A 230686-nucleotide genomic window follows, 5' to 3' on the forward strand; every position below is an offset into this window, starting at 1 on the left:
CGCCGAGAAAAAAGGCGTTACCTGATTGGACTCATATTACTCATAGGTGTGGGCGTTCTTGAATTACTCCCTCCACGTCTGCTAGGCAATGCCATTGACGACATAGTACGCGGTTCGATTACTACAGCTTCGCTTGCCAAATATATCGGCATGATATTCATTTTGCTGCTAGTTATTTATTGGATTACCTACATATGGATGCACAAACTTTTCGGAGGTTCCAACCTTGTTGAGCGCCTGCTGCGCTCCCGATTTATGAATCATCTTATGACTATGACACCTTCGTTCTTCGAAAAAAATAGAACTGGTGACCTCATGGCCCGGGCAACCAATGATATCAGAGCCGTCTCAGCTACCGTAGGATTCGGGATGCTTACACTGGTGGATTCTACAATCTACCTCACGGTTGTGCTGTTTGCGATGGGCTTTCTCGTGAGTTGGAAATTGACCCTTGCAGCAGTATTACCATTACCCCTAATTGCAATAGCTATGATTTTTTATGGTAAAGCTATTCATGATCGGTACAGCTTAGCGCAGGATGCATTCGGAGATATGAATGACCAAGTGCTCGAATCTGTCTCTGGTGTGCGCGTAATCCGTGCTTATGTCCAAGAGCGTCTTGATGAAAAACGTTTCTCGGATATTACTGAAGATGTTTACAACAAAAATATGGCCGTAGCTCGTGTCGATGCTTTCTTCGAACCAACCATCCGCTTCTGCGTCGGACTCAGCTACATTATTGGTCTTACTTATGGGATATACCTTGTATTCCGCAATCAGATCACACTGGGTGATCTAGTCTCCTTTAATATGTACCTCGGTATGATTGTATGGCCGATGTTCGCTATTGGAGAATTGATCAACATTATGCAGCGTGGTGGAGCTTCCCTCGAACGTATCGACGAGACGTTAAACTCCAAACCCGATGTTCAAAATGCTGCCCATCCCGTTCAAGTTCCCCACCCTACTCGAATCGAGCTTAACGATGTGACTTTCCGTTATCCTTCTTCGACGATAGACAATCTAACCCATGTCAACCTAACCCTGAACCAAGGGCAGACATTAGGTGTAGTCGGGCGTACAGGAAGCGGGAAATCTACACTGCTCAAACAATTGCTCCGCGAATATCCGACAGGTAATGGAGAAATCCTTATCTCTGGCGTGCCTATTCAACAGATTTCCCTGGATCAGCTGCATAGCTGGATGGGTTATGTTCCACAAGAGCAAATCCTTTTCTCCAAATCCGTTCGGCAAAACATTCAGTTTGGTCTAGACAACGCCGATGACGATACGATTATGCAAGCCATTACAGCTGCCGCTTTCCAGAACGACCTGGGCACATTGTCCGATGGTCTGGATACTCTAGTGGGTGAACGTGGTGTATCTCTCTCCGGTGGACAAAAGCAACGTGTCTCTCTGTCCAGAGCTTTTATCGCTAATCCTGATATTCTTATTCTGGACGATGCCTTATCAGCCGTTGACGCTCGTACGGAAGCTCAGATTATCGACAATATCCGGAATGAACGTGCCGGAAAAACCACATTAATCTCTACTCACCGTCTTTCTGCCGTCCAACATGCCGACATGATTGTTGTACTGGATAACGGACAAATCGTTGAGCGAGGTACACATCAGGAACTATTGGATTTGAATGGCTGGTACCGTGAACAATATGATCGGCAGCAAGTCGAAAATAACTTATCAAATGATTAAACTATAACCATAAATAAACGAGCTACGACTACGCAAAACATTTTAGGAGGTGTCACGGTTGACACAAAGTACAGGCAAACGCCTGCTGGAATATGCATTGACCGCAAAGAAAACCTTTATCGCAGCCCTTCTGCTGCTTTCAATCGGGGTAGCGGCAGAGCTGGCAGGTCCATTTATAGCCAAAAGCATGATCGACAATCACATGCTGGCCATCGAGAAGCCCTATTTCAGCACCACGTCTCCCGATAAGGCGGCTGAATATAACAATAATTTATACAAACGCGGCGATCGCTTTGAGCCTGGTGAAACTAAAGGCCAAGAAATTCGTGTTCTTCAAGCAGGGAGAAGTTTCTATTTTATTAACGAAGCTGTAACACAGCCTGACGGTGAACGAAAGTTCATCGATGGAGAGATGCATATCACCCGTGGTGATAACGAAGTTATCTATCCCGCGGTTAAGCTGTCGGCCGATGAGCTGTTCGCTTTTTACAAACCCGAGCTTCCTGGAATCTATCAGTTGGTCGGAATGTATGCTATTTTTCTTGTAATCTCCATCTTTGCTGAATTCGGAAAAACCTATTGGCTGCAATCTTCGGCGAATCAGGTAATCCGGAAGCTGCGGACAGATGTATACGCGCATATCCAGCGACTACCCGTTCATTTTTTTGACAATTTGCCTGCTGGTAAGGTAGTGTCGCGGGTTACAAATGATACCGAGGCGATTAAGGATCTATTCATTGCCGTCCTCTCCAATTTCAGCACCGGTATTATCAATATAACTGGCGTATATATCGCTCTGTTCTTACTTGATGTCCGTCTGGGTCTGATCAGCTTGTTCATTGTACCTATTCTTGTGTTATGGATCGTGCTCTATCGCAAAATTGCGACCAAATACAATACGATCATTCGCTCACGTCTAAGTGAAATTAACGCCATTATTAATGAATCGATTCAGGGGATGTCAATCGTCCGGATATTCCGCCGTCAGAAGCAGCTTAGTGCAGAATTTGAGAACCTGAACGATGATTACTTGAAATATCAGAATAAAATGTTAAATCTGAATGCTTTCACGTCCCACAATCTGGTGAACTCACTTCGCAGTCTCTCTTTTGTGATGGTGCTTTGGTATTTCGGACATGGCAGTATTACTGGTTCAACCTTTGTATCCTTAGGCGTTCTGTATGCCTTTGTCGATGTGCTCGGACGTTTGTTCCAGCCTATCACAGGCATGGTGAACCAGTTGGCGAACCTGGATACTTCTATGGTATCTGCAGGACGTGTGTTTACGCTTATGGATGAACCTGGAGAGAATGTTACGGACGGCTCCATGCCACGCTACAAAGGGAAAGTGGAATTTAAGAATGTATCTTTTGCTTATAAAAAAGACTACGTCCTGCGCGATATCTCCTTTGAAGCACGCCCGGGTGAAACTGTCGCTCTTGTAGGTCATACGGGTTCCGGCAAAAGCTCAATCATCAATCTGCTGTTCCGGTTCTATGATCCACAAAAAGGCGATATTACGATTGACGGTCAAAAGGTTACGGATATTCCGAAGCAGTGGCTGCGGAATCACATGGGCATCGTGCTGCAGGATCCGTACCTCTTCACGGGCACCATTGCTTCGAACGTCAGCCTAGGGGATGAACGAATTTCCCGTGAACGGGTAGAACGTGCTTTGCGTGAGGTTGGTGCGGATAAGTTACTCGCTCATCTTCCACAAGGATTTGATGAACCTGTCATCGAAAAAGGAAGTACTTTATCTGCGGGTCAGCGGCAATTGATTTCTTTTGCGAGAGCTCTCTCCTTTGACCCAGCTATTCTCATTCTAGATGAAGCTACCTCCAACATCGATACAGAAACGGAAAGCGTCATTCAGGATGCGCTGGAAGTTCTCAAAAAAGGACGCACCACTTTCATCATCGCTCACCGCTTATCCACGATTCGCAGTGCAGATCAGATTCTAGTCCTGCATCACGGAGAGATCGTAGAACGCGGCAGCCATGATGAACTGATGGCGCTTGGCGGAAGATACTTCCGTATGTACCAGCTGCAAGTAGGTGCTGCTGCTAACAGCTCTGACGATAACGCTGGCGCAAGCAACCGTCCAGCACTCGGAAACTTGCAACCCTCTCTTGAGAAAATGTAATTTACAACCCTGAGTCACTTCATTGTGATTCAGGGTTTTTTCCTGCTTGATCTTAGAACAGATGTTCTGTATTATGGAAATTAATACATAACCTTGGAGGAGCAAACGATGCTTACTTATAATTTGACTAAGAAACAAGCCAGGCTTTTTCTGCTATCTCATCAAAAGTTAACTGCTGGAGCTATCCCTTCTGGAAAACTTAGTATTTATGACTATGTTCGTCACGTAGGCTGCATCCAATATGACCCCCTTAATATCGCTGGCCATAATCATGAGCTGGTCCTCCAGGCACGGATTCCGGGATTTACGCCAGAACTGGTCCAAGAGCTTCTGTATGAAGACAGACTGCTCGTTGATGGCTGGGACAAGAACATGTCAATTTATTGTACAGAGGATTGGCCTTATTTTAAGCGGAGAAGAACAGCTGCTGCCTCCCACCATCAGGCTAATGAGCCTGTAATGGTCGCTGTAGCACAGGTTCGTGAAGAGCTTCAGAAGCGTGGCCCCCTCTCCTCTCTGGATTTAGACGGAAAGGAAAAAGTAGATTGGGCTTGGGCTCCGACAAGATTATCACGAGCTGCAATGGAAAGCATGTACTTTTGGGGAGAGATTGTTGTCCACCATCGTGTACATACCCGGCGATATTATGATTTCGCTGAACGTTTGTTACCCTCAGAGCTGCTGAGTTCAGCCGATCCAAATGTCACGGAAGAACAATTTCATGATTGGTATGTGTTACGTAGAATAGGAAGTATCGGCTTGTTATGGAATAAATCTGGAGACGGATGGCTGGGCATATCCGGACTGAAGAGCAAAGAGCGTGCGGCGGCGATTCAGAGATTGCTGGAGAAGGATAGTCTCAGAAAAGTTTGGGTCGAGGGGATTAAGGTTCCGCTTTATATCCGCAGTATAGATGCTCCAACCTTGGAGTCTGTGATACTGCAAGAATCTGAAGAGATTGGGCTTCAACCACGTGATTCATTTGCGGCCGTTTTGGCTCCGCTGGATAATTTGTTGTGGGAACGTGAGCTGGTTCGGCAATTATTCGGATTTCATTACCGCTGGGAGGTCTATAAGCCGGCAATAGAACGAGAATATGGTTACTATGTACTGCCTATATTATATAATGATCGTTTTGTTGGCAGATTTGAACCGGTGATGGATAAGAAGAGCCAAACATTGAATATTAACAATTGGTGGTGGGAACCTGGAGAAAGCCTAACACCGGAGATGATTCCGGCATTAGGCGAAGCTTTAACTGCACTCTCTCGCTGTGTTAGAGCTTCTTCGGTTCATTTTAGACCAGAGGTTGTAACAGCTTGCGGATTAGAAGGATTATTACAATAAGTTTTCCTCCTCTAATCCAAGTTTCGTGAACATTTCTGTGCAGTAGCCTTGCAGTTTAACTTCAAGTCTACTTGCTTTATTTTTAAAACGTTTCAGCTCCCGAATCATTTTAGCCCTTCCGGCAGGCGTAAAGGTTTCCTGTATACGCTCTTTAAAGTAATCATGAACGATGTAATTACGTTGTTTCCATACTTCCTCCAACTGAGCGGTTTCTTGCTCCGAGAAAGGAAAATGATGTTGGATTTCTTTGATGAGTTGGCCGAGTGAATTGCTGAGTTTTCGCTGATAAAGGTCTGTCAGATCTGCTTCTGTTGGCGTTTTTCCTTGTGATAGCTTAGTAAGCAATAGCAAGTTGGTAAGCTGCTGCTCGAGGGCCTGTCCATAATAAACTGCCAGTCCAAAATAGGCGAATAACTCTTTTGATTGTTCACTCTCAGGTACATATGTATCCTTCATCTTTTCCCCCACTTCTGTATCCTTGTTCCTTTTATCTATACAAGTTATGTTTTGTTGTAATCCCTCTGTCTTGATCTGTACAAATAAAAACCGATAAGCAGTGTTATATATACTAATGCTTGTGCAAAGGAACCTAACAACTCCGCTAATGACAAAGTATCAGCTTTCATCATGGCCTCCATTACAGGAGTTACTGGCGGCAACAACCAGATCAAAAAATGAAATATACCAGGCAAACTTTCGCTGATTTGTGCTCCGCCCAGTGATAGTATAACGATAGCTAACAACATACCTGTCGCATGACTGCCTTTTTGAACCCAAGAAGATTGAAAGAATAGGGCAATAGCCACACCAAGCATACCCAATAATCCATGTCCTATGAGCGCGAGAATTAACCGATATCCCCCGGGTGATTCTGCAAAATGACCCGTTACCCAAGGATAAAGGACAATCAATAGATCTAGCAGCAGCGTTAGAAATGCAAGCGTTAAGATACCACCTGCACTATGTTTAGCCGCACTTCGCATGTGAACAACTGCAATCTGCCGATGAACAGCGTGCTCATGATTCAAAAAACTAAGACTCATCCAAGCGCAGCTTATAAAGAGCATTACTGCTGTAGCGGCATAGCTATTCATAACTGGATTGGGCTTATAAGAATACAATATCAAGACTGCAATCACAATCCCTGCTAACGGGCCGAAATAACGCTGAGATCGAGTATAACTTCGCAGCATGTAAACGATAAACGGATACACGTAAGACCCCCTGTTCAACTCCTAGGATTCATCCATTTTTCTAAGTCATGCGATCCTCCGCGAGGTTCTACCGATTGTATTGAACCACCCGACTCCAAGATAACCCGCAAAAAAGTATCTGATTCTGAACTTGTTACTGTCAACGCCGTACGTTCTATGTTACAACTATCCTTAAACGTATTTATTGAAATGAAACCTGCCATTTCCTTCAATTGCTGCAGTTTCTGAATCGACAGATTAGACAATAGTATGTATGTAGAGGGTTTTATGTTTAGCTTCTCTGACCCCTGAATTGACTTTACAATTTTCCCTTCATGTATCACATGAACCTGATCCGCAAGCAATTCAATCCATTGGGGTTCATGTACAGAGAAGACTATAGCAGTCCCCTTATTTCTCAAAACGATGAGAAGATCAGCTAACTTATTCATTGAGGGGAGATCAAGGCCCGACATAGGTTCATCAAGAAGCAGCAACGAGGGACTTCCCAACAAGCTTTGAATCAAATTAATTTTTTGCAGCATTCCTTTGGAGAAATTTAGCATCGACTGCTTGCGAAAGTGCTCCAGTTTAAAAAGTTGAAATAACGTTGTTAGCTCCTGTTCGATCAGGACTGGCGCAAGGCCGCTAATCTGACCCATACTTCGTAAGTACTGTTCTGGGGTCAGCTTCAACCCTGGAAACATCTCAGGTGCATAACCAATTCTCAGATTTGGATCCTTACAACTCAGCTTTCCTGAGGAAATGTGGACAAGTCCAGCTAAGATTGACAACAGGGTACTTTTGCCGGATCCGTTTCGTCCGATCAGAGCAGTTACAGTTCCCTTTTCAATAGTGAACGATACATCCTCCAATACGGGTCGGCGTCCATACTGTTTACTGATCTGCTCTAATTCAATTAGGGAAGTAGCAACACCTATACTACCGCCGGCAAAGTTACGATCTACTAAGTTCGCCACTTAACATTCTCCCTTCATATCTACTGTTAATTCTCCGGTTCCCTACGAATTTCCTCTTCTAGGAATCAAAAAAAAGAAAGAACTGCCATAGCAGCCCTTTCTAAAATTTACTTTCAATCCAGTATTTCTCCCCTTTTTTTGTTTATTTTATATTCTGAGATAAAATCTCATCGGCTTGAAGGCGGAACTGTTCGGCAGCTTTTTCAGGAGTGATTTTGCTGAACATAAGCAGATCATATAATTGACGTAATACGCTAGTTACTTCTGAAGCACCCACCGGATCCGGTGGATCCATCGGACTGCTATTCTGCTCCACCCAGTCAATATATTCAAAAACCTGTGCAAGCTCTGGCTCTAGAAATGGCTTCATCTGCTCTTTAATAGCTGAGGACACCGGGACGCCACGTTCTCCCTTAAGCACTTTATTAGCTTCCAGATTATTGACAAAGAAATTAATGAATTTTGCTGCTTCCTCCTTTTGCTTAGAGCTTTTTGAAATCGAAAAAAACATCCCTGGTTTCAAGAATAAGCCGCGATCATTGTGCGGGCCTGGCATGGTGGCTAAAGCCAGCGGTTTTCCGTAACGCTGAACAGTGCTAATAAACTGATTAGAATATCCCCAACCCAGCAATGCTTCCCCTTTGTAAAAAGGGTCTTGATCCGGTTTGTTAACATCTAACGTCCAGATATCAGGTTCGAAAATCAGTTTTTCCTGCATCAGACGCTGCATACGTCCGAAATACTCTACAAACAAGCGATCATCGCTATAGCCAAGGGTTATTCCATCTTCCGAGAACAATGACGCTCCATTCTGCCGTAAATAATAAGCAAAAAACTGTTCTGGCGTCAGATAAGTTCCCAGATAAATTCCTTTCCCCTGTTCCTTTAAAGTAACGCCGATCTGCTCAAAATCCTCCCAGCTCCAATCCGTCCCTGGAGGCTCAATTCCCTGCTCCTTAAAAACTTCTGGATCATACACACTGTACAAAGCATTTATCCCTAGATTAAAACCATATAGTTGCTCGCCTAGTTTACCTCCGGCAAGATTGTTGTCGCTGATGCTGCTCGTATCTATAAGTCCGCTCTTAATATAAGGTGACAAGTCTTGCAATAAATTCAAAGTTCCATATTGCGAAAGGTAAGAGATATCCATTTGGATAATGTCTGGAAGAACATTGCCTGCTGCACTAGGTGCAAGCTTTTTCCAATACTCATTAAAGGCGCTGTAATCATATTCAATTTTCACCAGAGGATTCTGTTGTTCATACATTTGGATAACCTGAATTGTAGCGTTATTCCGGAAGTCACTTCCCCACCAGGCAATCCGGAGGTTAATTTTTTCTACTGCATTCTCTGGTGGAAGGTCCTTTTGTTGCCCGCAGCTTCCGAGAGTTGTAATCATGCATAGCAGTGCCAAGCTAAGTATGAATCTGCGCATCACCTACACCTCCTGCGGGAACGGCAAAAGAACACTGACTTTTGTTCCAAACCCAACCGTACTCTCAACATAAATGCCATATTCCTCACCGAAGGCAAGTCTGACCCGGTCACGGATGTTAAGCAAGCCAATACCTGTGCCTCTAGTCTCTACTTCCCCATTTAGTAATCGTTTGAGGAAATCTGCTTCCATTCCGGGGCCACGATCCTCAACTACAATCGCTAGCTTGCCATCAAATGGTTCAGCATATAATAGAATTTGACAAGGTTCAATCATCGTCTCAACACCATATTGAATAGCATTCTCCAACAGCGGTTGCAGGGTTAGCTTTGGAATAGAGACAGTATTAAAGACCTCTGGAATCTCCATATGAAAATCCAAACGTTTCTGAAACCGATAATTCTGAATAGTGATATAATGCTTCACAATTTCTAGCTCTTGCGCGACTGTGATTACATTTTGTTTCAAGCTGATCGATGACCGAAGAAGAAAAGCAAGCGAGACAACCATGCTCGAAATCTGTGCATGTTCACTTTTTTTAGCTAACCAGTGGATCGAATCCAGTGAGTTATAGAGGAAATGAGGATTAATCTGCGCTTGCAAAGCCTTAAATTCTGTCTCTTTTATAATCAGCTGGTTGGCATAGTTCTCTTTGATCAATGTGTTAATCTGTGTTATCATCTGACGAAATGTCCGTTGTAATAACCCCACCTCATCCATTTGCTGAAGTGGAGGAGCCATCAGCTTAGTATCCATACTGTCCAGATCTCCATATTGAACCTCTTTCATTTGACTGATCAGCGAGCGAATCGGTTGTGTCAGATTACGGGCAAAGCTCATCCCTAGCGCAATTATAATCACAATCGCAATTCCAAATATAATGATCATTGTATTCTTCAGCCAAATGGTTTTTTCAAAAATATCATTATAAGAAACATAGTTGTAGTAAGTCCATCCAGAGTAGGAAGATTGCTTCTGTGATACAAAGGCAACTTCTCCATTCATCTCTTTGATTTCGTATCCAGCCCCTGATTTTAAAGGCTGTAAAACCGCTGTTACACCGTCCGCCACTTTCCGATAAGGATAAACCAGTTCCTGACCTGCTTTCAAAATAATATCGCTGTCTTCTGCGGCCACACCAGCGTAATCTTGGGCTAACCTCCCTATATTAATGCGTAAATAGAGCGTGCCCAGCTTATCTAGCGTCATTGGATCATAAGCTCTCACTTCTCGGACCATGACCAGCATCGGATCTGAATCGTCAGGATACAACCAACGTACAGCACCATTCCCCGCTTCTGCCTCTCGGTTCATTCGTGCCGATTTCTCCTCTGTGAACAGAATCGTCTCTCCGTATCTGCTGACCTTCCCTTGGGAATCGATCAAATGTACAGACTGAATGTAACGTTCGTCCATACTGATATGCGTCCATAACCGATCAGCAATCATCTGCCGTGTAACATATCCAGTAAAATCGGAATCATCTTTGCGCAATTCCTTAAGGCCTTCTTGAATTTGCCGATCAGCAATCATCGTCAAAGTCATGGATTCCAGCTTTTTAAGCTCCATATCAATCGTAGTCGAAGACAAATTAAGCAGCCGATACGACTTGTCATAAAGCTGCTTGTCATAAATAGAGTAGGCATAATATAAAGAACCGAACGCCATGGATATAATCAGAATCAGTATCAGAACAATCATCAGGAACACCTTCATTTTAATACTCAAATTCCGATAAACTTTCATCCGGGCTCTCCTTTGTCACTGTAATATAACTTGTATACCACATTATGGATAACCCGGATAGTCTTCTTAATCCGCTTATTTAGCCATGTAACGGTCATACGCAGCCTGATGGATTTTTATAGCTTCTTCAATGCCCATTCCTTTGATCGTATCCACCATTTTTTCAAATTCTGAGATTGGTTTCTGGCCATTAATGATTGCTGTCATCGTTTCATTCAGATACGTGTTGACCTGACTCATAATGGAAGTGCTTTTGCTGGCTTCGTCAACGCTCAAACGAAACGGAGGAAGCGTCAAATCAGAGCTAGCCTTCATCCAAGAAGCATTAGCCTCTCGTTGCCCCTCATCGAACAATAAAGCATCCAAATAACGGCTATCCTGATTGATGGGTCCATCCATAATCGAAAGCGCATATGAGGCTAACGCTTGATCGTAAGTCAAACCTTTAGGATTGTTGGTAATGACATCTGTGAATTTTATTCCTTCTCCTTCCTTCACATAGCTCTCACCTTCAATTCCGAAGTTGAACAATTCATGTCCTTGTGGGCTGTAATTGAAATCCATCCATTGGACAATATCCTTCAGTTTATCCTTATCCGCTCCGGTAGTGATTGCTTCACCATACGTCAATACTTTATTGTTCATATTAAAAGTAGCATAAGCTGTTCCGCTAGGAGAAACCGGCCAAGGTACACCTGTAAGATTAAAGTTCGGATCGGTATCGCGCATCAGGTTGAAGAATTTGCCCATACCGCTAAAGACACCACCGCCATAAGAACCGGCTAAATTATTCGTCACTTTATAATCAAAGGCTTTGCCATCGTTGGTCATAATTTCCGGATCAATAAGCCCTTCCTTATACCATGTGGCCATCGTTTCCAAGAAGCTTGAATAACCTGGCTGAATCGGCCCGTATTCGACCTTATCCCCATTCATCTGAAAACCGCCGATTACCCCAAACCCTGGTGAGAAATCGTGCAGCTTCGTCAGGTCACCAGGACCCCAGTTTCCAGTGAACGGCAGCTCATCGGCCTTCCCGTTGCCATTAGGATCTTTTTCTTTAAACGCTTTCAAAACAGTATGCCATTCCTCAATGTTGGTCGGCGGCTTCAGTCCCAGCTTATCGAGCCAATCCTTGCGCATAATCAACCCTGAAGTGGCATTCAGCTTCAGCGCATCCAGCTTCAGAAGAGGGAACATATAGATCGTTCCATCATCCAGTGTGATTTGTTTTTTTACATCCGGGTCGGATTCAATGATTTTGCGAAGATTCGGTGCATATTGTTCTATCAGCTCATTTAAACGGATAATTCGGCCATCCTCAATTAATTTCTCCGGCCCACCAACCGCATCCGCCCAATTATAATAAATGACATCTGGAAGCTCTTTCGTAGAAATCAACAGGTTGAACTGATCCTTCTGCTGTCCAAGTGGTGGGTGCGTAAACTTCACTTTGATGCCAGTCAACTCTTCTTTCTTTTTATAGCTGGCCATATCACCAAAACTCTCCAAAGAAGCGGTAAGCTTACCATCATTGGCACGCCAGTAATTAATCGTCATTCCGTCTTTTGTAATTGGCAGTGGAATTTCTGTCAGCTTCTCCACCGGCGTATTAGTTGCGGTAGTATTCCCCTTATGATCTCCCGCCTTATTACCCGCACTAGTTCCATCATTATTGCCTGAACAGCCAGCCAGCATTGTAGAAAGAAGGACGGAACTTAACATCATGGCCCCTATTTTTCTTTTCACCCAAAATCGCCTCCATAAATAAATGTTATTTATTGTTTCACGGCACCGATTAAAGCGCCTTGAACAAAATATTTCTGGATAAACGGATACACCAGCATGATTGGTAACGTTGAGATTATGATAGTGGCGTATTTGATGTTCTCACCGATAGCGAAGCCTGTATCTACCCCAGCTCCCATTGACTCTGTACTGCTGCTAATCAGAATATCCCGCATTACAATTTGAATCGGATAGAGATCCTGACTGCGCAAATACAGCATCGGGGCTACATAATCATTCCAATGGTCAACCGCATAATAAAGAGTCATAACCGCGAGAATAGATTTGGACAGTGGCAGTACAATTCGGAATAAAATCAAGATATCATTAGCTCCGTCAAGCTTCGCCGACTCGATCAAGCTGATCGGTATTCCCTCAAAGCTAGTTTTCATTATCAAAAAATAAAAAGTACTAATCGCTCCAGGTATAATCATCGCCCAGCGGGTATCGACCATCCCGAGGTTCTGAATGAGCAGAAAAGTCGGGATCATCCCTCCGCCAAAAAACATCGTGAATGTGATTAACTTCATCAGTGTTTTTCTACCGAAAAGATCTGATCTGGACAAGGAATACGCTGCGATTGATGTCATCAATAAATTAACGATTGTCCCAACAGTTACATAAAAAAGTGTATTTAAATATCCACTATAGATTTTCGAATTTTGAAATACCGCTTTGTAAGCTTCGAGCTGAAAGCCTTCAGGCAGCAGCATTAATGACCTGGAACGCAGCAGTTCGTTCGGATCACTCACAGAGGAATTCAGCACATACAGGAGCGGATAAATCGATACAGCCATGATGCCTAACAACAGCAACACATTAATACAGTCAAAGATACGTTCACCTGCCGAACGTCGCATAGGTTCACCTCCTGTTCCTCACCAAAGACTGGTGGAGTTCACTTTTTTACTAATAGAGTTGGCAAGCAAAAGCAGTGAGAAATTTATAACCCCGTTAATTAATCCAATGGCTGTGGAATACGTATAATTGCCTTCCAGCACCCCAGAACGGTATACAAAGGTTGAGATAACATCCGAGGTTTCATAGGTTGGAGCGGTCTGCATCAGTAATATTTTTTGAAAATCGGAATTCATAACCGCGCCCAGACGCAGAATCAGCATAACGACGACAGTAGGCATAATTCCCGGCAGGGTAATGTTCAGAAGCTGTTTCCAGCGACCTGCGCCATCTATTTTGGCAGCCTCATATAATTGGGGATCAATTCCGCTAAGCGCCGCCAAAAAGATGATGGAAGCCCAGCCCGCACCTTGCCAGATGTTGGAGAGAATATAAAGTGGCCGGAACATATCCTTCTCTGCCAGAAACATCACAGGCTGTAGATCAAAAAAGCTACGAACTACGTTAAACAACCCGCCATCAAGTGCTGAGAATGTTTTTAACATACCGACAACAACCACGACTGAAATGAAATGCGGCATATAGCTAACGGTTTGAATCGTGCTTTTGAACCACTTATTCCGGACCTCATTTAACAGTAAAGCCAATATAATGGGTGCCGGAAATCCGAAAATAATACTGTAAAAGCTAAGAATCAGTGTGTTCTTAATAATCCGCCAAAAGTAGTAGCTTTCAAAAAACATTTTAAAATTATCAAACCCGATCCACTGCCCCGCCATAATCCCTTTTATAGGACTATAGGATTTCTGAAAAGCCATTAGCAGACCGTACATCGGCCCATAGCTGAAAATCAGATAAAAGAGCACCACGGGAATTAACATGATATACACATATTTATTCCGCTGCAGTTCTTTTTTCACATAAGACCATTTGCCGGGTTTCATACCGGACTTCTTGGTCAGCAGCTGATGCTTAAGCTCCATTGGTTGGCCTCCCCGTATGTAATATGACTAGCTTCCTTATGCACATAACTTTACAGGTAAAGCTGTCCTTTCCCCATGTTCATATCCGGTAATTATTTGTTCAAAACCGTGGAACCCTCTTTGTCCTCGCACACAAAAATACCCCACAGTACTTATCGATCAAGTACGTAGGGTATATGGGCTATCTTTAAATGAAACAATTATGGAGCCGTTTTTTTATATTCGGAAGGAGAAAAACCCGTGAATTTCTTGAAGGCTTTGCTAAAGTAGGATACATTATCTCCAAAACCGACTTCTTCAGCTAGAGGTCCAATCGTAAAATGTGCACATCCTTCGATGATTTCGAGCGCTTTTTGCATCCGGTATTTCATAACATAATTCGTAAACTTTTCCCCCGTTTCTTTCTTGAACATCTTACTAACATAATCAGGATTCATATAAATCTCCTGTGCAACAGTCTGCAAAGTTAATGTCTCTTCACAATAACGCCTATCCACGATACGCTTTACCTCTGCCACCATTTGCGATTGCTTACTGCGATTGCGGCTATAACGATCAAGGGTAATCTCTTCTGCAATACTCATTACAAACTGCTGAAAAGACTGGAGCGTGCTAGTCTCCATCATTCGGGGCAGCTTATCAATATATGTTTGCATCTTGTTTTGATCACTCAAACGTATAATCTCCATGAAGATCTGGATCAGATAGGATTTGGTCTTGGCAATGTCATATCTAAAATTCAGAAGTTGATGCAAAAGTGACAGCAGCTCGCATTCAGCATCTGCCCAGTGCCCCGCTTTAATGAGCATAACGAGGTGTTCGAGATCCAGTTGCAGCTCTAGACCTTCCTCATCCTCTGGAATGCTGATATCTTTTTCTGTAATTAAGCTCCCTTCCCCCAGATAAAATCTATGGCTAAGACATTCAATCGTCTGCGTGAATAAACGCCTTACTTGCGTCAGCTCTCCAGGTTCACTTAATGCGGCCGTCAGATCAATATGATAATATTTCATAAAGGTAGCGCGGATGCTGTCTATTTTCTCAAATAAAGCAGCTTCAGACAGGTCATCTTCCATTAATAACAGAACACGCCGCCCTACGGTGGAGCTTAAAATATGATGTTGAAAAATATCTCCCGCAATATTACTGACCGCGAACAAATGCTCATATTCATGTTCTCCTTCAATCTCTACCAGCAGTAGCCTAACACGTTGACTCTGAAAATTCAGTCCAAACAGCTCACCAAAATATTTCCATTCCTCCACACCATAGGTCTTGTTCGTCACAAGCTCCTTCAGGAATTGTTCTTTGGCATGTGGAAGTACACGTTCCAGTCCATATTTTATCGATAGGATAAAGTTCTCCTCGTACTGCCGTTCCTCTCGCTTCTGAACTACCTCGCTTAGCGCTTCATTCAGGCTCTCTTCGCTGCACGGCTTCAGTAAATAATGTTTAACCCCATACTGCATCGCCATCTTAGCATAATCGAATTCTGAGAAGCCTGTCAGCATAATAAAAGAGGTCTCAGGATGAAGCGCTGTAACCGTCGCCACCAGCTCCAGCCCGTCCATTCCCGGCATACGAATATCGGTAATAATAATATCAGGTATAGCTTGCTTGATTAATTCTAATGCCTCCAAGCCATTTTGCGCGGTTCCAATAAGTTCTGTGCCCAATGCTTCCCAGTTCATTACCGATGAGATGCCATCCAGGATAATAAATTCATCATCAACTAAAAGGACCTTTTGCATGATACTGCTCCTCCAATCTTTTTTGTAAGCGCTATCAATAATATGTAAAAGGTTAAATCTGTATGTATTTAGCATTCTACATGCTTGTTTCCTTTTTTTCTACCAATAGCATGAATCAAACAGACCTGGATATAAAAAACCAGACTATTGCTATATCTCTACAGCAACAGTCTGGCTATTAGTTCATATATGAGAGTTAAGTTATACGATTTACGCATATACCTCAACAGCATCGCTAATCAAACGGCATGCCTCTGCAGCTTTACGGCAGGCATTAATACATTCTTGGCAGTGATTATGTATATGCTTGCTGCTCTCATCCGCGCATGCTTCACATATTTCTGCACATAGTTTTAGAATTCCAGATACAAACGGACTTTGACGGGTCATTGCTTGAATGGCATAAGAACAAATATCCGCACATTCACGATCGAGCCGCATGCTCTCACGAAGAGATGCAAGATCATATTCTTTTAGGCTTGAGACATAGCTGTAGTTACAGGCATTCATACTTTCGAGACAAGCGTCAATGCACTCCTGATATTGAATTCGGGTCATAGCCTTCAACCTCCTGCATTTTTAATGGTATGCCTTACTATTAACCTACAAGATTAGGAATGAACCACAGCTTCTTCTGAAGCAGAACGGATTACAGGCTTCTTTTGATCGTTCCAGGCCGAACTAAAATACGTCCTTCCATCTCCAGCAGCTTCGTGCGTAACTCACTGGATGAGAAATGTTCCCCGATAAATACAGCTACGTCTGGCACTTCGCCTTGAGGTGTGATTTTCATAAAATCAGCTTCACGGTAAGCATATTGAAAAAGAAAACGACTGGAGGTGTCATTAAAGGTCACAATGCCTTTAGCCCTATAAACATCCCGCGGAAGCTCCTTGACGAACTGTTCAAAGGTCTCGCTGTTGACAGGTCGTTTGAAGTAATGTGTGTATGCCATCACGTGATCGTGGGAAGCATGGGTGCCTCCTGAAGGTTGCAGAGCTTCCTCATGCACATGGCTTTCACTGTCGCCCTCTTCAAGCTGTGAATCCGTAAGAACTCCACCTGCGCTACGCAGGAGCTCCTCTGTGTCGATCTCACAACGCTCCGCTGGCATAATCGGTGCATAAGAATTCCATTTTCGCAGAACGGTTATGATCTCTTCTGCTTCATCTGCTGAGACACGGTCAGTTTTATTCAGAATCAAAACAGAGGCGCAGCGAATTTGCTCCTGCATCAGTCGATAGGTTGCGCCTTGCTGCGCACGGTACAATTCGAGCAAATGCGCGGCGTCAACGACAGTGATCAAGCTTTTCAGCTCTACTTTTTGATACAGTGAAGTTTCGGTTACGCCATCTACAATTTCCAGCGGGTTCGCCGCACCTGTGGCCTCAATAACAACAACATCCGGTGATTCCTTCTTGATAAGAGTAGTTAGCTCTGTACTGAGATCTCCTCGGATAGAACAGCAGATACAGCCGCCGAGCAGCTCTGCCATAGGAACGGTTTGCTCAACCAGCAGCCCATCCAGATTCACTTCACCCAGCTCATTCATCACTACTGCCGGGCGTAAGCCCTGATCTTTCCAATGTTCCAGCAGGCGCTGCAGCAGGGTAGTTTTGCCGCTTCCCAGAAATCCTGACAATATATACACAGGTACAACCTGTTCCATGATTCATCGCTCCTTGCAAATTACGGGTATGGTAGCGAGTTTACTACATGATGCCAAAGCACGCAAGCGGCATCCCTATAACCTCAAAAGATTAGCGCTGGATAACGAAACTTGTCTTTGCTTCCTCCATACCCTATCATGAGAACATCTCTAATTTAGGAGCTGATCTCATTGTCATCCGTTGAAGAACATCGGAAGGAAGCACCACAATCCGTATCCTGCTATATCATTACCGTCTCCGACACCAGAACTACCGAAACCGATACCGGTGGAGCTTTAATCCAATCCATGCTTGAGGCTGCCGGATATGAAGTTATAGGCCGTACCATAATCAAAGACAACTATCAAGACATTCGTGAACTACTCTATAAAAACGCTGATCACACTGGAGTTGAAGCCGTACTGCTCACGGGTGGAACAGGAATTTCTCCCCGTGATACCACCTACGAAGCTGTTTCATCCTTGCTGGATAAAACGCTGCCGGGCTTCGGTGAGATTTTTCGAATGTTAAGCTACACAGAGGATATAGGTTCGGCGGCAATCCTTAGTCGAGCAATTGCAGGTACGATTGGCAACACAGCTATTTTTTCTATGCCCGGCTCCACTGGAGCCGTTAAATTGGCTATGGAACGGCTAATTATCCCGGAGCTTCGTCATGTAATGCGAGAGATATACAAACAATAATCCCACCCATTTTTTTATAAACTAGACAAATAACCAAGCATACCTTTGTTCTGTGCGTATAATACGGTAAGTTCACACACAAAGGAGCTGAAGGAAATGTCAGAAGAATGTCCAAAATGTCCGGCCCAAACTGTCACTGACCCACCTAAGGTGGTTTATCAAGATTATTACCACCCTCAAGTTGTGAATGTTATTCACCCGGTAGAAATCGTTAGACGCCATCACTGTGTCCCAGTTCCTCGCCATTGCTACACCTATTCTGTTAAAGATATCATGTGCGATAACTCCATGATGCCTAGAGGCAGAAGATAAAACTCTACTTCATAACTCTATTAAAAGAATCCTATAAGTGAGAGAAACATCCTTGTCCAACGCATGGGGATGTGCTCTCGCTTTTTTCTGCATAAAAGATTTGACAATCCTGATCATTCCCCCTATAATTTTGAACACTTTACGCGAAAGTGGTTTTTGATTAACCAAACAGTTAATCGGAAAGGAAAGAGATGAGCTCACTCCAAACTTTAAATCGAAAGATCAAAACGGTCGTCAGTCCTTTTCATGAGTTATTATGCAGTCTGCATGTCTTCCATCAACCAGAACACCATCCAACAAGATTACAATGGGCTCTGGAGCTCAAGAAAAGAATGCCTCTTGCTCTACAGGAGAACATCCACACACTTGGGCAGTTGTCAGAACGTTGGATCGCTCTGCTAGATTTACCGGACCGTATGGGTGTCCCTATTTCTTGCAATCAAGGAATCACCCTACTCAAAAAACTTCCGGATGCAGAGCTAGTGTATCCATTTATGAATCAAGAAATTGCACTAAGTACCATAGTCGAATGGCTGAATGAATCTGAAAGCAAACGTTCGCTGATGAAGTTGAGTGGAAACGTGAAGTACCTGATAAACAATCTGGCTAGTGTTCGCAAGCTGTTAATCTCAACATTAATTACATACGAACATGATTATTTCGGGCAGGAATGGGACTATATCGAACCATTTATGAACATCTCAGCCGCTCAGTTTCAAGACTTAGCCAGTCGTTCCCCGGAAAAGGCATTAAATACGCTCCACCCACGCCTCCTCTCAGAGAACGGGACTCTGACAGTACAAAAGGCTGTAACGTATTACTTTCCTTATGACCAGCTTGGACAAGTGTACGTTTTTCCTTCTACATTCATATTTCCGCATCTGCTTGTTGGCTGGTTCGAAGACACTTTATTTTTGCCTCTCACGGTGGATGTTCCCGGTCTTGCCTTTAGTGAGGGACCGCCGAGTGACCTGTTGCGCCAACTCAAAGCTTTAAGTGATGATACGCGGATGCGAATTCTGAAACTGCTGTGGAAAGGGCCGCATTGTACCAAGCAGCTTGCGCCAATATTGGGTATTTCTGAAGCTGCGGTCTCTAAACAGCTAAAACAACTAAGTGAAGCAGGATTTACCCAATCACAGCGAAAAGGGAACTATTTATTTTATTCAGTGAACAAAGAAGTCTTTGATAATCTGCTCATCCTGCAAAGGCAGTACCTTGAACAATGAGGTTAACGAAAGGTGTGAGTACATATGTGGCATATCGCTATCGCAACCCTAAAAAGAAACCAAAAATCTAATCTTAGAGCCTTTCCCTGGACCTTTACATTCGGGCACATTATTGATGGAGTTTATCTAGTCATCATCTCTTATTTTTCTTATGTGTATCTAATCAAAGGGGATATAGATTCAAAATTTGCTATCTATAGTGGCAGTGATGACTATCTGACCTATGTAATTATTGGAGGTATGCTCAGTATATTTTCCGTCAGTATGATGATGAATGTATCCAGGGCACTTATTACCGAATGGAGGGAAGGTACACTTGAGGCACTGTTGCTCTCCCCTTCAAGCCGGAGCGGTTATTTTCTAGGTAACGCAGTCCAGCAGTTGTATCGAAGTGGGGCGGAATTGCTGGTGGTTCTCTTCTTTGGCCTTTTGGCAGGACTTCGACTCCCCTCTGTTCACTTCATATCTGTCCTCGTGGGAATTTTGCTGTTTTTACTATCGTGTTATGCGATGGCGCTGGTGCTAGGAAGCATTATGCTTTATACAAGGGACACCTTCATTGTGCAAAATACTCTATTTACACTAACTGCTCTACTGTGTGGATTTCAGTTTCCAAGGCAATACTTGCCTGACTATTTGCAGGCTATAGGTGAGATCTTTCCATTGACCTATGCGCTACAACTCCTTCGAGGCTCGCTGCTAACTGGAGAAGCATTACGATTACCTGATATATGGCCAATCATACTGCTTAGTGTTGTATACATAACGGTTGGTCAATGGACAAACCGGCGCATAGAGCGCGGGTTGTTCGAACGATTCTAAAACCTTGGAGAGGGTGAAAACCATTGATTAACATGCATGAAGTTACTAAAATTTACGAGAGCAAACATAAATTGGGCTGGTTTCGTTCGGAAAAAAAATCAGTGACAGCAGTCAAATCACTATCATTAGATATCGCTGCGGGGGAAATCGTAGGTCTTCTCGGTCTAAATGGCGCTGGAAAAACCACTACAATACGTATGCTTTCTACTCTCCTAGAGCCAACCTCCGGCAGTATTGAAGTCGATGGAATGTCACTACACAAAAATCGACAGGCCATTCAGCAAAAAGTAAATATGATCGCCGGAGGAGAACGAATGTTGTATTGGCGGCTCACTGGTAGAGAGAATCTTCAATACTTCGGTAAACTCTATGGAATGAACAGCCCTCACATCGCTAGAGAAGCAGGACGTCTTCTGGAAGAAGTAGGTTTGACTCAAGCTGCTGACCAACCCGTTGAGCAATATTCTAAAGGGATGAAGCAACGGCTGCAAATCGCCCGCGGACTTATCAACGATCCACAATACTTATTTCTAGATGAGCCCACACTTGGCCTAGATGCCCCCATTGCGAGACAGCTTCGCAGTACGATAAGAAAGCTTGCACTGGACAGTGGAAAGGGTATCCTTCTGACCAGCCATTATTTACAGGAGGTCGAAGAACTTTGTGACCGAGTTTATGTACTGAATCGAGGCGAGCTTCTGCTCTGTGACAAACCTGAGCGGATTGTCCATCAGGTTGCAGGCTCGCAAACTGCTCATTTAGAGGTTACAGGCTGGCATGAATCACTTCGTCCCAAGCTACTAGAGCATCTACGAACATTTACTCAGCCTGCGGAATTAATGGGTGTCTGCGCAACAGAAAAACTAGAACTTCAAAATGATGGACTGCAGCGCATTTCTGTAAAGACACCTTCGGCTGATAGAATCATTACAGAGCTGCTGCCATGGACTACGGAGCAGGGGCTTAGCATTAAAAGCTTCGCATCCGAAAAACCTACTTTGGAGGATGCGATTATCCTCCTTTCGGAAGGAAGGGTATCATGAACTTACATAGCTTATGGTTTACCCTTAGCGCGGAGATCACTAAGCAGCATCGAAATAGAGTTAAGGGACGCGCAGTGTTTTTTTCACTTCTACTCTGGCCGGCGCTCACCTTTTTAACCACCTACTTTACCATGCAGCCCTTTAGAACCGGAGCAGGATCAGCACTCTCAAAAGTAATACCAGATGGACGGATTCCCCTATTTTTGCTGAGTGGATATCTCGTATTTCAGTTATACTGGACGGTTGTGCAAGCCGCATGGTTATTCGAACAAGAACGCAAAGGGGGCACACTTGAGGTAGTGTTCCTAACACCAGCGTCAAAAATGGCCTTCCTGTATGGACGTTCCATATATTCACTTTTTCACGGAATATGGATGTTCGCTTGCTTCTCCATCCTGACTTTCATTTTTCTTGCGGATGTAACGACTGTTAACTGGGGCGCCTTATTACCTGTATTAATACTTATCATGATATCAGCGGTTATATGGGGAGCTTTGCTGTGTGCGATATCTCTCTTCTCAAGGGATTCAGGGCTACTTTATTACATCTTTCAAGCACCAATGGAGCTGTTTGGCGGGGTTCGTATTCCACCAGCAGTATTCCCAGCATGGGCAACGGGTTTATCCCTTCTGTTTCCACTCACATATAGTCTGGTTCTTGTGCGCGGGGCGTTATACGATAATATCGGTATTAGCTGGTGGTGGGCTCTCGGCGCTTTAATCGTAGGTAGTGCTTGTCTTGTCATTTGTACCCGCTATCTTCTGGTTAGAGCAGAACAACATGCAAGAGTAAAAGGAAACTGGACTTTATTCTAACTGTAAATGACCAAGTCTTTAACACATAGGACCTAAGAGACGTTATTTGCTGGTTTTTAGCTTTTTCAGAAGTTTCGCGGACTCCAGTGACACTATTCCTTCAAAAAGGGTTCATTTTGGGAGTTTTAGGGCCGATAACTGCTATGGAGTCCGTTAGAATTCCAAATGGGAAAGAAAGCTGTGTTTAAGGTCAGTGGTGTCCGAAAACTGCTTCTTACGCGCAAATGCTCCCTAATCACAAAAAAACCCGGCAGACAAATCTGCCGGGTTTTTTCATATTTTATATACTGGAGATAGACACAGCTTATAAGTCAGGATGTTCGTGTTTTGCCTTGAGACGATTCCAACGGCGCTCAACTTCTTCTTCGAAGCTGTGTAAAGCTGGCTCATTCTCAGGTTTCAACAAATGACGAGTTTTACCCATTGTCTTCAGCCATGCTGAGAGCTCAACACGTTTGCCCTTATCTTCAGGATTATATGTGATATTCGTAGAACCATGCTCTACTTCATATAACGGGAAGAAGCAAGACTCAACAGCTAATGATACGATGTTCGTGCCTTCCTTATCATCAGACATCCAGTTTAGCGGACATGCGATCAGGATTTTACCATACACCAAACCTTCGTTTTGTGCGTACCACTGTGCTTTTGCCGCTTTTTTCACCAGATCCTGCGGATAAGCCTCCGAACCCGTGAAGACATAAGGAATGTTAGTAGCCGCCATAATTTGTGCTGTATCTTTATGCTGAGTAACTTTACCTTGCTGCTGCTTGCCGATACTGGAGGTTGAAGTACGGTGACCCAGTGGTGTCGAATAGGACTGCTGTGCTCCAGTATTCATGTAACCCTCGTTATCGTACTCTACAATAATCATTTTGTGACCACGCAGTGCAGCTCCAATTGCCGGTCCCATCCCGATGTCCATACCGCCATCTCCGGTTACCATAACAAACGTAAAGTCCTCTTTAAGCCCTAGTCCATCCAGCTCACCGCGACGTTTGCGTTCCCAGAACATCTCTACGACACCGGACAAGGTAGCCGCTCCATTTTGGAAAAGATTATGGATAAACGTTGATTTATGGGAGGAATACGGATACCCCGTTGTCGTTACCATGGCACAGCCTGTATGATAAAGTGCGACGATATCCCCTTCAATTCCTTTGAAGAAAGTCTCCAGTCCTGAGAAAATCCCACAACCTGGACACGCACCATGCCCTGGGGAGAGCCGTTTAGGTTTCTTCGTCAAGCTGCGTAGCGGCGGAATCCGTACGCTTAATTTGCCTGTTGCTTCATCCTGTTTCACAGTAATTAAGCCTGTCTTCAGTGAGTCAAAGTCCATTGGCTTCAGAAGACGTTGCGGAGCTTTATCTGGTGTACCCGGATTGTGGCCATAATAATCAAATGGTATGTCTACTCGATCTGCAGCAACAGCATCTATTGCTAATTGGAAAAAGGCATGACCATCTTCTGCGTAGAAGTCCTTACCACCCAAACCATAGATACGGCTAATTACTTTAGTCGTAGTGTTGCCATATGTGAACAGCGCTGCCTTGATTTCATTGACCATGTTACCACCATGTCCGCCTACAGAATCTGCGCGGTCACCAACGGTGATTGCTTTAACATTTTTCAGTGCTTCAGCAATTTGCTTCTGCGGGAAAGGACGGATCATATTCGGCGAGATTGCACCGGCTTTGATCCCTTGCAACCGAAGCTGATCCACAACATCCTTAATAATCTCAGAGGCAGAATTCATCAAGAATACGGCTACTTCAGCATCTTCCATCCGATATTCCTCGATCATTGGATAATGACGTCCGGTTAACTCAGCAAATTCCTTCGCAATTTCTTCAAAAACTTCACCCGCATTGTACATAGCTACGGACTGCTGATAGCGGTTGTTAATATAGTCAGGTTCGTTCATATAAGGACCAACCGTTACCGGATTATTGCGGTCTAAAGTATCGGTAAAGCCTGTTGGAGGTTGTGGTCCAACAAATTTATGAACATCCTCCCGATGAGTAAAAGCTTGAACGCGGCGTTTCTGGTGGGAGGTGAAATATCCATCTGAAGCCACCATTACCGGAAGACGAACTTTAGCATGTTCCGCAAGCTTCAATGCCATTAGGTTCATATCATAAACAGATTGTGGATCCCGGCACATTAAAATAGGCCAACCTGTATTCAAAGCAAAATACAAATCTGAATGGTCCCCGTGAATATTCAGCGGTCCAGAGATCGAACGGCAGATTAGATTCATAACCATAGGCATACGCGTACCAGCTTGTACAGGCAATTGCTCAAGCATGAACATATAACCTTGGGCACTGGTAGCATTAAATACACGTCCGCCAGCCGTTGAAGCGCCATAACAGATCCCAGCAGAGCTATGCTCGCCATCTGACGGAATCAGCATAATATCATGCTGGCCGTTCGCTTTCATCGTATCAAGAAATTGTGCTACTTCTGTCGATGGAGAAATCGGAAAATACCCCATTACATGATAATTAATCTGATGAGCAGCATAAGCTGCCATTTCATTGCCGGATTCATATAGGAATTTCTGCTCTACTTTAGCAGAGCCTACTTCTTTTTCATAATCTATAGCCACGTGTATTCCACCTTTCCTCCGTTAATTAGGCCTCAGTAACGAGATCAAAAATATGCCGGACCGTATGACTCTCTGCGTAGCCCTCTTCCTCACGTTCGCCAGACAAGGCAGTTGTAGGACAAGCTTCTACACATTTTAAACAGCCTTTGCAGTATTGATAATCAATACCTTGCAGGAACATTTGTGGACGTCCCTTCTTATCAGGCTGCTCATCCCAAACAAAACACAGATCAGGACACACCGTATCGCACTGCGCACAATGAATACAATCCTCCTGCTTAAAATGAGGCAGCAAACCGGAGCGTGAAATGCTCAAGTTCTTTAAAAAGCTGCTGCCAGGATTCGTAATGGTACCGCCGATTGGCTGTGTTTCATAACCCAATGCGGAAATATCAGACCGCACGAATTCAGGCATTGTCACGCCTGCAGGCAGTGGGAAATGCATAAACTTAACTTCATTAAATCCACGGTCGAAAGTGGTCAGCGCTGACTGTACTGCCTGTGGATATTTTTTGCCTAGTGATTTCTCTATAACGCCTTTCATAATTTCAGGGTCCAAGAAATCACACATCCGGAACAACGCGCCTAGCATCGCCATATTAACGCGGTTTTTTTCATCTAAGGCGATCGTTGTAGCATCAACGACTGCAATAGTTCCTGCCATCATATTCAGGGAGGATTTCAATTCCTCCGGCGATTTTGCTGAGTTCACCAATACTGTGCTATGTTCATAAATTCCGCTAATTACGTTAACTGTCTTTGCTAATGCTTCGTGAAATACCCCAACAACATGCGGACGCTCAACCGGAGACGTGTCACGAATAGGCGTATTCAAATCACAAAACCGGATATGCGCTTTTACCGCTGATCCCTTCTTCTCCGAACCATATGACGAAAAGCTGACCCCATTCATTCCAGCACCGACAACACCTGCTTCTGCAAGCATTTTACCAGCCAGGTTCGCACCCAACCCTCCAATTGACTCCAGACGAATCTCAAAAAATCCGAGCTCGTTCACTTTTGGTAACTGTACCACCGACATAGCCCCTTTCAGAATGTCATCTAGTATAATATCCTTTTGACTTTTTCAACGATTGTAACTTGATTTTGCAAGACGCGAAGTGACAAATCTTGCATTTTCCAAGTGTTGCCTAAGCTTATTTATCTACTTTCATTTAGCAATAAAATTAAAAATTAAGATGTTAAATTCATCACATTCTTCATGATAAATATCACACACCGATGAAAAATCACCTCTATTTCTACAAATGTGTATCATTTATACTTTTCAACTAATCCATTTCAGGATAAACTGATTCTTGGTGTAATTTTTTGAACCTACTTAGGAGGCATTAAATGTGAAGTCAAACGAAGCATCATTACAGAAAAAATTGCTTCCACGGCATATCAGCTTTATGGCGATGGGCGGCGTAATCGGTACGGGGATTTTTAAAGGAAGCTCTGAGACGATAAGCATTGCTGGACCAGGGGTTGTTCTCTCCTATGTATTGGCAGGCTTGCTGCTACTAGTCGTTATGGGTGCAATTGCCGAAATGGCCACGGTATACCCGAACAAAAATATGAAGGAATTCATTCGCGAGGCTTTTGGAGAACGGCTCTCCTTCATCGTGGGTTGGCTATATTGCTTCATGTGGTTGACTGTCTGCGTAATCGAAGTGCTGGCGGCAGGAAGCTTCTTGCAGTACTGGTTACCGGATGTTCCATTATGGCTACTGAGTCTAGCAAGTGGTGCTTTAATTATTGGCATCAATATGATGAGTGTAAGCGGTTATGGAGAGACGGAGTTTTGGTTAGCAGGAATCAAAATAGCTATGATTATCATCTTTATTATTCTGGGAGCTGCATTATTGTTTGGGCTATTGCCTATGTCTGAAGGGACTCCCTATTTAAGTAATTTTACGGATTATGGCGGATTATTCCCACAAGGCTGGACACCTATCTTCTCTGCCCTTCTGGTCGTCATGTTCTCCTACGGCGGATCTGAGCTGATTGGACTGACTTTAACAGAAACTCAAGATGCAGAAAAAGTGTTGCCTAGAGTTGTCAAAAGCTTCATTTTACGTGTTATTTTGTTCTACACCATTCCAATTCTGATCATCTGTGGGTTAATTCCTTGGAATCAGCTTAACGAGCATACCAGCCCCTTTGTGCAGGTATTAGCAGCTACAGGACTTAAGGGTGCTGACCATGTTATGAACTTCATACTGATTACGGCTGTGCTCTCTGCTGCTAACTCTGGTATCTACGGCGCCACACGGATGTTGCACTCTTTGGCTTCACAGGGTGAAGCTCCACGTAGCTTAGCAAAGACCTCAGCAAAAGGTGTGCCGATCAACAGTCTTAAACTTTGCGCTATAGTTCTTTTTGTTGGTTCTATGTTAGCGTACTTCGCACAGGATGGACTTTTCCGGCTGCTGATGGCTGTTCCCGGCTTCGTAGTAAGCTTGGTATGGATCAGCATCTGTCTATCACAGCTGAAGCTGCGGAAAACCTATCCTAAAGAGCCAAGCTTTAAAGTGTGGGGTTTCCCTTATATTACGATTTTGACGCTTATCTGTTTGTCGGTTATCACGATTTCCTTCCTTTTCGACACTCAGAACCGGATCAGCATAGGCACATGTCTGGGCTTCCTGCTGATGCTTACCATCTGGTCATTCGCTAAATTCCGGAAGAAGAACTAAACTATATATCTCGCACTTACATGAAAAAAGGTGTATCCATTGTTCTTGGCGATTGCGTAGAACGGGGATACACCTTTTCTTATGGGACCGTTGATTTGCTCACTCACACCGGATGCGCCTCATTCTGCGGTATATATACCGTTGATTTGCCTACTCACACCGGATTCGCCTCATTCTACGGGATTTATACCGTTGATTTGCCTACTCGCACCGGATGCGCCTCATTCTACGGGATTTATACCGTTGATTTGCCTACTCGCACCGGATTCGCCTCATTCTGCGGTATATATACCGTTGATTTACCTACTCACACCGGATGCGCCTCATTCTGCGGGATTTATACCGTTGATTTGCTCACTCACACCGGATGCGCCTCATTCTGCGGGATTTATACCGTTGATTTGCTCACTCACACCGGATGTGCCTCATTCTGCGGGAATTATACCGTTGATTTGCTCACTCGCACCGGATGTGCCTCATTCTACGGGATTTATACCGTTGATTTGTTCACTCACACCGGATGCGCCTCATTCTAAGGGATTTACTAATTCTTTTGGGGTATGGTAATTTCTCGATGTACTCTAAGTAGTGTTCTGTTGCAAAAAATACAACAAAAGCCAAAACAGATATACGCAGACAAGCTGTCTTATATACTTTGAGAAAATAAACTCACGGCGTTCGAAGTTAACAAACGAAAGCTTCACCCAACGTCGGCTTCACCCAAACGCAAAAAAGCACGGGAATCTAATCTTCCCGTGCTTCTTTCCATCGAAACTACAAAATCTACTCGATCTCCGGCTGAATATGCTCCGCGATCAATTGTTGCTTGCTGGTCCAGACCTTCTCACTCAGATTCACCCGGTACACCTCTGGATTGAGCTTACGCAGATATTCCGGCCAGAACAGATCCTTCTGCTCCCGATGGTAACGGCGAACTTCATTCAGATCCGGCAAAGTATAGACCTGGAAGCCGTTCACGTAAATCGGCTCAAGCATAGGCAGCGCTTCATAACGCTCCACATACTTGTGCATGTATGGATGCAGCGGATTAAACAGCTTCACCCGACCGCCGTTACGTGGAGCTTCCTCTTCCGGGAAGCAGATATAATCTGCTAGCGCTTTGCCATTTTTCCCGATAATCCGGAATACGTCCTTGCTGCCTGGTGTGGATACTTTTTCAGGGTTAGAAGAAATCTTGATTGTCGGTACCATTTCTCCAGTTGCGGACTCAATTTCTACCAGCTTATAGACCCCACCCAAAGAGGGTTGATCCGAAGCCGTAATCAATTGTGTGCCTACACCCCATGTGTCGATGGCTGCACCTTGCAGCTTCAGATCCATGATTGTATTCTCATCCAGATCGTTGGACGCCACAATCTTCACATAATCGAGCCCCGCTTCATCCAGCATATTCCGTGCCTGCCGGGATAGATAGGCCAAGTCACCGCTGTCTAAGCGGATACCGATCATCTTTTTACCTTGAGCTTCAAGCTTTTTGGCGGTTCTAATCGCATTCGGCACACCACTGCGCAACGTATCGAAGGTATCAACTAATAGTGTAACTTCATCCGGCATCACCTTGGCATAAGCATCAAAAGCTTCCTGCTCACTGCTGAAGCTCTGAACCCAAGAATGAGCATGTGTACCTTTGGTAGGGATGCCAAACATTTTACCTGCCAGCATGTTGGAGGTTGCATCAAAGCCGCCGATATAGGCCGCTCTAGCGCCCCAGACCGCCGCATCCGCTTCTTGTGCCCGACGGGTACCAAACTCCAGGAGTATATCATTCGGAGCTACCTGCTTGATTCGGGAAGCCTTGGTAGCGATCAGCGTCTGGTAGTTCATGAAGTTCAGAATAGCGGTCTCCACCAGCTGCGCTTCCATGATCGTCCCTTCCACACGGATTAGTGGTTCATCCGGGAAAATCAACGCCCCTTCTTTCATCGAATAAACGTTGCCCTGAAAATGAAATTGCAGCAATTCTTCCAAAAAAGCAGGAGCGTAATTTTCTTCTTGCTCCGACAAGTAACGGATATCATCTTCGGTGAAACGCAAGCCGCCGATGTACCCAACGATACGCTCTAATCCTGCGAACACGGCATAGCCGTTTCCGAAAGGCAATTTGCGGAAATAAGCTTCAAATACAGCTTTTCGCTTATGGCTTCCATTCACCCAGTGAGCATACATCATATTGATCTGATATTTATCTGTATGTAGCGCAAGTTCTCTCTTCAAGTCCTCATCTCCTAATATCCACGTTGCTGTATGTGTATGTTTTTTATAGTATTATGCCTTAACAACGTCTGCTCCTAAACTTCCCCGGAAATGATTTAGTGCCCATTTATGTCCATCCGCGTTGAAGCTGGCGACCGCATCTTCGTGCACAGTAATAGTAAAACCTTTGTTATATGCATCCACCGCAGTGTGCAAAACACATATATCTGTACATACGCCAATCAAATGAAGGTCAGTAATGCCACGTTCCCGCAGCTTAATCTCCAGATCAGTTCCACTAAAAGCGCTATATCGAGTTTTGTCCATCCAATAGATGGAATCCTGGTCAGCTTCATAAACAGTTTTCAAACTTCCATAAAGCTCCCGCCCTCTAGTCCCTCGTACATTGTGAGGTGGAAACAGTTTACTCTCGGGATGATAAGGATCATTGTCTTCATGTAAATCCACAGCCATTACAACATAATCGCCATTTTGGACAAACTCAGACGTTAATTGGCTGATTCTTGGCTCGATATCGATTGCAGGCTGCCCAACCGGTAAATTCCCATCGACAAAATCATTGGTAAAGTCAATTACTATTAGTGCTCTCATGAGAATCGTCCCTCCCCTGATTTAAGACACTACGTATAAATGGACAACAATGGCTCGTGATCTGTAAACATATACAGCTGAGCCGGGCGTTGTGAGTATTGATTGGAGCTGAGTGCATTGCCCTCTTCATCTCTCACTTCTTTTAATATACCCTGACGGCTGCGTGTTGACGTGATTTTACGAATAAAATTTGGTTCTTTAAATTCTGGCACTACTGTCTGAATCACCTGATAAAGCTCACTTAGCGTAAAATGTCTAGGCAAAAACTGTCTTGCAATCGTTGTCTGCAGCATTTGCTGTTGGATACGTACGTATGCATCCTTGATGATTTCATGGTGGTCAAAAGCGAGCTCCAGTTCTTCTAACGCTTCCTGTAACGTAAATAAACCCACTTCACCCGCATCGTCGGAAGCTTGTCTTTGCTCCAGCATCCACTCTTCTACTAAAGCGAAAAAGGCATGGCTGATAATCCATCCCCGAGGGTCGCGGCCAGGTGTACTATAAACCCCAAGATATTCTAAGTGACCTCCATCGACACCGGTCTCTTCTTTCAGCTCACGAGTTGCAGCATCATATATAGACTCATCTTCCTGACAGAATCCGCCTGGTAGAGCCCACATGCCTGCACATGGCCATTTTTTCCGTCTAATTAACATTACCTTCAACTCACGTAAAGGCAGCGTCTTGGTGACCGTCTTCCGTTCGCGTTTGGTCAGTGTAAACATTACAATGTCGGCCGGAACACCATCCGGTGTACGATATTTTTTGGCGTTATAGGTTAATTCCCCATTGTCGCTCATAATTGCCCCATCCTTTTCCGAAGCTGTAGTTTTACTTATTCGTATCTTTAAATGTACCAAACATGTTCTTCATAAATCAACAGATGAATTCCATTATTTTACATTATCCTACAAAAAAGACTATATGAGAAACGACGTTGTCGTTGAATTATAAGGATTATGTATTTTCATGTACTTTACTTCTACCTCTTATATTGAAATAAAGGGACGGATCTGCATCCGCCCCCTGAACTGAGTGTGGGTTATCCGCATGTGGTCGGAGGCGCTTCAGTGCCGGCTTCCACATTTATTTTTTCCGAAACGGTATCTCTAATCACGGAAATTACCAGCTGAAGCAAATAATTAATGTCGCTCTGGCTTTGCTGAAATTCGTTCACGACTGGAATACCGTCGATCTCATCTTGCAGCACTTCAATTTCACGTTCAATTTTGGCGACCATATCTTTATTATTGAAGCTTTCGAAGGCCACGATTTCTTTTTGTTTTTTCTTAATGGTCGCAATCAGTCCTTGCACACGCTCGTGATTAAGAATTTTTTGCTCAGCCTGCTGAAAATGGCGTACCTCTTCACTGGTTGAGATTAATGATGCTAGTTCTTTAGCTTTGCCCATAATATCCTCGCGAACGATCAGATCACGGGTATTATAAGTTTTCATTCCATATTTATTCAACTGTTGTTCTTCTGTACTCATTAGTCATCTCCCCATTCGTATGTGATTAATGAACAGCTGCGGCCTCGACCACAATATCCCCTTTAATGTACCATGTTTTGGTATCTGTAATTCTCACGTTTACAAATGTGCCGATAAGCTCCTTAGGACCTTCAAAATGGACCAGCTTGTTAGCGCGGGAACGGCCGGAAAGGACTTCGGAGTTATTCTTACTCTCCCCTTCAACCAATACCTCTACAACTTCACCCAGCATCCGGTCATTAATGATCCGGCTGTTCTCTTTGATGAGATCATTTAATCTTTGCAGACGTTCACTCTTCACCGACATCGGTACATTATCTTCCATCGCCGCTGCTGGTGTGCCCTCACGTGGAGAATAAATGAACGTATATGCCATATCATACCCAACCTCACGCACAAGCGATAGGGTATCTTCAAATTGCTCATCAGTCTCCCCAGGGAAACCAACGATAATATCGGTACTTAATACAGCATTCGGCACACTTATCTTAATCTTGCGTACTAATTCCAGATAAGCTTCCCGGGTATATTTACGGCTCATTTTCTTAAGAACGGCAGTACTCCCCGATTGAACCGGCAGATGGATATGCTCCACCAAGTTGCCGCCTTTGCCCAAAACCTCAATCAATTTATCGTCAAAATCTCGTGGATGCGATGTCATGAAGCGAATGCGCGGAATATCAATCAGACGCATATCATCCATCAGGTTACCGAAAGTGTAATCAATATCCGTAAAATCTTTACCGTAAGCATTTACGTTCTGCCCCAATAGCGTTACTTCCTTGAAGCCTTGGCGCGCAAGCTCTCTCACCTCAGCGATAACGTCCTCTGGACGACGACTGCGTTCTTTACCGCGTGTAAACGGTACGATGCAATACGTGCAGAACTTATCACAGCCATACATAATGTTCACCCAAGCGCGCATGCCTTCCCGCTTCTTCGGCAAGTTCTCAATAATGTCGCCTTCTTTGGACCATACCTCAACCACAAGCTCTTTACTAAATACCGCTTCTTTAATGAGGTGTGGCAACCTGTGAATATTATGCGTACCGAAGATCATATCCACGAAGCCATGCTTTGACATAATCCGGTTGACTACGCCTTCCTCTTGGGACATGCAACCGCATACCCCTAACAACAGACCCGGCTTCTCGATCTTCAGGTTCTTAAGATGTCCTAGCTCTCCAAATACCTTATCCTCGGCGTTCTCCCGAATCGCACAAGTATTCAGCAAAATGAGATCCGCGTCATTCCGGTCAGCGACACTGCGGTAGCCCATCTGTTCCAATAGGCCCTTCATCGTTTCCGTGTCATGCTCATTCATTTGGCAGCCATAAGTTGTTATATGATAATATTTGCCCACTCCGAAATTCTGCATCTCTTCAGGAATCTCGAAATCATAATGCACTTCTATTTCTTCCTTGCCGCGCCGTTTTCCTTCTTTATAGTCAGGCTGGCTATTAATTTGCACATTTCTTCCTTTAATCCGGTAAGTAACCTTACCTTCCTCTTCACTAATTACCTTTGCATCACTAAAATCAAAATATTTCGAATAATCCTTAGAACCCTTGCCGGATTTTAAGTCCGGTGAGTTATGGTTCCCCTTTGTCATGCTGTTTTCACGTCCTCTATTGTTCAACAATTATTTTTATACTTTGCTAATTTAAAATTATAACATAATGCTGGCCTAACATAGAAGTGCCCGGTCTATTAATGATGTAATGAAGCGTTGCATATCGACAAAAAAATACCCCGCCAACGTTTGGCAGGGTCAAGTTCTATCATATTAAGGGGGGTATGCTACTATTATAAGCAGATACACTCCTCTTGAAACAGTTACACAACCTCTTACCTAAAAAAATAGTCATTGTATATTCTGCTAGTTTTAGTAAAGCGTATTCGTTGCTTCAGGAGTAAATGGGATGATTTCGTCTATCGCTCCACTCTGTACTTTGGCAGGCCAAGCCGGATCGCTAATAAGCGCTCTGCCCACTGCAACCAAATCAAACTCCTCCCGATCAAACCTTTCAGTTAACTCATCAATATTATCCTCAGGCTTCTGAGCTTTATCTTCCTCGAAGAAATCGCTTTGCAGGCCAATAGAGCCTACTGTAATACACGGCTTCCCGGTAAGCTTCTTAGTCCACCCAGCTAAATTAAGATCAGAGCCAGCAAATTCAGGTTGACTGAAGCGTCGGGTCGAGCAATGAAAGATATCTACACCCGCTTCGCTAAGCGGTGCCAGGAAACTCGCAAGTTCTTCTGAAGTCTTCGCCAGCTTCTCATCATACGCCCCCAGCTTCCACTGGGAAAAGCGCAGCACGATTGGGAAGTCTGGTCCAACCGCTTGACGACATGCTTTAATGATCTCGACAGCGAATGTTGTTCTTCCTACCAAATCGCCACCGTAACGATCGGTACGTTTATTCGTTCTATTCCAGAAGAACTGGTCTATCAGATACCCATGAGCGCCATGCAGCTCGATGCCATCAAAGCCAACGCTTTTGGCATTTGCCGCCGCTTGAGCGAAGGCTGTTACTAAGCTTTCAACCTCTTCTGTGGTCAGCGGCTCTGTCACCGGCTCACCTGCTAAATTAAGACCCGAAGGGCCTACAGGAAGGGCTTCAACGTTAGGATACTCGCCGATTGTACGCGCCATCCCCACATGCCAAAGCTGCGGGATGATCTTGCCGCCAGCTGCGTGAACCTCTTCCACAACCTTCTTCCAGCCTTCTAAAGATGCTTCTTCATGTATATTAGGAATATCTTGGTGACTGACAGCCGCTGGATGATTTATCGCAGTACCCTCAGTAACAATTAATCCCACTCCACCCTCTGCACGTCTACGATAATAAGCAGCAACATTGCTTCCCGGCACACCCTTCGGAGACTGCGCGCGTGTCATCGGCGCCATTACAAATCGGTTCGACAGCGAAAGATTCCCCACTTGAAAAGGTAAAAATAGTTGCTCTGTATTCATATGTTACCTCCAATTTATTAATTGATTACTTTAAGTAAGCTTATTATCTACCCAAAAGATGGGAAATGCAAATTTTAAGAAAAAGACAACAAAAACCGGACCTCGCAGAATCTACGATTGCCCGGTTTCACCAAATTATAATGACTCTCTAGACTTCAAGAATCCCCGCTTTAGGTGTAACTCCAAATGCTTTAGCTAAATCCCATAGCTGTTGGTCTGTGATCTTTTGTTTGATTTCTCTACCGCCAATCAGGTTGTAGATCGTCGCAGCCTTTTCAACCGTTTCTACTAGACCAAAGGTAGCATCCATGGTGGAGCCAGTGCCAAAAATCCCATGCTGCGGCCAGATGACTAAACGGTGATCCTTCATTTTTTTGGCAGTCTCACGGCCGATTTCACTGCTGCCCGGAACAATCCACGGAATAACACTGACCCCATCAGGGAAAACAACAAGGCACTCTGTGCACATTTCCCATAACGTTTTGGTAAACTTCAGTTCGTCCAGATCATGCGTGAAGGTCATCGCGATAACATTTGTAGCATGTGTATGCAGCACGATACGGTGTGTGGGATCTACTTTCAAACGTTCAATATGACTCATAAAATGCGAAGCGAGCTCACTCGTAGGAACTGCACCATTCCGCAATCCCCACAATACTTCCACACTTTCGCCATTGCCGCTAACTCTTAACACTCCCAAATTCGCTTCAGGGTCTTTAATCACATTTCTGAAATATTTGCCCGAACCTGTTACGATAAAATACTTGCCTGCTAATTCTTTTACCGGAAAGGTGAGTTTGATCGTACGCAAAGGCTCCAGTACATTAATATACTTAGCCACCTCGTTCTCATCCAGCAAATAGCTGACATTCCCACCATTCAGTTCATCCCAGCCAAGCTCCCACATATGACGGGTGATCTCTGACATTTCCTGAATAAATGGAGCTTCACTGCTGGCAATATAACCTTTTGATTCTAACAAGGATGTACTCATAGTCTATTCTCTCCTTTGTATTTGCTGCTCTCCGTATCCACTTCTATCTTAAAGACAAAACGTCTTGTTCATAATTTTTCACTTCAGTAAGCCATTGCTCACGCACCGGTGTACCTTGTGATGCACAGTAGTAATCCCAGACCGCTCCAAACGGATACGATTTGAACTCTTCTACCAGAGCAAGACGTGAAGTATAATCCCCGGACCGCTCGATTTGCTTAAGTTCTTCCACTGGTTCCAGCATCGCACGCAGCAACGCCTTAATAGTGTTGCGGGTGCCAATGACCCATGCCGCGAGATGATTGATACTGCCATCAAAGAAATCCAATCCAATATTCGTACGAGGAAGTAAATCCCCGCGAACCAATTCACGGGCGATTTCCAGCAGCTCATCATCCATTGTTACCACATGGTCACTGTCCCAGCGGACAGGTCTGCTGACATGCAGCAGCAGCTGCTCACTGAACATCAGAATCGAAGATAATTTATTCGAAATCACTTCTGTAGGATGAAAATGTCCCGCATCCAAACAGATCGCTTTTCCATTTGTTAAACCATAACCCATATAGAATTCATGAGAGCCAACCACATAGCTTTCAGAACCAATTCCAAACAGTTTACTTTCCAAGGCATCCATATTATAAAGCGGATCTATTTCCTGACTAAAAATCTCATCCAGCGACTCTTTTAAACGTACTCTCGGAGCTAGCCGATCTACTGGCGTATCTTTATATCCGTCTGGAATCCAAAAATTCGTCACACAAGGCTGACCCAGCTCCCGCCCAAAATGCTCAGCGATCGTACGTGAAGCTTTACAGTGTCTGATCCAGAAATTCCGAATCTCCGCGTCCGAATGACTGAGAGTGAATCCATCGGCTGCTTTCGGATGTGAGAAACAAGTAGGGTTAAAATCAAGCCCTAAGCCCTGCTCCTTCGCCCAATCCACCCAGGATTGAAAATGTCGTGGCTCTAGTTCATCCAAATCTACAGGTTCATCTGTATCTGCGTAAATAGCATGCAGGTTAACCTTATGTTTACCAGGAATAAGAGATAACGCCTTTTCTAAATCTTGACGTAGTTCATCTGGTGTACCCGCCCGGCCCGGATAACTTCCCGTTACCGCAATGCCCCCGCTTAGTTCTTTTTCCTTAAAAAGAAAACCTTTTACATCATCACCCTGCCAGCAATGTATGGAAATTTTAATTTGCGCGAGTCGCTCCAGCACTTTATCCACATCAATACCGTGGGCTGCGTATAGTTTTTTGGCTTCGTTATAACTAGTGATAATGCTCTGATCCATGCTGTTTATCCTCCTAAATTAGTGCAACGTCTGTTTCGCTTAGATAAGCTCATTCACCTTGGACAGATGAAGGCTTCTCCAGCGATTTAGAATGTTATTAAAATGCTTGATCGGCTGCGGAAAGTATGATGTTATTTCAAAAGATTGTTCGATAATAGCTCTTGCCTCAGTTATGTCTGCAATGGAATCTGTGCTAATCATCTGTACTACTATATTTCCTAGAGCAGTCGCTTCCGTTGGTCCAGCCTTTACTTCCCTGCCGATAACGTCAGCGGTTAGTTGGCATAAAAGCCGATTGTTCGCCCCGCCGCCGACAATTTGCAATCCCTCGATCCGACGTTCTGTCAGCTCCTCCAACTCTTCCAAATAAGTTAGATAGGATAACGCCAAGCTGTCAAAAACACAACGTGCTAACTGTCCAGGTGTCTCCGGAACGGGCTGCTCACTCTCCATACAGGCACTGCGGATTTCTTCTATCATGTTCGATGGATTAAGAAACCTTGGTGCATTACAAGGGATCAGGCTGCGAAACCCCTCTTCTCCCTGTGCAAGCTCTGCAAGCTCCGCAAAACTATAGCAATTGTTCAGTAATCTGCGAACCTCTTGAATAAGCCATAAGCCCATTACATTTTTGAGGAATCTATAAGTTCCGTAGGCTCCCCACTCATTGGTGTAGTTAGCCTGCATGGCTTTTAGAGAATTTAGAGGCTCCGTTCTTTCTACACCGAGTAAAGACCAAGTTCCACTGCTGATATAAGCTGAGCCTTCTTGAAGTGGAGCACCTAGCACTGCTGAGGCTGTATCATGGGATGCCACACAGATCAGCTGGCATTCAGGCAGGTCATATTGTTGGATTAAAGCTTCGTCAAGAGGACCAACCACTACACCAGGCTCAGTTAATTTTGCAAATTGATCTTTCCTGATATTCAAAAATTCTAATAGGTCATCGTCAAAATCCCGGCTTTCCAGATTCAACAGCTGTGTTGTAGATGCAATCGTAACCTCGTTGATTTTACGGCCAGTCAGTCGGTAATATAGATAATCTGGTACAAGTAAAATCTGATCCGCTTGCGCTAGCTCTTCTTCTTTATGAACATATAACTGATTCAAGGTATTGATGGATAACTGCTGGATTCCTGTCTTTTCATAGACGGTTTGTGGTGAAAGCTGCTGTGCCACCTGATCCACAGCCAGATCCGTTCTGCGGTCCCGGTAGGCGTATACTTCCTGAACACGATTCCCGTCCGCATCTACCAGCACATAATCTACACCCCATGTATCAATACCGAGCGTACAGGTAGTAATTCCATCGGTTTTAGCCTTCCGAAGCCCGATCATAATCTGCTCTACTAAATAATCAATGTCCCAGAAACAGGAACCCTCTTGTTCGGTAAAGCTATTGCTAAAGCGATGAAGCTCTTCTAAGGAAAGAATACCTTCTTGCAATATTCCGCGCACCAGCCGCCCACTTGAGGCGCCGATGTCAACGGCGATGTGGTTATTCATAAACAATCTCCTATGATAAGGGGTGATTTATAATATTTTTTTGAACAGTGTAATAACTTCTTCTTTAGTAGGAATAAAAGGGTTCCCTGGTGCACAAGCATCCTTCATCGAATTTTCAGCCAGAAGATCAAGATCTACTTCTTCTACACCAAGCTCGGATAATTTGGCTGGAATCCCTACTTCTTTAGACAACGCCTTGATCGACTCAATTACGAAATCTGCGCATTGTTTATCCGTTTGGTTCTCTACATTAAGTCCAATCGCTTTAGCAATGGATCTGAATTTCTCAGGCACATATTTGGCATTTTCTTCTTCCACAAAAGGCAGCAGCATCGCGTTACATACGCCGTGCGGCAGATCGTATACGCCGCCCAGCTGATGCGCCATCGCATGCACATAACCAAGCCCCGCATTATTGAAAGCCAATCCGCCAAGGAATATCGCGTATACCATCTGTTCACGCGCTTCGATATCATGGCCATTCTTCACAGTACGAGCCAGATTAGCAAAAATAAGCTCCACTGCGGCTAGTGCCGTAGCATCGGTTACCGGATATGCTCCCGGCGTCACCAGCGCTTCAATCGCATGAGTCAATGCATCCATACCCGTGGCCGCGGTAAGTGCAGCGGGTTTATCAACCATAAGCTCAGGATCGTTGACTGAAATCGTCGCAAGGCTGTTCTTATCTACCATAACCATCTTCACTTTGCGTTCTTCGTCTGTGATTACATAGTTAATGGTCACTTCAGCCGAAGTACCAGCAGTGGTATTCACGGCGACAATCGGCAGTGATTTATGCTTAGACTTGTGTACACCTTCATATTCTTTGATATGACCGCCATTTGTGGCAATGATACCAATGGCTTTGGCAGTATCCTGTGGTGATCCACCGCCAATGGAAATCAGATAATCACAATTCTGCGCTTTGAGATAATCAACGCCATCGTGGACATTCTTACAGGTCGGATTGGGTTTCACTTCATCATAGATGGCATATTCAATCTCCGCTTCGTCCAATACCGTCAGCAATTTACCAGCAATGCCACTTTTCATAAGGAATTTGTCCGTAACAACAAGCGCCTTTTTTAATTTAAGCTCTTGGATGTATGGACCAATCTCCTGCAAGCATCCCTTGCCCATAATATTGATCGATGGAACATAATACACATGCGTGCTCATGCTTGACCAGCCTCCTAAAGTTAATTTATCAACACCAAAGTTTTACACACAACTCTGCAAGCTAGAGCGTAGTATTCCGGCTGCAGCGCCTCAGGCTGGCCTCTAAATCGCAACTGGGCCGGCTCTGGTATCTTTCAAATCTAATTACCACTACAGGACTTCTTTTCTCCTTCATCGTATGCCCGCAAATCTTTGTTGTCAACATTTTAAATATTATTTATGTTGTTTTTATTTGTTTTATATCCGTTTTGTGAATATTATTGGAAAACAAACATGATTTTACGTTGATTTTATTGCAAAACACAGATATTTGGAGCTATGATTAAGGAATATAAAGATTTCGGAAAGGTGATCCCTATGCTTGCAGCTGAAAGACGCAAAAAAATAATTGATCTTGTTCATCAGGATAAACGAGTATTAGTCTCTGATCTAAGCCGAATGTTTGAAGTTACAGAAGAGACGATACGCAGAGACTTGGAGAAGCTGGAGAAGGATGGCATTCTAAGCCGAACCTATGGCGGGGCCATGCTGAATCGTCACACGAACGAGGATTTGCCTTTTGTTACACGCAATGCGCTGAATACAGATATCAAACGGGGAATCGCCCTTAAGGCGCTAGATTTAATCAATGATGGAGATACGTTAATGGTGGATCCTAGCTCCACAGCCTTTGAGTTTCTAAAACTGCTTGGCAATAAAAACAATCTGACCATTATTACGAACTCGATTAATATTTTGCATGAGTTCTCGAATTCTGGGATGGATATCATCTCTACCGGAGGTTCTTTACGTTACCGATCCATGTCACTCGTGGGTCCTGTAGCACATGACACCATTCAAAGATACAATGTGGACACTGCGGTTATCAGTTGTAAAGGAATAGATATGGAGCGAGGCATCACAGATTCTAATGAACCGGAGTGTGAGCTCAAGAAATATATGCTACGTCAAGCTAACAAGGTCATACTCCTGGCCGATCACACCAAATTCGATAAGACCGCCTTTACGAAGCTGATCGAGCTTGGCCAAATCGACTTTTTGATCACAGACCGCCAGCCTTCTGAGGTTTGGTTGAAGCGCCTGAACAAAGAGAATATTGAGCTTCTCTATTAATCGGGCTCAAACGCCTTCGCAGCCCATTTAAAAATGCCGTTCCCCAATGAGTAATGGGTGACGGCATTTGTTGTATGGAGATGATTATCTTTTTGTATAAACCTGAGAGATTGGGACTACGTTGACTGTTGATTTGGGATTTTCGCGTTGCACTTGCGTTGTAGTTTTTTTCCTGCAAATATATATAAGCGCTGGTGGAAAATTCAGCAGTACCCACTTCGTGTGTAGGATCTCAAAATGCTGGCTCAACTCTGTTTTCATCCGCGGAAAATATTCATAGGTTATAAACCACCCTCCTTCTTTTAAAGAAGAAATGATCTGTTCCATAAACCTAGTGCGGTCTGGCTTCGAGAAATTCATCAAAGACAAACTACTCACGATACAATCCAGCTTCTCCAGACTGCTGTTATGAAGCGCAAGACGCAGCCGGAGACAATCGTTGTTGCAGAAACATCCGGGGAATTCCTCTCTTAACTGACTGCGAAAATCAGGATCTATTTCAAATAGAAGAACATTCATACCGGTCTTTTCTCCACGCGGAATAAACCTTGTGATTGCACCAGTCCCCGCACCCAACTCAGCCATAGAATGCACTTGGTTCCAAGGCACTGGATCAAGCAACGTCTGGGCCAGCCAATGTGAACTGGGAGTTACACTACCATATTGTCGGGGCGCATGCAGAAATTTATTTAGAAAATGAAGTCGCTCACGAATTCCACTTTGCATGAAATCTCCCCCTTGCTTCCTAACTTACCCTTCTACCCCTAAAATATGTAAACTGCATTAAATTCGTACTCCATCTATACTTCCCATTATCTATTCCCCTTAAAATAAAAAGCCCAAATTTCTCCGCAACATAAATTGCGAGAAATTCGAGCTTGTAAACACTCAATTCAGAGTCGGCCAATCTTATTTAGTTTCCACAGCGTGTCCGCCGAACTCGTTCCGCAGTGCAGCAACTACTTTTCCAGTGAATGTGTCGGTCTCAAGGGAACGGTAACGCATCAATAACGCCATTGCGATGACCGGAGTCGCCGCTTGTAAATCAAAGGCGGTTTCAAGCGTCCATCTGCCTTCACCAGACGAATGCATAATGCCCTTAATCTCATCTAGTTTAGCGTCCTTCGAGAAGGCGCGTTCCACAAGTTCCATCAGCCACGAACGGATTACAGAGCCGTGATTCCACACCCGAGCTACTTCCTCAAAGTTGTAGTCAAATTCACTCTTTTCCAGAACCTCAAAACCTTCACCGATAGCAGCCATCATGCCGTATTCGATACCGTTATGCACCATTTTTAGAAAATGGCCGCTACCTGCTTTACCAGCATATAAAAAGCCGCTTTCTACAGCTGTATCACGGAAAATAGGCTCCACAACTTCCCAAGCTTCGGGATCTCCGCCAACCATGTAACAAGCGCCATTACGCGCCCCTTCCATACCGCCAGAGGTACCTGCATCCATAAAGTGAATTCCGTGCTCCTTCAATTCCTCATACCGACGAATCGATTCCTTATAATGCGAGTTTCCTGCTTCAATAACGATATCACCTTTAGACAACTGTGGAGTAAGTTCAGCGATTACAGAATCAACGACCTGATGCGGAACCATGATCCAAATGATTCTTGGTGTTTCCAATTGCTGTACCAATTCTGGAAGCGTTACTGCTCCACTAGCGCCTTTAGCTTTCATTTCTTCTACAGCAGGTGCATTCAGATCAAAAGCAACAACCTCATGTCCATGATCCAGCAAATTTTGACCCAAATTAAAACCCATTTTTCCTAACCCAACTAATCCTACTTTCATGTAAATTCCCTCCGATTTATAGATTCTTGTGATGTATTTTAGCTAAATTGGCAAAAAAAACAGGCAGGGGCTTAAGCCCCTGGCCGTATAGATTCCTGCGCTGCTGCAACTTCTGCTTGAGCGTCGAGAAGATCTGACTCCTGATCTGTATCATCAAACCACCAGCGGTCTTCACCCAAAAGCTCCATAGCCGCATCTGGACCATAAGAACCTGAAGCATAGGTATGAAGTGGCATTAGCCCCTCTTCCATAGCTTCCTGGATTGGTGTAACCCATTGCCATGACAGCTCGACTTCTTTCCAATGAGCGAAGAAAGTGGCGTCACCACGAAGTGCATCAAAGATCAGATTTTCGTAAGCTTCTGGTACGTCTGAAGTTCCGGCTTCATAAGTAGCGAGGACAGGTTCAAGTTTCCCTTTTTGCAGCTGATCCTTCGTATTCAACTGAAGCGTAATGGCTTCATTCGGACCGATCTCGATGATGAGCAGATTTGGAACGTCATTTCCTTTATTTTTGTTATTGTTATCATTAAACGGTTCTTTAAATTCTATAACAATTCTTGTTGATTTCTCTTTCATTCTCTTGCCGGTACGGATATAGAACGGAACTTCATTCCACAATGGATCATCTATAAACAAACGCGCTGCAATAAACGTCTCATTTTGTGAGGATTGGCTAATTCCTGGTTCATCTAAGTAGCCTGCAACAGATTTACCTTTAATTTCACCTTCAGCATATTGTCCGCGGACAACATATTGATTAACTTCGTCTTTACTTAGCGGAATGAGACGCTCCATGACATATCTTTTCTTCCCACGGATCTCTTCAGGTGTACTGCCTTTTGGAAGCTGCATCGCCATCATCATGAGCAATTGCAGCATATGGTTCTGGAACATATCACGAAGTGCCCCAGCTTTATCATAATAGCCTGCCCGTTCTTCAACGCCAACAATCTCACTCGCCGTAATTTGCACATTTGCGATATACCGATTTTTCCACAGTGCTCTAAGCACAGGATTTGAATATTTTAGAACTTCCAGATTCTGAACCATCGGTTTACCCAAGAAGTGGTCAATTCGGAAAATCTCCTCTTCAGTAAATACGGCATTCAAGCTGTCATTTAACTCTCTTGCTGTTTGCAAGTCTGTACCAAAAGGCTTTTCAATAATCAGACGCTTCCAGCCCTTCGTAGATCCCAGACCACTGGAGTGAATATTGGCGGCAATTTCCTTGAAAAACTCAGGACCCACCGATAGATAGAACATCCGATTCTCCGGAATGTTAAAAAATTGCTCACGACGTTTAACATGCTCCAGTAGCTTCAAATAATCTTCTGTGTTACCTACATCTAGAACGCTATATTCAAAAGCTTCCAAGAAAACCTGCAACTGTGGAGATTCTACTGCCGGTTGTCTAGAAAATGTCTGCAAAGATTGCAGGACTTGCTTACGGAAAGCTTCAGTTGAAACTTCTCTTCTTCCTAATCCAATCACTGAGAGAGGACCTGAAATTTGACCATCTAAAAAGAGGTTATATAGTGCAGGATAGATTTTACGTTTTGCTAAATCTCCTGTAGCGCCAAAAAGCACAAATGTTGATGATTCCACTTTCATTCCTCCCGCTATTATATATTATTTATTAACTTACTTTTAATTACTAGCATACTCAGTAGAATCAATCATACGACTGATATTTTTATTCGTCAACCTCATTTCGACATTTACGAAAAGTTATTATTTTCACAAAGCTTCGAATTGGTAATTATGATTAATGTCACACCAATTATCTTATTGGATTATTCGTATTAATTTACTAGGAAATAATCCGAAAATAAGATAACAACCCGCTCCCAGCATGGCTTTTGGCGTTCTGACTTTACACACTCTGATTTAAAATTCTTCATCCAAAGCTGTTTACAACATAAACAAAATTCCCAGTCGCTTAAATAAGCTCATCCTTCCCCTGTGTTTCAAACTAACTTTAAGTAATTGACTGGATTGGTCTCGCGCGCCTTGATGAAGACTATGCGATTTGATTCCAAGTTTGGGAATTAAGCATAAAAAGTGACTGCTTCGAGGAATATTACTTGAGAATACTCGAAGGAATTTTCGCTGAGCACATTGGAGTGATTTGGAGTCTGTGAAGAGAACGATTGGGGATGAGATGACGTTTGCAAAGAGTACCATTGGGGATAGGTTAAGCGAACCTTGTGAAATGAAGTGAACCATTAGGATTGTCCTGAAGTTTGCTAGGTGAACCGTGTGGATGTCTTGAAGTTTGCTAAGTGAACCCTGTGGATGTCTTGAGTTTGCTAGATGAACCATTGGGAATGTCCTGAAGTTTGCTAAGAGTACCCTGTGAGTGTAGTTTGCTAAGTGTGCGCTTTGGGGGATCACTTAAAAGTTCGCATAGAGCGTCTTTAGATCCAGTTTGGAGTAACATTTATGTTTACCCGCATCTCCGGCTGCGGCGAGATCAGACCTTGGAGACCTTAGACGTCGATTCTTACTCATCTGCGGTGGTTTTATGTCCACACCATGGAGGAAACGGACTCAGGTGCCCTCAAACGTCGATTCGTACTCGTCTGCCGTGACCTTATGTCCACACTAACTATGGGTTCGGACTCAGGTGACATTCTACTTCGATACTTACTCGTCTGCGGAGGCTACGAGTCCTCGCCATCGACGGTCCGGACTCAGGAGACGCTATTTCACAGATTTTGGTCATTTCGCCCTGCTAACGGACTCAGATGCAACTATTCGACCAAATATACTCCTCTTTGGAGCAAAAACTTGGCAATAAGAGCTGTGCGGTCCGATACTTCTGAATAATGCTCCAAAAACACCAAATAGCTGCAATACAGTCCGAACGATGATGTATTATCGTCAATCTTGGCTAGTCCGGACTCAGGAGACCTTACAAGTAACTTCACAATCGTCTGACGAGACTGGATGTCCACACTAACTATGGGTCCGGACTCAGGAGATGCTATTTCGCAGATTTAGCCCATTTCGCCATGCTATCGGACCCAGATGCAGCTATTAATCCTAATTCGTTCTTCTCTGGAGCAAAAACTTGGCTATAAGAGCTATGCAGTCCGATACTTCTGAATAATGCTCCAAAAACTCTAAATAGCTGCAATACAGTCCGAACGATGATGTAGTATCTTCAAACTTGGCTAGTCCGGACTCAGGTGACATTATACGTCGATACTTACTCGTCTGACGAGATTGGATGTCCACACTAACTATGGGTTCGGACTCAGGAGACGCTATTTCGCAGATTCAGGTTATTTCGCCATGCTATCGGACTCAGATGCAACTATTCGACCCAATGTACTCCTCTTTGGAGCAAAAACTTGGCTATAAGAGCTATGCAGTCCGATACTTCTGAAAAATACTCCAAAAACACCAAATAGCTGCAATACAGTCCGAACGATGATGTAGTATCTTCAATCTTGGCTAGTCCGGACTCAGATGACCATAAACATCGATTCATACTCGTCAACCTAGACTGGATGTCCACACTAACTATGAGTTCGGACTCAGGAGACGTTATTTCGCAGATTTAGCCCATTTCGCCATGCTATCGGACTCAGATGCAGCTATTGAACCAAATCCACCCCTCTTTGGAGCAAATACATGGCAATAAGAGCTATGCAGTCCGATACTTCTGAAAAATGCTCCAAAAACACCAAATAGCTGCAATACAGTCCGAACGATGCTGTAGTATCATCAATCTTGGTTAGTCCGGACTCAGCTGACATTATACGTCGATTCGTTCTCGTATGCTAAGATTGCAAGTCTTCACCATCTAGGGATCGGACTCAGGAGACCTACACGTAGATATCTCGTCATCCCCATGGATCAATCAGATCCGGAAGTCCTTATATCGCAGATTCAAACCACCTCACATTAGACTAGTTACCTACCAAGTTTACAATGCATTTGTTTAGAGCCGGTACATTAAGTGTTATAGTTAATGAACATAAGATTTTTCATTCAGTTCACGAAAGGAAGGAGTATTTTCATGAATATGGAGCAATGGGAAAGAATTCGGACGGGACAGGGATTTATAGCTGCCTTGGATCAAAGTGGTGGCAGTACACCAAAAGCGCTGCTGCAATATGGTGTTGCAGAGGACAGTTACTCTAATGAAGATCAAATGTATGGGTTGGTTCACGAGATGAGAACGCGCATTATCAAGAGCCCTGCATTTGATTCAAAGCATATACTGGGTGCAATCTTATTTGAGAACACAATGGATCGTTCCATAGACGGGCAATATACTGCCGATTTTCTATGGGAGAAAAAAGGGATTGTGCCTTTCCTGAAAATCGATAAAGGTCTTGCCGACCCTGAAGACGGAGTACAACTAATGAAGCCTATTCCCGGCTTGAGTGATCTTCTGAAGCGGGCCAACGAACGTAACATCTTTGGTACAAAAATGCGCTCGGTGATTAAAGAGGCTAATCCTTCCGGTATCAAAAAGGTGGTTGAACAGCAGTTTGAAATCGGTAAGCAGATTTTAGCAGCGGGACTCGTACCTATTATCGAACCGGAAGTTGATATCCACAGTGCTGATAAAACGGCTTCAGAGAAGCTGCTAAAAGAAGAACTATCGGCCCAATTGTCTACGCTGGGCAAAGACGTGAAGGTCATGCTTAAGCTCTCCATCCCAACGGAGAATAATTTCTACCGTGAATTAATGGAGAATCCTCATGTTTTGCGAATTGTCGCTTTGTCCGGCGGTTACACACAAGCAGAGGCCAACGATAAGCTCGCCCATAATCAAGGACTGATCGCCAGCTTCTCACGTGCGTTATCACAGGGACTAAGCGCTGGGCAGTCAGAAGAAGAGTTTAACGCGCTCCTCTCTAAATCTGTAGAAGCGATTTATGCAGCCTCTATTAAATAAGATCCTCATTTAAACCAGCACATAAAAAGAGCTGTGTCCCTGACAGGTGTTCCCTGCTAGGTAGCAGCTCTTTTTTTATGATGAGAATTTGCTTTTAAAGTCTAGAACTTTCAGATTAAACGCCATTTCGTCTACTCTTTCAGCCCACACAAGCATGCAATAGGTTTGTTAAAGTCCCTTACATCTTATCTAAGGACCACACCTGTACCTAAAACACATTAATCAACCACTTCTCTATTGTTTCTTAGTACACCATCCATAATTCCTGTTTTTAATCCAGCGCATTTCATTACCCAATAATTTCTTGATCTTACGCAAAAAAGGCTTCCACCACGCAAGTACGCGAGGTAGAAACCTAATCGATTACTTCTATGTTATCTTAAATCGAAACCACGAGGATTAATGCAATTAAAGCTGGCAGTCCTTGCATAAATAAAATAGACTTTTTCACCGTCAGTCCGCCATATAACGCCGCCACTATAACAGTTGATAAGAAGAAGATTTCAATTTGATGACCGAAATTTACATTCGGATGAACCAATCCCCAAATTAAACCTGCCGCCAAAAATCCATTGTATAACCCTTGGTTCGCTGCCAGTGTTTTAGAAGCATCCGCAACTTCCTGTGTCATTCCAAAGACTCGAAGCCCTTTTGGCTTTGACCAAGCGAACATTTCTAAATAAACAATATAGATATGTATTAACGCAACAACACCGACCATAATATTAGCTACCCATACCATCAAAATAACCACCTTATTTTAATTTGTGTACAATTTAATTGTATCACATTAAAACTCAAAAGTGTATACAACATCTCATAAACAATTCGACGCTAAAAAAGAATAGCCATAATCTTCAAAAAAAAGACTATCGCTATTCCATACGTAATGTTTTATGAAATTCTAAAATACTTTTGCAGCAATATAAACGGTTACGCTATTGTAAAAACCATAAAGAGAACCATTGCTCCAGACGAAATTGCTAGGATCTGAAATTCCCGTATTTTGAGACGCTTGATGTCCATGTTTCTCTGACCATAGACCTGAGCTATTTTGAAGCATGAAGTGGTAATCTACGTTATCCTCAGGAATATCGACTTTACCATTACCATTTGAGTCGATCCATCCCACTCTTAGTGCAATTCGATGTTCATCGGAATTAATCGCTGCAGTTCGGCCCGGAAGTATCCGCCAACCCGGTTTAAAGTATAAAGGATTCGTATTGCCATCTTGAACCACAAGACCAGCAGTATAATACACGTTAGTAAAATAGGCAGGATCTCTGACATTTGAGACCCCGTCTCCATCACCAGGGTTGATTGCCCCTGGAAATCTTAAGGCATAACCATAACAGTTAATCCCATAACTATTTTCGGCTGTATACGGCCACGCATGACCATAAGTGGAAGCTAGAATTGCTTGCGGAGAATCAGGTTCAAAAGTAGGTGTTATTAGCTCCGGTGCTAACAATTCATTATTAATAAGATTGTCATCTGCCGGGGGTACAAAGCTTGATGACTCTTTGAGTTCTCCAACTGTAGTAACATTTCCTTGTGTGTCCACAATAATCGTATCGTCGCCCTTCCATTCTCCAACCCAAACCTTTTCCGGTCCAGAAGTTTGGACTTCTTTCAAATTACTCACGTCGACGTCGATGGGTGCGGCCATTGCAGCAGAGGACAGGGCCAGATTCAGCAAGAGCGTGCAGGTTATTGCGGCTTTATAAGTCTTTTTCAAAATCACAAACATCCCTTTCTATGTAAGATAAGTAAAAATTAACATTTTATCCTAAAATAGACTATGAAGAATGTTATGGCTTTTCCAAACCCCTATAAAGCTTTATATTCAAAATAGTCAAAATAAGCCGGCTTCGCTTGCTGATCCAAATCCTGAGCACATACCCCGACATAGGAACCGGTAAAGCCAAGCTTGCCGCCATATTCATCCGAAAGCGTACCAAAATCTAAGGGAGTACAGACAGCTGTCCAATTCACCCCGTCTGATGAAGCATAAAACAACAGATCACGTCCATGAATTTCCGCCTTTAGATAATAACGATCCCAATCTTTCACAGATAGCTGCATAGAGGAAATCTCATCGTATTTGCCACCTCTACACAGCACAACGCCCAAACTAGTTCCACGAATCTCATCTGCGGTAACACGCAAATAATAGTAATCACTGTCATCATAATAGAGGACTAACCCAGCCATTTGCAGGAAGCTATCCGGCTCGAATTCCAGACAGGTTGTAGCTAAGCATTCAAAATGTTGAATCGGCCGGGCAATTAAACTCTGATCATGCAGTGAAGCTAATGACTCTCTGCCGCGCAGACGAAGAAAACCCGGACGTTCCTTCAAGCTAACCCAAGATTCATCAAAAGGCACACGCAAGCTTTGGTATGGAAATCCAAGAACCTCTCCATCAAATTCATCTCTGTTTGGCAGCTCCTCAAAAGTGAATATCGGCAGGTCAGGAGCCACGGTCTCCAATGCAGGCAGCTTCCCTCCGTGGGCCAATCGCAACCAGCCATCCTCTGTCCATTCACAACGTTGAATCGCAGTTTCCCGGCCTAACGGATTCATCGTTGACGTTCCCGGAATCGGGCGTGTGCATAAATGCGCCATGTACCAGTCCCCATTCTGAGTCTCTACGAGCGATCCGTGCCCTGCTTGCTGAAACGGGTAGGTCAGATCATGTGCCGTGGTCATAATCGGGAAATCCGGATCCGTCTCATAAGGACCTGTGAGGCTTCGGCTTCTAGCTAAGGTGACCATATGGTTGATGCCGGTGCCCCCTTCTGCTGTCAGCAAATAATAGTACCCATCCTTCTGGTACAATTGCGGACCTTCGGTCACTCCGATAGGTGTCCCTTTATAAATTTCATGGATAGGTCCCGTTAATTTGCCAGTCTCCGGGTCATATTGCTGCATAACGATGCCAGAGAAGTTATTGTGATTTTTACGGAAATCCCAACGCATATTAAGCAGCCATTTGGTCCCTTCCAGATCATGGAACAAAAATGGATCAAATCCGCTGCCATTAAGTCTAACCGGCTCACTCCACGGGCCCATGATATCCGTCGCTGTAATTAAATAATTATGCAGATCTTTATATACACTTTTGCGAGATTTCACATCTGTAAATAGCAGATAAAATACGCCTTGATCATAAGAAAGCGCGGGTGCCCAAATGGAACCAGAGCTTACGTTACCACGCAGATCTACTTGTGAGGCTTCTGTCAGCACACGTGAAATGGAATGCCAATGAACCAGATCCTTGGAATGATGAATTTCTACACCTGGAAACCATTCAAAAGTAGAGGTTGCGATATAATAATCATCCCCTACTCTAATAAAAGACGGATCTGGATGAAAACCTGCCAACACCGGATTAACAATTTTTTGCGTCATAATGTTACCCTCCACTACCGGATTTTTCATAGTTTAACGTATTTATTGTATCGCTTTCATAACGATTAAAGTTATAATGAGATATAAGAAAATGTTTGTATTTTGTCATCTTGGAGGGCCTATGAAGCAGCTGTTCGAACCTGTTGTTTTTGAAGAACATAAGACCTTGATTTGGGATTATAAAATATATACCGACGACTATTACAAAGGTTATTATCACTGGCATCAATGCTGCGAAGTCATGTTCGTGTATGGCGGACAGGGAAACGTTGTTGTGAATCAGCAGATGTACGATATCCGCAGGGGAATGTTATTCTTTTTCCAGCCCTATCAGCTGCACCGGATCTATTCTGAGGTTTCTCCCGAATGTCCTTTTGAACGAACCATCTTCTACATTGATCCACATGTTGCTGAACACCTGCTGGAGGGTTTTGCGAAAAGGAAGGCTTTATTCACAGCGCTTTGGCAAGGGAAAAATACACATTGTGCCTTTGATCTTAAGGATCACGTTGAGTCGGTGGAGTGGATTCTGGAGCAATATAATCACAATAAAAAAGTCAGTCTGACTGAGGATACCGAAGACATTTCACTGTTAATTCTTCAATTATTGAGCAATATAGGAACTGAAGATCAGCATGTATTCCAATCAGGAGAACGGCGAACCTTGCGTTATTCTGAGAAAATCATGAGTTTTATCGAAGAGCATTATCATGAGGAGGTTAATCTGGATCAGTTAGCTGAGGAGATTCACTTGTCCAAATCCTATATCTCCAGAATCTTTCATCAGGAAACCGGAGGAAGGCTTGTTGATTATCTGACTGCCCGCCGGATCAAACAGGCCTGCCGCTTGTTAGGAACGACAGACCTGCCTGTGGAGCAAATCGGAATCACTGTTGGTTTTCCAAATGCCTCATATTTCAATCAACTGTTCAAAAGAGTCCTAGGGACGACGCCATTAAAATATAGAAAAAGTAATTAGATCCAATCTACACAACCGTATTTTTTTCAGTAACGAAGAGTATATTTTTAGCAAAATGATTAATATCTATCAGCTCTGGGCGGGGGGCGTCCACCAATTCACCATTGATCCTTAAATTGACAAAGGTCACATTTTCAACAGCTCTCTCTTCGTCATATCCATAAATTCGTGAAGGGTTGGCCGTCCCGCTATAGCTGATGTCGCGAAATGTAATGTTCCGGATGCTTGTCCCCGGCTCTGGATTGTAATCCTTGTTATAGACCACCCGCACATCAATTAGCTGCCCCCGCTCAATACGCTCTACACGTATATTTTCATATAGAACATTACATACCCTATTTCGATCCCCGGCATTAATCGCCAGTGCCCCCCAATAGTTCTCTTGCGGTTCGTGATGATTCAAGATATCAATATTTGCAAAAACAATAGACTCAATGGTGTCCCCGTTCCGTTCATGGTCCCCATGTGTACCAATCATTAATGGATGAGCGACATCCGCCCACAGAATGGAATCACGAACGCTAATATTACGGGTATCCCCATAAAAATCCCATCTCGAGCCGTAAATAGCAATACAATCATCCGAATTACGCATAAAAACATCCCGGATTCTAACCTCGGAACTAGACATAATATCAATGCCATCAGACCACCCCCGAGTGCTAAACGATTTGAAATTATCAATCACAATCTGCTCAGACTGCCCGATGAAAATGCTGTAATGTGGCGGATCAATCACGGTAATACCTTCCACATTTATGGATCGCGAAAAAATAATTCGTATCCCTCGAAAGGCCGAGAATCGATGAAAATCCGCAAGATAAATTATACCGCGACCACGAATGGATACATCATGAACTCCCTCGCATACCAAGGAACCTACAAGCACTGAACCTCCGGCAAGATACACCGTGGTTTCCGAAGGGACCGGCAATACTGTTTCTTCTATATAATGTGTGCCTGGAGCGAAATAAAGCACCTTCCTTTTTTCACGAGGATCAGCAGCGGCATTATCCAGCAGCCGTAAAAGATCAGGTTTCCGGTGTATACCCGGTTGGACTACTAGAACATTAGCATCCTCTGGTTGAGGGGCATCCTTCTCCTTAGGGTTAGCAAATAAATGCAGATTCCGAAAAATATCACCGTTGATCTCAATCGATAACTTTTGCGGACCTGTTAGCTTAAACAAAATGGTATTTCCATGATATTCGTAAGAGATCCCTCGCGAAGCCGGAGCAATGTTCACACAATCAATCTCCGTATAAAGACAGGTGACTTCAACTTCTACTGTACCATCCAGATCAAAATAAGCCATGGATGCAAGACGCACCTCATGCATATCTACCTTAACCTCGTAAATAAACAAGCTATGCCATTCTCCTTCAGGCTGCCGTACTCTAACCTTATAATCCTCACGTCCCGGGATATCTTTAGGTGCTTTATATACTTGTAAATCATCCACTTTACCATCCTCCTGTTCATTTCGATTGTATCGCTTCCAACACCGATAAAGTTTTAATGTGTTATGCAGAAATGTTTGTATTTTGTCAGTTTTAAATTATAAGCCAACTTCAACATGACAATAATCAAACATTTCCTTATATCAAAACACAACTTTCCTGAGCTTTAGAAAGCTATACTCATAACATCCTAATTACACTGGAGGCAATAATAATGACACACCCTTATTGGCAGGAAATCATGGGTAGACTTGATACAAAAGTGGAACGTATGGTAGAGCAGATCGGTGACAAGTGCCCGCATTTCGCCGGGAAAGATGGCAAATTTGATGATATCGGTTCAGACTGGTGGACTACAGGGTTCTGGCCTGGACTCCTCTGGATCATGCATGATATGACCGGAAAAGATCTTTACAAGGAGGCTGCTTGGCATTGGGACGGTACCTTGGAGGAATGGTTTGTTAAACCAACGGTTGAGATGCATCACGATGTGGGATTCCAATTCCTTCCGACAGCTGTAATCAAACATACAATTACAGGTGACGAAGATGCCCTGCGCAGAGGAATTGAAGCTGCGAATTTCCTCGCTGCCCGCTATAATCCTGTAGGCAAATTCATCCGCGCATGGAATGAAGATAAATACGGCTGGGTAATTATCGACTGTATGTTAAATATCTCCCTGCTGTTCTGGGCCAGCAAAGTGACAGGTGATCCCCGCTATAAGCATATTGCAATTAGCCACGCCGAAACGACAATGCAATATGGCATACGTGAGGATGGATCCACCAAACATATTATTTCTTTTGACGCAGAGACAGGTGCTTATCTTGAGAATTTTGGCGGTCAAGGCTACTCGGCTGAATCCTCTTGGAGCCGAGGAACAGCTTGGGGATTGTACGGCTTTATCAATACTTATCGCCACACTGGTGATGAACGTTTCCTGAACACTGCTAAGCGGATCGCACATTATTTCATCTCTGCTTTGCCTGAGGATCAAGTCCCTTATTGGGATTTCCGCCTAGAGGATGATACCCGGATGTTCCGAGATAGCTCCGCAGCCTCTATAGCCGCTTCAGGATTATTAGAGCTTGCAGATATCGTACCCTTAGGCGAAAAAAGTCTATATGCAAATGCAGCGGAGCGAATTCTGCGCTCACTGACGGAAAATTACGCAACCTGGGAGCTGCCGGAGCATGAAGCGATTTTATTGCACGGAACTGGCAGTGGCAATTCCTTCATTGATGTATCCCTGATCTATGGAGACTACTATTATATTGAGGCTATCGCTAAATTAAATGGCTGGAAACATCGGATTTTCTAATTGCAGATAGTTAATTTAAACAACAAAAAGACACCTCTCTTGAGGTGTCTTTATATATTTCAGGCTATTCGTTCACCAGTGCCGCAGCACCCTCCAGCAGCATCAAGCCGCTGAGTTGAATACTCAGCTGAACCGGAAGCTCCGGTTTCACTTCCCACGATGAACTGCACAGACCCAGTTGTTTATCCAGACCTTTTTCCCACAACTGCATTACATTGGCCAATATAACCTCGCGAATACGGATATTTACAGGAGATATTTTACAGAGCTGAACCAAATAACGAATCAGAATGCCCTTGAACAATCCAGTATCATCAATGCCTTCATCAGGCAACATCAGATTAATTGGATCGCATAACCGATCAATACATGTATTAGCCGTTCGATTCGCATCTTCTAAGTAATGAACATCACCCGTATTCTTGTAAAGCTCTAGGCCAGCGCCTAGAAACACCCCCTGACAGTAAGTAAACTCCCAATCGTAATCGATCTGGCCATCCCCGAGTCTATTCATCCCATCCCACACAAAACCAGTCGTAGAATCCATCAAATATATCTTGTTCCATTCATAGATACGGAGCGCCCACTCCAGATCCTCTTGCTTATGAAAAAGTTCATATAACCGGGCTGCAAGAATGACGGCAGGTGCATTGGCAGGTGTGTTTTTATAATCTAGCTGATCCTTCTTCCACGCCAGACCTCCACCCAACTGTTCATTCCAAGCCGTCTTAATATCTTCCCATAGATCAAGCACAGCACTTAAATAGGCTTCATGTCCTGTAACCCGATAAGCACGCAGCAACGCCAATGCTGTCCATTCCATATCATCATAGTAATTATGCCTGAAAGTCCCCCCGTTATAAGCTTGCAGACTCTGACTTAGCTCCATAATTTTCAAGGAATACACAGGATCTCCACTACGCTCATAACCATCTACTAAAATATCAATGACATGAGCCTGCCACCAATAATAAAAGTTTTCCCCCGCAACGTTGTACGCTCTGGGATACCATTGGTTCATGATCCCCGTCTCAGCATTATAATAATTACGTAGTAGACATTGTTGGAACCACTCGGACTTTTCCTGTCAACTGACTGCTTCTATGGCTTCCTTTGCTTGTGTCATTAAGAACTCACCTCAACCCTGTTCTTTAGTTAATTCAGCCATCTTCTCCAGCAGCTTTATCGCACTAAGCTGGGAGCTGAGCTGAATCACACCAGCGGAAGTCGAAGTCCAATCTGTGCCAAACAACACTTTATCCTCTGACTTTCCTTGTTCCCAGAGACATTCTGCATTCGCTCGCAGGAAATCTACAGCTTTAACTGCTGCGGAATCAGCTTTGACCCATTCAGCTGTATAGCGAATCAGGATTCCTTTAAACAGTCCCGCATCACCATTTCCTTCATCTGGCAGCACACCTCCCTCAGAGTCAGCAATTTCATGGGCTGCGGCGGCAAAGGTTAGACGAGCATCCTCTAAATATTCCTGCTCTTTAGTGATACGGTACAGTTCAACTGCTGCGCCAATGAAAACACCTTGGTTGTAGGAGTATTTCCAATCTTTATCGATCTTTCCATCGCCAGTGCGATTCATGCCATCCCATACAAAACCCGTTGCCGGATCTACTAGATGCTCTTTTTGCCATCTGTATATTTTTAACGCCCATTCAAGATTGCCAGCTTCACCAAAAGCTTGATACAAGCGTGCCGCAAGTATAGCTGCCGGTGCGTTGGCTGGTGTATTTTTATAATCCAACTGTGATTTCTGCCAAGCAATTCCACCGCCCATATGCTCGTTCCAACCTGTCTGAATGTCGTTCCATAAAAGAAGGGCTGTATCTTTATAACCTTCCACTCCTGTTGCTTGATAAGCACGAAGCCACGCGAGAGCCATCCATTCCATATCATCATACAACTCATTTGGCCACATACCACCATTTCGTTGTAGCAGACCTTCATGAAGTGCGGAAAGCCTTTTGGCATACCAGTTCTCTCCAGTCCGCTGTAGTCCATCTACCAATACATCCACAGCATGGGCCATCCACCAATAATGAAAAATCGTGTTGCATTCTCCATTTGGACAAGGTGTTTCTATATTGTACATTTTGATCGCTTCATTCCAGAAGAATGAATCCAATGCAGCTTGTGCTTGATTCGCCCGTTCCTCCCAAATCCCTATCTCCAATTGATTCATATAGACTCTCTCCCTGGTTCGATTTTTATTGCATTAACCCTTAATACCACTGAAGGCTATCCCCTGTACAAAATAACGCTGAAGAGCTAAAAACAACACCAATATCGGCAAGATTGCTACTAGCGCTCCAGCCATCATTGGACCGTAGTCTGTTTGAAAATTATAAGAAAAAGCTTGAAGTCCCATCTGAATCGTTGCTTTTTCGGGATCATTCAGCACAATCATTGGCCATAAGAAACTGTTCCAGCCCGCTTGGAAGGTAAAGATACTTAAAGTAGCCAGCGCTGGTTTAGTCAACGGCAAATATATCCGCCAAAATATTTTAAACTCTCCACAGCCTTCGATCCGGGCCATTTCCATCATGTCACTAGGTAAGGTGAGAAAGAATTGCCGCATAAAGAACACAGCAAAGGTTCCAGAAGCGCCCGGAAGAATAATCCCCCAGAATGAGTTCATCAGCCCGTTACCCCCGCTACCAAAAATATCATTTCCTCCAAAAAGAGGAATATGGCGCATGACATAAACCGTGGGGATCATCGTCACAATGCCTGGTATCATCATCGCCGCAAGCAGCACGCGGAATATCGGCTTATTGAGCTTAAAATTCAATTTTGCGAACGCATAACCACTGATAGAACCAAAGAACAGATTCGCCAATACACCCGCTACTGCAAGTACAAGCGAATTCCAGAAATAGAGCGCAAACGGAACCGTAGTAAATGCCTTACGATAGTGTTCTAAGGTCAAATGTGAAGGAAACCACCGGATGGGCATGGCGAAGATCTCTTCGTCAGGCTTCAAGGATGTAAGAACACTCCAATAAAAAGGTAGAAACATTACGATAGCAATAACTATGCACGCTATATAATAGATTGATTTGCTTAAGCTTCTTTTTAATAACGAACTTCCGCTAGTATCCATACCTCTATCCCCCTTCTGCATGGCAAGCCCGGCTTATACAATGGACTCCTCCGCCTTTGTGATCCGCATGTTTATTAGTGAGAAAATGAGAATCGCCACAGCAAGCACAAATGCTTGTGCAGACGCATACCCCATTTGCAATTGATTAAAGCCCTGCTGATAGATCAGATAAACTGGAGTCTTTGTCATATTCGCCGGACCACCCTGCGTCAGCACAAAAGCTTGGTCGAACAACTGCAACGCACCAATGATTGACATCGTACTGACAAGAAAGGTTGTTGGTCGCAGCTGCGGCCAAGTAATAAACCGGAAACAAGCCAGCTTATTAGCACCGTCCAGCCGTGCAGATTCATACAAATAGTCGGGCACGCCCTGCAGACCTGCCAAGTAGATAATCATATTAGAACCTACCGATTGCCAGAGGGTAAGCATAATAATGGATAACATCGCCGTTCGGGTCTCGGATAACCAAGCTGGACCCGTAATCCCAACATAAGACAACAATCCGTTAACCAAACCAAATTCAGGATGCAAAAGCCAGATCCAAACGGTAGCAGCAGCAACGGCGGATGTAAGGGTAGGCAGATAATTCAATGTGCGGAACAACTTTACCCCACGCCAGGATCGACTAAGCAGAATCCCGAGGAGAAGCGAAATCAGAATATTAAATGGAACGAAAATGATGGAATACAGAAATACATTTCGGAATGTTTTCCATAACAAACTGTCCTCTATCAAACGGCGATAGTTATCAAAACCGATCCAATCGTTTCTACTAAGTACATCGTAGTTGGTAAAGCTTAAATATAGCGCCATTACCACAGGGATGACTGTGAATACTGTAAACAGCAATACCGTGGGTGTAATAAACAGATAAGCCGTCCGCGCCTGATGTTTCTCTAGCTTTCTGATGGAAGCCATTTCAGCTACCCCCTCCTAAGCAAAAGGGAGGCGAAACCTCCCTTCACTTCAAATGTCTTACTTATTATTTCACTACTTCATTATCCTTCAGCATTTTGTCGCCCTCTTCTTGCGATTTCTTCAAGGTCTCATCAATGCTCATCTTGTTTTGCTGATTAAGCTGCAAATTAGGGGCCAAAGCATCAGTCTCCATCACGGAATATCCAGGATGGTTCGGACGAACCTTGGCGAACTCCAACGTTTCCAGAAACGGCTGCCACTTTGGATCATCCTTGAAAAATGGATCTTCCATCGATGGCTTATAACCCGGCAGGTTTAGACTCGTCTTTGCCCAGAGCAACGCGTTATCCTTGTTCGCTGTCCACCATTTGATGAACTCCCATGCTTCTTCCTTATGTTTGGAGCCTTCTGGAATCACTAGCCCAAATCCACCCATGACACTACCTTTATCACCATTTGGTCCGGCCGGAGGAGGAACGATTCCATAATCCAGGTCTTTACCATATTTGTTATAGGTGCTGAGCATCCACGGACCGGAATACAGCATAGCCACTTTACCTGTGACAAAAGCATCTTGCCCTTCACCAAGTCCAAGTTCGAACCCTACTTTATACACTTTGTCCTTGTTCATTAGGCGATCCCAGAACTCAAGCACCTGCTTGCCCTGCTCATTATTAAAATTGGTCTTTCCATCCTCTGTAAGCATGGTGCCGCCAGCCTGTTGGAGATACATATTAAAAAGTCCCAAATCTCCCATAGAAAAACCTGCAGTCTCCAATTTATTTCCATTCCATTTCGTTAGCTTCGTAGCCGCTGCCTCTAACTCATCCCAAGTTGTTGGAGGCTGAAGTCCTGCTTCTGCGAGCAGCTTCTTATTATAGAAAAGAGCACGGGCATCTACTGTAAGCGGCAGCCCATATAATTTGTCATCGTATGAAAGCTCCCGTAGGGATTCACTGTAGAAATCATCTTCGGAAATACCGTCACGCGTTAAGTATTCATCCACCGGATGCAGTACATTTTTCGGGGCATACAGCGAAGTTCTCCAACGGTCCCAAAACAGTACATCAGGAGTGCCGCCATTGGTCGCAGAAGTTAGGAATTTCGTGATCATATCCTGTTGCAGCACATATTTTACGTGAATTTTATCCTGCGATTTATTAAAAGCATCCACCATGGTCTCGAATTGCTTCTGCCCCTCACCGCCCCAATCTCCCCAGAAGGTAAGCTCTGTCTTTTTCCCGGTACTGCTCCCAGCTTTGCTTGTGTTTCCGGTCTCTTTGTCCGCAGATCCGTTATTACCACCGCAGCCCGCAGCAAGTGCAGTAGTCATTACCAAAACAATTGAGGTAACCAGCCATTTTTTCATGTTCTCTATCCCCTTTAGAGTCGATTATTCAAACCTTGTTGGTCTCATCCGCGCTTAATCTGCTTACCACAGCGCATGAGTACAAGCTCACAGAACATCATGTTTGCCCAAGAGAACCATGGACGTGTAAATTCATCAGGATTATCCACATGAAACCCTTCATGCATAAATCCAGTTCCTGCATCCGTCTTCTCCAGCAGATGAAGTAAGGCTTCCTGTTCCTCAAAGCGGGTAGATGTCATTCCCTGCATCGCTAAAGCTATATGCCAGATATACCGATTTGGCGTATGCGGACTTCCAATGCCAGCAGCCGCTTTTCCTGCGAAAAAATAAGGATTAGTGCTACTTAAAATAAGTTCACGGGTATTTTTATAAATAGGATCATCAGCAGTCACATAACCCAAATAAGGGATAGAGAGTAGACTAGGTACATTTGCATCATCCATAAAATTCACCTGTCCCAGACCATCTACTTCATAGGCATAGACCGCTCCAAACTCTGGATGTTCTACAATTCCATACTCACTTATTCCCTTATTAAGCTGGTCAGATAGTTTTCTAGCTTTCTTTTCCAGCTCCTGATCACCTAAAATCTCACGGGCAATTTCACACACAAATCGTAAAACAACCACCGCGAACATATTGGCCGGAACCAAATACCCATATTCACAGGCATCGTCACTAGGACGAAATCCAGACCAAGTCATTCCGGTATAGTCCGTCAACGTCCCTTTGCCTTCTCGAGCTAACGTATCCGTGGGCGGACAGTTCATCCGTTGAAAAAGATATTTTGAATCGCGCTCATGGTTCTGTTCGGTAGTCCATAATGTTATGATTCTTTCTACGCCTGTTACAAACGACTCATTAAACTGACTAGTACGGCCCGAATTCTTCCAGAGCAGATAACTCAGTTGGATTGGATAACATAACGAATCAATTTCATATTTTCTTTCCCAGACTCCCGGGCTCATCTCCGTCAGATCCTCTTGGTGGCCATGCCCACTTTCTTCTTCATTGAATGCGTTAGCATACGGATCAAGCTGGATGTAAGTAAATTGTCTACGTACAAGTCCCTCAATCATGTCTGCAATTTCTTCATCTTCGGAGGCAAGGATTAGGAAAGGTCTGACCTGTGCGGCGGAATCCCGTAGCCACATCGCTGGAATATCTCCGGTAATAACAAAAGTGCTTCCGTTTGGCATTCGTTTTAAGGTTGTGTTCCAGGTGTTGGCCATACATTTCTCGAACATTTCGGCTAATTTCGGGCGATCACTCAGCTGTGCTTTTACGCTAGATGCCAGTTTATGCATTGACTCGGGTATTTCTCTAGTTGCTTTCAGTTATAATACCCCCTTTTTCTTTTTAAATTTGAAGCGCTTTCATTGATTAGTATATTGTCATGTGATTAGTATGTCAATATGTTTATTTTATTATAATGATATACCAATACATCTATAATGATAAATACATATCTAAAACAAATAAAAAAACCCATCCAAAAAGATAGGTTTTTATAACAACTAATATATGTTTAATTTGGAGAATAAGCCAAAATTCTATTTAGAGATAGATTGTTTAGCGGAGCTTGTGGATTCACCAGAAATTAACTCAGCTTCCAGCATTATCTTATTGGACACACTCTGCCCGTTCATAATTCGCAATACATTTTCTACTGCAAGCCGCCCCATCTCTTCTTCATTTTGCCGTAAATGGGTAAATGCATAACCCGAACCAAGTGGAGTTGGCGGACTATCAAAGCAAATGATCGAAATATCTTCTGGAATTCGTAGCCCAAGTCGTTGGACCGCAGTTCTAGCCAGCAGCGCAATATTATACTCCACAGCAAAAAGCGCCGTTATTGTTGGATTCTTTTGCAAATGAGAAATTAGCCGCGAAATGTCATGTTCAATATTCTCATCGTTGAAGGAATCCGGTAGTGTTGAGGTCAAATCGCTGACCCACAATCCCTTGTCTACAGCTATTCCCCGTTCCGCATGCGCTTGAATAAATCCCTCTACCCGCTCTTCAAGAGCTGTGGTATCCGCTGGAGGTGGAGAGAGAAAGGAGATATGAGTATGCCCGAGATCAAATAAATACTCCGTACCTTTGAGTGCAGCCTGCATATTATCAGTACTGATTGATGCTGCTGCCACTCCTTTTAAATGGCGATCTACCAGAACTAGCGGGAACCGCCCTATCACCAATTTTAGAATCTCCGCATTAAAAAATTCGCCTTGAGCCGGAAAAATGATCAGACCATCTACACCTAAGCTGAGCAACTTCTGAATAGATTTCTCTTCGTTCTCCGGCACCCCAAACGTTCTTCTTAAAACCAGAAAACAATCATTATCACGTGAAGCCTGCTCCATGCCATAAATCAAACCTGTGCCATAGCTGTTGCCAAAGTCGGTAATAACCAGACCGATCGTCTTTTCCTCATGGTTAAAGGAATTGAAAACAGTTCCGTCGGAGACCGTCCCCGGAGATATCGCTGATTCCATGTAATCGACTGCTGGATCTGCCACAAATGAACCTCTCCCCGGTTTTCTCACAATTAATTGTTCCGCGGCGAGCATTTCCAGAGCTTTTTTACTCGTAATCCGACTAACATTATAGGCTTCAGCCAGTTCTTTCTCTGAGGGAACCCGTTCCCCTTGTCCATAGGATTTATTAACGATAAGCTGCTTCACTTCATCAAATATTTTTTCATACATCGGTTTGGATGATGTTGTCTCACTCATGACTTTCGTTATCTCCTGACTCTAATTTTTTCATCTTATACATAATAATATATCATGATATATTAAGTTTGTCGACAGTTGTGCGGCTGCAGCAAAAAAAGAGGGAGGAAGGATGTAAAGTGGAAAAATACAAAACTTCGTATATAAACAGAGATAACCCGTATTCAGTGAATGCTGGTTAAATAAAGGCTAAGTAATCGCTATAAATATCATTTCTACTATATTCTTAGATAATATCAAACCGTATTTCATCTAACAAGTTTTTACACTTTTGTCCATTTGTTCTTTTTTTATTCAAAAACAGCTAACACAGGTCTATCGTAAATTGCTGTTCAGAATATATAATAGAGACTATCTGGTATAGAAAGGAAGTTGAATAGTTAATGAAATTTAATGATTATCGCTATGAGCGCCCGGATGTAGAGAAGTTCAAACAGGATTTTAACAACCTGCTTAAAGATCTCAATGACACCGAGCCATTAGAAGTGCAAAAGGCTTCCGTTACCGCTATTAACAAGCTTCGCAATGAGTTTGACACCCTGCAGACATTGGTTAGCGTTCGCCATTCGATCAATACAACAGATGAATTCTACAAGGCTGAACAGGAATTCATGGACGAGATTGGCCCTATCGTTCAGGAATACATAACGGACTACTACAAAGCACTCGTCAATTCCAAATACAGAGCCGAATTCGAACAAGAATGGGGCACGCAGCTGCTTCAGCTTGCAGAAGTAGCTCTGCGTACTTTTAGTCCAGAAATCATCGAAGATTTACAATTGGAGAACAAACTCTCTACAGAATACGCTCAGCTTATCGCGTCCGCCAAGATTCCATTCGAAGGCGAAGAACGGACACTGACTCAGCTTACTCCATTTGAATTGTCCACGGACCGCGATATGCGCAAACGTGCTTCACAAGCCAGATATGATTTTATGTCTGAACATGAGAGTGACTTTGATCGAATCTATGACGAGCTAGTTAAAGTCCGTGACCGCATTGCTAAAAAGCTTGGTTACAGCAACTTTGTTGAGCTAGGTTATGACCGGATGATGCGTACCGATTATAACGCCGACATGGTAGCCAACTTCCGGAAACAAGTTCTGGAGCATATCGTACCCGTCTCCCAACAGCTTAAGAAACGGCAGACTGAACGCCTAGGTCTGGATGCCTTGAAGTTTTATGACGAGAACTTCAGCTTCAAGACTGGCAATGCCACTCCTAAAGGAGATCCTGACTGGATTGTAGCTAACGGATCCAAGATGTACAAAGAGCTCTCTCCGGAAACTGATGAATTTTTTACTTTTATGTTGGATAACAATCTAGTGGATTTAGTAAGTAAAAAAGGTAAGCAAGGCGGTGGCTATTGTACTTACTTCAGCCAATACCAAGCACCTTTTATCTTCTCAAATTTCAATGGAACCTCAGGGGATATTGATGTCTTGACCCATGAAGTGGGGCATGCCTTCCAGGTGTATGAAAGCCGAAATATTAATGTACCTGAATATGCTTTTCCTACTTATGAAGCCTGTGAGATCCATTCCATGAGCATGGAGTTTTTTGCTTGGCCATGGATGGAATTGTTCTTTGAAGAGGATGCAGACAAATACCGTTTCAATCATTTGGCAGATAGCCTTCAGTTTATTCCTTACGGAGTTACTGTAGATGAATTCCAGCATTTTGTTTACAGCAATCCTGAAGCAACCCCTGCTGAACGTAAGCAAGCATGGCGAGAAATCGAGAAAAAATATTTGCCGCACCGCAATTATGAAGGTAATGCTTATCTGGAACAAGGTGGATTTTGGCATAAGCAAGGCCATATCTTCGCCTCCCCGTTCTATTACATTGACTATACACTAGCACAGCTATGTGCCTTCCAGTTCTGGAAACGTTCAAATGAAGATTTTAAATCCGCTTGGAGTGATTATTTAGAATTATGTCAAGCTGGAGGAAGCAAATCCTTTATCAAGCTGGTTGAACTTGCGGGCCTGACTTCACCTTTTGAAGATGGCTGCATTAGTTCGGTCATTGGAGAGATTGAAAGCTGGTTAAACAGCATTAATGATAAAGAACTTTAATAATACCTTGCAGTACCGATAAAAAAGCAATCCCTGCTTCTTAGCTGGGATTGCTTTTTTTTCATATTAAGGTTATTTAGCGATAACGAATCAACAAGTCCAGTGGATAACGACCTGCATTACGGCCATACAAAGCTAGCCCGCCGTCCTCTGCTTGCAGCTCCAAACGGAAAACACGATTGCGATCCAGCTTCGCTGCTAACTGCCCCGGTACACTTGCCTTGCATAGGTAGCCATAAGATCCAGCCTCATCCAGCTTATTCGCTATTGGCTGATAATGCCAAGACAAAATCCCTCTGCTATCAGCCGGATCATCCGGTAAATAGAAAGAACCAATCCGCTGCCCATCCACCAGAACGTTCACTCGGGAAGGATGACGCTCTTCATCCGTCATATAATACGTATTCGGATTATATTCCACCCTCGCATCTGCCCCATGCATAAGATCAAGGCCCATATCATTAAGCTTCGTACCTTCAACATGCCGCGCCAGCAATCGTTTAGCACTTGCTTCGAAGATGATTTCGATCTCACCAATCATTGATTTATCTGCTGCATCTGGCAGTGTAACCTCGTATACATACTGACCTTGCCCAGCACCATTGATCTTAGATCCTTGGATAGCATCCCATTGATGCTTAAAGTTATGATCGGTATAAGCTCCCACTGGAATTTGAATAAATTCTCCTTCACCTTTAAACAATACAGTGTTATTACCGCCTCTTACATCAAAAGTAATGAAATTCCGCGTGATCGCTTCACCCTTCTCATTAATCAGAGAAACAGCAAGTATTGCAGCCGCCTCCTGACCAGGCATTGTAATGTTCAAAGAAGGAAGTATAGTGTTTCCAAAGTTATCCCATTTCACAGACATATGTCCACTTTGCGCAGTGACCCGAGTCCCCAAATTGTCGTACCACAGTTCCCATTTCAGCTTCAAATTATGACCGTGATAGCTGTCCGCGAAGCTGGAACCTAGCAAAGGTACTTTAACACTCTGCCCTGCTTCTACTGTCTGGCATGGAGGAGCATCTATCACGATAAAATCTGGGGAATGCAGATCCGCAATCGTCATCCCGGGAACAAAATCCCCATATCCAAAATCCTTATCGCTCCCGTCTAGCCGGTAATAACCATTGAACTCATTCGTAACATCACGGAATTCAGTAAATACGAATCCACATAGCTTATCATGCCGCCGGAATTCATTCATCATATAGCGGTAATGCCATGCCAAATCACTGTCCCCTGCACCACCTTCTATCCCCCACACATTACCGCATTCGCTGTTCATTAGAGGGGCATCAGACTGTACGTTGCCGCCAATACAGTTAAACTCCGATCCCGGGAATGTTTTATCTACAACCTCATTTAAGTGGGCTTGCAGCTGCTCGTAACCATTAATGTAAAAGTGCCATGTATTAATATCCGATTCCACATGATCATAATTACACGGCGAGTTATCCTCAACAATTCTAGTCGGATCAAGCTGCTTCGCCCAGCGATATTTCTCCCGCACCCATTCCTGTGTCTCTTTAAGATAACTACTCTGCTGCTGTACATCACTTGTGAGGCTAGCCTCCTGAGCATCTGTCTTCAAACCCCAGGTCTCGTTGAACATAACCCACGAAAAAATAGATGGATGATTATAATCTCGTTCAATCACCTCAAGGGCTTCTCTCTCATAGGAGGCTCTGGCCTTGTCATCCGGATTACCCCAGAAACAAGGCATATCTTCCATAACAAGAATGCCAAGCTTATCCGCCCAATACAGCTTACGGGGTTCTTCGGGCTTAATATGAATTCGCACCATGTTTAGCCCTAAACGTTTCATTAGATAAATTTCATCCCGCATGTCTTCATCCGTTGGATAGGTGAAAAACCCTGTCTTGTGATAGGACTGATCAAGAGTACCGTTCAAATATATCGGTTTACCATTTAAGGTGATCCACCGATAATCACGATCTTCAAAGCGGGCAGTCTGAATTTCGCGAATTCCGAAATAAGTGCTGACTGTATCTGTACCAAACGATCCACTAAGCTGCAATTCACCTTCATATAAATAAGGATTTTCTGGACTCCACAAATGCGGATTGGGAACATCGATAGACAGCTTACATTCGTTCACCCCTGCTATAAGCTGCAGCTTCTCTGTATGAACAACAGAATGATCAGCGAATTGCAGCGTAAACTCTGCCGAACCCGTTTCATGCGCAATTATTCTTGTAGTTACCTTCACCTGTCCATCTATACGGGTCACAAACTTTGCATCTTTCATATAAGTTTCGGGACGTGCTTCAAGCCATACAGGCTGCCAAATTCCACGGATTTCTCCATATCCTTGTTTGCCCCGCGCTTGATAAGCATGATCGAAATCCTCAGCTCTTACGACAATATTATTCTCACAATTAGCTGCCCAGTAAGGTGTAATATCAAATTCAAATGAACCATATCCACCTTGATGTGAACCTACATGTTCTCCATTTATCCACACATCACATGAATAATCTACTGCCCCAAAACGTAAAAACAATCGTGTTTGTTGGTCAACAGCCTGCCCATTCACGGTGCGGCGATACCAGCCTATTCCTTGTTGATCGCAGCCAATTCCGGATAAGGGACTTACCCAAGAAAAAGGTACAGTGATCATTGAGTCGTAAGCGATTTCAGGATTGGAGTACCATAACGCCTTCATACCTTCATTGTTCGGATCAAACTTAAATGACCATTGCCCATTCAAATTCATCCATTCATGACGTTGCCAATGTGGATGAGGGTGTTCAGAACGAGGAATCGCAAGTGTCTCAGAAGCTAATATAGAAGTTGTCATATGGCGAGCACAGCCTTTCAAAATAAGAAGTTGAGCCCATTTTAGCACCAGTATATGTTTTTCGCAATGTTTATTATGATTTTACAATACTCGTTCTTCATTGTACAATAACCTCAACCCATCCTATACGAAAAGGAACAAATATGATGAATGATATTTCACAAGAAACGATACGTTATCCCGCGTCACGCATTTTAGATGTAGCTAAAGCACTGTCTGGTGACGTTCGCGTCCGCATTCTTGAAGCCCTTGGAGAGAAGCCTATGAGTGTCAGTCAATTAGCTGAGACGTTAGGTGTAGCTCAGCCAACGATATCTATCAATGTGCAGACGTTAGAACAGGTTAATCTTATCTCGTCTACACAAGGTGCAAATCGCGAAAAAATCTGTGCGGTCACCTGTCGCTCTATTCAACTCGATCTCCCTTCAAAGCTAGGGGATGGGCTGCATCAAACTGAGGAAATACATATGCCCATCGGAATGTTCTCCCACTGCTCCATACAACCGTCCTGCGGGATGGCCGGAAAAGATGGTGGCGTCATTGGCTCCCAGGATGATCCAAGAGCATTCTACATGCCTGAACGAGTCGATGCCTCTCTCTTATGGTTCGCAGAAGCCGGTTATGTCGAATACTATTTTGCCAACCCCCTGCCTCCAGGCGTCGAGTTGGACGAAATCCGCATTTCGGCAGAAGTATGCTCAGAAGCCCCTTCATTTCGAGAGGATTGGGCCAGTGATATCAGCTTATCCATCAATGACCAGTTAGTCGGGACTTGGACCTGTCCCTCAGATTTCGGGAACCGCAAAGGGAAACTGACCCCTGAACGTTGGAGAAGTGGAACTGAATATGGAGCTCTTACTACATGGAGTGTCTCGGAATCGGGCAGCAGCTGTAATGGTTCTTTCTCATCTTCCACTACAATCAGCTCTTTAAAGCTGGCGTTTAATGAACCTATTCGTGTACGTTTTGAAATTCGGGAGGATGCACTCAATAAACGAGGACTAAATCTGTTCGGAAGTGGGTTCGGGGACTATGCCCAGGATATCATACTGGCGTTTGTACGACGTCCGAAATGAGGAAAAAGAGGCAGGAGTGCCTCGGAAGTGGATCCAATGTTCACCAGCATCAAGAAGAACATCAACAATGGATGCACACTTCCAGCCCTGACCAGATGGACCTCTCTATTTCATACCAGTAGAGACCTTATTTTGCTTCAACTTTTTTTAGATTCTCAGCGACTCTGAAGGTTACAATCTTGCTAATTAATTCATAAGGCATAGGCTTATGAATAGGGAATTGAACGGAACCTTTAGCACCTTTATAGCCAGATAATTCATCTTTAAAAGCATTAATTCCACTTGGAGTTGGATAGAATCCAATATGCTTGGGATAAGCAGCGAAATGCACCAAATTTCCGTGTAATGCAAAAGTAGGCATCTGATAGCTTATTTTTTCCTCTGCTTCCGGTGCCGCCTCTTTTATCACCTTTCTTAACGTATTAAGGATTTCCTGAACCTCAAGCGAAAACCCGGAAATATAGGCATCGATCGATTCATATGTGATTTTACTTTCATCCATGATATAACTCCTCTCTGGATCATCTCCACGATTTGCATAAATGTAGGGCCGCTAAAGCCTCAGCTTCAGTACTTTTGAACAACATTTTATCGCCTTGATTGCATTCGTAAATAAAATCATTCAGACTTTTGCTGTTATAGCTTGTAAATTCTCCTACGATAGCAACTCTCATCTGATAGTTTGTATATTTTTGTGCAATCTCACCAGCAACTCCAGACTTTAGCTCGAAAAAATCATCCGTAATCTGTTCCTTCCTCAGAAGCATTTTATCGCATCCTTGGTATTTCACATTCATCATTAAGTCTAAGGCATCCCTTACATTATTGATTATGATCTCCTCACCAGAGATTATAGCTACCGTTGAATCATTCTTATCATCCACTGTGATTTTCATTCAAGACTACTCCTTTTCCGCGAAGAATTTCTGCAACATTATGATTACTCTGCTTAATCGCAACCGACCATGCAGATTCACCACTTTTTATTTTAGCAGAAATGTCGGCGCCATGTTCGATTTACAACTCTATTAGTTCTACATTATCCGTATGAAAAGCAGCAGAATGTAAGGAAGTATAACCATCACTATCGAATATATTATTCTCCATATTCGCAAGGTGCGGATGAGCTTTCAGGATTTCTTTCAGCCGTTCTGCATGGCCTGATTGTGCTGTCTGAAATACATCATTAATGATTAATTATCGTATAAACGAGCTAAGCCATAAAAAGAAAAGAGGATTCGTTCAATGTTCTTTGAACGAATCCTCTAATGATCACAATTCTGGAGCTCAGTAGATTAGATTAAATCCGACTTTTCAAGTAGCCGCTTCACGATCTCTGCAACCTCAGCTCTGGTCATATCATCTTTCGGAGCAAGCCCTTTACTGCTTCTTCCCATGATAATGCCTGCCTGCAAAGTGTCAGTAACTCCACTGATTGCCCAGTTAGAAACCTCACTACTATCTGTAAATGGAGCTAACAAAACGTCAGCCGATTGAACAGAAAGCTTAGTCTGTAGCGCTGTAATTTTCATCGCTTTAGCAATAATTAACATCGCTTGTTCACGGGTAATATGTTCATCAGGGCGGAACATGCCATCTTCAAAACCATTGATTAATTGATAAGTAAATGCCGTGTTGATCGCACTGTTATACCAATCCGTGGTCTTTACATCTGAGAATGGTGTTGCAGCTTGTTCCATCTCAAGTCCCAGACCGCGTACAACAATCGCCGCAAACTCTGCACGGGTAATGGCTTGATCCGGAGTAAATTGACCACTACCTGTTCCCTCAATGACTAATCGGGAGCCCATATCGTTCACTGCCTCTTTTGCCCAGTGATTAGCTACATCACTAAATTCAAGCGGATGCCAGATTACGGAGTAAGTACCTCCGCTTAGGCTGTTGATAGTAGCAAAATATTTGCCATCAATTACAACCACTTTAGTAGGAACATGGTGTACCGAACCTTCGGAATCAACGTACACTCCAGTTGTAATCTTGTTCGGGTCCATCCCTTCAGGAATGGCTATGGTACGTTTAACATACGTATTGAATTGGGAAAGTTCAATACTCTTATCTCCGTAGATACCTCTAGCCGTAAAATTAACTGGCGCGGAAACTAATGAGAAGGATCCTTTTTGCGCAGCTGCTTCTAAAGCTTTAACTTTATCGGCTGTAGGAGCACTAATTTCAATCTGTATCTTAATATCTTGCAAAGCTACCGACTTGCCGATTTGCTCGTTCAAAGCGTCAATATTAATTTGTTGAGCAGGCAGTGTAAATGTCGCATTTCCCGCTTTAATCTCAAGAATCGCTTGATTACCCTGCATATTTTTAACCATTTGTCCATTTAATTCGCCAACTATAACATCAGATTTACTATTTGCACCGATAGAAACTACTGTACCTTTACCTTCAGTGGCGAGCTTGTCCTCTAGCTTCTTCTGATCTAACACAATAGTGGTTAACGTTTGCTCATTCCGTTTACCATTCGTTGCGGTTCCCACTGTTTCAGCTTTACCATTGATTAGAATGGAAGCAGCATTTACCACAGGTGCCGGAGTTGGTGATGGGGTTGGTTGCGACGGAACAACAACATCACCACCAGATGGAGTGCTAGGAACAACTGCATTGGACTCAGCAGAGAATTCGCTGATGCCAGCTTTATTGATTGCCTGTACCGTGAAGGTATAGCTTGTTCCATTCGTCAAACCACTGATTGTCAGAGGACTTCCAGTTCCTGTAACCGTCAAACCTCCCGGATTAGCAGTTACAATATATCCTGTGATTTCGCTGCCTCCATCGTTCACCGGCGGGATAAAGGTGATGATTGCTTGACCATTCTCTGCAGTTGCTGTTACGGATGTTGGAATTCCAGGTGCTGTAACTGGTTTAACAGGTGCCTTCACAGTAACGGTTGTAGAAGCCGTATAACTACCATCTTTCGTCGTTACCGTTATGATGGCTGTTCCTTCACCAATCGGTGTTACTACTCCATAAACAACCTTAGCTACTGTCTCATCGCTCGAGCTCCAGATCATACCTTTATTTGTTGCATTAGCAGGTGTTACTGTCGCTTGTAGAGTTCCCTCGCCTTCACCCACCGTTAAGTTAAGTTCTGTCTGGTCTAAAGTCACCCCAGTTACGATAACGTCAGGTGGCTTAGGAGCGGCTACATTAACTGTGGTTGTAGCTGTAAAACTTCCATCTTTCGTCGTTACCGTAATAACTGCTGTCCCCTCACCAACCGGAGTTACTACTCCGTTCACAACGGTCGCGACTGTTTCATCGCTCGAGCTCCAGATCACGTCTTTATCCGTTGCATTGGCAGGCTCTATTGTTGCTTTGAGGAGTCCATCAGCTTCACCAGCTGTTAAATTCAGTGTCTCCTGATCTAGCTTCACTCCAGTTACATCCACAACCGGCGGGATTGGAGCACTCACACTAACTGTGGTTGTAGCTGTAAAACTTCCATCTTTAGTCGTTACCGTAATAACTGCTGTCCCCTCTCCAACTGGAGTTACCACCCCGTTTACAACGGTTGCAACTGTCTCATCACTAGAGCTCCAGATCACGTCTTTATCCGTTGCATTGGCAGGCTCTATTGTTGCTTTGAGGAGTCCATCAGCTTCACCAGCTGTTAAATTCAGTGTCTCCTGATCTAGCTTCACTCCAGTTACATCCACAACCGGCGGGATTGGAGCACTCACACTAACTGTGGTTGTAGCTGTAAAACTTCCATCTTTCGTCGTTACCGTAATAACTGCTGTCCCCTCACCAACCGGAGTTACTACTCCGTTCACAACGGTCGCAACTGTCTCATCACTAGAGCTCCAGATCACGTCTTTATCCGTTGCATTGGCAGGCTCTATTGTTGCTTTGAGGAGTCCATCAGCTTCACCAGCTGTTAAATTCAGTGTCTCCTGATCTAGCTTCACTCCAGTTACGTCCACAACGGGCGGGATTGGGGCACTCACATTTACTACAGACGAAGCTGTAAAACTTCCATCAGTAGTCGTTACCGTGATGATCGCTGTTCCAACGCCAACTGGAGTTACCACCCCGTTTACAACGGTTGCAACAGTCTCATCACTAGAGCTCCAATTTACTGTTTTGTTCGTGGCATTAGCAGGTGCTATTACGGCACTAAGCGTGTCTCCTGCTTCTCCTTCCGTTAAACTGAGTGTTGGTTTATCCAGGGTCACTCCGGTTACGATTACATCCCCCGTATTGTTTACCGTCACATTAAAAGTGTAGGTGTTGCTTAATGCTCCATCACTTACCTTAACAGAAATCACACTGGTGCCAAAAGCATTCGCTGCGGGTGTTATTTCTAAAGTTCGTAACTCACCACTTCCACTTATTTCCAGTCCATTATTCGGAATTAAGAGCGTATTCGAGGAAGTAGCTGATACTTGTAGGTCATCTCCATCCACATCGAGAACCTTAAAGGATCGTGAGACCGACTTGTTTTTATCGGTTGTAGTATTCCCCATAAAACCTGTGTCCTGCTTCCAGGTTGCCCCAGTAATTGTGCCGTTCTTAAGGGGAAGACCAGAGGTATTAATAGCGACATTCCCATCATTGCTATTCGCTAATTTATAGTTTAAAGCCAGATTAGGCTCCGAGCCTGTCAAGTCGACATTCATTTCTCGAACAATATCACTTTGGGTCTTGGCTTTACTCCAGAACCTCACGTCTCTCATTCCACCGTTATAATCTCCGTCCTGTCTCCACGTGCTTTTTCCAAGCCAGTTATTCGGACGTGCAACGTTTCCTACTGTACTTAAATCCATGGCCCCTTCTGCCTTAAGTACACCATCCCAATAAATCCGTCCCTTTTTCTGACTGTGATCATAAACAATCGCGACATGAACCCATTTAGAAATCGGGAAATCCTCAGTGACATTAATATCTCCCTTATTAGTGTAGGCAGTGAAATTCATCCGTTTGCCGTTAAAACCTACAAAAATATTGTGGTTCTGCTCTGCGATCGATGATTCAAAAAATCTCATCCATGTCTGAAAAGCATCTACCTTCAAAAATCCTTCAACTGTAAAAGAATTCCCATAAATCCGTTGATCCGGGAACGTCACATAATCCCCGTTACCGTCAAAACTAAGATAGTCCCCACCATTTAGTTCTGTCAGATAAGGTGCATCATTCACTGGATTTACAGTAATTACGGCTATACCCGGATCTGAGCTGAACGCGGCAGATACTGTGGTATTCGCATTTTTTTGATAATTTTGATAACCGGATGCTGTTGTATCCCATAGCTTAAAGCTAATGGATGCCGTTCCGTTCCAGTCTTTCGCCGGGACAAAACGGATTTTCTCCGATTTCAGCAGCAGAAAAGCATTACTGTTTGACACCGGCTCGATATTATACCAAATTCGTCCCACCGTGTTGTAATACTGCCAGGCCCCTTTGGTATTATCTAAAGCTACTACAGCAATCCCTGTTGACGCTGGATCCGATACTTTTCCTGTCAAAAAGCTGGCTACCTCAACTCCTGCGTTGGAATAGTCATCTTCATTAATCGACGTTATTATAGCTGGGCTATTCTCGAGCCAACCGAAACTAGCTTTTGCACTTATGATTGGAGTTTGCATAGGACCCACCCCCTGCACCACAAGTCCAGTACATAACGAAATACTAATGCCTATTTTCATAAATGATGGCTTCAAACTCTATTTCCCCCTCTAGCATAAATCATGTCCTTAATTCGACAATAATCGAGAGTATTATACAAAATTAAGATAAACAAAAAATAAACAAAAAAAGAACCCTCGATAGCCATCCTTTCGAAGGTTCCTTCCATTACAATAACTTCTGTTTCATTAACGCTTTGAGTTTAGGATCGGGTGTTGTTCCGAGCTCTTGCTGCAGCATCTCTTCCAATTGATCAAATTTCCGCTGTGCTTCATTCATTCGCCCTAATTCAATTAATAAGTTAATGATTTCATGATAGATGTCCTCTCGCAAGGAATCTAATTTTATTATTTCTCCAAAATAATGCAGTGCTTGCTGCTGCTGATTCTGCTCCAAATGAAATCTTGCAGCCAGCTCCAGCAATCCTATATATTCATGCTCGAGTCTGCGCGTCCTGCCACTGGCCCATTCATAGGCTTTTCCTTTGAGTAATGCTCCTGTGTATAAAACTTCTGCTTGAATCATCCATTCAACATGTCTTTCAGAGGTTTGCCTGATTTGCTTTAACAATCGCTCAAATTCATACAGATCACAATAAATGCTGCTTTCTACTACATGAATTTCATTCCTGCTAGCTTTTATATAATTGGCGCCGATTGCTTTTCGAATATAATACAGCGTCGAGTTCAGATTCTTCCATGCTTTTTCAGGCTCCAATCCGCTCCACAACGTGTCGATAATTTCCTCCCGGCTAACCGTCCCTTTACTAACCAGAAAAGCAAATAATTCTTCTGTTTTTGGACTTCTCAGCTTGATTAGCTCTCTGTTCTGCGTTCTGCGGTACACTTTTAAACCATTAAATAAAAAAACTTCTAACGTAGGCTCAGCCGTTGTATTTCGATTTATTTTTTTGAGTTTCTCTAACGTCTTAGACAACCGCTCCGCAGTTACAGGCTTCAAAAGATAATCCACTGCACTCAGGTCAAAAGCCTGCAGCGCATACTCATCAAATCCGGTTACAAAAACCACATCTATCGATTCATCCAATTCATGCAAAAGGCTAGAAAGCTTCATCCCATTCGTCTCAGGCATAGAAATATCCAAAAAAGCTACATCTATCGGATTGGCCTTCGCAAAAGCATAGGCTTCCGCAGGATTCAAAAACGTCTCATAGACATCAATCTCTCCGCTCTGCGATAAGATCCGCTTCAGGCGTTTTACCGATAACTCCTCATCATCTACAATAATCGCTCGCAGCATGCCTCAACCTCCCATCCGCTTAAGCTGCTGTATTGGAATTTCAAAAGATACCGTTGTGCCTAATCCTTCAGCACTTTGAATATGAATATTTTTTCCATATAATAGCTTGATGCGCTGACTGATATTCCACAGCCCCACCCCTCTTTTATCTACATCTGACTGCATTACTTCTTTCAATTTATGCTCACTCATTCCAGATCCATTATCCTCCACAATAAAGCTAATCACAGAATTCTCTAATTCTTTTACAGATATAATTACCGTGCCACCCCGCAAATTGGACATTAGGCCATGCCTTATTGCATTTTCGACCAAAGGCTGTAGAATCAGCGGAGGAATCCGGTAATCCGTATTCACTCTCACATCATATTCCACATTTAATCTGGCACCGAAGCGTGCTTTTTCAATATTGATATAAGCCTCTACCAGCTCAAGCTCATTCTCCAGACTCGTTAGTGAATCCAGTTGTTTGAAATCAAAGCTGCTTCGCAAATACTGGGACAGCTGCAGTGTCAACTCTTCGGCCTTCTCAGGTTCCTCCACACATAGTTCAGCAATTGAATTCAGAGCATTGTATAAGAAATGAGGTTTGATCTGGGATCGTAAAAAAGCAATTTCGGCGTCTTTGGCAGTCTTCACGGAAGCTCTCAATCGGGTCAGACTTTTAACACGTGCCATTAGCTCTTCAGCTTCAAAAGGTTTTCCCACATAGTCATTTGCACCGTTATCCATGGACATCTTCATATCGCTCACCCTGTTCTTGGCCGTCAGCATTAACACAGGCAGCTCAAAAGGAGTAAATCTCTCTCTAATCTTTTGCAGAACCTCGTAACCCGAAATGTCCGGCATGGTAATATCCAGTACCACCAGAAAAAAGTCTGTGTTTTTCGCTAGCTCCTCAAGTGCCATCTGCCCGCGATTGACAACCACAATAGAATATTTCTCTAGCTTAAACAGATTGATCATAGATTGCAGATTGGCAAAATCATCGTCCACTACTAAAATGGGCTCATCGATCTCGCCTTTGATATAAAGGGGATAACTACCATGGGAGAAACTTAATTCTTTATAAGAATGTGCCGCCTTAAGGGTTGGCCTCGAGATTGGCTTAACCGCTTTATCCCACCGTGGAAGTGTAAAAATAAACACCGAACCTTTTTCCACTGTAGATTCCACAGCTATGTTCCCACCATGCAGTTCTACTAGCTTCTTAGTAATACTTAATCCGAGCCCTGTTCCACCATGACTATGAATCTCCGCCTCATCCACCTGCTCAAAAGCTTTGAAAATACGCTCCTGCATATCCGGTGAGATTCCCAAACCTGTGTCTGCCACACGTACTTCCACCCACTCCTGAATAACTCTGGCACTAATCTCTATTTCACCCTGTTCCGTAAATTTAATCGCATTATCAACCAAGTTGTGGAAAATTTGAATCAGACGATTGCCATCTGCATTCACCATAGGAAAATTCGAAGCGACTCTGTTAACGAGCAGGATCGACTTTTCTCCGAGCAAAAAAGAATGAATACCCATGACGGAATCAACAACGGCTTTCAAATCCAGGTTGCTTTTGTATAATGTGATGTCTCCATACTTCATTTTGGAATAATCAAGTAGTTCATTTACCATATGTGTTAATCTTCTGCCGCTCCCTATTACGATCGCTAGATTCTGCGCTTGTTTTTCATTAACTGGACCCTCAACCCCATCCAGCAGCGTAGCTGTAATGTTCACTATGGCATTTAGAGGTGTTTTTAGTTCATGTGAGGTGTTGGAAAGGAATTCATCTTTAATTTTATCCAGCCCGATCAGCTGGTTTTTCATCTCGTCTATGGTATGGTAGGCTTCAAAAAAACGTAGAACAATCAGCACGATCATGATGATATTAAAAGCCACAATGTAAAACTGCCCGAGCCAAAGGTTCTCTTTTATAGAAAGAGCAAACAAAATAATGTCTATGGAATATAGATTAATAGCTAGAATCGCCATAAACATCAGCAGCAATTTGATTCTATTTACTTCTGCGCTTCTAATATATAGGGTAGCCACTCTACATAACATCCAAATTAACATCAGCTCATATAAAATAATCACATACGGATAAATGACCGTGTAAGAACGAATCGGCAGGATGGCGACCAGAATTATAAAGCTGCCTAAAACAATCGTTATGGCTTGAGTAAATTTTAAAGATATTATGCTTTTGTGCATTTGGTAAAAAAATATTGCGAGCACAATAAAGCAGGAGATGGAGCTTATATCCTTTACTTTGTAGAGCACTATGAACGAAAGTTTAGGGAAAAAGAGTAAGAGTGAACGCTCGCCGATCAACCCATGATATATCGCAAACAGCAAACAAATAGTAGCAAATACAAGTAAAGAGTAATCCTGCTTACGGTATAAGGACGCTGCCCCAAAGCAGATAAAAAAGATAAGGGCAAGTGTGCCTAAAATAGCAACGGTGCTAAATTCACGGGCCGTACTCTTCTGCTGCACCTCCATCATTGCTGCTTCCTCACCAAAGGATAAAGAAACCGGAATGCCCCCATTTACATAATCGAAGTTGGAGACTTGAATTATGATTTCTACATCTCCCTTATCAGACGAAAAAAGCCCAATCAGCGGGATATTCCCTGACCGATAATCAGCTTCATTAGCAGCAGGATTTCCATCCTCAATAACTGACTGTCCATTAACAAAAATCCTGCTTGAAAAGCGGATATTTGTTTTTTTCAAGGCGAATACCCCGCTTACAGGCAGGTTTTTTAGAACCATCCGATAGGTGGCGGAACCGAAGGCGGGTAAAGGGCTTCCATTAACGATGTTGCCGTTCCACCGGGAGGGCACCTCCATCCAAGCTGTAGAATCAGGTATATCTGCGCTACCCGCCCTAAAATGCTCAGAAGTTAATAGCTGGTTCCAATAAAACTCCCATTCACCGTCTAACTTGATAATCTTATCCTGTTCGTAATCCCAAGCCGCGAGATCCATGACTCCATGCTGCACTTGCAGGTGACTTCCTTGTTTATCGTGACCCATAAGAATGGATAGAGGAATCGCAGATAATAAAATTAAACCAATCAGATAGATAAGTAATGTCCTTTTGAGCATCGTATCGGCCCCTTTTATGGAAGAGTAAAGCTGCAGCAATCACCAGGGCCATCCTGCAACACGTGATGTAGAGTAAAAAGTCTAGATGAACATAGATAATTCTATAAAATTTTCTAATTCCCTTCACAATTCGACAAAGTAATAGGCCTTTATTAGGATTTTTTTCGGAAAAAGCGGGACTTGTATGAAAAGAGGGTCTGAGAATTCTTGCGGCTCTGAATACTTACGCCGCACGCATGCGGACTCAGGAGACCTTATTAGTTGAAAAACGAGGGTTTTGCCACGCTATCGGACTCAGTTGCAACTATATGCTCATAACCACCCCATTTTGAGTCGATTTGCAGCTAATAAGAGCTATGCAGTCCGTAACTTTTGGAATACGAGCGAAAATGTACGAATAGCTGCAATACGGTCCGTTCATCCCGGAGTTACATGACTTTGGTGACATAGACAACATGGATAATCTGACGACTTGGACTAGATAGACAATTCTGACGTCGTTGGGAACTCTGAATGCTTACGCCGCACGCTTGCGGACTCAGGAGACCTTATTTGCTGAAAAATGAGGGTTTTGCCACGCTATCGGACTCAGTTGCAACTATTCGCACATAACTGCCCAATTTTGAGTCGATTTGCAGCTAATAAGAGCTATGCAGTCCGTAACTTTTGGAATACGAGCGAAAATGTACGAATAGCTGCAATACGGTCCGCAACGTTCGAAAATGAATAATGATATTGCGCAGAGCACGTAATCCATTTTTGCGGATCAGTAAGCACATGATGATCGTCCTAGAAAAGCCATGCGGCCGCGCGGGGGAAGAATCCGCTTTTAGAGTAACTATTAACTTCAGCAAATTCAGCTCGTTCACCCTGCTAGCTACCTTCATTTAAAACCTATTAGAATTCGTCATCTTTATAAACAGTAACTCATTGAAGAAATCCTCAGCACTCGTTATAATAGCAACTATAGGTCGTGAAGAACACGCCGCTTTTATACAATCTCTATCCTGGGTTAAGCTCAGGAGGAATTGTATGGGAGCGGCTTTTTCTTTTTTCAAAAAATTACTTAAGGAGGATATACAAAATGTCCAGATTCGAACAGCAACTAGAGGAATGGTTACAGATCAACTTGGATAAGGAGAACAATCCCCGCAGACAGGAGCTTCTTGCAAAAGGGTTGGGCTATGGAACAGTCGAATTTCTGCGTGCGGTATGGTTTCCTGCTGTAGGAAACTTCAACTACTTGTTCCACGAATGGGAAGTGCGCGATTTCAACAATGGTTATCGTTATCTTGATCTGGCCTATATGCCAGGTGGAGCAAAGGGTGGAATTGAGATTCAAGGCTACGGTCCGCATGCTAGAGATCTTGATGTACGACGATCCAAAGATTTATGTAGACGCCATTCCTTATTATCGCTAGACGGTTGGACCTTCCTATCCATCGCCTATCCCTCAATCACGGACGAGCCTCAGCTATGTCAACAACTAGTACTCGCATTCATCGGCAAATTCATGGCTTCAGACGCGCCCTCTTCATTAACTTGGTTAGAAGCTGAAACACTTCGTTTCGCAAGACGTCTTCTGCGTCCGTTCACACCTGTAGAGCTTACCCACCATCTTAGAGTCACTAATCGCCATGCCCGACGTGTTTTACATGAGTTAGTTGAACAGCAGCTACTAGAGATCGTCGGTGGAAAAGTACGCAATCGAACCTATCAGCTTAGAATGTGATGACTTGATTAGTTTGGTTTGATTAGTATGGTTTGATTAACAAAGTTACGTTCGGACCGTATAGCTCTTATTTCCCAATTCCCCTCGTTTTCGCCACACTAACGGACTCAGTTGCAGCTATTTACTCAAAAACACTGCTTTGACCCAATTTTTCAGCTCATTAAGAGCTATGCAGTCCGAAACTCACGGAAAATGAGCGAATTAGCTAAAATAGCTGCATTACGGTCCGTAATGGCAACTCTAGGGTCATACCAGCAAGGCTCATACAAAAAAATGATCCTGAATCTAATCCGTTGCACCCCCGCATTGTCCTTCCAAAATCTAAGTCTTTTTCATTACCATCTATTACTATTACTAATCATTATTCAGAAAAAAAGTGCTCTGCTTAGTCCGTATTTTAATCAACGCTTGACCTTAGGTCTGACCTAAGGTTTATAGTTATTTTATCAAATAACTTACAGTTAGGAGCACCGCCCTTGAATCCGTACCTTACAATTGGCGAACTATCAAAACTTATGAATGTATCTATCCACCAGATTCGATATTTTGAAGAAAAAGAAATCCTGTTTCCATCCTATATAGACAATAATCAGTACCGGATGTACGGCATCGATGAGATCTATCAATTGGCACATATCCTGTTGCTCCGCAAATTAAACATCCCTGTCAGCACCATTAGCCAAAGTATGAATAAATCCGCAACGAATGACTACCAACTGCTGTTAGAGAAATCGTTAAACAAAATCAACTCAGAAATAAACCAATTAATAATGCTGCAACAATTTATACAAAAGGTACTAAAAGAGCATGCAGATTATGGCAACATGAAGGGGGATTATCAAATTAAACATGTGGACAATCGTTATCTGAAAAAGTGGTTGGTGCTAGAGGATAACGAAACACTAACTGCACGAAGTTTATATGAAAAAAGACCGCAGTACCATCATTTATTTGAAACAGATTTGCATTATGTATACGATTCTGAACAAGTAACCTTATGCTTTGAAACCATTGAAACCACTCCCGCCCCTGACATTGTTTTAGAAAAAGGGTGTTATCTCTATAAAGCATTTTTTGTAACAGACGATCAGGATGTAGATCATGAGATTGCCAAGCTGGAACACTTTTTAAATGGGCATCACTACATGGTATTGGGACCAATCATCATTTTGGAGAAATCGTACCTATCCATGTTTAACAACGACAAGCTTCATTATGAGCTTCAAATTCAAATCGAGCATGCCTTAGATGATACCACTAAATGAGTACAAACGAGGTTATCATCGCCCATTACCAGGAACAAGATCGTGAGGCTGTAAGCAGGCTTTTGGTAGATGCATTTCACGGGAAATTTCACTCTCTCCTCTCTCTCGAGGACAATGAAATTGCTGATCTACTTATAAGACTTTGGGAACAAGATTCTACTTCTTTATCATCCAAACAAATAATCGCTTATGAAAACGGAGAAGTGGTTGGCACTATCTACTTAAAATGGCAGGATACGCTCTCCCTTAAAAAAGGATCAATTAAACCACTGCATTCGACTCCCTTTTTGCAGCTATTCAAGAAATTTGGATGCTTAAATGTCTGTAAGTTAATCCTTGGGTTATATTTTTTGGATTATCAACCTAGAGCAAAAGAGTGTTATGTGGCTCATTTGGCTGTTCGGTCCAGTCACCGTAATAAGGGAATTGGCAAAGAGTTGCTGGGTTGGGCGGCGGATTTTGTAAACAGTCATTCTGAGGTTGAAAAATTAACGCTACATGTTGCTAACAAGAATAAACGTGCCATTAATATGTACCAGCAGTTGAACTTTGAGATCCATAAATCTGACTATAGCGCGGTAAGACATTTACTTTTTAAAGAGCCTGTTTGGCATTACATGATAAAAAAAACATCGCTACAATCTGGGGGATCAATGAATGAAAAAGAAAATTAAGCTAACTGTCTGGATGATTACCATTTCGTTGTTGATTGCAGCGGTCCTGTTCGTACTACAGCAACATTCTTTTTCAATGACTGAGCAAAAAATTGAAATAGATACACCTCAAGGTCAACTAACAGGAACCTTAGTTCTGCCCGAAAGTTACTCTGGAACCGTCGGACTGGTAGTTTTTGTTCATGGGGATGGCCCAGTTAATGATACTTACGATGATGGATATAAACCTTTGTGGGAAAAGCTCGCCTCTGCCGGATATGCTTCCTTATCTCTTAACAAACCGGGTATTGGGGGTTCCTCAGGGAACTGGCTAGAACAAAGCATGGAGGATAGAGCGCAAGAAACTATTTATGCGATTAACTGGGCTAAATCCTTACCTATGATTGATGCTCAAGCTATTGGTTTGTGGGGAGCAAGTCAGGCGGGCTGGGTGATTCCTAAGATTGTTAAAAAAGTGCCTGATCTCGCCTTCAGTATTCTTGTATCCCCCGCCATTCAATGGATTTCTCAAGGACAATACAATACCAGACAAGAGATGATTTTAGAAGGTTTTTCAGAACAGGAGATAAAAAAGAGAGAAGATTATAACGCGCAAATCCTACTGCTACTTAAAGAACAGGCGTCGTATGAAAGTTACTTGCGAATTGCACAATCGGACGAATTAATTTCCAAAGAAAAATGGGGGTTTTTCGCTAAAAATTATCAGTCTGATGCGAGCGGGGATTTAAAAAACTTCACTACGCCTGTCCATTTAGTTCTTGGCGGGCAAGATATAAATGTAGATGTTGAGGAAACCGAACGTGTTTACCGTGAAAAAATTCCTGAAAACCTACTCTCCGTCTTCTATATTCCTGATGCTGATCACTCCATGCTCTCAAAAAAGAATGCCTCATCACCATTTAGAACATATTTGACCGCTGTCTTTTTTCCACGACATATTGTTGTTGAGCCATATTTAGATGATTTGGTTCACTTTGTAAGCCAGTTTTAATCTGTTTGCCATCCATTATGCACTCTCGCCAGCTGAACTCCCTACGTTCGGACTGTATAGTCCTTATTTACTGAATTTCCTCGTTTTCGCCACGTTATCGGACTCAGACGCAGCTATTTTCTCAAAAACACTGCTCAGATCCACTTTTTCAGCTCATTAAGAGCTATGCAGTGCGAAACTCAGGGAAAATGAGCGAATTAGCTGAAATAGCTGCGTTACGGTCCGTAACCACAACCGCGGAAGTAATTAATGACTGCCCAAGCCCGTGTATTGGCTTTGATTTCCCCAGAATCTACGTATCTTATAGAATACCTAGGTCTATCACCAATGCACTCCATACGTTCGGACCGTATAGTCCTTATTTGCTGAATTTCCTCGTTTTCGCCACGCTATCGGACTCAGTTGTAGCTATTTACTCAAAAACACTGCTCTGATCCACTTTTTCTGCTCATTAAGAGCTATGCAGTCCGAAACTCAGGGAAAATGAGCGAATTAGCTGAAATAGCTGCGTTACGGTCCGTAACCACCACGCGGAAAGTACTTAACAACAGCACAAGCCCGCGTATTGGCTATGATTTCCCCAGAATCTACGTATCTTATAGAATACCTAGGTCTATCACCAATGCACTCCATACGTTCGGACCGTACAGCCCTTATTTGCTGAATTTCCTCGTTTTCGCCACGTTATCGGACTCAGTTGCAGCTATTTACTCAAAAACACTGCTCTGATCCACTTTTTCTGCTCATTAAGAGCTATGCAGTCCGAAACTCAGGGAAAATGAGCGAATTAGCTGAAATAGCTGCGTTACGGTCCGTAACCACCATGCGGAAAGTACTTAACAACAGCTCAAACCCATATGTTGGCTTTAATCTCCCCAGAATCTACGCATTTTACAGAACATCTACGACTATCACCAATGCACTCCCTACGTTCGGACTATATAGTCCTTATTTGCTGAATTTCCTCGTTTTCGCCACCTTATCGGACTCATACGCAGCTATTTACTCAAAAACACTCCTCAGTTCCACTTTTTCTGCTCATTAAGAGCTATGCAGTCCGAAACTCAGGGAAAATGAGCGAATTAGCTGAAATAGCTGCACTACGGTCCGTAACGACAACCGCGGGTGTAATTTTGGCTCAAACGGTCGCGGACTTCCACTGCAAGCGTTCTTACCGGCAGCTTAGGTTCACTAACGACAACCGAGTATGTAATTTTTGCTCAAACGGTCGCGGACTTCCACTGCGAACGTACTTACCGGCAGCTTCCGGTCACTAACGAAAACCGAGTATGTAATTTTGGCTCAAACGGTCGCGGACTTCCACTGCGAGCATACTTATCGACAACTTCGGCACCCGTAACCACCACGCAGCGTACTAACCACCAGCAACAGACTCCGAAAACTCCACGTAAATAGCAGAAGCAAAGGCATAAACCGGGTGTCATTAACTCAGATTCTCCCTCTCCTGCTGCATAAACAGCGTTATATGGCGTATTGATTATAGCTGTACGCTTTAGTGATAACGTATAATTTCGGATGATCAAGCTTAGCTTTGGTCAAAATCGATCATATAAGGAGAGGTTTTAATCATTGAGAAAACAACAACGTTTGTTAGCCATGTTCGTAACCTTCCTGCTTTTGTGTTCCTCTTTTCCGTTATCGATGTTTGCAGAGGAAGCACCTGATCCTTATGAAGGAATGATTAACATTCAAAGTGAATGGCAAGGCAGCGTATTTGGTGATGTTGGGGGGCAAGACAAGATTACTGCGGCCAACTTTGGCATTACGGAGAACACGGATGGATCAGCAACACTGCGAAGCTCGAACGATAGAGGTAAAGTATCGGGCAGCACGGAAGGTATCGCTTATTACTTTAAAGAAGTTGATCCAAGTGTTAATTTTGAGTTAAAGGCAACGGCTCACGTGGATGCTTGGACAGCCAATAACCAAGTTTCCTTCGGAATAATGCTGCGCGGCAATGTGTGGGATAACCAATTCGGAGCCTACTCTGGAGATTATGTCGCCGTGGGTGCTTTGGATCAAGAAATGAAAGCGTTTCATAAATTGCAAAATACAAGCCTACAGAAACTTGGGTACGTGTTTGATAACGCTAATCGCCCTGCCCAAGGAGAGAATTACGAATTAAGCATCAAAAAGACCGGAAATCTGTATATTGTCCGCATCGGCAATGAAACCAAAACGATCGAAAGCTTTGACGGCTCCATTCAATATGTGGGCCTTTATACTGCTAGAAATACTACGGTTACGTTCCGAAACATTCAATTCAGTCAAGAAGGCCAAATCGAGCTAGGACCTTGGGGCTTCAGCGCCTTCGGAGGCAATACTAGTCCAGCTAAGAACCCCGAACCTATAATTGAAAGTCCAACCTCTGTAACGATGACGACTTACGGCGGCAAAATCTCTAGCAGCGATGAGGGATTATCTTTTTATTCGAAAGAGATTCCTGTGGATGCGAACTTTGAACTGAAAGCGACCGCTTCAGTGATTGCTTTTAATAACAATAGTACTGTCAGCACACCTAACCAGAAATCCTTCGGTCTTATGCTCCGCGACAGTATTGGGACGAACGGAGATACAAACACAACTACTTCTAACTACGCGGCGGTCGGTGCTTTGGATCAGGTAATGAAAGGTTTTTATAAAAAAGATACCCAAGTGAAGTTAAATCCTTTTAGCGATATCCAGGCCCCGTCCGCAGGAGCTGTATATTCGCTAAGTATTAAAAAATCAGGAGATACTTATCGATTAAGTGTGGGTGATCAGACCGAAATCATAACTCTGGACGATACGTTCACTGATACTCTTTTTGCCGGAATTTATGTAGCTAGAGATGCAACTGTTACTTTCAGTGACATAGACATCCAGCTTGAATCCAAAATCGTAACCAGCTTAACCGCTGATACGAGCACAATGACGAAAACCACTTATCTGGTTGGTGAGCCCCTTGATTTGACTGGATTAGTCGTTAAGGCTATTTTTTCTGATGAGAGCGAGGTAGTTTTATCTTCTACGGATTATATTGTTACAGGCTTTGATAGCAGCAAGGTTGGAGAAAATATCATAACCATTAACTACAACGGTGCTTTCGTGAGCATTCCTTTGCAAATCGTTCCATTATCTATGACCTCATTATCAGTGAAGTATTATCCAGCTAAAACCGTATATTACCCAGGGGATACCTTCGATCCAGAAGGTCTTGTTCTTGTTGCCAATTATAACGACGGCTTCCTGACCAAAGAACTGACCAGTGATCTTTATTCCCTCTCCATTAACGGACAACCGATCAGCGATTTATTACCGTATCTATTTACGCAATCAGGCTCCACAGCGGTATCCGTTACTTCAACAGAGGCGCCGGCAATCACATCGACCTTTAATGTGGAAGTAAAAGCAGCGACGTTATCCGCTTTAGAAATTCGAAATGAACCTAAACAAACACTCTACTATATCGGGGACTCCCTCAAACTAGAAGGACTTGTGGTTTATGCTCATTACAGTGATGGTACACAGATTCGGCTGTTGAACAATGAATACAAGGTCTCTCCTCTCGACACCACGACATCTGGGGATAAAAAAATCACAATTACGCATAAAGGCTTAACAACCTCTTTTCAAGTTAAGGTCAACGTTAAAAAACTAGTAGGCATCGAAGTCACCAGCTATCCTAAAACTACCTTTTTTATTAACGAAAACTTTGACAGCAAAGATCTCTTCGTATCTAAAGTGTATGATAATTCAGATAGAGAGAAGCTAAACAGCTATACGCTCGACACTTCCAAGTTCGACAATCAGGCAGCTGGAGTGTATGAAATTGGCATACTCCCTACCGATTCTTCTATTATGCCCATTACGTATTCCGTTACAGTAAAAGAAAAGATGGATCCCGTTTGGAAAAGCATTCAATTCGGTCAGTCCACTTCAGCTACTAACAATCAGACGATTGTCAACGAGGATGGATCCGCCCAACTGATCGCTTTGGAAGGCGGCGGTAAAGTCACCGAAGATCATGACGGCATTACCTTCTATTACACCGAGCTAGATGCTGCGGAAGATAATTTCGTGCTGTCTGCGGATATCCAAGTGTTGGCTTTTGCAAAAAATCCATATGACGGGCAAGAATCTTTTGGCATTATGGCACGTGACGTCATCGGCACACAAGGAAATTCTAGCGTCTTTGCATCCAATATAGCTGCCATCGGTGGTTATAGCGGCGGGACGAAAAGCGATCTGGGCACACAGCTTTTTGTCCGTACGGGAGTTGAAAAAACGGATGGGACTGGCAGTAAAGGGATTCAAACCATCATGCTTCAAAAAGAACGTCCTGCACCTGCCAATACTGTTCCAGCAGCACCTTACCATTTAACCTTAGCAAAGACGAATAGTGGTTTTACAGGACAGCTCAATAATGGCCAGCAAGCTATTCATTTCACACCAGACATTCTTAGCGTACAGGATTCAAAAATCTATGTCGGATTCTATGCCGCACGTTTAGCCACAATTAATGTAAGCAATATTCAATTAACAGTCACTTCAGCAGCTACAGATTCTCCTAAAATAGAACCACCTGCGACTCCCGTCACACCTAGCTTAAATATACTTTCACTAAGTAAAACCTCAGATCCAGCTTACCAAATGATTGTGCGCTCTAATGTCAACGGAACGGTGACGTTGAAGCAAGGTTCTACGATCATCGCTCAGGATATCGAGGCAATAGCTGGTAAACGTCTTTCTATTCCCACGAGACTTCTTGATCAAGGAGATACGAACTTCAGCATTACTTTTTTACCAGATGATACTCAGTATTTGACCTCTTATGAGAAGATCATCAGCAACTTTACCGTCACCCTAAAAAGTTATAACGAAGATGATGATATCTACGTATCCCCCACCGGATCAAGCTCCGGAGATGGAACAATCAATCTCCCACTTGATATCGATACTGCGATTGATTTCGTTAAACCAGGTCAGCATATTATTGTGCTTGAGGGTCGTTATGTGCGGAAATCACCACTTGAGATTAAAAAGTACAATGATGGCAAAGCCTCCGCCAAAAAGTATATAGAAGCAGCACCAGGAGCAAGACCTATCTTTGATTTTGACAAAAAAACAGAAGGCGTTCTCTTGAGCGGAAACTATTGGCATGTGAAAGGACTTGATTTCACTCGCTCAGCTGGGAATACCAAGGGCTTTACGGTGGGAGGCAATTATAACATCGTTGAAAATAGCCGTTTCTATGCGAATGGTGACACTGGTCTACAAATCAGCCGAACTGATGGTACCGCGATAGAAATCAATGAATGGCCTTCCTACAACTTAATTCTCAACAGTACCTCCTTCGACAACCGTGATCCATCTGACAATAATGCCGATGGCTTTGCGGCAAAATTGACTGCGGGTGTTGGTAATATTTTTAGAGGTTGTCTGGCGCATAACAATATCGACGATGGCTGGGACTTATATACGAAAGCAGGCTCAGGTGCAATAGGTTCAGTGCTGATTGAGCACAGCGCCGCCTTCAACAATGGGTTCTTAACAGACGGAACCGTAGGTGCCGGTGATAAAAATGGCTTCAAGCTTGGTGGCGAAGGCATTCATGTCACACATACCATCCGCGATTCCATCGCCTTTGGTAATGGCGCTTATGGTTTTACAAGCAATAGTAATCCAGGTGTGATCGCCATCAACAACATCGGATTTAACAATACGCGTGGTAATATAAGCTTCACCACTTATGATCACATTACTGCAGACTTTACGATTGACGGTTTCTTATCTTACCGAACTGCCAACATTGCAAAAGACCAATATCCAGCTTCTTTAGCTGCGGACAATAATTTCATGTTTGACGGTACGCGATCGGCGAATATATCAGGTTTAGAACTGAGTGATTCTAACTTTGTCAGCTTAAATCCTGTAGTCAATTACTCTCGGGATACTGACGGGAATATAATCTGGGGCGATTTCTTGAAGTTCATTCCTTTGGATGGGCCGGAACCAAGTCCGACGGCTTCTCCGAGTCCAACGGCTTCTCCAAGTCCGACGGCTTCTCCGAGTCCGACTGTTTCTCCGAGCCCAACGGCTTCTCCAGGTCCGACGGCCTCACCGAGTCCGACTGTTTCTCCGAGTCCGACCGCTTCTACAAGTCCGACGGCTGCCGCGAGCTCAGGCAGTTCCGGATCATCGGTTGGAGATTCGGCCACTACTATACTCCATTTGGACGGTAGCGTAAGGATTGAGATACCTACTACTATGAATGGAGAAAAAGCTAGCGCAATATTGACTGAATCTTCCTTACAAAAGATTATGGCTTTAGCCAAACCTAATTCCGCAGGCCACAAAATCCTAAGAATTCAGCTCGCAGAGGAACAATCGTCAAATGTTGGCTCATTTGAAGTCACTCTCCCTGCCGCAGCATTTCTTGTTGGAGCATCCACATTGCAGCTGGAGATCAATACATCACTAGCTACCTTTGTACTTCCGGATAATCTATTCCCGGCGAAGACACTGGACAATGTGAAGACGGTTACCTTGCTCCTCAAGCCTGTCGATACAACAGGAAGTTTAAAGAAGCAATTGGGTGAAAGTTTGCTTATTGATTACGAGTTACTTTTGGATGGTACAACAGTTCAATTAGAGAGTTTAAATTCGGCCATACAAATTGGGCTTCCTTATCCAGCAGCTGTACCTCCATTGAACAACGCCTTTATTGTAGTTTGGAACGTCAATGAGCACGGAGTCATCCAACCGGTAGTAGGCGGGAATTATGATTCAGATAAGAAGCAAGCTATTTTCTCAACAACAAATTCATCTGGACAATACGCCGCCGTTTACAATCACAAAACGTTCAGGGACATAACTGATTCTCATTGGGCGAAGTTTATTGTAGAAGTACTAACATCAAAAGGTGTCATTAATGGTGTAACAGAAACAGAGTTTAGGCCCGACCAGACTGTTACACGTGCAGATTTCGCACTTTTATTGGTTAGAGCTTTAGGTCTATCCGCAGCAGAAGGAAATAGCTTTGCTGATGTGTCACCTAACGATTATTTTTATGAGGGACTTATGACAGCTCAGAAATTAGGGGTCGTTACGGGCCAAACCGACGGCCTTTACCACCCTCATGACTCCATCTCCAGACAAGAAATGTTTGTTATGGCAGCTAGGGCATTGAAGGCTGCTGAGGTATGGGAATCGAATACGACCTCTTCCTCCCCCTCTGCATTAGACAGCTACACCGACCATAATCAAATTTCTAATTATGCGGCAAATGATATTGCAACGCTGGTATCAGCAGGTCTTATTAAAGGAGACTCTCAGCAGCAGCTTACACCAACTGCCCATTCCACACGTGCCGAAGCCGCCATGCTGATTTACAGAATTATGATGCAAAAATAAAAAAAGAACTCCAAGACCACTATACTCGTGGTTTTGGAGTTCTTTTTATCCTCTTCCCTCCCCCCTTAAGTCTTCTAGTTCATTTCCTTATCAGGAGGATTGGAAACCCGATACCCTTTCGGCGATTGATGGGTGATTTTCTGGAAATTCCGATGAAATGACCGTAAGTTACTATAGCCGCAAAGGTTGGCAACTTCACCAATAGTCAGATTCGAGTTTTTTAATATATAACATGCTTGTGAGATCCGATAGTGATTCAAGTAATCTGTGAAGGGCATTTTCATCAGCTGGACAAATAGCTTTGATAAATACGGGTAATCATATTGCAGATGTTTTGCTACAGCTTTTAATGTGCAATCGGCAGAATAATTTTGTTCTACAAAAAGCAGGATTTTATAGAGCACCTTTGTTTGCGGGGACTGTTTGACCGGAGCAAATGATGTCTGACAGATCAACTGCGCACATACACCATACAGGAAACTTTTCTGGCTATAAATCGAATCCAGCTTTGTACAATCAGGTTCATTCACAGCATGGAGAACATTATCATTTGGTATAAAGCTTTTATAATTCATGTGAAAATCACCTATCAATTCTGTGGAGAAAAGGATTACCATAATCTCCGAAAAATCAATCGTCTCAAATTCATGCATCTGATTAGGAAAAATAAAAACCAGATCATTTTTCTGTACCTGATAGCTTTTCCCATCAATGGTGATAGATAACTGCCCGTCTTTGACATAAATAATCTCAAATGCCCGATGAAAATGAAGTGGAAAATGATAGTTTTTTAATGGAATGAGTTTAAAGTAATCTTTTTCGCTGACACCATGTTTTTCAAAAAAGGGCCACAAGTAGATTCTCCTTCACGAAAACACTAATTTTGTCTTAAAGTGTACTATATAAAGTATAGAACTAACAACGTTATTTCCTATAATATTGGATAAAGCCAACCAAGCGGAGGTTATAGGACAATGGAATATCACATATCAAAAACCGGTTCAGATCAAGGTCAAGGCACTCAGGTGGATCCCTTTTTAACCATCAATAAAGCGGCTTCAGTAGCTGTGGCTGGGGATAAGGTTATCGTTCATGAAGGGATATATCGCGAGTGGGTAAAACCGAGATACAAAGGATTAAGCGAACAAAGAAGAATTATTTATCAAGCCGCTGAAGACGAGCAGGTTGTCATAAAAGGCTCTGAGCATATACAAGATTGGCAGCAGGTTGAGAACCAAATATGGAAAGTGATCTTGCCGAACACGTTTTTTGGCAGCTTTAATCCGTATGTTGAGGAAGTGTCTGGCGATTGGCTCGTCACTATAGAGGAGACAAGACACTTAGGGGATGTATATCTAAATGGCATGTCTTTTTACGAGGTCAGTCAGTATGATCAACTGGCAGCTCCTGTCGAAAAGCTGGAGTTCAAGGATCTCTGGACACAAGAGATGGTTCCGGTCCAAAATCCAAAACAGACGACCTACGTTTGGTTTGCCGAAGTAAGCCCTGACCACACCACGATTTACGCTAATTTCCAAGGTGCCAACCCGAACAAAGAACTGGTAGAAATCAATGTACGCAGATCTTGTTTCTACCCTGAAGAAACCGGAATTGATTATATTACTGTAAAAGGTTTTGAAATGGCGCATGCGGCAACACCTTGGGCACCTCCAACGGCAGACCAGCCCGGACTGCTAGGCACTAACTGGAGCAAAGGCTGGATTATTGAAAATAATATCATTCACGATGCCAAATGCAGCGCTATCAGTATCGGCAAAGAAGCTTCCACAGGCCATAATTACCGCACCCTTCGAAAAGACAAACCCGGATATCAATATCAGCTTGAATCCGTCTTTACTGCTGAGCGTCAGGGCTGGAGCAAAGAATCGATCGGTTCACATCTTATCCGCCATAATACCATTTATGATTGCGGCCAAAATGCCATCGTCGGCCACTTAGGTTGTATTTTCAGCGAAATTCATCATAACCATATTTACAACATTGCGACAAAACGGGAATTCTGGGGCCACGAAATTGCCGGGATCAAGCTTCACGCACCGATCGATACTCACATCCACCATAACCGGATTCACGATTGTACTTTAGGTTTATGGCTGGATTGGCAGACCCAAGGGACAAGAATCAGCAAAAATCTGTTCTATCAAAATCATCGGGATTTGTTTATAGAAGTAAGCCATGGCCCTTACATTGTTGACCATAATATCTTGACAGCTAAACATGCTTTAGAGAATGTAGCCCAAGGTGGAGCCTATATCAACAATCTGATCGGCGGCAGGATGGTTCATCGAAAGGTACTAAACCGGTCCACGCAATATCATCTTCCGCATAGTACAAAAATTGCCGGTTTCTCACTTATTTATGGTGGGGACGATCGGTTCTATAACAATATCATTGTTGGAAAAGACGGATGGACAGGCGTGGGAACATCACATTTCAATCACTACACCACCTCTTTGGCGGAGTATATCGAGAATGTCCATAAGTTACACGGTGATCTTGAGGAGTTTGAACTCGTTGAACAGCCTATGTTCATTAATAACAACGCTTACTTAAACAGTGCAGAGCCTTTCGAAAAAGAGAATGTAAAGCTGGTTGAGGAAAGCTTTGATCCAGACTTCTTTATTGTAGATCAAGGAGATGAGGGATTCCTTTCCATTGATCTGCCTGATAGCTTCGTTAACTTCTTAGGTGAAGTACATTCAACTGAAACTTTGCCGCGGGTGCGCATCGTGGATGCCGAGTTTGAGAATCCGGATGGCAGCAATATAATCCTGGATACAGATTTTCTGGATAACAAGAAAGAGAATAAAAGCACTTTAGGACCTCTTACACTTTTGAATAAGGGCAAAAATTATATTAAAGTGTGGTGATCGGTAAAGCAGGTGACTAGTCCACCTGCTTTTTTCATTGCAATCATTGAGTCTGCTACTTATTGGCCTTAATCTTTTGAATAGATACTTCGTTTTGTTCTATTATGATTTGATATTCAACAATCTCTCCTGCTTTAAATTCTTCGTTAAATTCTTTACTGACCGATCAAAGAATTGATCTGAAGGTCATGGACGATAAATAAAACGAATATAGATAAGTCTTGTGAAAAGTTATCTGAATGATACTCTAATTCAAAATAATAATCCTGCCCGTGATTACACCCTTTTCATCTCTGGAAAATTGAAGTGCCCTAGTTTCTTTATCGTCCGCACTGAAGCTTACGGAATCCGAGTAACCGATTTGCCCTTCCTCAAACATATTTTGGACAAAAAGCTTGACACTCCAGTTATCGTATTCATAATTGAAAGCTCCTTGTTCATCAACACGCACTTCCTTTACAGATTCAGGGATAATCGTGCCGGTGGAGATTTTTTTCTTCATATCCTCTATTTTTTTAATTAGTTCCTTTTCATCATCATCAATAGAGGCAGCTGCATCTGTTGAAACCGCTGAATCAACTTTGCTGTCGGCAGAGGGTTCTTTCAACAGCTCCTGTAAATAGCTCTCAGCTTTGACAGGGTCAGCTTTGGTTGGATCCAGCGGAAGTTCAAATAGAATAGCGGTTCCCTTGTAATCGTTATTAGCGCTAATTTCCCCTGTACTTTCATTATAAGCAAACGCATCTTTGCTGAAAAAAGAACTACCATTACTGACAGCTAGATATACCCCTCGGTCAGCGAACATCTCCACTCCATCACATTCAATCAGCCGGTACATAATTCCATCTATAACAGCCTCGCTATAGCCACCATTCATTGTTGTGATATTAACTTGCCATGGTTTTAGTCCCTTTATAAGCGGTGACACAAAGAATGGATCCTGGCCATACTCCGGTTCACTTGTAGCAGGCATGGGGCTACCGTCTATTCTGGCGATGGATACAACGGCATAGGATCTGTTTGGGTTAATATTCTGATCAGACTTACTCAGTTCTGAAAGACCTTCCCCCGAGACTATTCCATTCAACGTCACGTTATAATCACCAGATATAACCGATTGGTTGATTTCAACAGCATCCCTGCTTTCGAATGCTTTTGCCAGCAGTTGCTGGCCCAGATGCTCAGCAACCTGCTTGGGGCTAAATAGCTGTGTAGCTGCATAAGCCGTTAAAGACATTACAAGCGTGAATATAGCAACCATTAGTCCAATCGAAACTCTTTTTTTATAGGCTGGTTTCATTGGTTTAGTCTCCTTAAACTGTTGGATGATTCTTTCGTTTAATTCCTCTGTCGGCTCTGCTGTAGAAGCTAGCGCTTGCTTTAGCAGTTGATCCAACTTTTCGGAGTCATTCATTGGGATTCAACCTCCAAAATCTTTTTCATCGCCTTGCGGGCTTGGAAAAGTCTGCTTTTAACTGTGCCCGGTGGAATCCTTAGCGCTGAAGCAATCTCATCAACGGTCATTTCTGCGGTATAGTACAGATAGAGCGGTATTTTCAGTTTCTCATTCAGCCGGTCTGCGGCAGCATGAATCATGTGCCGAAGCTCCTGGGACAGCAATGCATCCTCTGGCATAACCTCTCCATCGGAAGTACACGCCAGATCGACCGCTTCATTATAATCTGCTGTAGGTGCAATTCTTTGCCGCCATGCCCATTTTCTGCGTTTGTTTTTGCGTAATGAGATAGCAATCGAGATAAGGAACGCTTTCGGATTTTGGTTCAGGTCCATTTTATGCCGCATTTCCATAGCTTTTAAAAAAGTCTCCTGATAGAGATCGTCCGTATCCACCCTATTCCCCGCAAGCGTAAAACAAAATGCGTAAATTGCTTTGCCATGTAATTTTATTAGGTCACTCAACTCTTCAATTTCCAAGTAGGCTACTCCTTTCTGAATGGCCATTCACCTATATATTGTCGTAACCTTGGAATCGGTTCACTATTTTGCTGTTGACTTTGACCTTAGGGTAAGGTGTTAAGTAGAGCTAGAACCAAACATCGATGTTTTGGCTTGGAAGCTTAATTAAAACGAAAAAAGGAGATGACTTTTTGCTGTCGATTGGAGAATTCTCGAAGATATGCGAAGTTTCTACGAAGACGCTTCGATATTATGATGAGATCGGATTAATTCATCCCGATGAGATTAACCCTGAGAACGGTTATAGGTATTACTCCATTAAACAACTTAAAAAAATGCTTTTTATCAATCGTCTGAAAGGTTATTGTTTCTCGCTGGAAGAAATCAAAGACATTTTACAAGGGGAACAGAATCATTCAGAAGAGAAGCTCTACTCAGCCCTTAATCTCAAGAAAAAAGAAATACAGAAGAAAATAAGCGCTTATGAATACACCTTACAACAAATCAATAGTGATGTTTTAAATTTGGAGAAAGGTATTCCCATGATGTCTTACCTGAATGAGATAAAAGTAGAGCTTGTTGAAACTCAGCCTATGAATATTCTTTTTACGCGTCAGATGTTGAGCAGTGATGACTATGCGTTAGGTTATGGACATTATTTTAGCAGGCTATATGAAAAAATCGCCACGGAAAAACTCACTTTGCTCGGTACGCCAATAACGATATATCACAGCCATGAATATAATCCAGCCGGAAATGATACAGAGTTTGCCCTCCCTATAAAAGAGAGTGTAAAAGGTACAAGAGATTTGCCTGATGCTCTTTGTGCGAGATCTGTTCTTAAAGGCGCCTATTCAGAATTGACCTCGGTCTATGCTCAGCTGAGAGAATGGATAGAAAATGAAGGTTATGAATGGGTGAACTCACCTTATGAAATCTACTTAACGGACCCGACACAGGTTGCTGTGCCTGAGGATCTGGTTACCGAGGTCTATTTTCCAGTAAAGAAAAAAAATTCATAAAGGAGTACCTTTCATGCTCAAAAACAATTATCCAACTTCAGATTGGCACATCTCAGCCCCCGCAAACTTAGGAATGGATGCTAATATGCTTTCAGAGCTAGAATCAAAGATCAAATCCGAGTATAGCAATATCAACGGGATTGTTGTGGTAAGAAATGGAACTATTGCTTATGAAAAATATTATAATGGCGCTAGCCCGAATGACACACATCATGTGGCCTCTGTAACAAAAAGTATCATATCCGCGCTCATAGGCATTGCCATAGAGGCTGGCTGTATTAACAATGCAGATCAAAAGGTACTGGAGTTTTTCCCGGACTATGTTCCAAACGCTGCTCAAGATCCGCAAAAACAAGAAATCACCTTACGCCATCTCCTGACGATGACCGCACCTTATGCTTTTGCAGATTGGCACGAACCGCTGGAGCAAATGTGTATGCAGCCTGACTGGGTAAAATATACGCTGGATATGCTAGGCCAACAAGGAACAATTGGGGATTTCAAATATTCTACCGCTGGAGCACATCTGCTTTCTGCCATCATCACGCGCAGCACTAGACAAAGTGCCCGTGAGTTCGCCAACGAACGTTTATTTAAACCTATCGGAATGAATGAAATCCCGGATTATGAGATGAGCTCATTTGGGTTCGATGATTTGTTTGGGGTTAATGTGAAGGGGTGGGTGGAAGACCCCAATCGTATCACCACAGGAGGATGGGGACTTACGTTGTCTCCACGCGATATGGCGCGTTTTGGTTTATTATATTTGAACCGTGGACAATGGGAGAATAATCAGATCATTTCGGAGACATGGATTGAGGAATCAACAGCGATGAACCCTAATCATTACGGTTACTTGTGGTGGCTACGCGAAGAAGACGGGGTTTACACCTACTCAGCGTTAGGTGATGGTGGTAATGTCATTTGCTGCATTCCAGAAAAAAAACTTGTCGTAGCTATCGCCTCAGAATTCACACTTCAGCCTCGTGACCGGTGGCCTCTTATTAAGGATTGTATTATTCCGTCTGTTGTAGAGTAAAGAAGATAGAAAACATGCTGGTTGCCACTACTTCATTAACAACTAGGAGAGCAACCAGCTGTCTACACTCTAAATCGTTTTGCTTCGAGGAAAAATAATATCGCCTTCGTTGCTGCTTACATCAAAAAATCCTACTTTGTGTTTTATAGCCAACTCCCGCATCGCCGTATAAGCTTCCTCAGCTACAGAATAAGCGAAAGCCGCATAGATGACGGATGAGCCAAGCGAGTAGTCAGTCAACCGGTTATCCGTTCCGGCTTCCTCCATCGCTTCAAAAATCTCGTCCTCTACATTCATATTAGGAAATTGCTCAGACAACTCACTATAAAAGCGTTGCAACGCCTCCGATAAAACTGATGGATCATTATAGGCATGGTCTTCCGACCACTGCACTTGCTGTTCATACCACTCCATAAACGCTGCTCTCTCTTGCGGTGCTTTAGACGTCTCGAATGCCATCAAATCATAGCTCATTTAAAATCCTCCTCTAACCCACCCTAATCGTGCATTTTCAGTTCCTATAAATTGTTGGGCTGTTTTGATTATATATTAAAAATCATCAGACCCATACTATAGAATCATGATACTTCCTCACCCGTTAAATATCATGTGAGCTCCGGTGTATCCACAAAAGTAACCACTGGCTCCATTACGCCATGTAGTTCGAATAAGATTAGCTCGTTATCACCTTGACGCAGAAGCGGCGCTGGTAAGTACAGTGTTTTAGTTGGACCCTTCTCCCAGTAGCGCCCTAAATTAAAGCCGTTTATAAAAACCTGACCTTTACTCCATCCATCCAGCTGCAAAAAAGTATCCTCAGGCTTACTGACTTGAAAGCTCCCCCGGTAAAAAGTGGGCTGCTGACGTTGCTCGCAATCTATCGGTGTGAATGATAATCCCTTAAGATGGGTTAAAGGCAAAGAACGAATCGTCCAATCATGCAGGAATTGATAGCCGAGTCTAACGCCACAGGTTATGCCTTTTGGATCACGAAGCAGCGGGCCATAATTTACACGCCCCATATTCTCCACAAGGATGTCGATCTGCAGTCCCTCCGTTGGAACCTCTAATGGAATTCCTCGCGGATCCCAGCGTTCAACTGTACCGACAAAGGCCCCATTCGCGAATACAAGCGCACGATCACGTACTTCTTGAAGGACGAGCTCCGTACTGCTGCGGGGTCCACTGATCTTCGTCGAATACAAAATGAACCCATAATTCTGATTCAGTTTCTCCATTGGCTCGGGACATGCTCTATGTACTGGGTGAGACAAAACGTCTAACTGAGTGAACAGTGGTGCTGCTTCTGTCATCAACACTTTACCATAAGCTTGTGACTTTATTAACGGCGGTAATTCCAGGGGCGGCAACGTTACGTATTTCTCAATTATTGTTCGAGCTGCATAGAATTTTGCAGTTGGCTTACCGGATTCGTCCAGCAGCGTATCATAATCGTAGCTGGTTACGATGGGCTCATATTTGTCAAAAAGATTTGCCCCATTCATAAATCCAAAATTCGTCCCCCCATGGAACATATAGAAGTTAACAGAGGCTCCTAAAGCCAGCATTTCATCCAAAGTCTCCGCTACTTCAGATTCGGGGCGTGTATTATGCGGTTTCATCCAGTGGTCAAACCATCCATTCCAGAATTCCATACACATCAACGGTCCCGTAGGCTGATATTCACGTAGTTTAGCAAAGGCTTCCTTTGCCCGTGAACCGAAATTCACCGTGGCGAACACTCCGTCAATCATGCCCCCTTGGAGCATATGATCTTCAGCTCCATCTGAAGTAAACAGCAGAACGTCCATGCCGCGGGCGATCATTCCTGCTTTTAGATCATTCAGGTAAGTCTTATCACTACCAAAGCTTCCATATTCGTTCTCTACCTGAAGAGCAAGCACAGGCCCACCGTTAGTGCTTAACAAAGGCCGCAGACGTGGAAGCAACTCATCGAAATAGGCATCCAACTTAGATAAATAGACGTTATCATTACAACGCAGCTGTATGTTATTGTCCGCAAGTAACCAAGCTGGCAATCCACCGAATTCCCATTCCGCACAAATATAAGGACTTGGCCGCAAAATCACGTGCAAACCAAGCTCTCCAGCAAGTCTAACGAAAGCCTCGATGTCAGCAAATCCAGCAAAATTGAAGCTCCCCTCCTCTGGTTCGTGTAAATTCCAAGGAATATAGGTTTCAACAGTATTCAATCCACAAGCCTTCAGCTTCAGCAAACGATCCTGCCAATATTCCGGAACGATCCGGAAATAATGAAGCGCACCAGAAAGCAACCGGATGGGTTGTTCCTCTAATGTAAAATGATCCCCTGATATGGATAACTTTCGCATATAATTTCTCCTCCAACATTGAGATAGACTATTTAATTATAGGTAATAAAAATATCAACCCATATGGACGATTCTAATGAAATATATGGAGAATTCATTGGTTGCTAGAGGCTTTTGTGATGCTATACACTATATTCATAGGGGGTTGTTACGGATGTCAAAAAGAACTCATATTTGGTTAATTACCACAGATCAAATGCGTGCGGACGCACTAGGTATCGAAAACGCTTCCGTACTGACACCTGAGCTTGACAAGCTTGCTTCGGAAGGCACACTCTTCACTGGTGCTTACTGCGCTAGTCCTGTTTGCACGCCTTCACGTTCTTCCATTTTTACAGGCAGGTATCCGCATGTTCACGGTGCCTGGAACATCGGTACCACACTCAGAGAAGACGAACTTACCTTATGCGATCATTTAAAGAAAGCGGATTATAAAACCATCGGTATAGGAAAGATGCATTTCCGCCCTCAGATGAAGGGGGACTTTTCACAAGAATATGAAGAGCCTGCTTATCGTGACCGCGGAAGAGCTTCCGATGGAACGTACTACGGATTTGATGAACATCATATTACGGAAGATAATTGTATCGGGGAATATATGGAGTGGCTTAGAGAGCGCAACCCTGAAGCGGCAGAACGTTTCAGCAAGGACCGTTACAGAGCTTCTAATGCTCAAAACGATGTGTGGGAGAGCGAAATCCCTCCAGAGCTACACCAGTCATACTGGATTGCTGAACGGAGCATCGATGTGATCCTCTCTCACAAAACCGAACAACCGCTATTTTTATGGACCAGTTTCGTCGATCCACATCACCCCTTTGACCCTCCAAAAGCTTACGCGGATATGTACGCTGACACTGACATTCCATCTCCAGCCAGCGAAGCAGACGACGTGCATCTTCGTCCTCCACATCTGCTGCGTCAGAGTCAGGGAGGATATTGGCCTGGTGGCGGTGAGGAGCATTCTCTTGATGAAGCGCATATGAAACGGCTCACCCGAAATTATTATGCGATGATTACCTTCATTGACGAGCAGATCGGACGTATTATAAAAGCTTGGCGTCAAAAAGATATGTACGATGATGTAGTCATCCTCTTCACCAGCGACCACGGAGAATTGCTCGGTGACCATGGGCTGATTTACAAAGGGCCGTGGTTTTATGAAGGGTTAACACGAATCCCGATGATCGTACGCGGTCCTGGGATTGCTTCCGGGCAACGGGTCCCTGCTTTGATGGAACATGTTGATATTGTCCCCACACTGCTTGCAGCCGCAGGTCTCAAAACTTCCTACGGAATTCAAGGTGTGTCACAGATGGAGGTGCTGGCTGGAAGAGAGTCCCATGTGCGTAATTCTGCCCTAACCGCTTATATTGCTCATGATCGCGGCATTAACGCTAAGTGTTTGCGTACAACACGCTATAAGCTGGTAATCTTCGCAGGTGAGACCTACGGTGAATTGTATGATTTGAAAGAGGATCCTCATGAGAACTCCAATCGTTTTGAAGATCCCGATTATAGTGATATTCGCCATTCGATGGTTGAATTGCTCGTCCATCGAATGATTCAAGATCAGGACCCTTTGCCTGAACGCCGGAGTAGCTGGTAAATTCACTAACCTTTCTTTCTATCCTTAACAGACTTAGGGCAACCTGAAAGTTCAGGTTGCCCTAAGTTATGATTATTTCCCCAATTGGGATGCCTTTAGAATATGAGAAATTGGGCGTCCGGCAATCCATTCTCCGTTGTTTACAAACCCTTCCTCTCGTCCCTCCAGCTCGTGAATAAGACGCTCTCTCCATTCTTTTATGCGCTCGAATTTATCAATACAGCCTATCGCATTAATCTTCTCAGAGGGGTCTGCCGCTAAATCAAAATACTGCTCTTCCCCTGTCTGAGAATACCAAATAAATTTCTCTCTTCCATCCGTTAAGAAGTGGTGGGACTTTTCTCCATAGGCTTGTTCCCCATGAATATAAGATCGCCACAATGTCTGATCTCCCCTGCACAGCGGCAACACACTTTGCCCTTCTACTGTAAATGGTATTTGGACGCCAGCAGCTTCAAGAAATGTGGGCATAATATCGCGAAGCTCTACAATGGAATCAAGCCGGGAGCCGGCAAGAAGTCCAAGCGTTTCTCCCGGATCAAACACTATGAAAGGAATCTTAGCACTTCCTTCATAAGGAAGAGATTTCCGGAAGTAATGGTGATCCCCCATCATTTCACCATGATCAGAAGTAAATAGAATCAAAGTTTCATTTAAAACTCCATACTCCTGCAGCCCATTGATCAACCTCCCAATTTGGTCGTCAAGATGCGTAATTAGCGCGTAATACGCGGCACGGGCACGATCCAATCTGCGCTTTGGCAAATTAGTGAACGAAGAAGTTGGATCCTTAGCTCCGTTTAAGGCAGCACTCTCGTCCACCCAATCTCCGATTGGAGGATCAGGAAATTCCAAGTCCTTGTACATATCTAGATAACATTGTGGCGGATCCAAGGGGGAATGCGGGCGAACGAAGGAAGACCATAGGAAAAATGGTTTCCCAGGGTCTCTTCTCCGCAAAAAGTCTAGCGACTCGGTTACGCACCAATTCGTTGGATGCATCGCTTCCGGCAAGTGCCAGGGGCGGGCAACCGTTGAGGCGTTGCAATCGAGGCCTAAGTCAGTGATATCCGAATTGGTATCAGTTTGTCTTCGCAGCCACTGCAAGTAATCGTCCACTTGATCATAGTGTTCATCATGGAACGTTTGGTTCTTATCCCGATTGTAGTGAAGATATCCATCATGAAGCACCACATTATGGAATCCACATAGATTACGTGCAGGATACACATGCATCTTGCCAACACACTGCGTATGATAACCAGCTTGAGCAAGCTCGCCGGCAATCGTATGGGCGTAATTCCATTTAACCTTATCCTGATAACCAACCCGGCCATGTGATCTTTGCCCCATTCCTGTCATGATAGCAGCCCTGGCGGGAATACAACTGGGGGTAGCCGAATACGCGTGCTCAAATAAGATCCCCCTTGATGCCAGAGCGTCCAGGTTGGGTGTCTCAACGACGGGATGTCCCATAATGCTCAGGCAATCAAAACGCATCTGATCTACGGTGATAAGCAGAAGGTTAGGCTGCTTTGTGCCCTTTTGATTGTCCAGATTAGTATCAATCATAACCTCACCCCCTTCTTAAACCCCAGCGATCACGGATGGTGTTGCAATCGTGTGCCATAAATTCGCACTTATCGCCCTGGGGTTGCCCTCGTCAACAAGGCCGTCGAACGTCAGAAGCTCCTCTTCTAATTCAGCAATCTGTTCCACGTTCCCTTCGACATAACGATTGATTCGATGAATCGCCGTTCTGATTCTCTGAAGCAATCCTCCCATACGAAGATCAAAGACATCAAGACCAAACACCTTATTTTCCTGCTCCCATTGCACTCGATAGTCGTCCATGAATTGTCTGGCCAAATCAGATAATTGTGGCAAAGTCACCTTGGCAAAGTGAGCCAATTCCTCTAAATCTCCACGATGATAAGCTTCGTGTATAGAAATCCCGATTTCGCTCTTTATTTCGAGCAAGCGACACAAGCTGGCTTGTACAGAGAATAAGGATTGCCAAGGCGAATTGCGAGTGATCGCCTGTTCGAGCTTTTCTGCACTTTGCTGATAATGCTTCGAATACGAGCTAGGAATAACATGTCGATCGAACAAACCACATAAAATATCTTGATAAAGCAAGTATTTAGCCGGATTGATAGAACATCCCCCCGGTGCCGAATTACCCGGAACCAAGTTGGCCGCATCGAGTGCCATAAAGTCATCATAATTGCCTTGCACGCAGCTACTGAATCTTTCTTTGACATGGTTCTCCACGAAACATCTCGTGTAGCAGAGCTCCGCCCAAAGTTGAAGGGTAGGAAGAACCGAGAAAACGGAAGCTTCAGCGCCATTATCTCCCCATGCGGTAATCAACACTTCTTGAATTCCATACTTAACACAGCTATCATGAGCCAGCAGACTGACATGGCGACTGAATTCATTGTTTGGAGCGAAGCCCATCCATTTCCAAGCACCACCTGCAAATCCAATATGATCATTCAGCTGCTTATGTTTGCTTAACATCCCGTCGTATTTCTCCTGCGTTTCCGAATAATAATCCCAGTAGATCAAGGTAACATCTTCAGGAATCAGCTTTACAATATCAGGGCTAATTGGACTTTCAGCATCGTAATATTCTCCGGAACTGGCCAGACGAAAAAACATGTCGCTCCACATCATCGTCTGGAAACCATATTTTCTGGCGATCTCCATAACAGTGCTAAAGTGTTTTAACATTAACGAGGAGCGATCCTGATACCCATGCTTATCCAGGTATTTACCAAGTCCCATCATATGAGCTTCGTCCATCCCGATATTTATGCGGCGACTGCTTACATGAGCCGACATAAAAGCAAACATTCGATCAATTAACTCATAAGTTCTGGGATCATCAATAAGGAGAATATCCTGGAAATCCACAAGCGGTGCATGTGCCTGCCATTTCAACGCTTGGCCGAGATGGGCCAGGGTCTGAATACAAGGAACCAGTTCTATGCCAAATAACGCGGCATACTGTTCCAGCTCCCGAATTTGATCTCCTGTATATCGGCCTCGCAAATAGCCGAAATAAGGGTATCCCTCCAGTTCGTAGGTGTCTTCCGTATACAACTGAACCGTTGAATATCCCATAAGCGCTAAACGCCGGATCAATTCCTTATATCCTTCATAGTTAAGAACCGCATTTCGCGAACAGTCTACCATGAAGCCTAACTGTTCATAAACCGGCCGTTCATTAATTTCAACTCGTTCTCCACGGCGTACGTTCTCAAGAAATCGGCTGAGTGCCCGGAACAATTGATGCTCCTGTTCATACGCAATGGTGACCTGAGCCTCATCGTAAGATATTCGAATGCCCTTCCCTTGCTTCTTACAAATCACTGGTATCCCTGAGCGTTCCATTCGAATACTCAATATTCCCGCTACTTCTGAAACAGCTGCTAACTGTTTCTCGGTTAACCCTGTCAAATGAATGCTAAGGTTCATAGACTTTACCCTCCCAATCTTATAAGTATGCGGTCTGTAGCGCCGCACAGTCTAAGCCATACTTCAAATAATTAAACGGAAGATCCGGGCTACTAGCGCCCGGATCTTCTCTATTCATCCATTATTCAATACCTTGTTCCTTGGCCTTCTCATTTACTTCCTCTATCATTTTATCAAGACCTTTAGCCTTATAATCGTTCACAATGCTATTCCAGTAACTCTCAACGGGTTCTTTGGAAAGCATGATCTTAAGCAAATCATCATGGTCAAGCACAGTAAATTTATCCTTTGTTGGGGTGGACATATAAGTTAACCTAATGTCGTATTCTGGCACCTTTGTATTGTTCTGAATCCAGTCGATGTAATCGACAGCTTCTTTGCGAATTCCTTCATTAGCAATCGTCGGGTTATCCATGTTATAGCTATCTGAAGTTTCATAAGCCACCAAATTCTTCAGAAATCTGCTAGCTGGATACTTCTCATTTAATGAACCCTTTTCAATGACAACCTTCTGCCCATTTTCGAGCTTATAATCTACACCTTCGATGCCATAAGTCAACAGATCCTTGCCTTCAGGAGACAACACATAATCATAGAGTGCCATGATGCGATCCATCTTTTTATCGTCAATCTTATTGCTGAAATAGCTTTCTGACCAGTATGTTTTAAAGATGGCATGTGAGCGTTCACCATCAGGACCGATAAGCGGCTTGAGCGCCTTCACGCTCTCCGTCATATCCTTATCCGGATAAGCTGTTTTCCAGCGTTTTTCATACATATCGCTATTTAAATTTATGAAACCTCCACCGCTTAGAAGAGCAGCTGCTTTGCCTGCTACGAAATTGTCATAGGACTCTGCTGGTTTGACGAGCGCGATGTCTGGATCGATCAATCCTTTTTCGTACATATTCTTCATGTTTTGCAGCGCTGGCAGCGCATTTTTAGAGAATACAGCAGGGATAAACTTTCCATCCTCTTTGATCCATTTAAAATCACTGCCGCTTCCATCACTAGTAGCAACCGGGTTGCCATACAACCAGAAGAATCCGCCCAGCATCTTGGTAGTTGTCGTCGTAAGACCAGTAACATGCTTGCCTTCCGGATCCGACTTTACGATTGCATCAAGCATGGCTTCAAACTCTTCCCATGTCTCTGGCTCTTTGGTGATCCCAGCCTTTTGAGCAAGATCCCAACGATAGAAGACCATACGATCCAGTGCGCTCCAATCAACACTCGGGAACATCCGGCGAGGCACAGTATAATACTTTCCATCTACTCCTAATCCTTTAATATCTGGCGATTCGAAGTATTTTGCAAGGTTTGGATACTTTGAAAGATCCGGGAGCGCTTTGACAACGCCTTGATTCACCCATTTGCGCTGATATTGCGTGCCGACGGCGTCGATCGCGAAAATGTCTGGCAATTGGCCGGAAGCGGCCCACATTTGAATCTTCTGGGTATAGTCATCCCAAGACAAATTGACAGGTTTTAGTGTGATGTTGAATTTCTCCAATACTTGTTTAGCGATCGGGTCCTTTTCGATGTTAGCAATCTCGGCATCCGCATCCCAAAACCCAAGAGAAATGGTCATTGGATCCTTGTAAGGATTATCCGTGGAGTTAGAAGAATTCGGAGATGTTTCACCGTTTGAACCAGCCTGCCCTTTGCCGTTATTGCCTCCACCGCAAGCCGTGAGTACTGAAGCCAACAAAGTTATACATAATGCCAATGTCATTATTTTCTTTCTATGCATGCTTGAAACCTCCCTTTATACTATTTTAGGATAGAATCAATCTATTTAAAATCTTTCTTATCCTTTTATTGAACCCACCATAATCCCTTTATTAAAATGCTTCTGCAGGAACGGATAAACAACAATAATCGGAATACTCGAAACTACAATCGCTGCCATTTGAAGTGCAGGTGTGTAGACCTTCCCCGTCTGCTCCTGCTCGGCCATCGTTTGTGCCATTTGGCTTAGCAAGGAATTCGAAGTAATAAGTGTCTCCCGCAGATAAATCTGAAGTGGTGCTTTTGCAGCGTCACTGATAAAAATCAGCGCATACCACCATTCATTCCATCTTTCCACAGCATAGAACAAAGCAAAAGTCGCCATGAATGGAGCAGAGATCGGAATAATGATTTTGAAAAGAATGTACAGATCATTCGCCCCGTCCAGCTTAGCCGATTCTTCCAAGCTTTCTGGAATGGTATTGAAATAGTTTTTCATAATGATTAGATAAAACGTATTGAGACCCGCGGGGATGATCATGACGAGTATATTGTTTACGAATCCTAGATCCTTAACGACTAAGTAAAAAGGAATTAAACCGCCATTGAAAAACATAGTGAACAAGATCAAGCTGAGCATTATGTTTCTGCCGGGCATACCCCGCTTGGATAATGCGTAGGCTCCCGCCACAGAGATTGTCATACTGAACAACACGCCAACCACAGTTACGATGACAGAATTAAAGATGGAAGTCCAAAACTTCATATCCTGAAGCAAAAGCTTGTAAGCGGACAGGTCAAACGAAAGCGGAAAAATATAAAAGTCACTTTTACTAATCGCTTCGAACTTTGCCACAGAGATAATAAGAACATTATAGAAAGGAAAAAATGTTACTATTGCTAGGAGCCCCAGAACCACGAATGCGACGATATCGAAGACACTCCACTTTTTTCTCTTTTTAACCGTTGTGTCGGTCACTTGCTTCTCCCCTTTTCCTGCAGATTAATACAGCCCTTCCTCGCCCATCTTCTTAGCGAACGTATTGGCCGCCCATAAAAGGATTAGGCTGATAATGGACTTGACGACACCCACGGCGGTCATATATCCAAAGTCTCCTCCAATCGTGAAGGAAGTCCGATAAATGTAAGTATCGATCGTGTCGGCAACCGAATATACCGGCGAACTATACAGGTTGAAAATTTGCTCGAAGCTCGAACCTTGGGTTAGTAGTTGTCCAACTTGAAGGATTAACAGAACTGCGACTGTACTCTTCAAACCCGGCCATGCGATGTTTAGCAAACGGCGAAACCGGTTCGCTCCGTCCACTTCAGCCGCTTCAAACAGCTCAGGATTGATCCCTGCCAGAGCCGCCAGGTAAATGATTGAATCCCAACCGATCTCTCGCCACACATGCGTGATATACAGAACGGGTCTGAATGCACTTTCATCGACAAGAGGAGAATTCGGATCTCCACCAAACAGCATGATGATCTGGTTATAAATCCCGTCCTTGCTTAAAATATTGATAATAATCCCCGACAGTACAACCCACGATATAAAATGCGGGAACGTCAGGATCGTCTGAAAAAACCGCTTCATTTTTGTCCTGGAAAACTCATATAAAACAATCGCCAGGATAATGGGCATCGGGAAATGAGTGACCAGCTTCATCAAGCTGATAATGACCGTATTCCAAAACGCCTTGCGAAAATCGGGGTCGGTCAGCAGCGTTTGAAAATTCTCCAACCCAACCCAAGGACTTCCCAGAATCCCCTCACTGTAATTAAATGTTTTGAACGCTAGCGTTACACCGTACATGGGAGCATAGCTGAAGAGGGCATACCAGATTAACACCGGTAGAACCATGAGGTAAAAATACTTGTACTGTAAAATCGTTTTTCCTAAACTTTGCTTTGGAGCACGAGTTTTTAAGCTTCGTTTAGGCGTACGAGCGGTTACAGAATCAGCCAATCTTCTCCCCACCTTTCTGTATGAGTTTGTTATGCTTGTAAGCGATTTATATGGTAAATTATATCGGGAGTGTAAATTCTCTTGTATAGAGAATACAACTCCGATCATGTGGATTTTTCACACCTTTGCGGGAGACCTTCCTGTGGCACGTAATATCGGACATAGTGAGCGTAAGATCGTCCATACCCCCCTTGGTCCACAATCGCTAGGATAAATCTAAGAGCTCTATAAAGAGAGGGGGATTCACTTATGCGTTCAGTAATTATTGCAGATGATGAGAAGTGGATTGTAGAAGGAATTAAAGCTGGAGTGAATTGGAAGAAATACGGCTTTGAAGTGATCGACGATGCCGAAAACGGGCAAGAAGCCCTTCAATTAATTCAATCGCTTCGCCCCACCCTTGTTCTAACAGATATCAAGATGCCTGTTATGAATGGACTAGAGCTCATTCAACGTGGCAAGGCCATCGCGCCGGATACGATCTTTATCGTACTCAGCGGACATGCCGAGTTCGCTTATGCACAAAAAGCAATGAATTATGGTACTTTCGGATATTGTCTCAAACCCTTTGAAATCGAAGAAATTGAAGGAATGCTCAACCGAATAGCCCAGCAACACGATTCCAAGACAGTTAAAGAACAACCTATCCACGACTTCGAACTTTATGAAGCGGTTTGTTCCGGAGATCTTGAACGAATTAACTTATGGTTGGATGAGAAGAAAATACCCTTGTCGAAAGATACCCCTCATATCCCCATTGTTATCCAAGGGTTAAGTTCACCTGTAGATGTCAGGCAGTTCTCTTCCCTGGTCTTCCCAATGAGCCGCCGTCGGTATGGTTACTTATTGGAAGAGTGCCAATACGAAGTCTTCCTCCAGGGTCTTAAACAAACAGAAGTTGTACAAGAGTGCGGAGTCGGGATCGGTCCTCCTATTTCGGATATACAACAATTGGATGCGTCTTTAGAGTCCGCCTCTCATGCTGCTTTCAGTATGTTCACAACGGGGATGCCCGGATGTTACCGGGTGAATCCACAACAGGAAATACCGATCGATGAGAAGCTCAAAGAGATTTCCCGGATTCTTCATAATAAAGACCGGCTCGGTTTCATAGCAGCCATGGAATCGATAAAGAAATTATTCAAAGAGGGAACGTTCACCATTAAAGAAGCCTATTTGCTCTATACATCGATCCTCTACTTATTTCCTCGGGAAGGGACTCGGGTTAGCGGCCGTTTTTTTGAAGGATATGAACAGCTCTATTATCGGTACGGCACGGCTGAAGCTATGATCGATGATCTGATTCTTATGACACTTGATATTTTTATGAACAGAAACGAATCTGATATTTCACGAATCTCAAACCACAAAGTCAAAGAAATCATGTTATACATCCGCAACCATTTCAATCAAGAAATTTCGATCCAGCAATTAGCCAATCAGTTTTTTTTAAGCCCAAATTACTTATGCCAATTATTCAAAAAAGAGGTCGGCGAGACCATCATCGAACATATCAGTCGTTTACGAATTGAATACGCTTGTAAAACGCTGATCGAAACCAACCTTTCCATTTACCAAATCGGTGAGAAATGCGGTTTTCAGGATTATTTCTATTTCACACGAATTTTTAAGCGGCATCTCAAAATGACACCTACACAATATAGGGAACTAAACAATGAAGACATTTAAGAGACTATCCATCCGTACTCAGGTTTTGCTATTCGGGTTATTTATTGTTGCCATTATCCCAATCATCGTTTCACGAGTCTACCAACTATCAAGCGAGACTATCATTAATCAAAATACGCAATACAATACGGAGCTAGTCTCCCTCCTCAAACAACGGATTTCTGACAACTATGCCAACGTCTCTTCCATGATGATGAATGTGGGTTACGATTCGACCGTCCAAAAGTTCCTAGTCGAGAATGATAAGCTTCGAGTGTACGATCTATCCCAAAAAGTTGAAGGATTGTTGAGCATCGCCCGAAATATGAACACGGATATCTTAGATATTATTGTTATCGGTAGCTCAAACACACGTATTTCCTTAGCAGGAAGAACAAAATATGCTATCGATCTTATGAAAACAGCTGAGGAGGATGGAATCGTTCATTATCGCGGATACAGTCCTCCAGACAAAGTCATCGACAAGAGAAAACTGCTTTTCGGGATGAACATCTTCGCTTCAGGTGACACGTCCCTATATGGTGAAAAAATTGGCTATCTCGCAGTTATTGTAGATATGAAAGCCATTCAAACTGAAATTTCTGAGTATCCCCGATTGGTCGGAACCAGCTTTTTTATGATGGATGATAAAGGCATGATCTACTCTAATAGCAATGAGCCGGAGGATATGCTCCAGCAGTTTCAAACTCGGGCAACTGGAAGGGATGGAGAGTCCATCGTTGAGACGGTTCATGGAAAGAAATATGCAATTCAGTCCTTTAGCTTACCGGAGATCTCTGGAAAAATCATAACCGCTGTTCCTGTCCATAATTTAATGAAAGAACTGGAGAAATTGAAGAAGGTCAGCTATGCTCTTCTAGCCTTAATCTTGCTGGTCGTCTCTATTCCCTATTCTGTGCTTATGATGAATCTCTTAAGACCGTTGTCTAGGCTTATGCGCTATATGAATCAATTAAAGGGTGGAAGTCTGGGGATATTGAACAACAAGGTCGATTTAAAGGGCTATGCTGAGATTGAAATCATCTCTCGACAGTTCAACGATATGACCACACGGATCCACGATTTGACGGACCAATTAATCGATGCTTCAACTCAACTTTATCTGACCGATCTGGAAAAGCAGCGGGCGGAATATTCGTATTTACAAAGTCAAATTAATCCGCATTTCTTAAGTAATACTTTAGATACAATCAAGGGCGTTGCGATCGTAAAAGGAAATCGGGATATCTTCGAGATGACTACCGCCTTAAGCACAATGCTCAAGTACAGCATCAAAGGCAAAGAGGAGGTAACTCTTGGGGAAGAGCTGAAAATCGCGGAATCTTGTGTGAGGATTTACCAAGGCCGTTTCCCGGACAAATTTACTTACAAGCTGTTGTGTCCACAGGAATGGCTACACATTCCCGTGCCTAAAATGATCCTTCAACCTATTGTTGAAAATGCGCTTGGTCATGGGCTTGAGGCACAAGGACAAGGAATTTTGCTGATCTCCGTAGAGAAAAACGAAGCGGGGCTGCTTGAAATCGTGGTTGAAGATAATGGTGTAGGTATCGATACAACAAGACTGGAACAACTTACGGAGTTGCTGGCTGGTAAGAATATAGAATCAGGAGATCATATCGGTCTCCTAAATGTCAATAATCGTCTAAATCTTAAGTATGGCGATCCTTGCGGCGTTCTGCTGTACAGTAAGGAGGGTAGCGGGACGAAGACCGTTTTGAGGCTTCCCGGATCTTTAATAGATCCACAAAAAGCGAGAACATAAATAGGGAGGTTGCCCATTCAGGGCAACCTCCCTTTCATATGTCTTTCATTCACCGCATTTACTAGGATATTATTAAGCATCCTATAAGGATGAGCTCAGATACTCTTTGGCATGGTAGGGTCCACCTTCCATAAGTACCGTCCATAATGGATCGATATCACAATCCATGGAGCCCATCATATGATCATGCCATTCATTCAACAGATAGACAGCCTCCATACAAACGTCTTTACGCACTTCGGCGAGATTATGTTGTTCATAAGGATCATGCTTCAAATCAAACAGCATTTCTTGCGGGAATCCATGGTGTCCGTCATGATAGGTACGTATATATAACCAATCCGCAAACCGGACGCTGCGTTGACACACATGCGCGCATTGTGAGATTACGAGATACTCACGCCCTCCCAAATTCCCCTCCAAAATAGCACCTGCATAACTTTCACCATCCCAAGAAGCAGCCGCTTTCAAATTCAAAAGGCTCGCTAATGTAGGTCCTAGATCAAGGTGATAATGTAGCTCCTCCTCCACGATTCCCTTCTTGCCCCCTGGCCAGCGAACAATCATCGGAATACGGCAAGTCGCCTCGTCTGCTGTGCCATGTTCGGAGTAAATTCCTAGTTCACCCAGACTCTCTCCATGATCCGCAGAGATCAAGATAGCCGTATCTTCCATCACGCCAAGTTCTCTCAGCTTAGAAAAAACTTTCCCGAGATGCTCGTCCAGATACTTAACTCCAGCATCATAGTTGTCAAAGATAACACGCAGGTCATCACGGTTCTCTATCTCCTGCTGATGCCTGAAATGCTGCTGATAATGCGATTTCGCGAGCGCATTCATATCTTCAATACTATGCTGCCCCTTCTTATTTCGGTGAAGCTCAAACACTTCTTCCGTGATCCAATCGGGTAAAGGCTCCTTCTCGAACGGATTACCGTAGCTATCGGGTGTACGATAAGGTGTATGCGGATCCCAGAAATTCAGGTGCAGAAACCAATTTTCGGACTCCCCGTTATCCTCAATCCATTTAAGTGCCACTGGAAGCACCTGCTCTGCCGTCTCATGCCCTCTGCCACCAACATTAAACACTTCTTGGAACCCGGCGTTAAAGGTCCACGCCGAGTGTCGTTCGGAGAAGGTGCTGATCGATGCGGTTTTCATCGCCGCTTGCCTTAATATAGCCGGAAGGCTCTCCATCCCCAGACGGTCATTGAATTCACGTTTGGCTCCTTCTCTACGCATATCAGCAGCGGTTCCGCCATGCCCTACAATCCCATTATGAATGCCAAATCGCCCCGACATTAAGGCGGAACGAGACGGCAGGCAAGGAGCATCTGAACAATAGTAGTTGGTAAAGGTGACACCTTCTTTAGCGATTGAATCGATATTCGGGGAGGTATTCCGATGATAGCCATAACATCCCAGATGGTCCGGGCGAAGCGAATCCAAATCCAAATACAAGATTCTCATGAGTTATTCCCTGCCTTTCCTTTTCATCGAAATGGTTACGCTCGATTCGGGGAGCTTAGAATGATCTGCTCATGCTTATAAGAGTAAATGAATATGGAAAACTCCGCTATGGAGCAGCGATGTTTGTTTTTGTAAATTCGATACTTTTCCGGTACTCTGCCGGCCCCTTGCCGTATTCGCCACGAAATACCTTGCTGAAGTGTGAAGCATCATAATAACCACATCTCTGGGAGATATGCTCGATTGTATAATCCGTATATTCCAGCATTTGTTTAGCTTGCTGCAGCCGCAATTTTCGCAGCATTTGCATGGGTGTCAGTTTATATATTTTCTGAAATGCCCGGCTAAAATAAACAGGATTCATATGATAGAGCTTGGAAAGCTCCTCTCTACTAATCTCCTGATCAAGCCTCTCCTCCATATATTGCAACGCTTCGTTAAAGCGGTCCGTGATAAAGGGATCTCGTGAAGAGCGGCGCCCGCCAAGCTTGGTACTCTCCATAATTTCGTAAAGAAGAAAAAATGCCAATGAACCGACCTGAACATTCCTGAAATCATCTTCCTCCTGCAACCACAGGCTCCGCAATTCGTCAAATCTTCGCTCATATTCGCTTCGATCCCGGACCCGAATCACCTTGCCTAGAGGGAATAACTTAAAGAAGTCATCTCCGTCTTTAACTTTAGCGTTAATATTAAACAGATAATGTATGCCATCCGTTTTGGAGATCACATTAAAAGGCTCGTTAGGACGGTGGATCATCACGTCTCCGGCAGAAGCAACATATTCTCCTTCGGAGGATGTCGTCAATACCTCACCTTTTTGGATATAAGAGACGGTATAACAAGACTGGACGTAATCGAACAGGATCCGCTTCTGATATTGAATCTTTAGGACGTCCAGCACGCTGATGTCAAACTGACTATGGATGATAGAGGACAAGGAAGTTCCTCCTTCTTATGTAGTAGTCGTAAAAGTGCTCTAACCTGTATAATCAGCCGCACATCGAAAGCCAATATTCCCTGCAGAGCTGTCTGGAGTATTTTTGCTTCTAGCCGCCACCCGATAACGGTTGCAGTAAGATTTATGGCACAAATACGATCCTCCGCGCATTGATCTTGCGACACCACTTACTGGACCTTTCGGATTCACGGCTTCGGAAGATAAATGATAATCCTTAGTAAACCAATCCGCGCACCATTCCCACACGTTTCCTGACATATTATAAAGACCATAGCCGTTAGGCAGATAGGACCTTACAGGTGCGGTACCTGCAAAACCATCGCTGGCATGATTTTTATCGGGAAACTTTCCCTGCCATATATTACAACGATGTTCTCCGTCTGGTTTTAATTCGTCCCCCCAAGGATACCGTTTCTGAACCAGTCCTCCTCGTGCGGCATACTCCCACTCCGCTTCCGTAGGCAGACGTTTACCAGCCCAACGACAATATGCATCCGCATCATGCCATGATAGGTGAATAGCCGGATGATCAAGTCGTTCATCTACATGGGAATCCGGACCTTCAGGATGACACCAATCCGCTCCCTCCACCACCCACCACCAGGGGGTTTGAGTGGCTACTTGGGTCACCTTTTTCCCAGTCTCCATGGAAACAAAAGAATGAAACACGTAAGACCATCCAAATCGTTCCGCATCTGTAACATAGTTTGTTTCCTTGATAAAAGCAGCAAACTGCTTGTTCGTAACCGCCGTTCCATCCATCAAAAAGGAAGATAAGGTAACCTTCCTAGTCGGCCCTTCTCCATCTGCGGGGAACCCTTCCTTATCATCCGTCCCCATAAGAAAAGTGCCTCCAGGGATAAGGATCATGTCCGAGAAATCTTTATCCCCTGTTACTCCTTGAACCGTTGTGTTCTCCTTACAAACATCAATAGATTCTTGTTTCGCGACTTGATTTCGACTAGCTGAACAACAAGCCCGTATATTCTCTGACATGATTTACCTCCAATCTGGGATCGTCCCGGCTCTGTCTAAAAAAAAGCTACCCCAAGAATGCCACAAGCAACGATAATGGTGAGCGGATGCAGCTTATATTTCATTAAACCATAAAGTGCAGCGAATACAATGATCAACATGCCAAGGGTCTGCCAAGTAATAAAAGCATGTTCCACGCTATTTAAGCCAAAACGAATCGCAGCATAGGCAATCAAGCCTGTAATCACTGGCCGCAAACCATAAAATAACGTTTTAATCCATTGACTGTCCCTCACCCGATAAAAGAAGACGGAAATAACGATGATGATTAAAAATGAGGGCAGAACCATGCCTAATGTTGACACAATCGCTCCTTCGATTCCGGCTATACGATATCCGATCAAGGTTGCACTGTTCGTTGCAACAGGCCCGGGTGACATCCCTGCGATGGAAACTACCTCTTGGAATTCCCCTTCGGATAACCACCCCCCAGCCATGGCTTCATGCTGAATCATCGGAATGATGGCGTACCCTCCTCCAAAAGAAAGAAGGCCAATTTTTATAAAAGTGAAAAACAAACTCCAAATCACATCGCTTCCCCCTAGATGTAATACTCCGGATAATTCGATTCTTCATCAGAAGCTTTCAAGGACTCCTTCTCCGTTCGAACTTGGAGCCCTAAGAGCTGTTTAATTTGCAGATATACAAACCCAATACATAAACCAATTGCAATCACGTAAATGGGATTAATTCCGAAAACCAGTAAAACAACCGGTATAACTAACGCCGTAACAGCGGTAGTCTTGTCAATTATAGCGTTCTTGGCCATTCGATATGCAGCTACTAGGATCAAGGCAATAACAGCACCATTTATCCCTTTCATAGCGGCAATGACTTTTGGCTGGTCTGCCAGTTGGGAGTATACGGCGCTAAGCAAACAAACAATGATAAAGGTCGGAATCGTTATCCCTGCGATTGCAGCAATCGCACCCTTCACACCAGCAAGACGATAACCAATGAATGCTGCTGCATTTACACCTACACCCCCAGGTGCAGCACCAGCTAAAGATAGAATTTCATCCATCTCCTCTTCACCCAGCCATTTTCGTTTAGCGGAAATTTCCCGTTCGATCATAGGGATCATCGCATAACCTCCCCCGAAGGTTACAGGACCAATTCGAACAAATACCCAAAACAACTGAAACAATAGACTTATCCTCAGGTCTGTATTCGGTATCATATTTGTTTTCATAGTTGTTCTCATGGAATCCACCCTTATATAATCTGTCGTAATTTCATTATATCACTTTTTCCCAAAATGGAATTAAGTTTTTTGAACGGTAAAATACAACCAAGGGTTTATGAGTTATACTATATTCATGTTAATAAATACAAACTATATAAAAAACGATCTTACAAGTTCATCCTATACATAGCTTGGAGGTATATCGTGGAAAAGCGCTCGACACATATTCCGTCACCAAAAAAACTCCTATACGACCGAATCGCCGAACAAGGCACTGTTTCCAAGTTGGATCTTTTACAGACATTTTCGCTTACCAAAAGCACAATGACCCGGATATTAGATGAGATGACGGAAGAAGGCTTGCTGATAGAAAGCGGATTTGGAGAATCTAGCGGAGGCAGAAGACCTATTTTATACCAGATCAATCCTTCCTACGGTTATATAATCGGTTTAGAGATTTCCAGGGTGTATTCTTCCCTTGGTTTATTTGATATGCAAATGAACCCAAAATCAATAGTTCACTGGCGAATGGATCAGGCATTCACACCTGAAAGATTTATAGATCATATCAGTATTCAAATACGCGCTTTCCTTAGGGACCATCAGTTAGTGGACAGTCAAATCATCGGGATAGGAATAGGGGCTGTGGGGCCACTTGATCGGGAACAAGGCTTGATCCTAAAACCGCTGCACTTCCCTTCTTCAGGCTGGAACAATCTGCCGATTTGCAAACTGGTAGAGGAACGGACGGGGTTCAAGGCATGGTTGGACAACGGTGCCAATTCTGCACTGCTTGGGGAACGATGGTCTATCCGTCACGCAAACATTCAGCATATGCTTTATGTACATGCTGGAGCAGGACTCCGCTATGCGATGATGTCGCATGGAAGTATTGTTCATGGCACAATGGATATGGAAGATGCCATTGGTCAAATGATCATCCAGACAGATGGACCCCGATTAAATCATGACGGGAACTACGGGGCTCTGGAAGCATTCGTATCTGTGCAGGCACTAGAACAAAGTGCGCGCTCAGAGGCGAAAATGGACAACGATCTGATCCTCCAAAGATATAAAGTGGCGCCTGAGAAGCTGACTTATGATGTATTGGTACAAGCCTTTAGAGACGGTAATCCACACGCGCGTGAATTATTTACCCAAGCTGCCAGCCACTTCGGGATCGGACTCGCCAACGTTATCAACCTGTTTCATCCAGAGACCATCATTCTAGGCGGTGCACTCATTCACTCTCACGAGTTGTTTTTCCAAACAGCGGTGGAGGTGGCACAGAGAAACACTTACCGTTATCCTGAATACCAACCTCACTTCTCCCTAGGTATATTAAAAGAAGAAGCTGTGGTGACGGGTGCGGCAATAATGGTGAGAAATCATATGGTTCTATAGCATAACAAAAAGGTTGCTCCCAATCCTTTGCATGACTGTTGGGACAACCTTGTCTAGTCTAATCTATAATGCCTGACAGCAATTTTTGAATTTCTTCCCGCTTCCACAGAAACATGGATCATTTCGACCTGGAAGTGGTTTTGCACTTTTCCTGTACTCCAGCATCCGCTCCGATCTAAGTCGGTTCGCCAGTAATAGCATGCGTTCATAGGCGTATGAGTAGAACATTTTGTAGCTATGGCAGAAATAATCAACCTCAGTCCGATCATTAACATCAAGCCAATTCCGGTTGCGCGGACATCCCCCATTGCAAAAGCTAAGGTACTCACACTTATAGCATGATTCATTCATATTGGGCTTCATTAACAAAAAATCATCATATACTGGGCTGCTTAGCAGTGCTTCCAAGTCAGTTTGGCCGATATTTCCTAGCCTATGCTCTTCATCAATAAAGAAATCGCAAGGGTAGGCATCCCCGTTCGTTTCAAGCACCATCATCTTCGGGCAACATGAGTTGTGAACGCATAACTCTGCCTCACGATGCATGAATACAAGAAGCATATTCTCAAAAATACGAATAGGAAGCTCTGGGTACCCACCGTTGTACCAAAGGTCAAATGTACGGCATAAAAAGACTCCGTATTGTTCAGGTGTAATTCGGAAACGTCCCGCTACTTCACTTTTCTGAGAAGCAAAATCCATGCAGGGGATAAACTGAATATTAGGAAATTCGTGTTCTAGATATAATGCCATCAACTCATCTGGTTTCGTCACGTTATCTTCATGAATCACCGTCAGAATACTATACTCCACACCCTCATTCTGTAAATGACGAATCCCACGCATAACTAGATCATAACTGCCTTTTCCCGAACCCGTTACACGATGAGCATCATGAATAGGCTCTGGGCCATCCAGACTAATCCCGACCAAAAAGTTATACCGTTTAAAAAATTTCGCCCATTTCTCATGGATAAGCGTTCCATTGGTCTGCAGTGCATTACTGATCATCGTATGAGGCGGAGCGTACTTAGCTTGGAATGAAATCACTTGTTCAAAATACGAAAGTCCGGCCAATAATGGCTCCCCACCCTGCCAAGAGAAAGTCGCTATCCCTGATGATCTTTTCATGTACTGAGCGATAAACCGCTCCAGAAGCTCCGTATCCATCACTCGGATCGGTTGCTGAGGATGTCCCCCGGCTGTACTGTAATAGCAATAATCACAGGCTAGATTACAATCCTCTGAGACGGTTTTCCACATGACATGAAGGGTCTCCTGCTTAGAGGTTTGTATACATGCAGTCATACGATTCTGCCCCTCCTATGTAATACTATCTTTGTAAAACCTAATTCCTATTTGTTCAATTAAATCATAGATCTGCGAGTCAACGATGAGTAAAACATCATAGCTGGTCAAATAACTGGGCACAAAAAAACTGCACTCCCCATTGTCCGTTGGGACAAAGCAATAAGGGTGTGCAGTTTCTTTGTGGATGAGTCTAACGGTAGTTAGAGACTAGTCTTATTAATTACGGACGTATTCTCTATTTGCTGTTTCCAACATGGATTTCCAATCCGCAAACTTCGTCTCCCTAACAACATGACGATCAAACAGTTCATCAGGTATGTCAGCAACATCTTCTTCTGTCTTTACTTGAAAGTTCCCTTTGGTTACAAACTCATCGAAACTTTTGTAATTGGAATACTTACTCATAAACGCTTCATTAAACAATTTCTCGAAAGAGATGTGATTGGGATCTTCTTGATACGTTTTCTGTCCTTGTAACTCATTCATTAATTCTTCCATGGTCATTGGTTTTTGTCTTCTCAAATTACCACTCCTAATTTTCTGTTATAGTTGTAGAATATCATGTTAATCCATAAATCACACGAATCCTAAGCTTACCATAATTTTGACGATTTCACCTTTCAAATTTCACTTAATATGCAAATAGTCGGCCTCTATACTTAAAATACAACAAAAAACCTTCCTTATTCATAAGGAAGGCTTCTTATTATTAGGACAATTTCACCAGGCTGTAGTTTTTCTTACCCTTACGGATAATGATAAAACGTCCGCCGATGGCTTCGCTGGCTGTAACTTCAAATGCTACATCGCTAACTTTTTCACCGTTCATGGAAATTGCGCCTTTGGTGATGTCTTCACGCGCTTGACGTTTGGATGGCTCAATTCCTAGATCTACCAGCCACTCCACGATATTTTTGGACTCCAATGTCGTTTCGTAGGTCGGCATTTCCTTGAAGCCTTGCTCGATCTCGTCAGCGGTCAGAGATTTAATATCTCCACTGAACAGAGCGGCAGTAATACGTTTAGCCTGCTCCAGCAATTCCTCACCATGCACGAATCTGGTCATTTCTTCAGCCAGTGTTATTTGCGCTTCACGTTTATGCGGTTCGGTCTGCACCTTTTCTGAAAGTGCATCAATTTGTTCTTTAGAGAGGAATGTAAAGTACTTCAGGTATTTCACAACATCACGGTCATCTGTATTCGCCCAGAACTGGTAGAATTCAAAAGCTGTCGTTTTGTTCGGATCCAGCCAAATGGCTCCGCCAGCTGTTTTACCGAATTTTGTACCATCGGCTTTCAGCATAAGCGGGATGGTAAGTCCGAATGCTACCGCCTCAGAACCTTCTTTTTTACGAATCAGATCTAAGCCACTTGTGATGTTCCCCCATTGGTCAGAACCACCGATTTGCAGCTGCACATCTTCATGCTGGAACAGGTGCAGGTAGTCCAGGGATTGCAGGATTTGGTAGGAGAATTCCGTAAAGGAAATTCCGCTGTCCAATCTGCTCGCTACAACATCCTTGGCAAGCATCGAATTGATGCTGAAGTTTTTACCATAGTCACGCAAAAATTCGATAACATTGATTTTATGCGTCCAATCGTAGTTGTTCACCATGCGGATTTGATTGTCGCCATCAGTCACGAACAGTTTTTTCATCTGTGCTGTAAGTGCGTCAACGTTGGCTTGGATTTGCTCCAGCGTTTGCAAAGAGCGTTCAGATTGACGTCCACTTGGATCACCAATCGTTCCCGTAGCCCCACCAATAAGAATCACTGGACGATGTCCTGCCAGTTGAAATCTTTTGAGCACCATGAATGGAATCAAGTGGCCAATATGCATACTGTCACCTGTTGGATCTACACCGCAGTACAGGGATACCGATTTTTGATTGGTCAGTTCTCTTAGCCCTTCGGCATCTGTTTGTTGATTGATGGCATCGCGCCATTCTAGTTCGTCGATAATATTCATTGCCTTACACCCCTCAAAATTAGTAGTTATCCTATAAATGAAACATCAGTCCGCCAAGCGGAAACGGCTTTGCCCTCCTGACTAGGACGGTACCGTTTCAGCGAGAAATATAAGGATCATTGATGAAGTGAACCCTATAAATCCTTATATTTAAAAACAAAAAAATCGTCCCCTTGTCTATTGTAGACATAGGGACGATTGAATAACCGTGTTACCACCCAGATTGCACCCATGAAACGCTTATGCTCAAGCATACCATTGATACCACTCTTGACAATATATCGTTCGTCATTCCGCTCGGTATTACCCGAGATACTCCAAAGTGTAATTCGCAAGCTTAGTGTGTACCGGGTTTCATCAACCCCCGGCTTTCTGAAACAGGGACTAAGTTACTACTGGGCTCCTTCAACGTATATCGTATATAAGATTACAGCCAGTATAGTGAAATAATTCTTTTATGTCAACTATCTTCAGGAGAGAATGCCGTCACACACTTCTACTGTAAAGCGCTACTAGGCATTTCCACTTTTTTTCTGATACAATTACGAAAAAAGAGGTGAACGAATCCGCATGCTAGATCCTATCGATAACCATATTTTGATGCGGCTGGCCCAAAACAGCAGAATTTCCTATACTGATCTAGCTAAAGAAGTCAGTTTATCAAGTGTCGCGGTGAAAGATCGTATTGATCGGCTAGTCAATCAAGGGATTATTGAACAGTTCTCGATTGTCATCAGTGCTGAAAAGCTAGGAAAGAAAATCTCCGCCTACCTGGAACTTGAAGTAGAACCTGCTCATTTAAATCATATCGTCGATGTATTAAAGGAAAACGAACGCGTAGCTGTATTATACGAAATGACGGGACCATGTATTCTGCATATTCACATCTTGGTAGAGAATCTTGAAGAGATGGAACGGTTTATGCATGAATCAATCTACTGTCTGGATGGACTGGTACGTGTAGAAAACCAAATCTTATTAAAACGCCACAAAAATCAGGACGGATTGAATATATAAGAAAAAGAACCGCCTATAAAGACGGTTCTTTTCTCATTTGGATTTTTTTAGGATTATCGAATAATTGCTATTTCGTCTTATTCTGTCTTAGCCAGCTTAGCTTTATAAAAGTTCACGAAATATTCGCTGACCACGATCTTCCCGTTCACAACACTTATTGGGGCTACAAGCTTCACTGTCTCTCCGTTGTAAATCCCCGTTGTCGCTCCAACCTTCATCTCCAGAACATTGCCATTGTAGCTTAGCGTAACTGTCTTAGTGGCTGGCTGCCAGCCAACCTTTGCTCCAAAGTTCTCAAAGCTGCTCCGTAAAACCACGGGCTTGCGCTCGGAATCGCCGAATTGACCTTTATCAATTAAGGCGTGTACGCCCCAGTTTCCATCCACCACTTGTGTAATTCCAAAATCAGCTGACACAGACATCAGAGAGTACGCTTCATCTTCGCTCAATTCCATTCCAGCCATTAAAAAATCTTTTGTTTTATGAGCGGCATCCTTCATGGCTTTGTCGATGGACGAGTTTTTGAAGATATCCGTCTGAGCACTAGCCCCCAGCTCCTCCAAATAATTGGCGTAGCTGAATCCATGCACAACCCACTCGTTCTCATTTTCAAGTAATGGGAAGTTTAAACCTTTCAGCTTGTTGTTAAGCGATGCTTTTTTATGAAGAATGACTTGTATATCCCCAGTGACCGATGTCTCGATCGCAGTTCCGTTAATCTCCGAATCGCCTTGACCGGCATGCGGGTCACCGATCGACAGTAGTGCACCAGCTACGGATACAGGATAATACATTGTTGCACCTTCGGTAATCCGCCAATCATCTACGTTACCGCCGTTGTAAGAAGGTGGAACGGAGTCAACAACATCCGCTTCTTTCGGCGCCACACCCATTGTACCAAAGTGGAGACGAACCGGAATTTTCACACCTTTTAGCACATCGAAGTTTTTATCAATCGTATTATGGTCAACGATAACACCCGGGTAGTCAATTGTCGGGTGCACTTGACCATCTGGATCGGTTTGCACAGACCATTTGTAGTTATATACAGCTGTTGCATAATCTGTTCCACCCTCCGTATCCATCTCGTAGATGGTTACTACCTCACGCTTTTTCGGCTCCTCCACCATATCTCCATATAGATAACCCCAGTTCGCTGCGGCATTCACGCCATATGTTTTGCCAGCGTATTGGTCATTCCCATTTGGTCTCAGCTTCATGTCCAGAATCTTAACTTCCAGCACATCTCCTGGTTCAGCACCTTCAACAGCGATGGGACCCGTCATAATATGTACGCCTGGCCCGCGGAGCGCTTCGTTCTTCTCCCCCTCAATCCAGTGGAAAATATCCTCTACTCCCGCATCTCCTTTAATCATCCGCTCGTAATCATCACCAGAGTGATGTGTAATGGCCTCAACCGTTACGATGTCTCCCGAATGCACAGTTAGAGCTGGATCTCCCTTACCTATATTCCCCCATCGAACAGTCTCCGAATTCGCCTTCAGAACATGGGTTTTTGGTTTATACGCATCGTTCGTTGTGTTAGCATACATAACACCAGATAACGAATTCACCACTAAAAATAGGGATAACGTGACACCTACATTACGAATTATTTGTTTTTTCATACGAAAATCCTCCATCCCTATAATTAGTGTTAGTTTTTATAACATTTGGTGTTTCTGAGTATAACAGATGACCTGAGGATTAACAATATAAATATTTTCATGAATTTTGGTTTAAATAATAAACACGAAGGAGTCTTTCTCTTGAATTATCCAAGTTAACTCCACAACAAAAAAACGCCAATACTTATTAGCCCATAGTGTTTGACGTTTGATTATCCAGTCTAAAGTGATGCACTTATTTTATTTTTGATCAGTAATACTTCTTGTAGCCCGGATTACAATCCGCTTTGTTTCCTTGGTACCTGATAGGTACAACCAATCGTCACAAATTTGCTGTACCCATGCCGGATGGCTTTTACTAGCATCATTTAACCAATTGCTTACAGAATCCTGAACGTATTTTGCCGGATCAGAGTTAAGAGGTTTTAATAGCGGAAGGGCAATCGCTGGATTTTCTTTGAGTGCTGTAATATGCTTTGCCCATACCCCATGTGGACGCGTCAATTCGATCGCAAATCTCCTAATATTTGCGTCCTGATCATGAACCCAAGCCTTTAATAATTCAATGGAAGCATCCAGCTCGGCAATGACTGATTCCCTTAAAGCCATCCATGAAATCTCACGCACCCCAAAATGACCATCCGCTGCAAAAGGACGGATTGCTGTTAGTTTTTGAACTAGACTCCATTGATGATTCTGGCCCACGATATAAGCAGCCCAGCAGCGAACACTATAGGATTTATGATGAGCTAACACAGCAAATAATCGGGAACGTTCCAGCTCTGATTTACAGTCAAATAGAAGCTGCCACTCACGTGAAATCATCGGGATGAGCTTCATGATTTTCTTTTCCGATAACGCATTCAGCCTTTGTAAAATTGGTTTAGCTTCCAGTTCAAAACCTAGCTCATTCAGTACATTTTCCAACAAGACAAGATGATCCACAGCAAGCCATTCCGTTAAATTCACGCTCTGTAAATATCCTTTATTCAGCAGTTCTACAATCTCAACGGGAATTTCAGTAACCTTTCGAGTGCCCTTCCTGTGTTCCATGGAAATCGTCCCTTCACTATGATTTAAAAGCTTAAATCACCTTCATGTCATAGCTAGGATACCGTTGTTTCTAAAAATGAAGCTGTAATCTCGTTTACAACTCGATATCTATGTTATATTTCTTTCCAAAATCTTGTCTCGCTGGATATAGATAGTTCTGAACCCTGTCTGAATAACCTCCGCTTTCACCAATTCTTGCAATGCCACTGTTACAGCTTCTCTGCTGGCTCCAATTAAATTAGCGATTTCTTGATGCGATAGAGGAACATTAATTTTGTAACAATTATCCTTATGCTCAACCCCATGCTGATCCGCTAGCTTTAAAAGAACGCACAATATTTTATCATGCAGATTTCCGATGGCTAGATTCTGAGTTAACTGACTCATACTTTTTATGCGGTCGCTCAATACTTGCAATAATGACATCATAAACCTAGGTCGGTGAGAGATGAATTCTTCAAACCTTGCAGGATCAATTGTGCAGATATGGCTTTCCTCAATCGTTTCAATATAATGTTCCTTCGTTCCAAAAGAAATCATACCCATTTCACCAAAAACATTACCCTCACTGAGGATATCCGATGTAAATTGCTTACCGTTTGCGTTTAATTGGTATAAGCGAACCTTTCCTTTTTTCACAAAAAACAGTCCTTCAGAAAAGGTTGACGGTGTTTGGATATATGTATTTTTGGGGACTACTGTTATTCGCGTTAATTCTTCCATTTCAATTAGATCTTCCAGTCCTAACGATTGAAGCAAATTGAATTGAGATAAATAATGATTTTTTTCCATTGCCCCTCCTGTATAAAACGCTATTCATTTCTTCAGTATACCTTACAAAAAAAGCCACGTCCTAAGGACGCAGCTTACTAAATTACCGGTTACTTGCTTCCCAGCGCGCTACTTCTTCCCGCACACGTGGGGCCACTTCGGTGCCCAGCAGTCTAATCGCCTGCATAACATCCTCATGAGGCATAGTACCGTGCGGCACATGTAAAAAGAATCGCGTAATTCCCACATGCTTGCGCAGATGAATGATTTTATTAGCGACAGTTTCTGGATCACCTACGTAAAGGGCGCCCTCTAAGCTGCACGCTGCATCATAATCTGCACGATGGTACGGAGGTGTTCCTTTTTCCTTCGCCCGCACATTGGTCCGGGCATGCGTTGAAGGAAAAAATTTCTCCAGCGCTAACTGATTAGTCTCCGCTATAAACCCGTGTGAATGCGAAGCGATTGGAAATTTTGAAATATCATGCCCGGCTTCAGCTGCTGCTTTTTTGTAAAGCTGTACATGTGAAGCATAATCCAGTGGTAGAACATTCCCTATAATCGCTAAAACAAAAGGCAAACCTAGTGATCCTGTGCGGATCGCAGACTCTGGACTTCCTGCACTCCCGATCCAAATCGGTAAAGGATCTTGAACCGGACGCGGGTAAATCCCCAAATTTTCTATAGCTGCTCGGTGTTTGCCTTTCCAGGTCACTTTTTCTGACTTTTGGATGGCTAATAACAATTCCAGCTTCTCATTAAACAGTTCTTCATAATCCTTCAGATCATATCCGAATAGAGGAAAAGACTCTGTAAACGAACCCCGGCCGATCATAATCTCCGCACGTCCGTTTGAAATTCCGTCCAGCGTTGCAAAGTCCTGAAAGACACGCACCGGATCGGCTGAAGACAGGATCATTACAGCACTACTCAACCGGATCTTAGTAGTCAACGAAGCAGCCGCAGCCAGTACAACCGCAGGTGAAGACGCCGCATAATCATGCCGATGATGCTCACCTACTCCGTATACATCTAATCCCACCTCTTCGGCAAGTACAATTTCCTCCACTACTTCACGTAGTCGTTCTGCATGACTTATTGTCTCACCCGTTTGGACATCAGGTGTGGTCTCGACAAATGTACTTACTCCAAGTTCCACTATTCATTTCCTCCTAATATTCTGCACGATGCATTATTCTCTGGATGTAAAAAACCATAAAGGGACTACCTAATTATACTAACTAATTTAGGTCCCTTCGACTATAATCGAAGTTCATCTAATTAGATCCCCCTCACTATAGATCGGACTGAGGAGCCGTTATTTTAATAATTTCATTCATATTGCTAAATTATCGGACTTAGATGCAGCTATTCGTGCAAAGTAGCTTCCATAATGTGTGTTTTTATGGAAATAAGCGCAATACAGTCCGAAACTATCGCAAAATGAACTAAAAAGTGAAAATAGCTGCAATACGGTCCGACAAACAAGACCTCGTGTGAACTGACCACAATACAACAATTATACTGGGACTTTACCGCCAATGTGCAAGAGTGCAGCTAATGCGTGGTAACGACGAAGTTTGTTTAATTGTATTTACCACCAACGCACAGTGCAGCTAAGGCGTGGTAACGACGAAGTTTGTTTAATTGCATTTTGTGCAACTATATACGCTTTGAAGGTAGCCTTTGTGGATTTAGTTGCACTCTGTACATTTAAATACGAGCAATTGCCTCAATATGGCGGGAATCTAAAATAATAGTTGTAAAATATACAATTAAACTGCCTCAAAGCTGCGAGCATAAGAGCTTAATTGTACTTCTTACAACTATTTTGCTTTTTTAATGAGAATTGAGAGGATGCTGCTAGTGCGATGTAATAGCGATGTAATAGCAATGTAATAGCGAAGTAATCGCAATAATACAAAAACAAAAAAGACCACTAATCACCTAAACACAGACGATTAGCGGCCGGTCAAATCCAAGCTAGTTTGCATTCCCAATATTCGGAGTTATCGGCTTATCCAGCGATTTCGGTGGTTTGCTTGGGTTTATCCCAACGCCGATCCGACCGAATACAAACGCTCCGCCAGGAATTCGATTCGCTAAATTCATTATAAGTGCCGAGCCTATCACACAACCAACAAATTGCAGCAGAACACTAAATAGTCCAAGGTTTTGCAACCCAAATGAAGCTGGAAGCTTGACGAATATAGCCAATAGCAAAGGATGAAGCAAGTATATGCCAAAAGAGTATCTGCTGCTCCATTCCAGTACACGTGGCACTTTCTTCATTTTCGATGCCACGGAGAAGAGCAGCAAAATCATGCTTAAGGCGAATAGAAGCATATCAATTCTTTTGGAGCTATGCGCCGTTATCCAGCCTTGACTATTCACGAACAGCACTAGCGCACCTGTCAGAACCGGGAGCGTGTATACGGCTATGCGGAACTTTTTTAATTTTTCCCGGAACCACAGCTCATTTCGTCCCAAGTAATAGGCTACTGTAAAGTAAAAAATCCAACCAGGTGCGAAAATCCAGTACATTTTATCCCAGAAATAATGGGCGGCTGCCGTATCTGCGGGCGTAGTAAAGTTGAAGAAACCCAAATAGATAACGTTAATAAGGAACGATACGATTAGAACATTGCGGGGGTTAAGCCGCTTCGCATACGTCTGAAACCAGAGGAATAAAGCATAAAACTGAAAGATAATCAGTATAAAATAACCATGGAAATCTCCAATCAGCAAATGACGCCAGAGGTAATACCAAAAAGCCTGCAGCAAAGAAATGCCATCACTACTCGACAGCTCCAATCCTTTTAGTCCTGCATACAAGGTCCCGAAAAAAAAGTAAGGCAATAAAATATACTTGATTCTTTTCTCCCAAAATCTCGCTGGAATTTCATTGGGATAGGCAAATGACAACACGAATTGGGAGATAAATACGAATACAGGTGTGCCAAACGTTAGCAGTAAACCCACCGACTCTACCCAAGATGTATTTCCATCGTCATAAACCCGATAAAGAGCATGCAGCAGGGCTATACTTAAGCAGGCTACACTACGAAGAACGAACATTTCCGAGTTCATTTTGCGTTCCATGCGGAGTGCCCCTTTCAATGTGTGCTTTTAATGATCTACTGCGCTTCCTACACTTAAGCGGTCAGTAATTGTTTTTTTCAGCCCGGTATGAAAGTTATGGTTAGGGAACCAAGATAATAATTCCTGGGCTTTTTGATTGTTTAAGTAGCTATGGAGAATATCCCCCGGACGGGGCTCCGCATAGGTTGTCAGGAAATCACCACCCGTGATGTCGCTTAACATCCGAACCATCGTATTTATCGAGGTTGGTATTCCGCAGCTAATATTCATCGTCTCATTATTCACCCTGCCTTCGGTCTGAACCGCGTCAACGAACGCTTGCGCCACATCCTCCACATAGACGAAATCTCTAGTCTGCTCACCGTCCCCATAGATAACAAGATTCTTCCCTTGCTTTATGCGATCCAGAAAAACGGAAACAACGCCAGCTTCCCCATGTGAACTTTGCCTAGGCCCATATACATTAGCGAGACGCAGTATCGTATATTTTAGCCCATGTAAGCTGGAAAACATCCGAATATATGACTCTGGTACACTTTTGGATACACCATAGCAGGACTCGGGATTTAAGGGATGCTGCTCATCAATGCTCAAATATTCCGGGTTCCCATAAACCGCTGCCGACGAGGCATAGACTAGCTTTTGAACCTGATGGATCTCGCACATGCGCAGTACATTCAGCGTGCCAACAATATTCACATTCGCATCAAATAACGGGTTCCGCTGTGATTCTCTGACGTCGATCTGTGCAGCCAGATGAATGACTGCATTTGGCTTTTCAAGGTTAAACACCTCATGCAAAGTCTCATCCCGAATATCGTACTTATACAGAACCGCAGCAGGATTCATATAAGTCAGACCGGAGGCTCCGGATACATTATCTACAATCACAGTTTCTATGCCCTTTTTTATTAGACGATCAACCACATGGGATCCAATAAAACCTAACCCCCCAGTTACCAATACCTTCAAAATAAAAAACTCCTTTCGCCCGCTAAGAGTGATCTTTGTACCGTGCATTCCCCGAAAAATTCACATAAAATACAAAATCAAAGGATAAAGGAGTGAAGTATATGGCTACTGCCCCTATTCCAGACAGCTCGGTGACTACGTCCATCCTTTCTGATGGTGCTGTCACATCTATTAAAATAGACCCTGAGACTAACGGTTATGTGAACGTCCGATCGTACGGCGCTGTAGGAAACGGTATCAAGGACGATACAGTAGCGATTCAAAATGCTATCAATGCGGGAAACGCCAAAAACAAAGTAGTAATCTTTCCTCCAGGTGTATATAAGGTATCTTCGGGACGCATGCGTAACCCCTCCATCCTCGACTGGTGGTGTCTTCGAATTCCAGCCAAAACGAATTTAAGCTTTGAAGCCGGCTCCAAACTTGTGCTTGCCCCGAACCCACCTTCAGACACTAGGGTTCTAGTAATCTTAAATGCCTCAAATATCACAATCGCGGGCACCCTTGAAATTGATGGAAGTGCATCGACTGTTAAAACAGCCGTCAACGATCAGCTTCACGGCTTGTTCATTTCTTCTTCGCAAAATATAACGATAGAGTCAGTGTACTCTCACGATTGCTATGGGGATAATATCTTCATTGGGGGGACAGAAGAAATCCCCTCCGTTAATGTGCACATCGGATATGCACGCTGTGAGACTGCTGGACGAAAGAACTTTGTGGTCCATTTTGTAGACCAGCTTCATGTCAACAGAGCGGTTCTGAATAATAGCCGCGGTGGCGCACCAGGTTTTACTGGCGCTAACTCTCTCGATCTTGAACCCGACGTCTTTAAAGGAACGCGCAGCTTTTATCAGCGATTCGACTCCTTGACTACCATTGGTTTCGGTAACGATCTATCAGCAGGGCTTACAGATGCTATCGCTAGACTCTGGACACTCGACATCGGTTCACTAGATATGCGTGTAAGCGGATCGGTAAGTCCAGCCTTACTGTCCTATGGACTGACGCTGAAAATCAATCACTTGGCTATCCGCTCCACCGATCATAAAGCTAGCTTCGGTCTACAGACGATCTATTCACAATTTATTGATATCGCTAGCGCCAAGTTCGATGGCATCGGGGGCCCTGCGATCTATGCAGCGTTTAATGCTGCCGGAGGTAAACCAAGATTGCATATCGGTTCGTTAGGAATGTACGGCTCGGGTTCCACCTTAGCAAGGGGTGTCCGAATCGACGGAGGAGATCTTTATGTGGGGACGATAGATGCACAGGATTTAACGGGCAATACCTTGCATTTATTCACAACGGAGTCTGACGCGATGGCTACTGTCGACAATATGATCGTCCGCAATAGCGGAACCAATCAGGTAGTGCTAGTCTCTTCTTACGGTGCAGCTAAACCGTCTCTGCGCCTCAATAATGTAGCGGTGTTCGATACCCGAGCAGTGAAGGTAAAGCGAATTCTAGAATTCGAAACACTAATCGGCATGCAAGGCACATCACTAGGAACCTTGTATAATCCATATTCGCTTCTTGAATGGTTCTCGACCTACGGTAACTTCAAACGGGCCATTCGCCTCACTGGGGGGACAGTGTTGCCCGCGGTGTTCATAGTAGAGGGTTCGCCCGAGGGAGTCGTAACCGCCCCAGTTGGCAGTCTGGCCATGCGAACGGATGGCACTGCACAAGCCACTTTGTATGTGAAGGAAAGCGGATCAGCTGCCAGCGGATGGAAGGCTAAATAAGATGAATCAACGGTATTGGTTACATGTCTCTATCGCATAAACGACACGTTCCAAATCCTCATCTGATAAAGAGCTTCCAGAAGGCAGGCAGACACCTGTTGAAAATAATTTATCCGATACACTGTATTCCTCACTGTAAGGATAGTAGTAATTGCTCTCGAACAAGGGTTGTAAATGCAGCGGTTTCCATACAGGTCTAGCTTCGATATTGTGCTGTTCCAGACATGACAGGAGTTGTTGTGAAGAGAACCCCGCCACTTCTTCATCGATGGTCAGCGCACTCAACCAGTGCGTGCTGCGACAATTGCGCGCTTCCGGCATAAAATGAAGACCCGGTATGGACCCTAAACGTTCCCTATATCGCCGGCCAATAGATCTGCGCCGTTCAACCCGCTCGTCAAGCAGTTCTAATTGACCGCGTCCTATGGCTGCCAACAGGTTGCTTAACCGATAGTTGTATCCCATTTCGGAATGTTGATAATGAGGGGCAGTGTCTCGGGCTTGCGTAGACCAGAAGCGCGCTTGATCTAAGGCTTCGGTATCGTCGGATACGAGCATGCCCCCACCTGACGTCGTAATAATCTTATTTCCGTTGAAAGAATAGATTCCGAATTGGCCCCACGTTCCGCTGGCCTTGCCTTGATAGAAAGCACCTAGTGATTCGGCAGCATCTTCAATCAAGGTAATTCCATATTGGTCAGCTATTTCTACAATGGGCTCCATGTCTGCGCTTTGTCCGTATAAATTGACGACAACAGCCGCTTTTGGCAGCAGTCCTTTGTCATTCAAAGCTTGGCAGGCCCGCTGAAAAGCTAGCGGACACATGTTCCAGGTCTCAGGCTCTGAATCGACAAATACGGGGGTGGCCCCCAAATATAAAATAGGATTGGCGCTAGCAACGAACGTGAGCGTTGAACAGATCACGTAATCTCCTTGTGTGACACCGGCTAGACGAAGTGCGAGATGAATCGCCGCCGTGCCAGAGCTTAACGCTAGTGCACCCTTTGATCCTGTGTAGGCGGCCATCTCCCGCTCGAACGCATCAACTTGCGGACCAATAGGAGCAATCCAACCAGAGTGTATCGCCTCCTCCATGTAGACCTGCTCACGTCCACTAATATGCGGCGGGGATAACAAGATTCGTGGCAGAATGCTTGTTTGACGAATGCTCATGCGAAGCTCCTTTCTCCATTTGGACCGATTTCTTCAGATGGAATACATATCATATCGAGATCTGGATGCCGATAGAGCGGAAAGTAATTTCCTGATATTCTGGTGTCACAAAAGGATATGATCCGCTCATACAACTCTGGGAAAAAGATTCGTTTACCTAAGTAATAGTCAAGGGGTTCCAGTTGTGTCGCGAATCTATGCTTGAATTGAAATAAGTCGTCATTCCCCTTATATCCCCCGCCAAGATGAAAACATTCAAAGCCATTTTCCATCCCCCACTTGGCTGCTGCGTGTATTAGCAATTTGGTAGGTGACCACTGCAGATAGGCGCGATCCCAACCACATAGGTGATAATGCATCCACGGTCGTTCATGTAACACGATGCTGGTCGCCACCGTTTTCTCCCCATCCATAGCTTCGAATAGCTCTACTCTCCCCTCAAGTAGATGACTAGTATCTTCTATAAATTTTTTGGGAAAATAATAAAAAGAATCCGCCTGTAAATCGTTTAGTGTTCCGTAATACAATTCACTGAAGGACTCAATACGATCCTTCAGATTCGAATTTCGAATCGTAAAGGGTGCGGACTTTAATTTATGAATATTCCGTTTATGATTGCTGCCATAATGCCGGATGAGCTCTGACTCCGAACCCACAGTCAAATCAATATAAATTGTATTCCTATTCCATTCGGTGGTCAGACCACTTTGATATTCCGTAGCGTTGCCAATCAAGGGATGAAATCTTACAAACTCGGTCATGATCTTTTTCTCTCTACAGTAATCCGTGAACGTTTCACTGAATTGCCGGTACAGCTCACTTCGTTCGGCTCCCGGAGGGAGATTCGATATCGGTCCCCCGTATCCATAGGGTGTACTAATGTCGTACCAATCGCCTTCAAGCCCCAGTTGGATTACGGCAGGAAGATGGCTTATGGAGCGAAGTAAGTAAGGATAAACTATGAGCTGATCTCCCTGCTTAAAAACAAACAGCTCTGCCTGCTGATGCTCTCCATCCTCAAACAGCCGAAAAAACGCTGAGGAGAAATAGATATCCTTCGTCTCTAACTGGTTCAAATAGGCATCCCATTCCGCTGAACTAGAGCTGCCTAACACGATGAAGTTACTCATACAACACCTCTTGATTCTCCAATATTTTGATCATACGTATACTTTCAGTGCTTAAGATTAGCCCGGGGTCTCGCTCACGCAAATAAGCATCTGAAGAAAGCAACAATAGCCTTTTCTCCCGGTCTAAATCCATTAATACGTCTGTCAAAAGATTGCAGCCACTCCACCCTCCACTTTGCAGTTGGATACGATAATACTGTTCACCTAACCGGCCCACAACTGAAGTCTCTTCCTTCGTTCTAATCTTAAGAGAAGAGAATCCATACTTTTGATGATGTGCTTCTGCCATCGGATAATCATCTATGATGTACGCCAATGCTTCTCTATCCCTATCAATCGATGGAGCCAAATCTCTTACATACCAGTAAGTCCGGCCTTCCTCTGCAAAACCAAGCCGCAAATACCAAGCATGAGCTTGCTCATTCCACGAAAAGACATCAAGTGCCAGCTTCGAAATGCCATCCTTTTGGGCTAATGTCTCCCCGTACGCCATAAGCTTGCCGCCGATGCCATCTTTTCGATAAGCTGCGTCCACATTCAAGTTATTCAGAACCAGCATCTGCTCCATTCTTCGCCATTCAGCGAATCCAATAAGAAGCTCTTCAGAATAGGCACCAATCAGCAGTGTTGCTGAATGGCTTCCGCATTTACATGCTGCTTTCAAATATTCGGGATAACCGCCACAGGCGAATATGGTTTGATTGTAGACCGACTCTGGCAAGTTGCTCTGTAAGAGCCGGCATGCAAGGTGAATATCATCTTCCTGAAGCGGACTAAACCGCAAATTCATGCCGACCCCTCCTTTTGGTTCATTCTGTACTCATCGAGCGGCAGACTATGCTCACCCGGATTGGCCACAACGTCATCTTGGCGGATCACCTTCAGCACAGTTTTGCATAAGATCAACGCATCTAATCTAAAGCTCAGCTTCTCAACATAGGTAACGTCATAGGAGAGCCGCTGTTTCCACTCCGAAGTATTACGTCCAGATACCTGCGCCAATCCCGTTATTCCGGGTCTTACAGTAAATCGCAGCCGCTCCCGTTCAGAGTAATGCGGGCTGTAACGGATGAGCAAAGGTCTTGGTCCGATCAGACTCATTTCTCCCTTCACAACATTTACTAATTGCGGGAGCTCATCCAGACTCAGCTTTCGAATCAATCCGCCGAATTTGATATAACGCCGAGCATCCGATAACGGCTGGCCTTGCGCATCATACATTTCAGCCATGGTTCGGAACTTGTAGATGTAGAAGGGTCTTTCTCCCATTCCCGGCCGCTGCTGCTTGAACAAAATAGGACTTCCCAGCTTTATCCGAAGCAGCAACGCCACCACAGCCATGACCGGACTAAACACACCTAACATAATGATCGCTCCCACCAAATCGAAGCCCCGCTTCATATGGCGATACATGGTAGTCTTTCCCCCGCCTTTCTCTTATTCCGTAAAAAGACGTTCTGTAAGTGACTTTACCTCTTCCGGATTTGCACTCCAATAATACACTTTGGTTCGGACGAGCGGATCTAGAGCAGAGCTGTTATGGCCAGGAATCTGTTCGTAAGCAAAATCCGCGGAATCCATTCCCTTGAATAGCCAAGCTAAGCTCATCAAATCACTGTCACTAAAACTCGTATCAATAATGTCTTTCTTTTCACGCAGTAGCAGTCCAGCTAGATCAGGAATATGCTCCGGACTTAATAGCTTTTTGGCTACAGCCCGAACGATATTGAATTGCTCCCGTTGGCGGCTAAAGTCACCCTCCGGAGTCGAGTAGCGCTCCCTTGCTAAATAAAGCGTGTGGGCACCATCCAGATGCTGCTCACCTTTCTTGATGGTGATCTCCGGAGTGATGGTCACATCCTGATCAATTAGCATATCGATCCCGCCGATCGAATCGATGAAATCACGAACACCGGAGAAGTTCGTCTTGATGTAGTAATGAATAGGTATATTCATAAAATCACTAACGGCTTGAATCAGTGTCAGCGTACCCTGCTGATTCCCACCCTTTGTCTCACCAACGATATGTGCATGATTGATCTTGGTATAACCGACATTCTGCACATAAACCCGCGTGTCCCGCGGCACAGATACGATATTCACCTTCCGTTGATCCGGCATCACATGGGCAACCATGATCGTATCTGCCCGCGAGCTTTCTCCCCCCCAAGTGTCTGTTCCAATTAGCACTACATTAAAGGATGAGCTTTTCTTATCTGCTGGGGATATCGCCGCAGTTGGAGTCTGTGTAGACGTTGTAAGGGTAAGCTCATCCGTTTGAGCTTGTGGGGCTGGTGTGCTGAGCGATTGCACCATCGCTTCATTGTCCGTAACCACATTAGAGCTAGGGATCGTCAAGGGGTTAAGAATCGCCTTATTAAAACGATGCTCTGGATTCAATATCCCTCCAATCCAGATCCCCCCAACTACAACCACAACAAGAATAACAATCAGGCTGTATCGTCCCACCCGCCGCATGCATGAACGTTTACCTGTAATTGCCTTGTCGCGCTTGCCCCATAATCTTGTCATCCATGAATGCTTAGTCGACTTCATAGGTCAGATTCCCGCATGAACTTCGGATTTAATGCGTTCAAGATCATGTGTGCCCACCTGCGGTTCTTCCTGAAAGCCCGAATAGCTTGGAATTAGCTGCTTTAGCAGTTTTTTGATCTGATGACTGCTTGGCATCAGTTCATACCGTTTGCACAAGTTCTCCAGAACCCCCAACACCAAATTCAGTTCAGATCTGGAGACACTTTGCGGGCGGCTAATCATAATACGGTAGTTGTTAGTGACCAATAACCCTTCTTCTTCAGTCAAAAGCTCCTCAAACAATTTTTCTCCAGGACGAATGCCAGTGACCACAATGGGAATATCTTTGTCAGGCTCGAGACCCGACAAGCGGATTAAATCCCTCGCTAGATCGTATATACGAACTGGCTTACCCATATCCAGCACAAACACTTCTCCCCCTTGTGCCAGCACACTTGCTTGAATAACCAACTGTACCGCTTCGGGTATCGTCATGAAGTAACGCACCATATCCATATGTGTAACCGTCACCGGGCCGCCGTTTTCGATTTGTCTTTTGAATAACGGAATGACACTGCCCCGACTGCCCAGCACATTACCAAAACGTACAGCGGCAAAAACCGTCTTACTTAAGGAATTCTGATCATTAATGATCATTTCCGCGGCTCGTTTCGTGGCCCCCATAACACTGGTAGGATTAACCGCCTTATCCGATGAGATGAGGATGAACCGTTTAGCGCCATATTTAGCACTCGCTTCCGCTACATTCCTTGTGCCGATCACATTATTTTTAACTGCCTCTACTGGATTCATCTCCATAAGAGGAACATGCTTGTGAGCAGCGGCATGATACACAATGGAGGGGCGGAACTTTTGAAAAACGTTATCGATCCGCGATACATCCTGAATGTCCGCTATAATGGGATGAATGATCTGATCGGGATATAACTGCCGCAACTCTTGTTCAATAAGATAAATGCTATTTTCTCCATGCCCCAAAAGCAGCATTTCCTTCGGACGATACGCAGCCAATTGCCGGCATAATTCCGAACCAATTGAACCGCCTGCACCCGTGATGAGAATACACTCGCTTCCCAAATTCTCACGAATCTCTTCCGTATTAATTTCTACGGGGCTTCTCCCCAGCAAATCATTTACGGATACTTCACGGATCATGTTAATGGCCATTTTCCCGTCCAAAATATCGGTCATACTAGGCATTAACTTGATCTGAGCTTTGGTAGATTTGCAGATTTCGATGATCTCCAGTAATTCCTTTTGAGGAGCCGTAGGCAAAGCGATGATAATGAACGAAATATCCAGCTGCTCGACTGCCTGGGGAATGAAGTTACGGTTACCGACAATCGGCAACCCCATAAGCTCCAGCTTGCGCTTTGAGATATCATCATCTATGAAGGCAACTGGGTTCATGAATTTAAATCTTGAATGCTTGATATCTTTGGTAACGAGGATGCCTGCTTTTCCCGCCCCAACGATTAGCAGATTGCCTTCGGATGAACCCTTTATTCCCAGTGTTTCGAATCTATCGTTGATGAGGCGGTTAACTAAACGTAAGCCGGCAATGCCGAGAAATACGTAACCCGCTGCAAAATAAATCGAAATCGGCAATCGATAGGAAGGGACGAATACATGCGCAGATACATTGACAGCGACCACTCCGCAGAGTGTTAAAGCACTCACTTTTAGCAGCTGCAATAACTCACCTATACCGGTGTATCGCCAGATATTGTTATACACCTTGAATCCAAATGAGAACGCTGCGTACACCATAATGTGAATGAGTATCGCCCACGGAAGCATCCACATGTACTGCTCAGGGATTTGAAAATCAAACCGAAGTAAAAACACAAGCCACACTGAAGCCGCTATAATTCCCGCATCCAACATGACTAAACGTACGATCCGCATTTTCATCACTTCTTTCTCCCTAATTAACTAATTATTCGTTTATTCGTTAATTCGTTTATTCGTTTGTTGTCGTATATGTGAGAATGAATTATCTATCTGCTGTCAGACCCGGTTGTAATTCAGACGGAAAAGGCTTTATCCCTGGTTCTTTCAGCGCTTCTATATAAATCGAGTCCATTTCACGAAGCACCGCTGGCAATCCATAGCGAATAATCCTGTCCTTGTTCGCCTTACCCATTGCTGCGGTCAAAGCTGCGTCCGCTCGCAGTTGAACCAGTGCTTTTGCCGTAGCGGCAATATCATCCACTGGAACCAACATGCCCGTTGACTCATGCTCAATCAAATCGCGAATGCCCCGAATATGTGTGCCGATCACGGGTTTGCCTGCTGCCATCGCCTCCATAATCGCCCGGGGTAACCCCTCTCGATAGGACACAAGTGCCGCAACATCACACGCTTGTAGCAAATCCGGTATATCTCTTCGGAACCCCAGAAAATGTACCTGTTCCCTAACCCCTAACCGTGTAGCAAGTTCTATAAGGGTTTGCTCGAAAGGACCTGTACCTGCGAATGCTAGATGAATATCGCTTGCTTGATCACCCAAATGATGTAGTGCTTCGATCAACTGTTTTTGGTTCTTGTTAGCATTTAACTCAGCGACGCAGAGAACAACGAATGAAGGATTATCATTGTCACTCTTAGGTAAATCAAATAGCTGGTGACGACTTTCCCCCATCATTTTTGCAATTTCATTATCCCCCTCACCGCTACCGTATACCTGAAGATCAAGCCCGACTCCGCTCACATAAGTTACTTTTTTTCGGACAGGGAATTTCTGAGCACGCTCATAATCTTCACTATTAATGGTGATCAGTACATCCGTCCAACGTGCCATCAAATACTCCAACGGATAATAAAGCATCCAGTTCAGAAAAGGAGCACCTTTAAAAAAATGAAAACCATGAGCTGTATACAATACGCTAGGGACACCTGCTCTATGGGCTGCAATCCGTCCGAGAATCGAAGCCACTGGTGTATGTACATGGACGAACTGAAATTTTTCCGCTTGGAAGCTTTTCGTTAAGATCCGCAGAGCCGTCCAATTCTTCAACTGTAAAGGACTTCGTTGTATAGGTACGTCGTGACATACAATTCCCCGCTGTTCCAAGCGCTGTCTGGCTTCGCCCGGCTGAGCGTAAGCATGGACTTCACACCCTTTTTGCAGCAATAACACCATGTAAGGTAAATGAAAACTCTCGAAATGCCCATATATGGAGGCTACAAAAGCAACCTTTGCTTGTAAGCCACCCTCAGCTGGAATACTCCCGATGTCCTTACTTGAGCTTTTATTGAGGTTGCTCTGCTCGTTGTCGAAGCTTGCGCCCAGTTGACCGTTCAACGTGTTGGGTTCGATAGGGCATCTCTCCTTTCAGGTTTTTGTCTGTTAACCGGATGCAAGCTCCGTTCATCGCCATCATGAACCACCAATACCGCTGGAATAACGCCTCAATACCCATCGATAACCCAATCATCGCCGCATGGGACAACAGCAATGCCATAATAATTGGCCTACGAATGGGATCTGCTGCACGATAAGAACGGATACCCACAATGAAGAACCAAATCATAAATCCTCCATATACAATCAAGCCCAATAAGCCGAATTCAGTCAAAAACCATATTGGCGTGTTGTGGATAATAATGCGCAGTTCGTAATTATAGGAACCAAGCCCAATGCCTAATAATGGACTTTGTGCGATCCAATCCACCGCTTTGTCAATGATGTCAAGACGCGACTGGATCTGGGAAGGTCTGCTGGACATAGACTCCAGCACATTTAGATAAGCGGTGCCTTTATACAGCAGCAGAGCTATAAAAGCCACACCAAACCCCATACCGATCTTGAGCAATCTGGAAGGTTTGGTAATCAAAAGTGTAAGTAATACAAGGAAGAGACCAATCCAAGACGAGCGCGAGAAAGTCATCATAATGCCCCCGGCTAAGCTTATCGTCGCTAGTATGCTGACCCATCCCCGCAGCAGCTTTATCTTCTCCCCACTCGTCATGATATGAATGGCAAAAGCCGTCACCAGCAATCCTCCGTATGCATTGGGATCAATTAACATGCCGGACAACCGCCCGTCTTGCACCATAAACGGAACCTTTACTCCGCTGAAAAAAGCGAATAGGGCAACACCATTTAAGAGCAGCACACTGATCAGGAAAAATCGGAGCATCTTATATAACCGTTCCCAGCTATCTACGGCTTGCACAAGCATGATATAGGTCAACAATAGGAGTATGAATCCAATATCTTTTTGCAATAAGGCGTATTGGGTTATGAAGCCGTTGCGCCAAATGGATACAAAGGAAGCTAGAACAAAAATGAACAACATGCCCCAATGCCATGAACTGAATATCCTCCGGTCCAATTTGAGATGGAATCCAGCGGCAAACAAACCTAACATTAAGAAGAGATCCGACGGGGCGATACGGAAGGCTCCACCAAAATCAAACTGTGCCGGAAGGCATATGATATACCCCATGACCGCAAACAGAAATAAATTGTGCATGGTGTAGGGCTTCCCTACAACAGATACAGATGTCATACAAGTCCCTACTTTCCTACTTTCCTACTTTCCTATAAAACAAAGAACTTATGCCGCCGCTTCCGACTGTTCCCGATTTCTTACCTTTCCGATGACACGATACAGCACAACTACACTGCCAATCATCTGTACAAATAACGACGAACTAGCTCCCATCGCAGCCCCTACTACCCCGTAATGAGGTACGAAGATCAGACAACATAAGCCATTAGTGAATGCTGTGCACAGAAACAATGGAATCTGGGCTTTGTACCTTCCGGTAGCCGTTATGGCGTACCACAGGTAGGATGAAATAAATACCAGCATGGTGGACGCCAGCAGCCAATGAAACAACCCTAACTCTCCTGCCACGTCTGAACTGAATAATAAGGTTAACAGCTTGTGTCCAAACAACCACCCTATCAAACAAGCGACCGCACTAAAACCCAAACCCATCGCTATCATTCGGCTGAGTAAAGTGACAAACTCCTTGTGTCTCCCGGCTGAATGCCACCTGGCAAGACGTGGTGTTATGGCTTCACCAAGTGCGGTGACGACAACATTACAGGCAACAATCATATATGAGAGTGAAGCATAAATACCTAAGTCATGCTCCCCTTTAAAATAGGAAATCGCGTATAATGGGATATTCGTATTTAACGACATCAACGCCAACACCACGCCTAGCGGTGAACTGACGATCAGTAAACTCCATAGGCTTCTTTTGTTGAAGAGTGGCCTGAGAGAAGTGTATATTCTTGCTTTACGAGCATCATATCCAATCGTTATCGCTAACCATCCGATAATCATGACTAACAAGGCAAGAACAAGGCTCTGTGTAGGGATAAATACGAGGATGAAGATTAGAATGGAGAATAACCCTTTTGCCATTCTGGAGATTGAGATTTGATCTAATCTCTCCTCCTTTTGAACGATGCCCAATAAAATATCACTGATTGATTCAACGATTCTATACAGACCGATGAAGAAAATAACCAATGCTGTATTCCAATCCAAACCACTCATAATGCAAAAGCCTGCGGTAATCGTAAACGCAAGGGCGGTTGTTATCAGCCGTAAGCCCAGAAAGTCTCCAAAACTGTATTTCCCCGATGAATCAACGATTAATACGGAACGAAGATGTAGATGCGACAGCATAAAGATCGGAGCAGTAACTGCAAGCCCTAGCGAATATTTCCCCACGATTGCCGATGACCCGAATTTATTCAGCAGGATCACAATCACAAACTGAGCACCAGCGTAAGTGATATTCCCGAGCAAATAACGAAGAGAAGCAAATGACATAGACGTCAGACCATTCCTGAAGAAGAGGCCCACTCGGCAAAATCTTCACCACGAATCTTGGAACGCCTGCTCTTTTTCCGATAATTCAATACGGCTCCCAGTAAATGTGCTCCCTGCTGCTCTAACAAGTGCTTGGCAGAACTCGTGTGCTTTAAGAGTACTTTTCCGGATTTCACAACTAGCAATACCCCCTCAGTCATCGTTGCCAAAATAAGGGCATCCGAAAATGGCATTAATACAGAGGATGAGTCGATGACAATCGTATCAAAACGCACGCTCAGCTCTGCAAACAATCGCTTCATTCCTTCAGAGCCTAGTAATTCAGCGGGATTTGGTGAAATCGGACCAGAGGTCAATACAGACAAACCTTCTGCTTCCTCAATAGAAATAATGCAATCCTCTAAGCGGGTATGATCCACTAAGATACTGCTAAGCCCGATCCAATTAGGCAGATCAAATGCCTTATGCACCGTTGGCGTACGTAGATCCCCATCAATGAGTAGAACTGTCTTACCAGCTTCCGCCATGGCAATCGCCAGGTTTATCGCTACCGTTGATTTCCCTTCATCCGGAAGTGAGCTTGTGACTAATAAAGAGCGGATCTCTCCACCAACGCGGGTATAACGAATATTGGAGCGTATGCTTCGGAATTGATCTCCGTTAGATGACTTCGGTTGTTCCAGGCAATATAATTTTGGCGTTTTCTTCTTCATAACTTGTGGCTCCTTCTGCTGATTTGGTTTTCGCTTTATTCCGCCGTTTACGTGGCTTCAATTTGCCCACGGTTCCCAGAAGCGGAAGCTGCAAATCAAGCTGAATATCTTTGGCACTTCTCACGGGTTTCTCCATCAATTCCCGGAGGATAGAGATTGCGATCCCGGTAATCAGCGCCAATCCGAAGGCAACAGCCATATTGAAGACCGGCTTAGGTGAGACAGGATCAGAAGGAACCTTGGCACGGTCGAGAAATACAACATTCTCCACTCCCATAATCGATTGAATATTCGCATTAAAAGCTTCTCCGAAGCCATTCGCGATATCTGTTGCCCGTTGAGCTTTTGAATTGGTCACAATTACCGTTGTTACGAGTGATTCACTATTGGTTCTTGTCTTCACATTTTTGAGTAACTCTTCCGCTGTCATTTTTAGCTGCAGCTTTCTGACAACCTCTTCCGCTATCCTGCTGCTTCGAATGATCTCCCCGTAAGTGGTTACCAGTTTTTGTCCGGCCATAATGTCATTAATTGCTTTCTGCTGCCTGTCTCCTTGAATAAGTATAGAAGCTGTCGCCTCGTATTTCGGCTGTAAAACATAATAGCTAACACTACCAGCGAGCCCGACTGCAGCGATACATAATACAATAATGAACAGCAGCCTACGTTTTACTAGTTTCAAAATGCTGCCCAGTTCGAATTCCATCGATCATTTCTCCTAACTAGTTAATGTATTGTCGCCTCTTTAACAAGATTATTGTTGTATATTCATATTCTCTTTCTCTCAACATATGTCCAAGTCCGTACTTAAAATTTAAATGTCAAAATATTAAAGGGCTCATATAGCTCACCTGTTAAAATCCAACAAAAAAAGGCATTCTTCCAGCAAAATCAACTGGTAGAATACCTTACATATAAACTATCTAGTTCAGGAATGTACAAGTGCAGTCAACACCATCAGGAGATATCTTTACGTTTCAGAACATGATGAACATTGCTTAACATGCCGGATAGAACTCCAGCAATTGGGAATACTGCCCAATTGACGTCCCAGCGCCCATAGACAAAACCCGTGAACAGAAAAATCGCCGTCGCCAAAGGCCATAATACAGCCCCAACAACTCCAACAAATCGGTTCTCTTCCTGCTTCTCTGCAGTGATATTCGGCTCCTCCAGCAACTTCGTATAAGTACCCTGGATATTCCCGTAATAGATGAACAAAAACACCGCCACAGCTGCAATAAACAGAAAAGCAGCGACTCCATAGGGAGCATAGTCATCGTTGACATAGCTAGTGGTAAAGATAAAAGCCGGCGACAGCACGCATAGGCAGACTCCTGTAATCAGAGAAAGACGGTAAGTCGGAGCATAAAGACTTTGGCTGCGTTGAAGCGCCATTTTTAGAGCATAAGGCAGCTGAAAGCCTTGCTCCAGACTCTTAAAGCGATCCAGCTTCATTCCGCTGTGTATAAACATCCCGACCGCGATAGCGACCAGCACGAACATTCCGACCAGCCCCAGCATCGAACCTTTATCACTCATAACAGCCTTATTTTCAAATATTGTATCCAGGGTGATCAAAAACGCCACTCCGCATGCGCAGAGAAAAACGCCGATCCCCGTCCATAATCCAGCGCTTCGTCTGGCCGCCGCATAAGCGTAAACCTCTTCTTCCGTCAGCACCGGAATAGCCTGTTCTGGCGCAACCGGATTGATGCCAAGCTCCGCTGTCAGCTCTTCAATATTGCCGAATTCCGATATGACGATACCAATCGCCTCATTCTCCGACTTGCCAGCAAGCTTCAGCTCCAGGTACTTCTCCTCCATCCCTGATAGCAGCTCTTGCTTCAGATGTTCTAGTTCCGGAGTCTTTGGCAGACCCGCAAACATATTATCCAGATATACTATGATCGTCTCCATGCTCTATCACCACTCCTTGATAAATTGGTTTACAACTTGCTGTGTAACCTTCCATTCCTCACATTTTTCTCGGTAATAGGCGAGACCCAAAGAGGTAATCCGGTAATACGTACGCCGCTTGCCAAGACTCTCATCCAGATAAAAGGATTCTATATATCCGTTTTTCTCCAGTCGGGTGAAGGCAGAATATAACGTTGTCTCCTTCATGACATATTTCTCCTGCGTTAACTGCCTGATATTTTTGGAAATCTCGTACCCGTAAGATTCCCCGTCCAGCAGCATGTATAGGATCATCGTATCATTGTAGCCGCGTATAACATCACTGCTGATCAAAAATATCCCCCCATGATTACTCCATCTGTCGTAGTAGTTGCAGTATAACACAATTACTACGACAGATGAAGTAGTTAATGGAAAAATAGGCCAACATAATTTGAGGACCGAACCTTCCTTGATTAAATCACAATTGCTGACTGCGCATGACATAGCTTCCAATATGAGGTTAGGTATACGAAGGTGCAGGCCAGTAGTGTTTGCGGGGACGATGGTGTTTACTAGTAGGCTGTTTGCGAGGGCGGGGGTGTTTACTAGTAGGCTGTTTGCGAAGTCGATGGTGTTCACCAATTGGTTGTTTGCAGGACGATTATGTTTACTAGTAGGCTGTTTGCATAGACGATAGTGTTCACCAATTGGTTGTTTGCAGGACGATCGTGTTTACTAGTAGGCTGTTTGCGAAGTCGATAGTGTTCATCAATTGGTTGTTTGCAGGACGATAGTGTTTACTAGTAGGCTGTTTGCATATACGGTGACGTTTACCTACTCTTAGTTTGGCGGATGAGGTACTATCGGACTCAGTTGGCGTTATTCGAGGCATTTTACTACTTTTCAGGTTCTATCGGACCCCAATGCACCTATTGGCGCACAAAACATCATATTTAGGGCCCTTTCTAGGGAATAGCTGCACTGGAGTCCGAAACTACGCTAGAACTGCGAAAAACATACTAATAACGCCATTGGGGTCCGTTAGCCTTACTTGCCCCATTATCTATTGAAGCAACAAACCAACGCTGGTTTGTTTTCCTTTTTATTGAACCTTAATACAATAAGGTTGACTGCAAGAACATAGGTGTTTACTTCCCCTTACTTTGCCGGACGAGCTACTATCGGACTCAGTTGGCGTTATTCGAGGCATTTTACTACTTTTCAGGTTCTATCGGACCCCAATGCACCTATTGGCGCACAAAACATCATATTTATGGCCCTTTCTAGGGAATAGCTGCACTGGAGTCCGAAACTACGCTAGAACTGCGAAAAACATACTAATAACGTCATTGGGGTCCGTTAGCCTTCCTTGCCCCATTATCTATTGAAGCAACAAACCAACGCTGGTTTGTTTTCCTTTTTATTGAACCTTAATACAATAAGGTTGACTGCAAGAACATAGGTGTTTACTTCCCCTTACTTTGCCGGACGAGCTACTATCGGACTCAGTTGACCTTATTCGCAGAAATTCCCCATTTTGCTGATCCTATCGGACTCCAATGCACCTATTGGCGCACAAATCACCATATTCGAACCTACTTCTAGGGAATAGCTGCACTGGAGTCCGAAACTACGCTAGAACTGCGAAAAACATACTAATAACGCCATTGGGGTCCGTTAGCCTTGCTTGCCCCATTATCTATTGAAGCAACAAACCAACGCTGGTTTGATTTCCTTTTTATTGAACCTTAATACATTAGTTAGTTAATTACCCTGGACGAGCTACTATCGGACTCAGTTGACCTTATTCGCAGAAATTCCCCATTTTGCTGATCCTATCGGACTCCAATGCACCTATTGGCGCACAAAACATCATATTTAGGGTACTTTCTAGGGAATAGCTGCACTGGAGTCCGAAACTACGCTAGAACTGCGAAAAACATGCTAATAACATCATCTGGGTCCGTACCACAGTGGATGATTATGAGTCGGCGATATGATTAGATGTATATTGTTGATGTTGATGTTGATGTTGATGTTGATGTTGATTTTGTTGATGTAAATCCAAGCGAAACTGAGTCAAAGTCAGCAAGTCAAAACACAAAACAGCGGTTCTCCCATATTGGGGAGAACCGCTGTTTTGTTGTTTTTTTATAATCAATAAAATAGTTAATCATTGCTAAGGAATACACCAACTTGAATACGTTGACCTATTAATGTCGTGTACGGAGCATGCGTCCAACAAAATAAAGCATTTGTTTACGTGTGAAAAAACGTGACATTTGAGCAGAAATATAGTTTGTAAATCCTGGGACAACAAATACTTTTTTAGCCTGAAGCGACCGAAGAGCCACTTGAACGACATTTTCTGGCGTGTCTCGTTTCCCTACCGAAGCCTCATCGGCTCCCACGACATTAAAAAATTCTGTTTCCGTAGACCCCGGACATAACGCAAGAAATTGTACGCCCCGTTTCCGATTTTCCTCCCATAGCGCTTGAGTAAATGATAATACAAAAGCTTTTGTCGCTCCATATACAGCCATATTAGGGAGAGGTTGAAATGCAGCTGTTGATGCAACGTTTATGATCACTCCACTTTTTCTATTTAACATCTCTGGCAAAAACAAATGGGTCAGATCTACAACCGCCAAAACATTTAGCATCACTTCTTCATGTTGTCTCGAACCAGATAGTTGTTCAAAAAGCCCATGCGTAGCAAAACCTGCATTATTAATAAGAATATCAACGTTCAAGCCACGTTCTACACATTGTTGATAGAGCCTGTCAGGGGAACCTTCTTGAGATAAATCAGCAACTAGAACCTCCGCTTGAATTTGAAATTCTCGTTTTAATTTTTCCGCTAAAGCAATCAGTTTATCTTCAGAACGGGCGACTAAAATTAAGTGACTTCCTTTGGCTGCAAGTTCTCGAGCAAACGCTTCACCTATACCCGAAGAAGCTCCGGTAATCAACGTCCATTTATTTTGAATTGTAATCATTGCTATCCTCTCTCCCTTTAACGACCATTTAGAAACAGTGTTTCAATAAGAATCATTGTATCCAAGTGAGGTTGTGTTGTCAAATAAAGTTCTACACATTTAATTATTGGCTATTTCTCTTCTACATCAGTAAAATAAGGGTTAGAAATAACGGCTATCTAAAAAAAGCTAAAGTAAAGTTCTAAGGAAGTGAAACTACATGCAAAAATCGTCCAAAATATCTTCTATAGATGCTGAATCCGTTACAACCTACCCAAAAGCAAAGCAACGGCATGCGGAAATATTAAGACTGAACATTATCGAAGCCGCTGCGGCCATTATGCATGAATCCGGACCCGAAGGTGTAACCATCCGTAAGGTTGCTGAAAAAATGGAATGTCCCACAAAAATCATTTATAACTTGTTTGGAAACAAGGAAGGTTTAGCGAAGGAGCTTTTTCTGCAAGGGTGTAAATTGTTGGCTGCTGCCTTTCAAGCGGTTCCAAAACAAGACAATCTAAATTTATATCTTCGCGAGCTTGGACAAGCTTATTGGGATTTCTCACGGAATCATACTAGCTATTATATGGTTATGTTCGGAGGAGCCTTTAGCGAATTCAAACCGGAGGAGGAAAGCTTACATGCTATCTTTACGGCACTACAACAAGTGATAGCCCTTATTACAGAAGCCATCGAACAAGGATTTATTAACGAAAAAGACCCTCTGCTTGTTGTGAATCTGGTGTGGGCGTCATTGCATGGCGTCATTCATCTGCATTTAGGGGGACATATTCAAAACGAGGAAACGGCTAAAATATTGTATGATAGATCGGTCTCCAATTTAATTCATACCTTCTTTAAAAAAGATAATTAATTCTAAAAAGGCCTCTTTGCAAGTCCCTACTCAATAAATTCAAGCCGTAATCTTGGGATATCCTTAGATCACGGCTTTTTTAACATGCTAAAAAAACACAAAAAAAAACGGCATTTCTGCCGCTTCTTCATCTCTCTAATTATGTCCGGCGCATATATGCACGCACAGTGATAGGTGCAAAAACCGCAACAATCACAGCGGCTCCGATAAGTGAAATAGCGAAATCCCAACCTACGGTTCCAGAGTTAGCAAGCTCACGGACAGCTGACACAAGATGCGAGATTGGATTGACTTTGACAAACCATTGCAGCCAGTTAGGCATCGTATCTACAGGCACGAAGGCGTTGGATAGAAACGTGAGTGGGAACAACACAATCATTGATATCCCTTGTACGCTGGAAGCGGTTCGCGCAATCACACCAAAGAAAGCGAAAATCCAGCTAATCGACCAGGAGCAGACAATAACCAAAAGCGCAGCAATTGCGACATGCTCCAGACCGCCATCAGGTCGGTAACCCATAATATAGCCCATGACAAAAGTAAGCACAGTAGCGATCGTATATCGAATCGTATCTGCCAACAAAGCTCCGGCTAATGGGGCTATACGGGCAATCGGCAATGACTTAAAGCGGTCAAACACCCCTTTATCCATGTCTTCCCGCAGTTGGACACCAGTGACGATGGAGGTCGTAATTACAGTCTGCACTAGAATACCAGGAATAATAACGGGCAAATAGCTCACTACATCTCCTGATATGGCTCCACCAAAAATATAAGTAAACATTAATGTGAAAATAATTGGCTGCAGCGTTACGTCGAACAATTGCTCGGGTGTGCGACGGATTTTCAATATCCCGCGATAAGCCATCGTTAACGAGTTACGAACAGATTGCTTGAAGCTCGTATGGTTTTTCAATTGTCGGGTCGCACCTGGACTAATAGTAGAAGTTCTCATACTCATGCTCTTGCTGCCTCCTTATTCATTGATTCTTGTGACGCTTGGGACGCCTCATCCGTAACTCCATGGCCAGTGATCGTCAAAAACACTTCATCAAGCGTCGGTTTCTGCACACTCATCTCTGCGAGTGGAATCCCCGCTTCGCGGAGTGCAATAAGCAAATCAGTGACTAAATCAGCATTCGCCATCGGTGCAGTAATTTTTCCAGCCTCATTCGGCACAATAGACTGGATATGCAGCACATGTTCCACAATCCGGCGCGCTTGAGCGATATCTTTAAGATTTTGGACTTTTAAGTGCAGCGAGGTGGTGCCCACTGAAGCTTTTAGCTCATCCACGGTGCCTTCTGCAACGACATGGCCATGATCAATAACTGCAATGCGATCTGCCAGCTGATCGGCTTCCTCAAGATACTGTGTAGTTAACAGCACTGTTGATCCTGTGTTCACCAACCGACGAATGGTATCCCACATTTGCGAACGTGTCCGTGGGTCCAGACCTGTTGTTGGTTCATCCAAAAAGATAAGCGGGGGCTGGGCAATCAGACTCGCTGCAAGATCCAGACGTCGGCGCATACCGCCAGAGAAATTTCGAAGCGGCCGTTTCGCCGCCTCCGTCAGACCAAACTCTTCTAACAACTCCGCTGCCTTTTGCCGCGCCTCTGCCCGCCCTAACCCTAAAAGACGTGAAAAGATAATCAGATTCTCTGTAGCACTAAGTGACTCATCCACAGAAGCATATTGTCCCGTAACCCCTATCAATTGCCGGACAATCTGCGACTCCTTTACCACATCATGCCCGAAGATTCGCGCCGACCCCGCATCCGGACGAAGTAACGTAGCCAGCATCCGAATTACCGTCGTCTTTCCTGCCCCATTGGGACCGAGAACGCCGTAAATCGTGCCTGCCTTAACGTTCAGATTTACTCCATCAACTGCGCGATTGTCACCAAACGTTTTGACGAGCCCACGCGCTTCGACGGCCCAATCTCCAGGGTTGGGCTCAATTATTTTTTTGCGTTCATTTACCATTACAATTCCTCCAACGTTTTAGTTTGTATTGTGATGGTAACTCCCTTTTATAAACTGAATTTAAACAACACAAAAAACCGGGGAGCGCGATCTCACGCCACCCGGTTTATCACTTCTCATCTGAGTCAGCCTCAACATATTCTTTAAGCGCAAACAATTTATTAGCCCAGTAACCTTCAAAAAAGGCAAGCCAATCTTGCAGCTCCAGCAAAGGTTCTGGCTGAAGCTTATACCGGGTCTCCCGTCCGACTTTCTGACTGCTAACAAGCTGCGCATCGGACAATACCTGTAAATGCTTATTAACAGCGGTTCGGCTGATCGGGTAGCAATCCGTAATAGATGCTATAGACATTTCCTTATTAGCGAGCAGCTTTAGCAGACTGCGTCGGGTAGGATCTGCTATCGCTTGAAATACATCATGTCCTGCTTCAGCAACCGGCATATTAAGCCTCGATATAAGCAGGAAGTTTTTCTTGGACGATTTTTTCCCAGCCGCTATTCATAAAGCCGCGTACGATTGGATGTGGTTGTCCAAATTCAGTAACTTTTTCAGGGTCCCATCCAGAATGAATCAAGGTAAATTCCGTTTTCCCTTCGATTTCTTTCAGTTCAAAAGCAAGATGCCAATCCTTCCCCCAATTAAAACCAACACGATTCGGAGGATCAACTTCAGTTACTTTACAAGGAGAATCTCCGAATTGTCCAGCATGCAGGATGAATTCATGCCCAACAACAGGCTCAAATGTACTAGGCATCCACCAGGCTGCCATTCCTTCTGCCGTGGCAACAGCTTTCCAAACCTTTTCTATTGGCGCATTTAGTAAAATCGTTTGACGAATTTCTTGTAAGGGTTCTTGAGTTTGCATAATAAATAGCCTCCAGCATTCATTTAATATAACACCTTTTGGGTTCGCTTTTCATTATAACACCTATAGGTGTTATGTCAATTTACAGATTTCCCTAATTCTCCGTTCGTTATTCAACGTCTCAATCCCTCAATAGTATCCTTTAACTGCTATAAAAAAAACCCTCCCTCGTTCATCCCGAAGAAGGGGCCTTCTATTACATCAGCTCTATGGTCAGTTTCTTGGCTTGACAGTTACTGTGATTTTCTCGCTAGATGTCTCGCCTGATGCATTGACTAATACCGCGTAGTATTCATATACACCTGGTGTCTTATCTTTAAGTTTCGTAACTGTCATCTGAGCCGCAGGGGTAGCCGTGCTTAGTGTCTGTGTGTCGACTACTTCTCCATTCTCATACAAACGGTACTCAGTACCATTGGTTCCCCACCACATATTCATCACAACGTCGTAAGTTCCATCCCCACTCCAGTTGTCGTGGGATACTATAGGCTTGCCCGGCGCTGCATCTGTAACAGTAAGGATTAGCGGATCGCAGGTTGTCGAACCGAAGCTGTTGACTAGCTCGCACGTGTACGTGTAGGTTCCATTTGATTTGCCCACAATATCCGTACTCATGGCTTGTGCATTCGGTGAGCTGTCCGTCAGCATCTGGGTACTGATCAGTACATCGTTTTCATAGAGCTTAAACTCGGTACCGTTGTTCCCCCACCAAAGATTCATCGTGACGGCATAGCTGCCATCTCGAAGCCCGGTGTCGTGCCCATTATTGTCAGATAACACTGGCTTTCCAGGGGCTCCACCAGCAAGCGGAGTTGTACTCTGGAGCCATTGTGACCAACGGACTAGAACCTCTGCCTGCTCAGAAGTGAACACCTGATTGCTCTGGAGATTCACTTCACTATTAAAAGCTTCCAGCAAGCTGTGAACTTCTGCGCCAGCATGCTGCTGAGCTTTTTCTTTGGCGATCGCCAGCTGCTGCTTAAGTGAATTGGTTACGTTTTCTAAATCTGGAGCACCCGTCTCAGCTGCAAAATTTTCGGATAATGCCGACAAGCTGTCAAATGTCGCATATACACTATACGAATGCTCTGCCAGCCCGACATTGCCCGCCGCATCCTCGGCTTTCGCAGTTACACTATGAGTTCCCGCTTCCAGCGTATACGCTTTAACATCTGCGAGCGTTGAATCACATGGCGAATAAGTAATGCCTGATACAGTATCAGCTGCACTACAGGTGATGTTTAATGTCTGCTCTATGGTATAGGAACTCTCTCCTTTAATTACTACCTGTGGTGCGGTCCGATCAATCTTCACCACAGCAGTCTTCTGCGGCTGTTCCACATTACCCTCTCTATCAACGCTCCAATAAACTAACTTATGTGTTCCTTCATTGGACAAAATAACTGAATTCCCGGTTTGCTGCTCGCCATCGTTTACTGTGAAATAGGTTGCCGCAACACCAGAGCCCGCATCTGTAGCTGTGAAGGTTACCAACGTATCCTTGTTGGTCCAACCTTGTGGCGCATCATCCGTTGTCACCGGAGCTGTTGGGTCCGCCCCTTTCACTACGCCATAAAAGCGTAATTCCGCCATGTTACCAAACCAATTACTACTATTATAGATCCGGATATAACGATAGGCTTCTGCGTTACTAATACTTAAGGTCTGCCAATCCATCGTTTTTCCTGCAGGAGAGGAGATTGTCGTCCAGCTTGTATGATCATTCGAACCCTGAACCACAGTCCCATTAATTCGTGTAAAATAATTATCTTGCCTGGAAAGCACCTCTGCCTTGGACAGCTGGACCCTATTCCCTTCTTTAAAATCAAACGTTATAAATCCTCCATATCCACTGCCATTTACCCGAAAATCCGTAATTGTGCCTGCATTTCCATCGAATAATGATCCCACAACATTCCTGAGATCGGTGGGTGTTCTCCCACTGGAATCACTAAAATTAGTAATCGCAAGCACATTACTAATCAACTCAGTCTCATCGGGAATGTACAGAGAGGAACCATCTGTAGTTGATGTTTTTTCCGGCCCCTCGATTCCCTCCTTTGACTTGTATTTAATACTAAAGTTCACAAGTCCAGGTTGTGCCTTATTGCCCATGACCGCTTCAGCCGTCCAATTGATCTTATCGACAGTAGCAACGGTTGCGACTTGATCCTGAATAATGACATTCACTTGGTTAATTGCATCGCTTGCTTTAAAAGACAATTTCACCGTGTCCCCAGTCACAATTCGTTTCTGGATACTTTGGTCGGAGCTAATGGACACCGCATCAAGCTTTGAATTGATTGTAACATCACCATACAAACGTAGTTCAGCCATGTTTCCATACCAGTTGTTTCCATTGGTGATGCGGATATAACGATAGGGTTCTGTGCTGTTAATCGTCAACGTCTGCCATTCCGGCGTATTTCCTGCTACATTAGAGATCGTAATCCACGTCACATTGTCGTTGGAGCCTTGCACCACTGTTCCATTAATTCTGCCCGTATAATTGTCTTGCCTTCCGATTACTTCTACCCTAGACAGCAATGCCTGACCGCCTTCTTTAAAGTCAAAGGTTAGATATGCACCATAACCACTGCCATTTAAACGAAAATCAGTGATGGAACCTAAATGATTATCAAATAAAACTTTTGCTGTTGCCAAAAGATCAGCCGGATTTCTTCCACTGGAATCGATTAGGTTTGCTATCTCAAGCACATTAGCGATAAGTCCCGTCTGATCTGCAATGAATAAAGTAGAACCATCTGTTGTAAAAATAGTCTCTACTGCATCCGCTCCAGCTGCCGTTTTATAATTGATCTTAAATTTCACAGTACCTGATGGAACATTTTCATTCACCACAAGCTTAGCTGTCCAGTTGATATTGTCCACAGAACTGACTGCAACAGGCTGACCCTGTATATGGGCCGTGGCATTATGGATCATTTCTGTAGACTTAAAGGATAATTGAATCGTATCCCCTGGTATAATTCGATTTCTTAAGCTTTGATCCGAGTGAATGGACACGGACTCTAATTGATTTACTGTCTCATACCGCTGGCCAAAGATTCTAAATTCAGCAATTTCCAGCATAGTACTCGAAGGCTTTATCATTTCCATTTTCAAAAATCGGAATTTTTCATGCTCCAGGCCTGCTTGAACCTCAAGTCTCTGCATCTCTTCAGTAACTGTTGTCAAGCCGGGGGTTAAGCGGGTCCAATTTTCTTTGTCATTCGATCCGAACATTGCAACGCCGCCAATTCTCTCCGGAAAACTAGCTCTTACCTGAAGCTCAAAGCTTTCTGCTGATATTTGAAAATCCGGTCCTAAATCCATGTAATGCGCCCGATCCTGCGCTGTATAATACCCCACAAAACTATCATTTGTGTTGTCCAGCAGGTTCGGGACAGCGTTACCAAAGGTTGAGCTAACAAACATATTCGTAAAATTAACACTTCCATCTTTCATTAATGGCGTCAATTCTTTAAGACTTTGCACTGCGAGATTCAGGTCAAATAACTTCTGATAGAAGACCTCGTCAGTGGCAGTAGTAATTACATCCATTACCTCAGCGTGCACTTGCTTATAGTGAGCTAACGTTGCCGAAATGTAAGGCACATCAACATGATAAGGAGAAATGACGGCGTTGACGGCAGATTGCCGATCATTCGCTACTACAACACTAACATCCTTGGCTGTAACCGAAGTTCCATCTGCGGCACTCACTACAAAGGAGTAGGTTCCCGCATGTGCTCCAGACCAAGAGAAAACACCTGAAGTCTCATTGAACACTGCACCCTCAGGTAACTGATCCGCTTGATAGGTAACAACATCCGTTGCACCTGCGTCTGTCGCAGAGAAATCAAATTGAATTGCAGCTGTAGATCCCTCATAGGTAAATAAAGATACTGGTGCCTTTCCTGATGTAAATACTGGAGGGGTAAGCTGTGCCCCAGCTTTTAAATTAATATGGTCAATATCGACTGTTGTTCCATTTCCTTTTACATTAAAATAGACAAGATCGCTGAAGCCTTGGAACTCATTGAACTCATACTGAATATACCTCCATTGCCCCTTTGTATCAGGCAGCGTAACGGTATCGCCAAACACCTCCATGGTTGCTATGCCATTAGTCCGAATCTTAAAAGCAATGATTCGTTCGCCACTGCTTGCACCCACAAAGGCAATTTTACTGCCCTCATCTGTTGCGGTAATTTCAACGTAAGTAGTGTCTCCTTCTTGTTTTGTGGTGGAGTGACCATCAAGCTTCGTGTACCGGTCTTCTAGTTCTCTCAAATCTGGATTCGTTATCACCTTCGGCAAATTGAGCGTACCCTCGTCCTCTGCTTCTTTAGGAATGTACAGCCAATAATCCCCGCCTCCATCCGGAGACTCCCAATAGAAAGGCAATCGCTTAGCAAACATCTCGCTAAAATAAGGAGCTTCAACCTCCATATTTATTCCAGCTGTATATTTATAATAATAATAAAGATCATAGACATTACCGCCAATTCTCCCCCTGTAACCGCCAGCCAAGTGTTTATAGATAATCGTTGGATTTCCATTTACATCTGTATGTGCCGCCACTGGAATCCATGGTGTATCATGGCCAATCATATACTGCGCAAAGTAGTCGGCAGCTTTTAAAATCCGTTGATCTAGAAATTCATACGGCCCCACCGCATTTGGCGCACTAGAAACAGTCCCCTCTACCGGATTTACCTTTGTTTCCTGAGCCAATAATAAACGTGATAAAATCTCTACATTCGTTATATCCCCAGCGCCATGCGCCTGATCTCTGCCCATTTCAACATGCTGAACTACGGGTGGATTAACTTTTTCCCCTGTTACAATATTTGTATCAACCCATCTGAATAAAGCTTTTATCGCGCCATTTTGCCCCTGATCGACAGCGGTTTTATTGACGGTAAACCATTCAACTCCCTCATTGTACCTCTCTTTATTTCCTGTAAAAATATAACCTGACATAGCTCCAAGCAGCGGATAAAGATGCTGGTTCATAAAACGATCATTTGTGTGTTGGAACGTTTCAATAACCGGATTAATAAGATTATTCGTAAAATCAGCGACATCTTTTTCCGTCCATTTCAGCTCTTCAGTTTGAGCACTTGTGTACCTTAAGATTTCCGCCGCAGTAACCATTCGATTAAGTGGAATTCCTGTATGAATATGTGCATCATTAAAATACACGTATTTCTCAGGGTCCATCTGTGACCAAATCCGGATAATATGCATGGCATTGGCTCTGTAAACCTCATCACCCGATATTACATACAATAGAGCTTGTGTATAAGCCTTCAAACCATCCGCTATAAATCTTGAATTAAAGCCCTGGCTATTAAAAGCATCGCTCGCTGGTTTCAACGGATTCGCACCACTTTGATTGTTGGAAGTGACCGTCCTTGAAGCTGCCGGAGAGAGAAGCATCTGATTATAATAAGTGATCCAGGGTTCTTTTTGCGCCCGTACCTGTGTCCTAATATTCTCAAGAATATCCTTGGTCAGGCCAACACCCGGATGTTTGAATCCGCTTTCATCTATAACCTCATTAATGGTAGGTTGGTAATCCGTAATTATCGACAGCTCTGTCGATTCTACTGCGGCTCCTTCTGCCGATAAAGGCACTAGCGTTACCAACAAACTTAAGGAAACTGTGATCCTAAAAATACGTTTAAGCGATTTTCCAAAGAGTAGCTCTTTAAATGAATTCATTGTTCTCCTCCATTCATTTACATCCTCTGATTTAATGCAAATAAATACCGCTGGCAAATTCATTCACTACAAAATGTTTGTTATTCAGGTCGACAATAACCTCTCCATTAATCTGAAGATTATAAAAATAAATATCCTTCACACCTCTTTCCTCGTCATAGCCGAATATACGGGAAGGATTGATATTCTTCCCATTGTAGGTGATATCGCTAAACTCTATATTTTCGATACATCGTCCTGGCACCGGATTATAGGTTTTATTCCACACCACGCGGACATCAAACAGCTGCCCCAGTTCAAAATCCTCCACCCGGATATTTTTGAAAGTAACCTTACGAACGGTATTGTTGTCCCCTGCACAGATTGCCATAACCCCCCAATAATTTTCCTGCGGCTCGTGATGCTCAAGCACATCGATATTTTCAAACCAAATATTTTCTATAAAATCGCCATTATGTTGGTGATCACCATGAATACCGACATGCATGGCATGAGCAACGTCCGCCCAGAGTATGGAATCTTTAACCGTGATATGGCGTGAGTCTCCATAATACTCTCCACGGCTGCCGTAAATGGCAATGCAATCATCAGAAGTTCTCAAGAACACATCTTTAATATCCACATTTGAGCTAGCCATCATATCAATTCCATCACACCAGCCGCGTGTACTGAAAGCTTTGAAGTTATGAATGCGGATATGTTTAGACGCTCCGATATATATACTGTAATGCGGAGGATCAAGCGTGATGATCCCTTCGATCTCAATCTGTTCAGAATGCTGGATTTGAACGCCTCTTAAATAAGTGGTTTTCTCCATATCCGCTAAATACAGAACACCTCTGCCGCGAACAACAACATTCTCAGCATGGTCAATCATTATGGATCCGCAAAGGAGCGCGCCTCCGGCAATATAAACTGTGGTCCCAGAAGGGATATGCAGCATTGGATTCTCGAATTGATGAAGCCCGGGCATAAAATATATCGTCTGACGCTCCCCATTAGCCCTTTCTGACAAATGCTGAGCTTGTTCTGCGATAGCCGCAAATTGATGTATTCCTGGTTGGACAAGCACTACATTATCATCGTCAAGTTTAGGTGGGGCTGTCTCCAAGGGGTTGGCAAAAAGATGCAAGTTACTAAAACGTTCTCCATTGATTTCAATGGAAAGCTTACACGGGTGCTCCAATGTGAACAAAAGGGTATTCTCTTCGATTTGAAAGGGAATATGGGTTGCCAAAGGGCGAATAACCGCTTGTTCAATCTGCCGGTTATTACAATGAACAGAGACCTCCACCGTGCCTTCCATATCAAAATAAACCATCGATGTCGATCGAACCTGATGCATATCCACCTTTGCTTCAAAAACAAACAGTGCTTGCCATACCCCACCAGGCTCTCGTACACTCACTGTAAAATCGTCTTTCCCCAGGGCTTCATTCGGCTGCTCATAAATAATTAATTCGCTCATTTCTACCTCCGTTATCTTAGAATCAACTCACTTAAGGGTTTAATAAATAGGCTGGAGCAAGCTTTTGCTCCAGCCTATCATCCAGTACTAATCAGCGAACGCTGCTATTTACGATCTGCCAGCACTTTATTTACCTCATCCGTTACTTCCTGACCTCCGGCCTTTAGCCAGCTATCCTTGAAATTATCAAAATCTTTACCCGTGTTCGCTTCTCCTGTAATTGCTTTGATAACAAACGTATCTTGCAACGTCTTCAGATTGCCCCAATACTTGGGTTTGCTTGTTAATACGGCTGGTCCCAGTACATCTAGCAATGGTGTAACACCTGGAGTGATCTTGTCTCTCAAATCTAGCAATTCTTGTTTTACCGTATGTTTTTCCATTGAAGTGTCTGTGGAGCTAAGTGGATTATAGAAATTACCTGCTCCCATCTTCGGAGCACTAACCTCTTCATCCGCTTTTGGAATGGCAAGGTCCCCTTCCATATCATAGCTCACACCCAATTGACCGAAACCTGTCAGCAGAAAACCTTCGGAATCCGTAGACACATATTCGAGAATTTCCATAATCTTATGACGTTTCTTCTCATCCTTTTCGAGTTGAACACCGAACAATACCGGTGCCTGTCTTGCACCATACGCGAAAGAATAAGCAACGCCATCTGGAGCTGTAAACGGCTTGCCAGGCACGAATATTTGACCTTTCTCTAGACCAGGTTTTGCGACAAACCCAGATTCTTTATAAAAATTGCCCCACTTCCCGTTATCCACCATACCCACTTTTTGATCAGCAAATTTAATATTGATTTCGTTATTATCACTAGTTATGAATTCAGGATCAATCAGACCTGCTTTGTACCATTTGCTCAATAACGCCAATGCTGATCGCGTCTCTTCTGTAATGCCTCCATAAACTACGTTCCCGGAAGCATCCTTCTTGAACTGATAAGGGGAAACAGCAAATGCTGAGAATACACTTGTGAACAATTGCTCTGGAAGCTTGCCGCGGCCGATTAAGCCGTAAGTATCCTTCTTCCCATTTTTGTCCGGATCTTCATTAACAAATTTGGTGAGTACATCCTCAAGCTCTTCCAATGTCTTGGGTGGTTCTGAGTAGCCAATATTTTTCAGCCAGGCTTCATTATAGCCCGGAATAAATCCATCAAGACCACCTGGCCAAATTTTCGGGATCCCCCAGTTTTTTTCGTTGTATAAGCCTACGCCCCATGCCCCGGAATCAACCGAATCCAATGCTGCTGCATATTTCGGCATCAGGGATTCAATTTCAGCCTTATCAATCGTCGCAATAATCCCTTGATCTGCCCATTGCACCATATCCGTTTCGTTTGCATCGACCGGGAAGATATCAGGAATATCTCCAGAAGCTAGAAGCACCGAAAATTGTTCTTTCCAAGTTCCACGTTCCAATTTAATATTTTTGATTTTTACATTAAATTTCTTCTCGAGCTCTGTTTGCACATAGTTACCGTCTTCTTCTGGCGTATTAAAGTTGTTCGCCCAAATAATTTCAATCGGAGCTTCAGCTGCTGATGCCCCCCCTTGACCTTGATTCGTCGCCTTCGCTTCGTTAGTGCTATTATTCGCCGCATTCCCGCCGCAACCACTCATGACAAGTGAAGCCGATAGGGCTATCGCAGCAATTCCCAACCATTTCTTGGATGTATGCCTCATATTCTTTTATTTCCTCCCTTTTTTTGTTCATCTATATATTTAGACAGCCCGCGGATATAGCGGACTGTTTAAACCGTTCTGAGCCTTCTAACCCTTAAGTGATCCAACCATAATTCCTTTGACGAAGAAACGTTGCAGGAATGGATAGATCATTAATATAGGCAGTGCTGTAAACATAATAATCGCCGCTTTGACCATTTCAGGAGCCTGCTCATTGGTAGGAAGTGGTAACATCGGATCTCCTTCGGCTGAAATAACAAGCCGTCTTAAGAAAAGCTGCAGTACAATCTTTGATTGATCCTGCATATACAACATTGCATCAAACCAAGCGTTCCAGTGCCCTACTGCAGTCCATAGGGCTAATGTTGCTAGAACAGGCTTCGACAGCGGAATAACAATCGTAAATAAGATCCGCATATCATTAGCCCCATCTATTTTAGCTGAATCCTCCAGTTCCTCCGGTATACCCATAAAGAAATTTCGCAGGAGCAGAAGATTAAACGTGCTGAGCAGGCCGGGGACAATATAAACCCATAACGAATTTATAAGTCCCAGACTTTTGATTAGCAGATAGGTAGGGATAAGCCCGCCGCCAAAAAACATCGTTACGACAATGAACATTGTATAAAATCCCCGGTGCGGCAAATATTTACGAGATAGCGGATATGCTCCCAGTGACAGAAACACGAGTGTCAGAACTGTTCCTACAACTGTGCGGAAAACCGTATTCCCCATCGTTTGCCAGACCGTATCTGTTGTCAGTACACGCTTCCAAGCAAAGAAGGAAACTTCTTTGGGATAGAAATGAATTCCCGGCCGTAGTGCTTCCGCAGGGGTGCTAAACGATATAGAGAGCACATGCAAGAAGGGATAAATCATCGTAATACAAAGAATGATTACAAATAGGATTAGAAAGACTTGGAATACTTTTTCACCAGTGGATAGCTTCAATTGTAGTTACTCCTTCCTTACATTCATTCATTAATAAAGACCTTCCTGCCCCATTTTTTTCGTTATGAAGTTAGCAAATAACACCAGGATAAGACCCACCACATTTTTAAATAATCCAACAGCCGTCGTTAGACTGAACTGAAAGTTTTGCAGACCTATCCGGTACACATAAGTATCTAACGTATCCGCCACCCCATATACAGCTGGTGAATAAAGTGTTAAGACTTGATCGAAGCCAGCATCCAGCACACTCCCTACCCGAAGAATAAGCAGAATAGCAATCACCGGCAGGATCGAAGGAATGGTGATAAATAACGTTTGTTTCCAGCGATTGGCTCCGTCCAGAACTGCAGCTTCGTACATTTGGGAATCGATGCTTGCTAATGCAGCTAAGTATATAATTGTTCCCCAGCCGATTTCCTTCCATATTCCTGACATAACGAGCGTAAAGCGGAAATATTTCTCGCTGCCTAAAAAGTAAATGGGATCAAAGCCGAGCCACTGAATAATATAATTGACCACACCGGAATTCGGAGATAACAAAGTGATCAATATCCCCCCTATAACGATCCAGGATAAGAAATGGGGTAAATAGGATATCGTCTGTGCAACCTTCTTGAAGAAGGAAAACCTAAGTTCGTTAAATAACAGAGCCAATATGATCGGTGCAGGAAAACCAAAAATAATATGGTAAAAACTGATAATAAGCGTGTTCTTAATGATTTTCCAAAAGTCGGGTGAAGCTGTGAACAAGTATTCGAAATGCTTTAAACCGACCCAAGGACTTCCCCAAATTCCATCACGAATAAAATAATCTTTAAAGGCCAGTTGAATGCCATACATCGGGCCATAAGCAAATACGGTATACCAGATGATCACGGGAGCTAGTAATAAGAATAAATATTTGTTTTTTTTGTATTGGCGCCAAGTATGTGTCCACCTCGAGACTTTCGGTTTAAGATTCTCTCCCTGTTTTTGAATGCCAGCAGTGCTTGCCGGGTTCATAGTTGTTTTCTCCTTCCGAATACGATTTTGCGTTAAGACTGTGTCTGAACACCCCTTACGTTAGGGCATTGTAAGCGCTTTTTCTATTGTAAATTCATTAAAATCAGTAAATTATCTTCGTATTGGGGCTATAATTTTTCGAACAAAAGAAAAGACAATCGCGAGACGATTGCCTTTTCCACATGGATTGAAGAATTATGCACTTGAATGGTTCGAATGGTTTGCATTGCCTGCGTTCCTATACTGGACCGGTGTAACTCCGTAACGTGTTTTGAATTTGTTGTGAAAATATTGCGGGTTACGATAACCCACCTGAGCAGAAATCTCAGCCACGGACAGCTGCTTTTTTTCTCTTAATAAATCAGCCGCCTTCTCCAACCGCACTCGGGTTACATATTCAGTGAACGATTCATTCATAACGGTTCCGAACAAGGTAGAAATATACGATGGCGCCAACGAAGCAACCTCAGATAATTTATTTAGCGATAAATCCTCTTGAATATTATCATCGATAAAGATTTTTAATTTATGAATGATCTCTGTATGTGCGTGGTTTCCTGACTCTTGAATATAAGCTGTAATTTGTGCCGATAAATCACGAATGGAATCAAGGGTTTCGGCCAACGTCTCCTTTTTGAACTCATCGAACAGACTGGAAGGCGAAACGATTTGTTGCAGATCAAGCTCAATAATGGTCTGATACAGGACCGTAACCAACTGAAGCAGGCCTAACTCAACCGTCTCCAATTGGACATCACCTTTCTCCATGACCCTTTGGAAATCGTCCATAAACCTGTTCATCGTAACGTCATTGCCCGCCTTTAAGGCATTTTTATAAAGATCAAAAGAGAATAAGTGTGGTGTAACATCGTTAAGCGGGATATTTGAATACCGCGCAATAGCTTCCGAACCATAGATAAACCGATATCGATAGGCATGTAAGGCATTTTGATACGAAAAGGGGATTTCTTCAGGTGCCTGAACCTTCGATCCAAGCGCTGCTCCAAAGTGTAGTTGCTCAGGCAACACATTTTTTATAAGCTCCAGTTCCTTCAATAATAAAAGCTCCAGCTCTTCGTGATCCTTATTCAACTCACTGAAATAGATAAGCGCCGCTTCCTGGGTATTTAAGCTGACGAATTTATAAAAGCTATAGGCAGCATGCTGTTCATAAAAAGCCCTGAATTCCTCGCAATCTCCCTTAGTTATACGAATATAGCTAGTCATGTAATGACATTGCAAAGGTAAATAATCGTAGTAATCCGAGCCAACGCCTGCACCTAATACCAGATTTTTTAGTTCATTCACTTTAGCTTTAGATTCTAAGGTTTCGATTTTTTGACCTAGCTTTGAGATTGTACTACCAATAATAGCGAATTCATTTTGCGAATAGTTTACGGTGCCTGGATGATAAAAGCTGCGAACATTGTTAACAAGCTTCTTCATCGGAACATATACACGTTTGGAAATCAAATAAGCGAATAGAAGCCCAATTAACAATACCAGGATACAGCTGACAAATATTTGGCTCTTCAGCTGCTTTGATGAGGATACAAATGAATTCATAGGCCGTATTAATACGTATTTCCATTGATTATTCGAGGTTTGGTCATTTTTAAAAGACAACACATATTTGTCGCGTTTATTATAATGAATTTCCTTATTATTCCCCGCTGACTTCATCCATTGCTTAGCAGTCTTAAGCCCCTCTTCGACGTTCGAGCCCGTATGGATAATAGGGCTGCCCTTTTCATCAAAAGCATATAGCTTTTCCATCGGCGAGCTCATCGTGCTGGAAATCATTTTATTGATGTATTCTAAGCTAACGTCAATGTACATGGTGCCTGTTGATGTTTTTGATAAAGCACCATAGGGAAGGGCGATTGCGTAAGTCAACACCTCTTCTTCATCCGATAACGTTCTATATGTCCAGCGGTTTAAGGCTGGTGTCACTGAAGTTTTCAAGAAGGAAGCATCTGGAGAATTGTCCAGCTTCGAATAAAATTGGCTGTTATCGATGATATAATTTCCTTTCTCGAAGTATGTGGATATTTTGTAAACGCCTTCATTAGTAAGCTTGAAAATTTCGAGATCCTTGCGAAAAGCTAATATTCTGCTCGTATTGCCTTCCCATTCACTGTCCAGTAAATAATTCAGCATAGACTGATTTTCTAACGACAAGGTAGACACTGCTCGGTTGCGGATACTGTTTTCGTATTTTTGCAGCAGCGTATTCTCCACAAAATCACTTGAAGTCATCAGTCGTTGCTTACTGTCTCTGGCAATCTCATCCACCATTAAGCGATTAGCCTGAACATACAGATAACTGCCCACAAGTCCGATTAAAACAACGGCTAATAATGTGAATGAAAAAATCAGATGGGTAAACCATGTGCCTCCATTTCTTACTCTGCCGCCGATCTTCATCACAAGCCCCCCTTTAGTTCATAACCCTATCTCTGTAACTTTCTAAATTGAAAGCATTTATAATTAAAGATACTAAAATGCACCAACTTTAGCCATTATAAAATCTTCTGTTTAAAGATAACGCATCTTATAAAACCGAAAAAAACAGGCTTCCCCGAAATTAATCGCTGGAAACCTGTTTATTAACCTATACAAAACATCTATCGCGACAAAGAAAGTAACTTCAATGCCCCCGCTCCCTTTTTGAATATTCCTTCACCCATGCAATCCATTCTAACCTGTGCGTATACATAAGGATCACAAAGCTCCCAAACCATACCCACAGGATAGGAGCAGACCACTTACTGATGCACAAATAAACAAAAAGGAGCAGCATTCCGCTAACCACTTGCACACCATCCGAGACAGGTGAATTCCCTCTGCTTTTGTACCCGCTGCCGAGCACTTTCAACACTGCCAGGATAACTGCTAATGCTAAAGAGGCCTTGAATCCTGTCAACGCGCTCCATACCCCAAAGGTTACGGCGATCGCCTTCCCTCCTTTTCCTTTAAGAAATGGAGAGAAGGCATGACCGGCAATAGGAGCTAAGGCTAGCGGAATAATGAAATAACCCTGACTATAATGACTTTCCATTACCCATAAAAGAGGCAAATATCCTTTTAAAAAATCCAACAACACCCCAAAAATTCCGAATTTATAGCCAGATGACTTCCATAGATTCAAAGCCCCCGGATTACCGTCGCCAATGTCTTTCAAGTTCTTTTTACGCGCAAGACCAAGCCAATAGGAAAACATAAGAGATCCCGACAAAAATAAACCCGCGACCCACAATATGATCATTAGTCCCTAGGGCCTCCCACCTGAATATGCCTTCCTTTCCAGCTTACATGCCTCAGAAAAACAACCTGATAAATCGAATACAGCATGATCAAGATAAAGAAAACAGTTGCCACCACGTGAAATACAGGAATAACGATGCCAAATACACCTACATATTTTATAAAATAAAAGAGCTGGAACATATAAAGGAGATAACCGATCAATAAAGGCATAAACCATGTAGTATTCGCAAAAATAAACACAGTTTCTGAGATGATGAGTCCGATCACCCAAAGCGCGATTGGAATAATTGTCCGCGGGCTTATCGTTGAGGTGCTTAAGACAGCCCCTTTACTGAAGCCTTCAATCTCACTTTTTATCCCCTTCGGATACATACGAAAAGATACTAAGCCATAACCGATAAAATTTCTAATGGGAACACCTGCAGCGATAAACTTCTCTCCTAAAGACAAATCATCCAGCACTTCAGATCTAATGCTTTGATGGCCATTAACTTTTTCATAATCCTGCCTTAAAGCTAGAATACACGAACCGTATAATCCTTTTTTAGCGTTATTCTTTTCAAAAACAGAGGTGAATGTGAAGATCCCCAGCATATTCATGATTAAGGCAAGTTTCTCAAACAGCTTTTCTGTATGATGAAAAGGAACTACCGAAATGACACCTTTCGATAGCTCCCTTGCTTTTAATAATGAGGCCAGAGCGTTAGGCTTTAACCGGATATCTGCATCCAAGAAAGCAAAAATATCGCCCGAGGCTTGTAAATATCCATTCCAGACTGCCCAGCTCTTGCCCGTCCATCCCTCAGGGAGACTGCTGTTGGCAATAACCTTAACTCCATAGCTTTCGGCAATTTCCTTGGTCCGATCCTCCGAGAAATCATCCACAACAATAATTTCATAGGGGGTAATGGTTTGGAGCTGGAGTGAGTCGAGCAGAAAACGCAAATTGTATTCTTCATTTCTTGCGGGGATGATGATGGACAATTTCTCCGGTCCTTGAAAATGTTCGTGATCGGCAGCCAATATATTCTTTCTAAACAATATAAAACCGGAGAGACATCCAACACCTATAATAATTAACAACCACATTTACAGCTCCCCCTCCTATAGCTATATATATGAAGGGTTAGTCCGTAATATATTCAATTCAAATTTAACCGACATTTACTTTTGCTGAGTATTGATTAAGCTTTTCTGTACACAAGAGCATAACGATGGCGAAAAAAACGATCATTGCAGGAAAAATACCCAGCGTGAATTTCGAAGCTAATAAGCCGATAAAAGGCGGCATCAGCGTGGTGCCGGTATAAGCTGTTGCCATCTGAAAGCCCATAATCGACTGAGCATGTTTCTTCCCGAATCGTACAGGGGTTTCATGTAGCATACACGGAAAAATAGGGGCTAACCCTAAACCTATAATCATAAATCCTACAAGTGAAACTATAGTTGGAAGCGGCAATACTAACAGCACCGTACCGATTAAAGCAATGAGCTGGCCATATCGAATTAGCTGTTTATTACTCATTTTAAAAGTAATGAAACCCGTCACCATTCTACCAAAGGTAATCCCTAGATAAAAAAATGATACCCATGTCGCTGCAGTTGATGCAGGAATGTCTTTAATGTTTACAAGAAAGCTGCTCCCCCATAAGCCCATACTCGTTTCGATGGCAGAATAAAATAAAAAGGTTAACATTGCTAGCTTTACCCCTCTTAATTTCCATGGTTTTGTGTTCTCTGCGGCATGCTCTAGCTCCGGATGATTGAACTCAGGATCACTTTCAGCATTCGGGTGGTTATTGCTCCCAGCCACTCTATCCCATAAAGGCAGTGTAACGAATAAAATAATGACTAAGCTCAATTGTATGTAAGCAACCGTAAGATAACCTTGCCGCCATAGACCTTCTCCAGAGATAAAAGAGCCCATAATAATAGGACCCAGCGTGGCGCCCACTCCCCAGAAACAGTGTAACCAACTCATATGATGGGCTTTATAATGCGTAGCCACATAACTATTTAATCCGGCATCTACAGATCCCGCACCTAAACCAAGTGGAATTGCGGCAATAATTAACCAGACTAACGAAGGTGACCCTGCAAAACCAAGCAACGCTACAGCAGTCATGATACAGCTAATAAGAGTTACTTTCCCTGTACCAAAACGTTTAAGGATAACACCACTCATTAAACTGGACACAATTGTCCCTACTGCAATAACCATCGAAAGAATTCCAGCAGTACCTAATGAAGCATTTAAGTCCATTCTCATCACTGGCCAAGCGGAGCCAAGCAATGAATCCGGCAAGCCTAAACTAATAAATGCTAAATAAATAATAATAAGAAAAAAAGTTGCCATAGTTATCTCCTTAATTGTTCTCATCTATTTGTTGTGAAACTAATAAGCCTAATCCAAGACTTTGTAATCCATTCAGATAATCACGTTTCAAGTTACTTACCGCTAACGCTGGAAGATGCTCCTTCGGAACGTATGTTGCACTCCGTTCATAGATTTGATTAAGCATGGCTGGAGCTAATTCATCCTCACAAAAAATAATATAATGCGGATTCAAAATAGAAGTCATAGTAGCCACTAATCGACTAATCGCATCCACACTATGATTCGATTGCATATTTGATCCACCAGGATCTCCAGTTAATGCCTCTATGAAATTTTTATGATCATACTGTGGCAAAAATTGAACTTCTCCTGAAAAAAACGTCTTTCCTCGCACGATTTCACCATTGACCGCGATCCCAGCCCCCGGACCATTTTTCCCTAAATACAGATACATTAGAGATATATTCTCTTTCAAATTTCGTTGCGTCATATAGCCGATTACAGCGGCATTCATATCATTTTCCACGATTGTCGGAATAGATAGTTGATCTTCTATGTGTCTTTTCAAATCTAAATTCTGATATTTCTCATAACCCGGAATCAGAAAAATCTGCCCATGATTCACCGCACCTGGAACTCCAATAGCCACAGAATGGATTTTAGGATTGGCCTTTTTTTCATTTTCAATAAGCATGACCAGTTTACTAACATCTTCCTCAAGAATACTGGGCAAACTCCCTTCTTTGATTACCTCCCCAATGCAATTATAGATGGTATAATTGGTTTCATTTTTTTCCAAAAAAATAGCCATCCCTAACCGATAATTCGGATTATAGGTGTATCTTATTGCCCTTCTTCCCCCACTTGACTCATCCAGACCGCTGACCGTTATTTCCCCTGCCTCTTCCATCTGCATTAGAAATTTACTTATCGTTGGGAAACTGTATTGCAATTTATGGCTTAACTCTGCCTTCGTTGCTTTTCCTAGTTCTAATAATGCTGTTCGAATATTTCGGATAATTTCAGATTTCATTTGCTGTGAAGGAAGTCGTTTCTCACTCGCCATGGCTCTCCCACCCTCTCACCTATAGTCATACTGACTTATTAAACGCGTTTAATAAGTCAGTATGACTATAGCAGCAATTAGATCTATCGACAAGTTAATTCTTGAATGAAGACCCTTCAGTAGAGGGTAGATTGAATCAAGGAGGGGGCGTAGACACAGCAAAAAAGAGGGGTAGCCCCCTCTTAGTATTTATGCATATTCCGTTTCTACTTATTGAAACTATCTATTCTTATTTCTCATCCAACCACAAAATCGCTGTAACGCCACGCGGATAATATTTACTGCCCGTGATCTCACCGGAAATAATCTGATCGCTCCAGCTCCAGATGGAAAGCTCCGGATGGGTAAGCCAAGCTACGTGAGCACGATCCGCTGCCGCTCCCCGTTCCTCCCATTCCAGTCCCAGAATGCTGCGGGCGATGAATTGGGAGAGATAGATTTTACTGAGCCAGCTATTATTGCTGGTTGAAGAGATTTTCCAGCCTCCGTCTTCGAATAAGCATACTCCCGGCTGTAACACCGCATGCAGATGCTTGTCGAGTGCGCCAATATAGGCGGCGAACCGTCCATTACGATCAAGAGCTTCTTTGCAGCCTGTAAAGTAAGGGAAGACAAGGCCTTCGATAGCCGGAATGATCTTGGAGTCATTGCCTTCTCCAATGACAGCCGGAATATACCCGTCTGCTGTAACACTTGCCACCATTGTTGCGGCGCATTTTTCAGCCTGATCCCCTGCTGTTTTGGACTGTTCCGCACGCCCATGCTCTGCAAATATTTTCTCCATAGCCAAGTAAGCAGCCCAGCATTTTCCTGCCAGATAAATATTGTTACGAGCCTGACCTAAAGACACATCCAGACTGTCATACGTAGTAATTTCGGCTCCGCCCATCGTACGTGAGCTATCAAGCCCCATGACACCATTTCTTTGTTCAGGATCTGGATGATCGCGATTTACCATGCTATCCAGGCATTTCTCCATAATACTCAGATTACGTTCCATCCAGCCGCGGTCGCCTGTATGCTCTACATAAGTTGCTGCACTCAGCACCCAGTTAACCAATTGTTCATGTGTCATATGTGAGAAACAACCATCAATGCCATAGACCTCATAAGCAGAATACCCCGGACGTGAAACTACGTTGGCTACACCCATATCATGTGTGAAGCTAATTCCACCTGGATACTCTGTATCCTCACCCGGGAAACGCACCGTATCTTCGTAGCTGAATCTTTCCACGAACATATCTAGTTCATTACGTACAGTCCAAGGATTCAAACGCAGCTCATAAAATAACTGATCGACGGTAAGATCAAAGGTATTCATCATCCGGTATTCGCCTTCGTTAACGATCCAAAATGGCTTATTCTTGTAGTCCAGCAATTGCGTGGAGCCATAATAACTACGAATCGCATGCGCTAACATAAAGGTTTGATCTGCGGATAGGTCATCATGAGTAAATCTATCGTTAGCTTGCTCCGCTTCTTGCTTAAGGATATCAAATCTAGCTAATGCATATTCAGCCACTGCCTCTATATTGTTGAAATAATGATTGTAGTAATAAGAAGCATCAATTCCTGAGGTGACATAACCTGAACGGTGAAAACAAATAGCAAAGCGGTAAGTTTCTTTTACTCCGGCTGGAACATCCATGATCAAAGCGCCGACTCGTCCCAGTCCAAAGGTCCAATTCTCCTGCAGCTCCTCCGTTAGAATATCCTCCATCGTGAAATGCAGTGCGGACTTTGCAGTTCCTTTTTCCGCAGCAATCGCAATAAATCTTCCTTGGCCAACGCCTGTAATCTCCGATGATACATCATCCAGTCTTCTCATTCCGCTATACACATCTGTTCCCTGAAAACCAAAGAATGCACGGCGCGAGGTGGCGGATGAGGAGTTGTCCACTTCGAGTTCAACCAGCACTGCAGGCAGCAGCACATCCTTCATTTCTTCTATAGAGGCAGTTTCTGGATCCGGTACAGAACGAACGGGGGACAGAATCCGGAAGGTCAAATCACCCGCACTCCAGCTGTCTGTGGCTACATGAAAATCTCTGGAAATCTCATTCTCTTGAAAAGGGAACAGAATATTCTCCTTATCAGGATTAGGATCCGGATTCTCAATATCATAACGTTTGCTTTCGTCCTCCCCCCCGATTTCATGAAATGGCAGTGTATCATATCCCTTCCCGTCAGCACGTTCTAATCCTATGAATATATTTTGTCTAGGTGGTTTTCCAATCTCCAGATCGAAACCTCCACTAGCTCCTTTGAATCCTAAAGTGAAACTCGCAAATGCACCAATCGGTGAATGATGGGCATTAAAAAATTGATTATGCGCCATAAATAATAACACTCCTTCCAGCATGGTCCCGGATACCTCCGGGCTATATCTCCATGTTATCGATCTTTCCGGAAGTACAACAGGGTTAAAGCCTTCTTTTATTTGGGCAAATCAAACATCGATAAAAACCTATGTTATAATGAAGCCAAACTTTACAGTAAAAGAGGATTGAAATGATCTCGAATGATCCCGCTTTTCATAATTCTATTGATGGCCAGATGTCTCCAGACATCCAAGCGGCTTTCCATATCTTCGCCGCGCATTGGAGAAAAGTAAATCCGGATTGGCAATATCCCGTACACACTCATCCTATGTTTGAGATTAACGTTGTACTGCAGGGTGAGCAACATATGACGGTCGGCAATAAATCTTTTATCCAGCAAAGCGGTGATATTTTGTTCATTCGTCCCGGTGTAGAACATAGCAGCCTCGGTTCGAATGCTAGTCGTGACATGACTTATTACTGCCTGCATTTTGATATTGATGATCTGATTTTACGGCGAGCTTTACTAACAGCAGACGCTGTTAGTCTAAGTGGGAATACCCCGGAGCTGCGAGCCATTCGTTCCGCTCTAGATGTCATTATAAATTCTTCCATCCTGTCAGAGTCAAAGGACACACACAGAAATCGCCTGATTACATTGCATGCTTCGCTGCAACTTCTAACCGCGCTCAGCGGCTGGGTACTTTCGGAGATGCCCCTCCTGGCAGATACAAAAGCTACGGAAAATACCGTCGCCTTAGCTAACGCCATCGAAGGATTGCTGCAAGCATCTGTCTCCTCTGCTGCAAGCACAGGCGAAAGAGGCGGCGGTATTGAGCACATTGCGGCAAAACTCGGATACAGTACAACTCACTGCAATCGTGTTTTCCACCAAATTTATGGCATGTCGCCAAGACAATATTTATCCCGCTTGATCATTCGTCACGCCAAACTGCTGCTAATGGATAATAGTCTATCTGTCGAATCGGTTGCCCACCGGCTAGGATACCGGGATGTGTCCCATTTCAGCAAGCAATTCAAACGCTGGACAGGTCTCCCGCCAATGGGCTACCGCCGTTTAACCGCGAATCCAAATACGCTTTAGTAATTGTTTCGCATACAAAAAAAAGGGATGTACCCCGCAGCCCACTAAGTGGTTACAGGATATATCCCTTTTTATGAATTAACCCTTCGTTGCACCAGACGCAATCCCCTTAACAAAATACTTCTGCAAGGCGATAAACACAATCAGCACAGGCACAACTGACATTGCTGTTCCTGCAAAAATCATATCCCAACGTGAGGAGAATTCTCCGATATAACGGTAAATTTCCACGACCATAGTTTTAGCCTGTCCTGAAGGCAATACCAGCATCGGCATCAGGAAATCATTCCAGATTCCAAGTCCGTTTAAGACCACCATACTGGCTGTGACGGGTCCTAGCAGCGGGAAAACAATTTTCCAGAATATCGCATAACGAGAACATCCGTCGATCTCTGCCGCTTCTTCAATTTCTCTAGGAATGCCTTTGACAAAGCTTGTATACAGCAGGCACCCAAAGCCCACCGCACCGGCTACATAAATTAGAATTGGACCGGCAAGGCTGCCGTATAACCCCAGCATTCTAAGCTCTTTAAACAGAGGAATCATATACGCCTGAAAAGGGATCATCATTCCTGCTAAAAAGTAAACGAACATGAACCGAGTCCATCTGGCATTTCTGCGTTCAATTGCGTAGCCCGCCATCGGAATAATTAAGACCTGTGCCGCAATAGAAACTGCTGTCAAAATCAGACTATTCAGAATAGCCCGTGGAAACTCTGTTTCGGTTAACAGATATTTAAAGCTGTCCAGATAAAGGGTTTTCGGAAAAGCAATGGCATCCTTCATAATCTCTGCATTACTCTTGAAGGCTGACATTAAATTAAAGAAAATAGGAAAGAAAAAGATAATAGCCACTAATAATGTAACAATGAAAAGTGCGATTTGCCCAACTCTTTTGCGTGTCTGCATCGTCATCTTAGAGCTGCACCTCCCGCTTCTGGAGAACCTTCACTTGGAAGACTGTAATGATAAGTATGATTAAGAACAAGACCATCGCCAGAGCAGTACCAAAACCTTGTCTTAATTCACCAAACCCAACCTTATAAATAATATAAGTTAATGTCTCCGTCTCAAAGCCCGGACCACCATCAGTCATGACGGCAATCTGATCAAAAATCTTCAAGGCGCTGATCATCGATAATACCATACATACAGTCATTGACCCCGCAAGCAGCGGAAAGGTAATATGCCGGAACTGTTGCCAGCCCCCTGCTCCATCAATACTGGCCGCCTCATTCAATTCCTGCGGAATACCTTGCAATCCAGCGAGATAAATGATCATATAATACCCCGCGCCTTTCCAAACGGTAGACAAAATAATCGACAGCATCGCATACTTAGGATTGCCCAACCAATCCACAATCCAGGTTCCAAGCCCAACAGACTCTAGAATCTGATTAAATACACCAAAGTTGTAATTCAGGATCATCGCCCAGACGAAACCCATTACGATTCCACTAAGCAACGTAGGGAAATAAAATACACTTCTGAATAAATTCCGGAACCAGCGTACCTTATCGACCATCATAGCCATTGCAATTGCTGCAATATTCTCTAGAACAACAAGTGAAATGGTCATGATCATCGTATTTTTCAGTGCGTTATGCACCCTTGGACTATTCCAAATTTCCACAAAGTTAGCGAAGCCGATATACCTTACGTTGTCGCTAATGCCATCCCATGAGGTGAAGCTTAAATAGACACTGCCTACCGTAGGGACGATAACGAACAAGGTGTACAAAATAAATGATGGTAATATGAACAGCAGAGCGTAGGACTGCCATTTTTTCTTTTTCTTTTTGTGCTGCACAGTGCCTATCAATGACTTGTCAGCATTTACTGCGGATGTAGCCATGGCTACTCTCCCTCCCTTAAAGACCGCGCTTGTTAAAAAGAGAACCTCTGCAGCAGCAGAGGTTGCTCGATCAGGCGCTGCTCTTACATCTGATTAGCTTTCACTTGGTTGTCATACTCTGTATCCGCATCTTTCATGTACTTCGCTACATCTCCATCTTTTACCACGAGATCCTGCAACAGCTTGTAGTACCAGTTACGGAATTGTGGAGGGATTAGATTGTCTCCCCACCAGTTATTGATCGCCAACGATTTCACTACATTCGGGTCAGCAATAAGATCCAAAGCCACCTGCATTTGTTCACTTGTGTCATAGGTTACTTTCTCTTTTGTTGAAGGAATCGCATTTATCGTTGCTAAATAGTTCGAATACTGTTCTGGGGCGAAGAAGAAACGGATAAAGTCTTTGATGGCTTCTGTTTTGTCTGCATCCTTAGCGGCTTCAGCCGATAAAGACCAGCCTGCAGGTGACGGAAGACCTATGACATTGATTTTCCCTTCACGGTCAGGAAGAGCATAGAAGCCAAATTCAAAGTTCGGGTCTGCTTCAGCGATTTGTGTAAACATCCACGTACCGGAGTACAATTGTGCTGCTTTGCCAGAAACAAGAATCGAAGCGGTCTGATTGTCGCCCGTGCTGAGCCAACCTTTATCGACATAATTCTTGAACAATTCTTTGAAGTCCGTTATGCCTTGAACTACATTAGCATCAGTGAAGCTGACCGTTTTAGCGGTACGTTTGGAGTTCCAATCTGCATCTTTCGAGTAGACCTCATCAATCAGGAATTTGTTAACCCAAAAGCCCATATGGAAAATATCTTTTCCGCCTACTACAATCGGAGTAATGCCCGATGTTTTCAATTTTTCTTGGATGGCGATGAATTCGTCATAGGTTTTTGGAAGCTCGGTGATCCCTGCATCCGCATATGCTTTTTTGCTGTAGATAATCCCTTGAGGAGCGTTCACTTGCAGCGGTGCGTTCCACACCTTACCATCCACTTGTGGAGGGGCTTCGAACAAATCTAGCAGATCGGAAGGCAGCTCTACAATCTTACCCGCATCGGCAAAAACTTCTGTATCCCGCATTTCCACCAGGTCCGGGAATTCACCCACAGCATCCTTGGTTTTCAGCCAGTCAAGATAGGCAGCGGATGAAGTTTCGCTCAAATCTTTAATAGTGACATTTGGATTAGCTGCAGTAAACTTTTTGACCGTATCTGAGATAGCTTTTTTGGTGGCCGGATCTCCGGAGGCGTAACCTATCGTAAAGCTAACCTCTTTTTTGGTCTCTTGCGGTGTATTTGAAGGCGTCTCGGATGCTGGCGTATTAGTTGCCTTACTTCCTGCATTATTATTATTTCCACCGCAAGCAGTCAAAACTGTTGTTGTGGCAAGTAACAATACGGATAGTTTCATCATTGTTTTTTTGTACATATCATAATAGCCTCCCCTTTTAGTGAACCGTGGAAACTGAAGCAAGATGTGCGCATCATCTCTCGAAAGCGTTTCCGTTGCTAATAGAATAGCATTCCTTATAAATAGTTAGAATGAACTTTTTTAAGCGGGATATGCAGTGAATTTAAGAATAAGTAAAAAAAGAACGAAAGACCGCAGTCTTCCGTTCATCGTCTATCCTTTACGCATTCTCCGAATCCGAGATTTTATACGGATCCTCTACAATCGGAAGCAACAATAGAATTGATGTCCCAATATGCTCACGGCTGCTGATAGATACCCCGTATTCTGCACCGTACACTGTACGAATTCGTTCATGTACATTTTTTAGTCCAACATTTTTGCTAGGCGAACTAGGCTCTTCCAAGGTTTCAGCCAACTGCTGTACCTTTTCCTTGCTCATACCGATTCCATCATCATAGATCGTAACCAACAGCATTTCATCTTTCTTTTCGATCGTCAATCCAACTGTCCCTCTGCCTTGACTGCGTAAGCCATGCTGGATAGCATTTTCAACTATCGGCTGAAGTGACAATTTCAGAATGTACCAGTTCAGATCCACTTCGGGTGAGAGATCGACTACAAGCTCAAATTTATTCTCATACCGCACAGAGATAATATAGAAATAATCCCGTAGATGCTCCAGCTCCTGTCGTATGCTTACCCTGTCCTCTCCATAGTCGATTACATATTTCAACTGGTTAGAGAGTGATAAAATCATATCTGCGACCTCATCATTATCTTTATCCACCGCATTCATTCGAATGACTTCCAGGGTGTTGTATAAATAATGCGGACGAATCTGACTCTTCAGAGCATTTAACTCCGTTTGCTTCTGCTTGATCTGGGCAACGTAAGCTTCATCGATATAGGCTTGTAAACGCTCGACCATTCGGTTAAAACCATGGCTAAGTCTACCCATTTCATCATTGCTGTTCACGACCATCTGGGTATCCAAATTACCGGATTCTACGATAGCCATTTGCTTAATTAAGTTCCGAATCGGAGCAGCCAGCCGCCTAGAGAACCAGACGCCCATGATGATCATTGCAATCGCACAAATAAACATCGCTATAAACACCGTCGTACGGGCTGAAAAAAGCTGATCGAATAAATTTGCTCGATGAATTCTGGCAGTCACCGTGCCTTTAAGAAAAGGAATCTCTTCACTGAGAACGATCATCTCCTCGTCCTTTTTAGCCCGAAAAGCCTCTCCATTCGCTGACCTTGTCTCATTCGTGAAATATACATTTCCGTCGCCATCCAGCAGAAATAATTCATCCTGTCCCCCCAGATTTAATTCTCTGAAGAACTGATTAAATAACGAAACATCCACATCCATAAACAAGGTCCCAACTATCTTGGGATCTTTGGTGACACGCCCGGAAATATCAATTAAAGTACGGCCGATGGTGAACACACTGCGCTTTGAACCTGTATAATATTCTTCGGAATGGGTAGGGAAAATTGCCACTTGTGAAGGATTTGGAGCCATTTTAGTTAACCACTCTTGATAAGGCAGCAAATCAAAATTGACCCCTCTGTTTTCTTTTTCCTGATAGTAGAGCTTATCGTCTGACTCCCTATGAAAATAAACACTGGTTATGTAGGAATCACTGTAGAGAACTGTTTTTAGAAAGGTTTCAATAGGAATCGTATTGATCTGCTCCAGCTCATTTACATTATAGGTTTGATTCTGCGAATAACTCTCGATAAAACCTTCATATCGTCCCGTATACATCAGCTTAGAGACCTCATTGTACTGATTAAAGGCTGAATTCAGGTTATAGCTCATATATAGCACCATTTGCTGCAAATTGCTTGTTGTGTAACGCTCGACATATCCGGAAAACGTCTGCACAGAAATGTAGCTAAGTGCAAAAAGCGGAATTAGGCCGACTAATAAAAAGGAAGCGGAGAATTTAACAAATATACTTTTGGATCTTCGGCCCCAGATAAACATGAATGAAGGCATCCCCTTTGCTATCCATCTGACTATTGGCTTTTGAAGGATTGCTTATATTCTTGTGGCAGCTTGCCATATTTCTTCTTAAACATATCGCTAAAATGCCGGGCATTGTTGTAGCCTACACTATCGGCAATCTCATAAACCATCATATCGCTTTGCAGCAATAAACGAAGGGCATGATTCATCCTCACCTCAGTGACATAATTCTTAAAGTTCTGTCCGGTATGTTTTTTGAAAAAGCTGCTGAAATAATAGGAATTCATAAACATCATCCCTGCCATAGATTCCAGTGTAATATTTTCTGGATAATGCTCCTCAATATAAGCCTTCACCTGGGATAGCTGCTTCAGTTCCTTACTGCCCATGCGACTGCCAATTTGCCCGGACATTTTGCTCAAAAGCACACGAAAATCTTCCTCCACCTCTTGGAAGGTAGAATAATTAGCCAATCGTTCAAGAATCGGATTTGTATCCTGAAGTGATGGACCTGCCTCCACACCGAATTGAATAAGCTCCTGTTCAAGCTGCAAGAATGTATTGTATACGGTAGAAACGGCTTGGTTTCTATTCCCGCCTGCCGTCTGCCGGATCGTCTGAAATAATCGCAGGCACTCTTGCTCAATTTGTTCTTTGTGTTGTAATTTCATGGCAATCCCAAGGGCGGACTGGATTTCATGCAGCGGAGCTTGAATCAATGTTTCACTCTCATACCTGCTCTCTTTAACAGGAATCACACGATTAGGCCCTGTAAAATATTTATAATTTAGCGCTTTCAAAGCTTGGCGATAAGATTCATCAGCATCATCCATACCGTCAACAGGATTGCCTACCCCAAGAGTCACCTTTAATTTCAGAAAACTTGTAATTTTGTCATGGAGGTCTAAGGCAATTCTCGCTGGTTCCTCAGCATATTCATGCTGGAGCAGGATACAAAAACGTTCCCCTTTACGGAACATATAGCTATTATCGCTTTGCTCCACGGTTTCTTTAATAATGTTAGACAGTGCAAAATCAATTAGCTTACGTTCGCGTTCTTCCCATCTGGAAGGCTGCCCCGACGACTCGTCCGTCTCTACCAAACAAATACTGACGTAGCGACTTAGCGCAATAATCCCCATATCAAGCAAGGTGTCTGCTGTTCCCTTATTGCCGTCCGTCAGCTTGTCGAGCAATTCTTCGATCGTTAATCTGCGGTTTCTCTGTTCATAATGGTTCAGCTTCTCTTTGTTGCGCTCGCCTTCTGTTTCTTGACGAATAAGGGAGACGGCTTTGCTCACAACCTGTTCCAGCTGATTTTTGTTCACGGGCTTCACCAAATAATCCAGCGCACCATATTGCAGTGCTTGACGGGCATACGTAAACTCCTGATAAGCGCTTATAAAAATAACCTTCACCGCTCTGCCAGCTTCATGAATTTCGCGGATGATATCAATCCCTGTATATCCTGGCATACTTATATCACTAATAATCAGATCAGGATCACAATCCTCGATCTGTTGTTTCAGCTCAATTCCATCACTGGCCTCTCCTACAATGGTGAGTCCAAGCTTCTCCCATGAAATCAGTTTTTTTAGGCCTCGCAAAATCACCGGTTCATCATCTGCGAGCAGTACCCGAATACTCTTCATTATGCAGTCCTCCTACCTTAGAGAAATCATCCCACAGCTGTCCAATCATCTTAATCTTATGATAACAGACAAACAATCTTTGGTGCAGCTTCAAGCGGATGAACTTTCTTAAGAAGAAACCGCAGTTTCTTAAGAATATTATATCTACGCTTGTTACTACTCACCTGTTATTTTTATCTAAAGTTCAATAAAACAAACTATCCTCAACTTTAATATTGTTGAAATAGAAACAAAAAATCAATATAATTTGTTAATGTAAGAGCGCTGGGAGGACAGGCCATGAACAAAGAAGATCAGGTCATGATGGGTTTCAGGGACGTATATAACAAGATGGTTTGGCTTAATAAGGATAAGATGGAAGACAGTCTTAAGGGTTATAAACCTTCTGAAGTGCATTGCATCGAATACATTGAAAAAAATGCAGATTCCAACGTCACAAAACTTGCAGAGTCCTTTTATATGACTCGCGGTGCCATAAGTAAATTAACTAAGAAGCTCATCCAAAAGGGCCTCATCGAAAGCTACCAAAAATCGGATAACAAAAAAGAAATCTATTTTAGGCTTACTGAGCAAGGGAAAGTAATTTATAAAATCCATGAGGACCTGCACAAAGAGTTCCAAGAGCGGGATAAAGCCGTATTTGAGCAGGTAACTGAGGAGCAATTTGACAGTATGCTTAGCTTCGTAGAAAAGTATAGTAGGCATTTGGATGCAGAAATAAAGAAACAGGGTATAGATTTTAATCCGAATAAATTCGAATAATGAAAATGAAACTCCATGCAGCCGGGCTCTTATGAGAAAGGCTGCATTTTTATGGTCATTATTTTGTTGACACGGAAACAAAACAGTGATAAAAATGGTGATGTACCAGATTTGTTTCCAAGGAATCAAAACATCAACTTTTGAGGAGAGAATTTAATGTTCAAATTCAGATCACATAATGAACAGAACACAGAGCAAACCGTAGATAAACACGCTCTAATCTTCGGTTTGATCTCTGTGTTTCTGTGCGGAATAGGCTTCAGTATCATCATGCCCGTTGTCCCATTTTTAGTGCAGCCTTATATAAGCAATCCGGGAGAACAGGCAATAGTTGTCACGCTGCTAACCTCTGTTTATGCAGTCTGCGTATTTTTTGCAGCCCCTGCACTTGGAGCTTTGAGTGACAAATATGGGCGTCGTCCATTACTTTTGGTATGCCTTTTGGGTTCCGCGATTGGATACTTAGTTTTTGGGATAGGAGGAGCGTTATGGGTTCTCTTTGTTGGACGTTTAATAGAAGGTATAACCGGCGGAAGCATAGGTACTATCTTCGCCTATTTTGCTGACATCATTCCACCAGAACAGAGAACCAAATACTTTGGCTGGGTGAGTGCGGTTGTTGGTGTAGGCACCGTCATTGGTCCAACGCTAGGCGGTTTACTTGCCAAGTTTGGTTATTCTGTACCTATGTATTTCGGAGCAATAATAACCTTATTAAATGTTGTTTACGGATTCTTTTTTATGCCTGAGAGCCTTGACAAGAACAATAGACTAAAAGAAATTACCTTGGTAAGACTGAATCCATTTACACAGCTTGCAAGCATATTGTCCATAAAAAACTTAAAAAGGCTACTGGTCTCAGCATTCTTACTCTGGATACCCAACGGATCTTTACAGGCTGTTTTTTCACAATTCACAATGGATACTTTCAGCTGGAAGCCTGCACTAATCGGACTGATGTTTTCAATTATGGGCTTCCAAGACATCATTTCACAGGGTTTCATCATGCCTAAGCTTTTGCTGAAATTTAGGGATAAACAGATCGCAATTCTTGGAATGGTTTCGGAGATTATAGGCTACAGCCTTATTGCACTATCTGCTTTGTTCTCATACTATCCGCTTTTTATCGCTGGAATGTTTATATTTGGTTTTGGGGATTCGATCTTTGGGCCTTCATTCAATGGGATGCTTTCCAAGTCTGTCGATTCTAGTGAACAAGGGAGGATTCAAGGAGGTAGCCAATCTATTCAGGCTTTAGCAAGAATGATCGGGCCTGTCATTGGAGGGCAAATATATGTATCACTTGGCCATGCTGCACCCGCTTTTATGGGGATGATCCTGATAGCTGCGGCAATATCCGTTTTGTATAAGGATGCGCATGTAAATATGTAATCTTGCAATCTCATGTTACAATACAACCTGAACTTATATTTTTAGAAGGCGGTTGATACTGTTGATTTACATCATCAAATTTGTATACAGCTTAGTGCTTCCTCCCGGCCTGTTTATCGTGCTTCTGCTAGGTTTAGTCATTTGGTTATGGAAAAAAAACCGCCGGCCAGCACTAGTTCTACTCGGGGTTACACTATTAATGTATTTCTCCATGACACCCTTAGTCAGCGATGCGCTGATCGGCAGTCTAGAACGGAAATATCCGCAGCCGGAAACTTTGCAAGGAGATGTCATCGTCGTACTCGGCGGGGGCGCCAGCTCTGGCACACCGGATATAGACGGCGAGGGCAATTTATACGGATCAGCGGCAAATCGCCTGCTTACTGCTGTTCGCCTCCATCGGCAGACAGGTCTGCCAATCTTATTTTCTGGCGGACAAGTATTCTCCGACAGTGGTAATGAAGCGGATATCGCGCAAAGACAACTACTGGGTCTCGGCATACCCGAAGAGGACATCCTGATCGAAAATCAATCCCTCAACACGGAGCAAAACGCTGTAAATACCGCAGCCATCCTGCAACAAACCGGACTTATAAAACCTATACTAGTTACTTCAGGTTTTCATATGTCCCGAGCGATGTTGCACTTTAAGAATGCAGGGCTAACAGCGCAAGCCTATCCTACGGATTATATCGCCAGCGCTGATATTGCACTGCAGCCCGCCAAGTTCAGTCCATCCCCAGGAGCGATCTCCACAACAGGGTTAGCATTGAAGGAATATTTAGGCCAGCTTGCTGCTCGGCTATTTGATTAGTTCTGTAAATTTCGCATGTACAACCTCAGCGAGTAACTGTGGGGCTACATCCATTTGCTGGCCAATCTTCCCAGCGCTGACAGCCATCGTTTCCAGCCCTTCTGCGTTGCTGTCAATGAACGTGGGGTACAGCTTTTTCATTCCAACAGGTGAACAACCACCGCGGATATACCCTGTCCATTTCTGCAGATCCTTCACTGGCAGCATCTCAATTTTTTTCTCTCCGGCGGCTTTGGCCGCCTTTTTGAGATCCAGCTCTTCGGCAACTGGGATAACAAATACATAAAGATTTGCACCGCTATGAGCGACCAACGTTTTAAAAACCGTCTCTGCCGCCTTTCCAATCTTCTCAGCCACAGCCGTGCCATGGATTAGTCCATCTTCATTGTCATAGGCGAACACTTCATAGCCGATTTTTTTGGCATCCAGCATTCGCATCGCGTTGGTTTTGGTTACTTGCATTGTTGACCTCCCTTTCTATATCCTCTATTCCTTACCTTTATGATCAAAGAGGCCCCAAAGCTATGATAGCTTTCAGGACCTCCTGTTGCTGCCGTGCCCATTAATCTCTGGGATAATTAACCTGCATGATATCCATAAAAGGAACTTTTATGATTTCTTCATGGTTACTGAGGTGTACTTTCCCGGTTCGCGAATCCATTTCCACGATCATGCCGCGTACCTCTTCTTCTTTTCCCCATACGGTCAATAAAATCTCAGAACCTTCTTGCTTAGCTTCAACTAACTGATTACCTAACTCCTCAAGCACAAATTCATCTCTTGTGGGCCGCTTGGCCACCTTTGCTTTTGCCACACTAATCCTCCAATAAGCTATTACGGATATTAAGTATATTAAATACTAAGTATGAATGCTCTCATTTATTATACCATGTTTCAGATTAAGGCTCGAACCCCTTCTGGCTCAAGAATAGCTCCTCTTCGGAAAAAACTTGCTGAAGTCCTTCATACACTCTGCGATATGCTGCAGGATCATACCAATCTTCCAGTTGCAGCTCTTCATATAGGGAATAAATCCCTAATCTCCGTGTGCGTTTGCCGCCGCTGCCGTCGCCCATAAAATAGTCATCCACACAGACTCTATCCACCAAAGCCCTTAAGGTTGCTGGAAAAGTTGGACTGCTTGGCAGTACTGGCGCTATAGTAGCTTGAATGGGGATGCCAGCTTCACGTAAAAGCTGTAACGTCTTCAGTCTTGCAGCAATGGGAGGAGCGCTTGGTGTGAATTTTTGGCGAATATCTTCTCGGTCTGTTTCTACAGTTATACTTACACGAACCTTATCCTCTAAACGTAATAATAAATCTATATCTCTGCGAACCAGCGGACTACGCGTCTGCACGAATAGGAAATCGGGCGGATCTTGAACCATAACCTCCAGTAAAGATCTCGTCACCTCTTCCTTGTGCTCTACCGGTTGATAGGGATCTGTGCTTGACGACATAAAAATAGAGACGGGACCTTTCGCCTTCGCTTTGTGCAGTTCTTTTTGTAAAATTGCAGCCGCTTCTTGTTTAACATCTACCCACGTCCCCCACTCCTCTTTGCGGAACAGCGAGACAGGCATCTGACGTACATAACAATAGGAACAGCCATAAGTGCAGCCCGTATATGGATTTAAGGAATGACTGTAGCCTGACAGATAACCTGTTCCTTTATTCAGCAAGGTTTTTGGGGAGGTGTAATTGGACTCTATTTTCATATATCTGCTGTATACTCTCCTCTCTCCAACTGAAGTAGCTTGGTCTTCATATCCAAACCACCCCGGTATCCTGTTAATGTCCCATTCTTTCCAATAACCCGGTGGCAGGGCACCGTAATCAGAATCGGATTCGCGCCAATGGCAGTCCCTACCGCGCGTACCGCAGCTGGTTTTTGAATATGTGTAGCAATATCTGAATAGGACCAGGTTTGCCCATATGGAATTTCACATAACGCCTTCCATACCGCAAGCTGAAAAGGAGTTCCCTGATAATCAAAAGGAATGCCGAAGCTCTGCCGGTTCCCTTGCAAATATTCACTAAGCTCCCTCAAATAAGGCGCCATCTTCTCATCGTTCTGCACCAGTTCACTCCCCGGAAAACGACGTCTAACCCATTCGCTTAATTCCTCAAAGGGTTGCTGCTGCGAACCCACATAACTTAACCCCTTCTCAGTGGCTGCAATATAAAAACTCCAATCCTTATCGGTTAATAATGTCCAGTATAGAATAGCATTTTTTTTATTCTCCATGATTCGGTCCCTCCAAATTAAAATCAGAAGCCAACGTTACTTTCTGTTTGTTAAGCTGACGAAACTGTGTGGGCGTATACCCTGTTTTTTTCTTATATAAAGTAATAAAATACGATGTATTGGGCAGACCCACGCGCAATGCAATCTCAGCAACTGCCTGCTCTGTAGTAAGCAAATACTCAGATGCCTTAGCGATTCTCTTTTGCTGTATATAATCCACAGGAGTGATTCCTGTTACTTTCTTAAAGGTTCGATGTAAATGATAAGGACTGCCATGACATACCTCAGCTAACGTTTCAAGGGTGAGGGGGGCCATATAATTATGATCAATGTACTCCGTCATCACAGCTACCCATTCCTTATCAGGAAGACGCTCACCTGTCGGTTTACATCTTTTGCAAGGACGAAATCCGGCTGCCAGCGCTTGTTCAGCATTCTGAAAAACACACGCATTCTCCCGATTGGGTGCTTTGGATTTGCAGGAGGGTCGACAAAAAATTCCTGTAGTCTTCACCGCATAAAAAAATATGTCGTTATAAGCAACATCGTTTTGCAAAATAGCCTGCCATTGCTCCTCAGTCATTTGTTCCTCATCTTCAATCCTGTTCATCGCCTTCACCTCTAATGCAATTATACCCCTGAGCAGGCTCATCTGTACTCAATTTGGAATGGAAAAGCAAGATAGTGAAATCCAAAAGGGTGAGATTGCTCGTAATTACACTTTGTTTAGCGAATACGCACTACCTTTGTCAACCGTGCAGGGAGCCGCTGCTGGACAACGAATATTACTCATAACATGACTACGTGAACTGGAGGAATCGAAATGGATATTCTAAAAACAAAAGATGCCGCAGAGCTGCTGTCAGTTAGTCTAACCACAATTAAACGTTGGGCTGCCATGTTCCCTGATTTTTTTCCAAAAGACCGATTTGGCCATTATGTTTTCTCGGAGCAGCAAATCGACCTGCTCAATCATATTAAAGACCGTATTAATCACGGAGAGGCCTTGGAATGTATACAACTCACACTCACGAATGAGCAGCAAATTTCCACATCACAACAGGAAAATCCACTACAGCACACAGATGCTGAGCCTATGAAGGATATCTTGTCTCGCATCAACAATGTTGAACGTGCACTCGATCAAAAAGCCGATGAAGTAGTATTAATCCAACTGCTCCAGCAGCGTGAGGAGCTTGAGGACCTACGAATAATGATCAAGCAAATCGCGGCATCAATAGAACCGTTGCAAGTGTCTAACGGCAAACCGCTCACCTCTTATGAAAATTCCCAGTCCACTGCCACTACCAGACTAACGGCTCCGCCAAGAAAACGCGGCCTGTTACGTTCTTTATTTTTCTTTTAAGCCTGAAATGTAAAAAAAGAACCTACTTCAGACAATCGCGAAGTAGATTCATATAAATTAAAAACATATTTAAGCTCTCCCCCTGTCACCCTAAACGGTGGCGGGGGTTTTCTTTTTCCAAGCAAAAAGCTCGATCCTCCGGAACATCCTACTCTTTATGCAATAAAGCTGCTCCTGCAATTCCCGGGTGTGTCATTTCGTATGGGTCCAGAATCAGATTAAGCTCTTCTTCGGTCAGCACATTATATTTAATGCACAATTCCCGTACAGATTCCCCAGTCAAAATCGCCTCTCTAGCGATCCGCGATACCACTTCATACCCCAGATGCGGGTTCACAGCCGTAATGATTCCGACACTCCGCTCCACATCCCGCTCAAGCTTCTCCTTATTGGCTTCAATCCCAGCCAGACAGAAGTCTGTGAAGACTTGGAAGGAATTGTTCATGATGCTGATGGACTGAATAAGATTGAACACAAGCACTGGCTCCATAACATTCAGCTCCAGTTGACCCGCTTGGGAAGCCAGACAGATCGTATGATCGTTCCCTATAACTTGAAAAGCCACCTGATTAATGACCTCTGCCATAACCGGATTAACTTTGCCCGGCATAATTGAAGATCCAGGCTGGCGTGCAGGCAATGAAATCTCATTAAACCCAGTCCGCGGACCGGAGGCCATCAACCGCAGATCATTAGCGATCTTGGACATGTTCATCATGCACACTTTTAGAGCAGCAGACACTTCTGTATAGGCATCCGTATTTTGGGTGGCATCGACGAGATGATCTGCCGTTACGAGCGGCAATTCACTGATCTCAGCTAAGTGCTCTACCACCAATTCAATATAACGAGGATCAGCATTTAATCCTGTACCCACTGCTGTTGCTCCCATATTGACTTCATACAAATGATGGCGTGTATGCTCAATACGTTTGATATCTCTTTCAAGCACTCTGCGATAAGCCTCGAATTCTTGACCCAGACGAATCGGCACTGCATCTTGAAGATGTGTCCGGCCCATTTTTATCACAGGATCGAATTCATCCGCTTTTACCGCAAACACATCATGCATTCTGTGCATCGTTACAAGTAGCTGCTCCAGCAGTGAAAGTGTGGCAATATGAATTGCCGTCGGAAACGCATCATTTGTAGACTGCGCCATATTTACATGTGAATTGGGACTTAAGTGACGATAGTCTCCCTTTTCATGGCCAAGCAGTTCTAAGGCACGGTTAGCAATAACCTCATTCGCATTCATATTTAACGAGGTACCCGCACCACCCTGAATAGGATCTACAATAAATTGCTCATGCCACTGACCCTCGATGATTTCTTCTGCTGCTTTCACTACAACTTCTCCAAGCCCTCGATAGAGACGGCCAACTTCCATATTTGCAAGCGCAGCGGCTTTTTTTACAATTCCCATCGCTTTGATTAACTCTTTGTGAACCCGATAGCCCGTAATAGGAAAGTTCTCGACTGCGCGTAGTGTCTGAATCCCATAATAAGCGTTCTTATCTACCTGTTTACTGCCTAGAAAGTCATTTTCTACACGAAATTCAGTTTCAATCACTGTTATATCCCTCGCATTCATTATGATTAGGTTTATTAGAAAATAAGTAAGCGCAATCATTTCTATCTCACTTAGATATTAACCTTTATTGTGACAAATGTCTCTCAGAAAAATAGGGTTTAATGTAATTAATTACTATTTAGTAACCTAACACCGCTATTCTAAAGGGAAATGTGCTTAGGGAGGATTGAATTACCAAATCGTTAGGTCTAGTTTATCCAGATAAATCGTCGCTCACCCCAATTATAAGTATTTTGGACAAAATCACGTTTACAGATACTTAGGTATCTATTGCGGGCTGTGCAATGGGGCATCACATCCTTTCATGTAGCTCCTTATTAAAGAAGCCGGCCAAAAAGGCCGACTCGGATTACTATTTATCACAGTAATTGTGTTTTTTTATACTGAATAATGATCTAATGAGATCTGAATTCCATTAAGCTGAGCTTGCGGTAATTCTAACTCCCTACTAATACTCAAAACTAAGCTTTCACCATCCATGTTGGTATAATTCGCTGCTAATACCTCTCCCACTTCGAAATTCCTTTCTTTATGAGCCATAGCTGCGGCAAAAGCCTCTAAACCAATAATACCACATTCGGCAGCTTTCTTAATGCCCAATGCTTCAACGATCACACCGCCCGGCATCCCTGCGACGGATACCTCTATGAATCTGGACCGTTCCTGCAGCTGATAAGGGTGAGATAAATAAATAACAAAATACGTCTCACCAACTTGCCCGTACAATGTATACGGCTCTTGTTTCCATTCCCCTTGGGGAAGTACACCTATGATCGTATTCTTCTCACCCTGGGGGATTGGGAATAAAGAAATGATGACATTCTTGTGATAGAGAACCTCCATATAACGGCTTTGATGGCGGGGATCTCCCTCATTGTAGCCTTGTCCCGGGTGGAAGAAATACAGCTGATTTGCGCTTCCCTCTCCACTCACAGGTAACGAAAAAGCCCAGCGAAGCTGCTCATTATCGAATTCCTCAACCCGCTCCCACATCCCGCCTGCTGCAAACTCCTCTGTAATATAAGCATAGGAATGAAGCAAAGGCTGCGGCTGTGGATCCGTTGGGACAACCTTCTGAGTAATCTTCCCTACTTCCACTGGTGTCTGGCGATTCATGGCTGCGGCTAATATTTCATCGGATACTTGATAGAATAATAAACCGGCATACTCAGTGCGCGGCATCCTCTCAGGCAGCTGGAAGTCTCCAAACTGAACATAATCATGAAGTACATTAGCATCGCCGGGAACATCATGCGGCCAGCCTCTAGAATGCGCACCAACCCAAGCACCACGCAGATAGAATTCAGCTCGTACATTCCATAGATGGTCAAGCATTTCTTTAAGGCTTGTAGTAAGCTCCGTATCCTCAGGCAGGACAAGTTCCAACGCGCAGGTGAATGCCTGTACCCAATGCCAAAACCACGGAAGACTGCCGTATTCCGGCATCCCTTTAGTACGAATATAAGTCAGCGTATCCTTCAGACTCTGCCGGCCATCCTCAAGCAATATTTCATCCGCAAACAGGGTGCCAAAAATCAGCTTAGCAGCTGTATATTTAGCTTCATGATGCCCAAAAGTAACCACCGGCTTACGGTAGAAATCACTGCGATAAATATGTCCAAACGCTGTATTCAGAACTATGCGAAGTTGAGCATTTAATGCTCCTCCGTATCTTTTGCAAAAATACGCCAGCAGGCTGCCCATAAGCTCCACTGGTAACTCATGCGGTGACGCATCTCGCGGAACCGGATTCAAACCGAGCGGCCAATGACCGTATAACTCTGTGCCGGGCTGCCGGTTCTGAAGCATTAAAATCTCCAGCAGTACATCCTGTGCTTTCTGTTTCGCTTGCTCACGATCAAAAGGCAGCTCAAAAGAATCATCAACAGCCACTGCAAAAAGATACGAAGCATAATAAAAGTTATTTCGCACATCATCATGGAACCAGAGTCCACTTTCCAATAAAGGGCGTTGCTCTGCTTCCAGTGCTATATTAAAAATAATTTCTTGCTGACGTTCCTTATAAGTACTCTGGATATTTTTCAACCCCGGCATTACTTTTCAACCTCCATCATTTCAGTTTTATATCATCTTCCGTCATTCATGAAAATCGAGCATAATAGCTCTATTGTGCACACTTTTCGTTCATTTTGCAATTGGAAAAACCAATAAATAAACATAAATAAACGAAATAAAAAAGATTAGTACTTGTAAAATGAACATAAATGGACTAAAGTGTACCTATACGAACGATAATATGTACACAAAGGAGATTGAACATTCAATGGAAAGACGTTTCGCATCCCATCCTAATGAAGTAAAACAATTTGACACTGAGCGCCTCCGTAAGGAATTCCACATTCCCGTTATTTTTGCTCCTGATGAGCTAAAGCTTGTCCTAACCCATGAAGATCGTATGATCGTTGGTGGAGCTAATCCTGTAAAAGAAGAGGTTGCGCTAACTACTGACCTTAAAGAACTTGGGGTTACTTATTTCTTGGAACGCCGAGAACTGGGCATCATCAATGTCGGTGGTAAAGGCTCCGTGGTTGTAGATGGCACAGAATATGAAGTGGATTTCAAAGAATGTCTTTATGTAGGTCAAGGTTCTAAAGATGTAGTCTTCAAAAGTGCAGACGCTTCCAAGCCTGCTAAATTCTATTTGAATTCTGCTCCTGCCCATCAGTCCTACCCTACTACCAAAACCACACTGGCCGATTCTGAATCCGGTGCGATGGGTGGTCTGGAGAACTCTAACGAGCGGACAATCCACCGCTTCATTCACACAAATGGTGTGCAAAGTGCCCAACTGGTTATGGGTATGACCCAACTGAAACCAGGCAGCATGTGGAACACCATGCCAGCACATACCCATCCACGCCGGATGGAAGCCTATTTCTATTTTGATCTTCCGGACGATTCCGTTGTGTTCCACCTGATGGGAGAACCTGACGAAACCCGCCATATCGTAATGCATAACGAACAAGCCGTTATTTCTCCAAGCTGGTCCATCCACAGTGGTGTCGGCACTCATAACTATACTTTTATCTGGAGTATGGCTGGCGATAATAAAAGATATGATGATATGGACCCCGTATCCATGAAAGAATTACAATAGAGATAAATCAACTACGGAAAGATGAGGCAGGCGGATGAACCCGATACGACGACACGAGATGATTATGGAAGTTATGCTGAACCAAAAAGATGTAACGGTGAATGAACTGAGCGATAAGCTTCAGGTTACTGGAAAAACAATACGCGAGGATTTAAGCAGGCTGGAGGAACAAGGGCTGATCGTACGTGTACATGGCGGAGCTGTGTTGGCACAAAGCGACCAGTTTGGTATTTTGCCCTCCAAGGATCCGCTGGATAAATACTCTGACGAGAAGACGGAGATTGCCTTGCGTGCGCTTGCTCATATTGAACCGGACGATATTATCGCTCTTGATGGCGGTAGCACTACGCTTGAAATTGCTCGGCGTTTGGACAATATGCCACTAACGGTAGTCACCAATGATGTATACATCATCAGCGAACTGGTTCCCAAAGATAACATCCGTCTGGTCGTTCCCGGTGGTTATCGTGTCCGTAATATGTTGGCTGGTCCTGAAGCCGTCTCCTATGTACAAAAGCTTAATATTCAAAAAGCATTCCTTTCATCGACTGCTATTCATATAGAGCATGGGCTCTCCATTTATACCGGAGATTTAATTGAGTTCAAGCAAGCCCTTGTATCTACAGCCCGTAAGGTATTCGCGGTTGTAGATCATCATAAATTCGGCCATACTGCACTGCGTACCTTTGCTTCCCTACAAGAAGTTGACGTGATTCTGACGGACAAAGGGCTCTCCCCCGAAACGGCAGATCAGTTCCGCAGTGCAGGCGTTACCATTGAATGCGGGTAAACCCGGAATAACAATCCATTTACAATAAAGGGGCGTAATTTATATGTCATCATTATTCAGCTTGGCAGGTAAAACAGCTATTGTAACAGGCGCAGCTCAAGGTCTTGGACAAGGAATCGCGCTTGCATTTGCAGAAGCCGGTGCAGACGTTGCATCTGTCTCCCTTAATTCGAGTGAAGAAACCGTAAATGCAGCAAAAGCTTTTGGAGTAAAAGCAGTTAGTATCGAATCTGACTTAAGTGATCACAGCAAGCTGCAAAGCACTTTTGACCAAGCGCTAGAGCTGACCGGACATGTTGACATTCTCGTAAACTGCGCAGGAATGATCCGCCGTGCACCGGCAAAAGATCATAGTGAAAAAGACTGGTTTGATGTCATCAATTTGAACCTGAACACAGTTTTCCTTCTGTCGCAAATCGCAGGCCGCCACTTCCTGGAAAGAGGATCCGGCAAAATCATTAACATCGCCTCCATGCTCTCCTATCAAGGCGGAATCAATGTCCCTGGTTACACTGCGAGTAAACACGGGGTTGCGGGTCTTACTAAAGCTTTTGCCAATGAATGGGCAGGCTCCGGTTTGAACATCAATGCAATTGCACCAGGCTATATGGCTACTGAAAATACCGCACCAATCCGTGCCGACCAAAGTCGTTCGGACTCTATCTTAGACCGTATCCCTGCAGCACGTTGGGGAACGCCTGATGACGTTAAAGGCCCTGCTGTATTCTTGGCTTCCGCAGCATCTGACTACTTGAACGGTCACGTTCTTAATGTGGATGGCGGATGGATGGCTAGATAATCCATACAAAAATGGGTGTCCCATAGGGGCACCCATTTTTTGTGTGGATATGAAGCACTATCAGACTCAACTGAACAATCTGCACACGCAGCAGCTAAAGGACTCAGCTGACCTTATACACCGTTTTATCCGCTATTTGGATAGCTATCGGACCTCATAGCCGCTATTGGCGCAAAAAACACCAATTATAAGCTCTTTCATGAGCAATAGCGTCGTTGGAGTCCGAAAACCTGCTCAAAAGGCGATAAATTCGCAAATAGGGGCATCTGGGTCCGAAAATCTCAGTATCAGTGGTTGTGGATCGTTGTGCATCATTTAAATAAGCTTGCAATGGAATTCACATCAAAATCACTAGTCATTCTAAAGTTTCCCGAACTGTATTTGTCCTTCTTATCAAGATCTGTCACATACAGGAAGTTAGTATCCGTAAGATTCATGCCAAACCTCAAGCTGTTATTTACAATAATACTTATCCAGTAGGTCTCCGTAGATTTGTCCAAAGCACTACTTCTTCTCAATTTTACATCTGAAAAAGCATAAATGATCTTTTCAATTTCCTTCGGATCTTCAATCACTACCTTTTCATCCACTAAAGATTTCTCAATCTCGATTGAGGTGATTTCAGTTTCATCGATTTGATCCAACACTAAATTCTCAAATGAATTATAACTATGGTAGAGATTAATGATTACAGGGATTTCGATTAATAAAAAAATAAGTACGAGAAATACATAACGTTTCTTGATATTCATAATTATGAACACCCTATTTCTACAAACTCCTCTGGATGAGTGCGAATATATTCGCCGATAATTCTATGCGTATTTGGTGTCAGGTTCTTATATCGTTCGAATAACTCACTAATTACTTCTAACAGCTGAGGGTCTCGATCCAAATCCGTGATGGCCGCATCCGCCCACTCTTTACCCAGTCGATGATTTCTTTCCTCGAGAAATGTCTTTGTTTCCTGAAGCAAAAGAATCATGGGTGAATCGTCAAAAAATCGTATGCCTCCTATCACCCCTGTCCAATACCCTGGCAGGTCTTGCATGTAGGAAATCCAAGCATAATATTCCCCTTCGGAATTACAGCTGTGACCATATAGCACTCTGAACATGCATAAGGCTTGTTGCCCCTCTGTGAGCTTCGAGATCACTTCTGATTTGGTCGATGGCGATTTTCCGCGAATCAGCTGAAAGGTAGGCTCCATACAGGCCCATCCTAACCTTTCATCACTTAAAGTGTCCAAGTCTTCCCGCTTCATGGCTAATAAATTCATTTAACTCCTCCTTTGATTAACATCCAAAAATATACATATATTTCTTAACGATGTCAATAAAAATCACTTGGGGACATTAAGCAATTCGATCGTTTTTATGATAGGCTTTAAGCAGTAGATATTTTCACAAAGGAGCTTTTCTATGCATAATGAGATACTTACTATATTTGATGAAGCGGGTCACCGAATCGGTACAGCTCCACGGGCAGAAGTACATCGGTTAGGACATTGGCACGAGACCTTCCACTGCTGGTTTATAAGCAAAACCCAAGAAATCCCCTATATTTATTTACAGCTTCGTAGTGAGCAGAAACAAGATTATGCAGGATTGCTGGACATCACGGCCGCTGGACATTTGCTGACACACGAAACGGTAGAGGACGGGATTCGCGAGGTTCAAGAAGAACTCGGTTTGGAGCTAGCTTTTGATGAACTGATTCCCTTAGGTACGATTCCTTACAGTATGATCAAAGAAAATCTTATCGATAAAGAACGAGCGCATGTTTTTGTTTATAACAATCCTTATCCTCTGGACGATTTTAAGCTGCAAGAAGAAGAGGTCGCAGGAATAGTTATCACAAAGTTTGCCGACTTCCGAAGCTTTTGGCAAGGAGAAATACATAGTCTACAAATCAATGGTTTCAAAGTGGATTCAAACGGACAAAAAATCAACATTCAACAAAGTGTGGATCGGACTCATTTTGTGCCTCATGAAGCAGCCTATTTCACTCGGATCATTGAGGGCATCGAAGCAATAATTCTAACATCACCCATCGTCACGGAGGACATATGATCATTAATCCTCAAACATTTACAGTGAATGGAATCCAATACAGCATTAGATCTGCGGCCTCTCATGATGCTAAAGTGTTATCTGAATTAAGGGTGCGGATCGATGGAGAAACCGAGAATTTAGATCGGGAACCAGGCGAAGCCTTTATTGACGAAAAAGGGTTTGAACAGCTTATTCAAGCCGATTCTGAGAAAAATAATAACCTTTTTCTAGTCGCAGTAGTTGATAATCAAATCGTTGCGTTCTCCAGATGCGAAGGTTATCCCTTAAAAAGATTTGCTCATAAAGTAGAATTTGGAGTATGTGTGCTGCAGGATTATTGGGGATATGGTATTGGAAAAAATCTTCTCGCCGAATCGATTGCCTGGGCTGACACTAATGGTATTCAAAAGATCACCCTAAATGTGCTGGAAACGAACACCAACGCTATTAAGCTATATCAAAAGCTTGGCTTTGAAATTGAAGGGATTTTAAAGAAAGATAAACTTCTATCGGACGGCAAATTGTATAACACCATTATGATGGGAAGAGTTAAGAACTGATTCTATTCAAAAAAAAGGCAGAACCTGAAACTCAGGTCCTGCCTTTTTATTATACTAATGCTTTACGCTTCAACATCGCAAGTCCATTCACCGCTAGATTCAATAGGGCCGGAGCTGAAAGACCTGTTTCCAAGTCTGTGTATTCCGCTCCATCCAGCTCTACCGTTTGCGGACTGCCGCTGAAATTTTGCACAAAAACATAATCACTTTCGCCATCTGTGCGAAGTTGTGCAGTCACACCTGCTGGAAGCTCACTATCCATCGCACGGGTAATTCCTGCCTTAGATGTGATCGCTGCGTATAGCTCAACATAGAACGAAGTGTCTTTCACACGGGTAGCAAGATGGTACGCATTTCCTTCACCAAAACGATTGACTGTAAGCGCTGGACGGCCCGCATAGAAATCGTTGCGATAATGCCCCAAAGCCTCTGCACCTTCCAAATGAATCAGCTCGGCTATCTCATGCGCATCGTAGTCACCGCTTAGCTTAAGTTTATTACCGGCCTCCATCACTAACCCGTTCAGATCACGGCTGTGCAGCCCTTCTGTCTCCTCTGCCCAAATCCCCAGTGTTCTGCGCAGTGGACCAGGGAATCCTCCCAGATGACATAAATCCGTTTCGTTAACTACTCCTGACCAATAGGTTGCGAGGAATGTGCCGCCTTGCTCCACATATTTCTCAATGCGCTTTCCATTCTCTTCACTAATCAGGTATAACATAGGGGCAACAACCAGCTTGTAAGCAGACAGATCATCTCCAGAGCCTATAATATCAACTGGAATGCCCAGCTCCCAAAGTGCACGATAATGCTGTAGCACCGTCTCCTCATAACGTAATCCGGAATTACGGATGCCTTGCGCATCCTTTATCGCCCAGCGGTTGTCCCAATCGAAAATAATCGCCGTCTGCGCCGGAGTGGACGTACCCACTACTTCCGTCATTCCCGCCAGCGTCTTTCCTACTTCCGCTACATCTTGGAATACTCGAGTCTCGGAGTGGCCACTGTGGTCTACAACTGCGCCGTGGAACTTCTCACTTGATCCGCGGCTTTTGCGCCATTGAAAATACTGCACAGAATCCGAACCATGCGCTACCGCTTGCAAGGAAGACAGCTTGTGCATTCCGGGACGTTTCAGCTTACTGACCGATTGCCAGTTCGTAAGGGATGGCGTGCTTTCCATCAGCAGGAACGGTTTCTTTTTAAAAGAGCGCATTAAGTCGTAGTGCATCGCCGTCCATGCTGCCAATCTAGTATCGTCACCGTCTTCGGTATAATGCCAGTCTGGATAAGCGTCCCATGAGACCACATCCAGGATTTTGGCCAGCTCGCGGTAATCAATGCCATCGATCATATGCATATTCGTCGTGATAGGCAGCTCTGGATTGTAAGGACGAACCGTATTGATCTCGTGCTGGCAGAAATCAATTGTCCGTTCACTAACAAAACGCCGCCAGTCAAGATTCAAGCCGTGTACTTGTGTCTCACCATGTGGAGCTGGGGATTCAATCTGTGACCATGAAGTGTAGGTATGGCTCCAAAAAGTAGCCCACCAAGCATGATTCACCTCATCCAAACTGTTATTATATTTCACCTTCAACCATTCTCTAAAAGCATCCTGGCAGAGCTCGCAGTGACACTCCCCACCGAACTCATTCGAAATATGCCAACCGATAATGGCTGGATGCTGGCTGTACCGTTCCGCTAGCTTTGCATTCAGAATTGCAGTTTTCTCCCGGTACACTGGTGAGGTAAAGCAATGGTTATGACGGAAGCCATGCAAATTGTGAACACGGTTACGCTCCACTCTTAAGACTTCTGGATATTTTTGCGACATCCATGCTGGGCGGGCACCACTTGGCGTTGCCAAGATAGCGTAAATCCCATTCTCTGCAAAAGAATCAAGTACACCATCCAACCATTCGAAAGTGAACACACCCTCTTCAGGTTCAAGAGATACCCACGAAAAAATGCCTACGGACATGACATTGCAGCCCGCCAGCTTCATTAATCGGATATCCTCACGCAATACTTCCGGATATTTCAGCCATTGTTCAGGATTATAATCAGCACCGTGCAGCATGACACCAGCTTTTCTGCTTATCGGGGAATGTTTTTTATTCATTGTGTACGATCATCCTCTCAATTCTGCCCATTTATAGAATGGGACTATTCTCTGATGATAGGCTAGAAGCGTAAGCTATCTTATTCAGGAATCATCATTTATACTATTTATAATATAAGAAAATTCATTTCAATCAGTAGGAATATAGTCTCGAAGTGATAGCACAAAATGAAGATGAGGTGATAAACCTGCTACCTTTTTCTCTGATTGAATTACCGCGCGACTCTGGAACGTTGCCCCTATCCCCCTACTCTGTAGGTCGCCATATCCAATTCCATCATGTGCGCCCAGCAGGATTTCCTGTGTATCAAATCTTTTTAATCCGGACCGGAACCGGGTTATTTCGTGATCTGGAAAGTGGCACAGAAATCATACTGGAACCGGGGATGGCTTTTGCCTTCCCGCCCGATCGTGGTCATGAATATTATCCTACCTCTCATGAACCGTGGCATGTTGGCTTTATCGGCTTTCAAGGCAGTCAAGCTCATGGATTGCTGGAAGCGCTTGAACTGCTCCCTTCTGTTCCTTATCGAACGGATCGTTTTGAACAATGCTGGGAAGAAATCGGCCAAATCTGGCATACGGTGAATTCTCCTGCCCCCAATCGGCAGGACGAGATGTGGATGCAAGAGTTGTCTATCACACTCTATAGACTGCTCTTGATGCTGCGCCCTGCCAAGAGTTCAGAAGTCTCCGGTAATCGTCTAGCCTTCGAGTCGGTCCGAAATGAAGCCCTAACTACAGCCGTCGGGCTGATCAACGAACATTACACAGAACCGCTTCTGATCTCCAATCTTGCAGCAGCAGTCGGGTACTCTGTGCAGCATTTCCAGCGTTTATTTGTGCAGGAATATGGGGTCACTCCGCATAAGTATTTGCAGAATCTGCGGCTGGAGCGGGCGCTGCAATTAATGACGGAGGATGTGGAGATCCCCGTTCAAGATATTGCGCTTCAGCTGGGCATGGAGACTAATTATTTTATACGTGTCTTCCGAAAAAACTACGGCTGTACACCCGGAGTAATGAAAATACGTTTGCTACAAGACGAGCAAATGAAGTAACGCTTCCAAGCCTAAAGAAGATATTGTGAAATTAAGCAAATGATAGCTTGTAAATTGGGGGCACCTTAATGAAAACATTATCTGATATTAACTTTAGAGATCCCTATATCCTATCTGTTCCTGAACTTGGTCAATACTATTTATTTGGCACAGATGGCTTAACAGCTTGGAGTGGCGCACCTCACGGCTTCGATGTATATATCAGCTCAGATCTTCAGGAATGGTCCGGACCCATTGCTGCCTTTCGTCCAGATCCTGATTTTTGGGCTGATCATCATTTCTGGGCACCAGAGGTTCATCGCTACAACGGAAAATATTATATGTTCGCTTCTTTTAAAAGACATGGCGTTCCACGGGGGACACAAATATTAAGCGCGGAAACACCTGAGGGTCCTTATCTCCCTATCAGCAATCATCCGATTACCCCTGCTTCTTGGGAGTGCCTTGACGGAACGTTATATGTAGATAAAGAAGACAAACCTTGGATGATCTTTTGCCGTGAATGGATTGAAGTGACGGATGGAGAAATGTATGCCGTTCGGCTGAAGGAGGATTTAAGTGCTACTATTGGCGAATCTATGCTGCTTTTCCAGGCTTCACAAGCTCCTTGGACGGTAGGTGGCAAAGAAGGGCAATACGTAACTGACGGTCCTTTTATGCATCAGACTAGCAGTGGTGAGCTGCTTATGTTGTGGTCTAGCAGTGGAGCTAGTGGTTATGCCATGGGTTTAGCCCGATCCGTCAGCGGTGACATTAGTGGACCTTGGCAACATGATCCTGAGCCTCTTTATGCCAAAGATGGCGGACATGGAATGTTGTTTCGTGATTTGACGGGCAGACTTATGCTGGCCATTCATGCCCCAAATCTCAACCCACAAGAACGGCCGCTGCTTATTGAGGTCCAGGAAAGCTCCAGAACGATTTCGATAAAATCATTGTAATGTAGAACGGAGTAGAACCCTTGGAACAAAAGATTAAGTCTTTATTTAATGACCAGATTGTAAGTGCTGCCTGCACGAAATACGGTATCCCCATAGATGAGCTAAGCTTCATTGGCGGATTTCAAAATTTTGTTTATGAATATCAACTTAGCAATCATCAATATATTCTAAGATTTACTCATAGCTCGCTGCGCAGTATGGAATTGTTAACGGCTGAACTTGAATGGATTCTATACCTGGCTGATCATGGCGTTTCCGTATCAAGACCCGTAGGTTCTCTTCTGGGTAATCTAGTTGAGCAAATAGAGATTGGTGATTCATGCTTTATGGTATCTTCCTTTGAAAAAGCACAAGGGAAACGAATAGGTTACCCAGACTGCCTGAAGGATCTAGACCTCTATGAGCAGTGTGGCATGATCACTGGACAAATGCACAGATTAGCAAAATCTTATAAACCACAGTCCAAAAGACATGCGTGGCATCAGAACTACTACCTGCAGAATGTAACCAGGTTTATTCCTCCATCCCAAAGTGGCGTTTTGGAAAGCTGTAAGGCGCTTATGGATCAGCTAAAGCATCTCGACGCTGATATAAATACCTATGGTCTCATCCATGGGGATATCAATGTAGGCAACTTTTTGGTCGACAATGGCAAGCTGACCTTGTTTGATTTTGATGAAGCTCAGTACAGCTGGTTTGTAGAAGATATCGCCATTCAACTGTATTATCTAGTCTACGTTTACGGGGATGATAGCATGGAGGACAGGCAGCTTCAATGTCAGCGTTTTATGGAGCATTTTCTAAAAGGCTACGTTAAAGAGAACAGGATTTCAGAAAATGAGCTGAAGCTAATTCCTCTTTTTCTTCGATTAAGAGAGATTATTGTTTATACAGGGATGTACCGGAGTTTTGATATGTCTAACCTAGATGATTGGACCAAAGATTATTTAACGCAGAGTAAGGCGAGAATCGAGAATAGCGTATCCATCATTGAATCTTATTTCTGAACAAACATCCAAAGCGTTTCATATGAATTGTCTCTCTTACAAAACCCACAGCTATCACTGTGGGTTTTGTGTTCTTTAAACAAGTCCATTTTTGCTTGTAAGAGGTTGATATGCCGTTACTCTATCCTAACTTGGACATATCGTATTATGAGACTTTTCCCAAAAATGCATATGAGGGGTTGGTTAAATGAGTGCTGTACCTCACAACAAAGCGAAGCAACAAGGTGTTTCCATTATTACCTGTACCAATCGCCATAATTATTTAAACAACCTGCTCCAAAATTTCAGCAGACAAAGATATGCAAATAAAGAACTTATCATTATTATCAATAATAATAAAATTCCACTATCCCCCTACCAAACCTTAGCTAAAAAATACAAAAATATTAAGATATATCGTAAACCTGAACAGCAATCTCTCGGTTCATGCTTAAACTATGCCGTAACAAAATGCAAATATCATACCATTGCCAAATTTGATGACGACGATTATTATGCCCCTCATTATTTGACGGAAAGTATTCTGACCTTAAAAAGAACTAAAGCTGATATCCTTGGAAAACGGGCTCACTATATGTATTTACTAGGTTCAAAGACTTTGATTCTTCGTTTCGCAAATGATGAACACCGAATGGTTACCCATCTCCCTGGCGCTACGCTCGTCTTCAAACGAAAAGTATTCGATCATGTGAAATTTCCTAATAAAAACGTAGGTGAGGATGATCTCTTTTGCAGCAGAAGCAAAAAGAAAGGTTATAAGGTTTATTCTGCAAGTAAAAATAACTTCGTTGCCATACGTAGAAAAAACTCTTCAAAACATACATGGATCATCAGTGATAGTACACTAATAGCTAACCATAAAATCATCCGGAATATTAAAAACTACAGGAATTTTGTTGGACGCCGTCCAAAGATTTCGTTATGAAATTAACTGCTGAATCTACTTCATCTGCTGTGTCTATTCTAACTTGTACAAAACGAATGGATTGTATTAAAACAATATTTGATAACTATCAACGACAGAATTTCAAGTCTAAAGAGCTTATCGTGATCATTAATAATGATAGCTTGAAAATAGAAGACTATATACATGCTGCAAAAAAACATAAAAATGTACGGATCTATAAACTACCAGAATATCGTTCACTGGGGTTTTGTCTGAATTTTGGTGTGCACTTAGCGAATTATAGTTGTATCGCTAAATTTGATGACGACGATTATTACTCTGCCAACTATTTAACGGATAGTATGAACATCCTCCATAAAACTAAAGCTGATATCGTTGGAAAACGAGCTCACTATATGTATTTAACTGATAAGAAGCTACTTTTGCTTCGTTATCTTCATATGGAAAATAAACAGGTAACCAATGTTCAGGGTGCGACCCTACTCGTAAAACGAAATGTCTTCCAGCAGATTTCCTTTCCAGATTGGAATAAAGGTGAATGCGTTAAGTTTTGTGCTGATTGTGCTGCACAGGGCTTTAAGATCTATGCAGGAAATAAGTATAACTTCGCTGCGATTCGTAGAAAAAACTCCAAAGATCACACTTGGGTCGTTAGCGACAAGAAACTTCTAGCTCAAAATGTTAAAGTTCTAAACGTGAAAAACTTCAAAAAATACGTAACGCGAGGCTGATTTAATCAATCTAATCCTACCAGCTATGCCTTAGTAACCCAATAAAAAGACTGGACAGCAATATAGCTAAGCGGCTATTCGCATCCAGTCTTTCATATTTTTAAAAAGTATAATCGTAAAATTTCTCTGCATTCCTTAAGCTGGACCATACATCAGAACTTTCTCCGCCTATATACCAATAAGCTACTCCAGCTAGTTTTTTAGTAACCGCTAAGTTGTATTTTGTTATTAATGAACGCCCATCCTCAATCCAGATCGTATGTTTTATAGCTTGTTTCGAGTAGCCCGCGACATATTGTCCCAGCGAAGGATTCCACACGGGTCTCGATGCATAGCTGCTGATAATCTGATTTTGCTCCGGAAGCGTAATATATTGAGAGGATAAAACCGTCCCCTTCTGGTTCAATGTCCAATCCCGATTATATAAGGGCAATGCCAATATAACTTTTTGACTAGGTACAACTTTTAGGATTGTATTCACAGCCTTTTGATCATAAGAAAGCGAGGCATTGGACCCCGGAACTTGACTCCCGTCATAATGCTCATCATAACCCATCATCACCATATAATTCGTTTGCTTGCCTAGGGCAGCATAGTCAAAAGCTTCTGTCCAGTCCGTTCCAAGATCAGGGGATACATCCATCGACAGGATAACATCGAGCGAACGCATTTTCTCGGCTAATAAAGTAATAAACGAAGTCAAATACACACGATCTTCGGCCGCTACATTTTCAAAATCTATATTTAGTCCATCTAATCCATATTTACTCACTAAAGCAGCTAACTGATTGACTGCCGTATTCCTTGTGGTTGTACTCAACAGCATCTGATGCGTCGCTTCTTGATCCGATCGATTGCCAACCATCGCCCAGACTTGCTTTTTATTCTTTTTTGCCCAAGTTACCAGCGAGGCGTCTGTCGAATCCGTTACTGCCCCTGTTTTCCCAACATAATACCAACGTGGTGATAATGTGTTGACGTTCGATTGCAGAACATGATTCTCAAATTGTGCCGTCGTGAGACCATACTGCCAGCCTATAACAATACGTTTGTCCGGATTACTTTCCAGCTCTGCCGCCCAGCTTGTATGTTGCAGCACCCGATCCATCAACACTGCCGTCTCTTGCCTGGTTATCGGGTCAGTGGGCCGAAAATTCCCGCTATTATCGCCCTTCATTAATCCGCGATCATTAACCTTAGCAACAGCAGCACTTGCCCAGCTAGCAATTTGTTGCCGATCCTTAAAATTAGTTTGTGCGGCAGTTGCAGTGTTTGTTTGCTTTAGAGCTTTGGCTATCCACACAGCCGCTTCCTGCCGAGTGACTGCTTTTGCGGGTGCAAAAGTAGTTGCCGAAGTGCCGTTCGCCAGTTCAAGCTGAACCGCAGCCTGGATCCAGCCGTAATACCAAGCGCTTTTGGCTACGTCGGTATAAGGAGATACCGGACTCAACGCTGGATCAAGCCTCAACAGTCGATCAAGAACTGTTATAAATTCAGCTCTAGTAATCGATTGAGTAGGTGAAAATTTAGTATTCGAGGTGCCAGTTAATATATTCCGGTTATATAAATCTATGATTTCTTTTTTTGCATAACTAGTGTTTATATCCTCAAAAGGAACCCCGTTATCGGCCGATATATGCTGAATAAATACTCCGGCGGCTAGCACGACAGCGAGGGTTATTATAGTAAATCTAGCAAATATATTTTTCACGGGTTAAGAGATTCCCCCTTGGTTATCAATCTTTGAATTATACCAAGGATACAATCAATAAACATCGCTAAAATATTGGTAGAGTACGATAGGATCAGCTCTTCGGATTACGCAAAAAGAGACTAAGAACCACACCACACAGCGCCAAGACCAATGAAACTAGGAACGTATCGTGGAATCCTGCAACCATAGCCGCTGAGGGTAGTTTCTGATTCCCTTGACTCATATGTGTAGCTATATTGGAAGTCAATAAGCCCGACATTATAGCGACAGCAAAGGAACCCACAATTTGTTGCGCAGAGGCAGTAAGTGGGGTAACACGGCTGATCAGATCCTTCGGAGCGGCCTTAAGCACATGTGTACCGAGCTGCATAGTAGTTAATCCTTGGCCAAGTCCCATAATGGCAAAATAACTGATCATAACGTATACACTTGTATCATTTTGTAAACGTGACAAGAGAAAGAGTCCGGTGGACAGCAGCACAAGTCCAGAGAACACAACGGGCCGAGCTCCAAACTTATCAAATAACTTTCCTCCAATAATCATGCCAGCAAAGGATATTAATGCTTGGGGAATAACTAAAAGCCCCGATTCAAAGGAAGAAAAACCTCTGACCTGCTGCAAAAAAATTGGAATTAACAGAATCGAACCAAATAAGGCGAACTGATTAATCCAGGTCAAAATCATACCTTTACTAAATTCTAGAGATCGAAAAGAGCGAAGTTCCAATAACGGTTCTTTTTGGCGCAATTCCACGAAAATAAACAAGGCTAAAGCAATGAAGCTGAACGCAAGAGATATAATCGTTATACGATCCCCCCAGCCATCTACTCCCCCTCTATGCACCCCAAATACCAAGCTGGAGAAGGCGAGCGGTGATAAAATCACACCCCAAATATCCAATTTAGCTTTATTCCCCTTCTCTATTACCGGAAGAAATTTCACTCCAACAATCATTGCAATAATGCCAATGGGAACATTAATCAGAAAAATCCAATGCCAGCTGGCATATTCCAACAGCCATCCTGACAGTACAGGGCCAAGAACAGGCGCAATTAACATCGGTAGTCCAAGCAATCCCATGATTGAACCTCTTTTATCGGGAGGTGCGATTTTGAATGACATAGCCATACCAATTGGAGCAATCATCCCTCCGCCTAATCCCTGCAAAATACGAAAGATTATCAGCTCTGTTGTGGATTGTGCCATAGAGCATAATAAAGAACCTATGGTAAACAATACGATCGAAGCTAAAAAAACACGTTTGGCAGTGAACTTATCCGAGAACCAACCGGCCAATGGGATAATTACGGATAAAGCCAGCGTATAACCCGTAATGGCCCACTGTATTGTTTTTAGGCTGGCATCAAAGGTTTTTTCAAGCTGCGGGATCGCTACATTCATAATTGTACTGTCGAGCATAACCAGCAGCATTCCTGTTATAAGTGCCAGTATTACGGGAAGTATTGCTTTTATAGAAAATTCTTTGGTGACTGGTTGGGATTGTTCCACTTGAAGATTACTCATGGGTCTATACACATCCTTTTTAATTTTTACTAATAAATTTGCTAACTGCTGCCTCCTTTTTTTAAAAAATCGCACCTTTAAACTAACAGTGTAAGATTAATATAGCACCCGTTTATTTGCTTGTAAATAAAAATATCTAACACTGTAAGATAAAACAGTAATCTAACGATGGTAGACCAGCCATTCATCTTCGCTTATGATAAAGAAAGACAGTAACAGGAGGTCGTTTCGATGAGAATCAAAAATCTGCAAATCACTGAACAAGATATAATAAAAGCTTCTTGGGAGCTGTTGGATGATATCGGCATAGAGGCATTTAGTATGCGTAAATTAGCAGAACTACTAAAAATACAAGCCGCCTCTCTGTATTGGCATTTTAAGAGTAAACAGAGCATTTTCCAGACGCTTGCTAATGAAGTCGCCAAAGAAGCCCTCGAAACTGCGAATCTCGAAGGTGCTTGGCAAGAACAGTTATTTAATTTTGTAGACCGAATTCGTGGGGTTTTACATAAGTATCCTTGCTCGGCTCAGCTGATGATGAGAACCTTGCCTTCTGAACCTAATTATCTATCTTTACTGAATACTTTGCTTCAGATCGTGGATCATCTTCCTTTAAGCGATAGTGATAAATTCTCCTTAATTGCATGCGTGTTAAATTATGTGATCTCTTTCGAATTGGACAAATATGAGCAGGATCGAATTGACTTAGCCATGAAAAATGAACCTAATGGAGATGCTAGAGTGGTTTTCAAACAATCGCTTGAGCACTTATCCGGGGATGGACCTAATGTTATAAAACGAATGTACGAAAACAATATTTTTAATGAAATTGGCTCCGATAAGATGTTCTATACAGGTCTAAAAATAATGGTGGGCGGAATTGAACAGTTAGCTAATGAGCGACAAGAACAACAAGAACAACAAGTGCGACGGTAGAACTTAGGGATTTTTCACGAAAATAAATCTTGCACATAAAAAGGGCATCCCAGCAGCCAATTTCGGCTTTTGGAATGCCCTTTTTTTAAAGAGCCCGAAATAAAAATTCTCCTGTGGACTGGATGTATCTATACATCACTCCACACGCTACTAATATCACCACACCAATCCCTAACATAACGAGATTACCATTTAGATCAGATAAAAGAAAACTCAAACCAAATGGAATCAGCAAGCTGATAAATCCTATAATCATCGCTACAAGGACCGAAGCACTTTGTTTAATTACAGAGACTTCATTGGTCCACTCCAGTTTAGGAAGCTTCAAGTTTACGATCACACCTACCATTGCGGTAAGACAAGCGTATAGGACGGGGATTATTAGCAATAACAAGCTCTCCATCCAACCAGTGCCCAGAGAAATCATAAGAAGCACACTACTAACAATCACAATCGGCACAGTAATGGTGAGATTCACTGCGATTTTACTTAATAATATAGTTTTTGTCGGAACGGGAGCGCTTTTTAAAATCCAAATATGGTTACCTTCAAGCGAAATCGAACTCGAGGTCGTACAGCTTAATGCTACAAAGAGGGAAACAAATAGTGGCGCCAATCTGCTTAGATAATTAGAGAGTTCTGGTATCTCAATAATCTTTCCTAATTGCTCTGAGCTAACAAACAGTAAGGTGATCGCCATGACAAGTAGCATTACCATACCAATACTTGTATTTAGCACATATATAGAAGAACTGAAATAGCGGCGCAGCTCTTTTTTATACAATGTGTAAAGCGGTGAAGAGACTGCAAGTGACCTCATTTGATACTTATTCTTTGAGTAAGAAGTCGTAAGGCCTGTGTGTATTGCTTTATATTTGCTGCCAAGAATAAGGGTAAACAGCATAAAAGAAAGTAATGAGATTCCTATAAATAATAGTAAAGGAGCTACCTGATACGAGCAGACAGCATCTACATACATGACCGTCAAAGGATATAAGTTAAAGATTTGATCGGCAATTTGTGTGCTCATATCTGCAATTAACTGCGGGTCATTCCCATTCATTTGGCTTGAACCCAAAATAATAACAATGATTACGGCAAAAGTCAGAATGAGACTTATTAAACGACTTCCTTTAAACCGTGAGGAGATCCAACTAATCAATGCCCCAATAATCGTTGCAGCAATGATCGGCACTAATGGGATAAATAGCAGCGTTATCATGAAAAATAAATAATACACTACTGCCGGATTTACCTTTATAGCATAAACTACACCTGCTGGCACCATCACCATCAATGAGAACAGTATATTCAGCACGTAGAGCTGAACTACACGGCTTGCTACGATATGGCTCGTTTTGATAGGCAGCGACATTACGAGATCGTAATCTTTGGAGCCAAATAATACCCCACTCGCCTTATAGATCGTTGTAAAAAATCCAATCAAGCAAGTAACAGCCATCATAATCGCAAGCAGCAGCTCTGGCCGGCCTATCTGTTCAAGGGTCTCTGCTATCATGAAGCTATATCCAAACGAAACCACTGCCATCATGACAATCCCTATTAAGATACCGATGCTCAGCAAAAGCATTTTTCGTCTTTCTTTCATATCTCGTGTATGCAAAGCTTTATTTAACCCAAAGGATGAGATTAGCTGAATTTTCGTCAATCTCCAGATATTAATCATGTTTTATCAACTCCAAAAACACATCTTCAAGGCTGCTGTCACCCTTCACCTCTTCTGTTTTCCCATGAGTGATCAATTCACCCGCTTTGATAATGGCAATCTTATTGCAGAGCTTCTCGGCCACATCCAGTACATGCGTCGAAAAAAAGATCGCACTGCCCTGACTGCAAATCTCCGTCATGATTCTCTTGAGCGTGTGTGCCGCTTTTGGATCAAGTCCCACAAAGGGTTCATCCAGAACCAGCAGCTTCGGTTTATGAATAAGCGCGGAGATAATCGCGAGTTTCTGTTTCATACCATGAGAATACGAGGAGATCAAATCCCCCAGATTAGAAGTAATCTCAAATTCATCGCTATATTTCTTTATCAATAACTCCCGATCCGCTTTCGATACGCTAAAAAGATCACCAATAAAATTCAAGTACTGAATGCCCGTCAGATGATCGTATAAATCCGGATTATCTGGAATATACGCAGTAATCGCTTTGCAGGCTAAAGGATCTTTTTTAATGGAGTACCCACCAATCTCGATGTCCCCCTCCTCAAAATCTAAAACTCCGACCACTGCTCGGATAGTCGTTGTTTTCCCCGCACCGTTATGACCGATAAAGCCATAGATGTCACCTTTTTCGACCACTAAATTTAGATCATTTACCGCCTTCTTGCCACCCTTATAGCTTTTGGTAAAATGTTTGATTGTCAACATCTTGCCACTCCCCTTCCAATCTCATAACACTCTCAATATGCCATATTTACTGTAGCTTCGTCGTCTTCAATATACGTTTCTTATAATACGTTTAGCCCGTCCAGATAGTTCATTCGTTTGCAAATATTTTATTTTGAGATTTTCACCTCTAACGGGTGGGATAAAATTACGATTAAGTGCAACACGGTCCGTAAGGGCAAACAAACTACTTTGGGGACGTTGAGATAACTACTTGGGTGACGATGAGATAGCTAACTTTAGAACGCTAAGCGAACTACTTTCTAATCATTCTACTCCGGATCAGAAGCAATCTACCTTTGGTAGTGGCAGCCATTGCTACGTATCGGACCGAGGCGCCCTTATTTCGCAAAATCATGCCTTTTTCCACTCCGTTCGGACTCAGCTGCAGCTATTGTGCCATATCCGCTCCTTTTTCCTGCAATTTCAGCTAGATAAGTGCTATGCAGTCCGTTACTTTGGGAAAAGGCGCCAAAAACACAATTTAGGTGCAATACGGTCCGCAAGGCTAAACAAACTACTTTGGAACGGTAAACAAATTACTTTGGAACGGTAAACAAATTACTTTAGTGACGATGAGCTAACTACTTTGGAACGCTAAGCAAACGACTTTTTAAGCATTCTACTCCAGAACAGAAGCAATCTACCTTTGGTGGTGGCTGCCATTGCAACGTATCGGACCGAGGCGCCCTTATTTCGCAAATTCATGCCTTTTTCCACTCCGTTCGGACTCAGATGCAGCTATTTTGCCATATCCACTCCTTTTTGCTGCAAATTCAGCCGAATAAGTGCTATGCAGTCCGTTACTTTGAAAAAAGGCGTCAAAAACACCATTTAGCTGCAATACGGTCCGTAAGGGGAAACAAATTACTTTGGTGATGATGAGATAGCTACTTAGGAACACTAAGCAAACGACTTTGGGGACGATGAGCTAACTAACTTTGGAACGCTAAACAAACTACTTTGGGGACGGTGAGTTAACTACTTGGAACGCTAATCAGACTGACGATGAGCTAACTAAATTGGAACGCTAAGCAAACTGTCGATGATTTAACTACATTGGAACACTGAGCAAACTACTTTCTAAGCAATCTACTCCGGATCAGAAGCAATCTACCTTTGGTGGTGGATGCCATTGCTACGTATCGGACCGAGGCGCCCTTATTTCGCAAATTCATGCCTTTTTGCACATCGTTCGGACTCAGATGCAGCTATTGTGCCATATCCGCTCCTTTTTGCTGCAAAATCAGACGAATAAGTGCTATGCAGTCCGTTACTTTGAAAAAAGGCACCAAAAACACCATTTAGCTGCAATACGGTCCGTAACGGTAAACAAATTACTTTGGAATGGTAAACAAATTACTTTGGTGATGATGAGATAGCTACTTTGGAACGTTAAGCAAACTACTTCGGGGACGGTGAGCTAACTACATTGGAACACTGAGCAAACGACTTTGGTAACGGCGGGCTACACCCAAACCAAACAAAACTAACACAACCAAAAAAAGCATTCATCCCCAAATTCGGGATTGAATGCTCTTTTTCTAAATGTAAAGTCTACGCTGATGCGAACTGACTGTTATATAATCTGGCGTAATATCCACCGCTGGCTAGGAGTTGGTCATGCGTGCCACTTTCGACAATGTCTCCGTCCTTCATGAAAAGAATGAGATCCGATTCTCGAATCGTTGACAAACGGTGAGCAATTACAAAGCTGGTCCGACCTGCGATCATTTTTAGAAAAGCCTTCTGAATCCGTACCTCAGTCAGCGTATCAATACTGCTGGTGGCTTCATCCAAAATGAGCATAGGTGGATCTACGAGCATCACTCGTGCTATGGTAAGCAGCTGCCTTTGTCCTTGCGACAAATTATCTCCTGAGCCACTGATCTTTGTATCATATCCCTCAGGCAGGCGTTTAATGAAGCTATGAGCATTTGCAGCCTTAGCAGCAGCGATGACCTCTTCTTCGGTAGCCTCAGGTTTGCCGTAGGCAATGTTTTCTCTAATTGTGCCGCCAAAAAGCCAGGTGTCCTGCAACACCATCCCGAAATTACGCCGCAGACTGTCACGGGTAATCGTCTTGATATCCACACCGTCAATCTTGATGGAACCCTTATCCACATCATAAAAACGCATAAGCAGATTAACCAGTGTGGTCTTTCCCGCTCCCGTCTGCCCTACAATTGCAACCCGGGTACCTGGTTTCACTTCCAGACTGAAATCATTAATCAGAGGACGTTCAGGATTATAAGCAAAGGATACTTTTTCAAAGGTAATCGTCCCTTGGCTTGTATTCATAATTTTGGCGTCTGTTGCATCCGCTGGTTCAGGCGAGAGGTCTAGAATGGCGAAGATCCGCTGCGCTGATGCCGTTGCCGATTGAAGCTGCGTAATCACACCTGTAATTTCATTAAACGGCTTAGCGAACAAGTTAGAGAAGATCAAAAAGCTGGACAAATCCCCTACCGTCACAAGCCCGCGAATCACCATAACACTACCGATCATCGCGATAACAGAGAAGGTAATATTATTTACTAACCGGGTTGTCGGATTGGACAAGGAACCGTAAAATTGTGATTTCACACCAGTCTGGTACAAAGTCTCGTTTCGTTCTTCAAACTGGGTCAGTGCACGGTCTTCATAATGATAAGCAGTGACCACTTTTTGTCCGCCAATCATTTCCTCCACGTATCCGTTGAGACCGCCCAGAATTTTAGCCTGCTCCTTAAACATCTTCTGGGAGCGCATCGTAATGAATCTTGCCACAAAAAATGTAACGGGTGCTGACAGAAGAACAACTAGGGTCATTAAAGGACTAATATACAACATAAGTACAATTGCCCCCACGATAGTGATGATCCCCGTGAGCAGTGTTGAGAAGCCTTGCAGCAGTCCATCAGAGACCGCATCCATGTCATTAACAAACCGGCTGATGCTGTCCCCTTGCGGGTGGTTATCATGAAATTTTAGCGGCAAAACATTTAATTTATCAAAAAGCTCCCGCCGTAAGTCATATACAGTCCGGTAGGCAATTCGATTAGTCAGGTAGGTAAGAAGCCATCCGAAAAAGCTGCCGACAATATACACCCCTGCCAGAATCAAAAGCAGTCTAAGTACGGCGTCAAAATCAACCTCTCCCGGCCCGATCATAAAATCGATGGCGCTGCCGATGAGCAGCGGGCCAATTAGACTGGCAATCACACTGAGTATTGCGCAGATTACTGCACCTATAGCTATTTTTTTATAATGCCCTGTGTATACAATAAGTCTTTTCCAAATGTTATTTTTGTTCATTGGCCCGACTCCTCACTTGATAGCTGGGACAGGCAGATTTCTTTATACTCTTCACAACCACGCATCAGCTCCTCATGGGTTCCGACACCGGCGATCCGCCCTTCCTCAAATACCATTATTTTATCCGCTTGCCTTACAGTGCTTACCCTCTGCGAGACAAGGAGTACGGTCATTTCCTGGCTGCTCTCTTTGAGAGCCTTTCGAAGTGCCGCATCTGTGGAGAAATCCAGCGCACTGGAGGAGTCATCCAAAATAAGAATCGATGGCTTTCCTACTACTGCACGAGCTATGGTTAAGCGCTGCTTTTGTCCACCGGATAAATTTAATCCCCCACGAGATACTTGCGTATTCAACCCTTCGGGTAATTTACGTATAAACTCCTCCGCTTGAGCAATAGAGGCTGCCTGCATGATTTCTTCCTCAGTTGCATCTTCCTTGCCCCAACGTATATTCTCAGCGATCGTTCCTGTAAACAGCACAGCTTTCTGCGGTACAATCCCGATCTTCTCACGAAGCTGATGCAGCTTATAATCTCGGACATTCACACCATCCACTTTCACTTCACCTTGAACCGCATCATAAAAACGAGGGATCAAATTCACAAAAGTAGACTTACCTGAACCCGTACTGCCAATCAGGCCCACGGTCTCTCCGCGATTAATTACTAGAGATATATCCTCTAATGCCGATTCACCTGTCGTATTATACCCAAAGGATACGTGATCGAATTGTATAGCAGGGGCAGCAGGGGCAGGGGCAGCAATCACTGCATTTCCTTCCTCAGACACGGAGACCTTAACACCCAGCACTTCATTTACACGATTAGCTGAGGATGAGGCTTTTGTAAAAATAATAACCAAGTTGGAGACCACTATCAGCGCCAGCAAGATTTGAGTGATGTAATTGATGAAGGCAATGATCTCCCCTTGAGACAATCGGCCCCCATCGATATGAATTCCGCCTACCCACAAAATAGCAATGATCGCCGCATTTACTACAAGTGTAGTCATCGGCCCAAGCAAAGCAGAAATCCGCGAAACCCGGATCGCTGTAGTAGTCAAATCATCGGACGAAGCATCAAAACGTTCTTTTTCTGTACGTCTTTTGGCAAAAGCACGAATCACTCGAATCCCCGACAAATTCTCACTCAGTACGAGCGCAAGGGCATCCAGCTTCTGCTGGTATTTTCGGTACAAAGGAGCACTACGGGTGATAATAAAATATAAAATAATGCCAAAAACCGGTGTTGCCGCAATTAGAATCAGCGATAATCTAAAATCCAAAATCATGGACATTAGGATAGCCCCGATGCAGATAAACGGCGCACGAATAACTAGACGAATTAGCATAGCCACAGCAATTTGCAGCTGGTTTACGTCATTGGTAATCCGATTAATCAGTGTAGGTGTACCTAAGGTATCCAGCTCAGCATACGACAAAGATGTGATATGTCTAAACATCTTATTACGTAGTGTCGTACCGAATCCCTGTGAAGCCCGGGCTGCATAGTATTGGCATACCATGGAGCAGCCGAAGCCAAGCAGTGACATCAGCACCATTAGGCCACCCATGCGGTAAACATAGGCGCTGTCATGATTGCCAACCCCGTTGTTGATGATCAATGCGACAATGGTAGGCAAAATCAGCTCCAGAATCGCTTCCATCAGTTTGAAGATCGGTCCAATGATCGCTTCTTTTTTGTACGGCTTTAAATATACTGCAATTTTGAACAAATTCATCCACACCCAACATAAGAAGTATTTAACCACTTGAAATATGTATAAGAACAGTTATGATTATGGCATATCTACTCACATATTAATAATATTGGATTCGTATCGCTCCCATACGATTAGCATATCTCAAGTTCGGAGGATTTTTATATGGATATTAGACAACTTAAATATTTTATGGCGATAGCTGAGGAAGGGCAGATTACATCTGCAGCCAAAAAACTGCAAATGGCCCAGCCTCCGCTGAGCCAGCAGCTAAAGCTCCTAGAGGAAGAACTCGGTGTAAAGCTAGTGGAACGAGGTCCACGCAGCGTGCAGCTCACTGAAGCTGGAGCCATATTGCGGGACCGTGCCCAACAAATCCTGGAGCTGGCAGATTCCACTGCCCGTGAGCTCACTGATTTTGTCAAAGGTTTAAAAGGAACCCTAGCCATTGGTACTGTTTCTTCCTCTGGAGCTACGTTGCTTCAAGATCGGCTATGTGAGTTTCACAAAACGTATAGAGGTGTGAAGTTTGAGATTCATGAAGGAAATACCTTTAGAATCATTGACCTCCTGAATAAAGGTATTGTCGAAGTCGGGATTGTTAGGACACCCTTTAATGGTACAAATTTAGAATGTCTTTACACACAAGCTGAACCTATGATTGCCGTAATGACACCTGAGTATGACTGGAAAACGGATGAAAACTTTATTGAGATCGGTGAGTTAAAGGATAAGCCGCTTATTATCTACCGCCGTTTTGAGCAGCTTATCCGGGAAACATGTCTTGAGAACGGCTTTGATCCGCTGATTTTCTGTATGAATGATGATGCTAGAACAACACTGCTCTGGGCAAACGCTGGTCTTGGCATTGGAATCATCCCCAAATCCGCTTTCGAATTAACGAGTAACCGTAATTTGATCTATAAAGAAATCAGTAGTGAATCACTACGCACACGGGTCGCCGCCGTCTGGATTAAGGATAAATACTTATCATCATTGGCTTCCAAGTTTATTGAAAGCTTTAGGAATGGATAAATACCAGCTCTATTTATTCACTTGCTGTTGATCTAGCCTATCCTCTTCTTCTTTAATACGGCTAATATCAATTCGTTCAAACAATAATTGTAAATCAGTAACCTGTTGGTAAGGGGGCACCAAGCAAGGCTGCCAATTCGGTAGTTCTAACGACAGGAACCCCCTGATCTTGTCACAAGAGAACGGTAGAAACGGATGCAACAAATTCGCTAAGTTCGCAATAATCTGCACACATGTGTATATTGCAGAATCACAAGTAACCTGATCCTCTTTTATCTGTATCCATGGTTTTTGCAGATCGAAATACTGGTTTGCCTTGCGCACATAAGAAAAAATAAACTCCAGCGCATCTTTTAGATTCCCAGCCTCAATAAGTCGTCCTGATTCCAGATACAAGAGGTCGATATTGTCTTTCCACCCCTTATCTAATTGCCCATTTGGCACTTTCCCTTCATAAAACTTTTCTACAAAAGCCAATGAACGGTTCACTAAGTTACCAAATGCTCCAAGCAGCTCTCCATTATGGCTATAAATAAACTCTCTCCAGGAAAAATCCGTGTCCCGCTTCTCAGGTCCATTGGCAATTAAGAAATAACGAATAGAATCTGGCTGATACCGCTCTAAAATATCAGGTACCCAGACCGCCCAATTTCGGCTAGTGGAGAATTTCTGCCCTTCAAGGGTTAAATATTCGCTAGATATAATCCTGTCCGGTAAATGCAGACCTCCTGCTCCTAATAACACAGCCGGCCATATTAAAGTGTGAAAAGGAATATTGTCTTTACCATGCACATAATAAGCGGTAATCGCCCCTTTTTCCTCTAACCAAAAATCCTCCCAGCTTCCTCCGGACTGTGCAGCCCACTGCTTACTGGCTGATAAATAACCACTTACCGCCTCAATCCAAACATAAATTTTTTTATCTTCAAATCCAGCCACAGGAACATCTACACCCCAAGACAAGTCTCTTGTTACCGCGCGGTCCTGCAGCTCTTCTTGTAAATAACGTTTGGTCAGTTTTATAGCGTTTTCTCTCCAAAATTGTGCTTCCTCTACATATTCCGTTAATTCAGACTGAAAATTAGATAAGCTAAGATAATAATGTTCTGTCGGCCTTTCTGTTGGTGTATTCCCACATAATTTGCAGACTCTGTCTAACAAATCGGCAGGATCTAGAATCGTAGAACAATAATCACATTGATCCCCTCGCGCCCGCTCACCACATACCGGACAAGTCCCTTCCACATATCTGTCTGGCAAAAAGCGCTGATCCACCTCGCAGTAACATTGCGCAATGGTTTTTTTATATAAATGACCATTCTCTAGCAGCTTTGTAAACAACGCTTGCACAACCTTATGATGCTGCTGTTGATCCGTTCGAGTATATAGATCATAACTAAATCCCAGCTGTTCAAAACACTTCAGAAACTCTTCATGATATCTGCTTGCAAAAGCTCCCGGCGTAATCCCTTCATTCGCAGCCTGAACTGCTACGGGTGTGCCATGGCAATCACTGCCTGATACATATAATACGTTATCCCCTTTGGAGCGAAAATATCGTGCCAGCACATCCCCAGGCAACACACTTGATAATCTCCCCAGATGTAAAGATCCATTCGCATACGGCCAAGCGCCACCTATAAACACATTACTCATTAACCTTCTCCTCCTTTTTTTAGACAACAAAAAAACTCCCATCCACAAAGGACGAGAGTTCTACTCACGTGTTACCACCTAATTTTATAAATGCCTCATGACATTTACCTCTTCAGGTACGACGTTAATTAACGTTTATACCCTAGCACTGTAACGGATGCAGGTTCCGGCGCAGCCTACAACCCATAAGGTTTCGATGCGCAGCTCTGAGACCATATTCCCAAGGGTTTTCTTTACTCCTTTTCAGCGACCGGAGCTCTCTGTTGAAAGAATTGCCGTGGTACTCTTTCTCTTCTTTGCTTTTACATATTCAAGTTAGAGAAAATAATACTCAATTTGTTGTTTATTGTCAATGTGAAACATCAAGCTCACTGTAACTTTTCCAGTTAATCTCCGTCTTTTATATAAATACGTTACAAGGAGGTCCCTCAGTGAAAAAAGTAAATTTGCTTACACTCTCTGTTCTTTTACTAGCAGGAGTATGGGGTTGTTCCGATCATAAAGTTAATTCTGTTCCCAAAAGTGAACCCTATACTTCCAAAGAAGCCATCAGTAGAGGGGATATTGTTTCTTTTGAAAAAGTGTACAACCTAGATAAATTCGAGAAATTTATAACTAATCTCTCCAGCAAAAAAGCAGACAATATACGCGTTACAAGTTACACAGATGAAGGCGATCCCATATTTAAGGATTTAAAATTTGACGGTAACGTGATTAATTACAGCTATGATACTTCTAATGATGCATTCGGTGGAAGCAACACAGGAGTCAGAACCGATACCTGCTCCGAAGTGACGAGTAAAAAAAGCACACAAGGTGAAATTATCTATTCGATCAGCGGTTGCACAAATAATGACTCTGAAATTGATTACTACCTTTTTCGCACAACAAAATGAAATACTGAAATAAAAAAGACCACCCAATCATAATACAATTGGATGGTCTCTGTACTTCATATTATTTCATGATTTTGCAAATATCATTGGTGAATTGAACAGGATCACTAACCTGTAGACCTTCGATCAACAGGGCTTGGTTGTACAGCAGGTTCGTGTATAAACCGAGCTTTTCTTTGTCGTTCTCTGCTGCCGCCTTCAAGGACTGGAACACTTCGTGATGGATGTTGATTTCGAGTACCTTATCCGCTTGCACCTCTTGGCCATTCGGCATCGATTTCAGGATTTTTTCCATCTCGATTGTCAGTTCACCTTCAGCAGAGAGACATACCGGATGAGTCTTTAAACGTTTGGAAGCTTTGACATTTTTCACTTTGCCGGACAGGATGTCCTTCATCGCTTCAAAAAGCTCCTTGTTTTCGTTCTCTTCCGCTTCCGTTGGCTTGTCCGCTTCGTCGGCTTCGATCCCCAGATCTCCGCTGGATACGGATTTAAATTCTTTTTCCTTATAAGACTGAATCATCTTGATCGCAAATTCATCAATATCATCAGTGAAGTAGAGAATTTCATACCCTTTATCCGATACAAGCTCGGTTTGCGGGAGCTTCTCGATTCTGTCGATCGACTCTCCGGAAGCATAGTAGATATATTTCTGATCTTCTGGCATTCTTGAGACGTATTCGTCCAGCGTAACCAGCTTCTTCTCCTTAGAGGAGTAGAACATCAACAAATCTTGAAGGGTGTCTTTGTGCATCCCATAATCGTTATAGACACCAAACTTAAGCTGTCTGCCAAAAGCATTATAGAACTGCTCATATTTCTCTCTTTCATCCTTCAGCAGGCTTTGCAGTTGGCTTTTCACTTTATTCTTAATGTTCTTAGCGATCAGAGTCAGCTGACGGTCATGCTGGAGCATCTCTCTGGAAATGTTCAAGGAAAGATCCTCTGAGTCCACCATACCTTTTACAAAGCTGAAGTAATCAGGCAGCAGATCCGCACATTTGTTCATGATCAGCACACCGTTGGAATAGAGCTCAAGACCTTTTTCATATTCCTTTGTGTAATAGTCAAACGGCGTATTTTCTGGAATGAACAGGATTGCATTGTACACTACAGCACCATCAGCACTGATATGAATATGTTTAAGCGGCTTATCGAAGCCGTAACGTTTCTCTGCATAGAAGTTATCATAGTCTTCTGTAGTCAGCTCGCTTTTGTTCTTGCGCCAGATAGGCACCATGCTGTTTACGGTTTGTTCTTGAATAACTTCTTCGAACTCGTTCTCCGTGCCTTCTTTTGGCTTTTGCTCCTTCACGTCCATTTTAATTGGGAAACGAATGAAGTCGGAGTATTTTTTAATGATGGATTTCAGGCGGTATTCTTCCAAATATTCATCATATTGATCTTCTTCCGTATTCTCTTTAATCTTCAAAATCACATCAGTGCCGACAGAATCCTTCTCGACAGTCTCGATGGTATAGCCGTCAGCGCCCTTAGACTCCCATTTAAAGGCCTCGTCACTGCCTAATGCCTTACTGATCACTATAACGTCATCAGCCACCATAAACGCAGCGTAGAAGCCCACCCCGAACTGCCCGATGATGTTGTGGCCATCTTTAGCTTCGTTCTCTTTCTTAAAAGCAAGAGATCCACTCTTCGCGATTGTACCTAAGTTATTCTCCAGCTCCTCTTGTGTCATCCCGATACCTGTATCGGAAATCGTCAAGGTTCTGTTCGCCTTATCGGCGGTCACTTTAATATAATAATCCTCTTTATTGAAGACCAGGCCTTCATCAGCTAATGCTTTGTAATAGATCTTATCAATCGCATCACTTGCATTGGAAATCAGCTCACGCAGGAATATTTCCCGTTGTGTATAAATGGAGTTAATCATCATTTCCAGCAATCTTTTCGATTCGGCTTTAAACTCTTTTTTGGCCATGAATAAATAAATCTCCTTTCAAAATAACCTTCTTATCCAGCACATCGTGATTAGCACTCTTCTTAGATGAGTGCTAATTCTTCTTTTTATATAACATAAACTCATTTTCAATGTCAATATTTACAGCGACTTTCATTAAATAAAGCTGTATTTTGCATACAAATTTAGGATTTGATCGATAAATAACATTCAACTTGCACATAGGATGATTCTATGTTTTAAATAGATTAGATACATAAATTACAAATAAAGGTCTAGCATCTTCTCTGGAGGGATTCAAATGCATGAACAAGCACAGTCCATTGTAAATTCTTCAGCAACAAGTCCCATTAAGAATTTGATTGGCAGTGTATTTATCCCCGTACACGATATTGAAAAAGCCCGTAACTGGTATTGCCAAGTCCTAGGACTCCAAGAAGCAGATCATTCGATTATAAACGGTCATTTATGTCCGTTAACTATGCAAGGAAGCACTGGGATCATTCTGGACACCATGCCCATGTGGGGAGGTTTAGAGCCTGAAGGGGCTCCTCCAATTACAACACCTGCTCTTATGCTTATAACCGATGATCTGCAAGCCTCTTTCAACTATATAAAGGAGCTCGGTGTAGATATAGTAACCGAAATTCAAGATCAAAAATGGTTTGTAGTAAAAGACCCTGATGGGAATAAACTAATGATTTGCAAACAGCATTTGGATTAAAAATTGCAGTGGTTGTGATTTCCACTTCTTAGGATGCATCAGAAGCTGCAGATCAAAGTGAATTTCGGGATGAACAAAGGACAGCTCAGCCAAGCTTCCCCGTTCAATTTCTTCCTCTGCCACGATTTTGGGTAACAAAGCAATTCCAAGACCATTCATTACACAACGTTTAATGGCCTCCAGATTCGAAAGCTCAAAACCTATGCGGAATATGATCCCGTGCTCTTTTAACAAATTCTCGAACAAACTCCGGTAAATACAGCTTTCCTCCGAGACTATTAGCTCACAGTTATTCAGATCCTGTAGGGTTACCGTATCCATCTGGGCAAGCGGATGATGAATGGGAGCTATCAAAACAAGCGGCTCATCTCTGACGATCGTACGCTCAAGGATGGAATCCGCAGTGGTGCGATCCAACATTAAGCCTAGATCTACTTCGCCATCTTTTATTTTGGCAAGAAGATTAGCTTCCTGCATCGTTTGCAGATGAATATCCAGCTTCGGAAATTTAGTCCTTAGCTGCTGCAGGTAAGGAGGTAAATAAAAGGCCGCTAAAGAATCTATCGTCCCAATAGTTAACGTACCTCCGATTTGCTGGGCGATGGTTTCTTTTGAACGATCATATAAATCCAAAATCTCCACGAACAGCTTCAATAACTCTTCTCCTGGCGGGGTAAGCCGCAGCTGACGGCCATGCCTCTCTATTAAAGGTACTCCATATTCCTTCTCTATCTTCTGTATCTGCATCGTCACACTTGATTGTGCATATCCCAATTCTTCAGCAGCTCGCGTAAAGCTCTGACGTTTAGCCACCTCGCGGAAGGTTCGTAAATAGGTTAAATCCATTACCTCACCCTAACATCAATATTTTTGATGATCCATATCATTTATTATAGCTAACGACGATGCTACTTTCCATGGTAAAGTGTATGTAGAGGAATTAAAATATTTTGGAGGCCGATAATTTATGCTTACAGAACAACAGATTTATGGAGTTTATGTCCCCGTGGTCACCCCGTTCAATGCTGCTGGTGAAGTTGATTTGGATTCGTATCAGCGTTATGTAAAGAACATTATTAACAACAGCATACAAGGTCTGGTCGTTAATGGAACCACCGGAGAATCGCCCACTGTAACCGTAAATGAAATGCAGCTTCTAGTAAACACTTCCCGTGAGCTTCTACAATCCACATCAATCCCCTTAGTAGTTGGTACAGGTACCAATGATACAGCCTCTACGGTTGCACGCACGGAAATTGCTGCAAACCTTGGTGCTGATTGTGCACTAGTAGTCGTACCTTATTATAGTCGTCCTTCACAAGAGGGTATCATTGCCCATTTCCGCAAAGCAGCAGAAGTAGGCATACCAATCATGGCTTATGATATTCCAAGTCGTACAGGTACGGCCATGACGGTAGATACTGCACGTACAATCCTAGAAATGAATAATGTTGTCGGTTTAAAAGACTGCTCAGGCAGTACAAAAATGGTTACAGAGTTAGTCCGTACAGGTGCTAAACCTGTGCTTGGCGGCGATGATTCCCTCTTTTATGAAATGCTTAGCTGCGGAGCAGCTGGGGGGATGCTTGCTACTGCCAACGTTTTCCCGGCAGAATGCCTTCGTATCTTTGAAGCCTTTACATCTGGTCAAGTGGACTTCGCTAAAGAAAGCTTTGAACAACTACTGCCGATCATCCGCCTATTATTCAAGGAATCGAATCCCGCTCCAATTAAATGGATGCTTAGCCAAAACGGCCTACTGTCCTCGGATACGCTTCGCCTCCCTATGACTTCCATCAGCGCAGGACTTCAGCAAGAACTGAGCCCCTATGTTCAGGAGAATACAATTGAAGCAACCGCATAAATGAAATAACAACAGCCGTTGTACAGTGAGGAACTGTTTAGCGGCTGTTTTTTGTTGTAAATTATCAGGACATAAAACATAAAAAACCATCAGATTTACTCTGACGGTTTTTTTATTTTGCTATAGAAACGATACGCATTCAAACTAACTTATCTGCTGCTCGTTTTTTGTCTTCCTTTTGTGAACCACTCGGACTTTGGCTTCAATGGAGGGTTAGACTTAGGTTTTGCTTTAGCTGGTTTAGATGCCGCTGATTTTGTTGCTGCCGGTTTTGTTGCCGCAGGTTTAGCAGTTGCTGGTTTGGAATTCGACGGTCTGGAAGACGATGGTCTCGAAGCTGCTGCTTTCGAACCTGACGGTTTCGCCGAACGATCTGTCTTCATTTGCGTTTTACGAGACATCGGATAAGGATGGTCCTTAACTTCCGGAATCGATTTTCCAATCAATTTTTCAATATCTTTAAGGAAAGGAAGCTCTTCAGCTTCGCAAAAAGAAATTGCCGTTCCGCTCAATCCCGCTCTGCCTGTACGACCGATCCGGTGCACATAGGTTTCCGGGATGTTCGGTAAGTTGAAGTTGATTACGTGAGACAGCTCATCAATATCAATTCCCCGGGCAGCTATATCCGTAGCTACGAGAACACGAGTCGCACCGCTTTTAAAATTCCGCAAGGCGTTCTGGCGATCATTTTGTGATTTATTGCCGTGTATGGCTTGAGCAGCAATGTTCACTTTAGCCAGATCGCGGGTAACACGGTCTGCACCACGTTTGGTACGAGTAAACACCAAAGCTGAGACGATGGATTTATCCTGTAACAGCAGGTTCAATTGGTTTTGCTTATTTCCGTTCTCTAATAAATAGATCGATTGATTGATTCTATCCGCAGTAGATGACACGGGTGTGATTTCTACCTTCACTGGATTCACAAGCAATGTTTTGATCAATTTAGAAATCTCAGTTGGCATCGTTGCCGAGAAAAACAGAGTCTGCTTCTTCGTAGGCATTTTGGCGATGATTCGTTTCACATCATGAATAAAGCCCATATCCAGCATCCGGTCAGCTTCATCCAGAACTAAAATTTGTACATATTGCAGATCTACACGTTTCTGATTGATCAGGTCGATAAGTCTACCAGGGGTAGCAATAAGAATATCGGCACCTTGATTCAGTGCGCGCTCTTGCACTTTCTGTGACACACCGCCAACAATGGCAGCAGAGCGGATATCTGTATATTGGCTATACGCTTTTATGTTATCAGCAATTTGAATCGCTAGTTCTCTTGTCGGTGTTAAAATCAACGAGCGAATGCGTCGCACATTATTGGATTTGTTTGGGCTCGATTGTTCGCTTAGCAATTGAATAATAGGCACGGAAAATGCAGCTGTTTTTCCTGTTCCCGTTTGCGCGCATCCAAGTAAATCTCTACCCGCTAATACAGCTGGAATCGACTGCTCCTGTATTGGTGTAGGTGATGTATAGTTTTCTTTGCTTAAAGCCTTCAAAATTGCAGGCACAATATTCAGTTCATTAAATGTCATTGGGTCTCCTTAATTTCTAATACATATATTCTTAACAATAAATCCTTTTGTCACGTCATAAACCATAATCATAACACAATAAGTTACATAATAATAGATTTTCTTTATCATCACACCAATTTTCATTAAAAATCCATTTCAGGATACCATCCGTTCTACTCTTACAGAAATTTTTTTACTAACCGTAAAATACTCCTTCTCAATTTATCCTGCGGCGTATCTTTTGAAGATCCTGTTGATCCTGTTGAGACTGCTGAGCCTGCTGAGTCTGCTGAGCCTGTTGAGCCTGGAGACTGCTGAGCCATCAGACGCCCTTATTTCGAAAATTCGTGGATTTTGGACATGCTATCGGACTCGGATGCAGTTATTCACACCTTCGAAGCCCAATTCAGTACAAATATAAGGCAATAAGAGCTATGCAGTCCGAAACCTTGGCAAAATAGATCAAAATGCTGAAATAGCTGCAATACAGTCCGATAAGTACAAGCCGTCGGGTAAACCACGCAAACCTTACAGCACGCAGATCAGCCACGCATTCCTTATAGCACACAGATCAGCCACACAATCCTTACAGCAAGCCGATCAGCCACGCAATCCTTACAGTACGCCGATCAGACACGCATTCCTTACAGCACGCAGATCCGACACGCATTCCTTATAGCACACAGATCAGACACGCAATCCTTACAGCACGCCGATCAGACACACATTCCTTATAGCACACAGATCAGACACACAATCCTTACAGCACGCCGATCAGACACACAATTCTAACAGCACGTGGATCAGACACGCAATTCTTATAGCACGCAGATCAGACACACAAAAAAAGCGAAGGATTTCTCCCCCGCTTCTTATCTTTGCTATAACTATGATGACTATTCTACGATTTCAGCAGTATCGCCGTTGTTGGCACCTGCAGCGTTAGCTTCGTCAGTGTCAATATGCATATCCAGTTTAAAGCTGTCTGATACGCGTGCAATTACGTTCTCCAATACGAGACCACGGTCGCCTCCGAGGCGAACTTTAAGCAATTGCTTATCAGCAATGCCCCAAGCTTCAGCTTCAGAAGTATGGAAATGAATGTGACGAGCGGCGATGATAACGCCTTGTTCCAATTCTACTTCGCCAGCAGGTCCTTTAAGCGTAATGCCAGGTGTTCCATCAATATTTCCAGATTCGCGAACTGGAGCTTTCACGCCAAGTGCGAAGGAGTCAGTACGGGAAATTTCTAATTGGGAAGCCGGACGAGCAGGTCCCAAAATTCTTACTTTGTCAAATTTACCTTTGCTGCCGATAACTGCTACTTGCTCATTTGCTGCAAACTGTCCTGGTTGAGAGAGGGGTTTGAACTCCGTTAGTTGATATCCTGGGCCAAACAAAGCCTCCACATGCTCTTGCGTAAGGTGAATATGTCTAGCCGACACACCTACGGGTACAGTCTTACTCATAGTAAAGTCACTCCTTGTATTTTCTCTAGTATCTGTACAAGCCATTAACCATTATACATCTTCTTAACCAAAAATAAAAAGCCCCACATCATAACGAGGGCCTTTTTTTCGACAATTCATACTTTTAGAGCAGGATTGTCATGATTTAGACACCTGAGAAGGTAAGTTTGTGCGCAGGTAGGAGACCGCATTCTCATATAACCAACCCTTTACGGAAGCTTCTGGATAGTAACGAAGCAGGTGCTCCGCGAGCTCAGGGTATTTTCCCGGATGCTCCATGTTCTCTACCCAAGTGTCAATGCCGTCAAAATCCGAACCAAACATCATATGTTTCTCGCCACCTAGACTACATACATGATCAATATGCTTTAATAAATCATCCATACGAGCTTTTCCATCATCACATACAAACCACGGATAAAAGGTCAGGCCCATTCTTCCGTCCATTGCAATCAAAGCTTTAATCTGTTCATCATTTAAATTTCTAACATGCCCACAGATTGCTGCGGCGTTCGAATGGGAAGCTATAAACGGACGTGTGCTTAAGTCGGCTAGCTCCCAAAAACCTGCCTGAGACAAATGCGACACATCAAGCAGCATTCCACTGTCGTTGCACCATTCGATCAGCATTCGCCCTTTTTCCGTAAATCCGCCGTTGCGCTGCTCCAGAACACCGTCCGCTGCCCAATTGGCATAATTCCAAGTGATTCCCAAAAACCGCACGCCAAGCTCAAAGCAGAGCTGTGCATAAAACAAGTTCCCTTCTAGACCGTCTACACCCTCCAGAGAGAGCATTCCCCATGGGGATGCTCCAGCTGTTCGTTTTCTTACCTCCTCCTTCCAACGCAGCCACTGAAGGCTCTCTGCGCCTATTATTTTTTGCCGGAACAAATCAATTTGTCCTAAAACATTCTCAAAGCTAGGTCTTCCTCTACTTGCCGAAAGGTATATTGCAAAAATCTGCAATTCCACACCGCCCGCTACCAGCCGCTCTCCGGTAACATCCAGCCGAGGATCATTCTTAAAATCCATATCTGGTGATGCTTGCATTTTACTCAGCACATCACAATGAAAATCCGCAACCTGTAGCTTATCGGTTCTCATCCCAAGCCCTCGCTTTCATGCAGCCCTATTCCAGATTCTATGCTTAAAAACGCCAGACTATATACCAAAAGCAAAAAACCTGTTTACATAAGTAAACAGGTTCATCCGTTCTATGCTTCTATTATCTGGGTTCTACAATCAATTTAATCGCGGTTCGATCCTCTCCGTCAATCACAATGTCTGTAAATGCCGGAATGCAGATCAAATCTACTCCGCTTGGTGCAACAAATCCCCGGGCAATGGCAACTGCTTTGACTGCTTGATTCAGTGCTCCAGCTCCAATAGCTTGTAATTCGGCCGATCCACGTTCACGAAGAACACCTGCTAAAGCGCCGGCGACGGAATTTGGATTGGATTTAGCTGATACTTTTAATACATCCATAGTAAGTACCTCCCCTGGGAAAATAATGGTGTTCTTCCACTACTTTAGATGTTATTCGCGAGAGAAGAAATAATTCCTTCTTTTTGCGGACTACTCTGGAGAAAATGGTACAATAGATACTCTTTTTCGATATAATAAATATCACACTTTACCCCTATTCGGCGAAATTACCCGGAAAATCACTTATCTTATCCTACTACTAGCTCATTACCCATTCATCTTCACGTAGCCGTATTTTCTCCAGACGGGTAGCCGCGCCAGTATTCTCGTCTAACTCTGCAAATAAACCGTGAAGCTGCCATTTGCCTTCATCAACAACAAATCGTGCTGGAAGCTGTGTAGTGAACTTATAAAGTACTGCATCTCTTTCCATACCCAGAATCCCTTCGCTTGAACCAACCATGCCCGCATCGGTCAAGTAAGCCGTTCCACCCGGCAAAATCACATCATCATTCGTCTGAACGTGAGTATGGGTCCCTACTACAATTGATGCGCGACCATCCATGAAATAGCCCATGGCGATTTTCTCAGAGGTAACCTCTGCATGGAAATCAACGAGAATGCATTTATGATCTCTACGTAGCTCTTCCACAATTTCTTCACCCACACGGAAAGGACAATCAATCGCAGGCAAAAATGTACGGCCTTGCAGGTTAACTATAGCTAGCTCTTTGCCGTTACCTTTAACAACTGTATATCCTCTTCCCGGTGTTCCTGGAGGAAAATTAGCAGGACGGATAATCCGGGCCTCATCGTCGATAAACTCGAAGATGTCCTTGTTGTCCCATGTGTGATTACCCATGGTGATTCCGTGAACGCCCCAGTTAAAAAATTCATTTGCGATCGCTTTAGTAATACCTCTACCGGCAGCAGAATTTTCACCGTTAACTATGATTATATGTGGTTGATATTTGCTTTTTAATGAGGGCAACATCTCCCGAAGTGCCTTCCTGCCTACACTACCTACGATATCTCCAATGAATAGTACTTTAATGTTTCTCTCCTCCTAATCTTAACCTCTGCATCTAACGGATAAGTCTTCATATTTAAAAGAAAAAAGGCCCCGCTTAGGGGCCAATTTTCATCAAATATAAGAAAGTATAAGTTATATCTTATCCTTTAACCTTATATTCCTAGCAGAAACATGTACAAGGAAACGATCATAAATATCGTTATTTCCGAAGCGTATGTTATCTACTTATTGCCTATTTAGCGTATTCAACAGCCCGTGTCTCACGAATAACGGTAACCTTGATATGTCCTGGATAATCCAGTTCACTTTCAATCATCTTCGTAATATCGCGAGCAAGACGGAATGCCTCTGCATCGTCAATCTTCTCTGGCTGTACCATCACGCGCACCTCACGGCCCGCTTGAATAGCAAATGATTTCTCAACGCCTTCGAATGACTCTGAGATTTCTTCCAGTTTCTCTAGACGTTTAATATACGTTTCCAGTGTTTCACGGCGAGCACCAGGTCTAGCAGCCGACAATGCGTCAGCGGCACCAACCAACATAGCAATAACCGAGGTAGCTTCGCAGTCTCCATGATGAGATGCGATACTGTTGATAACAACCGGATGTTCTTTATATTTCTTCGCTAGTTCAACGCCGATCTCAACATGCGAACCTTCCACTTCATGATCCAGCGCTTTGCCGATATCATGGAGTAATCCTGCACGTTTTGCAAGCACGATGTCTTCCCCAAGCTCACCGGCCATCAGTCCTGTTAAATAAGCAACCTCCATGGAGTGCTTCAATACATTTTGACCATAGCTTGTACGGAATTTCAGACGCCCCAGAATCTTGATCAAATCTGGATGCAAACCGTGAACGCCCACTTCGAAAGTAGCTTGTTCACCATATTCCCGAATCCGTTCGTCCACTTCTTTGCGGGATTTCTCCACCATCTCTTCAATACGAGCGGGGTGAATACGTCCATCAGCCACCAATTTCTCAAGTGCCGTACGGGCCACTTCACGGCGGATTGGATCAAATCCTGACAAAATAACTGCTTCCGGCGTATCATCAATAATGAGGTCGATACCTGTAAGAGTTTCCAAAGCACGAATATTACGGCCTTCACGACCGATAATCCGACCTTTCATCTCTTCATTCGGCAACGTAACAACTGAAACCGTTGTTTCCGCTACGTGATCAGCTGCACAGCGTTGGATAGCGAGTGTGATGATTTCACGGGATTTCTTATCCGCTTCTTCTTTCGCCTGCTGTTCAATTTCTTTGATCATTTGTGCCGTTTCATGGCGAACTTCTTGCTCAACATTGCTAAGAATGATACTTCTTGCATCTTCGATGCTTAAATTGGAGATACGTTCCAATTCAGTGACTTGGTTTTTGTAAATAACATCAATTTGCTGTTGGGTTTCATCAATTCGTTTCTCTTTGTTAGCTACTTGTTCTTCTTTTCTTTCAAGCGATTCCATTTTTTTATCCAGAGATTCTTCCTTTTGCAGCAAACGTCTCTCTTGCCGTTGGATTTCATTCCGACGTTCACGAGTTTCTTTCTCAGCTTCAGTACGGATTCTATGGACTTCGTCCTTAGCTTCCAATACTGTTTCTTTCTTCAGCGCCTCAGCGTCCTTCTTCGCATTCTCAACGATGACAACGGCTTCTCTTTCTGCGCTTTGGATTTTAGCTTCTGCAAGGGATTTACGAATAAAATAACCGAACCCAAAGAATATTGCAGCTACAACGAGAACGATAATGACCCAGATCCATGATTCCAGCATCTGTTCACCTCCTCGTTGGTTCCTCTCCAAGGTATATCCCTGGGAATTGTGCAGTTGTTTAACTATCCGTTCATCACCATACAAAAAACCGGTAAACAACCGATTGCCATACTGCACATGCTGCACATGCACACTGCCCGCCTTATCCGGCGATTACATTTCATATGAGTTGTACGTGAACCGTTTAAAACAGTCTCCTTTTTGGGAAGGAAAAAGGATTCTAATTTTATGCCGATTCATGTTATATTTTATTATTTATAAAAAGACATTGTCAAGAGAGTCGATATACGCATTAATGTCAAGAGAATCAGTGATTCTAGTAAAACTCCTCATCTTCACCTTCATAATTGTCTTCCGCAAGTAAAGTATTGATCACTTGGCGAACCATATCGCCCGAAAATCCACGGCGCATAAGGAAGGCTCCAGTCTTTCTTCGCTTATCTGAAGCTTCTCCACGGATGAGATTCCATTTCTTGCGCCCAGTTTCGAGTGCGCTCTCCAGCTCTTGTTCAGGAGTAATATTCTCCAAAGCTTCCGATATAAGGGTTTTGTCTATCCCTTTCTCACGTAGCTCTTGTCGAATCCACATCTTCCCTTTCCGCTGGTTCGCTATTCGTTGCTCTGCCCATTGCTTAGCATATAAAGGGTCATCAAGAAGTCTTTCCTCCTGCAGCCGCTGCACCACTTCCGCAATAATAGTCTCTCCTATTTCCTTCTGGCGTAAACGGCGAGTCATTTCCATAGCGGTGCGTGGTTTACGTTCTAGATAACGGAGGCCTTCTACATAAGCTCGTTGACGCTCATCAGCTACAACAATTTCAACCAAATCAGCCTTCATAAAAGAATTACCAGTAATCATTCGATATTTAATCATGACGTCCTCGTGCACAGTCATGTTATATGCTCCGAAATGTATGATATAACGGTGATCAGATTTCTTTTGACGTTCTACTTTAGTGATCTCTAAGAGTTCTCCTTCAGGAAAATCAGATAACACCTGCTCATCTTGTTCTTCTGCTTCAAAATCCAGTTGTATTACCATAGTTGTTTGTCACCTCGTAGCAATAGATCGGTTATCGTCTTACTTTCATTACTTGTTAAGAAAAGACACCCTGCAACAATCAATCACAGGGCGTCCTATTGCTTAATATACTATTCGATTTCGAGAAGCAATTTCTCTTCTTCTTCTTGCTCTGCAATAATATCTTC

General features: G+C 43.5%; 178 protein-coding genes, 1 pseudogene and 2 other annotated features (2 of these 181 only partly in view). Of the genes and pseudogenes, 51 read left to right on the forward strand and 128 right to left on the reverse strand.

The genetic code is table 11. The features are described 5' to 3' along the window. The 3 genes from MHB56_RS01690 to MHB56_RS01700 all read left to right on the forward strand — a co-directional run. A protein-coding gene (locus tag MHB56_RS01690; RefSeq protein WP_076184456.1) for an ABC transporter ATP-binding protein crosses the window boundary here: on the forward strand, window positions 1-1713 show its 3' portion. The gene continues 36 nt to the left of window position 1, outside the view; 1713 of the gene's 1749 nt are visible here — the last part of the coding sequence; the start codon falls outside the window, past its left edge; the stop codon is at window positions 1711-1713. 58 nt (window positions 1714-1771) lie between these two features. Beyond that, the gene (locus tag MHB56_RS01695; protein ID WP_076184457.1) at window positions 1772-3859 is read left to right on the forward strand and encodes an ABC transporter ATP-binding protein; all 2088 of its coding nucleotides are present in this window, start codon (window positions 1772-1774) and stop codon (window positions 3857-3859) included. A 108-nt stretch (window positions 3860-3967) separates the two neighbouring features. Beyond that, window positions 3968-5206, forward strand: coding sequence for a winged helix-turn-helix domain-containing protein (locus MHB56_RS01700; RefSeq protein ID WP_076194710.1), 1239 nt, complete (start codon window positions 3968-3970; stop codon window positions 5204-5206). Here MHB56_RS01700 and MHB56_RS01705 read toward each other — a convergent pair. The 11 genes from MHB56_RS01705 to MHB56_RS01755 all read right to left on the reverse strand — a co-directional run bounded on the left by MHB56_RS01705 (window position 5198) and on the right by MHB56_RS01755 (window position 17612). Further along, window positions 5198-5662 carry a hypothetical protein gene (locus tag MHB56_RS01705; RefSeq protein WP_038571625.1) on the reverse strand — a complete coding sequence of 155 codons (465 nt, stop codon included), beginning with the start codon at window positions 5660-5662 and terminating at the stop codon, window positions 5198-5200. The two genes, MHB56_RS01700 and MHB56_RS01705, sit on opposite strands and share 9 nt — an antisense overlap. A gap of 44 nt (window positions 5663-5706) precedes the next feature. Beyond that, entirely contained in the window at window positions 5707-6420 is a 714-nt protein-coding gene (locus tag MHB56_RS01710) for a hypothetical protein (protein ID WP_076128327.1), read from the reverse strand. A gap of 14 nt (window positions 6421-6434) precedes the next feature. After that, window positions 6435-7379 (reverse strand): ATP-binding cassette domain-containing protein, encoded by a 945-nt coding sequence (locus MHB56_RS01715; RefSeq protein ID WP_076128324.1) that lies wholly within the window; start codon window positions 7377-7379, stop codon window positions 6435-6437. A 142-nt stretch (window positions 7380-7521) separates the two neighbouring features. Further along, window positions 7522-8817 carry an ABC transporter substrate-binding protein gene (locus MHB56_RS01720; RefSeq protein WP_339168200.1) on the reverse strand — a complete coding sequence of 432 codons (1296 nt, stop codon included), beginning with the start codon at window positions 8815-8817 and terminating at the stop codon, window positions 7522-7524. 3 nt (window positions 8818-8820) lie between these two features. Beyond that, window positions 8821-10563, reverse strand: a complete 1743-nt coding sequence (locus MHB56_RS01725) for a sensor histidine kinase (RefSeq protein ID WP_280753112.1) — start codon at window positions 10561-10563, stop codon at window positions 8821-8823. Between the two features lie 75 nt (window positions 10564-10638). Then, window positions 10639-12312 (reverse strand): extracellular solute-binding protein, encoded by a 1674-nt coding sequence (locus MHB56_RS01730; RefSeq protein ID WP_340391902.1) that lies wholly within the window; start codon window positions 12310-12312, stop codon window positions 10639-10641. A 29-nt stretch (window positions 12313-12341) separates the two neighbouring features. After that, complete coding sequence (locus MHB56_RS01735; RefSeq protein ID WP_076128315.1) at window positions 12342-13211, reverse strand: carbohydrate ABC transporter permease; 870 nt, start codon at window positions 13209-13211, stop codon at window positions 12342-12344. A gap of 18 nt (window positions 13212-13229) precedes the next feature. After that, the gene (locus tag MHB56_RS01740; RefSeq protein ID WP_076184463.1) at window positions 13230-14192 is read right to left on the reverse strand and encodes an ABC transporter permease; all 963 of its coding nucleotides are present in this window, start codon (window positions 14190-14192) and stop codon (window positions 13230-13232) included. A 200-nt stretch (window positions 14193-14392) separates the two neighbouring features. Further along, window positions 14393-15943 (reverse strand): response regulator transcription factor, encoded by a 1551-nt coding sequence (locus tag MHB56_RS01745; RefSeq protein WP_248548758.1) that lies wholly within the window; start codon window positions 15941-15943, stop codon window positions 14393-14395. Window positions 15944-16153: 210 nt separating this feature from the next. Further along, a complete protein-coding gene (locus tag MHB56_RS01750; protein ID WP_036688030.1) occupies window positions 16154-16501 on the reverse strand; it encodes a four-helix bundle copper-binding protein in 348 nt (115 codons plus the stop codon). A gap of 91 nt (window positions 16502-16592) precedes the next feature. Then, a complete protein-coding gene (locus tag MHB56_RS01755; protein ID WP_076281690.1) occupies window positions 16593-17612 on the reverse strand; it encodes a CobW family GTP-binding protein in 1020 nt (339 codons plus the stop codon). A gap of 165 nt (window positions 17613-17777) precedes the next feature. Between MHB56_RS01755 and MHB56_RS01760 the strand changes: the two genes are divergently transcribed. The 5 genes from MHB56_RS01760 (at window position 17778) to MHB56_RS01780 (ending at window position 22517) form a co-directional block, all read left to right on the forward strand. Beyond that, window positions 17778-18296: a MogA/MoaB family molybdenum cofactor biosynthesis protein gene (locus MHB56_RS01760; protein ID WP_076128304.1), complete on the forward strand. Its 519-nt coding sequence runs from the start codon at window positions 17778-17780 to the stop codon at window positions 18294-18296. A 503-nt stretch (window positions 18297-18799) separates the two neighbouring features. Continuing rightward, window positions 18800-19837: an ArsR/SmtB family transcription factor gene (locus tag MHB56_RS01765; protein WP_341143191.1), complete on the forward strand. Its 1038-nt coding sequence runs from the start codon at window positions 18800-18802 to the stop codon at window positions 19835-19837. Between the two features lie 24 nt (window positions 19838-19861). Next, a complete protein-coding gene (locus tag MHB56_RS01770; RefSeq protein ID WP_341143192.1) occupies window positions 19862-20659 on the forward strand; it encodes an ABC transporter permease in 798 nt (265 codons plus the stop codon). Window positions 20660-20682: 23 nt separating this feature from the next. Further along, window positions 20683-21702 (forward strand): ABC transporter ATP-binding protein, encoded by a 1020-nt coding sequence (locus MHB56_RS01775; RefSeq protein ID WP_445254230.1) that lies wholly within the window; start codon window positions 20683-20685, stop codon window positions 21700-21702. Then, window positions 21699-22517 carry an ABC transporter permease gene (locus tag MHB56_RS01780; protein ID WP_339281096.1) on the forward strand — a complete coding sequence of 273 codons (819 nt, stop codon included), beginning with the start codon at window positions 21699-21701 and terminating at the stop codon, window positions 22515-22517. Before MHB56_RS01775 ends, MHB56_RS01780 begins: the two co-directional genes overlap by 4 nt. Before the next feature lie 304 nt (window positions 22518-22821). On the opposite strand, the gene MHB56_RS01785 is transcribed toward MHB56_RS01780, so the two are convergent. Next, window positions 22822-25128, reverse strand: coding sequence for a thiamine pyrophosphate-dependent enzyme (locus MHB56_RS01785; RefSeq protein WP_076128294.1), 2307 nt, complete (start codon window positions 25126-25128; stop codon window positions 22822-22824). Between the two features lie 25 nt (window positions 25129-25153). Further along, window positions 25154-26164, reverse strand: coding sequence for a 2-oxoacid:acceptor oxidoreductase family protein (locus MHB56_RS01790; protein ID WP_038571642.1), 1011 nt, complete (start codon window positions 26162-26164; stop codon window positions 25154-25156). Between the two features lie 322 nt (window positions 26165-26486). Between MHB56_RS01790 and MHB56_RS01795 the strand changes: the two genes are divergently transcribed. Then, window positions 26487-27830 carry an amino acid permease gene (locus tag MHB56_RS01795; protein ID WP_036688050.1) on the forward strand — a complete coding sequence of 448 codons (1344 nt, stop codon included), beginning with the start codon at window positions 26487-26489 and terminating at the stop codon, window positions 27828-27830. Between the two features lie 20 nt (window positions 27831-27850). After that, window positions 27851-28366 carry a hypothetical protein gene (locus MHB56_RS01800; protein WP_341143193.1) on the forward strand — a complete coding sequence of 172 codons (516 nt, stop codon included), beginning with the start codon at window positions 27851-27853 and terminating at the stop codon, window positions 28364-28366. Window positions 28367-28613: 247 nt separating this feature from the next. On the opposite strand, the gene MHB56_RS01805 is transcribed toward MHB56_RS01800, so the two are convergent. From MHB56_RS01805 to MHB56_RS01850, 10 genes are all read right to left on the reverse strand, one after another. Further along, window positions 28614-30065, reverse strand: a complete 1452-nt coding sequence (locus MHB56_RS01805) for a nicotinate phosphoribosyltransferase (RefSeq protein ID WP_076128292.1) — start codon at window positions 30063-30065, stop codon at window positions 28614-28616. A gap of 51 nt (window positions 30066-30116) precedes the next feature. Next, the gene (locus MHB56_RS01810; protein WP_076194688.1) at window positions 30117-30656 is read right to left on the reverse strand and encodes a cysteine hydrolase family protein; all 540 of its coding nucleotides are present in this window, start codon (window positions 30654-30656) and stop codon (window positions 30117-30119) included. Between the two features lie 29 nt (window positions 30657-30685). Then, the gene (locus MHB56_RS01815) at window positions 30686-31456 is read right to left on the reverse strand and encodes an NUDIX domain-containing protein (protein ID WP_036688055.1); all 771 of its coding nucleotides are present in this window, start codon (window positions 31454-31456) and stop codon (window positions 30686-30688) included. 242 nt (window positions 31457-31698) lie between these two features. Then, window positions 31699-32148, reverse strand: a complete 450-nt coding sequence (locus MHB56_RS01820; RefSeq protein ID WP_076128288.1) for a RicAFT regulatory complex protein RicA family protein — start codon at window positions 32146-32148, stop codon at window positions 31699-31701. Window positions 32149-32173: 25 nt separating this feature from the next. Then, on the reverse strand, window positions 32174-33760 hold the full coding sequence (gene miaB, locus MHB56_RS01825) for a tRNA (N6-isopentenyl adenosine(37)-C2)-methylthiotransferase MiaB (RefSeq protein WP_038571650.1): 1587 nt from the start codon (window positions 33758-33760) through the stop codon (window positions 32174-32176). 273 nt (window positions 33761-34033) lie between these two features. Further along, the gene (locus MHB56_RS01830; RefSeq protein ID WP_280753103.1) at window positions 34034-35128 is read right to left on the reverse strand and encodes an NADH:flavin oxidoreductase; all 1095 of its coding nucleotides are present in this window, start codon (window positions 35126-35128) and stop codon (window positions 34034-34036) included. Between the two features lie 148 nt (window positions 35129-35276). Then, a complete protein-coding gene (gene rhaD / locus MHB56_RS01835) occupies window positions 35277-36122 on the reverse strand; it encodes a rhamnulose-1-phosphate aldolase (RefSeq protein ID WP_036688060.1) in 846 nt (281 codons plus the stop codon). A 43-nt stretch (window positions 36123-36165) separates the two neighbouring features. After that, complete coding sequence (gene rhaA / locus MHB56_RS01840; protein ID WP_076128282.1) at window positions 36166-37422, reverse strand: L-rhamnose isomerase; 1257 nt, start codon at window positions 37420-37422, stop codon at window positions 36166-36168. Between the two features lie 39 nt (window positions 37423-37461). Next, window positions 37462-38928 (reverse strand): rhamnulokinase, encoded by a 1467-nt coding sequence (gene rhaB / locus MHB56_RS01845; protein WP_341143194.1) that lies wholly within the window; start codon window positions 38926-38928, stop codon window positions 37462-37464. 27 nt (window positions 38929-38955) lie between these two features. Further along, window positions 38956-40107, reverse strand: coding sequence for an iron-containing alcohol dehydrogenase (locus tag MHB56_RS01850; protein WP_076194676.1), 1152 nt, complete (start codon window positions 40105-40107; stop codon window positions 38956-38958). 357 nt (window positions 40108-40464) lie between these two features. Here MHB56_RS01850 and MHB56_RS01855 point away from each other — a divergent pair, with 357 nt between their 5' ends. Then, entirely contained in the window at window positions 40465-41220 is a 756-nt protein-coding gene (locus tag MHB56_RS01855; RefSeq protein ID WP_076100077.1) for a DeoR/GlpR family DNA-binding transcription regulator, read from the forward strand. 84 nt (window positions 41221-41304) lie between these two features. On the opposite strand, the gene MHB56_RS01860 is transcribed toward MHB56_RS01855, so the two are convergent. The 3 genes from MHB56_RS01860 to zwf form a co-directional block, all read right to left on the reverse strand. Then, window positions 41305-41946, reverse strand: coding sequence for a class I SAM-dependent methyltransferase (locus MHB56_RS01860; protein ID WP_076194673.1), 642 nt, complete (start codon window positions 41944-41946; stop codon window positions 41305-41307). Window positions 41947-42129: 183 nt separating this feature from the next. Then, window positions 42130-43023: a phosphogluconate dehydrogenase (NAD(+)-dependent, decarboxylating) gene (gene gnd / locus MHB56_RS01865; RefSeq protein WP_036688068.1), complete on the reverse strand. Its 894-nt coding sequence runs from the start codon at window positions 43021-43023 to the stop codon at window positions 42130-42132. A gap of 71 nt (window positions 43024-43094) precedes the next feature. Continuing rightward, window positions 43095-44630 carry a glucose-6-phosphate dehydrogenase gene (zwf, locus tag MHB56_RS01870; RefSeq protein WP_076278115.1) on the reverse strand — a complete coding sequence of 512 codons (1536 nt, stop codon included), beginning with the start codon at window positions 44628-44630 and terminating at the stop codon, window positions 43095-43097. A 2422-nt stretch (window positions 44631-47052) separates the two neighbouring features. Between zwf and MHB56_RS01875 the strand changes: the two genes are divergently transcribed. Continuing rightward, entirely contained in the window at window positions 47053-47940 is an 888-nt protein-coding gene (locus MHB56_RS01875) for a fructose bisphosphate aldolase (protein WP_076194668.1), read from the forward strand. A 379-nt stretch (window positions 47941-48319) separates the two neighbouring features. Here the strand turns inward: MHB56_RS01875 and MHB56_RS01880 are convergent, their stop codons facing one another. From MHB56_RS01880 to MHB56_RS01890, 3 genes are all read right to left on the reverse strand, one after another. Beyond that, window positions 48320-48682 (reverse strand): DUF1304 domain-containing protein, encoded by a 363-nt coding sequence (locus tag MHB56_RS01880; RefSeq protein WP_076128270.1) that lies wholly within the window; start codon window positions 48680-48682, stop codon window positions 48320-48322. 162 nt (window positions 48683-48844) lie between these two features. Continuing rightward, window positions 48845-49678, reverse strand: coding sequence for a hypothetical protein (locus MHB56_RS01885; RefSeq protein ID WP_341143195.1), 834 nt, complete (start codon window positions 49676-49678; stop codon window positions 48845-48847). A gap of 92 nt (window positions 49679-49770) precedes the next feature. Beyond that, window positions 49771-51354 carry a glycoside hydrolase family 43 protein gene (locus tag MHB56_RS01890; RefSeq protein ID WP_340033193.1) on the reverse strand — a complete coding sequence of 528 codons (1584 nt, stop codon included), beginning with the start codon at window positions 51352-51354 and terminating at the stop codon, window positions 49771-49773. 121 nt (window positions 51355-51475) lie between these two features. Between MHB56_RS01890 and MHB56_RS01895 the strand changes: the two genes are divergently transcribed. Then, complete coding sequence (locus MHB56_RS01895; protein ID WP_076128265.1) at window positions 51476-52333, forward strand: AraC family transcriptional regulator; 858 nt, start codon at window positions 51476-51478, stop codon at window positions 52331-52333. Between the two features lie 7 nt (window positions 52334-52340). Here the strand turns inward: MHB56_RS01895 and MHB56_RS01900 are convergent, their stop codons facing one another. Further along, window positions 52341-53795 (reverse strand): glycosyl hydrolase family 28 protein, encoded by a 1455-nt coding sequence (locus tag MHB56_RS01900; RefSeq protein WP_341143196.1) that lies wholly within the window; start codon window positions 53793-53795, stop codon window positions 52341-52343. Between the two features lie 212 nt (window positions 53796-54007). Here MHB56_RS01900 and MHB56_RS01905 point away from each other — a divergent pair, with 212 nt between their 5' ends. Then, entirely contained in the window at window positions 54008-55114 is a 1107-nt protein-coding gene (locus MHB56_RS01905; protein ID WP_076306115.1) for a glycoside hydrolase family 88 protein, read from the forward strand. A 64-nt stretch (window positions 55115-55178) separates the two neighbouring features. Here the strand turns inward: MHB56_RS01905 and MHB56_RS01910 are convergent. The 7 genes and pseudogenes from MHB56_RS01910 to MHB56_RS01940 form a co-directional block, all read right to left on the reverse strand. Continuing rightward, window positions 55179-56171: pseudogene (locus MHB56_RS01910) on the reverse strand (glycoside hydrolase family 76 protein); the annotation flags it as partial. A gap of 81 nt (window positions 56172-56252) precedes the next feature. Next, window positions 56253-57308, reverse strand: coding sequence for a glycoside hydrolase family 76 protein (locus MHB56_RS01915; protein ID WP_076309254.1), 1056 nt, complete (start codon window positions 57306-57308; stop codon window positions 56253-56255). Window positions 57309-57341: 33 nt separating this feature from the next. Then, window positions 57342-58229 (reverse strand): carbohydrate ABC transporter permease, encoded by an 888-nt coding sequence (locus tag MHB56_RS01920; RefSeq protein ID WP_076306116.1) that lies wholly within the window; start codon window positions 58227-58229, stop codon window positions 57342-57344. 33 nt (window positions 58230-58262) lie between these two features. Beyond that, the gene (locus MHB56_RS01925; RefSeq protein ID WP_036688088.1) at window positions 58263-59150 is read right to left on the reverse strand and encodes a carbohydrate ABC transporter permease; all 888 of its coding nucleotides are present in this window, start codon (window positions 59148-59150) and stop codon (window positions 58263-58265) included. A gap of 64 nt (window positions 59151-59214) precedes the next feature. Beyond that, window positions 59215-60519 (reverse strand): ABC transporter substrate-binding protein, encoded by a 1305-nt coding sequence (locus MHB56_RS01930; protein ID WP_076184486.1) that lies wholly within the window; start codon window positions 60517-60519, stop codon window positions 59215-59217. A gap of 44 nt (window positions 60520-60563) precedes the next feature. Further along, the gene (locus MHB56_RS01935; protein ID WP_076306117.1) at window positions 60564-61829 is read right to left on the reverse strand and encodes a glycoside hydrolase family 125 protein; all 1266 of its coding nucleotides are present in this window, start codon (window positions 61827-61829) and stop codon (window positions 60564-60566) included. 246 nt (window positions 61830-62075) lie between these two features. Continuing rightward, window positions 62076-63260, reverse strand: a complete 1185-nt coding sequence (locus MHB56_RS01940) for a GntR family transcriptional regulator (RefSeq protein WP_076194647.1) — start codon at window positions 63258-63260, stop codon at window positions 62076-62078. Window positions 63261-63643: 383 nt separating this feature from the next. Between MHB56_RS01940 and MHB56_RS01945 the strand changes: the two genes are divergently transcribed. Then, a complete protein-coding gene (locus MHB56_RS01945; protein ID WP_076184489.1) occupies window positions 63644-65338 on the forward strand; it encodes a M3 family oligoendopeptidase in 1695 nt (564 codons plus the stop codon). A gap of 76 nt (window positions 65339-65414) precedes the next feature. Here the strand turns inward: MHB56_RS01945 and MHB56_RS01950 are convergent, their stop codons facing one another. Then, window positions 65415-68168: a glycoside hydrolase family 2 protein gene (locus MHB56_RS01950; RefSeq protein WP_339809990.1), complete on the reverse strand. Its 2754-nt coding sequence runs from the start codon at window positions 68166-68168 to the stop codon at window positions 65415-65417. Window positions 68169-68311: 143 nt separating this feature from the next. Here MHB56_RS01950 and MHB56_RS01955 point away from each other — a divergent pair, with 143 nt between their 5' ends. After that, window positions 68312-69244: an ArsR/SmtB family transcription factor gene (locus MHB56_RS01955; protein WP_254857042.1), complete on the forward strand. Its 933-nt coding sequence runs from the start codon at window positions 68312-68314 to the stop codon at window positions 69242-69244. Between the two features lie 127 nt (window positions 69245-69371). On the opposite strand, the gene MHB56_RS01960 is transcribed toward MHB56_RS01955, so the two are convergent. The 5 genes from MHB56_RS01960 to MHB56_RS01980 form a co-directional block, all read right to left on the reverse strand. Beyond that, window positions 69372-69746 carry an iron chaperone gene (locus tag MHB56_RS01960; RefSeq protein ID WP_339187382.1) on the reverse strand — a complete coding sequence of 125 codons (375 nt, stop codon included), beginning with the start codon at window positions 69744-69746 and terminating at the stop codon, window positions 69372-69374. Window positions 69747-69765: 19 nt separating this feature from the next. Further along, window positions 69766-70140 (reverse strand): DUF4180 domain-containing protein, encoded by a 375-nt coding sequence (locus tag MHB56_RS01965; RefSeq protein WP_076128242.1) that lies wholly within the window; start codon window positions 70138-70140, stop codon window positions 69766-69768. Between the two features lie 399 nt (window positions 70141-70539). Continuing rightward, window positions 70540-74934: an Ig-like domain-containing protein gene (locus MHB56_RS01970; RefSeq protein WP_341143197.1), complete on the reverse strand. Its 4395-nt coding sequence runs from the start codon at window positions 74932-74934 to the stop codon at window positions 70540-70542. A gap of 133 nt (window positions 74935-75067) precedes the next feature. Continuing rightward, window positions 75068-76159 carry a response regulator gene (locus tag MHB56_RS01975; RefSeq protein WP_341143198.1) on the reverse strand — a complete coding sequence of 364 codons (1092 nt, stop codon included), beginning with the start codon at window positions 76157-76159 and terminating at the stop codon, window positions 75068-75070. 3 nt (window positions 76160-76162) lie between these two features. Next, window positions 76163-79273 (reverse strand): ATP-binding protein, encoded by a 3111-nt coding sequence (locus MHB56_RS01980; RefSeq protein WP_139330226.1) that lies wholly within the window; start codon window positions 79271-79273, stop codon window positions 76163-76165. A gap of 1084 nt (window positions 79274-80357) precedes the next feature. Here MHB56_RS01980 and MHB56_RS01985 point away from each other — a divergent pair. The 5 genes from MHB56_RS01985 (at window position 80358) to MHB56_RS02005 (ending at window position 91351) form a co-directional block, all read left to right on the forward strand. Further along, window positions 80358-81005, forward strand: a complete 648-nt coding sequence (locus MHB56_RS01985; RefSeq protein WP_339281114.1) for a transcriptional regulator — start codon at window positions 80358-80360, stop codon at window positions 81003-81005. Window positions 81006-81481: 476 nt separating this feature from the next. Continuing rightward, window positions 81482-82270 (forward strand): MerR family transcriptional regulator, encoded by a 789-nt coding sequence (locus MHB56_RS01990; protein WP_076306122.1) that lies wholly within the window; start codon window positions 81482-81484, stop codon window positions 82268-82270. Further along, window positions 82267-82944, forward strand: coding sequence for a GNAT family N-acetyltransferase (locus MHB56_RS01995; RefSeq protein WP_341143199.1), 678 nt, complete (start codon window positions 82267-82269; stop codon window positions 82942-82944). Before MHB56_RS01990 ends, MHB56_RS01995 begins: the two co-directional genes overlap by 4 nt. Further along, complete coding sequence (locus tag MHB56_RS02000; RefSeq protein ID WP_341143200.1) at window positions 82928-83935, forward strand: alpha/beta hydrolase family protein; 1008 nt, start codon at window positions 82928-82930, stop codon at window positions 83933-83935. Before MHB56_RS01995 ends, MHB56_RS02000 begins: the two co-directional genes overlap by 17 nt. A gap of 1590 nt (window positions 83936-85525) precedes the next feature. Then, complete coding sequence (locus tag MHB56_RS02005) at window positions 85526-91351, forward strand: bacterial Ig-like domain-containing protein (RefSeq protein WP_341143201.1); 5826 nt, start codon at window positions 85526-85528, stop codon at window positions 91349-91351. Window positions 91352-91425: 74 nt separating this feature from the next. On the opposite strand, the gene MHB56_RS02010 is transcribed toward MHB56_RS02005, so the two are convergent. Continuing rightward, window positions 91426-92205: an AraC family transcriptional regulator gene (locus MHB56_RS02010; RefSeq protein WP_076281666.1), complete on the reverse strand. Its 780-nt coding sequence runs from the start codon at window positions 92203-92205 to the stop codon at window positions 91426-91428. 120 nt (window positions 92206-92325) lie between these two features. On the opposite strand from MHB56_RS02010, the gene MHB56_RS02015 reads away from it, so the two are divergent. After that, complete coding sequence (locus MHB56_RS02015; protein WP_076280210.1) at window positions 92326-94242, forward strand: right-handed parallel beta-helix repeat-containing protein; 1917 nt, start codon at window positions 92326-92328, stop codon at window positions 94240-94242. Window positions 94243-94489: 247 nt separating this feature from the next. Here the strand turns inward: MHB56_RS02015 and MHB56_RS02020 are convergent, their stop codons facing one another. Beyond that, a complete protein-coding gene (locus MHB56_RS02020) occupies window positions 94490-95656 on the reverse strand; it encodes a hypothetical protein (RefSeq protein WP_341143202.1) in 1167 nt (388 codons plus the stop codon). Then, window positions 95653-96177, reverse strand: a complete 525-nt coding sequence (locus MHB56_RS02025) for an RNA polymerase sigma factor (RefSeq protein ID WP_081386240.1) — start codon at window positions 96175-96177, stop codon at window positions 95653-95655. The genes MHB56_RS02020 and MHB56_RS02025 overlap by 4 nt, the downstream gene beginning before the upstream one ends. Window positions 96178-96350: 173 nt before the next feature. Here MHB56_RS02025 and MHB56_RS02030 point away from each other — a divergent pair, with 173 nt between their 5' ends. Both MHB56_RS02030 and MHB56_RS02035 read left to right on the forward strand, forming a co-directional pair. After that, window positions 96351-97181 (forward strand): MerR family transcriptional regulator, encoded by an 831-nt coding sequence (locus MHB56_RS02030; RefSeq protein WP_341143203.1) that lies wholly within the window; start codon window positions 96351-96353, stop codon window positions 97179-97181. Window positions 97182-97194: 13 nt separating this feature from the next. Then, window positions 97195-98220 carry a serine hydrolase domain-containing protein gene (locus MHB56_RS02035; protein WP_341143204.1) on the forward strand — a complete coding sequence of 342 codons (1026 nt, stop codon included), beginning with the start codon at window positions 97195-97197 and terminating at the stop codon, window positions 98218-98220. A gap of 69 nt (window positions 98221-98289) precedes the next feature. Here the strand turns inward: MHB56_RS02035 and MHB56_RS02040 are convergent, their stop codons facing one another. Both MHB56_RS02040 and MHB56_RS02045 read right to left on the reverse strand, forming a co-directional pair. Further along, on the reverse strand, window positions 98290-98694 hold the full coding sequence (locus MHB56_RS02040; RefSeq protein WP_076303309.1) for a hypothetical protein: 405 nt from the start codon (window positions 98692-98694) through the stop codon (window positions 98290-98292). Between the two features lie 131 nt (window positions 98695-98825). After that, a complete protein-coding gene (locus tag MHB56_RS02045; RefSeq protein ID WP_076303310.1) occupies window positions 98826-100571 on the reverse strand; it encodes a glycoside hydrolase family 35 protein in 1746 nt (581 codons plus the stop codon). A gap of 154 nt (window positions 100572-100725) precedes the next feature. On the opposite strand from MHB56_RS02045, the gene MHB56_RS02050 reads away from it, so the two are divergent. Then, window positions 100726-102180: a sulfatase family protein gene (locus MHB56_RS02050; RefSeq protein ID WP_341143205.1), complete on the forward strand. Its 1455-nt coding sequence runs from the start codon at window positions 100726-100728 to the stop codon at window positions 102178-102180. A gap of 72 nt (window positions 102181-102252) precedes the next feature. On the opposite strand, the gene MHB56_RS02055 is transcribed toward MHB56_RS02050, so the two are convergent. The 5 genes from MHB56_RS02055 to MHB56_RS02075 all read right to left on the reverse strand — a co-directional run bounded on the left by MHB56_RS02055 (window position 102253) and on the right by MHB56_RS02075 (window position 109366). After that, window positions 102253-103752: an arylsulfatase gene (locus MHB56_RS02055; RefSeq protein ID WP_341143206.1), complete on the reverse strand. Its 1500-nt coding sequence runs from the start codon at window positions 103750-103752 to the stop codon at window positions 102253-102255. Window positions 103753-103767: 15 nt separating this feature from the next. Continuing rightward, complete coding sequence (locus MHB56_RS02060) at window positions 103768-105663, reverse strand: family 20 glycosylhydrolase (protein WP_341143207.1); 1896 nt, start codon at window positions 105661-105663, stop codon at window positions 103768-103770. Window positions 105664-105784: 121 nt separating this feature from the next. Next, complete coding sequence (locus MHB56_RS02065) at window positions 105785-107416, reverse strand: extracellular solute-binding protein (RefSeq protein WP_076129725.1); 1632 nt, start codon at window positions 107414-107416, stop codon at window positions 105785-105787. Between the two features lie 57 nt (window positions 107417-107473). Continuing rightward, window positions 107474-108373, reverse strand: a complete 900-nt coding sequence (locus MHB56_RS02070; RefSeq protein ID WP_076129726.1) for a carbohydrate ABC transporter permease — start codon at window positions 108371-108373, stop codon at window positions 107474-107476. Window positions 108374-108397: 24 nt separating this feature from the next. Beyond that, window positions 108398-109366: an ABC transporter permease gene (locus tag MHB56_RS02075; protein WP_076129727.1), complete on the reverse strand. Its 969-nt coding sequence runs from the start codon at window positions 109364-109366 to the stop codon at window positions 108398-108400. Between the two features lie 249 nt (window positions 109367-109615). Here MHB56_RS02075 and MHB56_RS02080 point away from each other — a divergent pair, with 249 nt between their 5' ends. Next, window positions 109616-111055 carry a response regulator gene (locus MHB56_RS02080; protein ID WP_341143208.1) on the forward strand — a complete coding sequence of 480 codons (1440 nt, stop codon included), beginning with the start codon at window positions 109616-109618 and terminating at the stop codon, window positions 111053-111055. Continuing rightward, the gene (locus MHB56_RS02085) at window positions 111042-112820 is read left to right on the forward strand and encodes a cache domain-containing sensor histidine kinase (RefSeq protein WP_036688197.1); all 1779 of its coding nucleotides are present in this window, start codon (window positions 111042-111044) and stop codon (window positions 112818-112820) included. Before MHB56_RS02080 ends, MHB56_RS02085 begins: the two co-directional genes overlap by 14 nt. 81 nt (window positions 112821-112901) lie before the next feature. Here the strand turns inward: MHB56_RS02085 and MHB56_RS02090 are convergent, their stop codons facing one another. The 5 genes from MHB56_RS02090 to MHB56_RS02110 all read right to left on the reverse strand — a co-directional run bounded on the left by MHB56_RS02090 (window position 112902) and on the right by MHB56_RS02110 (window position 117490). Further along, window positions 112902-114290 carry a sulfatase gene (locus tag MHB56_RS02090; protein WP_341143209.1) on the reverse strand — a complete coding sequence of 463 codons (1389 nt, stop codon included), beginning with the start codon at window positions 114288-114290 and terminating at the stop codon, window positions 112902-112904. A 106-nt stretch (window positions 114291-114396) separates the two neighbouring features. Then, entirely contained in the window at window positions 114397-115230 is an 834-nt protein-coding gene (locus MHB56_RS02095) for a helix-turn-helix domain-containing protein (RefSeq protein ID WP_076305392.1), read from the reverse strand. A 39-nt stretch (window positions 115231-115269) separates the two neighbouring features. Beyond that, window positions 115270-116247, reverse strand: a complete 978-nt coding sequence (locus tag MHB56_RS02100) for a formylglycine-generating enzyme family protein (RefSeq protein WP_341143210.1) — start codon at window positions 116245-116247, stop codon at window positions 115270-115272. Between the two features lie 35 nt (window positions 116248-116282). Further along, window positions 116283-116816, reverse strand: a complete 534-nt coding sequence (locus tag MHB56_RS02105; protein WP_341143211.1) for a chromate transporter — start codon at window positions 116814-116816, stop codon at window positions 116283-116285. Between the two features lie 11 nt (window positions 116817-116827). After that, complete coding sequence (locus MHB56_RS02110; RefSeq protein WP_254857000.1) at window positions 116828-117490, reverse strand: chromate transporter; 663 nt, start codon at window positions 117488-117490, stop codon at window positions 116828-116830. Window positions 117491-117676: 186 nt separating this feature from the next. Between MHB56_RS02110 and MHB56_RS02115 the strand changes: the two genes are divergently transcribed. Further along, window positions 117677-118876 (forward strand): ROK family protein, encoded by a 1200-nt coding sequence (locus MHB56_RS02115; protein ID WP_076182375.1) that lies wholly within the window; start codon window positions 117677-117679, stop codon window positions 118874-118876. A 63-nt stretch (window positions 118877-118939) separates the two neighbouring features. Here MHB56_RS02115 and MHB56_RS02120 read toward each other — a convergent pair whose 3' ends face one another. The 3 genes from MHB56_RS02120 to tyrS all read right to left on the reverse strand — a co-directional run bounded on the left by MHB56_RS02120 (window position 118940) and on the right by tyrS (window position 122156). After that, window positions 118940-120184 (reverse strand): anaerobic sulfatase maturase, encoded by a 1245-nt coding sequence (locus tag MHB56_RS02120; RefSeq protein ID WP_341143212.1) that lies wholly within the window; start codon window positions 120182-120184, stop codon window positions 118940-118942. 219 nt (window positions 120185-120403) lie between these two features. Then, window positions 120404-120691 carry a hypothetical protein gene (locus MHB56_RS02125; RefSeq protein WP_036688213.1) on the reverse strand — a complete coding sequence of 96 codons (288 nt, stop codon included), beginning with the start codon at window positions 120689-120691 and terminating at the stop codon, window positions 120404-120406. A gap of 205 nt (window positions 120692-120896) precedes the next feature. Then, complete coding sequence (gene tyrS, locus MHB56_RS02130; protein ID WP_341143213.1) at window positions 120897-122156, reverse strand: tyrosine--tRNA ligase; 1260 nt, start codon at window positions 122154-122156, stop codon at window positions 120897-120899. 187 nt (window positions 122157-122343) lie between these two features. Beyond that, window positions 122344-122574 (reverse strand) — a binding site (T-box leader). A gap of 152 nt (window positions 122575-122726) precedes the next feature. Here tyrS and MHB56_RS02135 point away from each other — a divergent pair. Beyond that, window positions 122727-123173, forward strand: a complete 447-nt coding sequence (locus MHB56_RS02135; protein ID WP_038571749.1) for an Lrp/AsnC family transcriptional regulator — start codon at window positions 122727-122729, stop codon at window positions 123171-123173. Between the two features lie 77 nt (window positions 123174-123250). Here MHB56_RS02135 and MHB56_RS02140 read toward each other — a convergent pair whose 3' ends face one another. From MHB56_RS02140 to MHB56_RS02165, 6 genes are all read right to left on the reverse strand, one after another. Then, complete coding sequence (locus MHB56_RS02140; protein ID WP_341143214.1) at window positions 123251-124801, reverse strand: acetamidase/formamidase family protein; 1551 nt, start codon at window positions 124799-124801, stop codon at window positions 123251-123253. A gap of 240 nt (window positions 124802-125041) precedes the next feature. Then, the gene (locus tag MHB56_RS02145) at window positions 125042-125854 is read right to left on the reverse strand and encodes a DNA alkylation repair protein (RefSeq protein WP_341143215.1); all 813 of its coding nucleotides are present in this window, start codon (window positions 125852-125854) and stop codon (window positions 125042-125044) included. 108 nt (window positions 125855-125962) lie between these two features. After that, window positions 125963-126646 (reverse strand): Crp/Fnr family transcriptional regulator, encoded by a 684-nt coding sequence (locus MHB56_RS02150; RefSeq protein ID WP_076129738.1) that lies wholly within the window; start codon window positions 126644-126646, stop codon window positions 125963-125965. Window positions 126647-126728: 82 nt separating this feature from the next. After that, window positions 126729-127784: an LLM class flavin-dependent oxidoreductase gene (locus MHB56_RS02155; protein WP_076129739.1), complete on the reverse strand. Its 1056-nt coding sequence runs from the start codon at window positions 127782-127784 to the stop codon at window positions 126729-126731. A gap of 824 nt (window positions 127785-128608) precedes the next feature. Continuing rightward, on the reverse strand, window positions 128609-129727 hold the full coding sequence (locus MHB56_RS02160) for an acyltransferase family protein (RefSeq protein ID WP_341143216.1): 1119 nt from the start codon (window positions 129725-129727) through the stop codon (window positions 128609-128611). A 27-nt stretch (window positions 129728-129754) separates the two neighbouring features. After that, window positions 129755-130699, reverse strand: a complete 945-nt coding sequence (locus MHB56_RS02165; RefSeq protein WP_076303324.1) for an NAD-dependent epimerase/dehydratase family protein — start codon at window positions 130697-130699, stop codon at window positions 129755-129757. 101 nt (window positions 130700-130800) lie between these two features. Here MHB56_RS02165 and MHB56_RS02170 point away from each other — a divergent pair, with 101 nt between their 5' ends. Beyond that, window positions 130801-132447 (forward strand): glycosyl hydrolase family 28-related protein, encoded by a 1647-nt coding sequence (locus MHB56_RS02170; RefSeq protein ID WP_341143217.1) that lies wholly within the window; start codon window positions 130801-130803, stop codon window positions 132445-132447. Between the two features lie 6 nt (window positions 132448-132453). Here the strand turns inward: MHB56_RS02170 and MHB56_RS02175 are convergent, their stop codons facing one another. The 14 genes from MHB56_RS02175 to MHB56_RS02240 all read right to left on the reverse strand — a co-directional run bounded on the left by MHB56_RS02175 (window position 132454) and on the right by MHB56_RS02240 (window position 148721). Continuing rightward, window positions 132454-133620: a DegT/DnrJ/EryC1/StrS family aminotransferase gene (locus MHB56_RS02175; protein ID WP_341143218.1), complete on the reverse strand. Its 1167-nt coding sequence runs from the start codon at window positions 133618-133620 to the stop codon at window positions 132454-132456. Further along, window positions 133617-134750 carry a GNAT family N-acetyltransferase gene (locus MHB56_RS02180; protein ID WP_076182393.1) on the reverse strand — a complete coding sequence of 378 codons (1134 nt, stop codon included), beginning with the start codon at window positions 134748-134750 and terminating at the stop codon, window positions 133617-133619. The genes MHB56_RS02175 and MHB56_RS02180 overlap by 4 nt, the downstream gene beginning before the upstream one ends. Beyond that, window positions 134743-135540: a GNAT family N-acetyltransferase gene (locus MHB56_RS02185; RefSeq protein ID WP_076182396.1), complete on the reverse strand. Its 798-nt coding sequence runs from the start codon at window positions 135538-135540 to the stop codon at window positions 134743-134745. Before MHB56_RS02185 ends, MHB56_RS02180 begins: the two co-directional genes overlap by 8 nt. Beyond that, window positions 135537-136163, reverse strand: coding sequence for a sugar transferase (locus MHB56_RS02190; RefSeq protein WP_076194878.1), 627 nt, complete (start codon window positions 136161-136163; stop codon window positions 135537-135539). The genes MHB56_RS02185 and MHB56_RS02190 overlap by 4 nt, the downstream gene beginning before the upstream one ends. Window positions 136164-136187: 24 nt before the next feature. After that, window positions 136188-137306 carry an LCP family protein gene (locus tag MHB56_RS02195; RefSeq protein ID WP_340010451.1) on the reverse strand — a complete coding sequence of 373 codons (1119 nt, stop codon included), beginning with the start codon at window positions 137304-137306 and terminating at the stop codon, window positions 136188-136190. A 3-nt stretch (window positions 137307-137309) separates the two neighbouring features. Further along, window positions 137310-139220, reverse strand: a complete 1911-nt coding sequence (locus MHB56_RS02200) for a polysaccharide biosynthesis protein (RefSeq protein ID WP_076182408.1) — start codon at window positions 139218-139220, stop codon at window positions 137310-137312. 82 nt (window positions 139221-139302) lie between these two features. After that, window positions 139303-140613, reverse strand: a complete 1311-nt coding sequence (locus tag MHB56_RS02205) for a glycosyltransferase family 4 protein (protein WP_081391973.1) — start codon at window positions 140611-140613, stop codon at window positions 139303-139305. Continuing rightward, a complete protein-coding gene (locus tag MHB56_RS02210) occupies window positions 140561-141787 on the reverse strand; it encodes an O-antigen ligase family protein (protein WP_076182414.1) in 1227 nt (408 codons plus the stop codon). Before MHB56_RS02210 ends, MHB56_RS02205 begins: the two co-directional genes overlap by 53 nt. Before the next feature lie 84 nt (window positions 141788-141871). Continuing rightward, window positions 141872-143107: an oligosaccharide flippase family protein gene (locus tag MHB56_RS02215; RefSeq protein WP_076303330.1), complete on the reverse strand. Its 1236-nt coding sequence runs from the start codon at window positions 143105-143107 to the stop codon at window positions 141872-141874. Between the two features lie 5 nt (window positions 143108-143112). After that, window positions 143113-143820 carry a CpsD/CapB family tyrosine-protein kinase gene (locus tag MHB56_RS02220; protein ID WP_076277771.1) on the reverse strand — a complete coding sequence of 236 codons (708 nt, stop codon included), beginning with the start codon at window positions 143818-143820 and terminating at the stop codon, window positions 143113-143115. Next, window positions 143768-144526 carry a YveK family protein gene (locus tag MHB56_RS02225; protein ID WP_076303331.1) on the reverse strand — a complete coding sequence of 253 codons (759 nt, stop codon included), beginning with the start codon at window positions 144524-144526 and terminating at the stop codon, window positions 143768-143770. Before MHB56_RS02225 ends, MHB56_RS02220 begins: the two co-directional genes overlap by 53 nt. Window positions 144527-144777: 251 nt before the next feature. Next, window positions 144778-145740 carry a permease prefix domain 1-containing protein gene (locus MHB56_RS02230; RefSeq protein WP_076303332.1) on the reverse strand — a complete coding sequence of 321 codons (963 nt, stop codon included), beginning with the start codon at window positions 145738-145740 and terminating at the stop codon, window positions 144778-144780. Between the two features lie 6 nt (window positions 145741-145746). After that, window positions 145747-146073, reverse strand: coding sequence for a PadR family transcriptional regulator (locus MHB56_RS02235; protein WP_036688249.1), 327 nt, complete (start codon window positions 146071-146073; stop codon window positions 145747-145749). A 1862-nt stretch (window positions 146074-147935) separates the two neighbouring features. Further along, window positions 147936-148721, reverse strand: coding sequence for an SDR family NAD(P)-dependent oxidoreductase (locus MHB56_RS02240; protein ID WP_076301579.1), 786 nt, complete (start codon window positions 148719-148721; stop codon window positions 147936-147938). Window positions 148722-148920: 199 nt separating this feature from the next. On the opposite strand from MHB56_RS02240, the gene MHB56_RS02245 reads away from it, so the two are divergent. Further along, entirely contained in the window at window positions 148921-149574 is a 654-nt protein-coding gene (locus tag MHB56_RS02245) for a TetR/AcrR family transcriptional regulator (RefSeq protein WP_076220107.1), read from the forward strand. A 139-nt stretch (window positions 149575-149713) separates the two neighbouring features. Here the strand turns inward: MHB56_RS02245 and MHB56_RS02250 are convergent, their stop codons facing one another. The 15 genes from MHB56_RS02250 to MHB56_RS02320 all read right to left on the reverse strand — a co-directional run bounded on the left by MHB56_RS02250 (window position 149714) and on the right by MHB56_RS02320 (window position 172292). Then, window positions 149714-150529 (reverse strand): ABC transporter permease, encoded by an 816-nt coding sequence (locus tag MHB56_RS02250; RefSeq protein ID WP_076129863.1) that lies wholly within the window; start codon window positions 150527-150529, stop codon window positions 149714-149716. Window positions 150530-150531: 2 nt separating this feature from the next. Beyond that, window positions 150532-151563 (reverse strand): ATP-binding cassette domain-containing protein, encoded by a 1032-nt coding sequence (locus MHB56_RS02255; protein WP_076129855.1) that lies wholly within the window; start codon window positions 151561-151563, stop codon window positions 150532-150534. A 109-nt stretch (window positions 151564-151672) separates the two neighbouring features. Continuing rightward, on the reverse strand, window positions 151673-152005 hold the full coding sequence (locus MHB56_RS02260; protein ID WP_038571799.1) for an ArsR/SmtB family transcription factor: 333 nt from the start codon (window positions 152003-152005) through the stop codon (window positions 151673-151675). Between the two features lies 1 nt (window position 152006). Then, the gene (locus MHB56_RS02265; RefSeq protein ID WP_076129854.1) at window positions 152007-152429 is read right to left on the reverse strand and encodes an SRPBCC family protein; all 423 of its coding nucleotides are present in this window, start codon (window positions 152427-152429) and stop codon (window positions 152007-152009) included. A 213-nt stretch (window positions 152430-152642) separates the two neighbouring features. Continuing rightward, complete coding sequence (locus MHB56_RS02270) at window positions 152643-158162, reverse strand: discoidin domain-containing protein (RefSeq protein ID WP_341143219.1); 5520 nt, start codon at window positions 158160-158162, stop codon at window positions 152643-152645. Window positions 158163-158193: 31 nt separating this feature from the next. Beyond that, window positions 158194-159630 carry a glycosyl hydrolase family 28 protein gene (locus MHB56_RS02275; protein WP_341143220.1) on the reverse strand — a complete coding sequence of 479 codons (1437 nt, stop codon included), beginning with the start codon at window positions 159628-159630 and terminating at the stop codon, window positions 158194-158196. Window positions 159631-159734: 104 nt separating this feature from the next. Beyond that, the gene (locus MHB56_RS02280) at window positions 159735-161321 is read right to left on the reverse strand and encodes an extracellular solute-binding protein (protein WP_341143221.1); all 1587 of its coding nucleotides are present in this window, start codon (window positions 161319-161321) and stop codon (window positions 159735-159737) included. Window positions 161322-161408: 87 nt separating this feature from the next. Next, window positions 161409-162272, reverse strand: coding sequence for a carbohydrate ABC transporter permease (locus MHB56_RS02285; RefSeq protein ID WP_076129850.1), 864 nt, complete (start codon window positions 162270-162272; stop codon window positions 161409-161411). A gap of 30 nt (window positions 162273-162302) precedes the next feature. Further along, window positions 162303-163277, reverse strand: a complete 975-nt coding sequence (locus tag MHB56_RS02290; RefSeq protein ID WP_076129849.1) for an ABC transporter permease — start codon at window positions 163275-163277, stop codon at window positions 162303-162305. Between the two features lie 195 nt (window positions 163278-163472). After that, window positions 163473-165704, reverse strand: coding sequence for an AraC family transcriptional regulator (locus MHB56_RS02295; protein WP_341143222.1), 2232 nt, complete (start codon window positions 165702-165704; stop codon window positions 163473-163475). A 223-nt stretch (window positions 165705-165927) separates the two neighbouring features. Next, entirely contained in the window at window positions 165928-166545 is a 618-nt protein-coding gene (locus MHB56_RS02300; protein WP_076190989.1) for a glycerol-3-phosphate acyltransferase, read from the reverse strand. Then, window positions 166545-167636, reverse strand: coding sequence for a glycosyltransferase (locus tag MHB56_RS02305; RefSeq protein ID WP_341143223.1), 1092 nt, complete (start codon window positions 167634-167636; stop codon window positions 166545-166547). The genes MHB56_RS02300 and MHB56_RS02305 overlap by 1 nt, the downstream gene beginning before the upstream one ends. 64 nt (window positions 167637-167700) lie before the next feature. After that, the gene (locus MHB56_RS02310; protein WP_076129845.1) at window positions 167701-168903 is read right to left on the reverse strand and encodes an MFS transporter; all 1203 of its coding nucleotides are present in this window, start codon (window positions 168901-168903) and stop codon (window positions 167701-167703) included. 10 nt (window positions 168904-168913) lie between these two features. Beyond that, on the reverse strand, window positions 168914-169951 hold the full coding sequence (locus MHB56_RS02315; RefSeq protein ID WP_111504493.1) for an ROK family transcriptional regulator: 1038 nt from the start codon (window positions 169949-169951) through the stop codon (window positions 168914-168916). 229 nt (window positions 169952-170180) lie between these two features. Then, on the reverse strand, window positions 170181-172292 hold the full coding sequence (locus MHB56_RS02320; RefSeq protein ID WP_340033242.1) for a glycoside hydrolase family 52 protein: 2112 nt from the start codon (window positions 172290-172292) through the stop codon (window positions 170181-170183). 173 nt (window positions 172293-172465) lie between these two features. On the opposite strand from MHB56_RS02320, the gene MHB56_RS02325 reads away from it, so the two are divergent. Next, window positions 172466-173380: a helix-turn-helix transcriptional regulator gene (locus MHB56_RS02325; RefSeq protein ID WP_341143224.1), complete on the forward strand. Its 915-nt coding sequence runs from the start codon at window positions 172466-172468 to the stop codon at window positions 173378-173380. Between the two features lie 78 nt (window positions 173381-173458). On the opposite strand, the gene MHB56_RS02330 is transcribed toward MHB56_RS02325, so the two are convergent. From MHB56_RS02330 to MHB56_RS02350, 5 genes are all read right to left on the reverse strand, one after another. Next, complete coding sequence (locus MHB56_RS02330; RefSeq protein ID WP_170914270.1) at window positions 173459-174295, reverse strand: carbohydrate ABC transporter permease; 837 nt, start codon at window positions 174293-174295, stop codon at window positions 173459-173461. Between the two features lies 1 nt (window position 174296). After that, entirely contained in the window at window positions 174297-175235 is a 939-nt protein-coding gene (locus MHB56_RS02335; RefSeq protein ID WP_076129834.1) for a carbohydrate ABC transporter permease, read from the reverse strand. An 83-nt stretch (window positions 175236-175318) separates the two neighbouring features. Beyond that, a complete protein-coding gene (locus tag MHB56_RS02340) occupies window positions 175319-176668 on the reverse strand; it encodes an ABC transporter substrate-binding protein (RefSeq protein WP_076190970.1) in 1350 nt (449 codons plus the stop codon). A 202-nt stretch (window positions 176669-176870) separates the two neighbouring features. Further along, window positions 176871-178652 (reverse strand): cache domain-containing sensor histidine kinase, encoded by a 1782-nt coding sequence (locus MHB56_RS02345; protein WP_076182507.1) that lies wholly within the window; start codon window positions 178650-178652, stop codon window positions 176871-176873. Window positions 178653-178684: 32 nt separating this feature from the next. Then, the gene (locus tag MHB56_RS02350; RefSeq protein WP_340033244.1) at window positions 178685-180286 is read right to left on the reverse strand and encodes a response regulator; all 1602 of its coding nucleotides are present in this window, start codon (window positions 180284-180286) and stop codon (window positions 178685-178687) included. Window positions 180287-180565: 279 nt separating this feature from the next. Here MHB56_RS02350 and MHB56_RS02355 point away from each other — a divergent pair, with 279 nt between their 5' ends. The 3 genes from MHB56_RS02355 to MHB56_RS02365 all read left to right on the forward strand — a co-directional run bounded on the left by MHB56_RS02355 (window position 180566) and on the right by MHB56_RS02365 (window position 183254). Beyond that, the gene (locus MHB56_RS02355; RefSeq protein WP_076182515.1) at window positions 180566-181048 is read left to right on the forward strand and encodes a MarR family transcriptional regulator; all 483 of its coding nucleotides are present in this window, start codon (window positions 180566-180568) and stop codon (window positions 181046-181048) included. A gap of 156 nt (window positions 181049-181204) precedes the next feature. Then, window positions 181205-182440, forward strand: a complete 1236-nt coding sequence (locus tag MHB56_RS02360) for an MFS transporter (RefSeq protein WP_076280102.1) — start codon at window positions 181205-181207, stop codon at window positions 182438-182440. 61 nt (window positions 182441-182501) lie between these two features. Next, the gene (locus MHB56_RS02365; RefSeq protein WP_341143225.1) at window positions 182502-183254 is read left to right on the forward strand and encodes a YdcF family protein; all 753 of its coding nucleotides are present in this window, start codon (window positions 182502-182504) and stop codon (window positions 183252-183254) included. Here MHB56_RS02365 and ybaK read toward each other — a convergent pair. The 5 genes from ybaK to MHB56_RS02390 all read right to left on the reverse strand — a co-directional run bounded on the left by ybaK (window position 183243) and on the right by MHB56_RS02390 (window position 186112). Continuing rightward, on the reverse strand, window positions 183243-183716 hold the full coding sequence (ybaK, locus tag MHB56_RS02370; protein WP_341143226.1) for a Cys-tRNA(Pro) deacylase: 474 nt from the start codon (window positions 183714-183716) through the stop codon (window positions 183243-183245). The genes MHB56_RS02365 and ybaK overlap by 12 nt on opposite strands. 100 nt (window positions 183717-183816) lie before the next feature. Then, the gene (locus tag MHB56_RS02375) at window positions 183817-184068 is read right to left on the reverse strand and encodes a YolD-like family protein (RefSeq protein ID WP_036688306.1); all 252 of its coding nucleotides are present in this window, start codon (window positions 184066-184068) and stop codon (window positions 183817-183819) included. Window positions 184069-184153: 85 nt separating this feature from the next. Further along, entirely contained in the window at window positions 184154-184972 is an 819-nt protein-coding gene (locus tag MHB56_RS02380) for an SPL family radical SAM protein (RefSeq protein ID WP_076301595.1), read from the reverse strand. Next, on the reverse strand, window positions 184969-185502 hold the full coding sequence (locus tag MHB56_RS02385) for a methylated-DNA--[protein]-cysteine S-methyltransferase (RefSeq protein ID WP_076301596.1): 534 nt from the start codon (window positions 185500-185502) through the stop codon (window positions 184969-184971). The genes MHB56_RS02380 and MHB56_RS02385 overlap by 4 nt, the downstream gene beginning before the upstream one ends. Then, on the reverse strand, window positions 185492-186112 hold the full coding sequence (locus MHB56_RS02390) for a bifunctional transcriptional activator/DNA repair enzyme AdaA (RefSeq protein WP_076217828.1): 621 nt from the start codon (window positions 186110-186112) through the stop codon (window positions 185492-185494). Before MHB56_RS02390 ends, MHB56_RS02385 begins: the two co-directional genes overlap by 11 nt. A gap of 213 nt (window positions 186113-186325) precedes the next feature. Here MHB56_RS02390 and MHB56_RS02395 point away from each other — a divergent pair, with 213 nt between their 5' ends. Next, entirely contained in the window at window positions 186326-186868 is a 543-nt protein-coding gene (locus tag MHB56_RS02395) for a MerR family transcriptional regulator (protein ID WP_076182537.1), read from the forward strand. A 148-nt stretch (window positions 186869-187016) separates the two neighbouring features. Here the strand turns inward: MHB56_RS02395 and aspA are convergent, their stop codons facing one another. Both aspA and MHB56_RS02405 read right to left on the reverse strand, forming a co-directional pair. Continuing rightward, entirely contained in the window at window positions 187017-188441 is a 1425-nt protein-coding gene (aspA, locus tag MHB56_RS02400) for an aspartate ammonia-lyase (RefSeq protein ID WP_036689072.1), read from the reverse strand. Window positions 188442-188840: 399 nt separating this feature from the next. Then, window positions 188841-190517, reverse strand: coding sequence for a hypothetical protein (locus tag MHB56_RS02405; RefSeq protein ID WP_341143227.1), 1677 nt, complete (start codon window positions 190515-190517; stop codon window positions 188841-188843). A gap of 229 nt (window positions 190518-190746) precedes the next feature. Here MHB56_RS02405 and kduI point away from each other — a divergent pair, with 229 nt between their 5' ends. Genes kduI through kduD form a run of 3 tightly spaced genes read left to right on the forward strand, consistent with a single transcriptional unit; the run spans window position 190747 to window position 193169 of the window. Beyond that, window positions 190747-191580, forward strand: a complete 834-nt coding sequence (kduI, locus tag MHB56_RS02410; RefSeq protein WP_036688322.1) for a 5-dehydro-4-deoxy-D-glucuronate isomerase — start codon at window positions 190747-190749, stop codon at window positions 191578-191580. A gap of 34 nt (window positions 191581-191614) precedes the next feature. Next, complete coding sequence (locus MHB56_RS02415) at window positions 191615-192370, forward strand: DeoR/GlpR family DNA-binding transcription regulator (RefSeq protein WP_076129821.1); 756 nt, start codon at window positions 191615-191617, stop codon at window positions 192368-192370. Window positions 192371-192413: 43 nt separating this feature from the next. Beyond that, window positions 192414-193169 carry a 2-dehydro-3-deoxy-D-gluconate 5-dehydrogenase KduD gene (gene kduD / locus MHB56_RS02420; protein ID WP_036688326.1) on the forward strand — a complete coding sequence of 252 codons (756 nt, stop codon included), beginning with the start codon at window positions 192414-192416 and terminating at the stop codon, window positions 193167-193169. A 311-nt stretch (window positions 193170-193480) separates the two neighbouring features. On the opposite strand, the gene MHB56_RS02425 is transcribed toward kduD, so the two are convergent. Then, window positions 193481-193921, reverse strand: a complete 441-nt coding sequence (locus tag MHB56_RS02425) for a hypothetical protein (protein WP_076307739.1) — start codon at window positions 193919-193921, stop codon at window positions 193481-193483. A 2-nt stretch (window positions 193922-193923) separates the two neighbouring features. Next, window positions 193924-194448, reverse strand: coding sequence for a hypothetical protein (locus MHB56_RS02430; protein WP_076307738.1), 525 nt, complete (start codon window positions 194446-194448; stop codon window positions 193924-193926). A gap of 142 nt (window positions 194449-194590) precedes the next feature. Here MHB56_RS02430 and MHB56_RS02435 point away from each other — a divergent pair, with 142 nt between their 5' ends. Together MHB56_RS02435 and MHB56_RS02440 are read left to right on the forward strand one after the other, a co-directional pair. Continuing rightward, window positions 194591-195241 carry an NUDIX hydrolase gene (locus MHB56_RS02435; protein ID WP_076190947.1) on the forward strand — a complete coding sequence of 217 codons (651 nt, stop codon included), beginning with the start codon at window positions 194591-194593 and terminating at the stop codon, window positions 195239-195241. Beyond that, on the forward strand, window positions 195238-195783 hold the full coding sequence (locus tag MHB56_RS02440; protein WP_076129818.1) for a GNAT family N-acetyltransferase: 546 nt from the start codon (window positions 195238-195240) through the stop codon (window positions 195781-195783). Before MHB56_RS02435 ends, MHB56_RS02440 begins: the two co-directional genes overlap by 4 nt. A gap of 49 nt (window positions 195784-195832) precedes the next feature. On the opposite strand, the gene MHB56_RS02445 is transcribed toward MHB56_RS02440, so the two are convergent. Further along, a complete protein-coding gene (locus MHB56_RS02445; RefSeq protein WP_339187517.1) occupies window positions 195833-197908 on the reverse strand; it encodes a beta-galactosidase in 2076 nt (691 codons plus the stop codon). Window positions 197909-198063: 155 nt separating this feature from the next. On the opposite strand from MHB56_RS02445, the gene MHB56_RS02450 reads away from it, so the two are divergent. The 5 genes from MHB56_RS02450 (at window position 198064) to MHB56_RS02470 (ending at window position 202555) form a co-directional block, all read left to right on the forward strand. After that, on the forward strand, window positions 198064-198969 hold the full coding sequence (locus MHB56_RS02450) for a helix-turn-helix transcriptional regulator (RefSeq protein WP_254847677.1): 906 nt from the start codon (window positions 198064-198066) through the stop codon (window positions 198967-198969). A gap of 68 nt (window positions 198970-199037) precedes the next feature. Continuing rightward, entirely contained in the window at window positions 199038-199910 is an 873-nt protein-coding gene (locus tag MHB56_RS02455) for a glycoside hydrolase family 43 protein (protein WP_339187520.1), read from the forward strand. Between the two features lie 20 nt (window positions 199911-199930). After that, the gene (locus MHB56_RS02460) at window positions 199931-200917 is read left to right on the forward strand and encodes a phosphotransferase enzyme family protein (protein ID WP_341143228.1); all 987 of its coding nucleotides are present in this window, start codon (window positions 199931-199933) and stop codon (window positions 200915-200917) included. A 187-nt stretch (window positions 200918-201104) separates the two neighbouring features. Then, window positions 201105-201842 carry a glycosyltransferase gene (locus tag MHB56_RS02465; protein ID WP_341143229.1) on the forward strand — a complete coding sequence of 246 codons (738 nt, stop codon included), beginning with the start codon at window positions 201105-201107 and terminating at the stop codon, window positions 201840-201842. Continuing rightward, window positions 201839-202555: a glycosyltransferase family 2 protein gene (locus MHB56_RS02470; RefSeq protein WP_076190933.1), complete on the forward strand. Its 717-nt coding sequence runs from the start codon at window positions 201839-201841 to the stop codon at window positions 202553-202555. The genes MHB56_RS02465 and MHB56_RS02470 overlap by 4 nt, the downstream gene beginning before the upstream one ends. 100 nt (window positions 202556-202655) lie before the next feature. On the opposite strand, the gene MHB56_RS02475 is transcribed toward MHB56_RS02470, so the two are convergent. Both MHB56_RS02475 and MHB56_RS02480 read right to left on the reverse strand, forming a co-directional pair. Continuing rightward, entirely contained in the window at window positions 202656-204266 is a 1611-nt protein-coding gene (locus MHB56_RS02475; protein ID WP_341143230.1) for an S-layer homology domain-containing protein, read from the reverse strand. 94 nt (window positions 204267-204360) lie between these two features. Continuing rightward, window positions 204361-205794, reverse strand: a complete 1434-nt coding sequence (locus MHB56_RS02480) for an MDR family MFS transporter (RefSeq protein ID WP_076182565.1) — start codon at window positions 205792-205794, stop codon at window positions 204361-204363. Between the two features lie 231 nt (window positions 205795-206025). On the opposite strand from MHB56_RS02480, the gene MHB56_RS02485 reads away from it, so the two are divergent. Beyond that, complete coding sequence (locus MHB56_RS02485; RefSeq protein ID WP_339168381.1) at window positions 206026-206730, forward strand: TetR/AcrR family transcriptional regulator; 705 nt, start codon at window positions 206026-206028, stop codon at window positions 206728-206730. 85 nt (window positions 206731-206815) lie between these two features. Here MHB56_RS02485 and MHB56_RS02490 read toward each other — a convergent pair whose 3' ends face one another. The 4 genes from MHB56_RS02490 to MHB56_RS02505 form a co-directional block, all read right to left on the reverse strand. Continuing rightward, window positions 206816-208417, reverse strand: coding sequence for a hypothetical protein (locus MHB56_RS02490; protein ID WP_341143231.1), 1602 nt, complete (start codon window positions 208415-208417; stop codon window positions 206816-206818). After that, window positions 208410-209123, reverse strand: a complete 714-nt coding sequence (locus MHB56_RS02495; protein ID WP_340010482.1) for an ABC transporter ATP-binding protein — start codon at window positions 209121-209123, stop codon at window positions 208410-208412. Before MHB56_RS02495 ends, MHB56_RS02490 begins: the two co-directional genes overlap by 8 nt. A 1575-nt stretch (window positions 209124-210698) precedes the next feature. Beyond that, on the reverse strand, window positions 210699-212438 hold the full coding sequence (locus MHB56_RS02500) for an ABC transporter ATP-binding protein (protein WP_076182577.1): 1740 nt from the start codon (window positions 212436-212438) through the stop codon (window positions 210699-210701). Then, complete coding sequence (locus tag MHB56_RS02505) at window positions 212435-214171, reverse strand: ABC transporter ATP-binding protein (RefSeq protein WP_076183163.1); 1737 nt, start codon at window positions 214169-214171, stop codon at window positions 212435-212437. The genes MHB56_RS02500 and MHB56_RS02505 overlap by 4 nt, the downstream gene beginning before the upstream one ends. A gap of 150 nt (window positions 214172-214321) precedes the next feature. On the opposite strand from MHB56_RS02505, the gene MHB56_RS02510 reads away from it, so the two are divergent. Next, the gene (locus MHB56_RS02510) at window positions 214322-215191 is read left to right on the forward strand and encodes a LysR family transcriptional regulator (protein WP_076182582.1); all 870 of its coding nucleotides are present in this window, start codon (window positions 214322-214324) and stop codon (window positions 215189-215191) included. Window positions 215192-215200: 9 nt separating this feature from the next. Here MHB56_RS02510 and metG read toward each other — a convergent pair whose 3' ends face one another. Further along, window positions 215201-216847: a methionine--tRNA ligase gene (metG, locus tag MHB56_RS02515; protein ID WP_076179896.1), complete on the reverse strand. Its 1647-nt coding sequence runs from the start codon at window positions 216845-216847 to the stop codon at window positions 215201-215203. A 44-nt stretch (window positions 216848-216891) separates the two neighbouring features. Further along, window positions 216892-217153: a binding site (T-box leader), on the reverse strand. A 125-nt stretch (window positions 217154-217278) separates the two neighbouring features. On the opposite strand from metG, the gene MHB56_RS02520 reads away from it, so the two are divergent. Next, window positions 217279-217743 carry a DUF4362 domain-containing protein gene (locus MHB56_RS02520; protein WP_076182589.1) on the forward strand — a complete coding sequence of 155 codons (465 nt, stop codon included), beginning with the start codon at window positions 217279-217281 and terminating at the stop codon, window positions 217741-217743. Window positions 217744-217804: 61 nt separating this feature from the next. On the opposite strand, the gene htpG is transcribed toward MHB56_RS02520, so the two are convergent. Continuing rightward, window positions 217805-219685 (reverse strand): molecular chaperone HtpG, encoded by a 1881-nt coding sequence (gene htpG, locus MHB56_RS02525; protein WP_076127889.1) that lies wholly within the window; start codon window positions 219683-219685, stop codon window positions 217805-217807. A gap of 280 nt (window positions 219686-219965) precedes the next feature. Here htpG and MHB56_RS02530 point away from each other — a divergent pair, with 280 nt between their 5' ends. Further along, window positions 219966-220388, forward strand: coding sequence for a VOC family protein (locus tag MHB56_RS02530; RefSeq protein WP_076301614.1), 423 nt, complete (start codon window positions 219966-219968; stop codon window positions 220386-220388). Here the strand turns inward: MHB56_RS02530 and MHB56_RS02535 are convergent. Then, window positions 220359-221234: a LysR family transcriptional regulator gene (locus MHB56_RS02535; RefSeq protein ID WP_076127886.1), complete on the reverse strand. Its 876-nt coding sequence runs from the start codon at window positions 221232-221234 to the stop codon at window positions 220359-220361. The two genes, MHB56_RS02530 and MHB56_RS02535, sit on opposite strands and share 30 nt — an antisense overlap. Before the next feature lie 121 nt (window positions 221235-221355). On the opposite strand from MHB56_RS02535, the gene dapA reads away from it, so the two are divergent. After that, window positions 221356-222252 (forward strand): 4-hydroxy-tetrahydrodipicolinate synthase, encoded by an 897-nt coding sequence (gene dapA, locus MHB56_RS02540; RefSeq protein ID WP_076127884.1) that lies wholly within the window; start codon window positions 221356-221358, stop codon window positions 222250-222252. A 149-nt stretch (window positions 222253-222401) separates the two neighbouring features. Here dapA and MHB56_RS02545 read toward each other — a convergent pair whose 3' ends face one another. The 8 genes from MHB56_RS02545 to recA form a co-directional block, all read right to left on the reverse strand. Beyond that, on the reverse strand, window positions 222402-223790 hold the full coding sequence (locus MHB56_RS02545) for a DEAD/DEAH box helicase (protein WP_081383205.1): 1389 nt from the start codon (window positions 223788-223790) through the stop codon (window positions 222402-222404). A gap of 878 nt (window positions 223791-224668) precedes the next feature. After that, the gene (pduL, locus tag MHB56_RS02550) at window positions 224669-225241 is read right to left on the reverse strand and encodes a phosphate propanoyltransferase (RefSeq protein ID WP_036688383.1); all 573 of its coding nucleotides are present in this window, start codon (window positions 225239-225241) and stop codon (window positions 224669-224671) included. A 138-nt stretch (window positions 225242-225379) separates the two neighbouring features. After that, window positions 225380-226345 (reverse strand): dipeptidase, encoded by a 966-nt coding sequence (locus MHB56_RS02555; RefSeq protein WP_341143232.1) that lies wholly within the window; start codon window positions 226343-226345, stop codon window positions 225380-225382. Window positions 226346-226466: 121 nt separating this feature from the next. Then, window positions 226467-226727 (reverse strand): stage V sporulation protein S, encoded by a 261-nt coding sequence (locus MHB56_RS02560; RefSeq protein ID WP_019910496.1) that lies wholly within the window; start codon window positions 226725-226727, stop codon window positions 226467-226469. Window positions 226728-226926: 199 nt separating this feature from the next. Beyond that, a complete protein-coding gene (locus MHB56_RS02565; RefSeq protein ID WP_076100408.1) occupies window positions 226927-227721 on the reverse strand; it encodes a TIGR00282 family metallophosphoesterase in 795 nt (264 codons plus the stop codon). 211 nt (window positions 227722-227932) lie between these two features. Continuing rightward, window positions 227933-229477 (reverse strand): ribonuclease Y, encoded by a 1545-nt coding sequence (gene rny, locus MHB56_RS02570; RefSeq protein WP_370510565.1) that lies wholly within the window; start codon window positions 229475-229477, stop codon window positions 227933-227935. 316 nt (window positions 229478-229793) lie between these two features. Further along, window positions 229794-230519, reverse strand: a complete 726-nt coding sequence (locus tag MHB56_RS02575) for a regulatory protein RecX (RefSeq protein WP_076127881.1) — start codon at window positions 230517-230519, stop codon at window positions 229794-229796. Window positions 230520-230629: 110 nt separating this feature from the next. Next, window positions 230630-230686, reverse strand: the final stretch of a protein-coding gene (recA, locus tag MHB56_RS02580; protein ID WP_076127879.1) for a recombinase RecA. 1008 nt of this gene lie beyond the right edge of the window; 57 of the gene's 1065 nt are visible here — the last part of the coding sequence; its start codon lies off the right edge, out of view; its stop codon occupies window positions 230630-230632.

It is taken from the genome of Paenibacillus sp. FSL H8-0315, from assembly GCF_038005365.1.
Lineage (GTDB): Bacteria > Bacillota > Bacilli > Paenibacillales > Paenibacillaceae > Paenibacillus_AQ > Paenibacillus_AQ odorifer.

What these genes read in the sequence shown, in the direction of transcription:
- MHB56_RS01700 (WP_076194710.1), top strand. Translation starts at nt 3,968, where the DNA reads ATGCTTACTTATAATTTGACTAAGAAACAAGCCAGGCTTTTTCTGCTA.
- MHB56_RS01705 (WP_038571625.1), bottom strand. Translation starts at nt 5,662, where the DNA reads ATGAAGGATACATATGTACCTGAGAGTGAACAATCAAAAGAGTTATTC.
- MHB56_RS01720 (WP_339168200.1), bottom strand. Translation starts at nt 8,817, where the DNA reads ATGCGCAGATTCATACTTAGCTTGGCACTGCTATGCATGATTACAACT.
- MHB56_RS01725 (WP_280753112.1), bottom strand. Translation starts at nt 10,563, where the DNA reads ATGAAAGTTTATCGGAATTTGAGTATTAAAATGAAGGTGTTCCTGATG.
- MHB56_RS01735 (WP_076128315.1), bottom strand. Translation starts at nt 13,211, where the DNA reads ATGCGACGTTCGGCAGGTGAACGTATCTTTGACTGTATTAATGTGTTG.
- MHB56_RS01740 (WP_076184463.1), bottom strand. Translation starts at nt 14,192, where the DNA reads ATGGAGCTTAAGCATCAGCTGCTGACCAAGAAGTCCGGTATGAAACCC.
- MHB56_RS01745 (WP_248548758.1), bottom strand. Translation starts at nt 15,943, where the DNA reads ATGCAAAAGGTCCTTTTAGTTGATGATGAATTTATTATCCTGGATGGC.
- MHB56_RS01750 (WP_036688030.1), bottom strand. Translation starts at nt 16,501, where the DNA reads ATGACCCGAATTCAATATCAGGAGTGCATTGACGCTTGTCTCGAAAGT.
- MHB56_RS01755 (WP_076281690.1), bottom strand. Translation starts at nt 17,612, where the DNA reads ATGGAACAGGTTGTACCTGTGTATATATTGTCAGGATTTCTGGGAAGC.
- MHB56_RS01765 (WP_341143191.1), top strand. Translation starts at nt 18,800, where the DNA reads ATGAGCTCACTCCAAACTTTAAATCGAAAGATCAAAACGGTCGTCAGT.
- MHB56_RS01770 (WP_341143192.1), top strand. Translation starts at nt 19,862, where the DNA reads ATGTGGCATATCGCTATCGCAACCCTAAAAAGAAACCAAAAATCTAAT.
- MHB56_RS01780 (WP_339281096.1), top strand. Translation starts at nt 21,699, where the DNA reads ATGAACTTACATAGCTTATGGTTTACCCTTAGCGCGGAGATCACTAAG.
- MHB56_RS01800 (WP_341143193.1), top strand. Translation starts at nt 27,851, where the DNA reads ATGAAAAAAGGTGTATCCATTGTTCTTGGCGATTGCGTAGAACGGGGA.
- MHB56_RS01810 (WP_076194688.1), bottom strand. Translation starts at nt 30,656, where the DNA reads ATGAGAGCACTAATAGTAATTGACTTTACCAATGATTTTGTCGATGGG.
- MHB56_RS01815 (WP_036688055.1), bottom strand. Translation starts at nt 31,456, where the DNA reads ATGAGCGACAATGGGGAATTAACCTATAACGCCAAAAAATATCGTACA.
- MHB56_RS01820 (WP_076128288.1), bottom strand. Translation starts at nt 32,148, where the DNA reads ATGAGTACAGAAGAACAACAGTTGAATAAATATGGAATGAAAACTTAT.
- miaB (WP_038571650.1), bottom strand. Translation starts at nt 33,760, where the DNA reads ATGACAAAGGGGAACCATAACTCACCGGACTTAAAATCCGGCAAGGGT.
- MHB56_RS01830 (WP_280753103.1), bottom strand. Translation starts at nt 35,128, where the DNA reads ATGAATACAGAGCAACTATTTTTACCTTTTCAAGTGGGGAATCTTTCG.
- rhaD (WP_036688060.1), bottom strand. Translation starts at nt 36,122, where the DNA reads ATGAGTACATCCTTGTTAGAATCAAAAGGTTATATTGCCAGCAGTGAA.
- rhaA (WP_076128282.1), bottom strand. Translation starts at nt 37,422, where the DNA reads ATGGATCAGAGCATTATCACTAGTTATAACGAAGCCAAAAAACTATAC.
- rhaB (WP_341143194.1), bottom strand. Translation starts at nt 38,928, where the DNA reads ATGAATAACCACATCGCCGTTGACATCGGCGCCTCAAGTGGGCGGCTG.
- MHB56_RS01850 (WP_076194676.1), bottom strand. Translation starts at nt 40,107, where the DNA reads ATGAGCACGCATGTGTATTATGTTCCATCGATCAATATTATGGGCAAG.
- MHB56_RS01855 (WP_076100077.1), top strand. Translation starts at nt 40,465, where the DNA reads ATGCTTGCAGCTGAAAGACGCAAAAAAATAATTGATCTTGTTCATCAG.
- MHB56_RS01860 (WP_076194673.1), bottom strand. Translation starts at nt 41,946, where the DNA reads ATGCAAAGTGGAATTCGTGAGCGACTTCATTTTCTAAATAAATTTCTG.
- gnd (WP_036688068.1), bottom strand. Translation starts at nt 43,023, where the DNA reads ATGAAAGTAGGATTAGTTGGGTTAGGAAAAATGGGTTTTAATTTGGGT.
- MHB56_RS01875 (WP_076194668.1), top strand. Translation starts at nt 47,053, where the DNA reads ATGAATATGGAGCAATGGGAAAGAATTCGGACGGGACAGGGATTTATA.
- MHB56_RS01880 (WP_076128270.1), bottom strand. Translation starts at nt 48,682, where the DNA reads ATGGTATGGGTAGCTAATATTATGGTCGGTGTTGTTGCGTTAATACAT.
- MHB56_RS01890 (WP_340033193.1), bottom strand. Translation starts at nt 51,354, where the DNA reads ATGACGCAAAAAATTGTTAATCCGGTGTTGGCAGGTTTTCATCCAGAT.
- MHB56_RS01895 (WP_076128265.1), top strand. Translation starts at nt 51,476, where the DNA reads ATGAAGCAGCTGTTCGAACCTGTTGTTTTTGAAGAACATAAGACCTTG.
- MHB56_RS01905 (WP_076306115.1), top strand. Translation starts at nt 54,008, where the DNA reads ATGACACACCCTTATTGGCAGGAAATCATGGGTAGACTTGATACAAAA.
- MHB56_RS01915 (WP_076309254.1), bottom strand. Translation starts at nt 57,308, where the DNA reads ATGAATCAATTGGAGATAGGGATTTGGGAGGAACGGGCGAATCAAGCA.
- MHB56_RS01920 (WP_076306116.1), bottom strand. Translation starts at nt 58,229, where the DNA reads ATGGATACTAGCGGAAGTTCGTTATTAAAAAGAAGCTTAAGCAAATCA.
- MHB56_RS01925 (WP_036688088.1), bottom strand. Translation starts at nt 59,150, where the DNA reads ATGGCTTCCATCAGAAAGCTAGAGAAACATCAGGCGCGGACGGCTTAT.
- MHB56_RS01930 (WP_076184486.1), bottom strand. Translation starts at nt 60,519, where the DNA reads ATGAAAAAATGGCTGGTTACCTCAATTGTTTTGGTAATGACTACTGCA.
- MHB56_RS01935 (WP_076306117.1), bottom strand. Translation starts at nt 61,829, where the DNA reads ATGCATAAACTGGCATCTAGCGTAAAAGCACAGCTGAGTGATCGCCCG.
- MHB56_RS01940 (WP_076194647.1), bottom strand. Translation starts at nt 63,260, where the DNA reads ATGAGTGAGACAACATCATCCAAACCGATGTATGAAAAAATATTTGAT.
- MHB56_RS01945 (WP_076184489.1), top strand. Translation starts at nt 63,644, where the DNA reads ATGAAATTTAATGATTATCGCTATGAGCGCCCGGATGTAGAGAAGTTC.
- MHB56_RS01950 (WP_339809990.1), bottom strand. Translation starts at nt 68,168, where the DNA reads ATGACAACTTCTATATTAGCTTCTGAGACACTTGCGATTCCTCGTTCT.
- MHB56_RS01955 (WP_254857042.1), top strand. Translation starts at nt 68,312, where the DNA reads ATGATGAATGATATTTCACAAGAAACGATACGTTATCCCGCGTCACGC.
- MHB56_RS01960 (WP_339187382.1), bottom strand. Translation starts at nt 69,746, where the DNA reads ATGGATGAAAGTAAAATCACATATGAATCGATCGATGCCTATATTTCC.
- MHB56_RS01965 (WP_076128242.1), bottom strand. Translation starts at nt 70,140, where the DNA reads ATGAAAATCACAGTGGATGATAAGAATGATTCAACGGTAGCTATAATC.
- MHB56_RS01975 (WP_341143198.1), bottom strand. Translation starts at nt 76,159, where the DNA reads ATGCTGCGAGCGATTATTGTAGATGATGAGGAGTTATCGGTAAAACGC.
- MHB56_RS01980 (WP_139330226.1), bottom strand. Translation starts at nt 79,273, where the DNA reads ATGCTCAAAAGGACATTACTTATCTATCTGATTGGTTTAATTTTATTA.
- MHB56_RS01985 (WP_339281114.1), top strand. Translation starts at nt 80,358, where the DNA reads ATGTCCAGATTCGAACAGCAACTAGAGGAATGGTTACAGATCAACTTG.
- MHB56_RS01995 (WP_341143199.1), top strand. Translation starts at nt 82,267, where the DNA reads ATGAGTACAAACGAGGTTATCATCGCCCATTACCAGGAACAAGATCGT.
- MHB56_RS02000 (WP_341143200.1), top strand. Translation starts at nt 82,928, where the DNA reads ATGAAAAAGAAAATTAAGCTAACTGTCTGGATGATTACCATTTCGTTG.
- MHB56_RS02015 (WP_076280210.1), top strand. Translation starts at nt 92,326, where the DNA reads ATGGAATATCACATATCAAAAACCGGTTCAGATCAAGGTCAAGGCACT.
- MHB56_RS02020 (WP_341143202.1), bottom strand. Translation starts at nt 95,656, where the DNA reads ATGAATGACTCCGAAAAGTTGGATCAACTGCTAAAGCAAGCGCTAGCT.
- MHB56_RS02035 (WP_341143204.1), top strand. Translation starts at nt 97,195, where the DNA reads ATGCTCAAAAACAATTATCCAACTTCAGATTGGCACATCTCAGCCCCC.
- MHB56_RS02040 (WP_076303309.1), bottom strand. Translation starts at nt 98,694, where the DNA reads ATGAGCTATGATTTGATGGCATTCGAGACGTCTAAAGCACCGCAAGAG.
- MHB56_RS02045 (WP_076303310.1), bottom strand. Translation starts at nt 100,571, where the DNA reads ATGCGAAAGTTATCCATATCAGGGGATCATTTTACATTAGAGGAACAA.
- MHB56_RS02050 (WP_341143205.1), top strand. Translation starts at nt 100,726, where the DNA reads ATGTCAAAAAGAACTCATATTTGGTTAATTACCACAGATCAAATGCGT.
- MHB56_RS02055 (WP_341143206.1), bottom strand. Translation starts at nt 103,752, where the DNA reads ATGATTGATACTAATCTGGACAATCAAAAGGGCACAAAGCAGCCTAAC.
- MHB56_RS02060 (WP_341143207.1), bottom strand. Translation starts at nt 105,663, where the DNA reads ATGAACCTTAGCATTCATTTGACAGGGTTAACCGAGAAACAGTTAGCA.
- MHB56_RS02065 (WP_076129725.1), bottom strand. Translation starts at nt 107,416, where the DNA reads ATGCATAGAAAGAAAATAATGACATTGGCATTATGTATAACTTTGTTG.
- MHB56_RS02080 (WP_341143208.1), top strand. Translation starts at nt 109,616, where the DNA reads ATGCGTTCAGTAATTATTGCAGATGATGAGAAGTGGATTGTAGAAGGA.
- MHB56_RS02085 (WP_036688197.1), top strand. Translation starts at nt 111,042, where the DNA reads ATGAAGACATTTAAGAGACTATCCATCCGTACTCAGGTTTTGCTATTC.
- MHB56_RS02090 (WP_341143209.1), bottom strand. Translation starts at nt 114,290, where the DNA reads ATGAGAATCTTGTATTTGGATTTGGATTCGCTTCGCCCGGACCATCTG.
- MHB56_RS02100 (WP_341143210.1), bottom strand. Translation starts at nt 116,247, where the DNA reads ATGTCAGAGAATATACGGGCTTGTTGTTCAGCTAGTCGAAATCAAGTC.
- MHB56_RS02110 (WP_254857000.1), bottom strand. Translation starts at nt 117,490, where the DNA reads ATGAGAACAACTATGAAAACAAATATGATACCGAATACAGACCTGAGG.
- MHB56_RS02120 (WP_341143212.1), bottom strand. Translation starts at nt 120,184, where the DNA reads ATGACTGCATGTATACAAACCTCTAAGCAGGAGACCCTTCATGTCATG.
- MHB56_RS02125 (WP_036688213.1), bottom strand. Translation starts at nt 120,691, where the DNA reads ATGACCATGGAAGAATTAATGAATGAGTTACAAGGACAGAAAACGTAT.
- tyrS (WP_341143213.1), bottom strand. Translation starts at nt 122,156, where the DNA reads ATGAATATTATCGACGAACTAGAATGGCGCGATGCCATCAATCAACAA.
- MHB56_RS02135 (WP_038571749.1), top strand. Translation starts at nt 122,727, where the DNA reads ATGCTAGATCCTATCGATAACCATATTTTGATGCGGCTGGCCCAAAAC.
- MHB56_RS02140 (WP_341143214.1), bottom strand. Translation starts at nt 124,801, where the DNA reads ATGAAAAAACAAATAATTCGTAATGTAGGTGTCACGTTATCCCTATTT.
- MHB56_RS02145 (WP_341143215.1), bottom strand. Translation starts at nt 125,854, where the DNA reads ATGGAACACAGGAAGGGCACTCGAAAGGTTACTGAAATTCCCGTTGAG.
- MHB56_RS02150 (WP_076129738.1), bottom strand. Translation starts at nt 126,646, where the DNA reads ATGGAAAAAAATCATTATTTATCTCAATTCAATTTGCTTCAATCGTTA.
- MHB56_RS02160 (WP_341143216.1), bottom strand. Translation starts at nt 129,727, where the DNA reads ATGGAACGCAAAATGAACTCGGAAATGTTCGTTCTTCGTAGTGTAGCC.
- MHB56_RS02170 (WP_341143217.1), top strand. Translation starts at nt 130,801, where the DNA reads ATGGCTACTGCCCCTATTCCAGACAGCTCGGTGACTACGTCCATCCTT.
- MHB56_RS02175 (WP_341143218.1), bottom strand. Translation starts at nt 133,620, where the DNA reads ATGAGCATTCGTCAAACAAGCATTCTGCCACGAATCTTGTTATCCCCG.
- MHB56_RS02180 (WP_076182393.1), bottom strand. Translation starts at nt 134,750, where the DNA reads ATGAGTAACTTCATCGTGTTAGGCAGCTCTAGTTCAGCGGAATGGGAT.
- MHB56_RS02185 (WP_076182396.1), bottom strand. Translation starts at nt 135,540, where the DNA reads ATGAATTTGCGGTTTAGTCCGCTTCAGGAAGATGATATTCACCTTGCA.
- MHB56_RS02190 (WP_076194878.1), bottom strand. Translation starts at nt 136,163, where the DNA reads ATGTATCGCCATATGAAGCGGGGCTTCGATTTGGTGGGAGCGATCATT.
- MHB56_RS02195 (WP_340010451.1), bottom strand. Translation starts at nt 137,306, where the DNA reads ATGAAGTCGACTAAGCATTCATGGATGACAAGATTATGGGGCAAGCGC.
- MHB56_RS02200 (WP_076182408.1), bottom strand. Translation starts at nt 139,220, where the DNA reads ATGAAAATGCGGATCGTACGTTTAGTCATGTTGGATGCGGGAATTATA.
- MHB56_RS02210 (WP_076182414.1), bottom strand. Translation starts at nt 141,787, where the DNA reads ATGCACAATTTATTTCTGTTTGCGGTCATGGGGTATATCATATGCCTT.
- MHB56_RS02215 (WP_076303330.1), bottom strand. Translation starts at nt 143,107, where the DNA reads ATGTCATTTGCTTCTCTTCGTTATTTGCTCGGGAATATCACTTACGCT.
- MHB56_RS02220 (WP_076277771.1), bottom strand. Translation starts at nt 143,820, where the DNA reads ATGAAGAAGAAAACGCCAAAATTATATTGCCTGGAACAACCGAAGTCA.
- MHB56_RS02225 (WP_076303331.1), bottom strand. Translation starts at nt 144,526, where the DNA reads ATGGAATTCGAACTGGGCAGCATTTTGAAACTAGTAAAACGTAGGCTG.
- MHB56_RS02230 (WP_076303332.1), bottom strand. Translation starts at nt 145,740, where the DNA reads ATGGAGACGATCATAGTATATCTGGATAATATGTTTGCGGGTCTGCCA.
- MHB56_RS02240 (WP_076301579.1), bottom strand. Translation starts at nt 148,721, where the DNA reads ATGATTACAATTCAAAATAAATGGACGTTGATTACCGGAGCTTCTTCG.
- MHB56_RS02245 (WP_076220107.1), top strand. Translation starts at nt 148,921, where the DNA reads ATGCAAAAATCGTCCAAAATATCTTCTATAGATGCTGAATCCGTTACA.
- MHB56_RS02250 (WP_076129863.1), bottom strand. Translation starts at nt 150,529, where the DNA reads ATGAGAACTTCTACTATTAGTCCAGGTGCGACCCGACAATTGAAAAAC.
- MHB56_RS02255 (WP_076129855.1), bottom strand. Translation starts at nt 151,563, where the DNA reads ATGGTAAATGAACGCAAAAAAATAATTGAGCCCAACCCTGGAGATTGG.
- MHB56_RS02260 (WP_038571799.1), bottom strand. Translation starts at nt 152,005, where the DNA reads ATGCCGGTTGCTGAAGCAGGACATGATGTATTTCAAGCGATAGCAGAT.
- MHB56_RS02265 (WP_076129854.1), bottom strand. Translation starts at nt 152,429, where the DNA reads ATGCAAACTCAAGAACCCTTACAAGAAATTCGTCAAACGATTTTACTA.
- MHB56_RS02270 (WP_341143219.1), bottom strand. Translation starts at nt 158,162, where the DNA reads ATGAATTCATTTAAAGAGCTACTCTTTGGAAAATCGCTTAAACGTATT.
- MHB56_RS02275 (WP_341143220.1), bottom strand. Translation starts at nt 159,630, where the DNA reads ATGAGCGAATTAATTATTTATGAGCAGCCGAATGAAGCCCTGGGGAAA.
- MHB56_RS02280 (WP_341143221.1), bottom strand. Translation starts at nt 161,321, where the DNA reads ATGAGGCATACATCCAAGAAATGGTTGGGAATTGCTGCGATAGCCCTA.
- MHB56_RS02290 (WP_076129849.1), bottom strand. Translation starts at nt 163,277, where the DNA reads ATGAACCCGGCAAGCACTGCTGGCATTCAAAAACAGGGAGAGAATCTT.
- MHB56_RS02295 (WP_341143222.1), bottom strand. Translation starts at nt 165,704, where the DNA reads ATGAAGATCGGCGGCAGAGTAAGAAATGGAGGCACATGGTTTACCCAT.
- MHB56_RS02300 (WP_076190989.1), bottom strand. Translation starts at nt 166,545, where the DNA reads ATGATCATATTGTGGGTCGCGGGTTTATTTTTGTCGGGATCTCTTATG.
- MHB56_RS02305 (WP_341143223.1), bottom strand. Translation starts at nt 167,636, where the DNA reads ATGTGGTTGTTAATTATTATAGGTGTTGGATGTCTCTCCGGTTTTATA.
- MHB56_RS02310 (WP_076129845.1), bottom strand. Translation starts at nt 168,903, where the DNA reads ATGGCAACTTTTTTTCTTATTATTATTTATTTAGCATTTATTAGTTTA.
- MHB56_RS02315 (WP_111504493.1), bottom strand. Translation starts at nt 169,951, where the DNA reads ATGGCGAGTGAGAAACGACTTCCTTCACAGCAAATGAAATCTGAAATT.
- MHB56_RS02320 (WP_340033242.1), bottom strand. Translation starts at nt 172,292, where the DNA reads ATGGCGCATAATCAATTTTTTAATGCCCATCATTCACCGATTGGTGCA.
- MHB56_RS02325 (WP_341143224.1), top strand. Translation starts at nt 172,466, where the DNA reads ATGATCTCGAATGATCCCGCTTTTCATAATTCTATTGATGGCCAGATG.
- MHB56_RS02330 (WP_170914270.1), bottom strand. Translation starts at nt 174,295, where the DNA reads ATGACGATGCAGACACGCAAAAGAGTTGGGCAAATCGCACTTTTCATT.
- MHB56_RS02335 (WP_076129834.1), bottom strand. Translation starts at nt 175,235, where the DNA reads ATGGCTACATCCGCAGTAAATGCTGACAAGTCATTGATAGGCACTGTG.
- MHB56_RS02340 (WP_076190970.1), bottom strand. Translation starts at nt 176,668, where the DNA reads ATGTACAAAAAAACAATGATGAAACTATCCGTATTGTTACTTGCCACA.
- MHB56_RS02345 (WP_076182507.1), bottom strand. Translation starts at nt 178,652, where the DNA reads ATGTTTATCTGGGGCCGAAGATCCAAAAGTATATTTGTTAAATTCTCC.
- MHB56_RS02350 (WP_340033244.1), bottom strand. Translation starts at nt 180,286, where the DNA reads ATGAAGAGTATTCGGGTACTGCTCGCAGATGATGAACCGGTGATTTTG.
- MHB56_RS02355 (WP_076182515.1), top strand. Translation starts at nt 180,566, where the DNA reads ATGAACAAAGAAGATCAGGTCATGATGGGTTTCAGGGACGTATATAAC.
- MHB56_RS02360 (WP_076280102.1), top strand. Translation starts at nt 181,205, where the DNA reads ATGTTCAAATTCAGATCACATAATGAACAGAACACAGAGCAAACCGTA.
- ybaK (WP_341143226.1), bottom strand. Translation starts at nt 183,716, where the DNA reads ATGCAAGTAACCAAAACCAACGCGATGCGAATGCTGGATGCCAAAAAA.
- MHB56_RS02380 (WP_076301595.1), bottom strand. Translation starts at nt 184,972, where the DNA reads ATGAAAATAGAGTCCAATTACACCTCCCCAAAAACCTTGCTGAATAAA.
- MHB56_RS02385 (WP_076301596.1), bottom strand. Translation starts at nt 185,502, where the DNA reads ATGGAGAATAAAAAAAATGCTATTCTATACTGGACATTATTAACCGAT.
- MHB56_RS02390 (WP_076217828.1), bottom strand. Translation starts at nt 186,112, where the DNA reads ATGAACAGGATTGAAGATGAGGAACAAATGACTGAGGAGCAATGGCAG.
- MHB56_RS02395 (WP_076182537.1), top strand. Translation starts at nt 186,326, where the DNA reads ATGGATATTCTAAAAACAAAAGATGCCGCAGAGCTGCTGTCAGTTAGT.
- MHB56_RS02405 (WP_341143227.1), bottom strand. Translation starts at nt 190,517, where the DNA reads ATGCCGGGGTTGAAAAATATCCAGAGTACTTATAAGGAACGTCAGCAA.
- kduI (WP_036688322.1), top strand. Translation starts at nt 190,747, where the DNA reads ATGGAAAGACGTTTCGCATCCCATCCTAATGAAGTAAAACAATTTGAC.
- MHB56_RS02415 (WP_076129821.1), top strand. Translation starts at nt 191,615, where the DNA reads ATGAACCCGATACGACGACACGAGATGATTATGGAAGTTATGCTGAAC.
- kduD (WP_036688326.1), top strand. Translation starts at nt 192,414, where the DNA reads ATGTCATCATTATTCAGCTTGGCAGGTAAAACAGCTATTGTAACAGGC.
- MHB56_RS02425 (WP_076307739.1), bottom strand. Translation starts at nt 193,921, where the DNA reads ATGAATATCAAGAAACGTTATGTATTTCTCGTACTTATTTTTTTATTA.
- MHB56_RS02430 (WP_076307738.1), bottom strand. Translation starts at nt 194,448, where the DNA reads ATGAATTTATTAGCCATGAAGCGGGAAGACTTGGACACTTTAAGTGAT.
- MHB56_RS02435 (WP_076190947.1), top strand. Translation starts at nt 194,591, where the DNA reads ATGCATAATGAGATACTTACTATATTTGATGAAGCGGGTCACCGAATC.
- MHB56_RS02440 (WP_076129818.1), top strand. Translation starts at nt 195,238, where the DNA reads ATGATCATTAATCCTCAAACATTTACAGTGAATGGAATCCAATACAGC.
- MHB56_RS02445 (WP_339187517.1), bottom strand. Translation starts at nt 197,908, where the DNA reads ATGAATAAAAAACATTCCCCGATAAGCAGAAAAGCTGGTGTCATGCTG.
- MHB56_RS02455 (WP_339187520.1), top strand. Translation starts at nt 199,038, where the DNA reads ATGAAAACATTATCTGATATTAACTTTAGAGATCCCTATATCCTATCT.
- MHB56_RS02465 (WP_341143229.1), top strand. Translation starts at nt 201,105, where the DNA reads ATGAGTGCTGTACCTCACAACAAAGCGAAGCAACAAGGTGTTTCCATT.
- MHB56_RS02470 (WP_076190933.1), top strand. Translation starts at nt 201,839, where the DNA reads ATGAAATTAACTGCTGAATCTACTTCATCTGCTGTGTCTATTCTAACT.
- MHB56_RS02480 (WP_076182565.1), bottom strand. Translation starts at nt 205,794, where the DNA reads ATGAGTAATCTTCAAGTGGAACAATCCCAACCAGTCACCAAAGAATTT.
- MHB56_RS02485 (WP_339168381.1), top strand. Translation starts at nt 206,026, where the DNA reads ATGAGAATCAAAAATCTGCAAATCACTGAACAAGATATAATAAAAGCT.
- MHB56_RS02490 (WP_341143231.1), bottom strand. Translation starts at nt 208,417, where the DNA reads ATGATTAATATCTGGAGATTGACGAAAATTCAGCTAATCTCATCCTTT.
- MHB56_RS02495 (WP_340010482.1), bottom strand. Translation starts at nt 209,123, where the DNA reads ATGTTGACAATCAAACATTTTACCAAAAGCTATAAGGGTGGCAAGAAG.
- MHB56_RS02500 (WP_076182577.1), bottom strand. Translation starts at nt 212,438, where the DNA reads ATGAACAAAAATAACATTTGGAAAAGACTTATTGTATACACAGGGCAT.
- MHB56_RS02510 (WP_076182582.1), top strand. Translation starts at nt 214,322, where the DNA reads ATGGATATTAGACAACTTAAATATTTTATGGCGATAGCTGAGGAAGGG.
- metG (WP_076179896.1), bottom strand. Translation starts at nt 216,847, where the DNA reads ATGAGTAATGTGTTTATAGGTGGCGCTTGGCCGTATGCGAATGGATCT.
- htpG (WP_076127889.1), bottom strand. Translation starts at nt 219,685, where the DNA reads ATGGCCAAAAAAGAGTTTAAAGCCGAATCGAAAAGATTGCTGGAAATG.
- MHB56_RS02530 (WP_076301614.1), top strand. Translation starts at nt 219,966, where the DNA reads ATGCATGAACAAGCACAGTCCATTGTAAATTCTTCAGCAACAAGTCCC.
- MHB56_RS02535 (WP_076127886.1), bottom strand. Translation starts at nt 221,234, where the DNA reads ATGGATTTAACCTATTTACGAACCTTCCGCGAGGTGGCTAAACGTCAG.
- dapA (WP_076127884.1), top strand. Translation starts at nt 221,356, where the DNA reads ATGCTTACAGAACAACAGATTTATGGAGTTTATGTCCCCGTGGTCACC.
- MHB56_RS02545 (WP_081383205.1), bottom strand. Translation starts at nt 223,790, where the DNA reads ATGACATTTAATGAACTGAATATTGTGCCTGCAATTTTGAAGGCTTTA.
- pduL (WP_036688383.1), bottom strand. Translation starts at nt 225,241, where the DNA reads ATGAGTAAGACTGTACCCGTAGGTGTGTCGGCTAGACATATTCACCTT.
- MHB56_RS02555 (WP_341143232.1), bottom strand. Translation starts at nt 226,345, where the DNA reads ATGAGAACCGATAAGCTACAGGTTGCGGATTTTCATTGTGATGTGCTG.
- MHB56_RS02560 (WP_019910496.1), bottom strand. Translation starts at nt 226,727, where the DNA reads ATGGATGTATTAAAAGTATCAGCTAAATCCAATCCAAATTCCGTCGCC.
- rny (WP_370510565.1), bottom strand. Translation starts at nt 229,477, where the DNA reads ATGCTGGAATCATGGATCTGGGTCATTATCGTTCTCGTTGTAGCTGCA.
- MHB56_RS02575 (WP_076127881.1), bottom strand. Translation starts at nt 230,519, where the DNA reads ATGGTAATACAACTGGATTTTGAAGCAGAAGAACAAGATGAGCAGGTG.